Here is a 222,738-nt window from a genome sequence, read left to right as displayed (position 1 = left end):
AGCGGTGGCGGTACCGGCTCTTCGCGACCGCCGGGAAACTCATCACCCGCGCCCGGCAGACCCGGCTGCTGATCCCTGACACCGCGCCGGAAACCGGCACGATCACCACGCTCCTGGCCGCCATCGCCGGACTNGAACCGGACGGCCACCCCCTTCAACCCCAGCACAACCCATCGGAGACGTGGAACCCGACGCCCCAGCCGGCGACAACAGGCCCCGCCAGCACGCCCAAAACAACAAAATCAACCCGGGCGAGAATCACCCCGGGGCCCGGCAGCCAACCCGACCATCATGAAAAATCCGGGCTAGACAGTCCTGCAAGCTTGAGACGTCTGAGCCACTTTTACCCGGTTGAATATCCCTATACAAGGGAATTTCGAGGGCGAGGGCGAATACCGGACGATCGGAGACGGTGCCAATGAGAGCGCCGCTGGCGACCGTGGCACCAAGCGGCACGGCGGTTGCTGTCACTACCGCGCGCGCGGCTCCATCGGGGAGCGAAGCGTGAACTGTGTAGGTGTCACTCCCAATGACCTCGCCCTGAATTCTGATGCTCTCACTGACAGCACGGCTATCTACTACGGCATATACAGGGATTTGTTGATCCCGTGCATCGAGGACAGTCGCATCAGCGGACCGGACGAACGTACCGAGCCCGAACGCAGCAACTGCGATCACGATGCACCCAACAAGGAAGGCCCATGTACGACGGGGATGCGCTAGTCTGCCAAATGATTTCCGGTTCCCGGCCAGGGCTTCATCACCCACCGCTGGAGAGAACTTTCCGTGCAGCAGTGAGCGTCTCATCAACCTTGGTTCGGTACTCCCGGACTTCGCCTTCGTGGTTGTCGATGTACGACAGCTGTTGACGCGCTTCGAAGTCAGCAAGAGGTTGCACGCTGTCGTTCGTTTCCTTGCATCGGACATCCACGGCTGCGACTCTTAGCTGTTCCTCCCCAGCCTGCGGGAATTTGGGCACCATGAATTTTTCGTCCTTGTTCGGCGTGAGTCCCTCCGCCTCGACGCACTGGGACCAAGCCTTGAGCGCGTTCGCGAACTGTTCGCTTGCCAGTACCGCATCGAAGGATTCCTGCATTCCCTTATCCACCGGTGACATTTCGGAGGAGCTGTTGATTCCCATTATAGGAAACATCTGAACTTCGGACCTGCAAGAACGGAATGCTTTCCACCACTCATCGCCTAGGGCGTCCTCCTGGGCCGATAGCGCCTTCGCCTCTGAGGCTTCAGGGAGCTCGTAGCCGTTTGATTCAGCGTCGCGAACGGACCACAGCCCGTATCGTCTGTCTGGCAGGTTTGGTATCGCATCCCAGTCCTGCGCTGCCCTGGGGAACGTCCTGCCGCTCTTGGACAAGCATCGGTCAATCAGAATCGCGTTGGCGTGGGAGGCTTCCTTGACCTCCGACGCTGTCATCGCGTAAGCCTCCAAGGGGAGGACGATCTGGGCTGACTCCCGGTCAAGCCGGGCGCGGGCATCCGCATGGTCCTGCTGAGGGTTGGACCCGCAGCCGGAAAGAAAAATAGCGGCCGCGGCTGCTACCGCTGCGAGCCCGATCGGGAACCGGACCATCTCAGAAGGCGTAGATGTAAAGCGAACTGAAGGATTCATTCCTCCAGTCTGGCCACGTAAAGTAGCCAGCAGCGTTAGGAGACTGAGTCCAAACCGAGCCGCTGTATCCGGAGTTCGTCCACCATCCGATGGAGGTTGCCCTCTCGTTTGAAACAGATGAAAGGTTGTCGTTGTACCCAGCCAAATAGGAAGCGCTCGACGTCCAGTATCCAAAGGTTCCTGAATAGTTCCCGTCGAACCAGCCGCAGGCGCCGTTCGTCGGACACTGGCCTATGGAGGCGTTTGCCGGCGAGCTGATGGCAATGGTGGCCATTAATGCAGCGGCCGCGACACCCCCAGAAAAGGCAAGCCGATTTTTGACCGTAATGATTGGTGATTTAGCAAACATGAGTCCCCCCCTTGGACCTTGATGTGCACTGCAGATCATCAGGATCCACGACCAATATTCATGTTGCATCCCCCGATGGGCTAACCATAATTTCGGATAGCATAGGCGTCAATAGGAATCACCAATGAATTTAGTAAACTTGAGTATTTATAACGCCCACACGGAAGGCACATCAATGCAACCCGATCTCGGCCAGCATGCGGCCAATGAGCACGCCGCTGTTGCAAAAACCATGCTGCAAGCGGCTGAATCAGCATTGGCCGGTGAACCTGACGAGCACAGCTTGAAAATCGCGCTGGCACAGGCGCATGCAACTCTTGCCCTAGCACTCGAAACTCGTGCCGCCGCGTACGACACCCGCACAGCGGCGTACGTCACATACTTGGCGACGCTAATTAAGGACGGCTGCAGCGACAAGCAGCATGTCGCCCTTGTGGAGAAACTCGTGCGAGGCCGGCTGGGCTTCGAACCTTCCTGATGGCAGTCCCGAGCATGAAGTGTCGTTCCAAGCCGTTGTGTGGCTCTTCAGGATTGAGAGTGTAGTTTCGGTCTGAATCCGCCGGATTCGAGGAGTGATCTGGCGATGTAGGTCCACGCCTGCCGGTCCACCCACTCCAATAGCTCCGTCTCCATCGACGCGTAAGTGACGAAACCGTAGACCGCGATCTCCCACTGGTACTCGAACCGAGTCTGCTTCCGTTCCACGTACCGCTTCACACACGACGGATCGGCCACGCCGACCTGCACCGCAACAAAATCGACGACAGCGGTTGGAACATCCACAGGATCATCCAGGAAAGCACCCAGATGACGAACGGTCACAAGCTGGAGTCCGAACCCGAGCCGGTTGTGGTCGCCCCTCCGCTTCGCCACCAGCTCGCGATCCAAATCATCGAGGAAGAAAAACCGATCCAGCACCGACTGTTCCGGAGCTTCATGCGCATACCGCCCGTACGCCGACTCTTCGGCAGCCGTCAAATATTCACCAGCCATGCTCCCTCAACGATCGACGCTAGCAATCGTTGCGGTCGTATTGATCCTTAGCGCTACTTTTCCGCGGAATGGTCCTCGACCCCAAAGCCGGGCGATTGCCCCGCAACTGCCGTTCAGAGCCGCCAAAGGGCCGTTACGGAGCACTCGATAGGGGGTCCGCAGTCAGGGTCTGAGCCGTGAGGGAACGGTGCAGATGGCTGCGCTGTTCGATGATGATGCGGCGCAGCGCCCGCGGGGCGTCCGGGTGTTCGGCCAGCCAGTTGTCCGTCCGGACGATCACTGCGTGCGTATCCGGGTCGGCACCGTGCCCGTCCAGATCCTGCCCGGCCGGGTAGAGGCCACGGACGATCCTGCTGGCAATCTCAATACTGCGGCCGGCCCAAACCTGCTCCAGGCACTCGAAATAGCGGTCAACGAAACCGCCCAGCAGCGACGCCGGGGCGGTAGTGAAACCGGCGATGGTGGCGCTGAGCAGCTGGTTGGAGAGCGAGGTGCTGTTCACGGCCTCCTGCCAGGCCGCTTCCTTGACGGCCAGCTCGGGGCGTGCGGCGAGGGCCGTGGCGTGACCGGACTTGCCCGCGGCGGTATTGTCCCGCGCCAGCTCCTCATCCAGCTGCTCCCGGGTGGCCTGGCCGTTGGCGGCCAGCGCGTGCCACAGGTTCCAGCGCAGTTCGGCGTCGACGGCCAGGCCCTCGACGACGGTGCTGCCGTCCAGAATGCCGCGGACCAGGTCGAGGTAACCGGCGTCGAAGCGGCTCGTGGCGGCCAGGGTGCGTGCCCACGCCAGCTGCCGGTCCGAGCCCGGTTCGGCCCGCCGGAATTCGGCGGCCGCGGCGGCCAGGAATCCGTGCCGGATCTCGTCCCGCCGGGCCCTGTGCACGTAGCGCTCGATCGCCGTGGCGGCGTTTCCGAGCACGTTGAGCAGCACGCCGATGCCGGATTCGGCGGGGCCGAAGCGCTGCGCGGCGTCCACGTAGAGGGATGCCGGCGTGACGGCGTCGCGGGCCGAGTCCCAGAGGGCGGTCCAGCACAGGGCCCGGGCCATCGGATCACTGAGCGCGCCCAGCGAGGCCCGCACGGTGGCTTCGGAGCGCGGGTCCAGCCGGACCTTGGCATAGCTGAGGTCCTCGTCGTTGACCAGCAGCAGGGCCGGCCGCGCTTTCCCGGCCAGGGCCGTCACCTCGGTCCGGGTCCCGCTGACGTCGGTCTCGACGCTGCCGGTGCGGACCAGGGCGCCGGCGTCGTCCATCCCGTACAGGCCGATCCGGAGCCGGTGCGGCCGCGGCTCCTGCCGGCCCGTTGTCGGGTCCTCGGCGTCCTGGATGATGGTGACCGTGCCGAGGACGCCGCCGTGCTCCTCGATCTCGGTGGTGAGGGTGGAGATGCCGGAGGTCTGCAGCCATTGGCGGGCCCAGTCCGCGAGGTCCCGCCCGGAGGCGGCGCTGAGCGCGGCCAGCAGGTCCGCCAAAGTGGTGTTGCCGTAGGCGTGGTCCTTGAAGTACTGGCGCGAGCCGGCCACGAAGGCCTCGAAACCCACGTAGGCGACCAGCTGCTTGAGGACCGAGGCGCCCTTGGCGTAGGTGATGCCGTCGAAGTTTTGCTTGGCTGCCTCGAGGTCTGGGATGTCGGCGACGATCGGGTGGGTGGTTGGAAGCTGGTCCTGCATGTAGGCCCAGGCCTTGCGGTTGTTCGCGAAGTTCACCCAGGCCGTGGCCCAGTCCGTGGTGCGGTCCACGGCCAGGGTTCCCATGTAGTCCGCGAAGGACTCCTTGAGCCAGAGATCGTCCCACCACTGCATCGTGACGAGGTCGCCGAACCACATGTGCGCCATCTCGTGCAGCAGGGTGTTGGCGCGCGCCTGGTACTGCGAATCGGCGGCCCGTGAGGTGAAGACGTAGCTTTCCGTGAAGGTCACCAGCCCGGGGTTCTCCATCGCGCCGAGGTTGTATTCGGGCACGAAGGCCTGGTCGTACTTCCCCCACGGGTACGGGAAGTCGAAGAGCCCGTCGAAGAAGTCCAGGCCGTTCCGGGTGAGGGTGAAGAGGGCGTCGGGGTCCAAGGACGGCGCCATCGAGGCGCGGCAGTAGAGGGCCAGCGGCACCTCCAGACGGGTGCCGTCGTCGAGCGCCCTGCTCCAGGAGTCCTCGGCCTTGAAGTACGGGCCCGCCAGCACGGTCGTGATGTACGTGGACATCGCCTTCGTGGTGGCGAAATCCCAGCGGCTCGTGTCCGGGTCGCTGGTGAGGAGCGTGCGCTGGGTTTCGATGCCGTTCGAGGACACCTGCCAGGCCGAGGGTGCCATGACGTGGAAGGTGAATTCCGCCTTGAGGTCGGGCTGGTCGAAGTTGGCGAAGACCCGGCGGGCGTCGGCGGGCTCGTACTGCGTGTAGAGGTAGCACTGGCCGTCGGCCGGGTCGAAGAAGCGGTGCATGCCTTCCCCGGAGGTGCTGTAGAGCGCGGTGCCGGTGACGGTGACCTGGTTGTCAGCCTGGAGGTCCTCAAGCCGGATCCGGGAGCCGTCCACGACGTCGGCGACGCGGAGTTCCTTGCCGTTGAGGAGGACGCTGTGGACCTCGCTGCTGATGAAGTCCAGGAACGTCGAGGCCCTGGGTTCGCCCGCGGAGAAGCTGATCACACTGCGGCTCGGGTAGCCGGCGGCGTCCGGATCAGCGGCCTGCCGGACGTCCAGGGAGATGTCGTAACTGTGGGTGGTGATGAGGGCTGAGCGGGTTGCGGCTTCATCGCGGCGCAGGTTCTGGTTCGACACCCCGCTATCTAATCATGAGGAACGCGGCGCCCAGCCCCAGCCCGGCGATCAGGAGCCAGGACGCCAGCGCAGCCAGCAGGGCCCGAGCTCCGGTGTTCAGCAGCCCGCCCACCCGCACCGCCGAGCCGAGGCCGAAGAGCGCCATCCCCAGCAGCACGTCCTGGAGGACCGCGGCGGCGTCGAGGATCCCGGGGGAGAGCCAGCCCGTGGTGCGCAGGGCGGCCAGGGCGACGAAGCCGAGGACGAACAACGGGACGATCGGCGGGCGCTTCACGCCGGCTTCGGCGCCGGCGCCGCTGCGGTGGTGCAGCCCGGCGGCGGCGACCATGGGCGCCAGCAGGATCACCCGCGTGAGTTTGACGAGGACGGCGACGGCCAGCGCCGACGCGCCGGCGGTCTGCGCGGTGGCCACCACCTGGCCCACATCGTGCACCGAGGCCCCGGCCCAGGCCCCGAAGACTTCCGGGCTGAGCCCCAGCGGTTGGATCAACAGGGGCAGGACACCGATGGCCAGCGTGCCGCACAGGGTCACGAGGGCCACCGGCAGCACCGTGTCCTGCTGCCGGATCCGGCGCGCAGCAGCCATCGCCCCGATCGCGGAGGCCCCGCAGATGGAAAAGCCGGTGGCAATCAGCAGCGCAACCGGCGGCGGCAGCCGGAACAGCCGACTGATGCCGTAGGTTCCGGCGAACGCGGCCAGGACCACACCCGTGATCAGCAGCAGCGCGGCCCAGCCGAGTCCAAGCACATCGACGAGACTGACTTTCAGGCCCAGGACCACGATCCCGGCGCGCATCAGGTGCCTGCCGGCGAAATCCAGTCCCGGCCGGCCCGTGCCCGCGGTCCAGCCGGACAGCCCCGGGACATTCGCGGCAAGGAGTCCGAACGCCACGGCCAGCGTCATGGCCGGGAGCACCGGAACCATGCTGTGGCCGGCGAGGGCAAGCACGACGGCCGCCGCCGCGGACAGCAGACCCGGCAGCAGACCCGGCAGCAGGCGCGGCAACGGGTCAGCCTTGGGCAGCGGTTCGGGCGTAAGTGGTGGCACGTCTCCACCTTGACGCAACCGCCGGGAAAAGCCGTAACCGCCACGACGGCCGCCGCCGGAATCGCCCCGGCTGGCGGCCCGCGGACCGCGGCCACGCCCGGCCTTTTCGCGCTCCCGGACGCCACGCTCCAGCGGGCGCGCCGAAATGATTTCGTCACAAAAAGGTGATTGTCTAATCACATGTCTGACCTATTCCAGGATTACTCGGTAGCCGCCGAACGCTCCGGCGCCTACGACGAGATGTTTACCCCCGAGCAACTGCCCCGGCAGTCCTACGGGCAGGTTGCCGGAGCCCTGCGTGAACTCTCGCTGGCTGATGTCACCGCCCGCGCCGATTCGATGGCCCGGACCTTTCTGGACCGGGGTGTCACGTTCGACTTCGCGGGGGAGGAGCGGCCCTTCCCGCTCGACATCGTCCCCCGGGTCATCCCGGCCGATGAGTGGACCGTCCTGGAGAAGGGCGTGGCGCAGCGCGTCCGGGCCCTTGAAGCGTTCCTCAATGACGTCTACGACAAGATGACCGTGGTGGCCGACGGCGTCATCCCGCGCCAGCTCGTCACGACGAGCGCCCACTTCCACCGCCAGGTGCACGGTTTCGAGCCCGCCGGAGGCGTCCGCGTCCATATTTCCGGCATCGACGTTGTCCGCGACGCCGCCGGGACGTTCCGTGTCCTCGAGGACAATGTCCGTGTCCCCTCCGGTGTCAGTTACGTCCTGGAGAACCGCCGCGCGATGGCCAAGGGCCTGCCCGAAGCCTTCGGCCAGCAGCTCATCCGGCCGGTCGAAGAGTATCCCCGCCGGCTGCTGTCGGCCCTGCGCAAGACGGCGCCGACCGGCGTCGACGACCCTACCGTGGTGGTCCTGACCCCCGGCGTCTTCAACAGCGCCTACTTCGAGCACACGCTGCTCGCCGGCCTGATGGGCGTGGAACTCGTCGAAGGGCGGGACCTCATCTGCCGCGGCAACCGTGTCTACATGCGCACCACCGCCGGTGAACAGCGCGTGGACGTGATTTACAAACGCATCGACGACGAGTTCCTGGATCCGCTGCAGTTCCGCGCCGATTCCATGCTCGGCTGCCCGGGCCTGGTCAACGCGGCCCGCGCCGGCGGCGTCACCATCGCGAACGCCGTGGGCAACGGCGTCGCAGACGACAAGCTGGTCTACAGCTACGTCCCGGACCTGATCCGCTACTACCTCCATGAAGAACCCGTGATCGCCAACGTGGACACTTTCCGGCTGGAAGAAAAAGAAGCCCGGGAAGAGGTCCTGGACCGTCTGGCCGAACTGGTGGTCAAGCCCGTGGATGGTTCCGGCGGCAAGGGCCTGGTGATCGGACCGGATGCGACCAAGGACGAGCTCGAGGCCCTGCGCAAACGCGTCATCGCGGACCCCCGCGGCTGGATCGCGCAGCCGGTCCTGCAGCTGTCCACGGTTCCCACGCTCAGCGGGGACAAGTTCGGCCCTCGGCACGTGGACCTGCGCCCCTTCGCCGTCAACGACGGCGACGACGTCTGGGTCCTGCCCGGCGGCCTGACCCGGGTGGCGCTCAAGGAAGGCTCCCTGATCGTCAACTCCAGCCAGGGCGGAGGTTCCAAGGACACCTGGGTGCTCGCGGACTCCCCGGAGGTTCCGGTGGAGGCCCTGCCGCGCCCGGCCATCACGGTCCGCGATCGGGTCTCGGTCTGGCCCGTCGAGAGCAACTGGCGTGACAGCCAGAAGGAGCAGCAGCAGTGACCCGCGGCCCCGTGTCGATCATTGTTCCGCCGATCTGTTCTTTTGAGATTTCCGATGCGCTGGAGGTAACCGCGAATGCTTAGCCGTATCGCCGAGTCACTGTTTTGGATCGGCCGCTATGTGGAACGGGCTGACGGCACTGCCCGGATCCTCGACGTCCACCTTGAGCGGCTCAACCACCTGCCGATAGAGGAACAGCGCAGCGTGGCGCAGGAACTCCTCGCCGTCATGGGCGCCCGGGCGCAGAGCGAGGAGTTCGGCCTCCCCGAACTGCTGAACGCACTGGCGTACGACAAGCAGAGCGCCACGTCGATTGCCGGTTCCCTGGGCGCGGCGCGGGAGAACGCCCGGCGCGCCCGGGAAACCGTGTCGTCGGGGCTCTGGGAGAGCCTGAACACCACGTACTACGGGCTCAACCAGCACCGCAAGGACGTCGTCGGAACCTACCGCTTCTGCAACTGGGTGCTGGAACGCACGGCCATGGTCAGCGGCCTCGCGGACACCACGGTGAGCCACGACGAGAGCTGGCAGTTCCTGGTCCTGGGCCGGTCGCTGGAACGCGCTGACATGACCGCGCGGATGCTCTCCACCCGGGACGTCCTTTCCGCAGGCATGTCGTGGGTGAACATGCTCCGCTGCGCGGGCGCCTACGAGTCGTTCCTGCGGACCCGCCGTGCAGCATTCGGCGACCAGCACGCCGCCGAGTTCCTGCTGCTGGACCGGTTGTTCCCGCGGTCCATCGTGTACGCGCTGCGCGACGCCGACGAGTGCCTTGCGATGCTGGACCCCTCGGCCCAGCGCGTGGGTTTTATCAACGACGCCCGCCGGATTGTGGGCCAGGCCCGCACCTTCCTGGAGTTCCACCGCACCGATGACCTCATGTCGGAACTGCCGGAGCACATGGAGCGCGTGCAGAAGGCTGTCTCGCAGGCCTCGGACGCCATTTCCCGTAAGTACTTCAATCAGGCAGACGAACTGGCCTGGGTGGGAGAAGTTTCATGACCCGGCTGAGCATCATCCACAAGACGGCGTACAAATACAACAAACGCGTCACACTCTCCTACAACGAGGCCCGCATGACCCCGCTGACGGATCCCCAGCAGGTGGTGCTGGAGTCCTCCCTGAAGGTCTCGCCGTCCCAGGCCGCCCTGAGCAGCTACCGCGATTACTGGGGCACCCGCGTCACGGCCTTTGACATGCAGATGCCGCACGAGCACCTTGAGGTCCTGTCCACCACCACCGTCGAGGTGCACCGCTCGGAAAGGATCCCGGCGGAGGCTGACATCGTCGGCTGGGATCTCCTCGACACCCCGGAGACGCTCAACAAGTTCAGCGACTGGATCCCGCAGTCGCAGCTCACCGGGCCGGGCTCCGAAGTGCTCGGGGTCGTTCCCGGCGTCGTCCAGGGCTGTAACCCGCACGAGGCCGCCCTGGCGGTTTTTGACTGGATGCGCGGGGAAATGACCTACATGTTGGGCTCCACCGGCGTCACCACGAACGCCGAGGAGGCCTGGAACCAGCGCCAGGGCGTCTGCCAGGACCTGGCGCACCTGGCCATCGGCGCGCTGCGCAGCCGGGGCATCCCCGCCCGGTACGTGTCCGGCTACCTGCACCCGCGGTCGACGGCGGAACTAGGCGAGACGGTCGCCGGCCAGTCGCACGCGTGGCTGGAATGGTGGGACGGCGAATGGCGCAGCTGGGACCCCACCAACCACAAACCGGCCGGCGACTTCCACGTGACCGTGGCGAGGGGCCGTGACTACCGCGATGTGCCCCCGCTCAAGGGAATCCTGTCCGGCGGCGGCGGCTCCGCCCTCAGCGTGAGCGTGGAGATCACCCGCCTGGCGTGATGCCCGGAGCCGGCCCCGCGATGCGCTATCAGCTGCAGCGGTTCTGAGGCCTCAGAACCGCATTGTCTGGTAGCGCATCGGGGCCGCCACAGGGATTATTCGAGTCCGGAGCGGGTGGCGTCATCCAGCGGCGTCCACCAGGTCAACGGCGGGACCACCTTGAAGCGGCGTCCCGTGACGGTATCCGGGGTGATCCTGACGAAGCGCTCCTTCTTGCCGGCCTGCCACGGGAACAGCAGCAGCCCCACGGTGTCCAGGACCTCCTGCTGGTTCTGCACCGGCGCCGCCTGTCCTTTGAGCACCACACTCCAGGCGATGCCGCTGTCGGCATCCACGCCGTCGGCCTCTACCGCCACCGGGGTGTCGGACGTGGCCGCCTGGAGTTTGGTGCCGTCCGCCGTGCGGAACACCAGGGTGCCGTGATCCACCTTGTAATTGATCGGGAAAATATCGGGATGGTCGTCCACCCAGACCGCGAGCCTGCCCACGCTGACGCCGCGTAACAAACGCCAGCATTCGTGGGGATCGAGGTTCTCAACTTCGGGTGCCTGCGGGGTTTTTCCCGGCTTCGGATCAGTACTCATGGCCGCGAGCTTACGCTGGTCACGCGGCCACGGGGTAGGGGAAAAGGTCACAATCCGAAGCAATATCCTCCAACGTCGGGGGCCTTTGCTGCCGCTTCGGGGTATTCTGGCATCACTATCGTCAGTGCGGACGATCGTTGTGTGTTGTATCGAATTGGGGCTATGAGCATGCATTCCATGAGGGAACGACCAGACCAGACCGCCAGTGAGCCACAACCCATGATCGACGGTGTCATGAAGGGGTTCGTTTCCAGGGCCGAGGAACTGCTCCAATCCCAGGAACGGATGGCCGGGCTGCTGGAGGCAGTCGTGGCCGTTGCCGAGGACCTCAGCCTCGATGCTGTGCTCGAACGCGTGGCGCAGTCCGCCTGCCGATTGCTTCATGCCCGCTATGGCGCCCTGGGCGTCATCGGCGACGACGGCGCGCTCAGCCACTTCATCACAGTCGGCATCGACCAGGAGACGGCCCACCGGATCGGGCCCCTTCCGACCGGCCACGGAGTCCTGGGCCTTCTGATTTCCGAACCGCGGCCCCTTCGGCTTCATGACCTGCGAAACCATCCGGTATCCTCCGGCTTCCCGGCGAACCATCCTCCCATGAAGTCCTTTCTTGGCGTCCCCGTGCGGGTACGGGACGTGGTCTTCGGGAACCTCTATCTGACGGAAAAAGAAGACGGCAGCGACTTCACGGCCGAGGACGAGGGCCTGGCCGTGGCTCTGGCGGCAGCTGCGGGGGTCGCCATTGAGAATGCCCGTCTTTACGACGACGCCCGGCGCCGGGCCCGCTGGCTGGAAGCCTGCATGGACGTCTCCGGGCTGATGCTCAGCAGCGACCGGGACTACACCTCCTGCGGGCTGGACCCCATCGCGAGCCGGGCTTTGCAGGAGTCCGGGTCGCAGCTGGCCCTGCTGGTCGCGCCCGACACCGACGGCCGCGGCCATATCGTCGCGGGAGCCGCTGGAAAACGCAGTCTGCAGTTCTCCGGCCGTTCGCTGAGGCTCGATTCACCGTTGCTGGAAAGTGTCCTGGACGGCGGCGAGCCCGTGGTGCTTGAGGACGCCTCCGCCCTTTTCGACGAGATCGACGCCGGGATCACCGGCCCGCTGCTGGCAGTGGCCCTGAGCACCCAGGGAGCGCACCACGGGCTCCTGCTGCTGATCCGGGACCCGAACGCGCTGCGCTACACCCGAACGGACATCGAGATGGGGGCCGTCTTCGGGTCCCACGTTGCCCTCGCCCTGGAGCTCGCCCGGGTTCACAGGCTCCGCGAGGAGCTGCTGGTCTTCACCGACCGGGACCGGATCGCCCGCGACCTGCACGACCTCGTGATCCAGCGGGTGTTCGCGGCCGGCCTCAGCGTCCAGAGCCTGGCCCGTTTCACCAAGGATGAGCTTGCCACCGAGCGGATCCGCAATATCACCGGCGAGCTTGACGAAGCGATCCGAAGCCTGCGGGACACCATCTACTCGCTCAAGAGCAGCAGCGGCGAAATGGAACTGCTCAGCGGACGTATCCGGCGGGTAACGCGCAGCTCGGCGAAGTCCATGCCGTTCACGCCGCGCCTGATCATCACTGGCCCCGTGGATGCCGTCACCCCGGACAAGGCCGACAACGTTGTAGCCGTGGTCTCGGAGGGGCTCAGCAACGCCATCAGGCATTCCGGCGCGGACACCATTTCGGTTTCGGTGGGTGTGGTCAAGAGCCGGGTGACGGTGGTCATCACGGACAACGGAGCCGGCTTCGCGGAACCCGAGAAACGCCGGGGACTTGCCAACCTGGAAGACCGCGCCCGGATGCTGGACGGCGAATGCACCATTACCAGCGCGCCGGACGCCGGCACGAGCCTTGAATGGTCGGTGCCGCTCTAGCCGCAGGCGCGGCCGTCACGACGTCAGCTAGCGCACACCATGCGGGCGGCTGGTTTGGGCATGGCCTCCGGGCGGTGCCGCTGAGGAGGGCCCGGCTATGAACACAGCGGCCTGGGTCCGGCGTTCGAAGCCCAGCTTGGCCAGTAGGGACGAAACGTAGTTCTTGACTGTCTTCTCCGCGAGGAACATTTCCGCAGCTATCTGGCGGTTCGTGAGCCCGCCGCCCACCAGTTCCAGGACCCGGCGCTCCTGGGGCGTGAGGGATGATGTCCGGGGGTCCACCTCTTCGGAATCGACAATGCTGTCAACGATGCCGGCGGCGACCCCTTCCGCGAAGAGCGACTCGCCGGTGGCCGCCCGGCGCAGTGCCCCGATCAGGTCGGTGCCGCCGATTTCCTTGAGAACATAGCCGCTGGCGCCGGCCAGTACGGCGCCGCGCAGGGCCTGCTCGTCATCGAAGCTGGTCAGGATGATGCAGTTCAGCGACGGGTCGACCGAGCGCACGTCCCGGCAGACCTCAATGCCGGTCCCGTCCGGCAGCCGGGCATCGAGGACACTGACGTCCGGATGGAGGGCGGGAATGCGGCGGGTCGCCTCGACGGCGGAACCCGAACTCCCGACCACCAGGAAGCCCTCACCCTCAAGGAGCTCCTGAAGTCCGCGCCTGACGAGTTCGTGGTCATCCAGGATGAAAACACGGATGACGGCGGGAGGCCCGTCGGGTGCAGTGAGACCTGCGTCTGCCCAGGCAATCATAATTCTCCTGTCCGGCGGCTTGCGCTGCCATGAATGGTGCGGTGCTCCCCAGCCTGTTTTTCGCAGATGGCGCCTGCGGGTCGTGCCTGGTGAATCCATTGTCGCTGACCCAGGTGCCGCCGTTGCCGTCGGCGCCTGGTCCCCGTTTTTACATTGTCCACTCCGGGAGCCGGCTCTCCGTCCCCGGCGACTACAATTCTTCTCCGGGCCACGGGCCCCGGCAAGGGTCATTGGTCCTGCCGGACCGGCCGGCGTCGGTCCCCGATGACTTTTCGGCCCTGGCTGCCTCCTTGGCCCGCACGGCACTATAGGCTGGACGCGACAGCCGTACGACGAAGGGATCTGCCATGACCGAAGCCAGGGACATCCGGACCATTGTGGTGGGGGTTGATGGTTCCGAAGCGTCGGTGGAGGCCCTTCGCCAGGCCCAGAGCCTCGCCGTGCCGTTCTCGGCGACGCTGGTGGCGCTGGCCAGTTGGGACGTCCCTCCGGTGTACGACGGTTACGTCGCCATCGGAATCGACGACTTCGACGTCCGTGCCGCGGAAATCCTGCAGGAGACGGTGGAGAAGGCATTCGGGGCGGATACCCCGGCCAACGTCGAGCCACGCCTCGTGCAGGGACACCCCCGGCACAGCCTCATCGAGGCCAGCCGCGACGCCGACCTGGTGGTGGTGGGACGCCGCGGACACGGAGGGTTCGGGGGACTGCTGATCGGGTCCGTGAGCTCCGCGCTGGTGGCGCATGCCCACTGCCCCGTCCTGGTCGTCCATGCCCCCGACGTGAAGGCCGCCAAGTAGGGCCAGCCCGGCCTCCTGATCAAAAGGTGCCCAAATCGAAGGGTGCCCTATTCGAAGGAGTCCCGGCGGGGATCGGAGAGCCGTGTGCTCCACAGGTCCGGCCGGTTGACCGTGAACCGGCGCCCGGTCAGGGCCTTTGGGGACAGCCGCACGTAATAGTCCTTGTCTCCAGGCTGCCACGGCTCAAGCAAGCGGGCGTCGACGCTTTCCTTCTCCTGCTGGCTTTCGATCAGTTCTCCTTCACCGCGGGCAACAACGCTCCACGCCTGCTGTTCGTGGGAGTCGTAGCCATCGATTTCGAAGGCGATGGGTTTGGCCGTCATCGCCGCCCACAGTTTGGTGCCCCCGGAGGTGCGGAACACGATAGAGCGGCGCTCAAGGGCGAAGTTCACCGGAAAAATCTCCGGATGCCCGTCCACGATCAGGGCGATCCGCCCCACGACCTCCGTGTCCAGCAGCATCCAGCACTGGTCGATGGACAGTCCGAAATGGGGCGCAGGCGTCGTCTCTGTGTTCATGTGGACCCATACTACGTACTGTGCCGGAACCGCACTAGTGGTGTGTCTGAGTTTTGCTTGACGGCTTGGAGTGCGACGCGGCCGCGGGCGACTTTTTCGAGGATTGATTCCGCTGTTGCGGTCCAGACCAAGGGCTTGGGCTCATTGTTGTGGGCGGCGAGGTAGCCCTCGATCGCCGCGATCAGGTCCGGGACTGAGTGGAATGCTCCGCGCCGCAGGGCCTTGTCGGTCAACTCCCGGAACCACCGCTCGACCAGGTTCAGCCAGGACGATGAGGTCGGGGTGAAATGCAGGTGGAACCTTGGATGTTTTTCCAGCCAGGCCCTGACGTTGGCGTGTTTGTGTGTTGCGTAGTTGTCGAGGATCAGGTGCACGGCCAGTCCGTCCGGGACTTCCTTCTCGAGTGTTTTCAGGAACGTTAGGAACTCGTTGTGACGGTGCTTGGGAAGGCATGAACCGATGACTTTTCCGCTGGCCACGTCCAGGGCGGCGAACAGGGTCGTGGTGCCGTTGCGCTTGCAGTCATGGGTCATCGTTTCGCCCCGGTCCTTCTTCATCGGCAGCGAAGGCTGGGTATGGTCAAGGGCCTGGATCGAGGACTTCTCATCCATGCACCACACGATCGCCTGCTCCGGCGGGTTCAGATACAGGCCCACCACATCGATGAGTTTCTCCTCGAACCGCGGATCGGTCGAAAGTTTGAACGCTTCGACCCGGTGCGGCTTCAGCCCGCGGGCGGCCCAGATCCGCTGCACCTGCGCCGGGGACACCCCGACCTTCGCCGCCATCGTCCGAACCGACCAGTGCGTATGCCCGTCCGGCTTCGAGTTCCGCGTCAAATCAACGATTTCATCGATCGTTGACTGCGGAATCACCGGCTTGCGGCCCCGGCCTGCACGAACCACCCCCAGTTTCGCCAGGCCCTCTTCCTCGAACCGGGCCCGCCATGACCTCACCGTCCCCGGGCTCGTCCCCGCTACCTTCGCAATCGACTCATTGGCCAGCCCCTCCGCGGCCATCAACAAGACCTGTGCGCGCTGCACCTCACGATGGGACGCCGTCTGGGACTTCGACAACACCTCCAACGCCGCACGCTGACCATCGGAGACCACCAAAGCAGGAGCTGGATTCGACATACTCCCAGCTTAACGAAACTCTCAGAGATTATTTTGGAGACACACCACGAGAGCCATTAGGCCCGTAGCACCCACCGGCGGGCTCTGCTCCGGGCCGGGGCCTACCAGGGGCTCGGCTTGTAGTCCTTCAGGAAGACACCGAACTGGTCCTCGCCCGACTCGCCCATGACGATCGGGTCGTAGACCCGGGCGGCCCCGTCGACGAGGTCCAGAGGAGCGTGGAAACCCTCCTCCATCAGACGGACCTTGGTGTAGTGCGGGCGCTCATCCGTGATCCAGCCGGTGTCCACGGCCGTCATCAGGATGCCGTCCTCGTCCAGCATTTCCTGGGCGCTGGTCCGGGTCATCATGTTCAGCGCCGCTTTGGCCATATTGGTGTGCGGATGGCCGGGACCCTTATAGGCGCGGGAGAACTGGCCTTCCATGGCGCTGACGTTCACGATGTACTTCCGCTGCGCTGTGGAACGCTTCATCGCCCTGCGGAGCCGGCTGACCAGCAGGAACGGAGCGGTGACGTTGCACAGCTGGACTTCGAGCATTTCGAGGGGATCCACCTCGTCCACTACCTGGGTCCAGCTGTTGATGCTGGCCAGGTCGGGAACCAGGCCGCCGGCGTCGATGGCGGTGCCGGAGGCGATGCGCTCCAGCGAGGCCGAACCGGTGGACAGCGCCAGCGAGGTGATCGCGTCCCCGGCCAGCACCGGGTGCTCCAGGACGGTGCTGGCCAGGGCCAGCGGGTGCTTGTCATGGGCATGGCCGAAGGTCACCAGTTCCGGACCGCCGTTAGCCGCCTGGAGGGCTGCGGGGAGGGGCTCGTCCTCGGCGTCGACCAGCGGCTGGTACGCATTTCCCGAGCGGCGCACGGTCTGGGCGGCGTTGTTGATGATGATGTCGAGCGGACCGGCGGCGTCGAGGGAGTCGGTCAGCGCCATCACCTGCGAGGGGTCGCGCAGGTCAATGCCGACGATCCGCAGCCGGTGCAACCACTCGCCGCTGTCTTCCATCGCGGCGAAGCGCCGCACGGCGTCCTTGGGAAAGCGGGTGGTGATGGTGGTGTGGGCGCCGTCGCGGAGCAGCCGCAACGCGATGTACATGCCGATCTTGGCCCGGCCGCCGGTCAGGAGGGCGCGGCGTCCGCTCAGGTCCGTCCGGGCGTCGCGCTTGCTGTGGCTGAAACCGGCGCATTCCGGGCAGAGCTGGTGGTAGAAGGCATCCACCTGGGTGAAGTGCTGCTTGCAGATGTAGCACGGCCTGGACTTGATCAGGTGCCCGGCGATGCTCCCTGTGGTGGAGGAGGCGAGCTTGTTGCCGCGCGTTTCGTCGTCGATCCGGTCCGGGGCCGCCGTCGCCGTCTGGGCGATCACGGCGCGGTCGGCTTCGGCGATCACATCCCGCTTGCTGACCCGGCGGTGGCGCTTGACGGCCTTGAACATCTTGCCGGTGGCGCGGCGCACCGAAACGTAGTCCGGGTGCTCCTCGTCGTAAACGTGGATGCTGTTCAGGACCTTCAGGCAGGCCTGTATTTCTTCGGGAGTCAGATCGGAGGGCAAATCGGAGGAGCTCATTGCCCCAATTTTACAGCCTGCGGGGAGCCCGGCCCGACGCCGGGGCCGGACTCCCGCCGGAGTTCAGGCTCAGGGGGCGTTGACTGACCGCGGAGCCGTGACCCCGACGGCGGCCGCCTGGACTTCCGCCGCCTTGTCCACGGATTCCCGCAGGGCGGGCCAGTGCTCCGTGGCGGCCTTGACCGCGTCCGGCACCCGGATCAGGTTGGCGGCCGACAGTGCGCGCTCCTGCTCGCCGGGCTCCGGGACGAGCTGTCCCTTGGACAGGACGGTGATGCCCGAGTCGGTGACCTTGAAGCCGCGGGCCCGGTCCAGTTCGGCGTCGAGTCCGATTGCGGCGCCCGCCGGGACCTTGACGTTCTTATCGATGATGGCCCGCTTGACGACGGCGCCTTCACCAATGTTGACCTTGTCCATCAGTACGGAGTCGAGGACCCGGCTGGAGGTGCTGACGTAGACGTCGTTGGAAAGCACGGAGCCTTCCACGATGCCGCCGGAGATCACGGTGCCGCTGGCAACGATCGAATCCAGGGCCGTGCCGACCGTGTTTTTCTGGCCGCGGACGAATTTGGCCGGCGGGGAGATGCTCTGCCGCGTGTAGATCGGCCATTCCGAGTTGTAGAGGTTGAACACCGGCACGGGCGAGATGAGGTCCATGTGCGCGTCGTAGAACGAGTCGATGGTGCCGACGTCCCGCCAGTAGGTGCGGTCGCGTTCGGTGGAGCCGGGGATCTGGTTCAGGGTGAAGTCGTAGACACCGGCCTCGCCCTTGTCGACGAAGTAGGGAATAATGTCCCCGCCCATGTCGTGCTTGGTGTCCAGGCGTTCGGCGTCGACATGCAGGGCCTCGACGAGGGCGTCGGCGTCGAAGACGTAGTTGCCCATGGACGCGAGGAACTGGCTGGGGTCGGCGGCCAGCCCCGGAGTGGAGGACGGCTTCTCGACGAAGGCGGCGATCTTCTCCGGGTTGTCCTGGTCCACTTCGATCACACCGAACTGGTCGGCCATGTGCAGCGGCTGGCGGACGGCCGCGACGGTGGCCTTCGCGCCGCTGGCGACGTGCTGGTCAACCATCTGGGCGAAGTCCATCCGGTAGACGTGGTCGGCGCCCACGACGACGACGATGTCCGGGTTGGAGTCGTGGATGAGGTTCAGGGACTGGTAGATGGCGTTGGCGCTGCCAAGGAACCAGCTCTTGCCCACGCGCTGCTGCGCCGGGACCGAGGCGATGTAGTTGCCCAGCTGCGTGGACATCCGCCAGGTTTCGGAAATATGGCGGTCCAGGCTGTGCGACTTGTACTGCGTCAGAACGACGATCTGCAGATAGCGGGAGTTGACCAGGTTGGACAACGCAAAGTCAATGAGCCGGTAACTTCCAGCGAACGGGACGCCGGGTTTGGCCCGGTCCGCCGTTAGCGGCATAAGCCGGTTTCCCTCGCCACCTGCGAGGACAATGGCCAAGACTTTCTTATTCGGCATGGTGATCGCTCCTGAACGCCGTTGTACTTCCCCAAAAAACAGTCCGGCACGCCCGAACGTCTTCACACTAGATCAGTTCCACCGTAACGACTACCTTGGGGTCTGTGCGTATAGACATAGTGACCAAAGAATTCCCGCCCGAAATCTATGGCGGCGCCGGGGTCCACGTGGCCGAACTCAGCAGGGTGCTTGCCAAGCACGTGGATCTGCGGGTGCGCGCCTTCGGCGCGCCCCGTGACCCCGGGTATCACGGGGCGACGGTCACGTCCTACGCCGTGCCCGAGGATCTCGGCGGGGCGAACGCCGCGCTGCAGACCCTCGGGGTGGATTTGCGGATCGTCCCGGACGTCGCCGGCGCGGATGTTGTGCATTCGCACACCTGGTACGCCAACATGGCCGGGCACATCGCCTCGCTGCTGCACGGCGTTCCGCATGTCCTCAGCGCCCATAGCCTGGAGCCGCTGCGCCCGTGGAAGGCCGAGCAGCTCGGCGGCGGCTACGCCCTGTCCTCCTGGGTGGAAAAAACCGCCTACGAGGCCGCGGCCGCCATCATCGCCGTGTCCGAGGGTATGCGCCAGGACATTCTCCGCAGCTATCCCGAGGTGGACCCGGCCAAGGTCAAGGTGGTGCACAACGGCATCGACGTGAGCATGTGGAACCGGGACGAGGGTGAGGACGTCGTCCGGGCCCTCGGGATCGACCCGGCCCTGCCGAGCGTGGTCTTCGTGGGCCGCAACACCCGCCAGAAGGGCGTGCCCTACCTGCTGCGCGCCGCCGCCAAGCTGCCCGCAGGCGTCCAGCTGGTGCTGTGCCTCGGCGCCGCCGACACCCCCGAGCTGGCGGCCGAAACCGCGCTCCTGATCGAACAGCTGCAGACCCAGCGCAGCGGGGTGATCCTGGTGGAGCGGATGCTGCCGCGCAACGAGCTCATCCAGGTCCTTAGCCACGCCACGGCGTTCGCGTGCCCGTCCATCTACGAGCCGCTTGGCATCGTCAACCTTGAGGCGATGGCCTGCGGCGCCGCCGTCGTGGCCAGCGCCACCGGCGGGATCCCCGAGGTTGTCCAGCATGGCGAGACCGGACTGCTGGTGGACATCGAGCAGGTCACGGACGGGACCGGCACTCCGCTGGATCCGGAAAAGTTCGTCACCGAATTCGCCGCCGCGCTGACCGAAGTCGTGTCCGATCCCGCCCGGGCCCGGGCAATGGGACAGGCCGGCCGGCGCCGGGCCGAGGAGCACTTCTCCTGGGAATCCATCACGGAAACCACCCTCGAGGTCTACCGTTCGGTGCTCCCCAAGGGTTCCTGACCCCGGCACCCGAAGAACAGACAACAACGGCAGAACAGGCGACGACGGCGCCGCCCCGGCTCAGGGGCGGCGCCGTCGTCGTATACTCCGTCGTCGAATTACAGCCGGGTCAGGCGCCGGACGCCTTGGTCCCGGAGCCCTTGCGGGCCAGCAGGATTTTTTCATCCACCGGGGCATCGCCGCTGGCGCGCTGGGTGCGGAAGTACTCGCGGGCCTCGTCCTGGCGGAGCTTCTCAGCGCCCGTGGCGATCTGCGCACGGAGGTGTTCGGGGCCGAACCCGAAGGCGTCGACCAGATCCAGTGCGTGCGGACGGATCTTCACAAGCAGGCGGTTAATGTAGCCGCCCACGGTCCGGGCGCGCTGCATGGAGAGCCGGCCGTTCATCAGGTACCAGGACAGGTTTTCCTCGATCAGGGACAACCCGAAGAGGTCGCGCAGCCAGGTCAGGACCTTTTTGGTGCCCGGGTCCGTGACCCTGCCCAGCGCTTCGGTGAAGGCCTCCCATTGCAGCAGCTCGGCGTGCGCCTTGGCCGCCTCGATGAGTTCGTTCTGGTGGCTGTTGAACAGAGCCGCCCCCTGCTGTTGCGGCAGCTTGTTCGCGCCCTTGAGTGCCGAGCCGACTTCGGCGACCATGGTCTGCACCCGGTCGGTCAGCAGTGCACGCTGGCTTGCCTCGTCCTTGATCGCGATGGCGGCCTTCTGCACCGACCCGGAATCCGCCATGAACTGCGCGACACCGCGCAGGCCGGTCCGGTGGATGGCGGCTCCGGTGGCCTGGCCGACCACGTAGCGGGCCAGCACGCCGAAGTCCACCGTGCGGAATTCCCTGGCGTAATCGGCCAGCAGCCGCTTGGCGACCAGCTGCAGCAGGACGGTGTTGTCACCCTCGAAGGTGGCGTACACGTCGAGGTCGGCGCGCAGCGAGGCGAAGCGGTTCTCGATCAGGAAGCCGGCGCCGCCGCAGGCCTCGCGGCATTCCTGCAGGGTATCCAGCGCGTGCCAGGTACTGAGCGGCTTGAGCGCCGCCGCCAGGGTTTCCAGGTCCTGGCGGTCCTCGTCCGTGTCAGCCCGGCCGGAGAAGACGTCGTCGAACTTCTCCAGCAGCTGTTCACTGGCGAAACCGGCGGCGTACGTGGTGGCCAGGCGGGTGAACAGCCGGCGCTGGTGCCGCTGGTAGTCCAGCAGCGCTTCCTCGTCGGTCTGCGAGGAGGCATTGAACTGGCGGCGTTCCGTGGCGTACTGGATTGCAGTCTTCAGGGCCAGCTTCGACGCGATGACGGCGGCGCCGTCGAGCGAGACGCGGCCCTGGACGAGGGTGCCGAGCATGGTGAAGAAGCGGCGGCCCGGGCTGGCGATGGGGGAGCTGTAGCTGCCGTCGGCGTCGACGTTGCCGTAGCGGTTGAGCAGGTTGGTGCGCGGGATCCGGACATGAGTGAAGTGCAGCCGGCCGTTGTCGATGCCGTTCAGCCCGCCCTTGACGCCGTCGTCCTCGCCGCCGATGCCCGGCAGGAATTCCTTCGTGGCGGGGTCGCGGAGGTCCATGTAGAAAGCGTGGACGCCGTGGTTCACGCCCTGCGTCACCAGCTGGGCGAAGACGACGGCGGCGATGCCGTCCACTGCCGCGTTGCCGATATAGTCCTTCCACGCGGCCCGGAACGGCGTATGCACCACGAATTCCTCGGTGGCCGGATCGTAGGTGGCGGTGGTGGCGATGCTGGCGACGTCCGAGCCGTGCCCGGTCTCCGTCATGGCAAAACAGCCGGGAATGTCCAGGTTCATGATGCCGGGCAGCCACTTCTGGTGGTGCTCCTCCGTGCCGAGGTGGTTCACGGCGGAGCCGAACAGACCCCACTGGACCCCCGCCTTGATCTGCAGCGAGGGGTCGGCGATGACGAGTTCCTGGAACCCGGCCACGTTGCCGCCGTGTTCATCGGCCCCCCCGACGGACACGGGGAAGGCGCGGTGCACGGCACCGTTGTCCACCAGGATCTTGAGCTGGCCGAAGGCGCGGCGGCGGTGCTCGGTATGGGTCAGCCCCTCCGTCTTGTGCAGTTCCGGCTGGCCTGCGAGTGCCCGTGCGGTGCGGCGGGTATCGGCCCACTTTCCCAGCAGCAGCTCGCCCAGCGCGGCGACGTCGACGACGGGAGCCGCCGAGGCCGGCGAGCCGGGCGAGGCCGCCGGACGTGTGGATGCCGGCTTCGCGGCAGAGCGGTTCGCAGGGGAGCCCGTGGGGCGGTCGGCTAGTTCGGTCATGTCGATTCCTTCGTTGGTTCTGACAAGGTCGGTGCTGAAACGGGTGGTGAAGTCGGTGCTGCCGTGCGCAGCTCGGGGGCAATGCCGAGGAACAGCCAGTCGGTAATCTGGCGTGCCATGGCCGCCTGGTCGGGCTTGGTTGGCGACGCCGGGCTGGCCAGCCATTGTTCGCCGGCGTTCCGGACGAGGCCGATCGCCGCGTTCGGCCAGTATTCGATCACGGCCTCGCGCCCGGCCGAGCCGCCCAGGTGCTCACGCATGGGCCGGGCGACCATGTCGCTGATGGCAGCGAAGAAGTGACCCAGGGCTCCGGCGGTGGCGATGGTGCCGCCCGTGGCTTCGCCGGGGGTGTAGCGCGTGACAAAGGTATAGACGTTGGGGCTGGTTTCCGCCATCTGGAGGTACGCGGACACCATCGCCAGCAGTCCCTCGCGGGGCGTCTGGGCGCCTTGGGCGGCTTCCTGGATGCGGCGCTGCATCTGGCTCAGCACGACTTCGCCCACTGCCTGCTGGAGCCCCGCCTTGTCCCCGAAGTAGCGGTAGAACACGGACTTGGAGGTGCCGGCCGCGACGGCAATGTCTTCCATGGACGCGTCGCTGCCGAGCCTGTGCACGGCCTTGCGGGCTGATTTGATCAGCTCACGGCGGCGCTCCTCACGGTGTGACTGCCAGCGGGAGTCGCGGCCGTCCACACCGCCGGCAGCGGCGCTGGCGGAGCCTCGTGCGCTGCCGCCGGGAAAGTCAGGCTGGGGGATGTTCACGATACCCAGCGTATCAGGTACGCTGAGTATCGGTAACCGCTTAGATCAAAGGAGACAGCCCATGTCCGTCAACGGACAGTCCGCACCCGGACCAAAGGAATCAACCGCCCCGGCGACGCCCGAGGCCGTCACGGCAGCAGCCTCCCCTTCCGCGGCAAACGCCGCTGCACCGGCAGGACCGGCAGCGCCGCGGCTCCGCAGGGCTGTCATCGTTGGCGGCAACCGCATTCCCTTCGCCCGGACCGGGGGGGCGTACACCAAGTCCTCCAACCAGGACATGCTGACCGCAGCCCTGGACGGGCTCGTCGCCCGCTTCGGGCTGCAGGACGAACTCATCGGCGAGGTTGCCGCCGGGGCGGTGCTCAAGCACTCCCGTGACTTCAACCTGACGCGTGAAGCCGTGCTGGGCTCCGCGCTCTCGGCCGAGACCCCCGCCTACGACCTCCAGCAGGCCTGCGCCACCGGGCTGGAAACGGTCCTCGGCCTCGCCAACAAGATCAAGCTCGGCCAGATCGATTCGGCGATCGCCGGCGGCGTCGACTCCGCCTCGGACGCCCCCATCGCCGTGAGCGAGGGCCTGCGCGAAGTGCTCCTTGACCTGAACCGGGCCAAGACGCTGCCGCAGCGGCTGCAGGCCCTTAGCCGCCTCAGGCCCAAGCACCTGTCCCCGGACGCCCCCAACACGGGCGAACCGCGCACCGGCCTGTCCATGGGGGAACACCAGGCGCTGACCACGGCGCAGTGGAAGATCACCCGGGAGGCGCAGGATGAACTGGCCTTCAACAGCCACCGCAACCTCGCCGCAGCCTACGACGCAGGCTTCTTCGATGACCTGCTCACCCCCTACCGCGGCCTCACCCGGGACTCCAACATGAGGGCCGACACCAGCCTCGAGAAGCTCGCCACCCTCAAGCCCGTCTTTGGCAAGAACCTGGGCGCCGCGGCCACCATGACGGCAGGCAACTCCACCCCGCTCACGGACGGCGCCTCCACCGTGCTGCTGGCGGCCGAGGACTGGGCGGATGCCCATGATCTGCCCAAGCTGGCAACCGTCGTCGACGGCGAGGCGGCGGCGGTCGACTTCGTTCACGGCAAGGACGGCCTCCTGATGGCTCCGGCTTTCGCCGTACCCCGGCTGCTGGCCCGCAACGGTCTCAGCCTCGACGACTTTGACTTCTTCGAGATCCATGAGGCCTTCGCCGGTACCGTGCTGAGCACCCTGGCTGCGTGGGAGGACGATGAATTCGGCCGCACCCGGCTGGGGCTGGACGGAGCCTTCGGCAGCATCGACCGGTCCAAGCTCAACGTCAACGGATCCTCCCTGGCAGCGGGCCACCCGTTTGCGGCCACCGGCGGAAGGATCGTCGCCTCGCTCGCGAAAATGCTGCACACCAAGGGCCGCGTTGACGGCCGCCCGGCCCGCGGTCTCATCTCCATCTGCGCCGCCGGCGGCCAGGGCGTCGTCGCTATTCTCGAAGCATCCTAGGGGGATCCGATGACCGACAAATACACCCACTTCGTGAGCCAGGGCCCGGGCAAAGACCTTGCCCGGAAACTTGGGCTGCCCCAGCCGGTGGTGCTGCGCCGCCACCAGCCGGGACAGCCGCTCGTGAGCGGGCCCGTCCTGGTCCAGGGAGGCGGCAGCGGCGCCGATGCGCTGGCCTCGACGCTCCTGTCCTGGAATCTCGATGTGCGGCGCCACGCGGTGCCCAAGGAAAAGCTCGGCGCCATCATCCTCGTACTGGATGAACTGGGCCGTCCGGAAGACCTGGAAAAGCCGGTGCTCACCGCTGCCACGTCCCTCCGGGACCTGACAGCGAACGCCCGCGTCATCACCGTCTCCCGCGCGGCGGCGGATGCTGCAAATCCAGCCACTGCGGACCCGGCCGCCGCCGCAGCCCGCCAGGGCGTGGACGGGCTCCTCCGCTCGCTGGCCAAGGAGCTCCGTGCCGGCGCCACCGCGAACGGCATCCTGCTCTCCGACGGCGCCGGCACCACCAGCCCCAGCACCCTCGGAGCGCTCCGGTTCTTCCTCTCCGGCCGGTCCGCGTTCATCGACGGGCAGTTCCTCACCGTCAGCTCCGCCGAAGGGCAGCTGCCGGCCGACGCCGAGAAGCCACTCGCGGGGAAAGTCGCCGTCGTGACCGGAGCCGCGCGCGGAATCGGCGCCGCGATTGCGCGCACCCTCCACCGCGACGGCGCCACGATTGTCGTCGTCGACATCCCGGCCGCCGGCGACCACCTCGCCGCCGTGGCCAACGAGGTGCACGGCACGGCCCTGCAGCTGGACATCAGCCGCGAGGACGCCGGGCAGCGGATCATCGACCACGCCGTGGAACGTCACGGGCGTCTGGACATCGTGATCCACAACGCCGGCATCACCCGGGACAAGCTGCTTGCCAACATGGACCAGGGCCGCTGGAACTCGGTGATCGCGGTCAACATCGCCGCGCAGCTGCGGATCAACGGGGCACTGCTGGCCTCCGAGCATTTCCGGAGCTCCCCGCGGATCGTCTCCGTCGCCTCAACAAGCGGCATCGCCGGCAACCGCGGCCAGACCAACTATGCCGCCTCCAAGGGCGGCGTGATGGGCATGGTCCGGGCCACGGCTCCGCTGATCGGCACGCACGGCGGCTCCATTAACGCCGTCGCCCCGGGCTTCATCGAGACGGAGATGACCGCGAAGATCCCCTTCGCCACACGCGAGATCGCCCGCCGGCTGAACTCCCTGCAGCAGGGCGGCCGGCCGGGCGACGTCGCCGAGGCCATCGCGTTCCTGGCCAGCGACGCGGCCGGGGGCATCTCCGGCGAGGTCCTGCGGGTCTGCGGGCAGAATCTGGTGGGAGCATGACCCCACCACTGCCCGTCATCCTGGGGGAGATGCCGTCGCTGTCCAAGCTCTACGTCAACGCGGCAGCCACCGCCGCCCGCCGCCGGGTTCTCGGCACCCATGCGGGCGCCGGGCTCCCGGAGGCACGGCACGAGGTCCGCGGCGTCAGGGCATCGGTGGAAAACCTCACCGCGTACCAGCACCTGATCGGCGAGACCGCGAGCGACGTCCTGCCGGCCGGCTTCATCCATGCGCTGGCGTTCCCGCTGGCCATGAGCGTGATGAACCGGGATGACTTTCCGCTGCCGCTGCTGGGAATGATCCACCTGCAAAACCACGTGGTCCAGTCCGCGCCGCTCCGGTTCACCGAGGCCCTGGACATCCATGCCCGGGCGGAGAACCTGCGCGGGCACCGGTCCGGCACCCAGCTGGACCTCGTCGCGGAAGTGCGTCGGGCGGGCGAGGACGCCGTGAGCTGGCGCGGTGTCTCCACTTACCTGGCGAAAGGCGTGTTCCTGCCCGGAATCGACAAGCCCACGGCCGCGTCGGCTGCGGCGGACTTCCTGGCGCCGGATCCGACCGCGCTGTGGGAGCTGGGCGTCGACGCGGGCCGGGCCTACGCCGCCGTCTCCGGCGACTTCAACCCGATCCACCTGAGCGTCCTCTCGGCCAAGGCCCTGGGTATGCGACGATCGATTGCGCATGGCATGTACCTGGCGTCACGTGCCCTCGCCGATGTGGGGGCCGCCAAGGGCGACGCCTTCAGCTGGGATGTGGCCTTCGAGGCGCCGGTGTTCCTGCCGGCCCGCGTTGCGCTGGGCATCAGCACCGGCCAGGACACTGACGGGGCATGGCGGCGCTCGGACTACGTCGCCTGGAATTCGCGGTCCGGACGCAAACACTTCAGCGGATCGGTGGCAGCGCTCTAGTTCCACCCGGCCGCAGATGCCGACGGCGGTGTCCGCCCGCAGGGGAGGGCACCGCCGTCGTTGTCTGCGCAGTTGCCAGCGTTCCGGGGCCTGAGGACCGATCCCCGGAAAATTCACGCCAAACGGGGTGTTGGTGACGGTGCTGTCACCAGCCGCAACGAGGACGAAGATGTCTGGGGCAAGTCGGACATTTATCTGCCTTCCGGATACAGGAGCAACAGGGCCACAGTGTCATCCTGCTGCCGGAACGGTTCAAGTGCGGTGCCTGCCGAGGCGTGACCGAAGAGTCGGCACGCCGGGACCCTGGAGGTCCTCAAGGTAAGGAACGCGTCCGGCCATCGTCATCACCAGCGCGAGGGTCGACCCAGTAATCAGCGCTCCCGTACCTGTGATGAAGGGCCCGTCATCTGCCCTCAATTGCAGACTGGCAGCGTGCGTGCGGCTGGCCACTGTGAAGTCGCGGCGCGCGTAGAACTCCGCGACGGGTGTCAACGCGTCAATGCTCGGAGTACGGGGAAGCCCCAGCGGGTGGCGGATGTCTTGAGCGTGTACGACTACCTCCCCCAGATAGGCCGGAGTGTCGGAGGACGGTGCGATGCTGCTATTGATGACGGCGCGAAACCGGTCCAGGGTTTCGGCCAAGGTATTACCGCGGTGCTCCTCCAGTCGGCGTTGGTTGTGCACGTCAGGGCGGAAGCGCGCACCCAGCATGCTGCGCAGCCACTGCCACTGGTTCAGACTCGCTGCGGCAGTGAGATGCGCGACGACTTGCTCGACATCCCACCGCCCACATAGAGTCCCGTGATGCCATTGCTCCGGGCTAAGGACTGCCAGGTCCTCCGCCAGCGCGGCGCGCTCAGCATGCGCTAGAGCCCAAAGGTGGCCGTCCAAAGATTTCGCCATGACGTCCGGTTCCCCTGTTCGACTTTCGTGGCTTCGCTCCCACGCTCGCTTCTTATAGACGCATTCAAGCACAGCAAATCATCGGTAGGACGAAAACGCCTCAGAGAAAGTCACGCTAAGCCCCGTACCTGCCGGGAACCCCGTGCGCTACTTCTTGTCCGCGGCGGCCTTCACCAAGCGAAGCATCCGGTGCAGGCTCAACAGGATCGATTCGACAGCGCTGGGGGCGTCGGTTGCCGCTTCCCCGGCCCCTACGCGTGAAGTCAGGGCCTTGACGGCGGCGTCGGCCTCTTCGGCAAGCTCCGAATGGCGGTCCGGGCTCCCCTTTTCGACCGCCTCCAGCACATCGCCGACGGCGGCCATGGCGTCGGCCAGCGGCGCAGCGTATTCATCCGGCACCACAAAGGGAGAGTCCCTGGCCCAGATGACGTCCGAGAGCACCTGCGTCACGTCCTGGACGTGGAAGGTCACCTGTTCCAGGTCCCGCAGGTTGCGGTAGTCCAGCTCAATGTCCCGCGGATGGAGCCGGCGCCGGGGGTTGGCCTGCCGGCTGGCGTCCGCCTTCTCCACGGCCAGGCGGACGGAACGCGCGGACGCTTCGAGGGCGCCGGACCGCTGTGACCAGTCCTCGTGTTCCGGCGGCCAGCTCTCCTTCAGCGCCTTGGCCATGTCCCAGAGCTGCTGGGCGAGCGCGAGGCGCAGTTCGGCGATGCTGAGCTCGGCGGCGCGGAAGTGCAGCGGCGGGAACACCAGCAGGTTCACGAGGATGCCCACGGTGACCCCGGCGGCCATCTGAAGGAGATAGCCGAAGGAGAACTGGTCCGGATTGTGGCCGCCGACCAGCAGGACCAGGAGCGCCGCCGTCGGGATCCAGTCCCGGCCCGCGCCAATATTCGGGAGTCCGGCGAGGACGACCCCGAAAGCCATCACGACACCGACCGTCAGCGGCGTCGGGCTGCCCAGAATGAACAGCACGAAGGCCAGCCCAACCCCGATGGCCAGCCCCGCGAGTGTCTGCACACCCTGCTTCATGGAACCGGCGACGTTTTCGTACATCGCCACCAGGGCGCCCAGCGGGGCGTAATAGGGGTAATCGGCCGCGGAGCCGGGCATAAACGGTGCAATGGCGAAGGCAATGCCCGCCGCCAGCCCTGCCTTCAGGGCCAGCTGCAGCCGGGGCCACAGCAGCGCTGCGCGGATGTTGCCGGCCACCATCCGCCGGAGCCGCCGCAGCAGGGAGGGGCCGCCGGTGTGCGCGGCCTCGTCTGTAGTTGTCACCCGATTCAGCCTAGGGCTGGGATGTTGCTGCGACAACTGGACGAACCCCGCCCCTGGCGCCCTTCGGTCTAGTCCGCCCCGTGCCCCGGAGCGACTTCCTCCCCGGCACGGACCGCCCCTGGCGGCGTTCCCCCGCCGAAGGGGCGTCCGCCGAGGGCGTCACGGCCGTGGGCGGCCAGCCAATTGCCGAGCTCCGGACCCGCCGGAACGATCCCGGTGGGGTTGATGTCCTCGTGGACGATGTAATAGTGCTGCTTGATCTGCACGAAGTCGGTGGTGTCGCCAAACCCCGGGGTCTGGAACAGGTCGCGGGCGTAGGCCCACAGTGCGGGCATCTCGCTGAGTTTCTGCCGGTTGCATTTGAAATGCCCGTGGTAGACGGCATCGAAGCGTGCCAGCGTCGTGAAGAGCCGGACGTCGGCCTCGGTGATCGTGTCTCCCACCAGGTACCGCTGTCCGGTGAGGCGCTCCTCCAGCCAGTCCAGGGCGGTCCAGAGCCGGACGTAGGCGGCATCGTAGGCTTCCTGGGACCCGGCGAAGCCGCAGCGGTACACGCCGTTGTTCACCTCGGTGAAGACCCGCTTGTTGACCGCCTCGATCTCCCCGCGCAGTGCCGCCGGGTACAGGTCCGGGGCACCGGGGCGGTGGTACGCGGTCCATTCGGTCGCGAAGTCGAGGGTGATCTGCGGGAAGTCGTTGGTCACCACCTGGCCGCTGGCAATGTCGACAATGGCGGGCACGGTGATGCCGCGGGGATAGTCCGGAAACCGGCGGAAGTAGGACTCCTGGATCCGCTCCACGCCCAGCACCGGATCCCTGCCGTCCGGGTCCAGGTCAAAGGTCCAGGAGCGTGCATCGTGGGTGGGGCCGGGCTGGCCGAGCGAAATGGCGTCCTCGAGGCCCAGCAGCCGCCGCACGATCACGGTCCGGTTGGCCCACGGGCAGGCGCGGGCCGCGATCAGCCGGTAGCGTCCCGGCTCCACCGGCCAGCCGGGCTCACCGTTCCGGCCGGGGGCGCCGTCGCGGGTGATCCGGTCCTCGATGTAGTTGGTGTCCCGGCTGAACTCCGCACCTCCGGTCACGTAGGCACCCTTGGTGCTGAATCCCGGGTCGTCCGTGTGTGTTGTGCTCATGGTCCCAGCCTATGCCGGGGGGCCGCCGTGTCCCGGCACTGCAAGCAGCGGCAGAGTTGCGAAAACCTGCGACATCGGCTGCCAGGCAACCCACCAGGCGGCACCGACGACGGCGGCGAACAGGACGATCCAGACGGCGGCGGGGATGCGGGTGGCCCGGAAGAGCAGGTACGCGTCCGACGTCGCCAGCCGGTCCCGCCGCGACAGGTGCACATTGGCGAGCTTGCCGAGGTCCCGGACGGCGGCGACGAGGAGCGCCAGGCCCAGGACGATCATGACATGGCCGTTGAATTCGGGCGGGACAAACAGCACCAGCAGGGCGGCGGCCAGGACCGCGGCGGCGGTGATCAGCAGACCGATGCCGTTGCGGATGAACAGGAACGAGGCCAGCAGGATCAGGGTCCCGAGTGACATCGCCGCCGGACCCCAGCCGTTGAAGCCGCTCCAGACCATTGCGGCGCCGACAACGGCCGGCACCGGGTATCCCCAGAACGTGGACCAGACGGCGGCCAGGGGTCTCCGGCTGTATGTGGTGGTGGTGCCCGAATGGTCCAGGCTCAGGTGGATGCCGCCGAGGCGCTGCCCGGTCATGAGGGCCGCGAACGCGTGGCCGAGCTCATGGGTCACGGTGGCCAGCAACCCGAAGTACCGCCAGGTCACCCGCGGCAGGGAAAGGGCGACGGCCAGGAGGATGACCAGGGCCAGTTCAGTGCCGGTGACGTGCGGGACGGGGGACTGGGAGAATCCTGCGACAATCCGGTTCCACCAGGTCTCGGCTGGATTTCTCATGCTGAGGTCCGGTCCGGGCGTCCAGCGGCGCCCGCCGGCCCGGCACTGTGCCGGATGCAGTACGGGGTCCAGGGCCGGGCCTCCAGCCTGCCCTCCGCGATGTGTTCCCCGCCTACGGCGCAGACGCCGTAGGTGCCGGCGTCGATCCGTGCCAGGGCCGCCTCAATCTCCACGAGGCCCAGACGGCTCTGCTCCAGCAGTGCCGAGGCCTGGGAGAGCTCAAACGCGATCGTCGCCCCCTCGGGATCGTGTTCGTCGTCGACATTGGAATCCTGCCGGGCGGCATTCACCGAGGAGATGTCCCGGCGCAGCGCGGGAAGGAGGGCAAGTTTCCGGTGGCGCTCCTCCTGGAGGAGGATCCGGAACCGTTCGAGGTCGACCATAGGCTGCAAGGCTAGCGCGGACGCTGCGGCTGAGTCTAAAGCCGGCGTCGGAATCCGCAGCGGGCCGGCTTCACATGGCTGGGCCGAAAGGCCCGGTGCCCGCATGGGTCTCCGCCGTACAGTGGGGAAGAGAGCGGGGCGGGCCCCTCTCCAGCAGACCCGGGAGGCGTTATGGATCAGCCAGCGGCCAGCACCGTCAACAAGAATGCTGATGAGGACGCCGAGGCCCTCGCGGCGGTGGAGCAGCACCATGCGGGCATGCTCAAGCGCCTCGACGCGCTGACGGCGACACTCGTCCGCGCCGTCCGGACGGGGGACGCCGTGGCGGAGCATGATGCCCATGAGGTGCTGGTGGAGTGGTGCGAGACCGATCTTGTCCCGCATGCGCTCGCCGAGGAGGGCCCGCTGTACAGCGCGCCCCGGGAACTGCCGCAGGGAAAACTGCTCGTGGAGGGCATGCTGGCCGAGCACCAGGTGATCGTCGGCCTGGTCGAGGAACTGCGGGGATCTGCCGGGGTGGATGCCGCAGTGGCCGCCGGCTCCATCCGGAACATCTTCGCCCTGCATCTGGAGAAGGAGAACCGGCTCCTGATGCCGTTTATCGTCGCGTCCCCCGAGCTGTCCCTGGCGCGCGCCGTCGAGGGCCTGCACGAGCTGGTGGGCGAAACCCACGTCCATCGACCCGGGACGGGGCACGGGGGCACCGTCTAGAGTTGGCCCATGACTGATGGTATGCACGACGACAACGGGCCCAGCGCCGCCGTACTGCTGCGGGAACTTGCGGCGGCCCACGGGGTGGGAACGAGCTACTGGGGCTGGGACGGCGTCGAACGCTCCGTCGCCGACAGCACGCTGCGCGGCGTCCTGGCCGCACTGGGCGTCCCCGCCGGGGAACCGGACGAGATGGAACGGTCCCTGGCCGAGGCCCGCCAGGCCCCGTGGCGGCGCCTGCTGCCTCCGGTCGCCGTCGCCCGTGAAGGGCAGGAGCTCCACGTCAACGTCCACGTACCGCACGGAAGCGCCGTCAGCGTCTGGATCGTCGCCGAAAACGGCACGCGGTACGAGACCACGCAGCGGGAGAACTGGGACACGCCGGTCGACGTCGACGGCGTCCTCACCGGCCGGGCGACCTTCGCGGTCCCGGACCATGTGCCCCTCGGCTGGCACACCCTGCTGGCGGACAACGAGGGCACGTCAGCCCAGTGCCCGCTCGTCGTCACACCGCAACGGCTCCAAACGACCGGGGCGCTCGCCGGGCGGCGGAACTGGGGACTGACGGCACAGCTCTATTCCGTACGGTCATCCCGGTCCTGGGGCATCGGTGACTTCGCGGACCTCGCAGACCTCGCCGCCATGACCGGGCAGGAGGGCGCCGGTTTCCTGCTGGTCAACCCGCTGCACGCCGCCGAGCCCCGGCCGCCGGTCGAGGACTCGCCCTACCTGCCCACGACACGGCGCTACTTCAACCCGCTCTACCTTCGGGTGGAGGAGATCCCCGAATACGGCTACCTCGACCCGGCCGGCCGGGCCGACATAGAGCGGCTGGCCGCACGACAACACTCCGCGAACCACTCCACCGGGCTGCTGGACCGGAACTCCAGTTTCGGGGCAAAACTGACCGCGCTCGAGCTGGTCTTCGGAGTGACGCGCGACCCTGCCCGCGCACGCGCGTTTGCGGACTTCTGCACCGAACAGGGCCAGGGACTCGACGACTTCGCCCTCTGGTGCGCCCTGGCCGAGAAGCTGGCCCCGGACGCCCCGCAGTGGGCCGGGGCCGCGTCCGCGCCGGACACCACCTACTGCAAGGAACAGCGGGCCCTGCTTGCCGGGCGGATCGAGTTCCACCGCTGGCTGCAGTGGCTCTGCGACGTCCAGCTTGAAGCCGCCCAGCGCTCGGCCCGGCTGTCGGGCATGGAAATCGGCGTCATCCACGATCTGGCGGTCGGCGTAAAACTGGGCGGTGCGGACGACTGGTCTCTAGCCGGAGTGCTGGCCCGGGGCGTCACGGTCGGCGCCCCGCCGGACATGTTCAACCAGCAGGGGCAGAACTGGACCCAGCCGCCGTGGCACCCCGGCCGGCTCGCCGAATCAGGGTACGCCGCCTACCGGGACATGCTCCGTACGGTGCTGCGCCATGCCGGCGGAATCCGCGTGGACCACATTCTGGGCCTGTTCCGGCTGTGGTGGATCCCGGAAGGTGCCGGGCCGGAGCACGGCACCTACGTCTACTACGACCACGAGGCGCTGATCGGCATCCTCGCCCTGGAGGCGCAGCGGGCCGGAGCGATCGTGATCGGCGAGGACCTGGGGGTGTTTGAGCCGTGGGTGCGGGACTACCTGGCGGAACGCGGCATCTTCGGCACGTCCATCCTCTGGTTCGAGCACGACGCCGACGGCCCGATCCCGCCGGAGCGGTACCGAAGTCAGTGCCTGACCAGCGTCAACACCCACGACCTGCCCCCGACGGCCGGCTACCTGGCCGGCGAACACGTCACCCTCCGAGAATCACTGGGCCTGCTGCAGCGTCCGGTGGACGAGGAACGCGCTGAGGCCGCTGCCGAGCAGCAGGCGGTGCTCGGGCTCCTGCGGGAACGCGGTCTCCTGCCGGAGCCGGGGCACCAGGACGTGCAGGCCACCGTCGAGGCGCTCTACGCTTTCACGACCCTCACGCCGTCGTCCCTGCTGGGCGTTGCACTGGTGGACGCGGTGGGGGAGACCCGGACGCAGAACCAGCCCGGGACCGACACGCAGTACCCCAACTGGCGCATTCCACTGGCCGGTCCGCGGGGACCCGTCCTGCTGGATGCGCTGCAGGCCAATCCCGGATTCCGCTCACTCGTCGGAACCATCCGGTCCGCGCTGCATCCGGACGCCTAACGGCGGTGGGGTCGCAGTGAGGCGCGTTGGCATTTCCGCCCCGGCCATTGTCCTCGCGCTGGGACTGCTTCTGGCCGGGTGCACCGGTCCCGGGCCGGCGCCCTCCCCGCCGCCGTCGACGCCGGTCCCGTCCGGCGCCGCTTCCTCACCCCCAGCCACGGATACCGCGTCTCCGTCCGCTTACGCCCGGCGGACCGTCGACCATGTGGTCATCATCGTCATGGAGAACAAGGCAGCCAGCCGGATTCTGGGAGCCGAGGATGCGCCGTACCTGAACAGCCTGGCGAAGGACTACGCCCTGGCAGCCAACTATCACGCAGTAACGCGGCCCAGCCTGCCGAATTACATCGCCCTGACCAGCGGCACCACTGCCGGTATCACGAGGAATTGCGGACCCGCCGCAGACAGCTGCCAGGCCGATGTGAGGACTATTGCCGACGAAATCACCCTGTCGGGAAGGGACTGGCGGATATACGCCGAAGGGATGCCCGGGCCGTGCCTGGCCGAGGACTCCGGACGATACGCGGTGAAGCACAACCCGTTTATGTACTATCCGTCCGTGACGGATAACAGGGAGTCGTGCGCCAACCATGTGGTGCCCCTGAGCTGGCTGGACGATGACCTGAAGTCTGCCCGAACCCTGCCGGACTACGTCTTCATTACTCCTGACATGTGCAGCAGCACCCATGACTGCCCGGTCCGGACCGGCGACGACTGGTTGTCCCGGCAGGTTCCCAAAATCCTCGCCTCACCGGCGTTCACCTCAAAGAACTCCCTTCTGGTGGTCACCTATGACGAAGGGAGCGGGTCCAGTAACCAGGTTGCCACGGTCTTCGCCGGTCCCGCGGCGCGGAAGGGCTACACCTCGGATACCCGCTTCACGCACTACTCCCTGCTGCGCACGGTTGAAGACGCCTGGGGCCTGGATCCGCTGACGGACAATGACCGGGATGCCGCGGGCATGGCCGAACTGCTGAAATAGCCGAGTCCAGCTGGCTGCGATGCTTCAGGGTGCGTTCTGCGCGGCCGCCGGCGCTGTCGCCCGATGCCCGGGACTAACGCTGCAGCGTTCCGGCGGCAAGGTCCTTGACCCCCTCCGGGGTGGACCGGCCGAGGCGGCGGTCGGTGACGAGGCGGAGCTTCGCGGCGGCGATCTGGACGCCGGGGTCGCGGGAGGCGGCACGGTGCCGAGGGTCTGCGGCTTCCGACGGCGGGGCGATGGCCGGCCGGGCCAGTGCGCGGTCCAGCGGGTCCGCCCAGGCAACCGTGATGATCTCAAGTTCCTCCGGGCTGGCCAGTGCACTGCCGGCGAGGACCGCCAGGACCCCCAGGCCCAGTTCGGCCCGGCGCGGGTCAGCGGAGAGGGAGCCGTCGAGCGCCCACTGGGTGCGGGTCCACCATTCGCTGCGGTTGTCCGCCTCCCGTTGCTGGGCCAGTGCGGCCGTGTCAGCGGCGGCGCGCTGAGTCAGGGTGCGCAGGCTGATGACGGCACCGATGACGGCCGCGAGCAGCACGGCAAGCGGACCCAGGGCGGCAAGAACCTGCCACCACTCGGCGGGGCCGGTCTGTACGAAGACGTTGACGGGATCTGCGGTCGGCGTCATGGCACCAGCATGGCTGCGAGGGTTGGTTTGTTCAGTCGGCCAGATCCTGTGCGAGCTGGCTCGTTAGGTGTACTCATATGGTTCCCCCAGCCTTGTCCGTGAGGTCTGAGTCTAGCTGCGGCCGTCTGTCGAGAGTATGAACAACAGCACGGCCCTCCACGGCCGCTGTCCGTCCCCTGACCGCCTGCCGGCTGTAATCTGGCAGCGAACTACTACTCATGGGGGAACATTGACCGAGAACATCCCGCCGATTCCGCTGGCACCANCCCCCCCCCCCCCCCCCCCCCCCCCCCCCCCCCCCCCCCCCCCCCCCCCCCCCCCCCCCCCCCCCCCCCCCCCCCCCCCCCCCCCCCCCCCCCCCCCCCCCCCCCCCCCGCGCCGTGGGGCCCCGCCGGCCTGCGGAAACCAAAGTCCTCCGGCCACCGGGTCTCCTCCGGCATCGTCGGGATTCTGCTGGGCACCTGGCTGTTCATCCCGTCCATCGCCGGTTTCGAGGAAGGCGGCGCGGGGTTCATGTCGTTCCTCGTTCTGGTTGCGGCACTGGGCAACGTCACTGCCGGCATCGTGCTCCTGGCCAACCAGCGCAGCCGGAACCAGGGCCCGCCAATAACGTCGCTGAGCCTCGCCGGCTTCGCCGTGCTGCTGGGGCTCGTCGGCCTGACAGTGCCGTACTTCGGTGCGGCGCTGTTGGTGACCTCCCTTCTCCTGGCCGCCCCCGTCCTCATCGTCATGGGGATTGGGCTGTCGCGGGAGAAGCGCGGCGCCTGAGCCGCCGAAGCGGCTTATCCTGGCAGGCCCGGCGGGAGTCGGTGTCGTGGTGCCGCACACCGGCGCACTGTCTTCAGGCAGGGCGCCAGGCTGTGGGCGAATAGCTGCCTCACATCGTTCGCCCGCACAGTCGATCCCACCAAAACTTCCCGGATCGGTCCCGTCAGCTGTGCCGGACGCGCGGTTACCGCCGGCCCAACACGCTGCACCACGCGACGGCGGCGCGGGAAAAATCGGTTCAGATGCGGCCGGCGCAGTTCAGAGCTGTACCGTGAGAGACCTCCGAGCCCGGGAACGCCAGCCAGGCAAAAGAAAGACCAGGTCGACACCGGCACCGCCGCCGGCCCAACCTAAGCCAGGCCGACGTGACCTGCCGAGCTGGCCCATGGATACCGCTGCGGGAAACCGTCGGCAGGATGATCCGAGGCCGCCACCGAACACTGGAGAGCCGATGACCGATGACCAGATCCTCTTCCGCAACTGGCGAAGGGAGTCCGGATGCTGGGCGCTAAGAGCGGGCCACGCCCCGGGCCGACGGCCGACAACTACGCCCTCGGATACGCCCAGCGCGTGGGTCATGGGCTCCTGGATGTACGGCGGCATGTTGGCAGCCGCCGGCGCCGTTTACGCACTGGTCTCCGTAGCGACCGGAGAGGACCCCGAAACGGGCGTCGGCGTGGCTCTCGTGGGGCTGGCCCTCGCGGCCCTCGGCTGTCTGGCCTCAGCGCCGAAGCGGTTTAGCCGGAAGCTCCCGAAGCCGTCAACGGACGTAGCCCGTGCGGAGCAGTCGATCCGCATCAACAAAGGGGTGGCCATCGGTTCCAACATCGTCATGACGGTCATCGTTCTTGCGTTCGCGTTCGGAATGCCCCGGGGGCTGGCGCCCGACGTCATCCCAGTCCTCGCCATGATGTGGGTCTGGGCCCCACTGACCGGCGTTCTCATCATGCGGGCCAGGAAGCTGCTGATGGAGCGCGGTCCCAGGTACGAGCGTTGGCTCCAGGGCCGCTGAGCCGGGCAGAGCGGATGTCGCCTCCGCACACATGACGGGTATGGAAATACTTCCCGGCCTGGACCTCACGTCCGCAGCTCAGGTCGCCAGCTCAGGCCGCCGGCGGCGCACCCGCGGCGCTGTTCACCGCCACAGACCGGCACGTCCACCCTCCGCTGCCCAACCCCGGATAGGCTGACACCCATGCCACAGGTCCGTGCCGAACGACTCATTCGCCTCGACCCGGGGACGGCTTTCGCGTTCTCCCGGACCACCGGTGGCTTCCGGCTCAAATGGGATCCTTTCATCTCAGCGCAGGGCTGGCTCAACGGCGCCCGTGCCGCCGGCAAAGGCGTCCGCACCCGGACCGTGTCCCGCGTGGGCCTGGTTATGGTCAGCGAGTACGTCTCCTTTATCCCGCCGAAGAACGTCTTCGAGAAGTTCGGCGGCGGCTGGCGGTTCAGCCCAGAGGACGGCGGGACCCGTGCTGTCTGGAAGTACACCTTCACCTGCCACCCGGCGTGGCTGCAACCGATCGCCGAACGCATTGGAGCCTGGCTGCTGGGCAAGGAGATCGAACGGCGCATATACGCCTTCGCGCGCGCCTGCGAAAACCCGGAGCTCGTCGCCGAATTCCGCAGTCTCCCCGCGCCCTGAAGAGGAATTGCCCGAGGGCCGTACACCTGACCTTAGAAGGCCGGCCCGCCGGCCTGATCCTCCAGACATGAACCAGCACGGAGCAAGGTGGCTCCTGCCCCGGCTGGCAGCCGCTTTTCAGCACCCGCGTGGGCGAAACCGGAGCCCGCCCGGACGGGAACAGAAAAAACCCCCAGAATCCGTGGATTCTGGGGGTTTTCCTTCTGTGCGCGGAGGGGGACTTGAACCCCCACCCCCTTTCGAGGACTAGCACCTCAAGCTAGCGCGTCTGCCATTCCGCCACCCGCGCAGGTGGTATTCGGTGAACCTTTTCGCCTTTCAGCGTTACGGTTTTCTCCGAAGCAGCGAGAAAGACTCTAGCATGAACTTTCCCGAAACAAACAATCGGGGCGTCAGCGGGCATGTGGGTAGGCTGAAGCCAGCAACAGAGCCGACGCCACGAGGAGTGAAACATGACTGATATCAGGCCCGAGGACGAAGTCGTCAGGATCTGCCAGGAACTGATCCGGATCGACACGTCCAACTACGGCGACGGTTCCGGCCCGGGGGAGCGGGCAGCCGCCGAATACACCGCGGGACTGATGACCGAAGTGGGGCTGGACGCCGAGATCTTCGAGGCCGCCCCGGGCCGCGCCAGCGTGGTGACCAGGCTGGCTGGTGAGGACCCCTCCGCCAGCGCCCTCGTGGTCCACGGGCACCTGGACGTTGTCCCCGCACTCCGTGAGCAGTGGTCGGTGGACCCCTTCGGCGCGGAACTCAAGGACGGCATGATCTGGGGCCGCGGCGCCGTGGACATGAAGGACATGGACGCCATGATCCTCTCCGTTCTGCGGAATTTCGCCCGCACCGGACGCAAGCCCAAGCGGGACCTCATCTTCGCGTTCTTCGCCGACGAGGAGGCCGGCGGCACCTTCGGCGCCCGCTACGCGATCGAGAAGCGGCCCGAACTCTTCGACGGCGCCACCGAGGCCATCTCCGAGGTCGGCGGCTTCTCGGCCACCATCGGCGGCCAGCGCACCTACCTGCTCCAGACCGCCGAAAAGGGCCTGTCCTGGCTGCGCCTCGTCGCGCACGGCCGCGCGGGCCACGGCTCCCAGATCAACACGGACAACGCCGTCACGCGGCTGGCCAGCGCAGTTTCCCGGATCGGGGAATACCGCTGGCCGGTGGAGCTGACGCCCACCACGCGGCAGTTCCTCGACGGCGTGACGGAACTCACCGGCGTGGAATTCGATCCCGACGATCCGGACAAGATCCTCAAGGAGCTCGGCACCGTGGCCCGCTTCGTTGGCGCCACCCTGCAGAACACCACCAACCCCACCCTGCTCAAGGGCGGCTACAAGCACAATGTGATCCCCGAATCCGCGGAGGCCCTCATCGATTGCCGGACCCTGCCCGGCCAGGAGGAGCACGTCCTCGAAGTCGTCCGCGAACTGGCCGGCAAGGGCGTGGCCGTAAGCTACGTCCACAACGACGTCTCCCTTGAGGTCCCGTTCGCCGGGAACCTCGTGGACTCCATGATCGACGCGCTGCACGCCGAGGACCCGGGCGCCAAAGTCCTGCCTTACACACTGTCCGGCGGCACGGACAACAAGTCCCTGAGCCGACTGGGCATCACCGGGTACGGCTTCGCGCCGCTCCAGCTCCCGGACGAGCTGGACTTCACCGGGATGTTCCACGGTGTGGACGAACGCGTCCCCACCGACTCCCTGAAATTCGGCGCCCGGGTGCTCGATACCCTGCTCACCAATTACTGAAGCCCGAAAGTTACCGCCCATGAACCCTGAAGACGTCCTGCCCGATGCCCTGCTGGAACGGATCCGCGGGCGCGCCGCCGGCTACGACCGAGACAACGCCTTTTTCCACGAGGACCTGGCGGAGCTGGCGGCGGCCGGCTACCTGAAAATCTTCGTTCCAGCGTCCGACGGCGGACTGGGACTCGGGCTCGCGGCGGCGGCGCAGTTGCAGCGGCGGCTGGCGACGGCGGCGCCAGCCACCGCGCTGGCGATCAACATGCATCTGGTCTGGACCGGCGTCGCGCACCTCCTGGCCGCCCGGGGCGATTCGTCACTCGCTTTCGTCCTCCGGGAGGCCGGGCAGGGTGAGATCTTCGCGTTCGGGAACTCGGAGGCGGGGAACGACTCGGTGCTCTTCGACTCCCGCACCGCGGCTGTCCCGCAAGCCGGCGGGGGATATGCCTTCACCGGCCGCAAGATCTTCACGAGCCTCTCGCCGGCGTGGACCCGGCTGGGGATCTTCGGGAAGGACGCCTCTGCCGCGGACGGTGAGGGGCAGCTGGTCCACGGCTTCCTCACCCGGGACACGCCCGGGTACGAGATCCTGGCCGACTGGGACACCCTGGGCATGCGGGCCAGCCAGTCCAACACCACGGTCCTGGCCGGCGCGGTGGTGCCGGCGGAGCGGATCTTCCGCAAGCTGCCGGTCGGCCCCAACGCGGACCCGCTGCCCTTCGCCATCTTCGCCTGCTTCGAGACGCTGCTGGCCGCGGTCTACACGGGCATCGGCGAGCGGGCCCTCACCCTGGGCATTGAGGCCGTGAAACGGCGGACGTCCTTCAAAAACGCCGGGCGCAGTTACGCCCAGGATCCCGACATCCGCTGGAAGGTGGCAGACGCTGCCATGGCGATGGACGCGCTGTACCCCCAGCTCTCAAGTGTCGCCGCGGACGTCGACGCGCTGGCCGACCACGGCAGCCAGTGGTTCCCGAAACTGGTCGGGCTCAAAGTCAGTGCGACCGAGACGGCCCGCACGGTTGTGGACCTGGCCATCAGGGTGTCCGGGGGATCCAGCTACTTCCGCGGCTCCGAACTGGAACGGCTGTACCGTGACGTGCTGGCGGGAATATTCCAGCCCTCCGACGGCGAATCGGCGCACAACACCGTGGCCAACGCGTGGCTGGGACCGCTCAAGTCGCCCTAGACGGTCCGCTGGACTCCTGGACCCTAGACGGTCCGCTGGACCTGGGTGACCCGGCGGCGGAGCCAGAAGCGTCGGCCTCCACCCAGGTACAGCACGCTGCGCTCCAGTTCCCACTTGCCGTATTCGGAGTGTTCCACCAGGCGGCGGTGAGCTTCCGGCAGGGATTCGTCAGGACTTACCGTCAGTACGAGGTACTCGTACTGCCTCACATAGTCCCGTTCCCGCCGGACTGAGCTGCTAAGAAAATGTTCCTTCATTGCTCTCCATTTTCTTCCTTTTACGGCTAACGTGAAGTCATGAGCATCGATCCGCGTGTCGCGCTTGAAGCCCTGACGGCTGCCCTGGAAGAACACCTCGCCGCTGCGTCAGCACGCCGGGGGCCCGGGGACCCCGCGGTCGAGGCTGCGTTTTTTGTCGTTGCTGATGCCTTTGAAGTCTACGACGACTCCCTCTATGAGGCGTACGGCGAAGTGACGGGGCTTGGGGTCCTTGATGACGACGGCGATGACGAGGACGACGACGTCGACGACGAGGAAGAACTCGAAATCCTCCAGTGACCTGGGCCAGTCCGGACGCCGCTCAGGCGGGGCTGGACACGTCCTCAAGGGCCTGGGCGATCTGCGGCGGCAGCGGTGCCAGCGTGGAATCCAGGATCTCCTTGAGCTGCACCGGCGTGCGGGGCCCCACAATCGCCGTCGCCACACCGTGCTGGGACAGCACCCAGCTCAGCGAGACGTCGAGGGCGGTCCGGCCCAGCCCCTTCGCCGCCATCGCAACGGCCTCCACCACGCTGGACGAGGTCCCTTCAAGGTACGGCTCCACATAGCCGGCCAGCCGCGCATGGGCTGCCCGTGAATCCGCGGGAATGTGCCCGCGGTACTTGCCGCTCAGCACCCCGCGCCCCACCGGGCCCCAGGCCATCAGGCCCAGGCCGGCGTCCTCGATCGCAGGAATGAGTTCAGCTTCGGGGGAGCGGTGCAGCAGGGAGTATTCCGACTGGTTCGCGACCAGCGGGAAACCCGCAACGGCTGCGGCCTTGGCCGTCTGCCAGCCGCTGAAGTTGGAGACTCCCGCATAGCGGGCACGGCCCGAGCGGACGGCGAATTCGAGCGCGGACAGGGTCTCCTCCAGCGGGACGTTGGGGTCCCAGGCCTGCGCGAACCAGAGGTCCACGTGGTCGGTGCCCAGCCGCGCGAGGCTTGCGTCCAGGCCGGAGAGCATCCCTTTCCGGGATGTGTCGACGCCGCGGCGGCCGTCCGACGTCGACAGTCCGGCTTTCGTGGAGATCACCACTTCGGAGCGGGCAACAACGTCGCCCAGCATTCCGCCCAGCATCGCTTCAGCCTGGCCGTCACCGTAGGACGCGGCCGTGTCGATCAGGGTTCCGCCGCCGTCCATAAAGGTGCGAAGCAGGGCCGAAGCATTCTGCTCATCGGTTTCCCGGGCCCAGGACATGGTGCCGAGGGAAAGGGCGGACACACGCAACCCACTGTTGCCGACATAACGCTGCTGCATGTCAGCAAGCTTACGGGGGTCCGGACGCCTTCATGACGTAGGGTCTATCTACGTGAACTGGTTTGAAGCGGCCTTTTTGGGCCTTGTGCAGGGACTGACAGAATTTCTCCCGATTTCCTCGAGCGCCCATCTGCGGATCGTTGGCTCCTTCCTTCCCAACGCCGCTGATCCCGGGGCAGCCTTTACGGCAATCACCCAGCTGGGCACGGAAACCGCCGTCATCGTCTACTTCTGGCGCGACATTGTGCGGATCGTCACGGCATGGGCCGGATCGCTGACAGGTAAAGTCTCGCGGCAGGACCCTGACGCCCGGATGGGCTGGCTGGTGATCCTGGGCAGCCTGCCCATCATCGTCCTCGGCCTGCTGTTCCAGGACCAGATCGAGTCCGTGCTCCGCAGCCTCTGGCTTGTCGCCACCATGCTGATTGTCTTCGGCATGATCCTCGCCGTCGCCGACGCGATCGGACGCCAGGAACGCGATCTCACCCAGCTGACCTATAAACACGGCATCCTCTACGGTCTGGCCCAGGCCATGGCCCTGATCCCCGGGGTCTCCCGCTCCGGCGGCACCATCACCGCCGGCCTGCTGATGGGCTACACCCGCGAAGCGGCGGCCCGCTATTCCTTCCTGCTGGCAATCCCCGCCGTGTTCGGCAGCGGCCTGTACCAGCTCTACAAAGTGGTCTCTGCGGACGGCATCACCGGCCCCTACAGCCTCCCGCAAACGGCGCTGGCCACGGCCGTCGCCTTTGTGGTGGGCTATATCATCATCGGCTGGTTCCTGAAGTATGTCTCGACCCACGGCTACCGGCTCTTCGTCTGGTACCGGATTCTCCTGGGCCTGGCCCTGTACCTGCTGCTCGGTTTCAACGTCATCAGCGCCTAGCACTAGGCTTGGGCTGTGAAGTCTTGGATCTCCCGCCCCGTTCCCCAGCTCCCGGGCAGCATGCCTGCGCTCCGCCTCTTCGACACCGCCAAGGGCAGCGTCGTCACGCTCGGGGCGGCAGGTGAACAGTCGATGTACGTTTGCGGCATCACCCCGTATGACGCCACACACATGGGCCACGCGGCCAGTTACGTCGCGTTCGACCTGCTCAACCGCGCCTGGCGCGACGGCCGCCAGCAGGTCTCCTATGTCCAGAACGTCACCGACGTCGACGATCCCCTCCTGGAGCGCGCGACGGCCACGGGCGTGGACTGGCGCGATCTGGCAGCCAGCCAGATCGAGCTCTTCCAGACAGACATGGAAGCCCTCAACGTGCTGGCCCCGGACCATTATGTGGGTGCTGTGGAAGCCATTCCGCTGATTGTTCCCGCGATCGAACGGCTCGTGCAGCGGGATCTGGCCTACCGGGTGGCCGGTGGCGCAGGCGAGCCGGACGGGGACGTCTATTACGACGTCGAAGCCGCCGGCAAGCACTCCGCCGAGGCCACGGACGCCTGGACCCTCGGCGACGTCTCCGGTCTGTCCGAGGCCGAGATGCTCGGGCTTTTTGCCGAACGGGGCGGTGACCCCGGCCGGGCCGGGAAACGCCAGGCGCTGGACCCGCTGCTCTGGCGGGTCGCCCGCGAGGGCGAACCGAGCTGGCCCGGCGACGGGCTGGGGGAGGGCCGGCCAGGCTGGCACATCGAATGTACCGTCATCGGCCAGAAGTACCTGCCCGCCCCGTTCACCGTGCAGGGCGGCGGCTCGGACCTGATCTTCCCGCACCACGAGATGGGCGCCGGGCATGCCTATTCCCTGTCCGGCGTGCCGCTGGCACAGCACTTCGCGCACGCCGGCATGGTGGGGCTCGACGGGGAGAAAATGAGCAAGTCCAAGGGAAACCTGGTCCTGGTCTCCAAACTCCGCGCCGCCGGCGAAGAGCCGGCAGCGATCCGGCTGGCCATCCTGGCCCACCACTACCGCAGCGACTGGTCCTGGACCGAGGCCGGGTTCGCCCAGGCCAAGGAAAGGCTCCGCACCTGGCGGGCTGCCCTGGACGTCGCGCCCGAAGGCTCGGCCACCGGGCTGGTATCCCGGCTGCGGGCCGAACTCTCAAACGAACTGAACGCCCCGGGAGCTGTCGCGGCCGTCGATGACTGGGCTAAGGCGGCCCTCGCGGACGGCGGCGCCGGATCCGCCCCGGACGCCGCCCTGGTGGGCGACGCCATCAACGCCCTGCTGGGCGTCGAGCTCTAGGGCTTGTCCTTGCCGCGGCGTTTGAGGTAGCGCTCGAATTCCCGGGCGATCGACTCGCCGCTGGCCTCCGGGAGGTCGGCGGTGTCCTTCGCTTCCTCCAGCTGGCGCACATACGCCGCGATCTCGGGGTCCTCGGTGGCCAGCTCGTCAACGCCCCGTTCCCAGGCGTCGGATTCCTCGACGAGCTCCTGGGTGTCGAGCGGAACCTGCAGGAGCTCCTCGATCCGGTGCAGCAGCGCCAGCTGTGCCTTGGGGGAAGGCGCCTGGGCCACGTAATGCGGCACGGCGGCCCAGAGTGAGACCGTCGGCAGCCCGGCCAGCAACGCGACCTCGGCGAGGACACCCACGATCCCCACGGGACCCTCATACTGCGAGGCCTCAAGGTCCATCCGTTCACGCAGCGCAGGGTCATCGGTCGACGCGCTCACCGGGATCGGCCGGCTGTGCGGCACGTCGGCGAGGAGGGCGCCGACAAGGATGACGTAGTCCACATGGAGTGCCTCGGCATGAACCAGCAGTTCGGCGGTGTAGGCCCGCCACTTGTACGACGGCTCGGTGCCCTGGACGAAGATGACGTCCACGTTGGAGTCGGGAACGCTGGCTTTGAAAATACGGGTCGAGGGCCACTTGATCTTCCGCTCACCGGACGAGGTGCGGCGGATCGTGGGCCGGGTGAACTGGAAGTCGTAGTACTCATCGGCGTCGACCGAACCGACCTTCTTGCCGCCCCAGATCTTGTTGAGGTATCGCAAGGCATCGCTCGCAGCCTCCCCGGCGTCGTTCCAGCCTTCAAAGGCGGCGAGCATCACCGTGATGCGCCGGCCCTCGGGGACGGGCTGCAGCAGCCGTTCCGGCTCGGGCGCGCCGCCCGTTTCCGCGGGGTCTACCTCGAAGCTATTCATCCCATCACCCTACGTCCAAGGACCCGGGCCCTGCAGGGAATGAAGCGCAGGAAATCGGCGGCCCGCGGCCGATATTCGCCGTAGGCGTAGTATCAGGCCCCTCACAGGGCCGCCCCGTAGACTGGAAAGCATGCAATCCTCAGCCCCCCAGCCCCTCCTCAAAGCCGCGCTCTGGGACATGGATGGCACCATCGTCGACACCGAGCCGTACTGGATCGAGGCCGAACACGCCCTGGTTGCCGCGCACGGCGGGCAGTGGTCCCACGAGAAGGCCATGCAGCTGGTGGGCCAGTCACTGGTCTTCTCCGCGGGCATCCTGCAGGACGCCGGGGTGGCGCTGGGGCGCCGGGAAATCATCGATATCCTGACGGACCACGTCATCCGCCAGGTCCGCACCTCCGTGCCGTGGCGCCCCGGTGCCCGCGAACTGCTGGAGGAGCTCCACACCGCGGGGATCCGCTGCGCCCTGGTGACGATGTCCGAGGCCCCGCTGGCCCGTGAGATCGTGGCCAGCCTGCCCGGACCCTACTTCGATTTCCTCGTCACCGGCGACACCGTCACGCAGGGCAAGCCACACCCCGAGGCCTACCTCAAGGCTGTCGTACTGCTGCAGGAACAGGACCCGGAACTCGAGCTGCATCACTGCATCGCGCTGGAGGACTCCGAGCCGGGCGTGGCGGCCGCCGTCGCCTCCGGCGTGCTGACCGTCGCCATCCCGCACATCATGCCGCTGCCACACAATCCGCGCCATGCCAGGTGGGACACCCTGGCGGGGCGGACCGTTGCCGACCTCGAAGAGCTTGTCGCCCTGCGCCACGAATTCCCGGACGCAACCTTCGGCACGGCCAGCGGCATCGACGCGGCCCCGGACAGACGGCCGGAACTCGGCGCGGCTAAGGTGCCGGTCCATGACTGACACCGACACCCGCGGCCGGGATCCCCGGAAACAGGACCGCAAGGAGGGGATCCCGCTGGGGCGGATCGGCGGCATCCCGGTGATCCTCGCCTATTCGTGGTTCATCATTGCCGCGTTCACGGTGATCATCTACGGCCCGGTGCTGCAGGCGAACAACCCCTCCCTCGGCATCGGCGCCTACTTCGTGGCGTTCGCCTACGCTGTCCTGCTGCTGATTTCCGTCCTGGTGCATGAGCTCGCGCACGCACTGACCGCGAAAATCTACCGCTGGCCCAGCGAAAAGATCGTCCTCAACCTCTGGGGCGGCCATACGCAGTTTGAGAGCTTCACTGCGTCACCCGGGCGTTCCGTCGTCGTCGCGATGGCGGGTCCGGCGGCCAACTTTGTCCTCGCCGCCGGCGGCTGGCTGCTGCTGACGGCCGGCGACCTCACCGGCGTCGCGGGGATTCTGGCCAACATCTTCGTCTGGGCCAACCTGCTGATCGGCATCTTCAACGTCCTGCCGGGGCTGCCGCTGGACGGCGGCAGGCTCGTTGAATCCGCCGTCTGGAAACTGACCGGCAGCCAGGAAAAGGGCACTGTGGCGGCCGGCTGGGGCGGGCGGATCATCGTAATCGCCCTCGTGGTCTGGTTCGTGGCCCTGCCCCTGCTCAGCGGCGACCGGCCGGACATCTCCCTGATGCTGATCACGTTCCTCGTCGGCGGCTTCCTCTGGATGGGCGCCACCGCCTCCATTGAGCAGGCCAAGCTGCGGAGCAGGCTGCCGCTCGTGGAAGCCGGCGCGCTGGCCGAACCCGCAGTGGGCCTCCCGGAAGGGGCTTCCGTGGCCGACGTGCTGGCGCTGGCCCCGGATCCTGCCACGGGGGAAGGCCCCGCCGTTGTGCTCTACCGCCCGGACGGGCGGCCGGCTGCCGTGGTGGAGGCCGGGGCCCTCGCTTCTGTTCCCGCCGCCGCCGCCGCCACGACGCCCCTCACGGCCGTGTCCTACGCGCTCGGGGAGGGTGCCTACGTGCCGGAGTGGTCCAAAGGACAGGAACTGATCCAGTACCTGGCCCAGCTCGACGGCCTGGAGTACGCCGTCGTCGACCGCGACGGAACCGTAACGGGCCTGCTGCGCCAAGCCGCGGTCCTGGGCGCCCTGACGGGCAGGATTCCGGGGTCCGGCAAACGGATGTTCGGCCAAAGCCGGTAGAGTTACCTGCCGGTCGTGTATTTCCGGCCTGGGCGCACGGCCCCGGGCGCAAGCAGCCGGACCGCCGGCACTTTCTGCGGCCACACAGCTTTACAGGAGCGAGGAACACTTTCATGAGCAGCGACACCGCCGCCAGCACCAGCCCAGACGACGCCGTAACAGCCGACGGCGCCGCCACCAGCGCGGCCGTCAGGACCGGCGCCCCGGCGACCACGCCGGCACGTGCCGGCGGCACTCCCGTCGGCGCTCCCGTCGGCGCTCCCGTCGGCGCAGCCCGCCGCCGCGGACCGTTCCGGGAGGGCGAACGCGTCCAGCTCACCGACGAGCGCGGGCGCATGAACACGATCAGCCTCGAAGCCGGCGGAGCCTTTCACACGCACCGCGGCTTCCTGAACCACGACGAGATCATCGGCAGGCCGGACGGCTCCGTGGTGGTCAACAACGTCGGCCAGCAGTACCAGACGCTCCGCCCGCTGCTCTCGGACTTCGTCCTCTCGATGCCCCGCGGCGCAGCAGTCGTCTACCCCAAGGACGCCGGCCAGATCGTCACGATGGCGGACATCTTCCCCGGCGCACGCGTCGTCGAGGCCGGCGTCGGCTCCGGCGCCCTGTCCATCTCGCTGCTCCGCGCGGTCGGCGACAACGGCTACCTGCACTCCTTCGAGCGGCGGGAAGAATTCGCCGACATCGCCCGCGGCAATGTCGAGACGATCTTCGGCGGCCCGCACCCGGCCTGGCAGATCTCCATCGGTGATTTCCAGGAGGAAGTCGTCCGCACCGAGCAGCCCGGGTCCGTGGACCGCGTGGTCCTGGACATGCTGGCCCCGTGGGAATGCCTCGACGCGGTAGCCACCGTCCTGGCCCCCGGTGGTGTGTGGATCAACTACGTCGCCACCGTGACGCAGCTGTCCCGGACCGCGGAGGCCATCCGCGCCGACGGCCGCTTCACCGAACCCGACGCCTGGGAATCCATGGTCCGCGGCTGGCACCTTGAGGGCCTGGCGGTCCGTCCGGACCACCGGATGGTCGCGCACACCGGCTTCCTGCTGGTCACCCGGCGGCTGGCCGACGGCGTCACGGGCATCTCCATGAAACGACGCCCCTCCAAGACCGACTTCAAGGAAGAGGACGTCAACGCCTGGACGCCCGGTGCGGTGGGGGAGCGCGCCGTGTCGGACAAGAAACTGCGCCGGGCCGCCCGCGACGCCATTGCCGGAACCAATGTCAAGGACGATCCGGATATTACAAAGTAGTCCGTATTTCGGAACTCTTCAGCGGGGCGCGGCTTCTTGGGGCTAATGTCTTAATAGAAGCGTAGGAAGGGGCTGATGCACGATGGAGACTCCGAACACCGATCCGGGCCAGACACCGGCAGAGGATGCGGCCGCATCCGCGGGGCAGGCGCACACCGCCAGCGAGCTGTCCGTGGCCGAGCGGCAGGTCAATATCCTCCGGGACAAACTCCGGCATATTGACCGCCAGCTCGCTGCCGCGACGCAGAACAACTCCAAGCTCGTGGGCATGCTGGAGACCGCGAAAGCGGAGATTCTCCGGCTGAAGGATGCCCTCGACCAGGAGGGCCAGCCGCCGTACAGCTTCGGCACGGTGCTGGCGCTGAACCCGAAACGCCCCCTCTCCGCCGGCAACGGCGGCCAGGCCGCCACCGAGGAATCGGTCGACATTTTCAATGCGGGCCGAAAAATGCGCGTAGGGATCAGCCCTCTGGTCAACATGAACCAGCTGGCAGTCGGCCAGGAAGTCCTCCTCAACGAGGCGCTGATGGTGGTTGCCGGCCTGGGCTACGAACGGGCCGGGGACCTGGTCACGCTGAAGGAAATGCTGGGCACGGACCGTGCCCTGGTGGTCGGCCGGGCGGACGAGGAACGTGTCATCCGGCTCTCGGGCGCCCTGCTGTCGCAGAAACTCCGGGTCGGCGATGCCCTCTCGATCGATTCCCGCACCGGCTACGCGCTCGAAAAGGTCCCTCGCTCCGAGGTGGAGAACCTCGTCCTCGAGGAAGTCCCGGACATCACCTACCAGGACATCGGCGGCCTGGGACCGCAGATCGAACAGATCCGCGACGCCGTGGAGTTGCCGTTCCTGCATCCGGACCTATACCGCGAACACGGACTCAAGGCCCCGAAAGGCATCCTGCTCTACGGCCCGCCGGGCTGCGGCAAGACGCTCATCGCCAAGGCGGTCGCCAACTCCCTCGCCGCCCGGGCCGCCGAACGCACCGGCAAAACGGACATGAAGAGCTATTTCCTGAACATCAAGGGACCGGAGCTGCTGGACAAGTACGTCGGCGAGACCGAACGGCACATCCGGCTGATCTTCGCCCGCGCCCGGGAGAAGGCCTCCGAGGGCAGCCCGGTGGTGGTGTTCTTCGACGAAATGGACTCGCTGTTCCGCACCCGCGGCACCGGCATCTCCTCCGACGTCGAAACGACCATTGTCCCGCAGCTGCTGAGCGAGATCGACGGCGTGGAGCGGCTCGACAACGTGATCGTGATCGGCGCCTCCAACCGTGAGGACATGATCGACCCGGCGATCCTTCGGCCGGGCCGGCTGGACGTCAAGGTCAAGATCCACCGTCCCGACGCGGAGGCCGCGGCGGACATCTTCAACAAATACATCACCGCCGACCTTCCCTTCCACGAGTCCGACCTCGCCGAGCACCAAGGCGACGTGCAGGCCACCGTGGACGCGATGGTCCAGCGCACCGTCGAGGCCATGTACTCCACCGACAAGTCCAACGAATACCTCGAAGTCACCTACGCCAACGGCGACACCGAAATGCTCTACTTCAAGGACTTCAACTCCGGCGCAGTAGTGCAGAACGTCGTTGACCGGGCCAAGAAGTACGCCATCAAGGACCTGCTCACCGTGGGCCAGAAGGGCCTCAGGATCGACCACCTGCTGCGCGCCGTCATCGACGAATTCCGCGAGCACGAGGACATGCCCAACACCACCAACCCGGACGACTGGGCACGGATCTCGGGCAAGAAGGGCGAGCGCATCACGTACATCCGCACCATCGTCCAGGGCAAGGCGGGGCAGGAACCCGGCAAGTCCATCGAGACAATGCCGAGCACAGGCCAGTACCTGTGACGTCAGCCGTGCCCGGCAGGCCCGCCGGCTTGTCAGGCGGGCTGCCGGTCGGCGGTGCCATGCGGGTGATGGGCTCGGAGACCGAATACGGGATCCACGCGCCTTCCGCACCGGGCGCCAACGCCACAATGATGTCCGCCCGCGTGATCCAGGCCTACGCCCAGGTGACACGGCAGCGCGCCGCCGGCGGGGCCGAAACCCGGTGGGACTACACCGACGAGGAACCGCTGCACGACGCCCGCGGCTGGACGCTGGAGCGCAGCCAGGCCGAACCCGACCAGCTCACCGACCAGCCGCCCGTGCTGGACGCCGAGGCTGTCGCCCTGGCCTACGGCCGGCAGGAGCTGGAAGCCGACGGCGAGGACGAGTCCGGCACGCTGCTGATGAACATGGTCCTCGGCAACGGCGCCCGGCTGTACGTGGACCATGCCCACCCCGAGTACTCCAGCCCCGAAGTGACCAACCCGCGCGACGCCGTCGCCTGGGACGCTGCCGGAGACCTCGTGGCCCTCGCCGCGGTGCGGCGCCTGGCTGCGGATCCTGAGCTGCCCCCGATTAATCTGTACAAGAACAACACCGACAACAAGTCGGTCTCCTATGGCTCCCACGAGAACTACCTCATGCCCCGCGCGGTGCCGTTCGGCGACATCGTCCGCGGCCTGACGCCGTTCTTCGTTACCCGCCAGATTTTCTGCGGCGCCGGCCGGGTCGGTATGAAACAGGACGGCTCCCGCCCCGGCTACCAGATCAGCCAGCGGGCGGACTTCTTCGAAACCGAAGTCGGCCTCGAAACCACCATCCGCCGCCCCATCATCAACACCCGCGACGAACCCCACGCCACGGCGGACAAGTACCGTCGGCTCCACGTCATCATCGGGGACGCCAACCTCGGCCAGCCCGCCAACTACCTGAAATTCGGCACCACAGCCCTGGTGCTGAGCCTGATCGAGGCAGGGCTGGCCCCGAAGCTGGAAGTCCACGAGCCGGTTGCCTCGCTGCAGACCGTCAGCCACGACACCTCGCTCACCGCCACCCTGCGGCTGCTCGACGGGCGCCGTATCACCGCACTGGACCTGCAGTGGATCTACTTTGAAGCGGCCGCGAAGCACTCCCAGGACACCGGGGTCGCTGATGCCGTGGACGGGGACGGCCACACCCATGAGGTGCTGGAACGCTGGTCGGCGACACTGACCGAACTGGGCAACGACCGCGCGGCGGCTGCGTCCTCCGTGGAATGGCTGGCGAAACTTTCCCTGCTGGAGGGCTACCGGGACCGCGACGGGCTGGAGTGGGGCCACGCGCGGCTGGGCCTCGTGGACCTGCAGTGGGCGGACATCCGGCCGGAGAAGGGGCTCTACCACCGCCTGCTGGAACGGGACCGCATGCAGCGGATCGTCGACGACGGCGTGATCCAGCGGGCAGTCACAGAGCCGCCGTCGGACACCCGGGCCTTCTTCCGGGGCCGCTGCGTCAGCCGCTTCGGGGCTGACGTTGTCGGCGCCAGCTGGGACTCCGTGATTTTCGATGTGCCCGGCCGCGGCCGGCTGCAGCGGGTCCCCACCCGGGAACCGCTGCGCGGAACCGAGGCCCTCACAGGTGGCCTCTTCGCCCGGCACCGGGATGCAGGAGCCTTCCTGTCCGAGCTGCTGGGCCTGCCTCCCGGTTCCTAGGGACAAAGAGTCCCGCAGGGGCTCCGGGCGTGGCACTATGGCTTACAGGAAGTGCCTTGCGAAGAAGAGACGGACAGAAGGAGAGAACAATGGCAGGCCAGGAGCAGCAGCAGCCGCAGTCGCGGGACACCGAGGTCGACGAAGGCGTCCCGGCCGCCCCGCCGGCTCCCGCGGAGGGCCAGGCGTCAGCCGCCACCCAGGGCGTTGACGATCTGCTCGATGAGATCGACGGGGTTCTGGAGTCCAATGCCGAGGAGTTCGTTCGGGCGTTTGTCCAAAAGGGCGGACAGTAGCGCACCGCCCGGACCACGGCGCCGCAGGGGTTGCGCCGGCACAGGGCTGAGGGCCGCAAGTCGTTGATTCACTACGTTGAGGGAGTGCACCAGTGCAGGAAACCACCGCCAACCAGGTAGCAGCCAACGCCACATCCTCCTTCACTGAACACCTGCAGCGCCAGCGCCCCGACTTACTGCCTTTCGGGCTTCTGCCGTCCGGCCAGCAGCTCCCGGCAGGTAATCCCGCCACGCCGCTGCAGGCACCGCACGGGACGACCATCGTGGCGATGACCTACGCCGGTGGGGTGCTGATGGCGGGGGACCGCCGGGCCACGATGGGCAACGTCATCGCCAGCCGGCACATCGAAAAAGTGTTCCCGGCGGATGCGTATTCCGTGCTCGGCATCGCCGGGACTGCGGGGATCGCGCTCGACATCACCCGTCTCTTCCAGGTTGAACTCGAACACTACGAGAAGATCGAGGGGACACTCCTGAGCCTCGACGGCAAAGCCAACAGGCTCGGGGCGATGGTCCGCAGCAACCTGCCAATGGCGATGCAGGGCCTCGCCGTCGTGCCGCTGTTCGCAGGCTTCGACCGCCCCGCGGGGCTTGGCCGGCTGTTCTCCTACGACGTCACCGGGGGCCGGTACGAGGAGCAGGAACACCACACGGTCGGTTCCGGCTCGATGTTCGCGCGCGGCGCGCTCAAGAAACTCTGGCGGCCCAACCTCCCGGAGCGGGACGCCGTCTCCGTCGCCGTCGAGGCCCTCTACGACGCCGCCGACGACGACTCCGCCACCGGCGGCCCCGACCCCGTCCGGCAGCTTTGGCCGGTCGTTTACACCGTCAACCGGGCAGGTGCCTTCCGGGTTCCGGACCGCGAGCTCGCGGCAATGGCCGGCGCCATCATCGAATCCAGGGCCGTTGCCCAGCGGGAGGCCTGAGATGACCCAGCAGTTCTACGTATCGCCCGAACAACTGATGAAGGACCGCGCGGACTTCGCGCGGAAGGGCATCGCCCGCGGGCGCTCCGTGGTGGTCATCAGCTGCCGCGACGGGATTGCCCTCGTGGCCGAGAACCCGTCGCCGTCACTGCATAAGATCGGCGAGATTTACGACAAGATTGCGTTCGCAGCCGTGGGGAAATACAACGAATTCGAGAGCCTCCGGCAGGCCGGGGTCCGGTACGCGGATGTGCGCGGCTACTCCTACGACCGGGAGGACGTCACGGCCAGGGGCCTCGCCAGCGTCTACGCACAGAGCCTGGGGGCGGTTTTTACCGCGGAACAGAAGCCCTTCGAAGTCGAACTGGCGGTGGCCGAGGTGGGGTCCTCCGCGGAAGAGGACCACCTCTACCGGCTGACCTTCGACGGGTCGATCGCCGACGAGAACGGCTTCATCGTGATGGGCGGCCAGGCGGACAAGGTCTCCGAGGCCGTCGCAGCAGGCTGGCAGGGCGACCTGGACTTCGCCGGTGCGATCAGGCTTGCCCTGGCCGGTCTCGTTGCGGACAAGGAAACCACCACGCTGCCGCCATCGGCCGTGGAGGTGGCGGTGCTGGACCGCGGCTCGGAAAGCAGCCGGGGCACCCGCCGTGCGTTCCGCCGGCTTGAAGACGCAGACATCACGGCTTTGCTGGCTGAGGAGAAGTAACAATGGACAAGCGCATTTTTGGCATCGAGACCGAGTTCGGGATTTCCTATTCGAGCCCGGAGTCCCGCCCGCTGGCCCCCGAAGAGGTCGCCCGCTACTTGTTCCGCAAGGTGGTCAGCTGGGGGAGGTCCTCCAATGTGTTTCTGACCAACGGGTCCCGGCTCTACCTCGATGTCGGGTCCCACCCGGAATACGCCACCGCGGAATGCGACGACCTCGCCCAGCTGATCGCGCACGACCGGGCCGGGGAACTCATCCTTGGCGACCTCGTCGACGAAGCGCAGGAACGGCTCGCGGCGGAGGGCTTCAACGGCACCGTGTACCTGTTCAAGAACAACACCGACTCCGCCGGGAACTCCTACGGCAGCCACGAGAACTACCTCATCCCGCGGCGGGGCGAATTTTCCCGGCTGGCCGAGATCCTGATTCCGTTCCTCGTGACCCGGCAGCTGATCGCCGGCGCCGGGAAGATCCTCAAAACCCCGCACGGGGCCACCTTCGCGTTCTCCCAGCGGGCCGACCATATCTGGGAGGGCGTCTCGTCCGCCACCACCAGGTCCCGACCAATCATCAACACCCGCGATGAGCCGCACGCGGACGCCGAGTTTTACCGCCGGCTGCACGTGATCGTGGGCGACTCCAACATGTCCGAAACCACGGCGCTGCTTAAGGTGGGCACCGTGGACCTTATTCTGCGGATGATCGAGGCCGGGGTCATCATGCGTGACATGCGGATGGAGAACCCGATCCGCAGCATCCGGGAGATCTCCCATGACCTCAGCGGACGGGCGCTGGTCCGGCTCGCCAACGGCCGGCAGCTCACCGCCCTGGAAATCCAGCGCGAATACCTGGGCAAGGTCACGGCGTTCGTCGCGGAGCAGGGAGCCCACAACGTCCACGTCCCCCTGATCCTGGATCTCTGGGAACGCACCCTCGATGCGATCGAGAGCGGCGACACCAGCAGGATCGACACCGAAGTGGACTGGGCGATCAAGAAGAAGCTCATGGACAAGTACCGCGAACGGCACAACCTGGGACTGGACGCGCCCCGGATCGCCCAGCTGGACCTGACCTACCACGACATCTCCCGCACCCGCGGGCTCTACTACCTGCTGCAGTCCCGCGGGGCCGTGCGCCGCGTGGTGGATGACACCGCGGTCAAGGATGCGGTGGATGCCCCGCCGCAGACCACCCGCGCCAAGCTCCGCGGCGACTTTGTCCGGCGGGCGCAGGAACTGGGCCGCGACTACACCGTGGACTGGGTCCACCTGAAACTCAACGACCGCGCCCACCAGACCCTGTTGTGCAAGGACCCGTTCCGCAGTGTGGACGAGCGGGTGGATGCCCTGCTGAACTCTATGGGCTGATACCCAGCTTTCCACGTTATTCTGAGACAGTGCCGTTCGCGGCCAACGCTTGCTTTGCCGCTGGCACCTGCCCGGCGACGCGTCCATCCTGCCCCGACGAAAGTTCTTAAGTGCGCCGACTACTAGCAATTCTTCTTCCCGGACTGCTGCTGCTGACCGCCTGCGGCGGCGGCGAACCAGCCGCCCCGGAACCCACCAGCCAGTCCGCCGGCGAGACCGCCAAGCTGGACTCCCTCAAGCTGACGGAGAACGGCGACAAGACCGCACCCGGTGTCGAATTCGACAAGCCCCTCGAGGTCAAGGAACCCACCGTCAAGGTCATCACGGAAGGCGACGGCGACCGGGTTAAAGCCAACCAGATCGCCTCGATCTCCATCGTTGCCCTGAGCGGCAAGGACGGTTCCACCCTGGAGGACACCTTCCCGCGGGACCCCGAGGAGCTTGAACTGACCGAGGAGCTGAAGACCGAAAGCCCCGTCATCTACAGCGCCTTCGTGGGCGCCAAGATCGGAACCCACCTGGCCCTGGCCGTTCCCGGCCCGGCAGCCGCTGAAGGCGCCGAAGCGCAGCCCACCCAGCTCCTCGTCGTCAAGGTGCTCTCCGCCAAGGATGCGCCCAAGGTCCTGGACAAGCCCGAGGGCGAAACGGTCACCCCGCCGGCCGGCCTGCCGACCGTCAAGGACAATGACAAGGGCATCCCGGAGATCTCCGTCGAGGGCGCAGCCGCCCCGACCGCTCTGGTGTCCCAGGACCTCATCAAGGGCACCGGCCCCGAGGTCAAGGCAGGTGACAGGATTACTGTCAACTATGCAGGTATCAGGTTTGCTGATGGCAAGGTTTTTGATGCGAGCTATGACAAAGGCGAGACCTTCACGACGCGCATCGGCGCCAGCGAGGTCATCGGTGGCTGGGATCAGGGACTGGTCGGGAAGACCGTCGGCTCCCGGGTGCTACTCGTGATCCCGAAGGCCCTGGCCTACCCCGATGCCTCTGCTGATAACGGCAAGCCCGAGGGCGACCTCGTCTTCGTCGTCGATATCCTCGGCATCAAGTAACCAGCACACCCGCACCACCCCCAAGCCACACCAGAAGGAGCACCCATGTCATTTGGACAGCGCAACACTGACCGCCAGAAGCCGGAAATTGACTTCCCGGAGGGCCCCGTTCCCACCGATCTCGTCATCACCGACCTTGTCGAGGGCGACGGCGCCGAAGCCAAGGCCGGCGACACCGTCTCCACCCACTACGTCGGCGTGGCCTGGTCCACCGGCGAAGAGTTCGACGCCTCCTGGGGCCGCGGCGCGCCGCTCGACTTCCGCGTCGGCGTCGGCCAGGTCATCCAGGGCTGGGACCAGGGCCTGCTGGGCATGAAGGTCGGCGGCCGCCGCCGGCTCGAAATCCCGTCCGAGCTGGCCTACGGGCCGCGCGGCGCCGGCGGCGCGATCGGCCCCAACGAGGCACTGATCTTCGTCGTCGACCTCGTCGCCGTCCGCTAGTCCCCACCCGCCCCCTATCCTCGCAAGCTCGGACAAGGAACCCGGCGGGCGTGGGCCCACGGCCACCGTACTGCCAAAGCGCGGTAACAATCGGAGAAGTTCTTCCGGCTGTTGCCGCGCTTTTGCCGGTTTCGCTCGGGACTTTAGTACCCTTGCGGGGTGTCAGCCTCCCGTACCGAACGCCTCCTGAACCTGCTTATCGCGTTGCTCAACACCACCTACGGCCTGCGCCGCAGCGAACTGCGCGACAAGGTCTACCACGACACCACCAGCACCGACGTCGCCTTCGGCCGGATGTTCGAACGCGACAAGAGCGAGCTGCGGCGGTTCGGCTTCGACGTCGAGACCGTCACGGACAAGGGCTGGGGTTCGGATGATCCGGCCACCACCCGCTACCGGATCGGCAAGGACTCCAACCGGCTTCCGGACGTCAGCCTCACCCCGGCAGAGTGCACCGTTCTGATTCTCGCCGCACAGCTCTGGGAGCACGCCGCCCTCGGCTCCGCGGCCGCCAACGCGGTGCGCAAACTGCAGGCCTCCGGCGGCCTGGTCGACGCCGAACTCCCCGCCGGGGTCCAGCCGCGGATCCGTCCCGCCGGGCAGGCGTTCGAGGACCTCATCGCGGCCATGCACGCCCAGCACCCCGTCAGCTTCCGCTACCTCGCCGGGAGCACCGGCCAGGAAGAGGACCGGCTGGTGGAACCCTGGGGACTGGGCAGCCGATTCGGCCAGTGGTATCTCGTGGCCCACGACAAGGCCCGCGGGGACAAACGCTTCTTCCGGCTCTCCCGCCTCACGTCCGCCGTGACCGTCCTGGACAAGGAACGCTTCACCCCGCCGGCGGACTTCAATGTGCGCGCCGAACTCGCCGGGCTGGCGGAGCTGCCTGTCCGGACCGCCGTCGTCGATGTCCAGCCCGAGAGGCTGCGCGGACTGCGCAAACGCGCTCTCCCCGGCCCTGCCGCGGAAACCGGCGCCGGCCTGCCCACCACGGGCCGGGACCGCCTCAGTGTCCCGTTCCGGGACGTCGAGACGCTAGCCGAGGAGCTTGCCTCCTACGGGCCCCGGGCCGTCGCGGTGGCCCCGCCCGAACTCGTCAGCTCCGTGCGGCGCCGCCTGGCCGCAGCGGCCATCTTCGCCGCGACCCCCGTCCCGGCCGCATCTTCCCTTGCTGCCGCTTTCCCGGCAGCATCTTCCCTTCCAGCCGCTTTCCCTCCGGGGAAGCCCCGGCACGGCCGCAAGCGCACCTCGGAGGACCAACTGAGCCGGATGCTCCAGCTGGTGCCGTTCCTGGTCCACAACCAGGGCCTGCACATCAGCGACGTGGCGCAGAAATTCGGGATCACCCGGGAGGAACTGGAAGCGGACCTGCGGATCCTGATCTGCTCCGGCCTGCCCGAGGGGTACCCGGATGACCTGCTGGACATCCAGTGGGACGACGACCACGTGACCATCAGCGAGGACCTCGACCTGAAGCGGCCTGTCCGCTTCACCGTGGAGGAGGCCTGCGCCCTGTTGGCTGGGCTGGAGACGCTCAACGGACTGCCCGAGCTCGCCGAAGGCAGTGCCCTTGAATCCGTCACGCTCAAGCTGATGGCAGCAGCGGGGGAGGAGGGCCTCAAGGCGGCCGCGCTCTCCGGCCCCGAGGTGGGGCCGGAGAACTCCGCAGCGCTGGAAACGGCCCGCGAAGCCATCCGGGACGGCGCCCAGCTGCGGCTGCGGTACTTCTCGCCGCTGCGGGATTCGGTGTCCGAACGCAACATCGATCCGCTGCGGCTCTATTCGTTGGACAACACCTGGTATCTGGAGGCCTACTGTCATTCCGCACAGGGCCTGCGCAACTTCCGGCTGGACCGGATCGAAGCCCTGGAAACCACCGGCATGCCCGTCTCGGAGACGGCGGCGCCGGGGGACAGCTTCCCCGTCAAACTCTTCACCCCCAACGACGACGACACCGTGGTGGTGGTTGAACTGACACGCCGCGGCACCGGACTCGCCGATGAGTACTACGCGGAGCGGACTGCGGAACTGCCCGACGGCGGGCTGTTGGCCGAAATCCGCTTCGGCAGCACCGACTGGCTGCCGATGTTCGTGGCCCAGCACGGCGGGGCGGTCCGGATCGTTCACCCGGAAGAGCTGGCGGGCGCATCCCGCGAGTGGCTTGCCGCTGCCTTGGCCCAATATGAAGACTAGCCAGTGCGGCGGCTAGACTACTCAGCATGCCTTGGTGGTCCTGGATCGTAATCTGGATAGCGCTCGTTGCGCTGTCACTGTTGTTCTTCGTTGTGCTCGGCGCATGGTTGTTCCGGAAGTTCATGGCCACCGTCAAGGAACTCGGCGAGGCGGGGGAGCGGTTCTCCACGTTCCCGTCCGGGCCGGATACCTTGGGTTCAGCCGGTGTTCATCTGGACCTCGTAGGCTCGGACGGCGACGATGCGGGAGAAGTATCCGGCCCGCGCGCCGTGCCCGGTTCCGCCGTTTTTGCCTCTCCTGTGCAGATGGGGCATGATTACCGCGCGTCCAGGTCCACCCGCCAGGAAGCACGCCGCAGGCGGCGCGTCCAGCGCAAGCTGGACCGTGGCCAGCCCCAGCGGCTGCACGACATCGAATTGGGTTAGACGTAGGATGTATTTCAACGAAAGGACCGCTTGTCATGAGGCTTGAAGGCTGGCATCTCATCATCATCATCGTTCTGGCACTGGTGCTTTTCGCTGCGCCGAAGCTGCCCGGCATGGCCCGGAGCCTGGGCCAGTCGATGCGCATTTTCAAGTCGGAGGTCCGGGAAATGAAGAAGGACGGCGCCACGGACGCTGCAGACGGCTCTGAGCCTGTCGAGGGCCGGGTAGTGAACCACCCGAAGCCCGCCGGCACGGAAACCCGCGCCGGAGACGGAACAGACGTTCCGCCGCCGAACCGCGCCTAACACCGCGTGGCAGTAACCATGGGCCACCGGTCGAACCCCGAGGGGAGGATGGCGCTCCTCGACCACCTGAAAGAACTGCGGAACCGGCTGTTCAAGTCCGCGATCGCCGTCGTCCTGGGAACCGTCGTCGGGTTCCTCGTCTACCAGCCCATGCTTGCGGCACTGATCAAACCGATCGCTGACCTCAATGAAAATGAGGGCCGGCAGGCGACGCTGAACTTTGATGGGGTGGCCAGCTCTTTTGACCTGATGATCCAGGTGTCCGTCTTCCTGGGCCTGATCGTGGCGAGCCCGGTCTGGCTGTACCAGTTGTGGGCCTTCATTGTTCCCGGCCTGCACAAGAAGGAACGCAGGATGGCGCTGTCCTTCGTGGCGGCTGCCGTTCCGCTGTTTGTGGGCGGGGTCCTGCTGGCCTGGCTGGTGCTTCCGAACGCGGTCCGGGTGCTGACCGACTTCACCCCCTCCGGCGGCTCCAACTTCATCAGCGCCCAGGTGTATCTGTCCTTTGTGCTGCGGCTCCTGCTGGCATTCGGCATCGCCTTTCTGTTGCCGGTGGTCCTCGTCGGGCTGAACCTCGCGGGAATCATCAAGGGCAAGCAGCTCGTCAAGAGCTGGCGCATCACCGTGTTCCTGGTCTGCCTCTTCGCTGCCATGGCTGCGCCCGGAGCCGACGCGATGAGCATGTTCTACCTTGCCGGGCCGATGCTGCTCCTGTTCTTCGCCGCCATCGGACTGTGCCTGCTCAACGACCGCCGCCGTGACCGGCGCGCCGTCAAACGGGCCGCGGAGACCGAAGCCACCGCGGACCAGGCGACTCCCAGCTCCGAGCTGGAGAATCTCTAGCCCCTGGCGCACTAGGCTGGAACCATGTCCTCAATACCCGGGCCGGAATCGCCGTCTGACCGCTACCGAGCCAGCGCCGAGCGGGCCGCAGAAGCCAAAACCTTTCTGGGCGGCTTCATCCGTTCGCTTGCGTTCGAACTCGACGACTTCCAGCGCGAAGCGTGCCTGTCGCTGCAGGCCGGCCGGGGCGTCCTGGTCGCCGCACCCACGGGAGCCGGCAAGACCATCGTGGGCGAGTTCGCCATCTACCTGGCGCTCCAGCGCGGACTTAAGGCCTTCTACACCACACCGATCAAGGCCCTGTCCAACCAGAAGTACTCCGAGCTGGCGGACAAGTACGGTGCGGACCAGGTGGGGCTGCTGACCGGCGACACCAGCATCAACGGCGACGCCCCGGTGGTGGTGATGACCACCGAGGTGCTCCGCAACATGCTTTACGCCGACTCCAGCACGCTGGCTGACCTCGGCTACGTCGTCATGGACGAGGTCCACTACCTCGCGGACCGCTTCCGCGGCGCCGTCTGGGAAGAGGTCATCATCCACCTGCCCAGCGAAGTCCAGGTCGCCTCGCTCAGCGCCACCGTCTCCAACGCCGAGGAGTTCGGCGCCTGGCTGGACACGGTACGCGGCCAGACCGACGTCATCGTGTCCGAGCACCGGCCGGTGCCGCTGTGGCAGCACGTGATGGTGGGCCGGAAGATCGTGGACCTCTTTGCCGGCGACACCAGCTTCGACGAGATCGCCCCGGCCGGCGAGGCCGCCGCGTCCGCAGTGTCAGCCACCGCGGAAACCGCCGGCCTCAGTGCCCGCCCCGGCTTCGAGGTCAACCCCGAGCTGCTTTCCATGGCCCGCGCCGAGACCCAGATGAACTTCCGCGGGCGCTTCGGCCAGGGCGGCCGCAACGTCCGGCGCCAGCGGAACCAGCGCGACGATGCGCCTCAAGGCGGCCCGCGCAGCCCCGTCCGGAAGGCCAGCCGCCCCCAGGTCATCGCCAGCCTGGACCGCCAGGACCTGCTGCCGGCCATCACCTTCATCTTTTCCCGTGCAGGCTGCGACGCCGCCGTGGCACAGTGCGTCGCTGCCGGGCTGTGGCTGACCACCGAGCAGGAACAGCTCATCATCGCCCGGCGCGTCGACGAGGCAGCACAGGACATCCCCTCCGACGACCTGGACGTGCTGGGCTTCTGGAGCTGGCGCGACGGGCTGCTTCGCGGACTGGCGGCCCACCACGCCGGCATGCTGCCCACCTTCAAGGAAGTCGTCGAAAAGCTCTTCGTCGACGGACTCGTCAAGGCCGTGTTCGCGACCGAAACCCTGGCGCTGGGCGTCAACATGCCGGCACGCTCGGTCGTGCTGGAGAAGCTGGAAAAGTACAACGGTGAAGCGCACGTAAACATCACGGCGGGGGAGTACACCCAGCTGACCGGCCGCGCGGGCCGCCGCGGAATCGACGTCGAGGGCCATGCCGTGGTCCTCTGGCAGCCCGGCACGGACCCGGCGTCCGTCGCCGGCCTCGCCTCGCGGCGCACGTACCCGCTGAACTCCAGCTTCCGGCCGACCTACAACATGTCGATCAACCTGCTGGCGCAGTTCGGCCGGCCCCGGGCCCGGGAGATCCTCGAGTCCTCCTTCGCCCAGTTCCAGGCCGACCGCTCCGTCGTCGGGCTCGCCAGGCAGGTCCGCAGCCGTGAGGAATCCCTGGCCGGCTTCAGCAAGGCGATGAGCTGCCACCTGGGTGACTTCACCGACTACTCCCGGATCCGGCGGGCGCTCTCCGATGCCGAGAAGAACGCCTCCCAGACCAGCTCCCGGGCCAGGAAATCCGTGACCGAGGACTCCCTGAGCCGGCTGCTCCCCGGGGATGTGGTGGATGTGCCCACCGGCCGGGCGCCAGGACTCGCCGTCGTCCTCAGCTCCGACCACCACTCCCGCGAACCGCGGCCGGCCGTGATGACCCTGGACAACCAGCTGAGGCGGATCGGCACCCAGGATGTGGAAGGGCCGCTGGCTCCCATTACCCGGGTCCGGATCCCGAAATCCTTCAACGCCAAGGTGCCCAAGTCCCGGCGCGACCTTGCGTCCTCGGTCCGGAACGCCCTCCGGGAAAACCGGCCCCCTGCGCCGCCGAGCCGGAACGACGACTTTGGCCGCGCCGCCGCCCAGCCGGACCAGGAAAAAAGGATCGCTGAGCTGCGCCGCGAGCTCCGCGCGCACCCGTGCCATGGCTGCAGTGAACGCGAGGACCACGCGCGCTGGTCCGAGCGCTACTGGAAGCTCCGCCAGGAGACCGACGGGCTGGTGCGCCAGATCCAGGGCCGCACCAACACCATCGCCAGGACCTTCGACCGGGTCTGCGGCGTCCTGTCCAGCTACGGCTACCTGGAAACCTCCGCCGCCGGGGCACTCACCATCAGCCCCGACGGGCAGCGGCTGCGCCGGATCTACGGCGAAAAGGACCTGCTGATTTCGCAATCCCTGCGCCTGGGCGCCTTCAACGACCTGGACGCCGCCGAGGTCGCCGCCCTCGCCAGCGTCCTGGTGTACCAGGCCAAACGCGAGGACCGCGGGCTCCGGCCCAAGATGCCGAGCGTGTCCTTGGAATCCGCTGTCGACATTGTGGTGCGTGAATGGTCTGCCCTGGAGGACGTCGAGGAGGCCAGCAAGCTCCCCCTGACCGGTGAACCCGAGCTCGGCCTCGTCTGGCCGATTTTCAAGTGGGCCAAGGGCCGGCACCTGCAGGACGTCCTCAGCGGCACGGACCTGGCGGCCGGCGACTTCGTCCGCTGGGTCAAACAGGTCATCGACCTGCTGGACCAGCTGGCAAAGATCCCGTCGCTGGACCCGAGGGTCTCGCGGCTGTGCGGGGACGCGATCAAACTCATCAAGCGCGGCGTCGTCGCGTATTCCTCCGTGGCCTGACCGCCGCGGCCGGCCCTCCGGCCGGAACCTCCCGTCGTCAAACACGTCCGTCCGGCCCGCGCCGGTCCCCAGCACCAAGGAGTCCCCGCCCCATGACCGATTCACCGGCCACCCCCGCGCCGCACAAGGTAACGCTGTACCGGAACGGTTCCGTCTACACCGCCGCCGATCCCTTTGCGACGGCGATGCTGGTCGACGGCGACACCGTCGCCTGGGTCGGCTCCGAGCAGGCGGCCACCTCGATTGCCGACACCTCGATGGAGGTCATCGACCTGCGCGGCGCCCTCCTCGCACCCGGCTTCGTCGATTCCCACGTCCATCTCACGGAAACAGGAATCGCCCTGGACTCGCTGCAGCTCGGCGGGGTCCGCTCTGCCCGGGAACTGCTCGACGCCGTGGCCGGCTTCTGCGTCTCCGCTTCCAGCGCGGGCGGCACCGTGCTGGGCCACGGCTGGGACGAGACCGCATGGGCGGACTCCGTGCTGCCCACGCGGGAAGAACTGGACCGCGCCGCCGGCGGGCGGAAGGTCTACCTCTCCCGCACCGATGTGCACTCGGCGCTTGTGTCCTCCTCGCTGGCGGCGGCCGCCGGCCTCAACGACACCGGCCTCAACGAAACCGGCGGCTCCGGTGCGGGCAGCCAGGTCAAGCGGGAGGCGCACACGGCTGCCCGGCTGGCGGCGCGCCGGCTGCCCGCCGCTGCGCTCCGCGGCTACCAGCAGCGGGCCCTCGCGGAAGCGGCGGCGAACGGCTATGTGGCGCTGGCGGAAATGGCGGCCCCGCACATTGGCAGCATCGAGGACCTCCAGCTCGCCGCTGCCTGGAACACCGGCCCGGACGCGGTTCCGGAGATCCTGCCGTACTGGGGCGAGCTGGCCAGCTCGACCGAGCATGCCCAGTCCATCCTGGACCGCCTGGGCGTGCCCGTGCTCGGGCTGGCGGGGGACCTGAACATCGACGGATCGATCGGTTCGCGAACCGCGGCCCTGCGGGAGGACTACAGCGACGCCGCGGGGGAGCGGGGCAGCCTGTACCTCTCGGCGGCGGAGGCTGCGGCCCATCTCGCGGCGTGCTCGCGGCTGGGGATCCAGGCAGGCTTCCACGTCATCGGTGACGCCGGCCTCGACGCCGCGCTGGACGCCCTGGACCAGGCGGCGGCCGAGGTCGGGGAGCAGAAGGTCCGCGCCGCGGGCCACCGCCTGGAACATGTCGTTCTCGCGGATGCGGATTCCATCCGCAGGCTCGCCAACTACTCTGTGACGGTCAGCGCCCAGCCCGGCTTCGATGCGGCCTGGGGAGCAGCGGACGGCCTCTACTACCAGCGCCTGGGATCCCGGCGCAGCGGCATGAACCCCTTTGCCTCCTTCTACGCCGCCGGCGTCCCAATCTGCTTCGGCAGCGACAGCCCGGTCACGCCCTTGCGGCCCTGGTCCAGCGTCCGCGCCTGCCTGCAGCACAACAACCCCGCGGAACGGATCTCCGCCCGCGCCGCGTTCCTCGGCCACACACGCGCCGGCTGGCGGGCTGCCCGGTACCGGGACCCGATGGCCGGCCAACTGGTGCCCGGCGCCCCCGCGAGCTTCGCCGTGTGGGAAGTCCAGGAACTGATGGTCCAGGTGGCCGACGGCCGGGTCCAGTCCTGGAGCACGGACCCCCGGGCGCGGACGCCACTGCTGCCGGCACTGGACACCGGTTCCGAGCCGGTGTGCCTGCAGACCGTCAGGGATGGCCGGGAACTGTTCGCCAGCGGCTCGCTCCGGGGCTGACGGCACGCTCGCTGAACGCCCGGCCGAGCCCGAAACTTCACCGGCCACCAGGCGGCTCTGACCTGCGATGATGAACGAAACGGCAGGTCACGGAGTGGTTGACAGATCAGGGCCGCCCCGTAGCATTGAGGGTCAACGGAGGGTTGTGTAAGCCGCAGACTCCGGACGTCCCCCGGTCATTTCCAGGTTGCCGCCAGCACGGCAGCTTCTCCGGTCATGGCCATGGGTACTCCCAAGGGGCGGGTCCACTTCGCAGCAGAAAACGGTTCCGGCGGCGCTTTTCGCGCCCTGCCGCAACTGGCCCGTGGCGGGTGGACTTGCCCGGGGGCCCTGCCCGGGGACCTGCATCGGCCCCGGCGGCCCCGGCGACTCCCTTATAATGGAGAGTTGCGCCTGGTGTCAGCTAAGCACTGACCGCCCGGCCCTCGACCGCTCCCTTCAAGGAAAGGCCTCGCTGTGCGTGTCCTCACAATCATTCCGACCTACAACGAGCTGGAATCGTTGCCCAAGACCCTCGGGCGGCTGCGCACGGCGGTGCCCGGTTCCGATGTCCTGGTTGTCGACGACAACAGCCCTGATGGCACCGGGCAGCTGGCGGACCGTTTGGCCGCTGAGGACGGCCAGGTCCACGTCCTGCACCGTGCCGGCAAGGCCGGACTCGGAGCAGCCTACATCGCGGGTTTCAAGTGGGGCCTGGACGCCGGTTACGACATCCTCGTTGAGATGGACGCCGACGGTTCGCACCAGCCGGAGCAGCTTCCCCAGTTGCTCGAGGCCGTGGAGCACGGTGCCGACCTTGCCATGGGCTCGCGCTGGGTACCCGGCGGCAGCGTCGTCAACTGGCCGCTCTACCGCCAGGCGATCTCCCGTGTCGGCAGCACCTATGCCCGGATCATGCTGGGCGTGAAGATCAAGGACGTCACCGGCGGTTTCCGCGCGTTCCGCCGGAGCACACTGGAGAAACTGGACCTGAGCACCGTCGACTCGGTCGGCTACGGCTTCCAGGTGGACCTGGCCTGGCGCGTCGCCAAGCTAGGCCTGACGATCGTCGAACGCCCCATTACCTTCGTGGAGCGTGAGCTGGGCGACTCAAAGATGAGCGGAAACATCGTGGTCGAAGCCATGATCAATGTCACCAAGTGGGGCCTCATCGCCCGCTGGAACACGCTCGCCGGAAAGCTCACCGGCAAAAAGGCCTAGGCAATGCCCGCATAAGTGAGCCGGCACAAGCAAGGGCCGGTCACGCAGCGTCACTGACGTTGCGTGACCGGCCCTTTGCACAGCAACGCGGGGTCACTTACGGTCCATCCGATGCCTCAGGATGGGCCGTAAGTGACCCCGCGTTGCTTGAAGTGGCTGGTGCGCGTGCTGTCTAGGCCGAGCGCCGTTCGCCGCGGCGTTCCCTCAGGATCGTGAGACGGTCTTCGAGGATCTGCTCGAGTTCGGGCAGCGACCGGCGTTCCAGGAGCATGTCCCAGTGCGTGCGGACTGCCTTCTCGTTGGGGTTCACAGGGCGTTCGCCGTCGACGAGCAAGGCTTCCTTGCCGGTCTTGGACACCCACAACGGGGGGATCTCCGCTTCGGAGGAGAAAGTCACGAATACCTGCTCGCCGTCCGCGCAACGGTACTCGACCCGCTGGCGCGGAGCCGGCTCGACACCGGATTCAGTCTCCATGCTTTGTGCGCCAAGGCGCATCCCCCGCAGGCTGCGATCGCTCATCTTTTCTCCCTCTATTCGGTTCGCAGGGTCATGCCCTGCGTTAGCCGGGGGCTGTGAGGCCGCGCCGGACTACTGTTTGCATTGCGCTGTCTCACTGGACCCAAACCGGATGAATCGTCACTGGATAAAACGCTTTGCGAAGCTTAATTGTTCCGCCGGACTGAACCAGCCGGACAAACATCTAATTATACGGGACCACGGCACCCCGGGTAAAGCCTGCGGCGGTTCGGGGCCACGCAAAGGGGAGGCATCCGCGGCGCGGATGCCTCCCCTTTCGGTGCGGGGCCTAGGCCTCCGGGTGCCCCGGGATAACCGCGGCGGGTCCTGCTGCCGGGCCGGCGGCGGGCGCAGCCGGGCGCTGAGCGGCCGGCTCCGCCGCGGCGTCGGAACCGGGGCCGAACAGCCCGTCGTTGAACTGGCCGTCCTTGCTGCCGCCCAGCGCGTTGCCGATCCCCTTGAGGGCTTCGCCGACTTCGCTCGGGATGATCCACAGCTTGTTCGCGGAGCCTTCGGCGATCTTCGGGAGGGTTTGCAGGTACTGGTAGGCGAGGAGCTTCTGGTCCGGGTTGCCCTTGTGGATCGCGTCGAACACCTTCTGGATGGCCTGGGCCTCGCCGTCGGCGCGGAGGATCGCCGCCTTCGCGTCACCTTCGGCCTTCAGGATCGAGGACTGCCGCTGGCCTTCGGCGGTGAGGATGGCGGACTGCTTGGTGCCTTCCGCGGTCAGGATGGCGGCGCGGCGGTCACGCTCGGCGCGCATCTGCTTCTCCATCGAATCCTGGATGGAGTGGGGCGGGTCGATCGCCTTGAGCTCCACCCGGGAGACACGGATGCCCCAGCGGCCGGTCGCTTCGTCCAGGACGCCGCGGAGCTGACCGTTGATCTGGTCACGCGAGGTCAGGGCCTCCTCGAGGTTCAGGCCGCCGACCACGTTGCGGAGTGTCGTTGTGGTGAGCTGTTCAACGGCCTGGATGTAGTTGGCGATCTCGTAGGTGGCCGCCCGCGCATCGGTGACCTGGAAATAGACCACCGTGTCGATCGAGACCACCAGGTTGTCCTCGGTAATCACCGGCTGCGGCGGGAAGGAAACCACCTGTTCACGCAGGTCAAGCAGAGGCAGCAGCCGGTCCACGAACGGGATCAGGATCGTGAGGCCGGGGTTCAGCGTCCGCTGGTATTTGCCCAGCCGTTCGACAACGCCGGCGCGGGCCTGCGGGACAATCCGCACCGCACGGACGAGGACGATTATTACAAACGCAACGAGAACCAGCAGCACGATTGCGACTGCGATATCCATACATCACCTATTCCCCAGATTTGGTCTTGCTATGGTGTGCGGCGGTTTCCCGCCGTGTGCCCGGCGCCGGTGGCGGCCGCCGGAATTCTTGCGTGGGCTACTGGACGGCGGTTTCCGGCTGCGGGGCAACGACGGCGGTCGCGCCGTCGATCGCGCTGACGACCGCCTGCTGTCCGGGCGCCAGGACCCCGGTTTCGGAGCGGGCGCTCCAGACGTCCCCGCCAATCTTGACCAGGCCGCCGGTTGCTGTCACCGGCTCCATGACCAGGGCGGATTCGCCGATCAGCCGTTCGACGTTGCTGCGGCGGTCGGCCGGACCTTTATGCAGGTGCTTGAGCGCGACGGGCCGGACGAAGCCGATCATCAGGAGGGAAACGACGCAGAAAGCCACGATCTGCAGACCAAGGTCGGCGCCGGCCAGGGCCGCCACCAGTCCGGCGAGGGCGCCGCCTCCGAGCATGATGAAGAACAGGTCGAGGGTGATCATCTCCACCACAGCAAACACCAGGAACACCGTAAGCCACAGCGCCCACCAGTTTTCGGGTAGCCATTCGAACATCTTTCCCCCTTCGCCCCGGGGGCCGCAGGTGCAGACCCTCAGTCACTGTGATTCCATCCTAAAGCCGAACGGCAAGGCCTGCGGGGGGCCGGGGGGAGACAGGTGGCGAAAGTGGCCAAGTCGTTACCTCCGGGCACCCGTTTGGCACTGGTGGAGCCACTAGCGGAGCGGCTCGAACACACTGATCCGGAACCGGGCCGACACGGCAGTCCGAGGCGGGAGACCGGCTGCGAGGGACGCCAGCGCTCCGCGGTCCAGATGGTGTCCGGCGGGGCCCATGAGCGCCAGCCTGGTGACGTCCCCGGGAGACAACAGGAGCGGCACGTCCAGGTTGTCGGCAGAGAACACCGAAAACTGTCCCCCGAGAGACGCCACCAGCCGTTCGTCTTTCGCCGCCTCAATCCCGAGCATGCCTGCCTGGCCCGCCACTTCCTCGAGATGGCCCGGCCGGGGAGTGACCACAACGAGCCGGCCGCCCGGGCGGAGCACCCGGGCAAACTCGGCCGCGTTGCGCGGCGCGAAGACCACGGTGACGACGTCGACGGCGTCGTCGGCGACCGGCAGCGGCTGCCACACGTCGCTGACGACGTTAACGGCCTCCGGGTTGAGCTTTGCGGCCCGGCGGAGCGCGAACTTCGAGATGTCCAAGCCAATCGCCGCGGCGGGCGTCCGGTCCAGCGCCACCCGGTCCAGCAGGTCCCGGAGGTAGTGGCCGGTCCCGGTGCCGGCGTCCAGCACCGTCCCCGGGGTTCCTGCCCGGCCGCCGGAGAGGGCAGGGGCCGCCAGTTCGGCCACGGCGGCGGCGAGGGAGCGGTAGTGGCCGGCGGAGAGAAAGTCGAAACGCGCCGCCACCATGTCCGCCGTGTCCGCTTCGAAAACGGTGCCTTTGCCGACGAGGAAGTTGAAGTACGCCTGTTTCGCCGCGTCAAAGCGGTGGCCGGCCGGACATGCGAGCGTGCGGCCGCTGCTGTCGCTGAATCCAAGGCGATTCCGGCAGACCGGGCACAGCAGGCAGGCGGCGGAGGCGGGGGGCATAGTGTCCATCCTAGGGGTGGCGCCCCCGGCCCGGGCCGGGCTGGCCGCGCCGCCCGGGGCTCCGACCCGCCGACGTGAGCCATTTCACTGCCGGGGAAACTGGGGCTAGGCTCGCACACGTGAAATCTGAAGATCTGCCGCTGCTGAATTCCGTCTCCGCCCCTGCCCTGCACCCGGACGGCACGCGTGCCGTGGTGTCGGTGCTCCGGCCCGACTTCGACGCCGATGCCTACGTCGGCCAGCTGTGGACGGTGCCGCTGGACCCGGACCAGCGCCCGCGCCGCCTGACCCGCGGGTTCCGTGACGTGGCGCCGGACTTCTCCCCGGACGGGCAGGTGCTGGCCTTCCTGCGCGCCGCGCCCGGCGGCAAACCCCAGCTCCATATCGTGGAGGCCGGCGGCGGGGAGCCGCAGCCAGTCACCGACGCGCTGCTGGGAGTGTCGGCGTTCGCGTGGTCACCCGATTCCCGGCACATTGTCTTCAGCGCCCGGACCCCGGAGGACGGCCGCTACGGCAGCACCGACGGGGTTTCCGCCGGAAGCGAGGACGCGCGGCTGATCACCGACTACCAGTACCGGATGAACGGTGTGGGGTATACCGCGGACAAGCCGGTCCAGCTCTTCCTCGTCGAGGTTCCGGATCCCGGCGCGGAACCCGGGGTAGCGCCCCAGGGGAGGGCGCTGAAAGCCCGCGCAGCGGCCGCCGCCGGCCAGGCCGCGACCGACGCCGCAAGCACCACACCGGCCGGACTGCTGCCGGCCGCGCGGCAGCTGACCACCGCTGCCACCGACCACACCGGCGCGAGCTTCAGCACCGACGGGCGCACCATTTACTTCACGGCCGCCCTGCACGAGGGCAGCGACAACGATCTCGCCAGCGGCATCTACCGCATCACTGTGGAGGAGGGCTCCGCAGGAGCGGAAACAGGAGCGGAGCCGGAACCCGTCACCCCGGCCAACACCGGCCGGCAGAGCGTCCATGCAGTCCGCGAGTCACGGGACGGGCTGTGGCTGTTCTTCCTGGCCCAGGATCTTGGCCCAACGGGCCAGGACTTCGTGGCACGCAACACCGCACTCTATGTGGCGCCGGCGGGCGGCGGCGACGCCACGCGGCTGAGCGACATCGAGACGATGGACCTTGGCTGCAACGGCAGGCTCGAACTCGGCGGTCCCGACTCGGTGCTGCCCCTGAACAACGCCCGGGGAACGGTCGAGCTGCTCGAGTTCCAGGCCGCCGGGACCCACCGGACGCTGGTCCGCGGCGAGCGTGTAGTCACCGGTGCCGCCGCCCACGGAGAATCTCTGGTGCTCAGTTTCACCGATGCGTCCACCGCGGGCGACGTCGCGGTGCTCGACACCGGGCAGCTGCGCGTCGCGACCGATTTCTCCGCACCGCTGCGCTCCGGCACCGACATCATCGAACCGGTCGAGCTTACGGTCCCCTCCGGCGACGGCTACCCCGTCCACGGCTGGCTCGTGAAACCGCAGGGCCAGGGTCCCCACCCGGTCCTGCTGACCATCCACGGCGGCCCGTTTGCCCAGTTCACCGGAGCCCTTTTTGATGAAGCCCAGGTCTACGCCGCGGCAGGGTACGCCATCCTGATGTGCAACCCCCGCGGTTCCGCCGGCTACGGCCAGGAGCACGGGCGGGCCATCAAGGAGAAGATGGGCTCCCTGGACATGCAGGACGTCCTGGCCTTCCTCGACGGCGCGCTCGGCAAATTCGAGGCCCTCGACGCCGGGGCGCTCGGCATCATGGGGGGTTCATACGGCGGCTACCTCACCGCCTGGACCATCAGCCACGACCACCGCTTCAAGGCCGCCATCGTGGAACGCGGTTTCCTCGATCCCGTCAGTTTCACCGGTTCCTCCGACATTGGCTGGTTCTTCGGCGGTGAATACACCGGCCGTTCGGCCGGGCAGATGGCGGCGCAAAGCCCGATGGCCCGGGTGGAGCAGGTGCGCACACCGTCCCTGGTCATCCACAGCGAGGAGGACCTGCGGTGCCCGGTGGAGCAGGGCCAGCGGTATTTCACCGCACTGAAACAGCTCGGCGTGGACGCCGCGTTCCTGGTCTTCCCCGGGGAGAACCATGAATTGTCACGTGCCGGGACGCCGCACCACCGCAAGCAGCGCTTCGACCGGATCCTGCAGTGGTGGTCCCGCTACCTTCCGACGGCGGCAAATCCCGCCCCTGCGGACCGGAACTGAGGGACGCGGCCTGAGCGTCACGGGCCCGGGAGGAACCCGAGTTCCTTCCGGGCGAGGCTGATGTCGGGCTGCGCCCAGCGTGCGGAATACTCGGCGTTGCTGCTGATGGAGCGCAACTCGGCCCGGTCCAGGTACAGGATGCCGTGCAGGTGGTCAGTTTCGTGCTGGACGATCCGCGCCTGCCAGCCCGTGAATTCGCGCTGCTGCCTGGTTCCGTCCGGTGCAGTGAAATCCAGCCTCACCGTTTCGGGCCGGTTTACAGCGGCCTGCAGCCCGTTCACTGAGAGGCACCCTTCGTAGAACGCCACAGTGGAGCCGTTCGTCGGCTCGTAGGACGGATTGAGCATGGCGAAGAACGGCAGCGGCTCCCGTCCGCGGGCCGCGGCGACCTCGGGATCGACCTCGAACTGGTCCTCGAGCACGGCGAGCTGCAGGGGAATGCCGAGCTGGGGCGCCGCCAGTCCCACACCGGGCGCCTTGTGCATCACGCTGCGCATCAGGTCGATCAGCTGCCCCAGTTCGACGTCGTTCAACTGCCCGTCGAAGGGCACGGCGAGCTGCCGGAGCACCGGATGTCCCGCCTGGGTAATGGCAGGGAGCACTCCGGCAGTGAGTACCTGCTGGACGGTTTCATGGATGCGGGCGGCGCTGAAGTCAGTGGGCTTGGCGTCAGGGGACATGGCAACAGACTACTGGCGTCCGCAAGACGTTGTAACAAATTCGCAGGTAAGTCCACGCAGCAACGCTCCAGCCTGGATTCCCGGGCGCCACGCTCGGATAGTCTCGATCCATGACTTCACGGACCCCCTTGGAATGCGTCCTAGCGCTGCTGCGCGCCATCGAAAGCGGCGGCGGAGCGGCGAAGATCGCCCCGTTCCTGGCCGAGGACTGCACGCTGAGCGAAGCGCCCCATCTGCTGGCCCCGGCCGGAGCAACCCGGAACCGGGGCGAGGCCCTGGCCGGCGCGGAGGCAGCCCGGGACGTCGTCTCCGGGCAGCGGTTCGCGGTGCGGCGCACGACGTGCGAAGGCGACCGTGTGGTGGTGGAGGCCGAGTGGAGCGCCACCCTGTTGATGGACCTTCCACACTGGGACTGCGGCGAGGTTATCAGGGCCAGGGTCGCATCCGTCTTTGAGGTCCGGGATGGCAGGGTCGTCAGCCAGGACAGCTACGACTGCTACTTCATGCCCCCACCCGCCTGAGCCGGGTTGTCCGCCGAACCGACGCGCGGCGTTCGCGTTGGTGCCGGCTACTGCATGGTGAACCGGCGGGCCACGAACGCGTGGATGGCGGGTTCGGCGGCGGCCGCCGCTACAGCGCGGTTCCGCACTGCCCACGGTCCGGCCGGCAGGGGCCGGCCCAGGGCCATGTTGATTTCGGACTGGCGCGCCGCCCGGGCGGCCGCAGCGGTGCGGCTGGTCTCGAAAATCCGTAGTTCCGCCCCCACGTCCGCGCCGCGCAGCGACGCGACTACCACCGGAGCCAGGGCTGCGGCATCCAGCCAGCCCAGATTCATGCCCTGCCCGCCGATCGGGCTGATCTCGTGGGCGGCGTCGCCGATCAGCACCGTCCGGCCCGCCACCATCCGGCGGACCAGCCGGGTCCGGACGCCAAAACGGCTGAGCATGCTGTTGCTCGCGGGATCGACGTCGATTCCGGTGCGCTGCCGGATCGTTTGAACGAGCCGGCCTGCGTCCCCGCCGTCCCCGGGGTCCGCGAGGCGCACCACCCAGCGCCGCAACGCTCCCGGCAGCGGGAAGGACTCCACGATCCCCGCGGATTCCAGGAACAGGGCCGCGTCCGGACCAAACCCGGTAGTGTCCGCGAAGTCACCCATCAGGTAGCTGTCCCGGTAATCCTTCGCCCGGACGGCCATCCCGAGCAGCGGCCGGACCGTGGACCGGACACCGTCGGCGGCAATGGCAATGGCCGACGTGTAGCGAACCGCCGAGCCGCCCGCGGTGGCGTCCGCGGTGACCTGGCCGCCGTCGTCGCGCAGCCTCGTGACCCGGACGCCGCGATGCACGGCGTCAGGGTCGAGTTGCCGGACGCGTTGCTCCAGGACTGCTTCCGTGCGGGACTGCGGCAGGGAAAGGACGAACGGGAAGCTCTCTGAGACCCCGGCAAAGGACATCCGGGCGAGCGTCCGGCCGCCGCCGACGGCGACGCCGCGCCGGATCGGAACCCCCTCGGCCACCATGGCCGGCGCCACGCCAATGCCCTGCAGCGCGTCCAGCGACGGGGGATGGATGCCGATGGCCCGGGAGTGCGGTTCGGCACCGGTCCGCTGTTCCAGAATGCGCACGCTCACGCCGTGCTGGAGCAGCAGCGCGGCCATGAACAGCCCCACCGGCCCGCCGCCAATCACCAGGACGTCAACCATGGGCCCTGTCCTTGTCCAGGACCAGCAGGTTACGGAAGGGGGCGCGGCGGATGACGGTCCAGCCCGGGGGCGCGATGGCCTGGAGTTCGGCTGCCGTGTAGCTGCGGCGGACCGAGGTGAGTCCGTCCTGCCTGATGTAGGAGCCTGTGAAGGGCCAGGAACCGGCGAAGAAGAGGGCATAGGCGGCCGGGTTGCGCCGCAGGTCGTTGTGGATGACCCGGCCGTGGCAGAGCCCGGCGGACTCGGAAAGGAACAGCGGCAGTTCGTCCTCAGCCAAATGGTGCAGCACGTGGTTGGACACCACCAGGTCGAAGCTGCGGCCTTCGCTGGCGAGCTGGGCTGCCGTGGACTGACGGAACGTGACACCTGCGGCCCGGTGCCGTCCGGCGGCGAAGCGGCTGGCCCGCGGATCCGGATCGATCGCTGTGATCTCCAGCCGGAGCCCGTCCCGGGCAGCCCAGCGGGAGAGCATCACCGGCACATCACCACCGCCGCAGCCGATGTCCAGCAAGGTGGCGGCGCCGCCCTTCCGGAGGCGGGGCCTGAGCTGGCTCAGGTAGATGCCGCGCCAGCCGGAGACGGCCCGGTTCACGAGCGCAAACTGGGCATAGGTGCGGTCCAGCCGGACCGGGTCACAGCCGGGCAGGTCCATCTCCTCAACGGCGTGCGCCGCACGTTCCCGCAGCAGGTCCACTGGTTTCAGGCCGTGGCCGATACCGGCTGGCCGGTTCCGGTCCGGGCGGCCTCCGTCTGCGCCGCCTCCCCGCTCAGCGTTGCCGGGCCTTCACGGCGCGGGCTGCTGAGCTTGGTGAACAGCGCAGTTTCCACCGTCAGCCCTGGTCCGAACGCCATCGAGCAGATCCGTTCCGCGCCGTCGCCGGCGCTGTCCGCGGGCGGCAGGTCAAGGATGTGCCGGAGAACGAAGAGCACGGTCGCGCTGCTCATGTTCCCGTAGTTGCGCAGGGTCTCACGGGCCGGGACCAGCTGCTCGTCGCTCAGCTCCAGCCGGGACTGGACCTTGTCCAGGATGCTGCGGCCGCCGGGGTGGATGGCCCAGTGCCGGATGTCGCGGTAGGGGAGTCCATGCAGGGCACCCTCCCGGGAGAGGAGCGGCTCCAGGGCGCCGATGATGTGGTCATCGATGATGTGCGGGACGTAGTTCCCCAGAACCATCTCGAAACCTTCATCGCCGATATTCCACGCCATGGATTCCTCGCCGACCGGGGTCAGGACGGTCTCGAAGTGGTCCAGCTGCAGGAGCGCCGGTTCGTCCGGGTCCTCCTGGGCGGTCACGATGGCGGCGGCCGCGCCGTCGGCAAACAGGGCCGAGCCCATGATGGTGTCCGGGTCGTTCGAGGTCCGGACGTGCAGCGAGCAGAGCTCGGCGCAGACGACCAGGACGACGGCGTCGGGATCAGCCTCGCAGAAGGATTTGGCGGCCCTTAGCGCGGGGAACGCCGCGTAACAGCCCATGAATCCGAGGTGGTAGCGCTGCACGGCGGGATCCAGGTCGAGGGCGCGGACGATTTTGTAGTCCGGGCCGGGGTTGAAGAACCCGGTACAGGACACCGTGACAAGGTGGGTTATGTCAAGGCTCGTGATTCCGGGACAGGCGCCCAGGGCTTTCTGTGCTGCCTCAATGAAGAGCTTGGTGGCTTCGGTGGCGAAAATGTCATTGCGGACCTTGGTACTGGGGCTGAGCAGCAGTCCCGTGCCGGCGTCGAAAAACCGCGGGTTCTCAGCCTGGTGATCCCTGGTCAGTTCATCGACAGCCGTATGGCGGGTGTCGATGGCGGCGGAATCAAAGCACGTGCTGACCAGACGGGTACCCAGCCTGGTGAGCCCGGGCTGGGCCGCGAAAACGTCCCGGGCTTCCGTTTGGATCAGGACAGTGGGCGGGACAGCAGTTTCCAGGGACCTCAGGTAGACCGTCATGGTTCATTCTCAGCGAGGCCGGCGCAGAAGACAATGGATTTCGCCCGCGGATGCGGGCCCGAGCTGGTTAGATAGAGCCAGACGACGCCGGCGGAGGCCGCGGACGGCCCCGCCCAAGGGATGGAGACACGATGAGCATGGCTACGCCGTCGGAAAAGCAGTCGGACCCGCAGCCGGATGCGCAGCCGGGCACGTTGCATGTTGCCGACAGCCACGATCTGATCCGTGTTCAGGGCGCACGCGAGAACAACCTCAAGGACATCAGCATCGAGATCCCGAAACGCCGGCTGACGGTGTTCACGGGTGTCTCCGGCTCTGGCAAGAGCTCGCTCGTGTTCGCCACCATCGCCGCCGAGTCGCAGCGGATGATCAACGAGACCTACAGCGCCTTTGTACAGGGGTTCATGCCCAGTCTGGCGCGGCCGGACGCGGACCGCCTCGAGGGTCTGACGACGGCGATCATCGTGAACCAGGAGCGGATGGGCGCGAACCCCCGCTCCACGGTGGGCACTGCCACTGACGCCAACGCCATGCTCCGGATCCTCTTCAGCCGGCTGGGATCCCCGCACGTGGGGCCCCCCACGGCGTTCTCCTTCAACGTCCCGACGCGGAAGGCCAGCGGCGTGATGAGCACCGAGAAGGGCGGGCGGATCGAGAAGAATGTGGTGCACGATGCGGTCTACCTGGGCGGGATGTGTCCACGCTGCGAGGGCATGGGCTCGGTCTCCGACTTCGACCTCACCGCACTGTACGACGACAGCAAGTCCCTCGCCGGGGGTGCGCTGACAATCCCCGGCTACAGCATGGACGGCTGGTACGGCCGCATCTTCAGCGGCGCCGGCTTCGACATGGACAAACCGATCGCGAAGTTCACCAGGAAGGAAATGCACGACCTCCTCTACAAGGAGCCGACCAAGATCAGGGTCGAGGGCATCAATCTCACGTACGAGGGCCTGATCCCGAAGATCCAGAAATCGATGCTCGCCAAGGACGTCGACGCGATGCAGCCCCACATCCGGGCCTTCGTGGAGCGCGCCATCACGTTTCAGGCCTGCCCCGGGTGCGACGGCACGCGGCTCAGCCCGGAGGCCAGGTCCTCGAAGATCCAGGGCAGGAACATCGCCGACCTGTGCGGGTTGCAGATCAGCGACCTGGCCGGGTGGGTCCGCGGGCTCCACGAGCCGTCCGTCGCGCCGCTCCTCAAAGGCCTGCAACACCTGCTCGACTCGTTTGCGGAAATCGGACTGGGGTATCTCTCGCTGGACCGTCCGGCGGGCACGCTGTCCGGCGGAGAGGCCCAGCGCACCAAGATGATCCGGCACCTCGGCTCGTCACTCACGGACGTCACCTACGTCTTCGACGAGCCGACGATCGGCCTGCACCCGCATGACATCGAGCGGATGAACCGGCTGCTGCTGCAGCTGCGTGACAAGGGCAATACTGTGCTCGTCGTCGAGCACAAGCCGGAGACGATCGCCATCGCCGACCACGTCGTTGACCTTGGCCCGGGCGCCGGCACCGACGGCGGCCGCGTCTGCTTTGAGGGAAGCGTGGAGGGCCTTCGGGGAAGTGACACCATCACCGGCCACCACCTCGACGACCGGGCCAGGGTGAAGGAATCGGTGCGGACCCCGTTCGGGACGCTCGCGGTGCGTGGGGCGTCGACGCACAACCTCAAGGACGTCGACGCCGACATCCCGCTGGGGGTGCTGTGCGTGCTCACAGGCGTAGCCGGTTCCGGCAAGAGCTCGCTGGTCCAGGGTTCGGTCGCCGGCCGGGACGGCGTGGTGGTGATCGACCAGGGGGCGATCAAGGGGTCCCGGCGCAGCAACCCGGCGACGTATACGGGCCTTCTCGAGCCGATCCGCAAGGCTTTTGCCAAGGCTAACGGCGTGAAGCCGGCGCTGTTCAGCTCCAACTCGGAAGGCGCCTGTCCCACCTGCAACGGCGCTGGCGTCATCTTCACCGAACTGGGCGTTATGGCCACCGTCGAGTCCACCTGCGAGGACTGCGAGGGCCGGAGGTTCCAGGCGTCCGTCCTGGAATACACGTTGGGCGGCCGCAACATCGCCGACGTGCTGGCCATGTCGATGACCGCGGCCGAGGCGTTCTTTGGTGCCGGCGAGGCGAAGACACCGGCGGCGCACAGGATCCTCGAACGGCTCGTGGACGTCGGGCTCGGCTACCTGACCCTCGGACAGCCGCTCACCACGCTGTCCGGCGGCGAGCGGCAGCGCGTCAAGCTGGCCACCCAGATGGCCGAGAAGGGGAACGTTTACGTCCTCGACGAGCCCACCACCGGCCTGCACCTGGCCGATGTCCGGAACCTGCTGGGCCTCCTCGACCGCCTGGTGGACTCCGGCAGGTCGGTCATCGTCATCGAGCACCACCAGGCCGTCATGGCCCACGCCGACTGGATCGTCGACCTCGGCCCGGGCGCCGGCCACGACGGCGGCCGGATCGTCTTCGAGGGCACACCGGCCGCGCTGATCGCCGGCCACAGCACCCTCACCGGCGAGCACCTGGCGGCCTACGTCGCCCGGTGACCGAGATCCGGAGCTCAGCGTGGTGAGGTGCGGCGTCGTCGGCACTTACATTGTTGAACAATCAGAGATTTTGGGGCATGATGGAAATCATGCAAATTGAGGCGGAGATCACATGCCCATCATCGATCTGAACAGCGACGTCGGGGAGTCCTTTGGCAGCTGGACCATGGGTGACGACGCGGCCGTCTTCCGCCACGTGTCCAGTGCAAATGTCGCGTGCGGCTTCCATGCCGGTGATCCAAGCACCATTGCACGGACCTGCCGCGAGGCCGTCGCTGCGGGCGTCACCATCGGAGCGCACGTCGGTTACCGGGATCTGGCCGGCTTTGGCCGCCGCTTTGTCGACTGCTCCGCCACGGAACTGGCCGATGACGTCCTGTACCAGCTCGGCGCCCTTCAGGCCCTGGCCCGCGCCGCCGGTTCCGAGATCAAGTACGTGAAGCCCCATGGCGCCCTCTACAACGCCATCGTCCACCACGAGGTGCACGCGCAGGCGGTCGTCGACGCCGTACATGCGTTCAGTCCCGGGCTGCCGCTGCTGCTCCTGCCCGACTCCATTGCACAGGGCAAAGCCGACGCGCGCGGACTCCGGGTCCTGTCCGAGGCATTTGCCGACCGTGCCTACAATCCGGACGGCACGCTGGTCTCCCGCAGCGAAGCAGGATCCGTGCTGCACGACCCCGTGACCATCACGGCAAATATGGTCCGGCTGGCAAGCGAAGGCACGATTGTGGCCCGCGACGGTTCCGTCCTGAACGTCAAGGCTGACAGCATCTGCGTGCATGGAGACACCCCCGGGGCGGTGGCCATGGCGGCCGCCGTACGTTCCGGCCTCGAAGCCGCAGGCGTCACCGTCCGGAGCTTCGCATGAGCATCACCGGCATCCGCTGGGCGGGTCCGTGTGCCTGGCTCGTGGAACTGACGGACCTCGCCTCGGTCCTCGCTCTCCACCAGCGGCTCATTGCCGAACCTTTCCCCGGTCAGCTCGATGCCGTGGCCGCGGCGGAAACCCTGCTCGTGAAGTTCAGCAGCCGACGGCAGGCAGCCTCGGCCCACGCAGCCGTCGGAGAGCTGGATCTGGGCCGGCTGGAGCGCGCAACCGGTAACAAGGTCACCATCGATGTCGTGTACGACGGCGAGGACCTCGCCGAGGTCGGCAGGCTCACCGGGTTGGGTGCCGACGGGGTGGTGGCGGCACACACCGGCCAGGTATGGACCGCTGCATTCGGCGGATTCGCCCCGGGGTTCACCTACCTCGTGGGGGAGGACACCCGCCTTGAGGTTCCGCGCCGGCTGTCGCCGCGGACTGCGGTCCCCGCCGGCGCGGTGGCGCTGGGCGGAGCTTTCTCCGCGGTGTACCCGCGGCAATCGCCCGGGGGCTGGCAGCTGATCGGGCGGACAGCAGCCGTCCTATGGGACCTCGGCCGCGAGTCGCCCGCGTTGGTCCGCCCCGGCGATAACGTCCGCTACAAGGCGGTGCGCGAGATCATCGATGTGGCCGGCAGCGCGGTCACCGCAGCCGTCGAGGCTTCCATGTCCACTGCGTCCGCGCTGGTGGTCACGGCCCCGGGCCTGCAGGCCCTGGTGCAGGATCTCGGCCGGCCCGGGTTCGGGGATCTCGGCGTTTCCGCGGCCGGCGCGGCCGACCAGCAGTCGGCGCGGCAGGCCAACCGGCTGGTCGGCAACGAACCAGGTGCCGCCGTCGTGGAAAACCTGCTGGGCGGCCTCACCGTGCTGGCCCAGGGCGATCACGTGGTGTCCGTTGCGGGAGCCACTGTTCCCCTCGAGATCCGCGACGCGTCAGGAACAGTCAGGCACCGGCCCGCCATGTGCGCCCCCTTCGCCCTCCTCGACGGCGAATCACTGGCCCTTGGCGCGCCGTCTTCGGGGCTCCGCAGCTACCTTGGCGTCCGCGGCGGTTTTGACGTGCCTTCCGTGCTGGGGAGCCGGTCGAGTGACTCGATGTCCGGGATCGGTCCCGCGCCCCTGGCGGCCGGGAAGATCCTCCCCGTCGCGGCCGTGGCTGCACACCTTCCGGTGGGCTCGCCGGAACCCTCGACGCTGCGGCTCGATTCCGCTCCGGCCGCGCTCCGGGTGACCCTTGGCCCGCGGGACGACTGGTTTTCCGCCGATGCTCTGCGTTCCCTGTCCTGCCAGGACTGGCTCGTCACGGCACAGTCCAACAGGATCGGTGTCCGCCTGGTGCCTGCCGGCACGGACCCCGTCCTCGAGGGGTCAGCCGCCCTTGAACGCAGCCGCACCGGCGAACTTCCCAGCGAGGGTGCAGTGGGGGGATCACTGCAAGTGCCGCCCAGCGGGCACCCCGTGCTGTTCCTGGCCGACCACCCGGTGACAGGCGGTTATCCGGTGATCGCAGTCGTTGTGCCCGAGGATCTGCCCCTGGCCGCGCAGCTCCCGCCGGGCCACAGGGTGCGCTTCCACATCGTCGACAACGCCACTTTGAAGCCGGCGGGGACCACTTCGCACCACTCACCTGCACGCCTTGAACCAGCCGTCAGCGGCACAGCTTCCGAAGGATCCACGCCATGAAAAAAGTACTGATCGCCAACCGCGGCGAAATCGCGGTACGCATCGCCCGCGCCTGCTCCGACGCGGGGTTGCAGTCCGTGGCCGTGTACTCGGACCCGGACGCCGATGCCCTGCACGTGCGGCTGGCGGACGAGGCCCACGCACTGGGCGGACGCTCCGGCGCTGAGACCTACCTGGACATCACCAAACTCATCGGCGTCGCCCGCCGGGCCGGTGCGGACGCAGTCCACCCCGGCTATGGTTTCCTCTCCGAGAACGCAGACTTCGCGCAGGCGGTGCTGGACGCGGGCCTGACCTGGATCGGCCCGGAGCCCCAGTCCATCAGGGAACTCGGCAACAAGGTCACGGCCCGCGAAATCGCCGTCAGGGCCGGCGCGCCGCTGGTTCCGGGCAGTGACGGACCGGTGCGGAACGCCGATGAGGTCCTCGCTTTTGCGCAGGAATACGGACTTCCCGTTGCCATCAAGGCCGCGTTTGGCGGCGGCGGGCGGGGGCTGAAGGTCGTGCGCCGCGTGGAGGACATCGAGGACGCGTTTGAATCGGCTGTCCGGGAATCCCTGGCCGCCTTCGGCCGCGACGAATGCTTTGTCGAACGCTTCCTCGACCAGCCGCGGCATGTTGAAGCGCAGATACTGGCGGACACCCACGGCAACGTGATCGTGCTGGGCACCCGTGACTGCTCCCTTCAGCGCCGCAACCAGAAACTGGTGGAGGAGGCACCGGCGCCGTTCCTGAGCGCGGCCCAGCGGAACCTCATCCACCAATCCGCCAAGGCCATTTGCCGTGAGGCGAACTACCACGGTGCCGGGACGGTGGAGTACCTGGTCGGGACGGACGGCGTCATCTCATTCCTCGAGGTCAATACCAGGCTGCAGGTGGAACATCCGGTGACCGAGGAGACCACGGGAGTCGACCTGGTCCGCGAACAGTTCCGGATTGCGGCCGGCGGCGTCCTCACGCTGACCGCGGATCCCGAACCACGGGGCCACGCCTTCGAATTCCGGCTCAACGCCGAAGACCCGGCGCGGGGTTTCCTGCCGGGCCCGGGCCGGGTGGACGTCTTCGAGGCCCCCACGGGCCCCGGGATCCGGGTCGACTCCGGCGTGCGTTCCGGATCCACCGTTCCGGGCGAATATGACTCCCTCATGGCCAAGCTGATCGTGCACGGTGAGGACCGGGCACAGGCCCTGCGCCGTGCCCGCGCCGCCCTGGATGAGATACGGATCCTGGGCCTGCCCACGGTCCTGCCGTTCCACCGGGCCGTTGTCCGGCACCCGGACTTCACCGCGGAGGACAGGATGGGCGTCCACACAACATGGATCGAGAATGAGTTTGCCGAGCCGCTTGCGGCGTCGCCGGAGATCGCCCGCTCGACACCGGACGCCGCCCGGACCACACTCACGGTTGAGTTGGACGGCAAGGCGGTTCAGTTGGGCCTGCCCACCACGCTTTACGAGGCCCTGATGAGCGGCGGGGGGAGTGGGACCGGCCCCGCAGCCGCAGCCCTGGCCGTTGACCACACTGAACTTTCCTCACCGATGTCGGGTTCCCTCGTGAAATGGCTGGTCGAGGCCGGCGATTCGGTGGAGGCCGGACAGCCCGTGGCAATAGTGGAGGCCATGAAGATGGAGACGACAGTGGCCGCCCACCGGCGCGGCCTGCTGGCGCGTGGCCCGCACGAGCCGGGCGCCGCCGTCGTGCGCGGTGACATCCTTGCCACCATCACCTAGAAAGGACGGGGCCGGCCGCCGCGCACGGTTTCCGCCAGCCACGGCGGACCGTGCGCGGGGAGTGTGCCCTTCTTCTGTAGATTGGGATCCATGCCGATGAATGCCGCTCTTGAAGGGATCTCCGACGAGGTCCGGGCCGCCCACGCCCATACCGGATCGTGGGTGGCCGCTGTGCTGCGTTCACGCATCTCGGCAGGCCAGCTGGCTCCGGGTACGAAACTCTCCGAACAGAAACTCTCGGCGGCGCTGGGCGTTTCACGGAATACGCTGCGCGAGGCGTTCACCGTCCTTGCCGGTGAGTCAGTGGTGCGGCGCATTCCGAATCGCGGCGTGTTCGTGTCCGCGCCCCAGGCCGAGGATGTCCGTGAAATCTACCGGGTCCGCCGGCTGATCGAGCCGGCGGCCGTGCTGTGGGGGGATTACGGGGCGGAGACCCTGGATGGGCTGGATGCCATCATCGACCGGGCCCGCGCTGCCCTGGCGGCGGGCTCCGTGCCGGATATGGCCGATGCCAACCAGGACCTGCACAAGGCGCTGGTGGCGCTTTGCGGGAGTGCGTCGGTGGCTGAGCTGATGGACAAGGTCCTCGCCCAGATGCGGCTGGTCTTCCACGCCATGGCAACCATGGCGGACTTCCACAGCCCCTATGTGGAACGCAACGCTGCCCTCGTGGCCCAGTTGCGGGCCGGCCACCGGGTAGAGGCCGCGGCAGAGTTGCGCCGGTACCTGGACGCGGCCGAGCACGAGCTCTTGGCGCGTATCGGAGCCCGGTAGCCTAGGGGACCTGGTAGGAGGTATCGCGCACGTCCGTAATGAGCATGTGCCCCGGGGCATGGCCAATGGCCAGTGCCGGCCTGGACTCCATCACGGCTGCCTGCGGCGTCACCCCGCAGGCCCAGAAGACCGGCACATGGCCCTCCGGAATGTGTACCGGCTCGCCGAAGTCGGGCCGGCCCAGGTCAGCGATGCCCAGCTCGGCGGGGTTGCCCACATGGACCGGGGCGCCGTGGACGGCAGGATAGCGGGAAGTGATGCGGACGGCGTCGGCCACCTGCGAGGCCGGAATGGGGCGCATGGAGACCACCAGAGGGCCGGCCATTTGTCCGGCCGGTTCGCAGCGGACGGACGTGCGGTACATGGGCACGTTCACACCCTGGTCGATATGGGCCACCCGGATGCCGTTGTCCTGGAGGGCAGATTCGAAGGTGAAGCTGCAGCCCACAATGAACGTCACGAGGTCATCGCGCCAGTGGGCCGTGATGTCGGTTGGTTCGTCGACTTTCCTGCCGTCCCGGTACACCACGTACTTGGGCACATCGGTGCGGATATCCCCTCCGGCCAGCAGCGCACCGGAGGTCGCGCCGGCGTCCAGCACGCCCAGGACAGGGCAGGGCTTGGGGTTGCGCTGGGCGAACAGCAGAACGTCGAAGGCCTGCGCCTTGGGCACGATGATCAGGTTGGCCTGGGCGTAGCCGCTGCTCCAGCCGGAGGTGGGCGTCACGAGACCGGCGCGGAACAGGGCCCGGGCCTCGGCCGGGAGCAGGCCTGCCGGGTGTGGGGGATGGGCGACGGGGGAGTGCGCGTTCACCGGAGGGGAGACCATGGGTTCTAGGCCCACAGTTTGGCCAGGCTGGTCAGCGAGCTGTAGCCGAGGAACAGGGTCAGCAGCCAGGCCACGATGCCAATGACGAGCAGGCCCTTGGGGTAGACGTAGCCGTGGAGGAGGTCCCGGCGGCGCCAGGCCACCCACAACAGCACTCCGAAACCGACAGGGAGGATGAGGCCGTTGAAGGCACCGGCGAAGATGAGGAGCTGCTGCGGGGCCTGGCCGATCAGCAGGTAGGCCACGGCGCAAAAAGCGATGAAGCCGACAGTGATCAGGTTCCGGGTGCGGTCTTTGGTGCTGGACTTCGTCACGAAGGAGACCGAGGTGTAGGCCGCGCCGATCACGGAGGTGATGGAGGCTGCCCACAGGATGACACCGAAGACACGCATGCCGATATCTCCCGCCGCGGCCTGGAACGCGGAGGCGGCAAGGTTGCTGCCAGTCAGGGCCACGCCGCCGGCGACGACACCGAAGATCGCCAGGAACAGCAGGATGCGCATGACGCAGGTGACCAGGATCCCCACGATCGAGCTCTGCGTGATTTGTTTGACGTTTTCAACGCCGGTGACGCCGGTGTCCAGCATGCGGTGGGCACCCGCGTACGTGATGTAACCGCCGATCGTTCCGCCGATGAGGGTTGTGATGACCAGGAAGTCGATCTTCTCGGGCATGACGGTGTTCTTGAGGGCCTCACCCAGCGGCGGGGCGGAAACCACTGCGACATACAGCGTCATCAGGATCATCAGGGCGCCGAGGATCACCACGATCCGGTCCAGGGCCACCCCCGCCTTCTTGCTGAGGAAGATCATAATGGCCATGACGGCGGACACGGCCCCGCCGATTTTGGGATCCACGCCCATCATGGCGTTGGTGCCGAGCCCGGTTCCTGCGATATTGCCTATGTTGAAGACGATGCCACCCAAAAAGACGAGCGCGGCGAGGAACCAGCCGACACCGGGGAGAACCTTGTTGCCAAGCTCCTGGGCCCGAAGGCCGGAGACTCCGATAATCCGCCAGACGTTGGCCTGCACGGCAATGTCAACCAGGATGGAGACCAGGATCGCGAAGGCGAAGGCGGCGCCGAGCTGGACGGTGAAGGCCGCTGTCTGGGTGATGAACCCCGGGCCGATAGCACTGGTGGCCATAAGGAACATGGCGCCCAGCAGGGCGGAACGCCGGGCGGCCGGCTTGAGGGCGGCCTTGACAGTGGAGGTTTCCATTGGGTCCCAACAGTTGGGTGACTGGCGTCACAACGATTGTCTTCCGCAACTGTACAGACTGTTGAACAATCGACGCAACAGTTGTTCAACAATTAACAGCCCGTCGGGCGGAAGTTCCTGCGGGACCCGGTGGCAGGCGCGACGCTTCAAGAATCCCGCAGGCTGGCCGGTTCAGTGGGAAAACTGACGACCATATTGCCCGGACAAGAGGGTTTGCGCTTCCCCTGCAACTCCCCTGGTTAAGCGCCGATAATCAACATTATGTAAAGTAGAAGTAATCCGAGTGCGGGATCTCCTGAGAAGGGCAACCATTGACACCAGCCCATGACAGCACTCCCCCGCCATCAATCTCCTGCAGCTGAAGGATGGCATTGCCGGTGGACGTGCCGGTCGATCAGCTGGTCTTGGCTGTCCTCAACGGGTCCTGATCGTGACAGCGATTTGCACGTCCGGCTCCAGGACGTCGAGCTTTGGGATGCGCCCACATGCGAAAGAGTTCCGTTGTCCCCCCGGCTGAAAACTGTCGACTGGTGGCTCTACTCAGCGGACGGCCGCTGTCGTTGCCGTTTCGTTGCCGACCGCTGTTCCTTTGCGGCGAGGCGCCGGCGGTTTGAGCCGCGGGTGGGTTTGGTCGCACGGCGTCGGGCAGGTTCGGGAGCGAGACCGTCTGCCACAACGTCGGCGAGCTTCGTCAGGGCAATCTCACGATTGCGCAGCTGGGACCGCCGCTCCGAAGCGGTCACGGTGATCACCCCGGCGACGAGACGTCGTCCGAGGCGCGTGACCAGCAGCAACCGCTGGTCATCCGAAAGCACCGCAGAGTCGCCGACATTCCACGAGAGTTCGACGCGGCTATCCGAAGTGTTGACGTGTTGGCCGCCGGGCCCGGATGAACGCGAGAACCGCCAACCGAGTTCCGACGAGGGAATCGTGAGCGCGGGCGACACCTCCAGATCCATACAACCAGCGTTGCACAATATGGGCGTGAACAAAGCCACCATCCCCGCTCAGGGTCAAAGCTCCAGCCATCGTCAGTCCCATCCCTCAAGGATGTCCCCGCCCGCCCGTTCCCGTGAGTTAACACGACCGGTCACCTAGATCCTGTCCTCCTGACGGCATATGCTGTCTCGATTGCACGGTTTTCGCCTACCGCACCAACCAGAAACTGCCCGGTAGGCCTTTACGTTTGGGGGACAACATGTTCGGAAAGTTCAGCCGAAAAAACGACAGGCCGCAGTCCGGCATACCGACGGGTGCCGCGGAGTACCAGGGACGCTCACTGATGACCGTCGGCGGAGCCAACGGGGACGAGTACTTCGTGGGAGATGCAATCAACCGTCCCCTGGCAGAGTCCAAGTACTCCGTTTGGGGTCTGGTGGCGGGGGCAGCCAACCAGCACGGCGGCCAGGTGCCGGACCTCAACGAGCTCTTCCAGCACAGTGCGAGCACCCTGGGCGGAGCAGAATTCGGCCTGCCGCGTTACGCTCCGGGAACCAACGCCAGCGAAACGCCGCGCAGCTATCTGGCCCTGTGGGACTCCTTGCAGACCTCCGTCCGGCAGTCCGCGCCCAGTCCGGAACAATGGCCGGTGGCCTACGGCTTTGCCATTCAGAATCTGTTCGCGATGGCCAAGGGCCACTTTGGCCTTGTGGTCCTGACCCGGGTGGTCATGGACAGCGCCATCGCGACGTCGAAACTGAAGCTTCCGCTGCGGGCGGGCGCATCCGCCGGCGCTTCGGCCACGCCGGGCGGATAAAATCCCCCGCGTCTCCCCTGGGCCTGAGCGCCCCCCAGCACATATGCTAAGCATACTGACGAGTAGATGGTCTCGTCGTACCCGCCACGCCACCAGCAAGCGTGCCTCCCACCGGCACCACGGGCAGCGTCTTCCCCGGCGAGGGACTTCCCCAGAACACGGTCCGCCCCGCGGACGAAACGCTCGGCCGGTCCGACGCGAAGCCCTTCGACCAAACAAACGGCCTCGTTGACACCGCAGGCGAATCCGACGGGACAGCCCTGAGCGACACCTCGAGCGGAGCCTGGGAGACCGAACCGGCCCGGTCCCCCCGGCCGGAGGAAGCCTTGGTCAGCACTGAATCTGTCGGACCCAGTGTCCGGCCCGGCCGTTCCCACGAACCGCCGGGCCGGACTCATGGCGGCCCCTCCTCCAATCTGTGCGCCGCGCGGACCAGCCGCCCGACGACCAGAAGGACTCCAAAGATCGCAGTACTGGTCATTGACCCGCAGACCTGCGGGAGCTTGGTCCGGTTCATCCCCTGGATGCTTGACAGAGGCGACGTCGTGTTTACATACTCCCAAGAGGCCAACGTTTGGCCAGGAACATAAGGGACCAGGGGGCGAGCAATGGCCGGCCACGTCCGATCTTTAGCGGGACTGCTCGCGCTGGCTGCGCTGTGCACCCCTGCCCTGATCGGTTGCGGATCCGGCCCGGCCCCGCCCCCGCCGGGCTCCCCGTCAGCCACCAGCGATCCCCCACCCCCCGCACCCGCCCAGTCTTCCGCGCTGACGGAGCCAAGTGCACTGCCGGCACTCGAAACCGAGGGTTTTCCGGGTTCGGGCGACATTTCAGATGACTCCGCAATTTGGGCCGATCCTGCCGACCCCGCCAACAGCGTGGTGATTGCTGACAACAAGTCGCAGTCCGGCGGGGGTATCGGGGTCTTCGATATGAGTGGCAACTTGATCCACTTCCGGCCCGACGGAATGATCGGCAACGTTGACCTGAGAGCCGGGTTCCCGTCGTCGGGCTCGTCGATGGTCCTGGTCGGCGGCAACAACCGGTCGGACAACACGCTGGCATTGTGGTCCCTGGACACCGCCGCAAGGACCCTGTCACCGGTCGCAGCCCGAAGCATCGAGACCGCGGCACCCAACTACGGTTTCTGCATGTACCGAAGCCGGGCCAGCGGTAAGTTCTACGCCTTTGTGACTCCAAACGGGCCTGGATCGGTCCAGCAATTCGAGCTGTTCAATGACAGGGCAGGAAAGGTCGACGCCAAACTCGTCAGGACGCTGCCGGTCAGCAGCATCACCGAAAGCTGCGTCGCCGATGATGAGCTCGGCCACCTGTACGTCGGGCAGGAGGGTACCGGTGTCTGGAAGTACGGCGCGGAACCTGACGCCGGAACCAGCCGCCGTTCCGTGGACGAAGCGGGTGCCGGCCGGCTGGAGGCGGACATCGAAGGGATGAGCATCGCCTATGGCGCGGACGGCGCTGGCTACCTCTTCGTATCCAGCCAAGGCAACTCCACCATCGCCATCTACGACCGGGCCGGTGACAACCCGTTCCTCAAGACTTTCGAGATCGCCGGCCATGGGACAGTCGACGCCGTGACGGGGACCGACGGCCTGGACGTGACCTCCGAGAACGTCGGACCGAAGTTTGAGCAGGGGCTTCTGGTGGTCCACGACGAATCCAACCGGGGCGGCGCGACGTCAAACCTGAAGTACGTGCCCCTCAGCGAGGTGCTCAAATGAGTCCGCCTTCCGCGGCGGTGCCGCTGCGGTTCCACGAATATTCAGGGTGAGCGGGAAGTTCTACGCCTTCGTCGCTCCTATCGGGTCGGGTTCGATCCAGCAGTTCGAACTGTTCGACAACGGGGCGGGAAAGGTGGACGCCGCCCTCGTGAGGACACTCCCGATCAACAGCATCACCGAAGGCTGCGTGGCTGGCCGGCTCGACGGCGACAGGCAACAGCGGGTCCGGCATCTCCCACGGCTGGATCAGCAACGGCAGTTCCCTGGCCGACACCGTGTCGCCGGTCTCAGCCAGGCCCAGTTTCGTCAGGGCGCAGATGTCCCCCGCCACGCTGTACGGCACCGGCCGCAAGCCGGATCCCAGCGGCGAATACACATGGTGACACGCTCGTCACTGTCGTGGTCGGCGTGGCCCCGGTCCGCCAGGCCGTGCCCGGCCACATGGACGGCCGTGTCCTCGCGCAGTGTGCCGGAAAAGAGCCGGACCAGGCAGACGCGGCCCAGGAACGGGTCGATCATGGTGCGCACCACTTCGCCGAGCAGCGGCCCCGCAGGGTCGCAGTCCGGTGTGGCTGCCGGAGTGCCATCGAGGTGGGACACCGCCGGCCGCTCGCGTTCGGTGGGCGGGGGGAAGGCCCGTGCCAGGACCTCCAGCATTTCCGCCAGCCCGACGCCGGTCTCCGCGGACGTTGCGATCACCGGGTGGAAGAAACCCCTCGCGACCGCCGTCTCCAGGTCTCTGATGAGGATCCCGGACGGGATCTCCTCGCCGCCGAGGTACCGGTCCATCAACGACTCATCCTCGCTTTCGGCGATGATTCCCTCGATAAGCGCGCCCCGCGCCGCCGCAGAGGCGGCGCGTTCGACGTCGTCGGCCGTCCGGGCCGCGGGCAGCGCATCATCCGCCGGCTGTCCCGACACAGTCTGCGTGAGCAGCCCGGCGTATCGAGGAGGTTCACCTTTGACGCCGCCAACCAGCACGGGCACCACAGAGAGGGCGACGGAGCGCTGCTGGTGGACCGCGGCAGGCTCTGAGTCACTCACGGTGGTGCCTTCGGTGATCGAGCCCTTCCGCGAAATCACACCCGTTACGGCCAGCAGTGCTTCGGCCAGCATCGTCTTCCCGGCGCCTGAATGCCCAACCAGCGCCACGTTCCGGATCAGCGCCGGCTGGCGGCCGGATCTCCGGTCCCCCGTGCAGCGTGCGGCTGTCTATATGGATTGGACACCCTGAAAGGAACCGACGGCAAGACACAACGGCCAACTCCCCCGCAGCGCCGGGAGCCTGGTCTGCGGCCTTGACCCTGCCCCGCTACGCTTGGACCATGCCTTCCGCAACGCCTCCGCTCCCCCGGCCTACCGCCACCGCCTCCGCGTCAGGAACGGCTTCACGCCGGACGGCAGTGCTGGCCGCCTGCGCCGATGCCGCACTGATTCTCGTCTTCGCAGCCATCGGCCGGGACGCCCATCAGCGCGGGGACGTCGTTATCGGCGTATTTTCCACGGCCTGGCCCTTCCTCGTCGGAGCGGCGCTCTCCTGGCTGGCCCTGCGGGTGTGGCGCGAACCGCTGGCCCTCTGGCCGGCCGGCGTCAGCGTCTGGCTGGGCACGGTCACTATGGGCATGCTCCTGCGGGCCGTCACCGGGCAGACCGTGGTCCTGCCGTTCGTCGTCGTGGCGCTGCTCAGCCTGGGCCTTCTGCTGCTCGGATACCGCCTCCTGGCCGCCGGCGTCCGGCGGCTCAGCACACGCCGCCGCGGGGCGTGATGGACTAGGCTGGCAGAGACATGGCCGAGGCCCGGCGGCGTACCGTCCGGCGCCTACACCTGGCCGGCAACGGCGCAACAGATCCGGAAAGGCTCACACGTGGTCACCGCATTCGTCCTCATTAAGACAGACGCCTCCCGCATCCCCGAGACCGCGGAAGAAATCTCCGCCATCCAGGGCATCAGCGAGGTCTACTCCGTGACCGGCGAATGGGACCTCATCGCAATCGCCCGGGTCCCGAAGCACGACGATCTCGCCGACGCTATTGCCGACAAACTCTCAAAGGTTGCCGGAGTTGTCCACACCACCACCCAGATCGCTTTCCGGGCCTATTCCCAGCACGACCTCGATGCGGCCTTCAATCTCGGCTTCGAACAGTAGGATTTAGCATGCCGGGGGCCCGGCGGCTGAGCCGCCCCGCCAACTGGCGTCCCCCGGTCTGTTCAGCTGCGCGAGAGTGCGACCCACCGGTCCAGCACGGCTGCCGCCGCACCCGACCCGATGGACTCTTCTGCGCGCTTCAACGCGGCGGCCATCCGCTCACTGAACGGCCCGACAGCATCCGGATCAAATGCCACGAGTCCGGCAGCGGCGTTCAGGAGCGCGGCATCGCGCGCTGAACCGGGTCCGCCGGCAAGTACGGACCGCACGACGGCGGCATTGGCCGCGGCGTCCCCGCCGCGCAACTCCTCAAGGGTCGCCTGGCGGATACCGAGGTCCCGCGGATCGAACATTTCCTCACTCACGGCCCCGTTCCGGATTTCCCATACCCGGGACGGCCCGGTGGTGGTGAGCTCATCGAGTCCGTCGTTTCCGCGGAACACCAGCCCGCGGCTGCCTCGTTTGGCCAGGACTCCGGCCACCAACGGAGCCATACGCGCATTGGCCACACCCACCGCCGAGGCCTGCACGTTCGCCGGGTTGGTCATGGGGCCAAGGAAGTTGAAGGCCGTCGGCACGCCGAGTTCGCGGCGGGCGACGGCGGCATGCCGCATCGAAGGGTGGAACACCTGGGCGAAGCAGAAAGTGATGCCCGCTTCTTCCGCATTGAGAGCCACCCGCAGGATCGGCAGGTCAAGCCGTACCCCCAGGGACTCAAGGACGTCCGCGGACCCGGAGGTCGAGGACGCTGCACGGTTGCCGTGCTTAACCACCTTGGCGCCGGCGCCGGCCGCGATCAGCGCGGCCATGGTGGAGATGTTCACCGTGTTCTGCTGGTCTCCCCCGGTTCCGACGATGTCCAGCTTCTGCCCGGCTATCTCAATGGGGCTTGCGTTCGCGATCATCGCCTCGACCAGGCCGACAAGTTCGTCTATAGTCTCGCCTTTGGACCGCAGCGCCACGAGGAAACCCGCAACCTGCGCCGGCGTGGCCTCGCCCGACATGATCGAGTTCATTGCCCACTCCGTGTTGCCGGTGGTGAGATCTGTCCCGCCAATGAGAGCGTTGATGAGCCGCGGCCAAGTGTTGACTGCCGCCTGTGCAGATGCCTGAGAAGTCACGTTCCGATGCTATCGAGGTGCGCACTGCAAGACCAATGTGAACGCATCCGGGAACTTTTCCGCGCGAATTCGCGTCTTTGTAGAAAAAGTCCTCCCAAAACGCGGTTTGCGTTGGGCAGGAGTGAGTTTTATAGACATAATGTCTATGTGACATCTGCGACCCAAGCCCCCAGTACCCCGGCGCACCCGACGCTGAATCGCCCGAACATGGTTTCTGTTGGAACCGTAGTCTGGCTGTCCAGTGAGTTGATGTTCTTCGCCGGTCTCTTCGCCATGTACTTCACACTCCGTTCGACTTCCGGACAGATGTGGGCCGACGAGACAGCCAAGCTCAACTTCCCCTTTGCGCTCATCAACACGATCGTCCTTGTGGCAAGTTCCTTTACTTGCCAGATGGGCGTCTTCGCCGCCGAGCGGCTTCAGCCGCGTCGAAGCGGCGGACCCCTCAGCTTCACCCGCTGGGGAATGAACGAATGGTTCACCGTGACATTCATCATGGGTGCCTTCTTCGTGGCCGGCCAGGCGGCTGAGTACGCCATGCTCGTTTCCGAGCATGTCTCACTCTCCTCCAACGCCTACGGCTCGGCGTTTTACATCACCACAGGCTTCCACGGCCTGCACGTTATCGGCGGCTTGGTAGCCTTCCTCCTCATTATGGGACGCTCCTTCGCAGCAAAGAAGTTCGGCCACTTCGAAGCAACCTCTGCGATAGTCACCTCTTACTACTGGCACTTCGTCGACGTCGTCTGGATCGGCCTTTTCCTGGTCATCTACGTACTCAAGTAGCAACACCTGACTTTTCTTCTACAAGAGGTAGAATTTCAAGAAGTGGCTCCCGGAGCCAACGCAGGATCGAAAAAAGGAACCACCACGTGAAGGCACTCTCGCAGAAGCGACGTCACCCACTAGCAGCTATTGCGTTGCTGCTCATGGGCCTCTTGGTCACTGGTGGGCTGTACGCCGTAGCCACCACCGTCAACCAGGCCAAAGCCACCACCACCTTCAGCGCAAACGACGCAGAGGAAGGCGGCAAGCTCTTTGCCGCCAACTGCGCCACCTGCCACGGCATGGGCGCCAGCGGGACCAAAGACGGCCCCGCCCTCGCCGGCGTCGGCGCTGCCGCCGTTGACTTCCAGGTCGGCACAGGCCGCATGCCCATGCAGATGAACGGCCCGCAGGCCCCCAAGAAGCCGGTCCAGTTCAACGACGAGCAGACACATCAGCTGTCCGCCTACGTTGCTTCGCTGGGCCCCGGCCCCTCCATCCCCGAGGCAAATGTCCTTGATGGCCAGGGCGACGCCGCCAAGGGCGGCGAGCTGTTCCGCGTGAACTGCGCCATGTGCCACAACGCGGCTGCTGCCGGCGGTGCACTGACCCGGGGCAAATTTGCTCCCGCCCTGGACGGTGTCTCCAGCAAACACATCTACGAAGCCATGGTCACCGGACCGCAGAACATGCCGGTCTTCAGCGACGCCAACCTTTCCCCCGAGGGAAAGCGCGACATCATCACCTTCCTGAAGAAGATCGAAGCCAACGGTTCTCCCGGCGGCGCGGATCTGGGTGCTCTGGGTCCGGTTTCTGAAGGCCTGTTTGTCTGGATTGCAGGCCTGGGCGTCATCATCGCCTTCACCATCTGGCTTACGTCCCGGACGTCCTAAGCCCACCTGTTACACCTGTAAAAGTTTTCTGCTGACCCGTCAGCAGTTTGAATTGAAAGCTAACTCGGCACTAGCCGAGACGAGAGAGGGATGAGGCGAATTATGGGCAACCATAGTGACGGCAGTCCGAACGACTCGGGCTCCGTAGCTAAGGCTGGTCAGAATGAGGTGGAGAAGTTCCAGGATCCTGGACTTCCTCCGCATCGTTTGCGCCTGGCCGACACGGACCCGAAGGCCGCCAAACGAGCAGAACGGCAGGTAGCCCTTCTGTTCGGGACCTCGGTCGTCGGCACCCTGATATTCCTGGTGGCGTACTTTGCCATCGATCTGGGGGACGACACCGCGATCGCGACGATCCGGCTGCAGAACATGCTGCTGGGCCTCGGCACCGCCTTTGCCATGCTTGGCATCGGCACCGGAATCGTGCACTGGGCCAAAGCCCTCATGCCGGACCATGAAGTCTCGGAAGAGCGCCATGCCATCCGTACCGAGGAAGACCGCCTGGCGGCCGTCCGGATCGTCGACGACATCGTCGAGGAAACCGGCATCAAACGCCGCCCGCTGATCCGCAACACTCTCCTGGGCGCCGTGGCGCTGGCTCCCCTGCCGGCCCTCGCCATCTTCGGTGACCTGGGTCCGCGTCCTGACAACTCGCTTAAGCACACCATGTGGGCACCCCAGGATGGCAAGCTCAAGCGGCTTGCCCGCGACCCTGACGGCACCCCCATCAAGGCAGCCGATGTGACCATCGGTTCAGCTTTCCACGTCATTCCGGAAGGCCTGAACGAACTGCACGAACACAAGCTGGAAGAAAAGGCCAAGGCCGTTGTTCTGCTGATGCGCCTGAACCCGGAATCGCTCAACCCTTCCCCCGGCCGTGAGGACTGGGGTTACAACGGGATTGTTGCGTACTCCAAGATCTGCACCCACGTTGGTTGCCCTGTTGCCCTGTACGAGCAGCAGACCCACCACCTGCTGTGCCCGTGCCACCAGTCAACCTTCGACCTCACCCAGGAATGCAAGGTTATCTTTGGCCCGGCCAGCCGGCCTCTCCCCCAGCTGCCAATCGCGGTTGACTCCGAGGGCTACCTGGTCGCGACCAGCGACTTCAACGAACCTGTAGGACCTAGCTATTGGGAGCGTGATGAGCATGAGCGCAGCATCAACGCCTAATGCCCCCGCCTTCGTCGCCAAGACCAAGGGCGGCCGCATCACCAACTTCGTTGACGAGCGCGTCGGCGGATCAGGGATGCTCCGTGAATTCGGCCGTAAGGTCTTCCCGGACCACTGGTCCTTCATGTTCGGTGAAGTGGCGCTGTACTCCTTCGTCATCCTGCTCCTCTCTGGCACGTTCCTGACGTTCTTCTTCGATCCCTCGATGGCGGAGACCCGCTACCAGGGCTCCTACCTGCCCCTTAAGAACGTCGAGATGTCGGTAGCCTACAGCTCGTCCCTGGACATCTCCTTTGATGTCCGCGGCGGTCTGTTCATGCGCCAGGTCCACCACTGGTCCGCGCTGCTCTTTGTCGCCTCGGTCTCCGTGCACATGCTCCGCGTCTTCTTCACCGGCGCCTTCCGCAAGCCGCGCGAAATGAACTGGGTGGTGGGCAGCGTGCTGCTCATCCTCTCCATGGCTGCCGGCTTCACCGGCTACTCCCTCCCCGATGACCTGCTCTCCGGCAACGGCCTGCGCATCATCGACGGCGTGATCAAGTCCATCCCGGTAATCGGAACGTACATCTCGTTCTTCCTCTTCGGCGGAGAATTCCCTGGGACGGTTGTCATCGGCCGCCTGTACATGCTCCACATCCTGCTGGTTCCGGCGCTCATCCTCCTGATGATCGTGATGCACCTCTTTATGGTGGTCGTGCACAAGCACACCCAGTACCCCGGCCCGGGGCGCAACGACGGCAACGTCGTCGGCTACCCGCTTGGCCCGGTTTACGCGGCAAAGGCCGGCGGCTTCTTCTTCATCGTGTTCGGTGTTATTGCCCTCATGGCAGGGTTCTTCACCATCAACCCGATCTGGAACTACGGCCCCTACGACCCCTCCCCCGTCTCGGCCGGTACCCAGCCTGACTGGTACATCGGGTTCGTTGACGGCGCCCTGCGCCTCATGCCGGGCATGATCGGTGACTGGAGCGTCGAACAGGTCTGGTTCGGTTATGTCTTCAGCTTCAACGTGCTTCTCCCGGCCCTGGTGCCGGCGGGAATCCTCTTCACCCTGATGTTCGCCTACCCGTGGATCGAACGTTGGATCACCAAGGACAACCGCGAGCACCACGTCCTGGACCGTCCGCGCAATGCTCCGACGCGTACCGCCATCGGCATGGCCGGCTTCGTCTGGTACTGCGTTATGTGGGCAGCAGCAGGCTCGGACCTCATCGCCACGCACTTCAGCGTGTCGCTGAACGATGTCACCTACTGGCTGCGGACACTGTTCTTCATCGGCCCGATCATCGCCTTCATTGTCACGAAGCGCATTGCCCTGGCCCTGCAGCGCAAGGACCGCGAGATCGCCCTGCACGGCCGCGAAACCGGCCGTATCGTGCGCCTGCCGCATGGCGAGTTCATCGAGGTCCATGCACCGCTGGACGAGTACAAGCGTTACAAGCTCGTCGGCTTTGAGTCGCCGTCTCCGCTTCCGGCGGAGCCGAACGCCAACGGCGTCGTTGACAAGAAAGAAAAGCGCCGCGCGAAGCTGTCGCAGTGGTTCTTCGAGGACCGGGTTGCCCCGGCAACGCCCGCTGAGCTTGAGGCGGCCCATGGCCACCACGAACCCCACGAGGCAATCGAAGCAAGCGAGACCCAAAAGACGCTCAGCCGCTAACCGGCTGCAGTGAACACCAGAAAGGCCCGGTCCTCAGGACCGGGCCTTTCTGCATGCCCACGCAACAACAGACAACGCGGGGTCACTACGCGCCCATGAAACCCCTCGGGATGGGCGCGTAGTGACCCCGCGTTGGTGTTAGGGGCGGTACCCCGAGGCGTAATTGCGGGTCGGGCGGACGCCGGGGCGCTGCAGCGGCACCCACAGCTTGTAGCGGTCGGCCCGGTAATAGGACACCGAGTAGTCCACCATGGCGCGGGCCACGAAGGCGTGGCGCTGGATCTTCAGCAGCGGCGAACCGACCTCGACGTTGAGCAGGCGGGCCGTGGACGGCGAGGCAGCCGTGGCCTCGATCATGTCCTCGCCCCACTCCATCACCAGCCCGTAGCGTTCGGACAGGACGTTGTAGAGCGAGGTGGGCGGTTCGCCGTCGAGCAGTCCTGGCACCCGGTGGGCCGGAATGAAATTCTCGTCAACGCTCATGGGCTCGCTGTCCGCCAGCAGGAGGCGGCGGAACCGCACCAGGGGCGTGCCCTCCTCCAGCTGGAGCTCCCGTGCCAGGAAGGCGCTGGCGCCGATCTGCTCGAAGCTGAGGACCTTGGCCGCCGGGACCATGCCGCGACGCTGCATTTCCTCGCTGTAGGAGGTCAGCTTGACCTGCAGGTCCAGCTTCGGTTTCCGGACAAAGGTGCCCAGGCCCACCACCCGCTCGATGACTTCCTCGCCGACGAGGGCATCGATGGCCTGGCGCACTGTCATCCTGGCCAGGCCAAAGCGCTCGGCGAGGTCCCGTTCGGAGGGCAGCGCCGACCCGGGCGGGCAGGCGCTGACAATGTGGGACCTGAGGATTTCCCTCAGCTGGACGTAGATGGGCGTTCCGTTGTTGCGGTCGATCTCGCCGACCATGCGGGCCGCGTCAGAGGGCGCCACTGCGCAGCCTTCCGGAATGTGTCATACCTCAAGGTTAAGCCACACCCCGCACAGGTCTAGACCAGCGGGTTGTCGTGGTTCGCCCGGTAAGCCGCCCGCGGCTAGGCTTGAATGCGCCGGTTCCCCGCCGGCACCACCACCACAATCTGAGACAAGGGAGTCACGTTGCCGGTACGGAACGCAGTCGTCCGGGCCACCATCGGACTGCATGCAAGGCCTGCGGCGCTGTTCGTCCGCGCTGTCCATGAAACCGGGTTGCCCGTGACCATCAGCAAGGACGGCCGGCCCGGCGTGGATGCCCGCTCGCTGCTGGAAGTCATGACCGAGGATTTCCAGAACGGCTGCGAGGTGCAACTGGCCGTGGCTCCCGACGCAATCCCGGACAGCTGCAGCCCTGCGGACGTCGAGGCGGCCCTGGATGGTCTCCGCGCACTCCTGGAGTCCGCACGGACCCACTGAGCGGCACAGACGCCCTGCACGGGCTCCCCCCGGCATCAACGACGACGGCGGGCCCCACCAACTGGTGGGGCCCGCCGTCGTCGTTCATCAGTATGTGTCCTCGCGGACGTTTGTCACACGGACGTTAGTGCGCGTGGTCTCCGCGGCTGTATTCGTAGACCCAGCCGACCAAACCGACGAGTGCAAGACCGGCTGCGATGTAGACGATCCAGAAGCCTACGGCCAGTCCGAGGAATCCGCCGGCCGAGGCCAGGCCAAGAACCAGAGGCCACCAGCTCCAGGGGCTGAAGTGACCCTGTTCACCGGCACCCTCATGGATCTCCGCATCGCTGCGGTCCTCGGGACGCATCCCGACGCGTTTGGCGGTGAAGGAGAGGTAGGCACCGACCATGCCGGCCAGGCCAGCGATCAGAAGGAGCGCGAGGTAGCCTACCGGCTCAGTCCACTCCGTCAGGAAGCCGTAGACAATCGCTACCGGGACGAAGAAGAAGACGCCGAATCCAAAAAGCCTTGATTCGATTTTCACTGGGCTTGATCCTTCTGGTCGGCGTTACCGAGCGCTGCTGCTGCCGGGGCAGGAGATTCGACGGTGTATGACTGGGAGAGTTCGGGGTGGTGCAGGTCCAGGGCAGGACGCTCCGAACGGATCCGCGGCAGTGAGGTGAAGTTGTGGCGCGGCGGCGGGCAGGAGGTTGCCCACTCGAGGGAGGCGCCGAAGCCCCACGGGTCATCCACCTCGACCCGCTCGTTGCTGCGCCAGGTGATGTAGACGTTCCAGAAGAACGGGATCAGCGAGGCGCCCAGGAGGAAGGAGGCGTAGGTGGAGAACTGGTTCATCCAGGTGAAGTTATCCTGCGGCATGTAGTCCGCGTAACGGCGGGGCATGCCCTCGACGCCAAGCCAGTGCTGGATGAGGAAGGTGCCGTGGAAACCGAGGAACAGCATCCAGAAGTGGATTTTGCCAAGGCGCTCGTTGAGCATCTTGCCGGTCCATTTCGGCCACCAGAAGTAGAACCCGGCGAACATCGCGAACACAACGGTACCGAACACGACGTAGTGGAAGTGCGCCACCACGAAGTAGGAGTCGGAGACGTGGAAGTCAAGCGGCGGGGAAGCCAGGATGATGCCGGTCAGGCCGCCGAAGAGGAACGTCGCCAGGAAGCCGATGCTCCACAGCATGGGGGTTTCGAAGGTGATCGAACCCCGCCACATGGTGCCTATCCAGTTGAAGAACTTCACACCGGTTGGAACGGCGATCAGCATCGTCATGAAGGAGAAGAACGGCAGCAGGACCGAGCCGGTGACGTACATGTGGTGGGCCCACACGGTCACGGACAACGCGGCGATGGAGATGGTCGCGTAGACGAGTCCCTTGTAGCCGAAGATCGGCTTCCGGCTGAAGACCGGGAAGATCTCCGAGACAATGCCGAAGAACGGCAGGGCGATGATGTAGACCTCGGGGTGTCCGAAGAACCAGAACAGGTGCTGCCAGAGGACGGCGCCGCCGTTCTCCGGGTCGAAGATATGGGCTCCGAAGCGTCGGTCCGCGCCGAGGGCAAAGAGGGCTGCGGCCAGCGGCGGGAAGGCCATCAGGACCAGGATTGACGTGACGAGGATGTTCCAGGTGAAGATCGGCATCCGCCACATCGTCATGCCGGGGGCGCGCATGCAGATGATCGTGGTGATGAAGTTCACCGCGCCGAGGATGGTGCCGAAGCCGGTGAGCGCCAGGCCGAAGACCCAGAGGTCACCGCCCACACCGGGGCTGAACGTCGTGTTGGACAGCGGCGCATAAGCGAACCAGCCAAACGATGCCGCACCCTGCGGGGTGATGAAGCCGGACACGGCGATGGTGGAACCGAAGAGGAAGAACCAGAAGGCCAGGGCGTTCAGCCGCGGGAAGGCGACGTCGGGGGCACCGATCTGCAGAGGCATCATAACGTTCGCGAAGCCGGCAAACAGCGGCGTCGCGAACATCAGCAGCATCACGGTGCCGTGCATGGTGAACAGCTGGTTGTACTGCTCTTTGGTCTGCAGGATCTGCATACCGGGCTCGAACAGTTCGGCGCGGATCAGCAGCGCCATGACTCCGCCGAAGCAGAAGAACGCGAAGGACGCGATCAGGTACATGTACCCGATGGTCTTGTGGTCGGTTGTGGTGATCCAGTTGACGACGATGCGTCCCTTGGATTTCGGTACTACGGGAGCCTCAAGGATCCCGCTGGGCTGGGAATAGGTAGTTGCCACGTCGCTCCCCTTACTTGGTTTCGGTCGGGGCCGGGTTGCGGTCGTACTCTTCGCCGAGCAAGCCCGTGTTGCCGTCCTGGCGCAGCTTCTCCAGGTGCGCCTGGAACTCGGCGTCGGAAACGACCTTCACGCGGAACAGCATTTCGGAGTGGTACTCGCCACAGAGTTCGGCGCATTTGCCGTCGTAGGTTCCCTCCTTGGTGGGGGTGAACCTCATGTAGTTGGTCTTTCCGGGGATCATGTCGCGCTTCTGCAGGAAGGCGGGGACCCAGAAGGAGTGGATGACGTCGCGGGCGTTCAGCTCCAAGTCAATCGACTTGTTGACCGGGAGGTACAGGGTGGGCAGCTTTTCCTTGTCCACTTCCTCGCCGGTAAGGCGCGCCTGGACGCCGGCTTCGTGGACATCCTCGCGGATGACCTCGCCCTTTTTGTAGTTGAAGTCCCACGCCCACTGCTTGCCGCGGACGTCGACGACGACGTCGGCCGGCTCGGCGCGGTTGTCGATCGCCTGCTGGTCGCGGTCGGTGAAGTAGAAGAACACCAGGACCATAAACAGCGGGATCGTGAGGTAGAAGACCTCCAGGGGCAGGTTGAAGCTGTTCTGCCGCGGGAAACCGACGGTGCCCTTGCGGCGCCGGTAGGCGACGATGCACCAGATCATGAGGCCCCAGGTAATGACGCCCACGATCAGGGCGGCAATCCATGAGTTGACCCAGAGGTCCATGATGCGGTCAGTGTGGTTGGTGGTGCCACGCTCAGTGGGCAGCCACCCTTTCTGTACCTCTGGTGAACATCCAGTCAAAGCCAACGCGCCGGCGAGTGCCAAGCCAGTGATCGTAGTGATCTGTTTGCGTCGGCTGCCGGTTCGGTTCTGCGAACTCACAGACGGCCCTTCCTACTTGTTGCTGTCGCCCGGGCCGCAAGTGGCGGTCAGGGCACACTAAAAGTTTTACTACTCGGTGTAGAGCTTACCGCTCCCCGCGAGTTTTCGCCCACATGTCCGCGCCGTGCGTCGGGACCTTTTTACCGGGCCCGCTCGTGATGAATCCTGGGACACCGGGACCGGGCTGATTGCCCGGCTTTAGTGGAAGGAATCACCGCAGGCGCAGGAGCCGCCGGCGTTGGGGTTGTCGATGGTGAAGCCCTGCTTGGAGATGGTGTCCTCGAAGTCGATACTGGCGCCGCTGAGGTACGGGACGCTCATCTTGTCGACCACAACTTCAACGCCGTCATAGTCGCGGACCGCGTCGCCGTCGAGGAGCCGCTCGTCGAAGTAGAGCTGGTAGATCAGGCCGGAGCAACCGCCGGGCTGCACGGCCACGCGGAGGCGCAGATCGGTGCGGCCCTCCTGCTCGAGCAGGCTGCGTACCTTGCCGGCCGCGACGTCGGTCAGCTTGACCTCGTGCGTGGCCAGTTCCCCGCCCGCCGTGGCGGTGGAGTCGGGGCTGTTTTCATTGGTTGTAGTGCTCATGGCCTACCTTCTAACGACGGTGGTGGCGGCGCCGCACCCGCGGCACCCGCCCCTACTTGAACGGTACGGGCTATAGCTACATGCTACGTCGATCAGCCCTGTAGCTCTAACTCTTGCCGCAACCGTCCCAGCCGGCTGGATGTTCCCCCGGGAACACTCCCGGCCGGACCGCTCAGGCAAGTCCTTCCGCATTCAAACGGGCCAGCATCAGGGCTTCGGCCACGATGGCGTTCCGGAAATCCGCCAGGTGGAGGGATTCATTCGCGCTGTGAGCCCGGGAATCGGGATCCTCCACGCCGGTGACCAGGATCTGCACGTCCGGGTACAGCTCGGTCAGGTCGGCAATAAAAGGAATCGAGCCGCCGATGCCGGTCTCCACCGCCGGGACGCCCCACGCCTCGCCGAGCGCCCACATCGCGACGCTGGCAGCCTTGGAGGAGGTGTCGGTGAGAAAGGCGTTGCCGCTCTCCCCCGGGGTGAAGACCACGTGGGCGCCGAACGGCGCGTTGGCTTCCACATGGCGGCGGACGGCGTCCATCGCCTCGGCCGGATCCTGTCCGGGCGCGAGCCGCAGGCTGAACTTGGCGCGCGCACGCGGCAGGAGCGTGTTGGAGGCGACGTCCACGGCGGGGGCGTCGAAGCCGATGATGGACAGCGCCGGTTTGGTCCACATCCGCGAGGCGATCGACCCGGTGCCGGCGAGCCGGACGCCGTCGAGCACCGAGGCATCGGCGCGGTACTGCTCTTCGGAGAGGTCAACAGTGGCCTCGTCCCGGCTGGCCAGACCGGCGATCGCCACGTTGCCCTCGTCGTCGTGCAGGGTGGCGATCAGCCGGGAGAGCAGGGTCGGCGCATCCAGCACGGGGCCGCCAAACATGCCGGAGTGGACGGCGTGGTCCAGGACCTTGACTTCGATGGTGCCGTCGACCAGGCCGCGGAGGCTGGTGGTGAGCGCGGGGACGCCGACCTTCCAGTTGGACGAGTCGGCAACAACGATCACATCGGCGCGCAGCAGTTCCCGGTGGGTTTCGAGGAAGGTGCGGAAGGTCGGCGAGCCGGCCTCCTCCTCCCCCTCGAAGAAAAAGGTCACGCCGAGGCCAAGGTCATCGCCCAACACGCGGGTCGCGGCCGAGTAGGCAGCGATGTGCGCGAGGATCCCGGCTTTGTCGTCGGCCGCGCCGCGCCCGTACAGCCGCCCGTCGCGCTCGACGGCGGTGAATGGCTCCGTCTCCCACAGCGCCAGGTCACCGGTGGGCTGCACATCGTGGTGCGCGTACAGCAGGATCGTCGGCTTGCCCGCGGCGGCCGGACGGCGGGCGACGACGGCCGGGCCGCCCGGCGTCCCGTCTTCCTTGTCGCAGCGCAGGATCCGGACCTCGTCGAAACCGCTGGCACGGACCAGTTCGGCGACGGCGTCGGCACTGGCGTTCAGCGGGGCGGGGTCGAAGCTGGGCCAGGCGATGCCCGGGATGGCGACGAGCTCCGTCAGCCGGGCGATCGTCGTGTCGAACGATTCGATGACGGCCTGGCGGAGGGCCTCCGTGTCGACGTTTCCGGCCTGGGCAGTGGCGGTTTGCGGGTTCACCGCGGGTGATGAAGTCATGGCCAGAACACTACCGGTGTGATGGATCACTCCAAACCTTCAATATCGACACGGTGCGTCCTGCGCCGTGTGGTCCGGGTCTCGCGCGTGCCGCACCGGGGTATTCTGTAGGGGTGTTTGGACGTAAAAAAGAAGCGCCATCGGCGCAGGACATAGTTGACCAGCAGGCGGCCGGGGCAACAGCCCGGGACACCGCCCTCGGCAAGGGCGCGCCCACGCCCAAACGCAGCGCGCAGGTGGCGGCCCGCAAGCGGCCGCTCGTGCCGGAGGACCGCAAGGCCTCCAAAGCCGCGGAGCGTGCAGCGGTCCAGGAGCAGCGGGTGAAGATGCGCAAGGCCATGGACACCGGTGACGAAAGGTTCCTCCCGCTGCGGGACAAGGGCCCGCAGAAGCGTTTCGCCCGCGACTATGTGGACGCCCGCTTCAGCCTCGGCGAATATTTGATGTTCGGCGCGCTCATCTTCGTGATCGTCTCACTCCTTGTCCCGGCTTCCAGCGAACAGATGATCTACGTCCTGGGCGGGTTCTGGGTGATGTTCCTGGCGGTCTTCGTCGACGTCTTCATCCTGTCCCGGAAGCTCAAGAAGCGCCTGGAGGAGAAGTTCGGCGACGTGCAACGCGGCACCGTCTGGTACGGCTCCATGCGTTCGCTGCAGTTCCGCCGCCTGCGCCTTCCCAAGCCCCTCGTCAAGCGCGGCGAATACCCCGCCTGATTTCCGCAGTTAACACAAAGCCCCCGGCGCTCTGGCTGCCGGGGGCTTTGTTGTCTCCCGGCATTTCGGGGGACGGTCGTGTCTTCGGGGACCGCCGTGCGGGGCCGGGTGGCTCAGCGCCGGGACGGGTGCTTCGCCAGCAGCCGGTTGATGCGGGCGGCCCAGAACGGTCCTTCATAAAGGAACGCCGTGTAACCCTGCACGAGGGTGGCGCCGGCGTCGAGCCGTTGCTGGACGTCCTGCGCGGTTTCGACGCCGCCCACGGAGACCAGGACCAGCCTGCCGCCGGTGGCCGCTTTCAGCCGGGCCAGCACCTGCAGCGACCGCTGCTTCAGCGGGGCGCCGGACAGCCCGCCGGCGCCGCAGGCGGTCACCTGCTCCGGGCCGGAGGTGAGCCCGGTGCGGGCGATGGTGGTGTTGGTGGCGATGATTCCGTCCAGGTTCAGGTCCATGGCCAGTCGCGCGACGTCGTCGATGTCTTCGTCGCTGAGGTCCGGGGCGATCTTGACCAGCAGCGGAACGTGGCGACCGGAAGCCTGGTCCGCAGCCTCCCCCACGGCGGTCAGCAGCGGGCGCAGTGTTTCGACATCCTGCAGCAGCCTCAGGCCCGGGGTGTTCGGGGAGCTGACGTTGACCACGAGGTAGTCGGCGGCGGGCGCCAGGCTGCGGGCGCTGACGAGGTAGTCGGCCACCGCGTCCTCAAGTTCCACGGCCTTGCTCTTGCCGATGTTGACACCGATCACCGGGCGGACACCGGGGTGGCGGCGCTGCAGGGCGGCGCGGGCTGACTTCAGGCGGGGCGCGACGGCGGCGGCCCCGTCATTGTTGAATCCCATCCGGTTGATCACCGCCCGGTCCTCGACGAGGCGGAAGAGCCGCGGCGCGGGGTTACCCGGCTGGGCCTGCCCGGTGATGGTGCCGACCTCCACGTGGCCGAAACCCAGCTCGGTGAGGGCCTCGATGCCGTGGCCCTCCTTGTCGAATCCGGCTGCCAGGCCGAACGGGGAGGGGAAAGTCAGGCCGAAGGCCTGGGTCTGGAGTGACGCCGCCGGGGCGGTGAACTTCTGCAGCACCCGTCCGGCGCCGCAGGAGTGGACGAGCCGGATGGCCTTGAAGCCGATCTTGTGGGCGCGTTCGGCGTCCATCCATGAGAAGGCCAGCCGGAAGAAAGTCGGATATACGCGCATGACTCTAGTTTTCCGGTTCCGGCGGCCCAGACCAAACCCGCGGGCCACCGGGCGCTAGCATGAAGCAATGGAATGGGTACCCGATATCCTCGGCGACGACTTCGAAGCCTGCACCGTCTGGGCGGCCGGGCCCGACGGCGTCGAACGGACAGCCACGCTGGTGCGGCACGTTCCCCGCGCGCGGGGTGCGGCCGGCGGGGGTGCGGCCGGAAGGAACGCGGCAGGTGGGGCCCGGCCCCGCGCCGTGCTGTTCCTGCACGGCTGGAGTGACTATTTCTTCAACGAGGAACTCGCGGAATTCTGGGCCGGCCAGGGCTTCGCGTTCTTCGCCCTTGACATGCACAACCACGGGCGGAGCCTCCACACCGGCGCGCACGGCGGCTATGTGGCCGACCTGGACGATTACGACGCCGAGATCACCGCGGCGATTGGCCTCATCGTCTCGCTGCACCCCGGGGCTGAGGCCCCGCCGTCCGTGGCGCTGATGGGGCATTCCACCGGCGGGCTGATTGCCGCGTTGTGGGCCAGCCGGCATCCGGGGATCGTCTCGCAACTGATCCTGGACAGCCCGTGGCTGGAAATGCACGGCAGTCCGGCCGTGCGCCGCGCGGCGCGGACCATGGTGGAACCGCTCGCGCGGTTCCGGCCCGAAGCCGTCATCCGGCTCCCCGAACGCGGCTTCTACTGGCGCAGCATCAGCAGCGCCGCGGAGGGCGAATGGACCCTGGATGACAACTACCGCCCGCCCCGGGCGTTCCCCGTCCGGGCCGGCTGGCTGAGCGCGGTCCTCAGCGGGCAGTCGCGGGTGGCGCGGGGCTTGAACATCGACGTCCCGATCCTGGTTCTGATCTCCGGGGCCAGCGCCACCGGGATGTTCTGGAAGGAGTCCATGCGGCGCACCGATGCGGTCCTGGACGTCAACACCATTGCACTGCGTGCCCTGAGCCTGGGCCGCACCGTCACGCTCGAACGGATCGACGGCGCCCTGCATGATGTGTTCCTGTCCGCCCCGCGCACCCGCGCCGACGCCTACGCCCGGCTGGCCCGCTGGCTCCGCGCATACGTGCTGGACGACGGCGGCTCCGCATGACCGTTCCCGCGGTGCGGCCGCTCTGGCGCGAAGACGTGCTGGGCAGCCGCTTTGCAAGCCTGGAACTGCCCCTGGCCCCCGACGGCGAGGGACCCGTCGTCGCAACCCTGGTGCGGCATGCCGGCCCGGACGGAGCTGCGGCCAGGGTGCCGGCAGCGCGCCCGGCCGTCCACGGCACGCCCGCACCGGCGAAGGTGGTCCTCTACCTGCACGGCTGGGCGGACTACTTCCTGCAGGCCGAACTCGCCGATCACCTCGTTGCCCGCGGCTTCCACTTCTACGCCCTGGACCTGCGCAAGTTCGGACGCAGCCTCCGGGACTGGCAGACCCCCGGCTACACCACCGACCTTGCCGTCTACGACGAGGACATCGCAGCGGCGCTGGCAGCGATCGTCTCGGACATCGCCGGCCGTACCGGCAGTTCCGTAGCCCCGACTGTGCACCTGCTCGCGCATTCTCTCGGCGGCCTCGTGGCAGCACTGTGGGCGGACCGGAACCCGGGGAAGCTGGGCACGCTGATCCTCAATGCGCCCTGGCTGGAGCTGCAGGGCAGCAGCCTGCTCCGGAACATCGCCGTGCATCTGGTGGAACCGTTGGCGCGCGCAGACCCGCACCGGCCGCTCCTGCTGCCCGGCATGCCCGGCTACTGGGACAGCGTGAGCAGCACAGCACACGGCGAATGGGTCCTGGATCCCGCGTGGCGTCCGAAGGAATCGTTCCCCGTCCGGCCTGGCTGGATGAAAGCAGTCCTGGCCGGCCACGCGGCCGTGGCGCGGCGGCTCAACATCACGGCGCCGGTGCTGGTGATGCTGTCCGGACGCACCCGGATCCAGGCCGAATGGTCCGAGGATCTTATGGGACTCGACGCCGTCATCGACGTCGAGGAAACGGCGCACAGCGCGCTCCGGCTGGGCCGCCGGGCGGCCGTCTTCCGCTACCCGGGGGCGCTCCACGACATCTTCCTCTCCCGCCGAACGGTACGGCAGGAAGCCTACGACGACCTCGCCCTCTGGCTCAGCCTGTACCCGGGCTGAGTGAGCCCTGACCCGGACCGGCCGGGGCTGGTGGACCCGGTGTCAGGCCGGGCCGTCGGGGGCCGCGTCCACCGCACCGCCGTAACGGCGGTCCCGCTGGGCATAGATCTCGACGGCGTCCCACAGGGTGCGCCGGTCCACGTCGGGCCACAGCGTGTCCATAAAGACGAACTCCGCATACGCCGACTGCCACAGCATGAAGTTGGAGAGCCGCTGCTCGCCGGAGCTGCGCAGGAACAGGTCAACGTCCGGCAGGTCCGGCTCGTCCAGGTACCTCTGGATCGTTTTCTCGGTGATGGCGCCCGGCTTGAGCCGCCCGGCGGCCACTTCCTCCGCAATCGCGGTCACCGCATCCGCGATTTCGGCGCGCCCCCCGTAGTTAACACACATGTTCAACGTGCACGTGCTGTTGCCGCGGGTGAAGTCCTCGGCCTCCTCCAGTTCGCGGATAACCGAGCCCCAGAGCCGGGGGCGCCGGCCGGACCAGCGGATCCGGACGCCCCACTCATCGAGCTGGTTGCGCTGGCGACGTAGCACATCCTTGTTAAATCCCATCAGGAAGCGCACTTCCTCGGGCGAGCGGCGCCAGTTTTCGGTGGAAAAGGCGTAGACACTCACGTGCTGGATGCCGAGCTCGATCGCTCCGGCCACCACGTCGAGCAGGGCCGGTTCGCCCGCCTTGTGGCCTTCGATCCGGGGCAGGCCGCGCTGGTTGGCCCAGCGTCCGTTGCCGTCCATCACGATCGCGACGTGGCGCGGAATGAACTCCGCCGGGATCGCCGGGGGGACGGCTCCGGAGGAGTGCGGGTACGGACTCACCACGGGGGTGCTCCGCTGCCGGACCGGATTCTTCTTTTTACCCAACGCCACAGTTTTTCCCAACGCCACAGTTACGTTCGCTCCACATGTTTGAGGGATTTGAGGACACGTTCCAGATGCCACTGCAGGTAGCTGGCCACCAGGCCCGCGGCCTCGCGGCGGTGCACCGGAACGGACGCGTCCGCCGTCGTCCAGTCCCCGGTGAGCAACGCGCCGAGCAGCAGGACAGTTTCCGCGGCCGGCGCGGGTGATCCCGGCGGCCGGCAGTCGGCGCACACCATGCCGCCGAGCGGAGCCGAGAACGCAGTGTGCGGCCCCCGGGCCCCGCAGCGGGCACAGCCGGTGAAACTCGGCGCCCAGCCGCCGGTGGCGAGGGCGCGCAGCAAATACGAATCGAGGATGAGTTCCGGGCTGTGGTCGCCGCGGCTCAGCGATGCCAGGGCCCCGACGAGGAGGTTGTACTGGGCCGTGCCCGCTTCAGAGTCGACGTCGGTGAGCTTCTCGGCGGTCTCCGTCATGGCCGCAGCGACCGTGTAGCGGCCGTAGTCCGCGGCGATGTTGCTGCCGTAGGCCCCTTTGGCGACGGCCTGCGTGACAATGTCCAGGGTGCGGCCGGAAATCAGTTGGAGATCCGCGACCATGAAGGGTTCCAGCCGGGCGCCGAAGCGGCTGGAAGTGCGCCGGACGCCCTTGGCCACCGCCCGGACCTGGCCGTGGTGTTTGGTGAGGATGGTGATGATGCGGTCCGCTTCACCCAGCTTGTGGGTGCGCAGGATGACGCCGTCATCACGGTAGGCGCGGGAGGCAAAGGAGGAGGGATGGGCCACGGTTAATCTTCGCACTGTCTTTGAAGGAACGTTGCCTGTCGGGAAACGCCGCATTCCAGGCAGACTGCGCCGCCGGAAGACCCGGCGGCGCAGCGGCGGCCGGCTTAGCCGCGGGCGTCCCGGATGGCGCGGTTCACGGCCGAGATGACGGCCTTGAGGGAGGACGTGGACGTGTTGGAGTCGATCCCGACACCCCACAGCACACGCTCCCCTACGGCGCATTCGACGTACGCTGCAGCGAGGGCGCTGCCGCCTTCGGACAGGGCATGCTCGCTGTAGTCCAGCACCCGGACATCGACGCCGTCTTCGCGCAGGATGCTCAGCAGCGCAGCAATCGGGCCGTTGCCGGTGCCGGTGCGGTGAACGGGGGTGCCGTCGACCTTGAGCGCGGCGTGCAGCGTCAGGGAACCGTCCTCGTCCGTCTCGGTGCTGAACGGGCCCAGGGCGTAGCGGCCCCACTGCGCGTCGGCCGAGCCGGAGGGCAGGTATTCATCCTGGAAGACCTGCCAGAGCTGGGCGCCGCTGACTTCGCCGCCCACGGTGTCGGTCTGCTTCTGGATGACACCGGAGAACTCGATCTGGGCGCGCCGCGGCAGGTCCAGGTTGTGCTCGTTCTTCAGCAGGTAGGCGACGCCGCCCTTGCCCGACTGGGAGTTGACGCGGATGACGGCCTCGTAGCTGCGGCCGAGGTCCTTCGGGTCGACCGGCAGGTACGGGACCTGCCAGGGGTAGTCGGCAACTTCCATGCCCGCGGCGGCGGCGTCCTTCTCCAGGGCTTCCAGGCCCTTCTTGATGGCGTCCTGGTGGGATCCGGAGAAGGCGGTGAACACGAGGTCCCCGCCGTACGGGGTGCGCTCGGCCACGGGCAGCTGGTTGCAGTACTCCACGGTGCGGCGGACTTCATCGATGTCGGAGAAGTCGATCATCGGATCGATGCCCTGGACAAACATGTTCAGACCCAGGGTCACCAGGTCCACGTTGCCGGTCCGCTCACCGTTGCCGAACAGGCAGCCTTCGATCCGGTCCGCACCGGCCAGGTAGCCCAGCTCGGCGGCCGCGACGCCGGTGCCGCGGTCATTGTGCGGGTGCAGGGACAGGATAATGCCCTCCCGCGGGTGCAGGTTCCGGCTCATCCACTCGATCGAGTCGGCGTAGACGTTCGGGGTGGCCATTTCCACCGTGGCCGGCAGGTTGATGATGACCTGGCTGTCGGCGGAGGCCTCGAACACGTCGGCGATGGCGTTGCAGACCCGCACGGCGTACTCCAGCTCCGTCCCGGTAAAGGATTCGGGCGAGTACTCGTACGTGATGTGGGTGTCCTGCAGGGTCTCTTCGTACTTCTTGCACAGCCGCGCGCCCTGCAGGGCGATGTCCAGGATGCCGTCCTCGTCCTGGTGGAAGACAACCCGGCGCTGCAAGACCGACGTCGAGTTGTACAGGTGCACAATCGCCTGCTTGGCGCCGACCAGGGACTCGTAGGTCCGCTCAATCAGGTGCTCGCGGGCCTGGGTCAGGACCTGGATGGTGACGTCGTCCGGGATGTGGTTGCCAGCAATCAGCTGGCGGACGAAGTCGAAGTCCGTCTGCGAGGCGGAGGGGAACCCGACTTCGATTTCCTTGTAGCCCATCTGGACCAGCAGCTGGAACATCTTCAGTTTGCGTGCGGGGCTCATCGGGTCGATCAGGGCCTGGTTGCCGTCGCGCAGGTCCACGGCGCACCAGCGCGGGGCCTTGGTGATGACCTTGTCCGGCCAGGTCCGGTCCGGCAGTTCAACCGTGATCAGGTCCTGGAACGGGACGTAGCGGTGGACGGGCATTCCTGAGGGCTTCTGTGCGTTTCGCATTACAATCGGGGCCTTTTCTGTAATTCCTGATGAAAGGGTGGCCGGGCAACACAAACTCCGCAGCGAGGATGGGCCTTGCGCTAGATCGCGTCTGAGGCCTCGCCGCGGCAGCTAAGAAGGAGCAGTTCTGCGCGCACCTTTTCACAGTAACACGGGTGCGTAAGATGAAGGAGCCACACCTCCGTAACGTCCACCATGCAGACCGGCGGCCCGTAACAAGGCGGTGCCGGTCTGCCTCTCTAAGGAGCATCCGTGCCACTTTCGGGGATTGCCCTGTCCAATATCGATTCCAGTGTCCGCCCGCAGGATGACCTGTACCAGCATGTCAACGGCACCTGGCTCAAGAGCACCGGGATCCCCGACGACCGGCCCCTGGAGGGGACGTTCACGGCACTGCGGGACGGCTCGGAGCTGGCGGTGAAGGAAATCATCGAGGACGCGGCCGCCCGCGGCGCGGAGTCCACCGGGATCGAGCAGAAGATCGGGGACCTCTACAACAGCTTCATGGACGAAGCCGCGGTGGAGGCCAAGGGGCTGGACCCGATCAGGCCACGGCTCGCCGAGGTGTTCGCCACGCAGACGGTCGCCGAACTCGTGGCTCTCTCCGGGCGCCTGTTCCGCGCGGACGTGGGCGGGCTCTTCTCCATCTATCCCGCCCCCGACGCCGGCAACCCGGACCGGATCCTGCTGTACACCGGCCAGGGCGGACTGGGCCTGCCGGATGAATCCTATTACCGCGACGCGAAGTTCGCCGCGGTGGTCCGGGCCTACCAGGACCATGTGGCGGCCGTTTTCGCCCTGGCCGGCGTCGCCGACAAGGAGTCAGCGGCCGGCCGGGTCGTGGCGCTGGAGACGGCGCTGGCCTCGCACCACTGGGACAAAGTCACCCTGCGGGACCCGCAAAAGACGTACAACCTGAAATCCGCCGCTGAGGCCACGGCGCTCTTCCCGCATCTCACGACCTGGTTCGACGCTGCCGCCATCACGCCGCAGAAGCGCGCCGAACTCGTCGTGAGCACACCGGATTTCTTCGCCGGGGCGGCGGCCCTGCTGGACTCCGAACCGCTGTCCGTCTGGCAGGAATGGCTTGCCCTGCGCGTCGTCAGCGCGGCCGCACCGTACCTGTCCTCCGCGCTGGTGGACGCCAACTTCGCCTTTTACGGCACAACGCTCAGCGGCACGCCGCGCAATAAGGACCGGTGGAAGCGCGGGGTCGCCGTCGTCGAGGCTGCGCTGGGCGAGGCCGTGGGCCAGATCTACGTGGCCCGGCATTTCCCGGAGACGCACAAGGCACGGATGGAGTCACTGGTTGCGAACCTGATCGAGGCGTACCGCGAATCCATCGCCGGCCTGGCCTGGATGGGCGGGGACACGAAACATGAGGCGTTGAAGAAGCTCGGTTCCTTCCGGGCCAAGATCGGCTACCCGGAGAAGTGGATCGACTACTCCGCGGTGGAGATCGACCCGTCGGACCTGCTCGGCAATGTGGAGCGGGCGCACAACGCCGACGTCGACCGGCACCTTGATGAGGTGGGCAAGCCCGTGGACCGGGAGAAGTGGCTGATGACGCCGCAGACGGTGAATGCGTACTACCACCCGCTGCTCAACGAGATCGTTTTCCCCGCGGCGATCCTGCAGCCGCCGTTCTTCACCGCCGACGCCGACGATGCCGTCAACTATGGCGGCATCGGTGCCGTCATCGGCCACGAAATCGGCCACGGCTTCGATGACCAGGGCTCCCAGTACGATGGCAGCGGACTGCTCCGCAACTGGTGGACGGAGGAGGACCGCACCGCCTTCGAATCGCTGACGGACAAGCTGGTGGCCCAGTTCGATGCGCTCTCCCCCGCCGCGGCGCCCGGGCACACAGTCAACGGCAAACTGACCCTGGGCGAGAACATCGGCGACCTCGGGGGCCTGACGATTGCGTACAAGGCGTACCTGATCAGCCTCGACGGCCAGGAGCCGCCGGTACTGGACGGCCTGACCGGCGTGCAGCGCTTCTTTGCGTCCTGGGCTGCCAGCTGGCGGCAGGTCATCCGGGCCGAGGAAGCGATCCGCAGGATCGCCACGGATCCGCACTCCCCCAACGAGTTCCGCACCAACCAGATCGCCAGGAACCTTGACTCCTTCCACGAAGCCTTCGGCACGGCCGAGCAGGACGGCATGTGGATGCCGGCGGACGAGCGCGTCAGCATCTGGTAGGGACCGCTCAGCACACCAGCAATCCCACAAAGCACCGCCTGCCCGTCCACGGTCAAAAGGCCGGCCGCGGGAACAGTTCAGTTCCCGCGGCCGGCCCCCGCCTGCTGAAGGATCACCGCTACCGGGTGATCAGCGCCGGATTGGCCTGCTGGCAGACGACGTCACCGGCGGTCTGGTTGACAATGTCCGGGGGCAGCTGCACCGGGGCGTCCGCGCCCGGGGTACCGCCCGCCAGATCGGTGCCCAGGTAGACCTGGACGCCGGCGACACCAGCGGCCGGGAGCACCCGCACCGCCGGAATGCCGAGCAGGAGTGCCACATCAGCGGCCGCAGCCCCGTAGCCCGCACCGTAGTAGACGGCAGTCGCTGCGGCCGGCTGGGCGGCCAGCTGGCCGAGCTGGGTGAAACCGCCGGCGGTGAGGGCCTGGATGATCTCCTGGGTCCGCGCCGGAACGCCGGAGCCGTTGGCCACCGTAACGGGCTGCAGCGCCTTGTCGTAGGCGGTGGCGCTCTCGCTGGGTGCCGGCCCGGCACTGGCGCTGGGGTCCGGCGACGCGGACGGGCTCGGCGGCGCCGTCGGGTCCGTGAGGTCAATGTCCTTGCGCATCGCCGCGAAGAGCTGGGAAGCAGCGGGCTCCGCGACTTCCAGGCGGTTCGGGTCACTCACCGCGGGCACCGTCGGGACAGCCACGAAGGCGACCTTTCCGACGTCGATGCTCTTCAGCCGGTTCCCGACCGTCAGCAGCGTCGGAATGGAGGCGAGTCCCTCGTCGATGGTCAGGTTTTTCGTGACGACGTCGGCGATCTCCAGCATCTTGCCCGGGTCGGACAACGAGCCGTCAGCCTTCATCTTCCGCGTCAGGGAGGACAGGAACCCCTGCTGCGCCTTGATCCTGCCGAGGTCGCCGCCGTCGACAAATGCATGCCGGGCCCGCAGGAACGCCAGCGCCTGCTCCCCCTGGACAGTGGAGGTTCCCTGCGGGAGCCGCAGCTGCGAATCCGGGTCATAGACGGCGTCGCTGATGCAGACCTCCACACCGCCCACCGTGTTCGAGAGCTCCTTGACCGCATTGAAGTCGGCCATCATAAAATGGTCGATCTCCAGGCCGGTCAGTTTGTTGACCGTGTCCACGGCGCAGCCGATGCCTGCCTCCGACATGGCCGCGTTGATCATCACGTTCTGCTGCGCCGGGAATTTCTGCTGGGATTCCTGGTCGGTGCATGCGGGCGTGTCCACCAGCAGGTCGCGGGGGAAGCTGACCACGCTGACCCGCTTATTGTCCGCCGAGATGTCCATCAGCATCATGACGTCAGAGTGCCCGTAGCCGGTGGCGTCGTCGGACGTGCCGTACTTCGCGTTCTTGCCGTCACGGGTGTCCGAGCCCAGGATCAGGATCTGCATCCTGTCCCGAGAGTCGTCCAGCGCGTCCTCGGTCTTGTCGCTGCCGGCCCCCAGTGACGCCTTGCTGATATTGCCCTGAAGCCGGATAACCCAGTAGGCGCCGAAGGCGAGGACACCAACCAACAGGATGGAGACAACGGCCGTGCCGATCTTCAGCCAGCCGGGCATGCGGCCGACGGGCCCCAGGTGCCGTGCCGGACCGAGGTCGGGATCATCCGTGTGCCGGGCAGCAGAACCTGACCGAACCGGGGATCCGGTCCCGTCTGCACGGTCATCACTGGGTCGAGTCACGCTTGAGCCTTCTTTCACGAAAGGAGTCAGCCCATATTAGAGTCCGAATCCGGGGATTCCCCGATAGCGGGCTCCATGGGAGTGGCGCGGGCCCCGCCGGCGCGGGGTTGCGCCTAGAAGCCGAGCTTGACGAGTTGCTTTGGGTCCCGCTGCCAGTCCTTGGCGACCTTCACGTGCAGATCGAGGTAGATGCGCGCGCCGAGCAGCGCCTCGATCGCCTTGCGTGCGGTGGTGCCGACCTCCCGGAGCCGGGCGCCGCCCTTGCCGATGATGATGGCTTTCTGCGAAGGGCGTTCCACGAAGAGATTCACGCGGACGTCGAGGAAGGGCTTGTCTTCGGGCCTGCCCTCCCGCGGAACGATCTCGTCGACGACGACGGCCAGGGAGTGCGGAAGCTCGTCGCGCACGCCCTCGAGGGCGGCTTCCCGGATGAGTTCGGCGATCATCACCGCTTCCGGCTCGTCCGTCAGGTGGCCGTCCGGATACAGCGGCGGCGACGGCGGCATGTGGCCGATCAGCACGTCGGCGAGGGTGCCGACCTGGAAGCCGTCAGTGGCGGAGACCGGGACGATGTCCTTCCAGCCGTCCTCGCCGAGGACCTCGCGGCCCAGGGCTGCCACGGCGAGCAGCTGCTCGGTGAGGCCCTGGCGGTCCACCGTATCGGACTTTGTCACGATGGCGATGACCGGTTTGTTGCCGATGGCGGCGAGCTGGGCGGCGATGAACTTGTCGCCCGGGCCGATCTTCTCGTTGGCGGGCAGGCAGAAGCCGATCGCGTCGACCTCGGCGAGGGTGTCGGCGACGAGCTCGTTGAGCCGCTTCCCCAGCAGTGTGCGCGGGCGGTGCAGGCCCGGGGTGTCGACCAGGATCAGCTGGGCGTCGTCCCGGTGCACGATGCCCCGGATGGTGTGCCGCGTGGTCTGCGGCTTGGCCGAGGTGATCGCGACCTTCTGGCCGACCAGGGCGTTGGTGAGGGTCGACTTGCCGGCGTTGGGCCGCCCGACCAGCACCGCGAAACCGGCGCGGTAGCCGCCGTGGGCTGCTTCGCCGTCGGACTTATTCTGCTTGCTCACGTGAGACTCCCTGTTGGATTGGTGCGGCCTCGTCGAGAAGGTCTTCAAGGTCAGTTTCTACTGTTGGTGCGGCCGCCGCAATGATGTGGCTGACGCGGTTCCGCCGGCCCTCGAGCCGGTCGGCACGGAGGGACAGTCCGTGGACCTCGACGGCGCTGCCGACAATCGGCACCCGGCCGAGGGCCTTGGCGAGCAGGCCGCCCACGGTGTCCACTTCGTCGTCGTCGAGCTCGAGGTCGAAAAGCTCACCGAGGTCTTCTATGCTCATCCGTGCGCTGACCCGGTAGCTTCCATCGCCGAGTTCCACGGCTTCCGCGCTCTCGGTGTCGTATTCGTCAACGATCTCACCGACGATTTCCTCGATGAGATCCTCAAGGGTGACGAGCCCGGCAGTGCCGCCGTATTCGTCGATCACAATCGCGACGTGGGTCGATTCCTTCTGCAGTTCGCGCAGCAGTTCACTCACCGGCTTGGAGTCGGGCACGTAGCGCACGTCGCGGGCGAGCTCGTCAACAACCGGCGGCTCCCCACCGGGGCCGAGGTTATGGATGACCGCGGCCACATCCTTGAGGTACACGATGCCCAGGACCTGGTCCGTGTTCTCGCCGATGACAGGGATCCGGGAATAGCCCGAGCGCAGGAACAGCGACATGGCCCGGTGCAGGCTGGACCCGGAGTCGATGCTGAGGATGTCGGTGCGGGGCACCATGACAGAGCGGACGAGGGTGTCACCGAAATCAAAGACCGACTGGATCATCTCGGCCTCGTTGTCCTCGATCACGTCGGACTCGGTGGCCCGGTCCACGAGTTCGCGGAACTCCTCTTCGCTGAAGAAGGCCTCGTTGTCGGCGGGCGCTCCGGGGGCCACAGCGCTGCCCACGGTGACGAGCCAGCCCGGAATGGGACCCAGCACCCGGCAGAGCCAGCGGATCAGCGGTGCGCTGAAGCGGACCAGGCCGGCCGAGTGCACGCGGCCGAGCTGCCGGGGGGACACCCCGACAATCACGAAGCCCAGCAGGGCCATCACGCCGGTGGCGATCAGCCCGGAGAGCCAGACGTTGCCGAGCAGACTGTTCACCAGCACCGTCACGGCGACGGCGGAAGCCATCTCGAACCAGATGCGCCAGAACCGCAAGGCCCGCATGTGTGCCACGGGCTGCGCCATGATGCGTTGAAGCGCGGTACCGCGGCTTTGCAGGATCGCGGCCCCGGCATCATGCCGGGAAAGGTAGTTGAAGGCAGATTCGGCCGCGGTCAGGAACGCGGCAAAACTAAGGAACACCAGCGCCATGCCGGCAACGATCAGTGGCGTCACTGAATCGTCTCGGAGGGTGCGTCTTTGCCGGTGAAGGCAGACAGCAATTCGCGCTGGAGGCCGAACATCTCCTCCTTCTCCTCCGGCTCCGCGTGGTCGAAGCCGAGCAGGTGCAGGATGCCATGGGTCGTGAGCAGCAGCATTTCGTCCTGGGTGGAGTGGCCGGCGTTCATCGCCTGGACCTCCGCGACCTGCGGGCAGATGGCGATATCGCCCAGCATGCCCTGCGGCGTGGGTTTGTCCGGGGTGCCCGGCGTCAGCTCGTCCATGGGCACCGAGAGCACATCGGTGGAGCCCGGCTCGTCCATCAGTTCGATGTGCAGCTTCTCCATGGCGGGCTCGTCCACGAGGAGGATCGAGAGTTCGGCCTGCGGGTGGATGAAGAGTCGTTCGAAAATGAACCGGGACAGCCGGACCAGCCCGGCCTCATCGACGGTGACGCCGGATTCGTTGTTGACCTCGATGCTCACGCGTGTTCTCCCCGCTTGTCGCGGGTCTGCTTGACCCGGTTCCTCTGGATCTCGTCCCAGACGCTGTAGGCGTTGACGATGTCGCCGACCAGGCGGTGCCGGACGACGTCGGAGGCGTCCAGGATGGTGAAGTTGACGTCGTCGATGCCCAGCAGGATGTCCTCCACGATCCGGAGGCCGGACCGGGTCCCAAAGGGCAGGTCAACCTGCGTGACGTCGCCGGTGACCACCATTTTGGAGCCGAAGCCCAGCCTGGTGAGGAACATCTTCATCTGCTCCGGGGTGGTGTTCTGTGCCTCGTCCAGAATGATGAAGGCGTCATTGAGCGTGCGCCCGCGCATGTAGGCCAGCGGGGCGACCTCGATGGTGCCGGCCGCGATCAGCCGCGGGATGGATTCGGGGTCCATCATTTCGTGCAGGGCGTCGTAGAGCGGCCGCAGGTAGGGGTCGATCTTGTCGCTGAGCGTGCCGGGAAGGAATCCCAGCCGCTCCCCCGCCTCGACGGCGGGACGGGTCAGGATGATCCGGGTGACTTCCTTCTGCTGCAGTGCCTGCACGGCCTTGGCCATCGCCAGGTACGTCTTGCCTGTACCGGCCGGGCCGATTCCGAAGATCACCGTGTTGGCGTCAATCGCATCCACGTAGTTCTTCTGGTTCAGCGTCTTTGGCCGGATCGTCTTGCCACGGCTCGAGAGGATGTTGTGGGTGAGCACATCGACCGGGTTCTGCAGGGACTGGCTCCGGAGCATCGACACGAGCTGCTGCAGGACTGCCGGGGTGATGACGGTGCCCCGGGCGACGAGTCCCCGGATTTCGTTGAGCAGGCGCATGATCCGCGGCACGTCGACGGCCGGCCCGCTGATGGCGAGCTCGTTGCCGCGGACATGGAAGTCGACAGCCGGAAACTGGGCCTCAATGAAGCGCAGGGCTTCGTCATGACTGCCAAGGGACTGGACCATCTGATCGGAATTATCGAACAGGACCACCTCCGTCCGCAGTCCTGGTAGGGAATGGGGAAATTCACCTGCGGCGCGCTCTCCGGCGCTGATCCGGGCCTTGCCGTTCGCTGCTTCAGTCATGGTCTTGGCCCGCGGGCCTCTGGTCCCCTCCGGTAAAGGAAATGGTCGGTCCGCTGATCCGGTCCCGCGGCGCTTGATTCGACGGCGCTTGATTCGACAATGGTGCTCGCCTTCTGGTTCCGGGTGTCAGCGGGTCCCTCCATCTTACGCCAGTGAGGGGCTGCGCACCGCGTCCGGCGGACGGTACGCCGGGCCTCCCGCCCGGCGTCATCCGGCACCTTTCCCGCGTTTAGGTATCAACTTCGTATCGGCCTCATATCGTTCCCGTTGCAGTTCCCGCCCGCCGGCCGATTCCACGCTTGCGTGCCGGGCCCGTATGCCATGCTGGAAACCGGCCCCCGCCACGGCTTTTTGAGCCCGGCTGGCGGGCCGATGTGAACTGGATAACGGAGCGGCGGAGGGCAACGGCCATCAGGGAACGCGGGACGGGACAGACAGCGGCAGCCAGGCGTAAATGTCCGGGCGTGCCGCTTCTGGTGTTGCCTGCAGCGCTGGCACTGGCCCTCGCCGGCTGCGTGGCGACCCCGCAGACCGGCGTTACGGATTCCGCTACCCCGTCGCAGGTCCTGCCTCCCCAGGCATCGGCGCCGGCCACCAGCGCGCCGCTGGAAACTTCGCAGGCATCCAACAGGGCGCCGGTGTACTGGATCGGCCGGAGCAACGACAGCGTGTTTCTTTACCGGGAGTTCCGTGACGTTCCGGAACAGGACAACCCGGTCACGCGGGCGCTCCGGGTCATGATGTCCGAGAAGCCGCTGGACCCGGACTTCTTCACTCCGTGGCAGAACCCGAAGGAACTGGCAAGCTCCATCTCGGGCAAAAACATCATCACGGTGGATATGTCCGCGGACGCCTTCAACTCCAATGTGGACCCCGTCATGGCCGAGCGCGCGGTCCAGCAGCTTGTCTACACCGCGACAGCGGCCGCTGCCAGCGCGGGGCTGGTCGATACCGGCCAGCAGATCCAGGTGGTGGTGCTCGTGGACGGGCACACGGACTACATCGCCTTCAACCACGTCCGGCTGGGCTCCCCGACCGCACGCAGCGCCGGGATGGTCGCCCCCGTGTGGATCATTGATCCCCAGGAAGGGGCCTCCGTGGAGGACGGCACCGTCAAGATCTCCGGCCGCAGCACCGCTCCAGGGGGCAGACTCCGCTGGGAGATCCTGCGCGTCGACGGCAGCGTTGAGATTAGGTACCTGAACGGGTCAGTCACGGCCTCGGCCGAGACCGGCCAGTCGGGAGCGTTCAGCCTCTCTGCCAGCCTTGGGCCCGGCACCTATGAGGTCCGGGTGTCGCAGCTCGACGAGGCCAACCCCGCCGAGGATCTGAACGTCGACACCCGCGGGTTCACGGTCAAATAGCCGGCCAGCCGGCCGATCCGGACCCAGCCGCTGACCCTGCCGGGCCTGCCGCTACCAGCGGCCCAGGATGTCGCTGGCGAGGACCGTCGCGGCGGGACCTGCAGTGGACGAGCGAAGCACGTGGTGCCCCAGCAGGGCAGTCACCGCGCCGGCATCGCAGAGCCTGGTCACTTCCCGCGGGCTGATGCCGCCCTCGGGTCCGACGATCAGCAGCACCTCGCTGCTCTCGTCTGCCCGGTCGACAGCGGAGCCGTCGCCCAGGCCGTCGACCGTGGAGCCGGCCTCAAGCCAGGCCTCCAGAACCCGGCGCAGCGGACGCACGGCATCCTCGTGCAGGATGATGGCGAGGTCAGCCGCCGCCACCGCCGCCTGCAACCCGGCGCCGTCGACGGCGGGGCGGACCTCCGGGATCCAGGCGCGGCGTGCCTGCTTGGCCGCCGCCGTGACGACGGACTGCCACTTGGCGTGGGCCTTCGCCGCGCGTTCCGGCTTCCATCGGACAATCGAGCGTTCCGCCTGCCAGGGGACGACGGCGTCGATCCCCAGTTCTGTGGCGGTTTCGGCAGCGAGTTCGTCCCGGTCGCCCTTCGCGAGGGCCTGGACCAGGACGAGCCGGACCCCGGGCCGGGGCTCCTCGGTGAGTCCGGAGCACTCCACGGAGAGTTCGCCGGGCGCGGCAGCAACCACGGTACCGGTCAGGCGCTTTCCGGCCCCGTCGGCGATGTCCACGGCCTCCCCCAGGGCAAGCCGTTTCACCGTGACCGCATGGCGGGCCTCGGGTCCGTCAAGGACAAAGACGGAACCGGGGACCACCGCATCCAGGGTGCCGGGGGCAGTGAAGAAGACCGGGTTGCTCACCGCTACAGGTTACCGAGCCGGTCCCGAAGCTTCGCGAAGACCCCGCCGCTCGCGGCAAGCTTTCCTTCGCTGAACTGTTCCCCGCGCAGCTTGGCGAGCTGGCGGAGCAGATCCTCCTGGGCGGCGTCGAGCTTGGCGGGGGTGTCCACCTGGAGGTGGACCTTGAGGTCGCCGCGGCCGTAGCCGCGCAGGTGGGTGACGCCGAGCCCGCGGAGCGTAATGACCTCCCCGGACTGGGTGCCGGCCTTGACGTCGATCTCCTGCTGGCCGTCGAAGGTGTCGAGGGTCAGCTCGGTGCCCAGCGCGGCGGCCGTCATGGGGATGTTGAGGCTCGCGTGCAGATCGTCGCCGTCGCGCACGTATGTGGCGTCGTTGTTGACCCGGATCTCGACGTAGAGGTCGCCCGCGGGGCCGCCGGCAGGTCCGGCCTCGCCCTGCCCGGAGAGCTGGATGCGGGTGCCGGTTGCGACGCCGGCGGGAACCTTGACCGTCAGGGAGCGGCGGCTGCGGATCCTGCCCTGGCCGGCGCATTCGTTGCAGGGATCCTTGATGACGGTGCCGAATCCCTCGCAGGACCCGCAGGGGGCCGCGGTCATGACCTGTCCGAGGATGGAACGCACGGCGCGCTGGACCTGGCCGCTGCCGCCGCAGATGTCGCAGCGTTCCGGGTGGCTGCCTTCACGGCAGCACGAGCCCTCGCAGGTGGGGCAGGTGACGGCCGTGTCCACTTCGAGTTTCCTGTTGACGCCGAACACCGCGTCGCGGAGGTCGATCCGGACGCTGATCAGGGCGTCCTGGCCGCGGCGGACCCTGGAGGCCGGACCGGACTGGCCGCCGGCGCCGAAGAAGGTCTCGAAAATGTCCTGGAACGCGAAGCCCTGGCCGGCGTAGCTGCCGCCGCCGGAGCCGTTGTCGGTGCCGTTCTCGTTGCCTGTGGTGTCGTAGATCCGGCGTTTCTGCGGATCGGACAGCACCTCATAGGCGTGGGTGACGGCTTTGAAGCGGTCCGGGGCGTCATCACTGGGGTTCACATCCGGGTGAAGGGTCCGCGCCAGCTTGCGGTAGGCCTTCTTGATCTCTTCTCCGGTAGCTTCCCGGGAGACTCCCAGAACGTCGTAATGGCTGCTCAAAATGTGTATCTCTTCCTTATTTGTACTGCCGGTGGGGCACTGCCTGTTGGGGGCAAGAAGTCTGGTGCCGGCCCGTCGGGCCGTCAGGCCAGCCGGGTCTGCGCGGTTCGTCAGGGGCCGAGAATCCGCGAAAGGTAGCGGGCTACGGCCCGGACGGCGGCCATGGTGGTCGGATAGTCCATCCGGGTGGGGCCCAGCACTCCGACTTTCGCCGTTGCGTCCGGGCCGTAGCCGGTCGCCACCACCGAGGCCTCCGCGAGTCCGTCATACGGGTTTTCCCGGCCGATGCTGACCGTCACACCGCGCGGGTCCTCGGCCATGTCGCTCAGCAGGCGGAGCATGACCACCTGCTCCTCGAGGGCTTCCAGCACCGGGCCGATGCTGAGCGGGAAGTCGACGTTGGAGCGGGCCAGGTTGGCGGTCCCGGCCATGACCATACGCTCCTCGCGGCTGCTGGTGGCCAGCGCCTCAAGGCCGCGCGCCAGCGCCTGCGCGGCGCTGCGCCGCGCAGGCGGGCAGCTGGCAATGACCGGCTGCAGCGACTGCGGCAGCAGGTTCAGCGGGGTGCCCGGGAGGCTGCCAAGAAACCGTGTGCGCAGTTCCGACAGGACCTCGTCGGAAAGATCCTGACCCGCGTCGATGACCCGCTGTTCCACTTTCCCGGTGTCCGCGATCAGCACTGCGAGCACCTTGCGGGGCGCCAGCAGGACAAATTCGATGTGCCGCACCTTGGCCCGGCTGAGGTGGGGGTACTGCACGACGGCGACCTGGTTGGTCAGCTGCGCGAGCAGCCGCACGGTCCGGTCCAGGACATCGTCGAGGTCCTCGGAACCCTCCAGCAGTGCCTGGATGGCGCGGCGTTCCGGCGGGGAGAGCGGCTTGACCGCCGAAATCTGGTCCACGAAGAGCCGGTAGCCCTTGTCCGTGGGGATGCGCCCGGCGCTGGTGTGCGGCGCTGTAATGAGGCCCTCGTCTTCCAGGGCCGCCATGTCATTGCGGATCGTGGCACTGGACACCCCGAGGTGGTGCCGCTCCACGAGGGCTTTGGAGCCGACGGGTTCCCGTGAATGGACGTAGTCCACCACGATGGCGCGCAGCACTTCGAGCTTGCGTGGTTCGCTCACGGTCCACCTCCATTCGACTGTCCCGCACCCGGTGCAGCCGTTCGCCGGCCGCCCTGATACTGTCCTGGCACAAAGGCATGGTGATTAGCACTCGCCATGCCTTAGTGCTAACCAGTCTAATATGAGTCGCCGCATTGTTAGCATTGAGTTCGCTCCGGGCGTTCCTCCCGGGGCGGGTGTTTTCGGGCACAGCCCGCCGCAGCAAACCGAGCGCAAGGTAAGTGTGTAAGCCATGTCGTACCAGAATTGGGGCCCCCAGGACCTGTCTGCCCCCGTCAAGGCCCAGCTGCCGGACGTGCCGGTGGAGCGCGGAATGGTGCTCGAAGACGTGCAGTCCGGCTGGGTGGGTGCCGTCACCCGGGTGGAGAAGTCCGGCGGCATGCACGTCGTTGCCCTCGAAGACCGCCGCGGCAAGTCCCGGTCCTTCCGTCTCGGCTTCGGCTTCCTGCTGGAGGGCCAGCCGATCCGGCTGATGCCGCCGGTCCCCCGGGCCCCCGCAGCCGCCGCCGGCACGAGAACAGCCTCCGGTTCCGTCCGGGTGGCCGGGCAGCGCGCCCAGGTGGCCAAAGCGAGCCGGATCTGGGTGGAGGGCAAGCACGACGCCGAACTCGTCGAAAAGGTCTGGGGTGACGATCTCCGGGTGGAGGGCATCGTCGTCGAGCCGCTGCACGGCATTGATGACCTCGTTGGTGCCGTGGCCGCCTTCGGGCCCGGGCCCGGGCGCCGGCTCGGTGTCCTGGTGGACCATCTGGTTCCCGATTCAAAGGAATCCCGGATCGCCCAGGCGGTGATGGCGTCCCCCGGCGCGGCCGGCAATGTCCTGATCGTCGGCCACCCCTACGTCGATGTCTGGCAGGCGATCCGGCCCGCCGTGCTGGGAATCGAGAAGTGGCCGGTGATTCCCCGCGGCGTGGATTGGAAGACGGGTATCCTGATGGCCTTCGGCTGGCCGCACAGCACCAAGGAGGACATCGGCCTGGGCTGGCAAAAGCTCCTCGGCGCGGTCCGCAGCTACGCCGATCTGGAACCCTCCCTGCTGGGACGGGTGGAGGAGGTCATCGACTTCCTCACCGTTCCCTGAGGAGCCTTGCCGCGCACCCCCGCCAGCGGGCCGATCGGTGCTTCCGTGCCCGAGCACGTATTCTTGGTACGGCGGCTACGCTCCCCGCGCAGCCCTGGCACCTCCAGGCAGCAACGCACCACCGCAATCTAAAAGGACAACACCGTGGCAGATGACGCACGCGAACACACTGGCAACCAGGCCGGCCATGGCCAGCCCCCGTACCACGGCGTTCCCGCAAATGCGCTGCCGCTGACGGCAAACGAGGACCGCCAGTGGGCCACACTGGCGCACTTCGGCGGCATCCTGGGCTGCGTTCCCTCGCTGCTGATCTACCTGATCTTCAAGGACCGCGGCCCGTTCACGGCGCAGGAGTCCAAGGAGGCCCTCAACTTCACACTGCCGCCCACCCTTGCCGCCGTAGTGTGCAACCTGCTGGTCTTCATCCCGGTGGTGGGCAACATCTTCGCGGTCCTGGCCACGGTCATCTGGATTGCCGTGACGTGCTTCTCGGTCGCGGCCGGCATCCACGTCAACCGCGGCCAGCCGTACCGCTACCGGTTCAACCTCCGCAGGATCAAGTAGGAACGCAGTCCCGCCCTGGATGGGTCAGTCCGGCAGGATCCTGCGGACCACGGCGTCGGCGAGCAGCCGGCCCTTGAGTGTCAGGACGAGGCTGCCACGGAAGGCCGCCACCGGATCCACGAGACCGTCGGCGATGAGTCCGGCAACGGCGTGCCGCCCGGTGTCACCCAGCCCGCCCAGGCTGGCGATCTCCAGCCCGGAGTTCAGCCGCGCTTCCAGCATGACGCGCTCCACGTTGCGGGTCTCCGAATCGAGGGTTTCCCGGCCGGCTGCCGGCGACAGCCCGGACCCCAGGCGGTTGGCATAGGCGGTGGGGTGCTTGACGTTCCACCAGCGCACGCCGCCGATGTGTGAGTGCGCGCCCGGGCCGATCCCCCACCAGTCGTCCCCCCGCCAGTAGGCGAGGTTGTGGCGGCAGGCCTGCTCCGGCGTGCGGGACCAGTTGCTGACCTCGTACCAGGAGAGCCCGGCGGCCGAAATCAGTTCGTCGGCGAGTTCGTATTTGGCCGCATGGTCGTCGTCGTCGATTCCCGGCACTTCACCGCGGCGGATCTGCGCGGCGAGTTTGGTGCCCTCCTCAACAATCAGCGCGTAGGCGCTGATGTGGTCCGGCCCGTAGGACAGTGCCGTCTCCAGCGAGTAGCGCCAGTCGGCCAGCGACTCCCCCGGCGTTCCGTAGATCAGGTCGAGGCTGACGGCGAGGCCGGCGTCCCGGGCCCACTGGACCGCCTGGGGCACCCGGGCGGGGGTGTGGGTGCGGTCCAGCACCTTCAGGACGTGCGGCACCGCGGACTGCATGCCAAAGGACACCCGCGTGAACCCGGCGCCGGCCAGCAGCTGCAGGGACTCGGGGGTGACGGAGTCCGGGTTCGCCTCGGTGGTGACCTCGGCGCCGGGATCGAGGCCCCAGGCCCCAATGGCGGTGGTGAGGATCCGGGCCAGGTCCGCGGCGGGGAGCAGTGTGGGTGTCCCGCCGCCGAAGAAGACCGTGCTGAGCGGGCGTGCCGGCAGGCCGCTGCCCTGCAGGGCCGCCGCTGCGAAGTCGAGCTCCGCGATGGCGGTGCCGGCGTAGGCGCCCTGGGAGGCCCCGCCGCCGAGCTCCGTGGCGGTGTAGGTGTTGAAGTCGCAATACCCGCAGCGCACGGCACAGAACGGGATGTGCACATACAATCCAAAGGCCCGGCCCGGGGCCCCTTCCAGCGCCTGGGCCGGCAACAGCCCGTCCGGCGGCGCCGGGTCGCCCAGCGGGAGGGCGCTAGGCACGGTGCGGGCCTGCCTGCGCAGGGACAGTCATCACTGGCACCGCTACTTCTTGGCCTTGTCCTTGGACTCGTCCGTGGTGAGGGCGGCGATGAAGGCTTCCTGCGGGACCTCGACGCGGCCCACCATCTTCATGCGCTTCTTGCCTTCCTTCTGCTTTTCCAGCAGTTTGCGCTTCCGGGTGATGTCACCGCCGTAGCACTTGGCGAGCACGTCCTTGCGGATGGCGCGGATGCTTTCCCGCGCGATGATCCGGGAACCGATGGCGGCCTGGATGGGCACCTCGAACTGCTGCCGCGGAATGAGTTCGCGGAGCTTGCCGGTCATCATCACACCGTAGGCGTAGGCCTTGTCACGGTGCGTGATGGCGGAGAAGGCATCCACTTGTTCGCCCTGGAGCATGATGTCGACCTTGACGAGGTCGGCCACCTGGTCGCCGTCGGCCTTCCAGTCCAGCGAGCCGTAGCCGCGGGTCTTGGACTTGAGGATGTCGAAGAAGTCGAAGACGATCTCGGCCAGCGGCAGGCGGTAACGGATTTCCACCCGGTCCTCGGAGAGGTAGTCCATGCCGCCCATGACTCCGCGCCGGCTCTGGCACAGCTCCATGATGGCGCCGACGAACTCGTTGGGCGCCAGGATGGTGGCGGCGACCATCGGTTCGCGGACTTCCGCGATCTTTCCGGTGGGGTATTCGCTGGGGTTCGTTACGTGGACGACCTTCTTGTCCTCCAGCGTGACCTCGTATTCCACGTTGGGGGCGGTGGAAATGAGGTCCAGGTTGTATTCGCGTTCGAGCCGCTCGCGGGTGATTTCCAGGTGCAGCAGGCCCAGGAATCCCACCCGGAAGCCGAAGCCCAGCGCGGCAGACGTCTCCGGTTCGTACACCAGCGCGGCGTCGTTGAGCATCAGCTTCTCCAGCGCATCGCGGAGCACCGGGTAGTCCGTGCCGTCCAGGGGATACAGGCCGGAGAAGACCATCGGCTTGGCATCCGCATAGCCGGGGAGGGACACGGTGGCCGGCTTGGCAAGGTTGGTGACGGTGTCGCCCACCTTGGACAGCCGGACATCCTTCACGCCGGTGATGAGGTAACCCACTTCACCGACGCCGAGGCCCTTGGAGGGGGTGGGCTCCGGGGAGCTGACGCCGATCTCGAGGAGTTCGTGGGTGGCGCGGGTGGACATCATCTGGATGCGTTCGCGGGGGTGCAGCATGCCGTCCACGACGCGGACGTAGGTGACCACGCCGCGGTAGGTGTCGTAGACCGAGTCGAAGATCATGGCGCGGGCCGGGGCGTTGGGGTCACCCGTCGGGGCGGGAAGGTCGCGGACGATCTTGTCGAGCAGGACCTCGACGCCCATGCCGGTCTTGCCGGAGACGCGGAGCACGTCGTCGGGGTCGCCGCCGATCAGGTTGGCCAGTTCCGCCGCGTATTTCTCGGGCTGGGCTGCAGGGAGGTCGATCTTGTTCAGGACCGGGATGATGGTGAGGTTGTTTTCCATCGCCAGGTAGAGGTTGGCGAGGGTCTGGGCCTCGATGCCCTGGGCCGCGTCGACCAGCAGCACGGCGCCTTCGCAGGCCGCGAGCGAGCGGGAGACCTCGTAGGTGAAGTCAACGTGTCCGGGAGTGTCGATCATATTCAGCGCGTAGCTGGTGCCGTCGAGCTCCCAGGGCATACGGACTGCCTGGGACTTGATGGTGATGCCGCGTTCGCGCTCAATGTCCATGCGGTCCAGGTACTGGGCCTTCATGTCACGGGACTGGACAACGCCGGTGTACTGGAGCATCCGGTCGGCCAGCGTGGATTTGCCGTGGTCAATGTGCGCAATGATGCAGAAGTTCCGGATGATGGCCGGATCTGTTGCCGCGGGCACCGGGGCGGTGCGGGCCATGGGAGACACGCAGGGTCCTTACTGTTGGCAATACTGTTGGCTTTTCCACAGATCGGCGCGGGGGCTGGTTTCCCAGCCTGCGACGTGCCGCATCTCTGAACCTATAGTCTCCCACGTCCGGGCCCATGGGAGTGCATCCCCGCCTTCAGGCTGCCGCCTGACTGGGCGGGCTGCCGGTACTGTTTCCCCATGGCCTGGAACTTACGCTCAATCGGTAATGCTGTGCGCAGCACCTTACGCTTCCTGGAGGGGCGCCCGGGCACTCCTCCCGGCAACTCCGGCACTGCCGGACCGGCCGCTCAGGCCAAGCCCGGAACAAGGGCCCGGCCGGGACGGACCGGCGCGAAGACCGGCGCACGCCCGGGGACCGGCCACGGCGCCGCCGTCGGCCTGGCCAACGCATATCCCGGCGATTTCCGCGGAACGGCAAAGGCCAGCTACGCGCCCTCCCCCAACGGCCGCCCCGAACCCGGCGAAGTCGTCTGGACGTGGGTGCCGTATGAAGAGGACCACTCGCGGGGCAAGGACCGGCCGGTGCTGCTGGTGGGCTCGAGCGGCCGCTATCTGCTCGCCCTGATGCTCACCAGCAGGGACCACGACGGCGACGCGGGCCGCGCGGACGACTACGTTGACATCGGCACCGGCCCCTGGGACCGGCAACGGCGTCCCAGCGAAGCGAAACTGGACCGCATCCTGCAGATCAACCCGCAGGATGTCCGGCGCGAGGGCGCCATCCTCGACGCCGGAAGCTTCAGCCTCATCGCCGCCGCCCTGCGGAGCCGCCACGGCTGGCGCTGAACGCCGTTAAATCGCCACCCCGCCGGCCTCTCTGCTACTATTGACAGCTGTGTGTCCGTGCAGGTCGACGGCCACAGATGGTTGGTCGCCACAGGTATCCCCACGCCGCTCAGTCAATGGCCAATCTGAAAGCCCTCTAGACCATTTTCCGCATTGAAAAAGAGAGTTCACACGTGGCTAATATCAAGTCCCAGAAGAAGCGCATCCTCACCAACGAGAAGGCACGCCTGCGTAACAACGCAGTCAAGTCCGAGCTTAAGACGGCCATCCGCGCCGTCAACACCGCCGTTGAGTCCACCGACAAGGATGCTGCGGCTACCGCGCTGCTTTCCGCCAGCCGCAAGCTGGACAAGGCTGTCAGCAAGGGCGTTCTCCACAAGAACAACGCTGCAAACCGCAAGTCGGCCATCTCCAAGAAGGTCAACGCGCTCTAAGGTTTCCAGTTCACTTGAACTGATGATTGCGGCCGGCACCCTCGGGTGCCGGCCGCTTCCAGTTAAACGGCAGGTCCTGGCACGGCACATCATGGCCCCGGCCGCGGCGGCGGGGCGGGAACGCGCACCCGAAGCCAGGAATCAGCGGCGCACCGACGTTGCAATCACCGTCACGGCGTGTTCGACGGCGTAGACAGGGTCCCGGGACAGGCCCTTGACCTGGGCATCGGCCTCGGCGGTCACCTGGATGGACCGGACGAGCCCCTCCGGAGTCCAGCGCCGCACCTCACGCTGCGCCTGCTCGACAAGCCAGGGCTGCATCCCCAGCTGCTTGGCAATCTGCGACGAGGAGCCCTGGGCCCCGGCAACCTTGGCGAGGGTCCGCAGCTTCGAGGCCAGCGCGGCCACCAGCGGCACCGGGTCCGCGCCCGTGTCGAGGGCGTGGCGCAGGGTGGAGAGCGCCAGCGGGGCGTTCCCGGCCATTGCCGCGTCGGCGACCTTGAAAGCGGTGGCTTCCACCCGGCCGCCGTAATACCGGTCCACCATGGCGGAATCCACCCCGGTGGTGGCATCGGCGATCAGTTGGCTGCAGGCGGCGGCGAGTTCAGCCAGATGGGCGCCGACAGCGTTGACCAGGGCATGCACGGCGTCGGGATCGATGCGCCGGGACGCGGCCTTGAACTCGGACGTCACGAAGGCGATCTTGTCGGCGTCCTTCTTCAAGGGCTGGCAGTCCACCACCGGCCACCCGCCTGCCTTGACAGCGTCCAGGAGCTTCTTGCCGCGCACGCCGCCGCTATGGCGGAGGACCAGCACGGCGTCGGGCTCGGGCCGGGCGAGGTACTTCAGCCCGTCGGCCAGGAAAGCATCATTCATGCCCTCCAGGGCCTCCACCTCGATGAGCTTCTGCTCACCGAAGAGGGACGGGCTGACGTTCATGGCGAGGGAGCCTGGCTCGTAGTTGCCGGCATTGAGCCGGGTGACTTCGACATCGGGGGCTGCGGCGCGGACCTGGGCACGGATGCGGTCCATGGCACGGGACCCCAGGTAGTCTTCCGGTCCGCCGACCAGGACGACGGCGGCCGGGGTCACGTCGCGCCAGGTGGCGGTGTTCGAAGCGGCGGGCCGTGCACGTGGGGTCTGGGCAGCAGCCACTGAGGTTTCCTCCCGGAAAATTGTTTGCAGACTCTAAGCCTGCCACGGCCCGGGCGGTGCACCAAGCCGGGCCGGGACCCTCCCGCCGGTCCCCGCGGTCCCCGCGGTCCGCCGCCGCGGGGAGGGATTCGGTTGAGCAACGCCACTGTCCGTTCATGCGCCGCCCGGGCCAGCGCGACGGTGCGGGCGGGGTGGAAGGGCAGCCACCAGGCGGCGAGGGTGCAGGCGGAGAAGAGTGCCATCGAGGCAGCGCCGAACGCTCCTTCCGGCCACGGGAGGACCGCCCCGGGCAGGCCCGCGAAGTAGCGGGCGATGGCTCCGACCCCGGTGGCGAACGCCGCAGCGATGCCCAGCGGCGCGGCGGCGAGGGCCGGGGCCAGCGGCACCAGCGGCACGGCCGCGGTCCCCAGCAGCGTGACCGGTGCGACGAGCACGGCGGCGGCCAGGTTGGCGGGCAGGGCATAGGTGGAGAACTGCGGTTGCAGGAGGATGATCGCCGGTGCGCAGAAAGCTTGAGCGGACAGCGGAACTGCCAATCCTGCGGCGAACCAGCGCGGGACCGCAGCCGGGAACCAGGCCATGATCGGCCTGCCCGTCACCACGATGCCGAGGGTCGCAAGCACGGAGAGCAGGAATCCGAAGCTGGTGGAGAGCCCCGGCTGTGCCAGCACAAGTCCGATCACGGCGAGGCACAGGAAGCTCAAACCCCGCCCGGGCCGGCCGCCGGCCAGGGCAACGAGCCCGATGGCGCCCATCACGGCGGCCCGCAGGACACTGGCATCCGGTCCGACCATCAGGACAAACAGGCCCAGCCCCGCAAGGCAAAGGACCGCTGCGGACGCCCGGTTGAACCGCAGGCTTCGGGCGGCCAGCAGCAGGGCGCCCAGGATGAGGCTGCAGTTGGCGCCGCTGACCGCAGTCAGGTGCGTCATCCCGACGGACTTCATGGCCGCGTCCAGCTCTGCATCGAGGGCGCTGGTGTCACCGGTCACCATGCCCGGCAGGAGTCCCCGGGCGTCACCGTCGAAGTGCCCGGCGGCAGCGGTGAAACGGGCACGGAGTTCGACCGGGCCCCGCTGCCAGGTCGCGGCCGCCCCGAGCGTCAGCGGGGCGGAGCTGGCCGAGAGGACCGCTGCTTCCGGCTGCCCCGGCCCGGGCGGCTTGAGTTTGCCGGTCGTGCGGATCCGCTGGCCCGGGGCTGCATGTTCCCAGTCGGCGCCACCCAGGACCAGCAACCTGGCCTGCGCCTGCACCCGGCGCGAGTCGAAGGTCATCTCGATCAGGGTGACCGGGACCGCCCACCGGTCCGCGAGTCCGGAACGCCCCGGCGTCCTGAGCTGCCGGGGCGGACCCGCTATCTCCACGTCCACTGCGACGGCTGTGTTCGCGGCGGCTGCGGCGGCCACAGCGCCTTCGTGCCGGCGGGAGGAATCGGCGGTGCCGTGCCCGCCCGCCGCAGCGGCGAGCAGCAGGGCCCCGGCCAGCGTCGCATGGAAGCTCCGCCGCTGCGGTGCGCCGTGCCGCCGTGCCCCGGCGGTGGATACTGCCCTGAGCAGCAGCAGTCCCGAGCCCGCCACGAAGACCAGGCAGAGGGCGGCAAGCGCCGCAGGGTGCAGGTGGTGTCCCGCAGCGGCCGTTGCCCACACGAGCACAGCCGCGGGGACCAGGCGCACATCGGTCCTGCGGAGGGTGCTCTCCCGGGCCGGGCCGGCGTGCCCGCGGGCCGCGAACGACAGAAGCCGGCCACGGAGCCGCAGATGGCGGCGGCGCTGCGGGACGGCCTGCGGGTGCCCCGCCGGCGCCTGCGCCGGCCCGGGGGCGTGGGGGCCCGCGGCGGGCCCTGTCGTTTGGGGATCCCTTGGCGTCCCTCCGACCGCGGCATCAACGTACCGCTGCCAGCGATTCATCCGTTCCATGTCCGGCCCGCCCTCACACCCGGACCAGGGGCAGCACGCCCTCGAGCAGCTTGGGCCCGAACCCGTCCACGGCGTCCAGCTCCTCGATCCGCTGGAAGTTGCCGTGCTGCTTGCGCCAGTCCACAATCCGCTGGGCAAGCACCGGGCCCACCCGCGGGAGGGTGGCCAGCTCCTCGGCTCCGGCCGTGTTCAAGTTGATCTTTCCCGCTGTGGGAGCGGAACCGCTGCCCGGGCTTCCCCGGGCGCCCGCGTCACTCCCCGGGGCAGACTCGGCCGGCGCGGTTTCACCCTGTCGTGGCACCAGGACCTTCTGCCCGTCCTCGAGCACGGCCGCGAGATTCAGCTGGTCCGGGTCCGCGCCCGGGGCACCGCCTCCGGCCGCTGCGATGGCCTCGTGCAGGCGGCTGCCCCGCGGCAACTCCACGATGCCGGCACGGACCACCGCGCCGGCAACATGCACGATGATGCTGTCCGGGGCGTCCGCTCCGCCGCCGTCGCCGTCGCCGCTGTCACCGCCGCCGCCGGGGGAAGCGTCCGGGGCGGTTGACGGTCCGGTGGAGGGTCCGGCTTGGAGTTCGGGGTCCTGCAGCCCGCCGGCCGGCGTCGGGTTGATGGAACTGAGCGGAGTGACCTCCGTTGTGGCGTTCGCCGCCTGCCACCAGAACCAGCCAAGACACGCCGCGGCAAGCAGGCACAGGAGCGCGGCGGCATACCATCCGGTGCGCCACCTGATGCGGGGGCTCCGGACCGGGGAATCGTCCGGACCGGGATCCCGATGTCCCGCGGACGGAGAAGCGAAGGGCTGCCCGTCGAGCAGGCCTGTCCCGGCGGTTGGACGGACGGCAGCCGCCAGCCTGCGGTCGGTGCGGCGCGGTTCGGCGCTGGTCGGGTCCCCCGGATTGTGGCGCGGCATGCGCCCATCGTACGAAGCCCCGGGCACGCGGTTCAGGGGCAGCGGGCCTTATGTGGATACCGGGAAACAGCCGGACACAGCTGTGGCGCGCCGGACTAGGACGCCGCGGGGATGTCCTGGACTGCGGGGGTGCTGCGCTCCCCCACGATCACTGCCAGCACACCGAGTCCGGCGTGGGCAGCCAGCACGGCCGGCAGGGCGCTGATCTGGACGGGAACACCGCCGGGTACCTCTTCGGACAGTTGCGACGCGAGCAGTTCCGCCTCGGCCGGGTTCCCGAAATGGTGGACGGCCAGCCGGGCCTGCCCCGCTGGCCGGCCGGCGGCGTCGGCCACAACGATCTCCTTGAGCCGCGCGGTGGCTTTCGCCGCCGACCGTACCTTCTCCAGCGGAACGACTTTGCCGTCCTCCACCGCGAGAATGGGCTTGATCGAGAACACGGTCCCCCAGAGCGACGCCGCTGCTCCGATCCGTCCCCCACGGCGCAGCTGTTCCAGGCTCGGCACGTAGAAGTACACCTTGGTGCGTGCCAGTTCGTGCTCGGCGGACGCGCGCACGTCCGCCGCGTCCGCACCGTCCGCCGCCGCGGCTACGGCGCCCTGGACCCCCATCCCCTGCGCCATGCCCACGGTGCGCGAGTCCAGGACCTCCACCGGGATGTCCACGCGGGCGGCGGCGAGCCGTGCGGAGTCCACCGTTCCGGACAGCTCCCCGGAAATGTGCAGCGACACGACGGACTCAAAGCCGTTGCGCTGGGCCGCCAGATACGCCTGTTCAAACTGCCCCGGTGAAGGGCGCGAGGTCTTGACGGGCCTGCCGCTGGCAAGGGCAAGGGCGATCGTCTCGGCGAGGTCGTCCTCGCCCTCGCCGTAGATTTCCGTACCCACCATCACCGGCATCGGGACGACCGTCAGCCGCCCGTGGGCGGAGACGGCACGGACCCAGTCAACCGGCAGCGCCGCGGCGGAGTCCGTGACGACGGCTGTCCGCACGACGGCGGCGGGGCCGGCCGCCGGGCCTCCGGCGGACTGTTTGGCCTGCCGGAGGCCGCTGAGGCGCTCCTTCAGCCACCCTGCGGGGTCGCGGTGGGACACGAAGTACCTCCTGCTGTCTGCACGTGCTGACGGACTCGCGCTGATGGCCTGCCGCCGGCGGACACCGGCGGCAGGCACCCGGTCAGGCCGGGACGATGTTGACCAGTTTAGGCGCCCGCACGATCACCGTGCGGATCCCTCGGCCGTCAAGGGCGCGCTGGACATTTTCCGAGGCCAGGGCCAGTTCCCGCAGTTCGTCCTCGCCGATCTCCGGCGAGACGTCCAGCCGGTCCCGGACCTTGCCCTGGACCTGGACGACGGCGGTCACGGTGTCCTGCACGAGCAGGGCCGGGTCGTGCGTCGGCCAGCCGGCGTTGGCCACCGAGGCGGGATGTCCCAGCACGTTCCAGAGGTCCTCGGCCGTGTACGGCGCGAAGAGGCTCAGGATGACCGCAACGGTCTCGACCGCTTCACGGACCGCCGGATCGGCGCCGCCGGCTCCGCTGGCTGCGCCTCTGTCGATCGTCTTGCGGGTCGCGTTGACCAGTTCCATGAGCTTGGCGACGACCACGTTGAACTTGTTGTGCTCCAGCAGGGCTTCCGCGTCGGCGATCGTGCGGTGCGTAACGGCGCGCAGGGCCCGGTCGCCGGTGCCGTAGTCGACGCCGGGCGCGCTCGTGACGTCCTGGCCCAGGCGCCAGGCGCGGGCCAGGAACTTCGCCGAGCCCGACGGCGAGACATCGGCCCAGTCGACGTCGTCCTCCGGCGGGGAGGCGAAGATCATTGTGAGCCGGACGGCGTCGACGCCGTACTTGTCCAGCTGTTCACTCAGGTCCACGCCGTTGCCCAGGGATTTGCTCATGGCCTTGCCGCCGTTGAGCACCTGGCCCTGGTTCAGCAGCGCGCTGAACGGCTCGTCGGCGTCGATCATGCCCAGGTCGTGGATGACCTTGGTGAAGAACCGCGCGTAGAGCAGGTGCAGGATGGCGTGCTCCACGCCGCCCACGTACTGCCCGACCGGCATCCAGTCGTTGATTTTCTCCGGGTCGAACGGGCCGTCCGTGTACTGCGGCGAGACGAAGCGCAGGAAGTACCAGGAGGAATCCACGAAGGTGTCCATGGTGTCCGTGTCCCGCTTGGCCGGGCCGTGGCAGCTGGGGCACTGAACGTTGACCCAGCTTTCGACGGCTGCCAGCGGCGACGTGCCCTTCGGGGACAGGTCCTCGCCGCGCAGGTCCGCCGGCAGGGTGACGGGCAGCTGGTCGTCCGGGACCGGGACCTCGCCGCAGGCGGGGCAGTGGATGATCGGGATCGGGGTGCCCCAGAAGCGCTGCCGGCTCAGCAGCCAGTCGCGCAGCCGGAAGTTCACGAATTTCTCGCCCGTGCCCTGCTGCTGCAGGATCCCGATGGCGGCCGGGATGGCTTCTGCCTTCGGCAGGCCGTCCAGGGCCCCGGAGTTGATCAGGGTGCCCTCGCCGGAGGTCGCCGTGCCGCTGACGGCGGGATCCTCCCCGCCGGTGTCCAGCACTGCCCGCACGGGCAGGTCGAAGGTCCGGGCGAAGTCGAGGTCGCGCTGGTCGTGGGCCGGGACGGCCATGATGGCGCCGGTGCCGTAGTCAGCCAGCACGTAGTCGGCCGCCCAGACTGGCAGCTTCTCGCCGTTGAGCGGGTTGATGGCGTAGCGGCCGGTGAAGACGCCGGTCTTCTCCCGCTCGGTCGACTGGCGTTCGATTTCGGAGAGCGCCTTGACCTGTTCGCGGTACGCGTCCAGGGCCGCTGCATGTTCCCCGGTGACCAGTTCGAGGGCGATCGGCGCGTCCGCGGCGACGACGAAGAACGTCGCGCCGTACAGGGTGTCTGGGCGGGTGGTGAAGACCGTGACGTCCTTGGCGGGTTGGGCACCGTCGGCTTCGATGACGAAGGTGACGTGCGCGCCCTCGGAGCGTCCGATCCAGTTCTTCTGCATGGCCAGGACGCGTTCGGGCCAGTGGCCGCGCAGTTCGTCCATGTCATCGAGCAGCCGGTCGGCGTAGTCGGTGATCTTGAAGTACCACTGGTTCAGTGATTTCTTGGTGACCGGGGTGCCGCACCGTTCACAGGCACCGTTGACCACCTGTTCGTTGGCCAGCACGGTCTGGTCCTTCGGGCACCAGTTGACCGGGGAATTCTTGCGGTACGCCAGTCCGCGCTCGTGGAAGCGCTTGAAGAGCCACTGCGTCCAGCGGTAGTACTCCGGGTCGGAGGTGTGGATCCGGCGGGACCAGTCGGCGGAAATGGCGTAGCGCTTGAACGACGCCGCCTGGGTGTCGATGTTGGCGTACGTCCACTCGCTGGGGTGCGCATTGCGCTTGATGGCCGCGTTCTCGGCGGGCAGCCCGAAGGAATCCCAGCCGATCGGGTGCAGCACGTCGTAGCCCTGCTGGCGGAGGTAGCGCGCGACGACGTCGCCCATGGCGAACGCCTCGGCGTGGCCCATATGGAGATCTCCGGAGGGGTACGGGAACATGTCCAGCACGTACCGGCGCTCCTTCGACCCGTCGTCGACGGGCGTGAAGACCTTGAGGTCCTCCCAGACCTGCGGCCACTTGGCTTCCATGGCCGCGAAGCTGTAGGCACCCTCTTCAGGGGTCTCCGCTGCGGCTGCTGGTGTTCCGGTCTCTGTTTCCGGCTGAACGCTCACTGCTGGCCTCTTCTGTTCTGTCAAGCCTTATGTTCGGTCAAGTCTCGTACCGACAAGTCTTCTACCGTCAATCCCGGACGCAGGCCGAATCCGGCCCGGCCCGTTCCCCTGCCGCCCGCCCAAACGGGTCCAGACACACAAAAGCCCCTCGACACGGAGGGGCTGCCGCTCGGCAATCCGAGTTCTCGTCGGGATGCCGGGCGGCTAGCTAAGCAGGAGGATCGCACGCATAGCTCTACTTTAGCGCACCGGCCATCGGCACTACGTAAGTCTCCACTAGCGGCTGAAGCGGCCGGCCCCGATAGGCCGAGCTGTTAAGGGGGCCCGGGAGCGGCTTCGGGCGTCCGCGAAGCGGGCGGGGCCCCCTTAACAGTGAAGGCATCGGCTTGCCGGACCTACTTCACGTCGTCGTCGACCCAGTCCATGGACTTGGTGACAGCCTTCTTCCAGAGACGCATCTGGCGCTCGCGCTCCGCCTGGTCCATCTGCGGCTCCCAGCGCTTGTCCTCGGCCCAGTTGGCCGAACATTCACCGAGGTCCTTCCAGAAGCCGACGGCCAGACCGGCGGCATAGGCAGCGCCCAGGGACGTGGTCTCCACGACCTTGGGCCGGATCACCGGGACGCCGAGGATGTCCGCCTGGAACTGCATCAGCGCATCGTTGGCGACCATGCCGCCGTCGACCTTCAGCTCCGTCAGCGGCACACCCGAGTCCGCGTTGACGGCGTCCAGCACCTCGCGGGTCTGGAATGCCGTGGCCTCCAGCGCCGCCCGGGCGATGTGGCTCTTGTTCACGAAGCGGGTCAGCCCCACAATCGCGCCGCGGGCATCGGACCGCCAGTACGGGGCAAACAGGCCGGAGAACGCGGGCACGATGTACACGCCGCCGTTGTCCTTCACCGAGGCCGCCAGCGTCTCCACTTCCGCGGCGCTGCTGATCATGCCGAGGTTGTCACGCAGCCATTGCACCAGCGAACCGGTGACCGCGATCGAACCTTCCAGCGCGTAGTGCGGAGCGGCGTCGCCGAGCTTGTAGCCGACCGTCGTCAGCAGCCCGTTCTGGGAGTGGACAATGTCCTCACCGGTGTTGAAGATGAGGAAGCAGCCGGTGCCGTAGGTGTTCTTGGCTTCACCGGCGTCGAAGGCGGCCTGGCCGAAGGTCGCGGCCTGCTGGTCGCCCAGGATGCCGGCAACCGGAACCTCACGCAGCAGCTGGGAGGTGTGCACCGTGCCGTAGACCTCGGAGGAGGACTTGATGGCCGGCATCATGGAGGCCGGAACACCGAAGGCGTCCAGGATCTCCTGGTCCCAGGCAAGCGTCTCCAGGTCCATGAACATGGTTCTGGAGGCGTTGGTGACATCCGTGACGTGGACACCGCCGTCGGTCCCCCCGGTCAGGTTCCAGAGCACCCAGCTGTCGGTGTTGCCGAAGACCAGGTCCCCGGCCTCAGCCTTGGCACGGGCACCCTCAACATTGTCCAGGATCCACTTGATCTTGGTGCCGGAGAAGTAGGTGGCCAGCGGCAGGCCGACCTTCTGCTTGAACCGGTCCGGTCCCCCGTCCTTGGCCAGCTCGTCCACGATCGGCTGGGTGCGGGTGTCCTGCCAGACAATCGCGTTGTAGATGGCCTTGCCGGTGGTCTTGTCCCAGACGACTGCGGTTTCACGCTGGTTGGTGATGCCGACGGCGGCGATGTCGTGGCGCGTAAGGTTCGCCTTGGACAACGCGGAGGCGATGACCTCGCGGGTGTTGTTCCAGATCTCGGCGGGGTCGTGCTCCACCCAGCCTGCCTGCGGGAAGATCTGTTCGTGCTCCAGCTGCCCCGAGGAGACGATGTTGCCGCTGTGGTCGAACACGATGGAGCGGGTGCTGGTGGTGCCCTGGTCGATGGCGATTACGTACTGGTTCATGGTGACGTCCTTGTCTATGGCAGGCAGTTGAATGAGTGCGTAGTGGGTGGGTCAGGCGGCTGCGGAGGCGATGATCGGCACGACTGCCGCGACCAGGCCGGCGAGGCCTCCGCCGACCATCGGCCCGACGATCGGAACCCAGGAGTAGCTCCAGTCTGAGGATCCCTTGCCCTTCATGGGCAGCAGCGCATGGGCGATGCGGGGGCCCAGGTCACGGGCCGGGTTGATGGCGTAGCCGGTGGGGCCGCCGAGGGAGACGCCGATACCGACAACGAGCAGTGCCACAGCGAGCGGGCCAAGCCCAGACGGCGTCCCGCCGAAGGTCAGGATGACGAAGACGAGGACAAAGGTGCCGATGATCTCCGTGATCAGGTTCCACGCGGCGGAGCGGATCGCCGGACCGGTGGAGAACACGGCCAGCTGGCTGGCGGGCTCCGGCTCGGCGTCAAAGTGCTGCTTGTAGGCCAGCCACATCACCACGGCGCCAAGGAACGCACCGAGCAGTTGACCGCCAAAGTAGGTGAAGGTGGAGGCGACGTCGACCGCGACACCCGGCGCGTACTCCGTCTTGCCGTTGACAAGCAGGCCAAACGTGACGGCCGGATTAATGTGTGCACCGGACATGACGGCGACATAAACGCCGGCGAAGACGGCGACACCCCATCCCCAGGTGACCATCAGGAACCCGCCGTTGTTGCCCTTGGTGCCTTTGAGTGCAACGTTTGCCACAACGCCGCAACCGAGCAGGGTCAGCATTGCGGTACCGAATACTTCGGACATGAAAACTATTTCAAGAGACATCTTTGACTCCTCAATTCAATTTTCTGTTGTCAGTCCCTCGCGAGTTTGAAGGACTGTTGGGCCGGCAACGCGCTGCCGCCGCCGGCCGGCCACTGCGCCGGCCCCCCAGGGGAACCACGCAGTCCTTGCGCCCGGACGTCCCCCGTCCGGGCGCCGAGGTCTATCAGGAGACCAGGCTGTGGACCTGGACCCCGTGGAACCGCTTGAGCACCTCCTGAGCGTGGGTGATCTCGGACGACCGCGTCGCCGCGTCCCAGCCCAGCGGGCCGGAGAGGATGTCGGCAACCTCGTTCAGCAGCTCGCCGGTCACCAGTCCCCGGAAGGCCAGGGAGGTGCGGCGGATCAGTACGTCGATCAGGTGCCCGACCTGCTCGTTGCGGGCCATGAACTCCAGCTCGCGGACGCTGAGTTCCCGGGTCGAGTGCAGGAGCCGGTCCGGGGCGGCTCCCGGGGCGGCGTCGAGGAAGCCGATGACTTCCTCTGCGCGGGTGCCATAGCGGGTCAGCAGTCCGGCCGTGCGGTCCGCGTCACGTCCGGCGGCCATGTGGCCCTTGATCCAGCGCTGCACACCGTCCTCGCTGTCCGGGAAGCCGGCGCCGCCGCCGATGGCGAGTTTCGCCGTCGAGACTTTCCGTTCCATCCCTAGCTCGGCGAGGACGGCGTTGCTCAGGTGTTCGGCGAGGGCCCGGAAGGTGGTCCACTTGCCGCCGACGAGGCTGAGCACGACGGCGCCGCCGTCCTGTCCTGCTCGAGCGCCCGTTGTGGCACCGGCGCGGCGTTCGATCCGGTAGTCGCGGCTGACGAAGCCGGGCTGGGTGGCGTCATGCCTGGGCAGCGGGCGGACACCGGAGAAGGTGTAGACGATCTGCTCCCGGTCCACGGCGATGTCCGGGAAGACGTGGCCGATCAGGTCCAAGAAGTAGTCGATCTCCGCCTGGGTGCACACGGCGTCCTCAGCCATGTCGGCGTCGACGTCGGTGGTGCCCACCAGGACGCGGTCCCCCATCGGGTAGATCAGCACGATCCGGCCGTCGGTGTGTTCGAAGAAGATCTCGCGGCCGTTGCAGGCCGCCAGCAGGTCCGGGTGGTCCAGCACGATGTGCGATCCCTTGGTGCCGCCCATGAACGCCGACGCCGCGCCCATCGCCTGGTTGGTCTGGTCGACCCAGGCGCCGGTGGTGTTGACGATGACGTCCGCGGTGAAGTCGAAGAGTCCACCGGTGAGCTCGTCGCGGAGTTCCACGGTGCTTCCGGTACGCCCGGTTCCTGCGCCGTCCCGGACGGACACGAGGGAAAGGTAATTACTGGCGCGGGCGTCACTGGCACCCGCAGTACCTGCCTTCTCGCCGTCCTGCAGCACGTCCAGGGTCAGGCGCTCCGGGTTGTGGACGGAAGCGTCAAAGTACGTGGCGGCGTACTTGATGCCCGGGTGCAGGCGCGGCAGCTCTTCGAGTGCCCGCTTGCGTCCGCGGAACTGGTGGCGGGGGACGGTGCCGCCGTCACGGGAGAAGAAATCGTACATGCTCAGGCCGAGCTTGATCAGGAAGGCCCCGCGTTCCGTGGGGGCGCCCTGCTGCTTGTGGGTCAGGAAGCGCAGCGGAGCGGAAAGGATGCCGGAGAACGTGCTGAAGATGGGGATGGTGGTCTGGAGCGGCTTCACGTAGTGCGGGGCGATGCGCAGCAGCCGGTTACGTTCCACCACGGATTCCTGGACGAGCCGGAACTCGCCGTTCTCGAGGTAACGGATGCCGCCATGGATCATGTGCGAGGAGGCGCCGCTGGCCCCCTGGCAGTAGTCACCGCGCTCCACGAGGGCGACGTCCACGCCCTGCAGGGCCAGGTCCCGGAACGTGCCCACTCCGTTGATGCCGCCGCCGATGATCAGCACCTGGGCGTGGGGCCGCGTCCGCAGCTTCTGCACCGATGCTCGCTCGCCGGCCGATGCCTGGTTGCGGGCTGAATCCTTCTGTCCCAAGAACTGCTCCTTTGGGTTTGGTTCTGCGCGGCGCACCGCGTGGCGCGCCGCCGTTCAACACTATTCTTTGGACTAATGGAAAATGGAGTCAAGCTCTATGCACAAACGTGCAGAACGGAAATGGGATGACGCCCTCACGCAGCTCCGATGCTCTTCGCGCGGCCCAGTTATATTACCTGCAGGACCTGACCATGGACGCGATCGCCCGGGAGCTCCGCACATCGCGGTCCACGGTGTCCCGGCTGCTTTCCTCGGCCCGGGAATCGGGGCTGGTGCAGATCCAGATCCGCAGTCCGCTGGACACGGGCCCCGAACTGGCAAGCATGATCCGTGCCGAATACAAGGTCGACGTGCACGTCGTTCCGGTGGTGGACACGCTGAATGAAGCGGAAACACTGGACCGCGTGGCCATGCAGGCCGCGCGCACCATCGGCCCGCTGGTGGACTCCAATGCCATCATCGGGGTCGCGTGGGGCTCCACCCTGAGCGCTGTCAGCCGGCACCTGACCCGGAAGATCACGCACGACAGTGTGATCGTCCAGCTCAACGGGGCGGGCAACATGCAAACCACGGGCATCACCTACGCCTCCGACATCATGCGGCGCTTTGGCAGCGCCTACGGGGCACGGGTGGAGCAGTTCCCGGTCCCGGCGTTCTTCGACCACGCCGCGACGAAAAGGGCCATGTGGAATGAGCGCAGTGTGCAACGGGTCCTTGAGCTGCAGGCCCGCATGAGCATCGCGATTTTCGGCGTCGGCTCGGTCGACGCCGACTACCCCAGCCACGTCTACGCGGGCGGCTACCTCGATGAAGATGACCTGGCGGTCCTGGCCTCATCCGACGTCGTGGGCGACGTGGCCACGGTGTTCTTCCGCGCGGACGGTTCCTCGGACGGCATCACGCTCAACGAACGCTCCACCGGCCCCGACCTGGCGCAGTTGCGCCAGGTGCGCCGGAGGATCTGTGTGGTGTCGGGCGCCTCCAAGATCAACGGCCTGCGCGGCGCCCTTGCCGCGGGTCTGGCCACCGACCTGATCCTCGACGAGGCCAGCGCCAGGCGGCTGGTCAGCTTCGACGGCTTCTCCTGAACCGGCCCGCCGTGGGGAGTGCCGTGGGGAGTACCGGTGGCTGAGTCGGTAAAGTCGGTGCTATGAAACCCTCGCCGCGGCTCAGCCTCAACAACGGAGTACTGATCGACCAGCTGGGGTTCGGACTCTACAAGGTGCCCCCCGCGGACGCCGCCGGACTCGTGACCATGGCGCTGGAGGCCGGCTACCGGCACTTCGACACCGCCGCCATGTACGGCAACGAGACGGGGGTTGGCCGGGGCATTGGCTCGCTGTCCGGTTTCTCAAGCCGCGACGGCGCCCGCGGCGGATCCGGCGAGTCCTCCCCCTCGCTCTCGCGCGAGGACCTGTTTGTCACCACCAAGCTCTGGAACGACGACCAGGGCTACGACGCCACGCTGGGCGCCTTCGACACGTCCATGGCCAACCTCGGACTGGAATACGTGGACTTGTACCTGATCCACTGGCCCTGTCCGCAGCGCGGGCTGTATCCCGAGAGCTACCGCGCCATGGAGACGCTGTACCGGGAGGGCAGGGCCCGGGCCATCGGGGTCTCGAATTTCCAGCCGTCCCACCTGGACCGCCTGCTGCAGACCGCGGAAGTCGTCCCGGCCGTCAACCAGATCGAGCTGCACCCCTGGCTCCAGCAGGAGGAGCTGCGCACCCTGCACCGCGAACTCGGAATCACCACCGAGGCGTGGAGCCCGTTGGGCCGCGGCCAGGTCCTGCAGGACCCGGTGGTGCTGGACCTCGCCGCCGCGCACGGCAGGACCCCGGCACAAATCGTCCTCCGCTGGCATGTCCAGCTCGGCAATGTCACCATCCCCAAGGCAAGCTCCTTCGCCCGGATCAAAGAGAATTTGAACGTCTTCAGCTTCAGCCTCGACGACGCCGCCATGGACGCCCTGTCCGGCCTGGAACGTGGCTTCCGCACCGGCTCCGACCCCGACTCTGTCAATTAGGACCCATCGAATGGAACCCGTGGCCACCGAGCCCTCCCCCTCCCCTCTCCTGTTCAGCGCCGGGCTTGAGGCCCGCACCCACGGCTCCGAGGTGGTCCTCGGCGGGACCAGGGTCGCGTACTGGACTTACGAGCCGGTCCGGGTGACGCCGGAGACCCGGACCATCCTGGTCATCCACGGCTTCCGCGGCGACCACCATGGCCTGCTCCGGGTAGCCGACCAGCTCCCCGAGATGCGCCTGATCATGCCCGACCTCCCCGGTTTCGGCGGCTCTGCCGCCTTCGTCGGTGCCGAACACAGCGTGGAGCGCTACGGCCGGTTCATCTCCGACTTCCTGGAAGCCCTGGGTCTGGGATCCGACACGGTCCTGCTGGGCCACTCCTTTGGCTCCATTGTGGCGAGCCATTATGTGGCGGCGCACCCCGGCACGGTCTCGGAGCTGATCCTGGTCAACCCCATTGCCGCTCCCGCCCTGGAGGGGCCCAAGGGGCTTATGACAAAAATCGCCATCCTGTACTACGAAGCCGCCGCACGCCTTCCCCGCCGGCTGGGGCAGGGACTGCTCCGCAGCCAGCTGATCGTCCGGGTCATGAGCGAAACGATGGCGAAGACCCGGGACAAACAGCTCCGTCGATTTGTGCATGCCCAGCACAGCGCCTATTTTTCCGCGTTCGCGGACCGGGAAAGCCTGCTGGAGGCATTCAAGGCCTCGGTGGGCAGCAACGTGGCAGAAGTCGCCCCCGGCCTCACCCTGCCCGTGCTTTTGGTTGCCGGGGAAAAGGACGAGATCGCCGCGCTGACGGACCAGTACAGGCTGCTGGCCGTGCTGCCGGACGCGTACCTTGAAGTCATCCCCGACGTCGGGCACCTGATCCACTACGAAACCCCGGAACCAGCCGCCGACTTCATCCGCCGCTTCCTGAAGGACCATTCCGCGTGAACATCCTCATCGACGCCCGATTCACCCGACTGGACCACCATGACGGCATCAGCCGCTACGGTTCCAGCCTGATCGAGGCGGCGGCGAAAATCGCCGATGTCTCCATGCTGATCAGCGACGTCCGCCAGCTGGCCATGCTCCCGGATGTGCCGTACACCCTGATCAACAGCCCGCTGTCCCCGGCCGAGCTGTTCGTCGCGGGCAAGGTCAACAAGCTCGGTGCCGACGTGGTGGTATGTCCGATGCAGACCATGGGCAGCTGGGGCCGGAAATACGCCCTGGTGCTGACCCTTCATGACCTCATCTACTACGAACACCCGGCACCTCCCGGCTTCCTGCCGGCCCCGGTCCGGGTCCTCTGGCGGCTTTACCACAAAGCGTTCTGGCCGCAGCGGCTCCTGCTGAACAGGGCCGACGTCGTCGCCACCATCAGCTCCACGACCGCCGCGCTGATCTCGAAGTACCGGCTCACCCGGCGTCCCGTCCGGATCGTCGGCAACGCCCCGCAGCAGGGCCACACACCGCGGGATCCGGGGGCGGGAGCGGACAAAACGCTGCTGTACATGGGTTCCTTCATGCCGTACAAGAACGTGGAAACCATGATCCGGGGCATGGCGGAACTCCCGGACATGAGCCTGCACCTGCTCAGCCGGATCACCCCCGAACGCCGGGCCGAACTCGAAGCCATGGCACCGGCGGGCGCCGACATCGTCTTCCACAACGGCGTGACCGACGCCGAGTACGAGGCCATGCTGGGACGCACGACGGCCCTGGTCAGCCTGTCCCAGGCGGAGGGCTACGGACTGCCCCTCGTTGAAGCCATGTCCCACGGCACTCCCGTGATCGCCAGCAACATCCCGATCTTCCGCGAAGTGGGCGGCGACGCCGTCAGCTACGTGCACCCGGATTCCCCGGCGGAGTTCGCCGCGGCGGTCCGGGCGCTGGAGGAACCTGACCTGTGGAAGGCCCGTTCGCGCCGCTCGGTGGAGCGCGCCGCAGTCTTCAGCTGGGACGAGTCCGCCCGCAGGCTGCTGGACGCCGCCGAAGAGGCCGTGGCGCTGCGATCACGCCGCCCGGGGCTGGGATTGTTGCACTCGCCTGGCGGTAAGCCCGCGGCCTGACATGACGGTTCCGCGCCGGCGGCGGGGCCACGGTGGCGGCGTTGACGTCCCGCCCGAAGTCAGCCGGTCACTGGGCGGGCTGCGCTGTCGGAGACCACCGGAAATTCCCGCCAGGTCCGCATTGGTGAAAAAACAATGGGGACAACCGAGGCGCCGGCGAGCAGGGCCCAGATCCAGAGCACGGGTTGGACACCTATCCACGCGGCCACGGCGCCCCCGGCAAGGCTGGCGGGCGGCATGATGCCAAGGACAAAGAGCCGGCTGCTCGCCAGGACTGTTCCCAGCCTGTGGGCCGGAGCGACGCGCGGGACGATGCCGGCACCTGCTACGGAGATGACCACGACGAGGAAGGCCCACCCGAACGTGGACGCGCCGAACCAGAGGGCCGGGAACCACGGCAGGACCGGGGCAAGGGGCGTCAGCGAGACGACAGGGACGCAGAGGACGCCGGCGAGAATCCTGGTCCTCCCGATGCCCAGCCGCGTCAGGATCGCCGGTGCGGCGAAGGAGGCCACTAAGCCGCCCAGGGCGGCAAAGGTGCCAAGCAGCGCGAAAACAGCGGGGCTGAGCCCCAGGACGCCGAGGGCGTAGACAGCCGTGGCGGCGCTGCCGAACATGGTGGCCGCGTTGAGGATCATGCCGGACAGGAAGAGACCTCTGAGCACCGGGTGGTGGATGGTGAAGGACAACCCGGCCCGTGCCGCCGGCCAGAACCTCTCGTGCATCCGGGGTGGGTTGATGTCTTCACCGGTCTGGATGCCCGTGAGGGTAAGCGCGGACAAGGCGTAGGAAATCCCCGCCGTCACCAGGGCGAACGGTGCAGCGATGACGCTGAGCAGCGCCGCCGTCAGGGACGGGGACCCGACGGCGACCATGCTGGCGGCCGACTGCAGCCGGGCGTGGGCGTCGCTGACCTGCTCCCGGCCCACCACGGAAGGGACGAAGGCTCCATGGGCGGTGGTGAACACGACATCGGCGACGCTGATCAGCGCGACGCAGACCAGCAGGTGCCCGATCGTCATCACACCGGCCATAAAGGCTGCCGGCACGCTCAGGACCACCAGTGCCCGGAACACGTCCGCGGCGATCATCAGGGGTCGCAGGCGAAGCCTGTCCACCCAGACACCGATCGGGACGCCCAGGACCAGAAAGGCACTCAGGCCCAGGGCGTTGATGACTCCCACCTCCAGAGCGCCGGCACCGAGCATCGAGACAGCAATGATCGGAATCACGACGCGGCTTGCTTCGTCGCCCGCGCCCTCGAACGCTCCGGCAATCCATAGCTTCCGGAATGCAACCAGCCGCATCAGTGGTGTGTGGATTGGCGGCCGGCACCCGGCGTCTGCAACTGGATGTAAGGTCACGCCTGACAATCTGTCAGGGTACTCCTGACATGTCAACTACACTGGACATCGTTAGCCAACGTACTCAAGGAGAATGCCGTGGAAGTCGACCTGCCGCTGGAAGGCCCGGTGATGTGCAGCTTCTGTGCAAGATCAGCGGGCAGCTCGTGTCCTCTGGTGGCAGGACCCGGCGTTGCCATCTGCCAGGACTGCGCCACGGCATCCATGCAGCTCTTCAGCAGCACGGACAGCTCAACGGCTGAGGCTCCCTGGGCGAGAATGACTGATGATGAGCTGCTCGCCCACCTGCCGGAAATTTCCGCCGTCGCCACGCAAGTCGAAGAGCGGCTGTGTGCCTGGGTGGGAACCGCACGTCACCGAGGAATCAGCTGGGCCCGCATTGGCGCGGCCCTGGGCATGACCCGCCAGTCAGCGTGGGAACGCTTCCGGGTCCCTGGCGCCGCCTCCCCGGCCGGCACACCCTGAGACTGCCGGCCCCGACACTCCTCCGCCAGTTCGCTCCCGCCAACCGCGCGCCGCGCCGCTCCGTGGCCCACTCGCCGGTGAGCTGCGGGGTCGCCGGTTGGCAACGGCGAACCCGCAGCGTACTGGCGACCCCGGCACTGTCCCGGCCGGGAAAGTCCTAGAGTACGTCCACGCCGTCGAGCCGCAGCTGGACCGGGTCGTCTGTGCGTTTGGCGGCAGCCGCGACCTTGACCGCGCGAAGCGCCCGGGTGACTTGCGCGGCCTTGCCGTAGGGGATGAACAGCAGCGTCCGAACGTCCTCATCGGCGGCACCCGCGGCTTTCCCGTGGGTTCCTGCCGGGCCGGGGGCGCCGGCCATCACGAGGGGGGCCGGGCCGGCAGTCCGCAGCACGATCCCCTCCGGCCCGAGCTGCTGCCCGACAGCCTGGCTGAAGTGCCCCACGGCGGTCCGGCCGCCGGTGATGGAAGCGACCCGGACAGCCGGCGGCAGCTGCAGTTCCTGGCGCAGGGAGAACTCCCGTTGGGCGTAGCCGGCAGGGTCCCAGCGCAGCAGGGCCCCGACGCCGGCTGCGTCGTCCGCGGTGATGACCACAAGACCGCCCTCACCCGCGGGCCGGACCAGGGCCGCGGCGTTGAACCAGCGCCGGACGGCGTCCTCCCCCGCCCGCAGATTCTCTCGCCGCAGCAGAGAATCACCGTCGAGCAGAAGTGCCGCCGCGTAACCGCCGGCCGCGACGGGTTCCGCGCCGACCGTGGCCACAACCAGGGCTTTCGAATCCGGAACCGTGGCCAGCACCCGGTCCCCGGACGAGGTGATCACCGGTTTGCCCGGGAAGGCGCGGCCCAGTTCTTCGGCCGTGCGCAGCGCCCCGGTGGCGCCCCGCCGGAGCCGGACCCCGTTGCACGTGCCGCAGCGCCACGCCGGCGCCGGCGCCGAACACCAGCGGCACTGCGGCACGGCGGAGCTCCCGCTGGCCCCGGCAATGGCCAGCGGCCCGCTGCAGGCCGTGCAGCGGGCCGGTTCACGGCAGTTGTCGCAGGCAAGTGATGGCGCGTAGCCCGCCCTCGCCACCTGGACCAGGACCGGGCCGCGTTCGAGGCCCTCCTTGGCGGCGCGCCAGGCGGCGCCCGGCAGCCGGGCAATCCTGGCCAGCGGATCATGTTCGAGTTCGTAGCTGTCCGCGGTGTTCAGCACCCGCGGAACGGTCCGGCGGACGACAGAGCGGTCCGCTTCCACCGGCCATGCCCACCCCGCCTCGACAAGGCGCTGCGTTTCGGTGCTCCGGGTGTGCCCGGCGAGCAGGCACGCGGCGCCCTCCTGCTCGGCGCGCAACAGCAGGACCTCCCGGGAATGGGCATACGGTGAGCGCTGCTCGATGTGCAGATCGTCGCCGTCATCCCAGCAGACCACCAGGCCAGGATTGTGGACGGGCGCGTAGGCAGCGGAACGGGTACCGACGGCAACCCCGGCGGCGCCGCTGAGGATGCGCAGGAAGCTGCGGTAGCGCGGGGTCTGGCCGTCGTCCGCGGTGAGCCGGGCGACGTCCCCGGCAGGCAGGAGCTGCAGGAGGGCGGCTTCCACCCGGTCCAGGTCCCGGTAGTCGGGCACGACGACGACGGCGCCGCGGCCGGACAGGCGCACGGCTGCCACGGCCTCGGCAATCAGGCGGGGCCAGCCTCCGGGCCCGTAGCCCTGAAGCGCGCTGAGCACGGCCCGCGGCGACTCCCCGGCGTTCAGGTGCTGCAGGAAGGCCGGGCCGTTGCGGTAGGAGGACCAGCTGGAAGCTTCCAGCCCGGCGGGGATGGCCGGTCCGGCCCCATTGTCGGCCCCGTCCGCGAAGAGGGACGGGTCCAGGCGTCCGTCGGGAGCGAGATCCTTCTCGAGTTTCGCCATCCGCGGCGGCACAGCAACACGGAGCACGTCGCTGACGCTGCCGGCGTAACGCGCCGCGACGCGGTAGGCGAGGTCCGCGACGGAGGCCGTCAGTACCGGGACCGGCGAGACCACTTTGTACAGCGGGACGAGAGGGTGCCCGGCATCGGATTCGGCGACCCGTTCGATCAGGTATCCGGGGAGTTCCTGGCCGTTGAACTTCACTTTCACCCGGACACCTGGCTGGGCCGCGGCGTCCAGCCCGGCGGGCACGCTGTAGTCGAACGGCCGGTCCAGATGCGGAAGGGATGACTCAAGCCGCACCCGGGCCACCGGAAGCCGGGCGGCGAGGGGCGGGCCGGGGGATGCCGTGGCGGAGGCGGGAAAGCCCTGGAGCAGCGACAGCTGGAGGGGCTCGTCCCGGGCTGCCGCGCCGTGGATCGGGCTCATCGCGGGGTCCTCCCTTCAGCAACGGGTCAGTGCCGGCCCAGGAGGCGCCGGCTCAACGAAGAGCAGCCAGGCCGCCGGGATCGGCGGCCTGGCTACAGCACATCACAGGGCAGTGACAATAAGTCAAAACTGCATTCCACAACAGCCTTTCACGGCTGCAATCCAGGGCAGGGACCGGACGTCTCAGGCGTTGAAGAACGCCTTCAGCGCATCCACCCGGTCCAGGCGCTCCCAGGTGAAGTCGGGGTCCTCGCGGCCGAAGTGGCCGTGCGCGGCGGTCTTGGCGTAGATCGGGCGCTTGAGGTCGAGGGCATCGATGATGGCCCGGGGGCGCAGGTCGAAGATCTCGGCGATCGCGGCACTGATCCGGGCGGGATCCACGGTCTCGGTGCCGAAGGTCTCCACGTAGGTTCCCACCGGACGTGCCTGGCCGATCGCGTAGGCGATCTGGATTTCGGCGCGCTTCGCGAGACCGGCAGCGACCACGTTCTTGGCCACCCAGCGCATCGCGTAGGCCGCCGAGCGGTCCACCTTGGACGGGTCCTTGCCGGAGAAGGCACCGCCGCCGTGGCGGGCCATGCCGCCGTAGGTGTCAACGATGATCTTCCGGCCGGTGAGCCCGGCGTCGCCGACCGGGCCGCCGATGACGAAGGCACCGGCCGGGTTCAGGATGTTCTTGGCCCGAGAGATGTCCAGGTTGGACAGCGCCATGACCGGGTCGACGACATGGGCGGCGAGGTCGGCGCGGAGCTGGTCCAGGCTGGCGCCTTCGGCGTGCTGGCTGGAGATCACGATGGTCTCGACCGAGACGGGCCGGTCGCCGTCGTAGCCGACGGTGACCTGGGTCTTGCCGTCGGGGCGCAGGTAGGCGAGTTCGCCGTTCTTGCGGACCTCGGTAAGCCGTTCGGAGAGGCGGTGCGCAAGCCAGATCGGAACCGGCATGTAGGAGGGGGTCTCGTCGCTGGCGTAGCCAAACATCAGGCCCTGGTCACCGGCGCCCTGGAGGTCGTAGTCGTCCTCCTGGCGTCCCTCGCGGGCCTCAAGCGAATTGAAGACGCCGCCGGCGATGTCGTTGGACTGCTGGCCGATCGAGACGGACACCCCGCAGCGGGCGCCGTCGAAACCGTTGGCCGAGGAGTCGTAGCCGATGCCCAGAATCGTTTCCCGGACGATCTGCGGGATCTCGACGTAGGCGTCGGTGGTGACCTCACCGGCGACGTGGACCAGCCCGGTGGTGGCCAGCGTCTCCACGGCAACACGGGACTCGGGATCCTTGGTCAGCAGGGCATCGAGGATCGCATCGCTGATCTGGTCGCAGATCTTATCGGGATGCCCTTCGGTCACCGACTCGGACGTGAAAAGCCGGAGCGAGGCGGGCGTGGACCCGTGAAAGTCAGGGATGTGCAGCGGTAAAGTCACTCAACTACCTTACTGGTTGGAAAACGGACGTCCGGCGGCGTGCGTCCCCTAGCTCAGGAGACGTTGCTTACCCCGGTTCTAGGCGGGCGGGAGAACCCGGCTCAGCTCGGCGCTGACGCGGTCAATCACGACAGCCGCAACGTCGGATTTGGAACCCGACGCCGCTTGGGGTTCGGAGCCGGAACGGGAAAGGATGACTACGGAGTTGGTGTCCTCACCGAAGACCTTGTCCTGCCCCACGTGGTTGACCACCAGCAGATCGCAGGCCTTGCGGCGCAACTTGGCCGCGGCGTAGTCCAGCACATCGCCATCCGCGTCGCCGGTCTCGGCCGCGAAACCGACGATCAGCTGGTTGCGGGAGGCCGCATCCCGGACCTCAACAAGTTCGCGAAGGATGTCCGGGTTCCGGACCAGGGAGATGACAGGATCGCCGACGCCGTCGCGCTTCTTGATTTTCGTCCCGGAGACATCCGCCGGACGGAAGTCCGCGACGGCCGCGGCCATGATGATGACGTCGGAGTCGGCGGCAGCGTGCAGGGCGGCCTTGCGGAGCTCCAGCGCGGTTTCGACCCTGACCACGTTCACGCCGGGCGGCGGCGGGACGTCCATGTGGGCGGCCAGCAGCCGGACCCTGGCTCCAGCGTCGCGGGCGGCGGCGGCCAGCGCCACCCCCTGCTTGCCGGAGGAACGGTTGCCAAGGAACCGGACGGGGTCCAGGGGTTCGCGGGTGCCACCGGCGCTGACCGTGACGGTGAGCCCGGCCAGCGGGCCCCGCAGGGAAGGCAGCACGGCATCCGACGCCAGCAGCGGGGCCGTCGCGGGCACCGACGGCGCACCGGCAAGAACCAGGGCCGCGGCGAAGATGGCGTCGGGTTCGGGCAGCCGGCCCGGTCCCGAGTCCGAACCGGTGAGCCTGCCGGAAGCGGGCTCGAGCACGGTGACCCCCCGGCTGCGGAGTGTCTCGACGTTGGCCTGGGTCGCCGGGTGCTGCCACATCTCGGTGTGCATGGCCGGGGCCATCAGCACCGGGCAGCCGCCGGCCATCAGCAGGGTGTTGCTCAGGAGATCGTTGGCCTGGCCGGTGGCAGCGCGTGCCAGCAGATCGGCGGTGGCAGGGGCCACCACGATCAGCTCGGCTTCGTGGCCGAGGCGGACATGGTTGACCGTGTGCACCTCGTCGAAGACGCTGTTGCTCACCGGATGCCCGGACAGGGCTTCCCACGTGGCGACGCCGACAAAGCGGGTCGCGGCCTCCGTGGGGATGACGGTGACGTCATGGCCGGCTTCAGTAAAAAGCCGGAGGAGCGACGCCACCTTGTAGGCGGCTATCCCTCCCCCGACTCCGAGGACTATGCGCACGTGAGCTCCGCCTGTGACTGCGTAATTACTCTGCAGGTTCGATCGGCGTGGAAACGAGCTTGCCTTCGTTGATCTCGCGCAGCGCGATGGAGAGCGACTTCTCGTTCAGCTTGGTGTCGACCAGCGGGCCGACGTACTCGAACAGGCCCTCGTGCAGCTGGGCGTAGTACGCATTGATCTGGCGTGCGCGCTTGGCGCCGAAAATCACCAGTCCGTACTTCGAATCGGCAGCCTTCAGCAGCTCGTCGATCGGCGGGTTGATGATGCCTTCAAGGTTCGTGGACACGAATTCTCCAAATTCTAACGGGCCGATACGTCCCGGCGCCTAGCGTGGGTTCGGGGTCAGCCCCATGAGTGAAACAAGCTCGTCCGCTGCCCGTCGAACGTCATCATTGATGACGGTGTGGTCAAACTCCGGTTCAGCGGCAAGTTCTAGTTTAGCGGTTTCCAGCCTCTGCTGCTGTTCTTCCGCTGTTTCCGTGCCGCGGCCCACCAGGCGGCGGACCATTTCGTCCCAGCTCGGCGGCGCCAGGAAGACAAACTGGGCATCGGGCACAGCCTGCTTGACCTGCCGGGCACCCTGCAGGTCGATCTCCAGGAGCACCGAACGGCCGTCGGCAATCGCGGCGTCCACCGTGCTGCGCAAGGTGCCGTAGCGGTTGCGTCCGTGGACCACGGCCCACTCCAGGAGTTCGCCGTTCTCCAGCAGGGAATCAAACTCCTCGGCTGATTTGAAGAAGTAATGTACGCCGTCGACTTCGCCGGGCCGGGGGGGCCGGGTGGTCGCCGAGACGGAAAGCCAGACGCCGGGATAATTGTCCCGGATGTAGGTGGACACGGTGCCTTTGCCGACTGCCGTCGGGCCGGCGAGGACTGTCAGTCCCGGGTTGTTGCTCACATATTCCTTCGGGCGGGATTGAGTCAGCGCGGCGGACCGGGCTGTTTGTCGTCTATAAAATCTACCAGCGCCCGGCGCTGGTGAATTCCCAGGCCACGGACCCGGCGCGACGCCGCGATGCCGAGCTGTTCCATGATGGCCGCGGCACGCACCTGCCCGATGCCCGGAAGCGCCTCGAGCAGTTCCACGATCCGCATCCGGGCGATCGCGTCGTCAGTCTCTCCGGCGCGGAGCAATTCCGCAATGGACAGCTCCCCGCTCTTGAGCCGGTCCTTGGCGGTGGCCCGGGTGGTCCTGGCGGCGGCAGCCTTGCCCAGGGCATCGGCACGCTCCTGCGGAGTGAGGGGTCGCAAACTCACTGAATGCCTCCCTGCATTATCGGACCGACCGTGCGATCGGCCCGGCCGGCCCGGCCGGACTGCACCGGGCCGGTACCGCGGACTTGTCCTGAACCTACCGTCTTGGCGCGGCAGAAATCAATGGACTTCTCCGCCGGCCCGGCCCTGCGCCGGGAGCACCGACGCCGCGCGCAGCTCCTCGAGGGTCCGCCGGGCGGCGTCGCGCAGGTCCTGGATCCGCGGGCCGGCGCCGAGGATGTCGCGGCTGGATGTTCCGAGCACCTGGCCGTAGGCGCTGCCGAACGTGCGGCGCAAATCCGCGGCTGTGGCGCCCTGGGCGCCGAGGCCCGGGGCCAGGATCGGGCCGCGCACCGCAGCGAGGTCCAGGTCCAGGTCCGTCAGCGCGGAGCCGACAGTCGCGCCGACCACGAGGCCCGTTGAACCCAGCTCCCCGGCGTACCGCCGGTTCTCCGCGGCTGCGGCCCGGACGATCCGGCGGGCCACGGAGTCCGCGCCGCCGACGTGCTGGACGGATGCGCCCTCGGGGTTGGACGTCAGCGCCAGGACGAAGACGCCGCGGCCGGTCTGCGCCGCGAGGTCCAGGGCCGGCCGGAGCGATTCGAAGCCCAGGTACGGGCTCAACGTGACCGAGTCTGCGGCCAGGGCGGAACCGTCCCGCAGCCAGGCGTCGGCGTAGGCGGCCATGGTGGAACCGATGTCGCCACGCTTGGCGTCGGCGATGGTCAGCACAGACGCGTCCGCCGCCGCGGCGAGGGTGCGTTCCAGCACGGCCATGCCCGCGGAGCCGTGCCGCTCGTAGAGCGCCACCTGCGGCTTGACCGCGGCAGCCAGCGAGGCCACCGCCTCCAGGACGGTGAGCGAGAACCGCTCCAGCCCGGCGACGTCGTCGTTCAGCCCCCAGCTGCCAAGCAGCGCCGGGTGCGGGTCGATCCCGACGCACAGCGGACCGCGGTCCGCCATGGCCCGGCCCAGCCGGGAGCCGAAGGACTCCCGGCCGGCCGTGGTGGTGCCCTCAGGCATGCCGTCAGCCGGCATTCTGCGCCACTTTTTCGTGCGCGATCTTTTCCTGTGCAACCCGTTCGTGCGAGGCTGCTTTTTGCGATGCCGCCAGCGCGGCGGCGTGCTCCTGCAGGCTCGTGACCGACCACTCGTAGGTGCGCAGCGCCTCGATGGCCTGGACCGCGGCGTTGAACTCGGCGACCGTGGTGATGCACGGGATACCGATCGACGTCGCGGCGGCCCGCAGCTCATAGCCGTCGCTGCGTGCCTCGCCGCCCGAAGGGGTGTTGAAGACCATGTCGATCTCCCCGGCGATGACGAGGTCGGCAATGGTGCCCTCGCCCTCGGCGCTGGAACCCTCGGCGACTTTCCGGACCGGGGTGGCCTGGATGCCGTTGCGGCGCAGCACATCGGCGGTGCCGCCGGTGGAGACGATCTCGAAGCCGAGGTCAACGAGCCGCTTGACTCCCATGATGACCGAGCGCTTGTCCCGGTTGGCGACGGACACGAAGATCTTGCCTTCGGTGGGCAGCGCGTTGTTGGCGGCGGCCTGGCTCTTGGCGAAGGCGGTGTCGAAGTGCTTGTCGATACCCATGACCTCGCCCGTGGACCGCATTTCCGGCCCGAGGAGCGAATCCACGACCTTGCCCTCCGGGGTGCGGAAGCGGCTGAACGGCAGCACGGCTTCCTTGACCGAGACCGGGGCGTCCAGGGGCAGCGTGGAGCCGTCGCCGGTTTCCGGCAGCATCTTGTGGGCCGTGCGGAGCTGATTGATGGTGACGCCGGTGCCGATCAGGGCAGCCGCCTTGGCCATCTGCACGCCGGTCGCCTTGGAGACGAACGGCACGGTGCGGGAGGCCCGCGGGTTGGCTTCCAGGACGTAGAGCACGTCGGAGGCCAGGGCGAACTGGATGTTGATCAGGCCGCGGACACCCACGCCCTCGGCGATCGCCAGCGTCGCCGTGCGGACCCGCTCCAGGACGTTGTTGCCCAGGGTGATGGGCGGCAGCACGCAGGCCGAGTCGCCGGAGTGGATGCCGGCTTCCTCGATGTGCTCCATGATGCCGCCGAGGTACATTTCGGTGCCGTCGTAGAGGGCGTCGACGTCGATTTCGACGGCGTCCTCGAGGAACCGGTCGATCAGCACCGGGTGCTCGGTGGTGATCTCGGTGGCGTTGGCGATGTAGCGCGAGAGGTTGGGCTCGTCGTAGACGATCTCCATGCCGCGGCCGCCGAGCACATACGAGGGCCGGACCAGGACCGGGTAGCCGATTTCGTCGGCGATCTTCTTGGCGTCCTCAAACGACACGGCGGTGCCGTTCTTCGGCGAGATGAGCCCGGCCTTGTCGAGCACCCGGGAGAAGGCGCCGCGGTGCTCGGCGAGGTCGATCGCTTCCGGGGAGGTGCCGAGGATCGGCACACCGGCGTCGGCGAGCTGCTGGGCGAGCTTGAGCGGGGTCTGGCCGCCAAGCTGGACAAAGACGCCCATCACGCCGCCGGTGCGTTCCTCGGCCGCAATGACCTCGAGCACGTCCTCCAGGGTGAGCGGCTCGAAGTACAGCCGGGTGGAGACGTCGTAGTCGGTGGACACGGTCTCGGGGTTGCAGTTGACCATCACGGTCTCGTAGCCGGCCTTGCGCAGCGCCATCGAGGCGTGCACGCAGGAGTAGTCGAACTCGATGCCCTGGCCGATCCGGTTGGGGCCGGATCCGAGAATGATGATGGACGGCTTGGCGTGCAGGGCCACCTCGTCCTCCTCGTCATAGGAGGAGTAGTGGTACGGGGTGTACGCAGCGAATTCGGCGGCGCAGGTGTCCACGGTCTTGTAGACCGGGCGGATGCCCAGGGCCTGCCGGACGCCGCGGACGACGTCCTCGGAGTTGTGCGTCAGGGCGCCGATCTGCTCGTCGGAGAAGCCGTGGCGTTTGGCGCGGGTCAGCATCTCCGGAGTCAGGGCGGCGGCCTTGCGGATCTCGACGGAGATCTCGTTCAGCAGCTGGAGCTGGTCCAGGTACCAGGGGTCGATCTTCGTGGCTTCGAAGAGCTGCTCCACGGTGGCGCCGCCGAGCAGCGCGCGCTGGACCTGGTGCAGGCGCTCCGTCGTGGGCCGCTTGGACTTCTCGATCAGCTCCGCGACTTCCCATTCCGGGACGTGGCTGAAATCCAGCTGGGAGCCCTTCTGTTCGAGGGAGCGCAGCGCCTTCTGCAGGGCTTCGGTGAAATTCCGGCCCATGGCCATGGCCTCGCCCACCGACTTCATGGTGGTGGTCAGGGTGGGGTCCGCCGCCGGGAACTTCTCGAAGGCGAACCGCGGGACCTTCACGACGACGTAGTCCAGGGTCGGCTCGAAGGACGCCGGGGTCTTCTGGGTGATGTCGTTCGGGATCTCGTCGAGGGTGTAGCCGAGGGAGAGCTTGGTGGCAATCTTGGCGATCGCGAAGCCGGTGGCCTTGGAGGCCAGGGCGGAGGATCGGGAGACGCGCGGGTTCATCTCGATCACGACGACGCGGCCTGTGTCGGGCTCGATGGCGAACTGGATGTTGCAGCCGCCGGTGTCGACGCCGACTTCGCGGATGACGGCGATGGAAATGTCGCGCAGGCGCTGGTACTCGCGGTCCGTCAGGGTCAGGGCCGGGGCAACGGTGATCGAGTCGCCGGTGTGCACGCCCACCGGATCGAAGTTCTCGATGGAGCAGACGACCACGACGTTGTCGTTCTTGTCGCGCATCATCTCGAGCTCGTATTCCTTCCAGCCCAGGATGCTCTCTTCAAGCAGCACCTCGGACGTGGGGCTGTACTGCAGCCCCTGGCCGACGATCCGGCGGAGGTCGTTCTCGTCGTAGGCGAGGCCGGAACCCAGGCCGCCCATGGTGAAGGAGGGCCGGACCACCATCGGGTAGCCGAGGTCCTCGGCGGCGGCGATGGCCTCGTCGATGGTGTGGATGATGTGGCTGCGGGCCGATTCCGCGCCGCAGCGTTCCACGACGCCCTTGAACTTCTGGCGGTCCTCGCCGAGTTCGATCGCGGCGATGTTGGCGCCGATCAGCTCGACGTTGTACTTCTCCAGCACACCGTTCTTGTCCAGTGCGATGGCGGTGTTGAGTGCGGTCTGGCCGCCCAGGGTGGGCAGGAGCGCGTCGGGGCGTTCCTTGGCGATGATCTTCTCGACCACCTCGGGGGTGATCGGCTCGACGTAGGTGGCGTCGGCGAACTCCGGGTCGGTCATGATGGTGGCCGGGTTGGAGTTGACGAGGATGACGCGGAGGCCTTCCTCCTTGAGGACGCGCAGTGCCTGGGTGCCGGAGTAGTCGAATTCGGCGGCCTGGCCGATCACGATCGGACCGGAGCCGATGACCAGGACGCTCTTAAGGTCAGTTCTCTTGGGCATTACTTCGTGTCCTCAGTCTTGGATTCGGTGGCAGTCTTTGTTTCTGTCTTTGTCTTTGAAGAAGCGTCCGCCATCAGTTCGATGAAGCGGTCGAAGAGGTACGCGGCGTCGTGCGGTCCGGCGGCGGCCTCGGGGTGGTACTGGACCGAGAAGGCCGGGATGTCCAGGCACGACAGGCCTTCGACGACGTCGTCGTTGAGGCTCACGTGGCTGACCTCGACGCGGCCGAAGCGCTCCTCGGGGGCCTGCGTGGCGCCCTCGAGCGGGGCGTCGACGGCGAACCCGTGGTTCTGCGAGGTGATCTCGACTTTGCCGGTACGGCGGTCCATCACGGGCTGGTTGATGCCGCGGTGGCCGTAACGCAGTTTGTAGGTGCCGAAGCCCAGGGCGCGGCCCAGGATCTGGTTGCCGAAGCAGATGCCGAAGTACGGGATCTTCTCGTCCAGGACGGAGCGGAGCAGCTTGACCTGGTTGTCGGCGGTGGCGGGGTCGCCCGGGCCGTTGGACATAAAGAAGCCGTCGGGGTTGACCGCCTGGACGTCGGCCAGCGTGGCCGTGGCCGGCAGCACGTGCACCCGGACGCCGCGTTCGGCGAACCGGATCGGCGTCATCCGCTTAATCCCCAGGTCGATGGCGGCAATGCTGAACCGCGGCTCGCCGTCCCAGCCCCAGTCCCTGGGCTCCACGGTGTAGGCCTCGTCCACGCTGACTTCCTCGGCCAGGCGTGAGCCCTCCATCGGGGCACTCGCCAGGACGGTGTCCACGAGCTCCTGGTCCGTGGCGCGGACCGCGTCGCCGGAGAAAATCCCGGCGCGCATGGTCTTGTGTTCGCGCAGGTGGCGGGTGATGGCGCGGGTGTCCACGCCCTGGATCCCCACGATGCCCTGGTCGATCAGCTCATCGTCCAGGGACCCTTCGGAGCGCCAGTTGGAAGGCCGGCGGGCGGCGTCGCGGACGATGTACCCGGCCACCCAGATCCGCCGGGACTCGGCGTCGTCCTTGTTCACGCCGGTGTTGCCGATGTGCGGTGCCGTCTGGACCACCAGCTGGCGGGCGTAGGAGGGGTCCGTGATGGTCTCCTGGTAGCCGGTCATGCCGGTGGCGAACACGGCCTCGCCGAGGGCGGTTCCGGTGGCGCCGTAGCTGGTGCCGCGGAAGATGCGGCCATCCTCCAGGACCAGGGCCGCGGGGGTGGATGCTGCTGCTGTTGCTGTCACTGTGTTGGAGTCCGTCACGTCGTTACTTTCCACTATCGGCATCGGCCTGGGGGGCCGCGGGGATCAAATCTTGCAGGGCGTTGAGGAGGATGGTTTTGTCGTCGGCGTGCCGGGTGCGGAAACCGGAATCCAGTTCACGGCTGCCGAGCATCCAGCTGAGCACCAGCAGCCCGTCCTTTTCGACGAACTTGCCGGCCATACCGCTTTCCTGCCGCACCCCGGTGAGGCTGGCGGCCGGGATGAAGACCGGTCCGGCGCCGGAGCGGTCGAACAACACGCCCTCCGGGTGGACGCTGAGTTCAGCGTTGGTGCGGATGCCCAGATTGTGCACGGCAATGCGGTCCAGCCAGTCGCCGGCGGTGGTGGAGGCCACGTACTGGCCGTCGGCGGCGGCCAGCGCCGCGCCCAGTTCCGCCGGGATCCCCGGCAGCGGGTCGACGTCGGCCTGGCGGCGCAGCCGGTTCCGCCAGCCGACCGCCAGCAGGGCGAAAATGCCGGTTGCGAGGGCCAGCATGATCATAAAAAAGGGCAGCTTATCCATCAGTTGCGGCCTGCCGCTGCGGCTCCGGGCAGCTCCGGTGCCTCGGGGAGCCACCGGTACGGGGTGTTGAGTCTGCCGTCGAGGACGGTGGGGTGGCCCTTGAAGAACGTCGCCACCACCTTGCCGGGAAGTTCCCGGCCGGCAAACGGAGAATTACGGCCCATGGTTGCCATCTTAGAAGGGTCCACGGTCCAGCGCGCAGCCGGGTCCACGAGTGTGACGTTGCCGGGTTCGCCGGCGTCGAGCGGGCGGCCCTGGTCCGCCAGCCGGCCGATCGCGGCGGGCGCGGTGGAGGTGACCCGGGCGAAGTCCGCCCAGCCCATCAGCCCGGTTTCAATCATGGTGTGCTGCACCACGGACAGGGCAGTCTCCAGCCCGGTCATGCCCATGGCAGCCTGGGCCCACTCGCATTCCTTGTGCTCGCTCGGGTGCGGGGCGTGGTCGGTGCCCACGACGTCGATCGTGCCGTCGGCCAGTGCCGCGCGCAGGGCCTGGACATCGGCGTCGGTGCGCAGCGGCGGGTTGACCTTGTAGACCGGGTCGTAGCTGCGGGCGAGTTCGTCCGTGAGCCAGAGGTGGTGCGGGGTGACCTCGGCCGTGACGTTGACGCCGCGGGACTTGGCCCAGCGGATGATCTCCACGGATCCGGCCGTGGAAACATGGCAGACGTGCAGCCGGGAGCCGACGTGCTGGGCGAGCAGCACGTCGCGGGCAATGATGCTTTCCTCGGCGACGGCGGGCCAGCCGGTGAGGCCGAGGACCGCGGAGACCTCGCCCTCGTTCATCTGCGCTCCGGCGGTGAGCCGCGGTTCCTGCGCGTGCTGGGCCACGACCCCGTCGAACGCCTTGACGTATTCCAGCGCCCGGCGCATCAGGACGGGATCGTGGACGCAGATCCCGTCGTCGGAGAAGACCCGGACGCGGGCGCGGGAGTCGGCCATCGCGCCGAGTTCGGCGAGCTGCTCCCCCGCGAGGCCGACGGTGACCGCGCCGACCGGGCGGACGTCCACCCAGCCGGCGGTGCGGCCGAGGGTGAGGACCTGTTCGACGACGCCGGCAGTGTCCGCCACCGGAGTGCTGTTCGCCATCGCGTGCACGGCCGTGTAGCCGCCCAGGGCTGCGGCGCGGGTGCCGGTCTCGACCGTTTCGGCGTCTTCGCGGCCGGGTTCACGCAGGTGGGTGTGAATGTCCACCATGCCGGGCAGGGCCACGAGTCCGGCGGCCTCGATGACGGTCGCGCCGTCGGCGGAGAGGTTCCGGCCGCGTTCGGCGATGATCCCGTCGCGGATCAGGAGGTCTTCAGGGGCTCCGCCGAGGATGGCGGCGCCGCGGATCAGGTAGGCGCCGGTGCCTGCGTCCTGTTGCTGTGATGCCATTAGTGGCTCTCCTTGGTGGCGTGGGCGGAGGTGTTCTCTGCGGGGGTGGAAGAGGTGGAGTTCGCTTGGTGCGCCGGTTCGCGGGTGTCCCCGGAGAGCAGCAGGTAGAGGGCTGCCATGCGGATGGACACGCCGTTGCGGACCTGGGCCAGCACCGTGGAGCGGGGCGAGTCGGCCGCGGCGGAGGAGATCTCCAGGCCGCGGTTCATCGGCCCGGGGTGCATGATGATGGTGTCCTTGAGGCCCAGGGCGTCCAGGGTGCGGAGCCGGTTGTCGTCGAAGCCCCAGCGGCGCGAGTATTCGCGGGTGGTGGGGAAGAAGGAGGCGTTCATCCGTTCGCCCTGCACACGGAGCATCATCATCGCGTCGACGCCCCGGGCGAGGGTCTCGTCGAGGTCGTAGCTGACGCTGCACGGCCACTTGTCGACGCCGATCGGCAGCAGCGTCGGCGGGGCGACGAGGGTGACTTCGGCGCCGAGGGTGCGCAGCAGCCAGACGTTGGAGCGGGCCACCCGGGAGTGCAGCACGTCCCCGGCGATCGCAACCCGCATGCCCGTGAGGTCAGCGCCCGCGGACGGGGTGCCGGCCAGCTTGGACCAGTGCCGGCGCATGGTGAAGGCGTCCAGCAGCGCCTGGGTGGGGTGTTCGTGGGTGCCGTCGCCGGCGTTGATGACGGCGGCGTCGATCCAGTCCGTGGCGGCGAGCCGGTGCGGGGCGCCGGAGGCCCAGTGCCGGATGACGACGGCGTCGGCCCCCATCGCGGAGAGCGTCTGGGCCGTGTCCTTGAGGGATTCACCCTTGGAAACGGAGGAGCCCTTCGCAGCGAAGTTGATGACGTCGGCGGAGAGCCGTTTGGCGGCGGCTTCGAAGGAGATCCGGGTACGGGTGGAGTCCTCGAAGAACAGGTTCACGACGGTGCGGCCGCGCAGGGTGGGAAGTTTTTTGACTTCACGCTCCCCCACGGCCGCCATTTCCTCGGCGGTGTCGAGGATACGGATGGTGTCGGACCGGCTCAGGTCTTCGGTGGAGAGCAGGTGCCTCACGCGGTGGCCTCGATGACCACTTCGTTGACGGGAACGCCGTCCATTCCCCCGCTGCCGGCGGAGTCCGTTTCAGCGAGCCGGACCCGGACCTTCTCGGAGGAGGAGGTGGGGAGGTTCTTGCCGACGTGGTCCGCGCGGATGGGCAGTTCCCGGTGGCCGCGGTCGATCAGCACCGCGAGGCGGACGATGCGCGGGCGGCCCAGGTCAATGATCGCGTCGAGGGCGGCACGGATGGTCCGGCCGGAATACAGGACGTCGTCAATGAGCACCACGACCTTGTTGTCGATGCCGGTGCGGGGAAGCTGGGTGGGGTACGGCGGGCGCATTCCCTGGTGCGAGAGATCGTCCCGGAACATGGTCACGTCCAGTTGGCCCACGATCGCGGCGGGGTCAACGGTGGGATCGGCGGCGGCAATCTTGGCGGCAAGCCGGACGGCGAGGGGGTAGCCCCTGCGCGGGATGCCCAGCAGGACCAGGTCCTGGGAGCCCTTGTTCGACTCAAGGATTTCATGGGCGATTCGAGTGAGTGCACGGTCAATGTCGGCCTGGTTGAGTACCACTCGGGTGAGTACAACCCTGGCCGGAACCGGTGCTTCTGGAACAGAAGTCAACGCTCGTCTCCCCTTTCCCCGCCTCACGGGACGGAATTAAAAAAGGATTGTTTGCGCTCCCAAATTACCACAGCAGCGTCGACGCACCGGCCCCGCCGGCATGCGTTTAGGCTCACACGGACATAGGCTCGGGTGCATGATGACGAACGATCCGCGGCGTGGCCCTGACCACCCCGGCTACTCCCCCGGCGGCCCGCGGCCGCTTCCCCAGCAGGCCAACCCGACGTGGCTGGGGCATGTCCGGCCGGAGTACTACCGGCAGGCACCGGCCAACAACGCCGGCCGGGTCCAGCCGGTCCTCCCGCCCGCCCTGCCGCCGGTCCGGAACGGCCGTCTCTCCCCCGGCGTTGTGGGGCTCCTGATGGCCGGCGGGTTCCTCGCGTTCATTAGCCTGTTCCTGGTCCTGCCGTTCCTGCTGGGCAGCACCGGCATCTCCGGCTTTGTCATCGGCTTTCTCGCCTCGCTGATTCCGCTGGGGACCGTGCTGCTGACAGTGCGCTTCATCGACCGCTGGGAGCCCGAACCCAAGTTGCTGCTGCTGTTCGCCTTTGCCTGGGGTGCCGTGGTGTCGATTGCGGTGACGATGCTGCTCCAGCCCTTTTTCTCGCTCGCCGCGGGGCCGGCCTCGGGCCTGGACTACACGACGTTCGCTGTGACGGTCCAGGCGCCGGTGGTGGAGGAATTCGCCAAGTCCCTGGGACTGCTGTTGCTGCTGCTCTTTGCCCGCAAACACTTCGACGGGCCGGTCGACGGTGTGGTGTTCGCGTTCACGATCGCGGCCGGCTTCGCGTTCACCGAGAACATCCTCTACTTCGGCCGCGCGATCGCCGAATCGGCCGACCCCGGCACGGAACTCGCGGTGGTGTTCTTCCTCCGCGGCGTCATGTCACCGTTCGCCCACGCCATTTTCACGGGCACCACGGGGCTGATCATGGGCTTCGCCGCACGCCGCTGGCACAACGGGCTGTCCGTGGTCGCGTTCGCCGTCGGCCTCGTTCCCGCGATGCTGCTGCACAGCGCCTGGAACAGCATGGGCCAGGACTTCCTGGCCCAGTACCTGCTGGTGCAGGTTCCGATCTTTCTGCTGACAGTCCTCGTCATCGTGCTGCTGCGGGTCGCGGAGCGCCGGCTCACCCGCCAGCGGCTCAGGGAATACGCGGCGGCGGGCTGGTTCACCGGGGCCGAGGTGGACATGCTGGCTACCCCCGGCGGGCGGCGTTCCGCCCTGCGCTGGGCCAACTCCATCGGCCGGGGCCCGCAAATGAAGGCGCTGCTCCAGGCCGCCACGCAACTTGCCTTCACCCGGCAGCGGATCCTCAGCGGCCGGGACGTGCCGGCGCACCAGCTTGATGAGCGGCACCAGCTTTCCGAGATCGCTGCGCTCCGGGCCGCCGTCATCAGCTGAGGGGATCGGCTGAGGGGGAAAGCAAGAACCCCGCCCGGGGTGGCCCGGGCGGGGTTCTTTTGGAGCGCAGGATCAGGCGAGCAGCGAAGGCTTCAGCTGCTGCAGCCGGCCCAGCAGGCCGTTGATGAACGACGGCGACTCATCCGTGGAGAGGGTCTTGGCCAGGGCCACGGCCTCGCTGACGGCAACGCCGTCGGGAACGTCATCGTTGTAGAGCAGCTCCCAGGTGCCGATCCGCAGGATGATGCGGTCCACAGAGGGCATCCGCTCCAGGGTCCAGCCCTGTGAATAGGTTTCCAGGAATTCGTCGATCGCGCTCTGGTGGGAGACAACGCCTTCAACGATTTCGAGGGTGTACGGGTTGACGATCTGGTCCGTCTGTTCCCGGCGGGACTTCAGCACATCAAAAGCCGAAACGGAACGCTGTTCCGCCTCGAAGAGAACATCCAGGGCCCGGTTACGGGCCTTACCGCGTGCACTCACTAGTCGTTGACCCGGCCGAGGTAGCTGCCGTCACGGGTGTCGACCTTGACCTTGGTGTTGTTCTCAACGAACAGCGGCACCTGGATCTCGTAGCCGGTTTCAAGGGTGGCGGGCTTGGTGCCGGCCGAGGAGCGGTCGCCCTGCAGGCCCGGCTCCGTGTAGGTGATCTCGAGCACAACGCTCGGGGGAAGCTCGATGTAGAGCGGGTTGCCCTCGTGGATGGCGATGTTCACCATCTGGTTCTCCAGCATGAAGTTGGTGGCGTCACCGACCGTTGCGCCGGGGACCGTGAGCTGGTCGAAGTCGGAGGTGTCCATGAACACGAAGTCCGCGCCGTCCTGGTACAGGTACTGGTAGTCGCGGCGGTCAACCGTGGCGGTCTCGATCTTGAGTCCGGCGTTGAAGGTCTTGTCGACGACCTTGCCGGACATCACGTTACGCATCTTGGTGCGCACGAACGCGCCACCCTTGCCGGGCTTGACGTGCTGGAACTCGATGATGTTCCAGAGCTGGCCCTCCAGCTTCAGCACGGTTCCGTTCTTGATGTCGTTAGTGGTTGCCACTGTATCCTCTGGTTTCGTTTCTGGCTGCTTCTAGCTGCCAGCCGGTTTATGCCAGGCAAGCAGGCCGAATGGCCTGCCAGCGCGTATTTATCAAAAATCCAAGACTCATTCTACCGGTTTTGTGGGTCGGCCGCCGGACGCTCCCCTGCGGCACCTCCGCGGAGGGCCCGGCTGCACCGCCTCAGGAAGTTTGGTCCAGTACATGCCGGGCGCGCTGGACCGCCACGGTGGATGCGTAGATCAGGGCAGCGTCGGCCGATCCCGCAACGCTCAGGTCCAGCGCCTTGGTGAAGGATTCGACGGCGGAGGCGATGTTGCCGCTGGCGAAGTAGGACCTTCCGAGGTGCTGGCGGATGACCGCCTCATCCGGCGTGCCACGGGTCTCCGCCAGCAGTTGGCGAAACAGGTCCACGGCCCGGTCCAGCCGGTTCGAGACCCGCAGGACGTCCGCTTCGAAGATGCGCAGGCGCAGAGAGGAAGGATCGCTGTACCGGGCCTCGGCGAGCAGTTCGGCGGCGTCGGCGGGGTGACCTTCGACGAGCAGCACGAGGATCCGGTCACCGGGGTCGGTCGAGGCCGCCAACGCTGCGGCGACCGCGTCCTCGTTGACGATTTCCGGCACCAGGGTGTCGGGATTGATCTTGATGCCGGGAAACCCAGCATCCGGCCAGTCGCTGGTACCGCCGCGGAAGAAGGCCATCAGGAGGCGATCTCCTGGTACGCGGCGAACAGCAGGGACGTGTCCGGGACATCGAGGATGCCGGGGCGGGCCACGCCGTCGAGCACCACGAAGCGCAGCAGGTCACCGCGGGACTTTTTGTCCCGCCGCATGCCGTCGAGCAGGGCCTGCCAGCGGTCGCGCCGGTAGGTGATGGGCAGCCCCAGGCTCTCCAGGATGCTGCGGTGCCGGTCGGCGTCGGCGTCGCTGAGGCGCCCGACACTGCGGGCCAGCTCAGCGGCGAACATCATGCCGACGGAGACCGCGGCGCCGTGGCGCCACGAGTAGCGCTCGGCCAGTTCGATCGCGTGGCCCAGGGTGTGGCCGTAGTTGAGGATTTCGCGCTGGCCGGTTTCCTTGAGGTCATCGGAGACGACCCTGGCCTTCACCGTGATGGAGCGTTCGATGAGTTCCCGGACGGCCTCGGAGCGGGGGTCCGAGACGGCGGCCGGATCCTTTTCGATCAGGTCGAGGATGGCCGGGTCTGCGATGAAGCCGCATTTGATGACCTCGGCCATGCCGGAGATCATCTCGTTCTTGGGCAGGGTGTCCAGGGTGTCGAGGTCCGCGAGGACACCGGCAGGCGGGTGGAATGCACCCACGAGGTTCTTGCCTTCGGCGGTGTTGATGCCGGTCTTGCCGCCGACGGCGGCGTCCACCATGCCGAGCAGGCTGGTGGGCATGTGGATGACCTTGACGCCGCGCAGCCAGGTAGCGGCCACGAACCCGGCGAGGTCGGTCACGGCTCCGCCGCCGACGGCGACGACAGCGTCCGAACGGGTGAAGTCATTCTGGCCCAGCACCTGCCAGCAGAAGGAGGCCACCTCGATGTGCTTGCCTTCCTCGGCATCGGGGATCTCGGCGGTCAGCGCCGTGAAGCCGGCCGAGGCGAGTTCTTCCCTGACGGTGTCGCCGGTGAGGCGCAGTGCCCGCGGGTGGATGACCAGGACACGCTTGACCCGCTCCCCCAGCAGCCCGGGGAGGCCGGCCAGCAGGCCGCGGCCCACAACGACGTCGTAGTTCTCCCCGGGCGTCTGCCCGGTGACCTTGATGACGGTTGATTCGGTGCTCACTTTTCAACTTCCTTTGTCGCCGCTGGTGTGGGTACTGCCGCGCTTGCCGCGGCCCCATACCCGCGCAGCGCATCTTCAAGACGGTGTGCGATGTCCGCAACGGATCCGTTCCGCACATCGATGACCAGGTCGGCCAGCCGCTCGTAGACCGGCCGCCGGGTGGCGAACAGCGTCTTCCATCGTTCCCTGGCGTCTCCGGCCAGCAGTGGCCGCCCGGAATTCCTGCTGATCCGTTCCGCCACCGTGTCCGCGTCGCATTGGAGGTAGACCACGGTGCAGCGCTCCAGCAGTTGCTGGGTGCCGGAGTCCAGCACGGCGCCGCCGCCCAGTGAGATGACCGTATTGCTGCCCCGCCCGTCCTCGATGGCCCGTGCGACAGCCCTGGCTTCAAGCTCACGGAAGGCGTGCTCACCGCGGCTGGCGAAGATCTCCGCGATGGATCCGTGGGTGGCCGCCACCATAACGTCGGTGTCCACGAACGGGGCTCCGAGCTGCTGGGCAAGCTGGTGTCCGACGGCCGATTTACCGACCGCCATCGGCCCGATCAATGCGATGGGCCGGGCCGCCGTCCCGGCCGGGGCTGCCGGTGTTTCGGCCGGCACTAGTGCCCGATCGAGTCCAGGGACGCCGGAATGTTGTCCAGATAACCCTTGATGTTGCGTGCGGTTTCCTGCACGGAATCGCCGCCGAACTTTTCCGTGACCGCCTCGGCCAGGACGAGCGCCACCATGGCTTCTGCGACGACGCCGGCCGCGGGGACCGCACAGACGTCGGAGCGCTGGTGGTGGGCCTTGGCGGCCTCTCCGGTGCTGACGTCGACGGTCTTGAGGGCGCGCGGCACGGTGGCGATGGGCTTCATCGCGGCGCGGACGCGGAGCACGTCGCCGATGCTCATGCCGCCTTCGATGCCGCCGGCCCGGTTGGATGTGCGGATGATCCTGCCGTCGGCGTCTTTGACGATCTCGTCGTGGGCGGCCGAGCCGCGGCGGGACGCGGTGAGGAAGCCGTCGCCGACCTCGACGCCCTTGATGGCCTGGATGCCCATCAGGGCAGCCGCCAGCCGTGAATCGAGGCGCCGGTCCCAGTGGACGTAGCTGCCCAGTCCCGGCGGGAGTCCGTAGGCGAGGACCTCGACGACACCGCCGAGGGTTTCGCCTTCCTTGTGCGCGATGTCGACCTCGGCGACCATGGCGTCGGAGGTTTCGCGGTCGAAGCAGCGCAGCGGGTCAGCGTCGAGGGCCAGGACGTTGTCCGGGACCGGCAGCGGCCGGCCTTCCGGGACGGCGGTGCTGGCGATCGACACTGTGTGCGAGACGAGTTCGATGCCGAGCTGTTTGAGGAACGCGGAGGCGACGGTGCCCAGGGCCACACGGGTGGCTGTTTCGCGGGCGCTGGCGCGCTCCAGCACGGGCCGGGCCTCGTCGAAGCCGTATTTCTGCATGCCGGTGAAGTCCGCGTGGCCGGGCCGGGGGCGGGTCAGCGGGGCATTGCGGGCCTGGTCGGCGAGGATCTCCGGGTCCACGGGATCGGCAGACATGATCTGCTCCCACTTGGGCCATTCGGTGTTGCCGACCTGGATGGCGACGGGGCCCCCCTGGGTGATGCCGTGGCGGACGCCGCCGAGGATCGTGACCACGTCCTGCTCAAACTTCATCCGCGCTCCGCGGCCATAGCCGAGCCGGCGGCGGGCCAGCGAATCGGCGATCCGGGCGCTGGTGAGTTCCACACCGGCGGGCACGCCTTCAATAATTCCGACCAGTGCCGGGCCATGGGATTCTCCGGCAGTCAACCAACGCAACATAAAATCCATCCTGCCATGTAAGGCGGTTAGAACACCCGTCGGGGTGCCCCGACTGCGTCACACATCACATCTATGACTTCGGCCGGTACGGCGTCACCAAGGCCGGTGAAATGGCGGACCTGCTCCACGGCCTGGTAGATGAGCATCTCCAGACCGGGGATCACGGTGCCGCCGGCCTCCTGCCAGGCGGAGGCGATCCGGCTGGGCCAGGGGTCGTAGGCGACGTCCAGCAACACGCCGGGCCGGGGCGCTGCGGTTTTTCGGGATGGCCGGGCCGCGCGTTGCGCGAACAGCTCCACAAGGTCCCCCGCGAGCGGGTCCGCGGCGCGGGGCGGCAGCGTGGAGATGACGACGTCGGCCCCGGCGACGGCGGCAGCCGCTCCGGCCAGGGGAAGGACGCGGATGGGAAGGCCGAGGGCTGCGGCGGCGGCCCGTGCCTCCGCGGCGCGGGTGACGTCGCGGACGAAGATGTCAGCGTCCGGCGCGCCCAGTTCCTTCAGCGCCGCGATCGCCGCGGCCGAGGTGCCGCCGCCGCCCAGCACGACGGCGGTGGGCGCAGACGCGGCCCCCGCATGGCGGAGCGCGTTGACGATTCCGGCGACGTCGGTGTTGTAGCCGATCAGGCGCGTGGCGCCGGCGGTGTCTCCCGGGGCGGGGCGCTCGAACGCGACCGTGTTGATGACCCCGAGGTCGCGGGCCACGCCACGCACCTCATCCACCTCGCGGACCATGCCGGACTTCAGCGGCATGGTGACCGACAGCCCGCGCCAGCTCTCCCCCGCCCGCACGTCCTCCCGGACCCGGGCCATGAAGGCCGGCAGCGCGTCCTCGGTTACATCGACGGCCGAATAGTCCAGCGCCACACCGAGGTGGGCATAGGCGGCCCGGTGCAGCGCCGGTGACTTTGAGTGGCTGATCGGGTGCCCGAGCACGGCGGCCCGGAGCGTCATACGCAGCGGCCGGGGTTGGCCTCGCACCACGAGTTGTACTGGTCCACGTAGACGTTGTGCTCCGCCAGCGTCTTGGAAAACAACGTCTCCTTGGTGTCCAGGTTTATCGTCACCCAGTACAGGTAGTCGTTTGTCTTGGGCTTGGCGGCCGCATCAATCGCCGTCTTGCCCGGCGAGCCAATCGGCCCGACCGGAAGGCCCTGGTTGGCGTAGGTGTTGTACAGGTTGGACTTGTCGGCTTTCTGGGCCTCGTCGATGTGGAAGCTCTTGATGCCGAGCCCGTAGGTCACCGTGGCGTCGGACTGGATCAGCCCGTTGGTCTCGAGGTTGTCCGGCTTGAGGCGGTTGTAGATCGCGCCCGCCACATCGCCGTACTCCGCCTGGCCGCCCTCGGCCTGCACGATGCTAGCGACTGTGATGACGTCGTACTGCCTCGCGGGATCGGTGACGCCCTGGGAGGTGAGCTCGTCCAGGGTGGTCGTCACCAGCTTTTGCAGCACGTCCTTGGCCGGGGTGCCGAGCGGGAAGCGGTACTCGCCGGGCGCCAGGAAGCCTTCGAGGTTCGCAGCCTTGGCAGGAGCGCCGAACTGGGTGGGCGAGTCACTGAGCTCCTTGAGTTGCGCAACAGGTACTCCGGTGCCCTGGGAGATGGCCTGGAGCGATTCGCCGATCCTGAGTCCGGCGCTGAGCGCGAAGTACATGACCTTGCCCTGGTCCTTGTTCAGCAGCACGGCCACGGCGTCGGAGTTCTTCATTTCGTTGCGCATGGTGAAGTCTCCGGGCGCCAACGCCCCACCGGAGGCCAGGAATTCCCGCAGGAACGAGTCGGCGTCCGCCACCACGTTCTTGTCCTGGAGCTCGGTCGCCACGGACTTCGGCCCGGCGCCCGGGGGCACGGTGATGCTGACCTCGCCGGTTCCGGGACCCGGGTAGTCTGACGCCGCATCCCCGCCGAGGAGGGGTTTGAGGAACTGCGCGCCGACAACGATTGCAACAACAAAAACCGACAGGGTCAGGAGCAGCGCAAGGAAGCGGCGACGGCGTCGGCGGACCTTCTGGGACGGGCCTTTGGGCGTGGGGATAGCGGCACCTCCGGCCAATACAACATGGCCCTCTTCCTCGTGGTCTTCGGCAGGGCGGCTGTCCGCTTCGTGGTAAACATAGCGGGCGTCGCTGTCAGGATGGACGGCGTGGCCTTCGTGAGCCTGGGCGTCATGTGGGGGGTCGTGGTCCAGAACGTCGTCCAGGCTGTGGAAGACGTCCTCACGGGCACCACCACCGGCGTACCCGTGCACGGGATCGACGTGCACGGGATCGTCATGCACGGTGGGGGCTGCCGCGGGCTGGTCCGGCGCGTCGGCAGGCGGGGCGTCGGCAGGCGGGGCGTCGGCAGGCGGGGCGTCCTCGCCGGTCTCGACAACCCGCGGCGGGATAACGTCCTCACCCTCGGCCCCCTGGACCTGCTGTTGGGCCCTGAGCTCTTTACGGGTCAGCGGCTGGCCGGCGCGGCCGAAAACTTCACCGGAGGCGTCGTCACTGTTGACCGGGCTCACTGTAGCCTTCCATTTCGGGCAGAATGCGTTGCGCAGAATACGTGTCCACTGCCGGCCCGGCCTGAGCGCCGTCCCCGGTTGGCCCCGGCGTGGACTCCGCGTAAACGCGGACTCCGACTTCCGTTCCCCTGGCCTTCTGTATATCAAGTGCATGTTGCAGGATACCTGCCGCTGCAACCTGATCAACTACTTTACGATGATGTCGGCTGCTCATGCCAGCCTCGTGCAGGCTCCGGTGGGCCGACACGGTACTCAGGCGCTCGTCGACCATCCGGACCGGAACATCGGACCCGCACTCCTCCAGTTTACCCGCGAGTAGTTTCGCATAGTCCGTTGCCATCCGGGCCGAGGCATGTTCCTCGCCCTTCATCGTGCGCGGCAGGCCGACAAAAATCTCCACGACGCCGAGGTCCACGGCCAGGGCCGCGAGGATCCGCACGTCGGTGTTCTTCTTCGCGTTCCGTTCCAGGGTGCGCAGGGGGGTGGCCAGGATGCCGTCACGGTCGCAGAGCGCCACGCCGACCCTGACAGTGCCGACGTCTACCCCGAGCTTGACGCCCTGGGGGTAGCCGCCGGGCTCCACAGCTACGTTCATGGGTTGTCCATTATCGCCGGGTGATGGCGTCCACGACGGCAGCGAGTGCCGCGCCGACCTTGGTGGCGTCCGTCCCGCCGCCCTGGGCGACGTCGTCCTTGCCGCCACCGCCGCCGCCGAGGATACCGGCGGCGAGGCGCACCAGGGCACCTGCCTTGACACCGGCTGAACGGCCAGCTTCGTTGGTGGCGATCAGGATCACGGGACGGTCATTGCTGACACCGGCGACTGCGACGGCGGCCGGCTCGGAACCGAGCCGCGTCCGCAGGTCCAGTGCCAGGCCGCGGAGGTCATCCGCGCCGCTGACCTGGCCGGCGTCGTGCGCGATCACCTTGACGCCGGCGGCGTCCTTGGCGGTGCCCACAAGCTGCGCGGCTGCGGCCGTCAGCTGCTCCTTGCGCAGGCGCTCGAGTTCCTTCTCGGCAGTTTTGAGTTTGGTGAGCGTGGTGGCGATCCGGTCCGCGAGGAGACTGGAAGGAACCTTGAGTAAATCGGTAAGTTCGGTGACAAGGGCGCGTTCGGCGGCGAGGTGCCGGAAGGCGTCCATACCGACGAACGCCTCGACGCGGCGGTTTCCCGACCCGACGGACTGTTCCCCGAGCAGCGAGAGGCTGCCGATCAGCGAGGTGTTCCCGACGTGCGTGCCGCCGCAAAGCTCGCGGGACCAGGCGCCGTCGATCTCCACAACGCGGACTTCGTTGCCGTAGTTCTCGCCGAAGAGTGCCATAGCGCCGAGTTCCTTGGCCTCGGCGAGGCCCATGATCCTGGTCTCCACCCGGTAGTTGTTGCGGATGGCGATGTTGGAGACTTCTTCGATTTCTGAGCGGGTGGCCGGGCTCAGGCCCTCACCCCAGGCGAAGTCGAAGCGCAGGTAGCCGGCCTTGTTGAAGGAGCCGCGCTGCAGCGCTTCCGGGCCGAGGATCTGGTGCAGGGCCGCGTGCACGATGTGGGTGCCGGTGTGGGCCTGCTCGGCGGCGTGCCGGCGTTCCCGGTCCACGGCTGCCTGGACGAGTGAGTCTGCGCCGATTTCGCCCTCCCGGACGATTGCCTTGTGCACGCTCAAGCCCTTGATGGGGCGCTGGACGTCCAGGACCTCGACGATGAAGCCGTCGCCGGTGATCAGTCCGGTGTCCGCGGCCTGGCCGCCGGCCTCGGCGTAGAACGGGGTCTCGGCCAGGACGAGCTCGATTTCGTCGCCTGTGGAGGCCTGGGAGACCTTGCGCCCGGCGGCGAGGATGCCGCGGACCTTGGACTCGCCCCTGAGCTCGGTGTAGCCGGTGAAGACGGTTTCCCCGGCGGACAGCAGCTCCTGGAAGGCGCTGAGATCAGCGTGGGAGCCCTTCTTGCCCTTGGCATCGGCCTGGGCGCGCTGGCGCTGTTCGAGCATGAGCTTGCGGAATTCGGGCTCGTCGACCTTCAGTCCGGCCTCTTCCGCCATTTCGAGGGTGAGGTCGATCGGGAAGCCGTAGGTGTCGTGCAGGGCAAAGGCGTCGGCGCCGGAGAGCGCCCGGCCGGCGGCCTGGGACTCCTTGACTGCGTCCTCAAGGCGGGCCGTGCCGGAGGCGATGGTGCGCAGGAACGCCTTCTCCTCGGCGTAGGCGATCCGGCTGATCCGGTCGAAGTCGGTCTCCACGATCGGGTAGACGCCCTTCATGGCGTCGCGGGAGGCGGGCAGCAGTTCCGGCAGGCAGGCCCTTTCGACGCCGAGCAGGCGCATGGAGCGCACGGCGCGGCGGATCAGGCGGCGCAGCACGTAGCCGCGGCCTTCGTTGGAGGGGGTGACGCCGTCGGCGATCAGCATCAGGGAGGAACGGATGTGGTCGGCGACAACGCGCATCCGGACGTCGTCGGTGTGGTGCGGGTCCTCGGCGGACTCGGCCGAGGTGTACTCCCGGCCGGAGAGCACCGCGGCCCGGTCGATGACGGGGCGGAGCTGGTCGGTCTCGTACATGTTCTCGACGTCCTGGAGGATCATCGCGAGACGTTCCATGCCAAGGCCGGTGTCGATGTTCTTCTTGGGCAGTTCGCCGGTGATGTCGAAGTCCACCTTCGAGCGCACGTTGTCGATCTGGTACTGCATGAACACGAGGTTCCAGATTTCCACGTAGCGGTTCTCGTCCGCGATCGGACCGCCCTCGACGCCGTAGGCGGGGCCTCGGTCGTAGTAGATCTCGGAGCAGGGGCCGGCCGGGCCCGGCTGTCCGGTGGACCAGTAGTTGTCCGCCTTGCCCATCCGCTGGATCCGTTCGGACGGCATCCCCGTGTTCTTGAGCCAGAGCTGCTCGGCCTCGTCGTCCTCTTCGTAGACGGTGACCCAGAGACGCTCGGGCGGCAGGCCGTAGCCGCCGTCGTCAACGTTCGTGGTGAGCAGTTCCCACGCGAACTTGATGGCGTCTTCCTTGAAGTAATCGCCGAACGAGAAGTTGCCGCACATCTGGAAGAAGGTGCCGTGGCGTGCGGTCTTGCCGACTTCCTCGATGTCGCCGGTCCGGATGCACTTCTGCACGCTGGTGGCGCGCTTGTAGGGGGCTTCCTCCCGGGCGGTCAGGTAAGGGATGAACGGGACCATACCGGCCACCGTGAACAGCAGGGAAGGGTCGCTGGAGACCAGGGAAGCGGAGGGAACCGCGGTGTGGCCCTTGCTGACAAAAAAGTCGATCCAGCGCTTAGTGATCTCCTGCGACTTCATGAGCTGATTACGTACCCTTCAATATTCACTGCGTCTGTTGTTGCGTCTGCGGTTGCGCGTGTGGTCCACGGGAACGGTGTGGTCCCGGCCATCGGCCGTGCCGGCGGCCCTGAAGCAGGTGCCGCCGTCTTTCAATTCTCTCCCGGCTAGCGCCGGACTGCATCCCGGCCGGCACTGCCGCGGCCGATGGCCTTTTCCAGGCCGGCATCAATGCCCAAAGCCCCTCGGAGTTCCGTCTCGCGCTCGTTCATGCCTTCGCGGACGGAGTCGGCGAAGTCGTACAGGCCGTCGGCGAACCGCCCGGCGGCCCGGTTGAGGCCCTCCGGGCCCAGGTTGGACTGCGCCTCGGTGATCTTGCGGAACGCGATGACGCCGATGGCGACGCCGATTCCCATCCAGATGATTCTGTTCATGTCAGGTTCTCCAGCGGGGATCAGCGGCTGCGGCGGCCGGTGGCGGGCTTTTTACGGGCGGTGAAGGCCGAACGGACGCCGTAGCTGAAGGAGGCGACCTTAATCAGGGGCGAACCCACCGTGGCGGCCACCAGCGAGGACAGCGCCGAGATGTTGGCCGACGCGTCGGAGACGTTGTTCGCGATCCCGTCGACCTTCTTCAGCTGCTCGTTGGTGGTGGAGACGGTCGCCGTGACTTCGTCCATGAGCGGGGTCGCGCCGTCGCTGAGGGAACGGATCGAGGTCCGGACTTCGTCGAACACTCCCCCGAGCTTCAAAATCGGCACGGCGAGCAGCAGGACCAGCAGTGCAAACACTCCGGCCGCGATCAGGCCGGCAATATCGCCACCAGTCATAGTCGTTCATCTCCTTGTTGCGTCGTTTCCCTGCGGGCTCCTCCGGCTGACACAGCCGGCAACCGCAGAACTCCCCCAAGTACCTTACATACAAAGAAGCCCGCGGCGCGTGCCACGGGCTTCTTTGTAAGGTGTCGCGTTGGATCTAGCGTGCGTAGAATTCCACGACGAGCTGCTCTTCGCAGGTCACGGGGACCTCGGAGCGCTTGGGGCGACGGACCAGGCGTGCCTGCAGGGCGTCAAGCTTGACGTCCAGGTAGGCCGGAACCATCGGCAGGACGTCGCGGTGTGCGCCGGCTGCTGCGACCTGGAACGGAGCCATCGATTCGCTGCGGCTGTGAACGTGGACCAGCTGGCCCTCAGCGACGCGGAACGACGGGCGGTCAACGCGGATGCCGTCGACCAGGATGTGGCGGTGGACAACCAGCTGGCGGGCAGAGGCGATGGTGCGGGCGAAGCCGGCACGCAGCACGAGGGCGTCGAGACGCATCTCGAGCAGTTCGATCAGGTTTTCACCGGTCAGGCCCTTGGTGCGGCGTGCTTCTTCGAATGCACGGGTCATCTGGGCTTCGCGGATGCCGTACTGGGCGCGCAGACGCTGCTTTTCGCGCAGACGTACGGCGTAGTCGGAGTCCTGCTTCTTGCGGGCACGGCCATGCTCACCGGGGCCGTACGGGCGGCGCTCCATGTACTTGGCGGCCTTGGGGGTCAGAGCAATGCCGAGGGCACGCGAAAGGCGTGCGGTTCGGCGAGCACGAGTGTTGTTAGCCACTTGTGTCCTTCCAATATCTGCGGTGTGTCAGTGTTACTGGCCTCCATAATGGAGAGCATCGGCCAACCGCTGCCTTTTGCTACTGGGCACAGGGCAAACCCACCTTCACATCAACGCAACAGCGTGTGATGCTGAAATCAGTGGATTGTGCGTCCGCGCCTTGCCAGACAACGAACAACCTTACCATGTCGGGGGCGGCGGGCCGTCAGGTCCTGGCATGCACCCCCCGCCCGCTGCGCCGCCCGAAGGATGCCGCCCCGAGGAATTCGACCGCCACGAACGGGTCGGGTCCCGCAACCCATTCGTCGTGGCCGGGCGGAATCGCGAAGGTATCGTTGGCGCGGATGGTGGAGCGCAACCCTTCCGGGGATTCCACTTCCATCACCCCGGAGATGCAGAACCCGAGATGGTGGTGTTCGCAGAGCTCGGTCTGCTCGAAGGCTCTGATGGACTGGGACCACCGCCAGCCCGGGCCCAGGATCAGCCGCGCCACCGAGTAGTCGTTCACTGTGACGAGATCGAATTCGGCGTTGTCAGGGCACCGTTTCCTGTCCGGAGATCAAAGGACTTAACGGCCAGGGCTGTGACGAAATTGACAGGCATGGGGCACGACCTTGCAACTGGGGCGACGAAGCGTTGCATAGAGACAGACTCTTGATGTGCCGGCCGCCAGCCTGAGGTCCGGGAGGCGAAGAGCCGGCACTATGTGCTGCTGTCCCCGACCAGGCACGCACGTTCAGCAGGTCCTTGCTGACATAACTCCACGTTAGATCTCAAGGACCGTAAGTCAACGGGCAGTTTCCGGACCCGCGGCTCACTTGCCCCGGATGATCCGGCGCAGCCGTTCCAGCCGGGTGGAGATGTCCCGTTCGGCGCCGTTGGCGGTCGGCTCGTAGTAGTTGCGCCCCACGAGGTCGTCCGGCGGGTACTGCTGGGTGGCCACAGAGTGGGGCGCGTCATGGGCGTATTTGTAGCCTTTCCCGTGGCCCAGTTGCTTGGACCCCGGGTAATGGGCATCGCGCAGGTGGGCGGGAATGCCGTTGCCAAGCCCGGCGCGGACGTCGGCGATCGCCTGGTTGATCCCCAGGTAAGCGGCGTTGGATTTAGGTGCGGTGGCGAGGTGGACCACGGCCTCGGCCAGGATGATGCGGCCCTCGGGCATGCCAATCAGCTGGACGGCCTGGGCTGCGGCGACGGCGGTCTGCAGCGCCGTGGGGTCTGCCATTCCGATGTCCTCGGCTGCTGAGATGACGATGCGGCGGGCCACGAACTTCGGGTCCTCCCCGGCCTCCAGCATCCGTGCCAGATAGTGCAGGGCGGCGTCGACGTCGGATCCCCGGATGGATTTGATGAAGGCGCTGGCGACGTCGTAGTGCTGGTCGCCGGCACGGTCGTAGCGCACGGACGCGACATCGAGGGCACGTTCCGTGTGCTTGAGTTCGATCTTCACCGGAGCTTCCCCGGCCGCGGCGGGAGCTGCGCCGGCCACGACTGCGCCTGCTCCGGCTGTGTCGGGGTTGTCGACGTCGCCGAAGGCGACGCCGGCCGCCGCTTCGAGCGCGGTCAGTGCGCGGCGGGCGTCCCCTCCGGAGAGCCGGACCAGGTGCGCCAGGGCCTCGTCGCTGAGCTGGACTTTGCCGCCGAGCCCGCGGGCGTCAGCGGCGGCCCGCAGCAGCAGGGCCTCGACGTCGGCGTCGGTGAGCGGTTTGAGGGTCAGCAGCAGGGACCGGGAAAGCAGCGGGGAGACAACGGAGAAGGAGGGGTTTTCGGTGGTCGCGGCGACCAGGACCACCCAGCGGTTCTCGACGCCGGGCAGCAGCGCGTCCTGCTGGGCCTTGTTGAAGCGGTGGATCTCGTCCAGGAACAGCACGGTGGTGGTCTTGAAGAGGTCGCGGGCGGTGAGGGCTTCGTCCATGACGCGGCGGACATCCTTGACGCCGGCGGTGATGGCGGAGAGCTCGACGAATTTCCGGCCGGGGCCCTTGGCGATCACGTGCGCGAGCGTGGTTTTGCCGGTGCCGGGAGGCCCCCAGAGAATCAGCGAACTGGGACCCGCGGGGCCGGTGGCGTCCGTGCCGGCGGCGAGCTGGCGCAGCGGCGAGCCCTGTCCGAGGAGGTGCTGCTGGCCCACCACGTCATCGAGCGTCCGCGGCCGCATCCGGACCGCGAGCGGGCTGCGCGGCGAGGAGGCGCGGCCCTCCCCCGGTTCCTCGGCGTCGCCGTCATCCTCGATAGCGCCGCCGCTGTCCCGTCCTGCGCCAAAGAGATCATCCACATAGATAGGCTACTTCTAGTTCCCGCCCGCCCCGACACCCTCACAACGGAGACCCGCGCCATGACAACCCCCGAGACCCGTGTGGCGTTCGTCTCCGGCGCCCGGCTGCCGGGCTGGGTGGAGCGCTTCGCCGCGAGCCACGGCCCCCTGGCTGAGGAGGAACTCGACGGCGGGCTGCAGCTGAGCGCCGGGGACGGGGCCGTGGCCCTGCTGCAACCGCCGTGGCCGGTGGACGGTCGTCCCGGGCGCGGTAGCGACGCCGTCGCCCGCCTCGCTTCCCTCGCGTCCCAGCCGCGGAGTATCGGGGCCGTGCTGGTCCGGCGCGGAGGTTATTCCGTGGCGGTGGTCAGCGGCGGGGCGGTGCTCGCGTCCAAGACCGGCACGCGGCATGTCCAGTCACGGACGGCTGCCGGAGGCTGGTCCCAGCAGCGGTTTGCCCGGCGGCGGGCGAACCAGGCCGATGCCCTGGTGGAGGCTGTGGCGGACCATGCCGCCCGGATCTTCGCGGATCACCGGATCGAGTACCTGGCGCCCGGCGGCGACCGGACCCTGGCCGAACAGGTCCTCGCCGAACCGGTGCTGAAACAGTACGCCGCACGGCCGAAGCTCGCGTTTCTGGACGTCCCGGACCCGCGCGCCGCGGTCCTGAAGAAGGCCGCCGCGGACCTGTGCGCGGTCCGGATCCAGGTCACGGACCCGCCGGCGTAGGAACGGCTAGTTCCTGGCGGGCGGTGCGGCGGGCGGTGCGGCGGGCGGGACAGTGAGCGGGGCGGCGCAGCGGAACCCGATGTGGCTCATCCCGGTGTCGATCATCTGCGGGCCGCGGCCTGCGGGCGGCGGCCTGCGGGCCGGTAGCGCAGGCAGTAGCTGTCGGCGCGGGAGTCTCTCCACGGCCTGGTCGATGCCGAAGCTCGCGGCACGCTGGCGCGGTGGGAACTCCTCGAAGGTGGCAAGGAACTGCGACATCAGCGACTGGGCGGCGAAGACGACGTGGGCGTTTTTGAACAGCCAGTCGTAGTACGTGTTTGAGCCCTATTCCATAATTTCTTTCCCCATGCAAACAGATCAGGACGCCTGTCCGGCGACGGCGCAGCCCACGGTAAGAGGCAGGCCAACAGCACTGTTTGCATCCTGGGCACCATCAGCACGCCGATTGCTCGATCAAATGGATCAAATGGATCAAGCGAGTGTACTCCCCGCATGTCAGGACACTCCGAAGAGCCCGCAGCCGTTGGGCGGGGAGGAAACCACCGCCTAAAGGCTGGGCTGACTATTTCTCCGGGGTTGAACGAAGGCGAGACGCCAAAACGACGCCCCCAACGATCTGCAGAAGACTCACGGCTCGCGTTAATCCGGGATGATCAGCCCACATACGCATGCACTTACGCCACGGCTCCGGGCCCGACTCCCACCGGGTCGAGTGCTGCACCGGAAACAACACTCCGAGGACACCGTCACCGATGGCCATCATCGCTACAGACTCCGCAATAAGAACTTTCATGAGATGCCTCCGTGAAATGTGGCCGTCGACGGCTGGTCCGGCAATCTGGCCGACAGGGCGCGCCTGCGCCTATTGCCTCCGATTGTTCTCCGGCAGCGGTCAGGGCTCCCAGTGCTGAAAGGCCGCTGTCCCCTGTCCCCTGTCCCCTGTCCCCTGTCCCCTGTCGGGAAGGGAACCGAACCCACCAAGTAATCCCGAGACAGAACCGCCGTCGTCCGTTATCTATCGCAGCACGTGGACGTCCGTATCCTGCCCGGACCTCTATGACTAAATGTGCTTGAGATACCGCTCCGGCGAGTCCATGAACGAGCGCCAGTTCGTGACCAGATCCAGTTCCGCCCAGGCCCTTGGCCGTAGGCCCCAGGGCCCTACTTCCAGAATCTGCGCACCAGGAAGGGCTGCGAGCACCGGTGAGTGGGTGGACAGAATGACCTGGGAATTTCCGGCCTGCAGAAGGTCTTTCAGGACAGCCAGAAGGGTGAGGCATCCGGTGAAGGACAATGCAGATTCGGGCTCATCGAGCACCCACAGCCCTGACCCCCGGAACCGGTCGACCGCCAGCTCCAAGAACGACTCGCCGTGGGACATGTTGTGGAATGAAATGTCGGGACCGGAAGTGCTCGGGTTCTTTTCGAGGTAGGTGAAGAAACCATGCATGGTTTCCGCCCGAAGAAAGTAGCCCCGTCTGGTGGCGCCGGCGTTCCGGACTAGCTGCAGGTGATCGGCGAGCACGGACTCCGTAGACCGGGTGGTGTGCCGCGCACCGGTTGACCCGCCTTCGGGAGACAACCCGTACGCCAGTGCGATGGCCTCCACGAGGGTTGATTTTCCTGACCCGTTTTCACCGACCAGGATGGTCGCGGCCGTCAGATCGAGTCCCTGATCCAGGACTTGGGCGACGGGCGGCAGTGCTGCTGGCCACTGCCGGCGGTCCAGGACGTTGGCGGGATCCTCTGCAAGCCGTCGGATCGGATAGTTCAGGAGGGGCATGCGCCCATTCTTGCAGGCAACGCGCCAGGCCCGGGGCGCGCCGGATGCTTCTTCGCAGTGATTAGACATCTTGGAGCAGAAAGCCTTCCGGAAAAGGGTTCTCGAGGGGCGCTGGCCAGCCCGGGCCCTCCCAGTCCGCGGCAGGGAAGTCGTGACCGGCGGCGGATTGATGCCAGTCCGGGAAGGGGTCCGGGGGCAGTTCCAGGTTGGGATCCCGGCCGGGGTCCGGAGGCAGATCGAGTTCGGGATCCCAGCCCGGGTCCAAGCCGGGATACCCGGTGGGCGGCTCGTCCGCGGGCAGTCCGTGGCCCGGCTTTTCGTCCGCGGACAGGCCTGGGTCCGGGAGTGTGTCCCTGGCCGGGATGTCGGCTAGCCAGTCGGGTGGTTCCCAGTCCTGCTGTTCGCTGGGATAGTGCCGCCCGGACGGGGAGGTCCACCCGGGCGGTTTGTCTTTGCTGGCCCCGGCCGGTGTCCAGGCCGAGCCGTGTTTGAGCCGGTGGTGTTTCGGGCACGGCTGTCCGAGGTTGGAGATCCCGGTGGTGCCTCCGTCGGCCCAGGCCAGGAGGTGGTCTGCGTCGTTGTCCAACGAGTGGTTGCTGCAGCCCGGGAAGGGACATCGGCCGTCGCGCAGGTGCAGCCACTGGCGCATAGCCTTGGTGAGGCGGTAGCTGGTCCGGCCGATTTCCAGCGGGGCCCCGTCGCGGGGGTCTGTCAGGACCCGGTAGAACGAATCCGCTCCCTCGGCGACCAGTCGGCGGGCCATGGACGGCGGGATCGGCCCGTGCCCGTCCAGGACCGCCGGTTCCTCCCCGGCGCCCAGCAGGGACAGGACCGGGACGGTGATCAGGACCTGCGCCCGCGGCGACGGCACACCCCCGCACACGCCCTCTCCATCAGTGCCGGTCCCACTGGTGAGGAGCCAGGTGGCGGCCACATCCGCGCGGAGCTGGGTGAGGGTCCTGGCCTCGTCCGGGCCCTGAAGGGCGCGGGCGGCGGCGGTGGTCCGCTCCCAGATCCCCGCGGCGGTGCCGGCCGGGAGGTAGGTGTTGAGCCAGGCCATGCCGTCCCGGTCCGGGACGTACTCGATCCGCCGGTCCGCGGCACACTTGGTGTGGCGTGTCTCGATGCTGACCGGGTGGTGGCGTTCGCGCCACACACGTGCCTTGGTGCGGAACCGTCCCGGGACGAGGTCCCCGGCCGGGCACCCGCGGGCCGGGTTGGGCGCGTCGGGGTCCAGGAAGTGCGCCTCCAGTGCCGCCGCCCCGTCAGGGTCCAGGTTCGTGGTTTCGTCCACGATGATCCGGGCGTGGGCCCAGGAGATCGTCCCGGCCTGCAGGGCCGCCAGGGTCAGCGGCAGCGTAGTGGTCAGGGCCTGAGACTCGCAGAGCAGCGCTTCGGCGCTCCGTTCGCTGACCGTCAGGACACACGCAACCTCAGCCACCAGGGCCATCTCCTGGACGGTGCGGTCCTGCGGGGACGCCGTTGGGGACGCCAGGGCCCGGGTCGCCTCCACATAGTCCGCGGTCAGCCGCACCTTCAACGCCGCGGACCGGGCGTCCAGCCGCGCCATCTCCGCGAGACCATCCAGGCAGGCACCCGCCAGCTCCCGCAACGGATCAGCCCAGGCCGGACCAGACTCGGCGACCCGCAACGCATCGGCTCCGGGAAGATCAGAGCGCTCCGGACCGGCGCCGGCGAAAACAGCCAGCGCAGCAACCGACGCGGCCACGGCCTCCCAGGCCTGCCTGCTTTCGGCACTCCATGCTGTCCTGCTATCCACACTTACAGGATCTCAGATGGCTCTGACAAAAAGGCAGAGCCTGCGGCGTTCCAGCGCGAGGCCTTTGAGCACCAGGATGTCTCTGGAACCCTCATGTCCCGGCTGGAAGAACTGGCCGAATTCACCGATGGGCGCGTTGCCGCTACCGGATGAACGGACTTCCTCGACCACTCAGCCATGTACCATCGCAGTCGCGACACGATTGCAGCGCCCGTCCTTCCCCGCACCGAGTGCTCCGGTGTCAGTCAATCTGCCTAAGCTCTCTCCATGCGTTCTCACAACGGCTCTATTCCCCATCCTCCGAAGCGGGTGCTCGTGGCCGGGGTATCGGGAGTGGGCAAAACAACGCTCGCCGGGCGGATTGCTGCCATCACGCAAGGTCCGCAAACAGAGATCGACGCGCTCTTCCATGGACCGGCATGGACGCCACTGCCTGAGTTTCTCGCCGACGTCCGCTCGCTGATCAGGACCGACGCGTGGACCACCGAGTGGCAGTACGACGCCGCGCGTCCCCTGCTCTCCGAGAGCGCAGATTTGCTGGTCTGGCTGGACCTTCCCTTTATTCGCGTCACGCTCCCCCGCCTCCTCGGGCGCACCATCCGCCGACGGCGGAGCAGGGAAGAGTTGTGGAACGGCAACCGCGAAGCGCCGCTATGGACAGTTCTCACCGATCGTGAGCACATCGTGCGCTGGGCCATCAGAACCAGACGGACGTACCAGGCGGCAGTCCCCGGCGCCCTCCTTGAGTACCCGAACCTCATCGTTGTGCGGCTGCGGTCGAAGCAGGAAGTTGAGGAATGGCTGTCCGGGCCGCTGGCCGGCGCGGTCGGCGCGTACGCACCCGACTAACCAAGGAAGCCATTAGCCTGTCCAGATGAATGCTGATAGTCGTCTTGACAGCGTCCGGTCAACGTATGACACGGTGGCGGAAAGCTACGCGACTCTGTTGCCCGACGCCGGCTTCGAGGCACCGGCGGACCACGGCATGATCGAAGCGTTCGTCGAACATTTGACCGAGGGAATTGCCCGTCCGGTGGTCGATGCCGGCTGCGGAACGGGTCGCATGACCCGGTTGCTGGCGTCAATGGGAGTGGCTGCTTCGGGGATTGACTTGTCCGCTGGAATGATTGCCGTGGCCCGCAGAACCTCGCCGGAGCTCAGCTTTGAGGTCGCCGAACTATCAGAACTTCCGTATGCGGACATGCAGCTGGGCGGAGTCTTGGCCTGGTACTCGATTATCCATTCGCCGACCGGGGATCTCCCCCGGATTTTCGCCGAGTTTTTCCGCGTCCTGGCGCCCGGGGGCCACGCATTGCTCAGCTTCCAGGTCGGCGAGGGCTACCGCCATCTCACACACGCCTATGGGCACGACGTCTCGATGGAGGCCCATCTCTTCACACCAGAGGTCATCGCCCGACACCTGACCGGCGCCGGCTTCAACGTGATCGCTCAGATGACACGCCATGCCCGTACGCATGAAAAGACGCCGCAGGCAGTCCTCCTCGCTCGCCGGCCCGCCAGGGAGGAATAGTCCTGCCGCGGCTTCGTTTCCGTCGGGCCCTTTCCGGCCGTTACACCGTCGAGCCTTCCCGCAGGATTTCCTGTACAGCAGCAACAACAGCAAAGGCTCCCCGGTTGCCCGGGGAGCCTTCACTGATGACCACATCAGGCTACTTGGTGCCGTCAGCCTTCTTGGCTTCGGGCTTGAAGTCCACGCCGGCTTCCTTGCGCTGCTGCGCCGTGATCGGGGCAGGAGCCTGGGTCAGCGGGTCGAAGCCACCGCCGGACTTCGGGAAGGCGATGACGTCTCGGATGGACTCCACGCCGGCCAGCAGCGCGACCACACGGTCCCAGCCGAACGCGATGCCGCCGTGGGGAGGCGCGCCGAACTTGAAGCCCTCGAGCAGGAAGCCGAACTTGGTCTGCGCATCCGCCTTGTCCAGGCCCATCAGCTCAAAGACCCGTTCCTGGATGTCGCTCTGATGGATACGGATGGAGCCGCCGCCGATTTCGTTGCCGTTGCAGACGATGTCGTAGGCGTAGGACAGTGCGGATTCGGGATCCTTGTCGAAGCTGTCCATGAACTCGGGCTTGGGCGAGGTGAACGCGTGGTGCACGGCGGTCCACTGCCCGGCGCCGACGGCGACGTCGCCGGACGCGACGGCCGCTGCGGCCGGTTCGAACATCGGGGCGTCGACCACCCAGCAGAAGGCCCAGTCGCTCGGGTTGATGAGTCCGGTGCGGTGGCCGATCTCCACGCGGGCGGCGCCCAGCAGGGCACGGGACGGTGACTTCTCGCCGGCGGCGAAGAAGATGCAGTCGCCCGGCTTGGCGCCAACGGCCTCTGCCAGTCCGGAGCGCTCGGTGTCGGTCAGGTTCTTGGCCACGGGGCCGGCGAGCTCGCCGTCTTCCTTGTACAGGACGTAGGCCAGGCCCTTCGCGCCGCGCTGCTTGGCCCATTCCTGCCAGGCATCGAGTGCCCGGCGGGCCTGGGAGGCTCCGCCCGGCATCACGACGGCACCGACGTAGGGTGCCTTGAAGACACCGAAATTGGTGTCCTTGAAGAACTCGGTCAACTCGGTGAGTTCCAGACCGAAGCGCAGGTCCGGCTTGTCCGAACCGAAGCGGGCCATCGCATCGTGGTAGGTGATGCGCTGGATCGGGGTCGGGATCTCGACGTCGATCAGCTTCCACAGCGCCTTGACGATGCTTTCGCCGAGGCGGATGATGTCGTCCTGCTCGACGAAGCTGGCTTCGATGTCGAGCTGGGTGAACTCGGGCTGGCGGTCTGCGCGGAAGTCCTCATCGCGATAGCAGCGGGCGATCTGGTAGTACTTTTCGAAGCCGCCGACCTGCAGGAGCTGCTTGAACAGCTGCGGAGACTGCGGCAGCGCGTACCAGGAACCCGGCGCCAGGCGTGCGGGGACCACGAAGTCGCGGGCGCCTTCCGGCGTCGAGCGCGTCAGCGTCGGTGTTTCGATCTCGACGTAGCCGTCCTGGTGGAGCAGTTCGCGGGCCACACGGTTGGCCTCCGAGCGCAGGCGCATGTTGCGGGCGGGGCCGGGGCGGCGCAGGTCCAGGTAGCGGTGCTTGAGGCGGGCTTCCTCGCCGACTTCGACGTGCTCGTCGATCTGGAACGGCAGCGGCTCGGAGGTGTTGAGGATGGTGACCTGCTCGGCCATGACCTCGATCTCGCCGGTGGCCAGGGCCGGGTTCTCGTTGCCCTCGGGGCGCCGGGAGACGGTGCCGGTAACCTGCAGCACGTACTCGTTGCGCAGCCCGTGGAAGACTTCCTCTTCACGGACGACCACCTGGGACACGCCGGTTGCGTCGCGCAGGTCAACGAAGGCGACACCACCGTGGTCACGACGCCGGCCGACCCAGCCGGCGAGGGTTACGGTTTGTCCAATGTGCTCGGAGCGAAGGGATCCGAGGTCATGTGTGCGCAGCACAGCACGCCTTTCTGAAGAAGACAGAGGGAAATCAAAATCATGTTCACTAGGATCGCTACTGGAACGATCCCGTTCGAGTTTACCCGCTGGAAAGGCCCCTCCCGCCATGGCAAGCCGCCATCAGAGCACGCCGCCCCCTGACCGGCCCACACCCGGACAGCTCCAGCGCCGCCTGGGTGTTTTGGATTCGACCGCGATCGGGCTCGGCTCCATGCTGGGCGCCGGCGTTTTTGTGGTCTTCGCGCCCGCCGCCGCCCTGGCCGGTCCCCTGCTGGCCGTCGCGGTGGCCCTGGCCGGTGTGATCGCATACTGCAATGCGGTGGCCTCGGCCCAGCTGGCCGCCCGGTACCCCGCCAGCGGCGGCACCTATGTCTACGGGCGGAACCGGCTGGGCGAATGGCCGGGCTTCATCGCCGGCTGGGGCTTCGTGACCGGCAAGACCGCCTCCTGCGCGGCGATGGCCCTGACGTTTGGCCACTATGTGGCGCCGGAATTCGCGACGCCGCTGGCGGTGTCCGTCGTTGTGGTCCTGACCGGCGTGAACCTGCTCGGGATCACCCGGACGGCCCTGCTGACCCGGATCCTGCTGGGCGTGGTGCTCGCCACCCTGGCGTTCGTGGCGGCCGCCACGATTCTGGGGCCGCATCCAGCCGCCGCCGTCGCCGCCGGTGCAGCCGGTGCAGCCGGTGCCGCCGGCGCCGCGGCGGGCGGCTGGGGTGTGCTCCCGGCAGCCGGGCTGATGTTCTTTGCCTTCGCCGGTTATGCGCGGATCGCGACGCTGGGCGAAGAGGTCAAGGACCCCACCCGCACCATTCCGCGGGCCATTCTCGCGGCGCTGGCCGCGGCGTTCGTCATTTACCTCGGGCTGGCGCTGCTGCTGCAGTGGCATCTGCCGGCGGAGCAGCTGGCCGGCTCGACGGCGCCGCTGCTCGATGCCGTCACCAGCTCGCGGCTCAGCGCCGGCGCCCCGCTGGTCCAGGCTGGCGCGGCCGCAGCGTGCCTCGGCGCCCTGCTGGCATTGATCACGGGAGTGGGCCGGACCGCGATGGCGATGGCGCGGGAACGTGACCTGCCGTCCCCGCTCGCCCGGGTGGGCGGCGCGCACACGGTGCCGTTCCTGGCCGAACTGACCGTCGCGGCCGCCGTCATCGTGCTGCTCCTGACCACCAATGTGCTGACCGTGGTGGGCCTCTCCAGCTTCGGCGTGCTGGTCTACTACTCGGTGACCAACGCCGCAGCCTTCACCTTGCCGGCGCGTCCCTGGCATGCGCCGCGCTGGCTCAACGCGCTGGGCTTCCTCGGCTGCCTGGTCCTGGCCGTGACGCTGCCGCCCGCCTCGGTGCTGGGCATGGCGGCAGTGCTGGCCGTCGGCGTGGCCGGGCGCTTCCTTGTGCTGCGGCGGCGGCTGGGGCGCCGGAAAGCTGCCGCTTAGGTTTTGAGGACCCGGACGTGCAGGTCCTCCGGGGCCGGAGCCCAGGTGGCCGGATCGGCGTCGATCTGCCCGCCGGAGCGGATGTCCTTGACCTGGTGCCTGCCGTCGTCGTCGGTGAACCAGACGAAGGGGATGCCGCGACGGTCCGCGAATTTGATCTGCTTGCCGAACTTCTCGGCCTTGGCCGCCACCTCGGTGGCGATCCCGCGGCTGCGCAGCGCCGCGGCAACGTCCTGCGCCGCGCCCCAGCTGTCATCGCTGTTGAGCGCCACCAGCACGGCGGTCGGCACGGACCGGGTTGCCTTGGCGAGGTCCTGGCTGAGGATCCGGGAGACCAGCCGGGTCACGCCGATGGAGAGTCCGACGCCGGGGAACTTGCGGTTCCCCTTGCTGGCGAGGGCGTCGTAGCGCCCGCCGGAGCAGATCGAGCCGAGCTGTTCGTGGCCCACCAGGACGGTTTCCACCACGGTGCCGGTGTAGTAGTCCAGGCCGCGGGCGATGCTGAGGTCAGCGACGACCTTGCCGGGCGCGCGCTGGACGGCAGCGGCGATGACCTGCTCCAGTTCGGTCAGGCCCTCCTCAAGGAGTTCGTTGCTGACCCCGAGAGCGCGGACCTGCTCCACGAACGAGGTGTCCCCGGTGCGGATCGAGGCCAGTTTGAGGGCGGACTGGGCCTGCTCGTCGGTGGCTCCGAGCTCGGACTTCAGCAGGCCGGCCACCTTCGCCGGGCCGATCTTCTCGAGCTTGTCGATGCTGCGCAGCACGCCGGCGGTGTCGGTGAGTCCAATGCCGTTGTAGAAGCCCTCGGCCAGCTTGCGGTTGTTGATCCGGAGCAGGAAAGCCGGGATCGGCAGGGCACTCAGGGCCTCTGCGATGACCAGCGCAATCTCGACGTCGTAACGGAACGGCAGCTCGCCGTCGCCCACAATGTCGATGTCGGCCTGGGTGAACTCGCGGGCACGGCCTTCCTGCGGGCGCTCCCCGCGCCAGACCTTCTGGATCTGGTAGCGGCGGAACGGGAAGGCAAGGTAGCCGGCATTCTCGACGACGTACCGGGCGAACGGCACGGTGAGGTCGAAGTGCAGCGCCAGGGCGTGCGGATCGCCCTTGGGTGACTTGGCGGCGCCTGTTGCAGTACCTGTGGCGGCGTCGCCGTCGTCCTCCTGGAGCCGGCTTAGTCCGTAGACCTCTTTGTCGATCTCGCCCTTGCGCAACAGCTGCCCGACCGTCTCCACCGCGCGGGTTTCAATGGAGGAAAAGCCATGGAGTTCGAAGACCCGGCGCAGCGTGTCCAGCACATGGAGCTCCACCAGCCGCTCCTCGGGAAGCCACTCGGGGAATCCGGACAGGGAGGCGGTGCGTGCCATGGTGGATTTTCTCCTCAGGTAAAACCGGCCGGAGTCTCCTGCGCCGCGTTGCGGCCGTAACGGGCCGCCCGAAACGGGGATCAGATGGGCGGCAGACAGGCCGGTCATGCATAAACTGTGTGCGGCAGTCAGTTTATGCGTTCCGCGCCCGCAACTTCCAATGCGGCCGGATACGCCCCTGGCCGCCGGCAGCTTAACCCCGAACACGCGACAGCGCCCACGCGTTGCCCTGTGTCGGCCCTACACCCAGGAGGACTTTTGGTGGCCAATGCACGGAACGCCCGCGAAGAAAAGCGGCGCATCCAGCAAATGGAGGCGAAGCGCGAGCTGCGCAAGGTCCAGGAAACGCGCCGCAAGCGAGACAACATCCTGGCCATTGGCGCAGGTACGGCCGCGGTCGTCGTTGCACTGGTGCTGCAACTGACGGTCTTCTCCTCCAATCCCACCGAGGACGAATACGCCGCCGCCCAGGCCGGGCTGACCACCCCCTCGGCCGCGCCCTCGGCCTCCCCCAGCAACGCCGGGAACATCCCGAAGCCCGAAACGGCCGCCGGCCAGACCCTCACCGGCGAACTCAGGCTCAACGCCGGCGCGCTCGGCGTGGAACTGGACGGCACCAACGCACCCCAGGCGGCCGCCGTCTTCAAGTCCCTCACGGACCAGAATTTCTACGCCGGGCTCAACTGCCATCGGCTCACCACGGCCGAGACGTTCGGCGTGCTGCAGTGCGGCTCCAAGGCCGGCGACGGCAGCAGCGACCCGAGCTTTACCTGGGGCCCGCTGGAGAACACCCCGCCGGACAACAACTATCCGGCCGGAACCATCGCCGTCGCCAGGAGCGGGAATGCCTACGGCAACGGCACCCAGTTCTTCATTGTGTACAAGGACACCGTTATCCCGGCAGACGCCGCCGGCGGCTACACGGTGGTGGGGAAGGTGACCTCGGGACTGGATGTGGTGGCCAATATCGCGGCAGCCGGACTAAAACCGGGTGATAACGCCACAGACGGCGCCCCTGCGGAACCAGTCACGATAGACTCGTTCTCTCTGAAGTAACCAGCCGTTGCCCTTGCGGCGGCGGCCCCGGTATTTCCCTCCAAGCGAAAGACTTCTAGCGGTGACAGACAGTCAGAAATCCGACGAAACAGTGTCAGCAGCAGCTGCCAGCGAGACCGAAACTGAGGCTGGGTTCGTAGAACACAGCACAGAGCAGAACGTGGCACAGGCGACAGACACTCCCACCAGCACGGAGCCGGAGACGGCACCCGAGTCCGGCGTGGAAGCCACTACGGCAGAGGCCGTGGCCGCACCCGAGGCTGCCGAGGTAGCCGAGGCTCCGGCCGAGGAAGCCGCACCGGAGGCTCCGGCCGAGGAAGCCGCACCGGAGGCTCCGTCCGCCGCAGCGCCGGCCGCGCCGCGTTCGGCTCCGTCACCGGCAGCGTTCGCCGCCCGGCCGAAGTCAAAGCCCTCACCGGCAGCTCCGGCGGCCGCACCGGCCACCCTGTCCTCCGCCGCCTCGCTGGCCGAAGCCGCGCGCTGGGGCCGCGTCGAGGGCGACGGCCACGTGTTCCTGACCGTCGACGGCGAGGAACATCCCGTCGGCCAGTACCCCGGCGTCAGCGATGACGAAGCCCTGGGCTACTTCGCCCGGAAGTACGACGACGTCGTGGCGCAGATCGTCCTGCTGGAGCAGCGTGTGAGCTCCAAGGCCCCCGCCACGGACATGCAGAAGACCGTTACCCACCTGCGCGAGCTGCTCGCCGAACGCAACATGGTGGGCGACCTTCGCTCCGCCGAGGCCCGCCTGGACACCCTTGCCACGCAGATCTCCGAGCTCGAAAAGACCGAGAAGGCCGAACACGACGCTGTCCGCGCCGCAGAACTGGCCGCCCGTGAGGCGATCGTTGCCGAGGCCGAAGAGATCGCGGGCCACGACCCGGCCCAGATCCAGTGGAAGACCTCCAGCGCCCGGATGAACGAACTGTTCGAGAGCTGGAAGACCGCGCAGAAGAGCGGTGTCCGGCTCGGACGCAGCAACGAGGATGCGCTCTGGAAGCGTTTCCGTGCCGCCCGTACCGTCTTTGACCGGCACCGCCGCGCGTACTTCTCCCAGCTGGACAGCACCAACTCGGCAGCCAAGGCCGCCAAGGAGAAGCTGATCACCGAGGCCGAGGCCCTCTCGACGTCGACCGACTGGGGCTTTGCCGCCGGCGAATACCGCCGTCTGATGGACGAGTGGAAGGCGTCCCCGCGCGCCAGCCGCAAGGACGACGACGCCCTCTGGGCCCGGTTCCGCGCCGCGCAGGACGTCTTCTTCACCAACCGCCAGGCCGCCAACGACGAGATCGACCAGGAATACGGCGCCAACCTGGTGGTCAAGGAAGCCCTGCTCGCGGAAGCCAGCGAGCTGCTTCCCATCAAGGACCTCGCCGCCACCAAGAAGGCGCTCCAGTCCATCCGTGACCGCTGGGAAGAAGCCGGCAAGGTTCCCCGCGCCGACATGGGACGCGTCGAAGCCGGGCTGCGGAAGGTCGAAGACGCCGTACGCCACGCCGAGGATGAGAACTGGAAGCGCTCCAACCCGGAGACGAAGGCACGCACCAACAGCGCGCTGACGCAGCTGGAGTCGGCCATCGCCGGACTCAGGGATGACCTGGCGAAGGCCGAGAAGGCCGGCGACGAGCGCAAGATCAAGGCCGCCAAGGAAGCCCTCGAAGCCCGTGAGGCCTGGCTGGAACAGCTCGAGAAGTCTGCAAGCGAGCTCTCCTAGCAGAGCACGAACCACGCCGGCTTCTTCGAAGCAGGTGCGAGCAGATTCAAGCAGGCCCCGCACCGGTTATCCACATGACCGGGTCGGGGCCTGTTTGCTGTGCCGGGGAGCGGACAGGATGGCTGAATGGTCATCCATCACGGCCCGCCCCCGCCCGACCCGCCCCCGCCCCCGCCCGAGCTGTACTCCCCAGGGGCACTGTTCTCCTGGCCAGAGCTTCAGGCGATGGCGGCCGACGGCGTGCTGACTCAGCTGTACCAGCGCGGCTATCTGCCGCCGGGCACACGGCCCACTCCGCAGCTCCGGGCCCGTGCGGCCTCCGTCCTGATGAGTCCGGCCATCCGCCAGCGGGTCGTCGCAGGCAGGATGACGGCGGCCTGGATCTATGGCTGCGCCACTGAACCGGACCGGCTCGCCCTGCTGGTGGACGCCAACAGGCGGATTTCCAGCCTGCGGTCCACCCGGGGCTGCACTTTCCATGAGGTGCGCCTGGGCGCGTACGACGTCGTGAGCCTGGGCGGGCTGATGGTCTCCAGCCCGCTGCGGACCTCAGTGGACATCGCCCTGCACGTCGAACCAGGGCGGGCGGTTCCCGCCCTGCGGGCGCTCCTGGGCAAGCCCGAGCTGGACCTGAAGCTGCGGCTGCTTATGCACGCCGTTGAAGCCACCCCCGGAATGCCGTACAGGAAGGCGGCCCTGGCGAAGCTCGAACAGCTGCTGCCGGGCCCGGCACCCTAGGGCAGACCACAGGCCCGGCGGCCATCCTTAGCTGCGCCGCCGGTTGCCGGTGGTCCGGTAGACGTCGAAGACGCCGTCGATGCGACGGACGGCGCTCAGGACGTGGCTCAAGTACTTGGGGTCGCCCATCTCGAACGCGAACTTGGAGATGGCCACCCGGTCCGTGGACGTGTGCACGCTGGCCGCCAGGATGTTGACGTGGTTCTCCGAGAGGATGCTGGTCACATCCGAGAGCAACGACTTGCGGTCTAGGGCTTCGACCTGGATTTCGACCAGGAAGACGCTTGACTGCGTGGGCGCCCACTCGACCTCGACGATCCGGTCGGGTTGCTCCAGCAGTCCGCTGACGTTGGTGCAGTCCGTCCGGTGCACGGAGACGCCGGAGCCGCGGGTGACGAAGCCCAGAATCGGGTCCGGCGGCACCGGGGTGCAGCAGCGGGCGAGTTTGACCCAGACGTCGTCGACGCCGCGCACCACGACGCCCGAATCGGAGTACCGGGTCTTGGTGACCTGGGTGGGAATGGAAACCTCGGTCAGGTCGTCTTCGGGGGTCTCATTGCCGCCGAGGCTTTCCACCAGGCGTTCCATGACGGACTGGGCGGAGGTGTGCCCGTCGCCCACCCCGGCGTAGAGGCCGGAGATGTCGACGTATTTGAAGTCCTCGGCGATTGCGGCAAGTGCGTCGTGCGTCATCAGGCGCTGCAGCGGAAGGTTCTGCTTGCGCATGGCCTTGGTCAGCAGCTCCTTGCCGCGCTCGATCGACTCTTCGCGGCGTTCCTTGCTGAACCACTGCCTGATCTTGTTGCGGGCACGGGCGCTCTTGACGAAGTGCTGCCAGTCCTGGCTGGGCCCGGCGCCTTCAGCCTTGGAGGTGAAGATTTCCACCCAGTCGCCGTGGTTCAGTTCGCTGTTGAGCGGGACCAGTTTGCCGTTGACGCGGGCGCCGATCGTCCGGTGGCCCACCTCGGTGTGGACGGCGTAGGCGAAGTCCACAGGCGTGGAGCCGGCGGGCAGGGCCATGACCTCGCCCTTGGGGGTGAAGACGAATACTTCCCGGGCGTTGATTTCAAAGCGCAGGGAGTCCAGGAACTCGCCGGGGTCGGAGGTTTCCTGCTGCCAGTCCACCAGCGACCGCAGCCAGCCCATGTCGCCGTCGCGCGGGCTTCCGGGCCCGGCCGCCGCCCGGTTCGGCTGGTCCTTGTACTTCCAGTGCGCGGCGACGCCGTATTCGGCGCGGCGATGCATCTCGTGGGTGCGGATCTGGATTTCCACGGGCTTGCCGCCCGGGCCGATCACTGTGGTGTGCAGCGACTGGTACATGTTGAACTTGGGCATCGCGATGTAATCCTTGAACCGCCCGGGGAGGGGGTTCCAGCGCGAATGCATGGCGCCCAGGGCCGCGTAACAGTCCCGGACAGAGTCGACCAGGACGCGGACGCCCATCAGGTCATTGATGTCGTCGAAGTCCTTGTCCCGGACGATCATCTTCTGGTAGATCGAGTAGTAGTGCTTCGGCCGGCCCGTGATGGTGGCTTTGATCTTGGCCTCGCGCAGGTCCTCGGTGATCTGGTTCCGGATGACGGAGAGGTTCTTTTCCCGCTCGGGGGTCCGGTCCCCCACCATGCGCACGATTTCCTCGTAGACCTTGGGGTAGAGGGCAGCGAAGGACAGGTCCTCAAGTTCCCACTTGATCGTGTTCATGCCGAGCCGGTGGGCCAGCGGGGCGAAGATCTCCAGGGTCTCCCGCGCTTTGCGTGCCGAGGACTCGGCGGAAACGAAGCGCCAGGTTCTGGCGTTGTGCAGCCGGTCCGCCAGCTTGATCATCAGGACACGGATGTCCTTGGCCATGGCCACGACCATCTTGCGCACGGTCTCGGACTGGGCGGCCTCGCCGAAGCTGACTTTGTCCAGCTTGGTGACACCGTCCACCAGCATGGCGACTTCCGGCCCGAAGTCGGCCTTTAAGTCCTCCAGGGTGTATGAGGTGTCCTCGACGGTGTCGTGCAGCAGGGCCGCTGCCAGCGTGGTTCCGCTGAGCCCCAGCTCGGCCAGGATCGTGGCGACCGCGACGGGGTGCGTGATGTAGGGATCGCCGCTCTTGCGCTTCTGGCCCCGGTGGCAGGTCTCCGCCACGACGAACGCACGCTGGATGAGGTCGAAGTCCTCTTTGGGGTTGTTGGCGCGCACGGTGCGCAGCAGCGGTTCGAGAATGGGGGAATACGCGGGGGCGCCGCGACCGGTCAGGCGTGCAAGCCGGGAACGGGTGCGTTCACGCCGGCCGGGAAAGGTGGGGCGTGCGCCCGAGCTGTCCACGGGGACCGGCGCATCGGCGCGTCCGGGAGCCACCACACCGGTCTGCGAACCCTGGCCTGGAGCCTTATCCGTCGGCGCTGATGGCACCGGCGTCGAACGTTCTTCCAATGGAGCACCTCTCCGAACCCGTTAATTCTTCCAGTCTATTCCCGCAGCAGGATACTTCGATAACCGGCGGCGAGACGGCGACGGGCCGGAGAGCGCCACGAATGACGTTCTCCGGCCCGTTGGGGACCACCGGGAAGACCCGGCGGGACCGTTCCGGCAGGGCCGTGACGGCTAAGCCGTGGCCGGCTCTGACGGGGAGTCGGCCTTGGCTGCGGCATGGGCGCGGCGGTGGTGCACACGCTCGGCCTGCTTGACCAGCTCCGGCTCGCCCCGGCGGAGCCAGGCGTAGAGCGGCGCGGCGATGAAGATCGTGGCCGCGGTGCCGACCAGGATCCCGACAAACAGTGCCAGCGAGAGGTCCCGCAGCGTTCCGGCGCCCAGCAGGCCGGCGCCGATGAAGAGGATGGCGCCGACCGGGAGGATGGCCACCATCATGGTGTTGATGGAGCGGACCAGGGTCTGGTTGACGGCAAGGTTGACTTCCTCGCCGAAGGTCCGGCGGGTGGAGGCCTGCAGGTCCGCGGTGTTCTCACGGATCTTGTCGAAGACCACCACTGTGTCGTACAGCGAGTAACTCAGGACGGTCAGGAATCCGATGATGGCCGACGGCGTGACTTCGAAATCGCTGACGGCGTACACGCCGGCGGTGATGAACATCGTCACGAGCATGCCGACGATCGCGGAAAGCGACATCTTCCAGGTCCGGAAGTACAGCGCCATCAGCACGGCTGCGAGCCCGACGAAGATCAACAGGCCCAGCAGGGCCTGCTTGGTGACGTCGGCACCCCAAGTAGGGCCGATGAAGGTGGAGGTCACCTCGTTGTCCGTCACTCCGTAGGCACCCGTGAGGCCCGCCTTGATCTGGAGCGTCTCGTCTTCCGTGAGCTTGTCCGTCTGGATCCGCATCGTGCTGCCGGCAACGTTCGCCACCCGCGGGACGCTGCCAGGGACAATGTCCGTCACAGCCTTCTCGCCGAGGGCAGCGTCGGTGGTTTTCACGTTGGAGACGGTGAACTCGGAGCCGCCCCGGAACTCTATGCCGAGGTTGAAGCCACCCTTGACGACCGGCAGGAGGATGGAAAGCGCCACGAGGACGGCCGCGATCAGGAACCAGATCTTCTTGGATTCCACGAAGTCGTACGAGCGTTTGCCCGTGTAGAGCTCATTTCCGAAATTGGCGAAGCTGGTGGCCATTTAGTTGCCCTCCTTGGACGCGCTCTTGGACGAGCCGGCAAGCTGTTCCTGTCGTTCCGCGAGGCGTCGTTCTGCAATGGTCATCCGGCGTTCGGCCTCAGCCGTGGCGCCGGTGTTCTTGGCGCGGAGCACGGCAACAGCAGCCGGCTTGTCCGCGGGAGTGCGGAGCCGGCCTGCGCCCCGGTACAGGGGAACGGCGCCGAGGCTCTTCGGGTCCAGGCCGGAGAGCGGGTGGCCTTCCCCGAAGAACTTGGTGCGGGCCAGCAACTGCAGAGTCGGGTGGGTGAACATAAAGACCACGATGAGGTCGGCGATGGCCGTCAGGCCGAGCGTGAACGCGAAGCCGCGAACGTTGCCCACTGCCACGAAGAACAGCACCAGTGCGGCCAACAGGTTGACGGCCTTGGACGCCAGAACAGTGCGTTTGGCGCGTTTCCAGCCGTTCTCTACTGCCGAGACGAGGCCGCGGCCCTCCCGGAGCTCATCGCGGATACGTTCGAAGTAGACGATGAACGAGTCCGCAGTTTGGCCGATGGCCACGATGATGCCTGCGACGCCGGCAAGGGATAGCCGGTAGTTCTCGGTCCAGCCCAGGATGTCGATGGCCAGGAACGTCAGCGCGCCGGCCATCACGAGCGAGGCGACGGTGACCAGGCCCAGTGCCCGGTATTGGATCAGCGAGTAGACCACCACCAGCAGCAGGCCGATCAGGCCAGCGAGCATACCCATCCGGAGCTGCTCGCCACCGAGGGTTGCCGAAATCTGCTGTTCGCTCTGGATCTCGAAGCTGATTGGCAGTGCGCCGAAGCGGAGCTGGTCGGAGAGGGCCTTCGCGGACTCCTCAGTGAAGCCGCCGGTGATCTGCGGACGGCCGTCCGTGATGACGGCGAGGGACCGCGGAGCGGAAATGACCTGGTCATCGAGGACGATCGCGAACTGGGACTTCGGATCCGAGCCGCTCTGACCGCCGCCGGCGATGAAGAACTGGTACAGCCGGTCGGTGACTTCCTTGAACTTGGCGGTGCCTTCTTCGTTGAACTGGATGTTCACAGCCCACTCGTTGGTCACGGCGCCCTGGGCACCGGTCTGCAGCTGGAAGGTGGAGCCCGCAATGTCGGCGCCCCTGACCTCAACCGGGCCCAGAATGTACTTGATCGCCGGCGAGGTGGCGGAGGCCGGTTCGCAGGTGACCAGCGGCTGGGTCGGGTCGGAGCGTTCCTGCTTGTCCTGCGACGGGTTATCACAGTCGAGCGTCTCGAACTTCTTGTAAATCGCGGGGGTGACCCAGTTAACGTCGCTGCCGTTGGTGGGCTCAGCGGTGGGTTTGGGCAGCTGGTCCTCCGGGGTCAGTGACTCCGCGGGGACTGCTGCGCCAGGACCGGCCTGGAGGACGGGCCGGAAGTTCATGTCGGCCGAGGCCTGGATCAGCGCGCGGGTTTCCTTGGACGGTGTGCCCGGCAGGCTGACGACGACGTTGCGTCCGGACTGCGTGCTGATCTCAGCTTCCGCGACGCCCGAGCCGTCCACGCGCTGGCGGATGATCGCCACGGCCTGGTTGAGCTGTTCTTCGGTGATGTCCGAAGCGCCCTCAACCTTGGGCGCCAGAATCATCTGGGTGCCGCCTTCAAGGTCCAGGGCGAGCTTGGGGGCCCAGCTCGCCTGGCCGGCCATTGTGCCGCCTGCCAGGACGGCGGTCAGGACGGCGAGGATAACGCCAAGCCAGACCAGCACCCTGAGGGCTGAATTTTTGGGGCCAGTTCGTGCCATTGTCGATCTTTCTATTGTTTACGGAGGAAACCGCCGGGCGGCCCGGTCGGGCCGCCTCGGCGGTGGCCCGCAGCCGTTGCTTCGCGGGATAGCTCAAACAGGCAGACTAGCTGTCTTTCTTGCCTTCGTCGTTGAGGCGGCGCAGGGTTTCTTCCGGCGTCTCGTCACGCGGGGCGTCGTTGACGGGGGCGGCGCTCCCGGCCTTGTCGATGCTCAGCGAGGAGGCATCGTTGGGAACGACCGTGGGCTCCTCTGCGGCGACAACCGGTTCGACGATCTTGGTGACGGCCTGGCGGTGAACGGTGGCGGTGTTACCCGGGGAAAGTTCCAGCAGGACCTTGTTCTCCTCATCGTCGATCTCGACGATCCGGCCGTACAGGCCGAAGCTGGTCATGACCTCGACACCGGGAGCGAACTTCGACTGGAGCTGCACCTGCTGCTGCTGGGTCTTCTTGTTGCGGCGGAACATCATGAACACGAAGACGCCGAGCATGGCAAACAACAGGATGGTCATGATGTCGATGCCGCCGCCGGCCTGCGGCTGGGTCTGGGCAGTAATAAGTCCGAACACAGGGTTGGTTCCGTTCTGTACTTGCGTAGCTGGTTTACAGCAACGTCCGCTTCGCTCCGGGCTGGCTGGGAATCATGCTTAGCCGACGGCGGCCAGGTGCTGGCCGCGCATAGAAACAAAGACCCGAACGTGCCGAGCGTCATTCCAGTCTAAAGGGAAAAGGTTACGGAGCGGTGCTATTGACTATTACGGATCCATTCCGGATCAGCGTCCTGGCCCTGCCCGTCCGGCATGTCAGTGCCGTCGACGTCGGCCGGGAAGAGCTCGAGCGGGTCCTGGGCGAAGATTCCGGGCGGCACCGCGAAGCCGAGGTGCGTCCAGGCCGGGGCGAGCGCGATGCGCCCCCGCGGGGTGCGTCCCAGCAGTCCCTCGCGGACGAGGTAGGGCTCGGCGACGGTCTCCACCGTTTCGGTCTCTTCGCCGACGGCGATGGCCAGGGTGGACAGACCCACGGGCCCGCCGCCGAATTTGGTAATGAGGGCCTCCAGAACGGCGCGGTCGAGCCGGTCCAGTCCGCGTTTGTCGACCTCATACATGTCCAACGCCGCGGAGGCGGCGCGGGCGTCGATCTGCTCAATGCCGTGCACCAGCGCCCAGTCACGGACCCGGCGCAGGAGCCGGTTGGCGATGCGGGGCGTGCCGCGGGAGCGGCCGGCGATTTCGCTGAAGCCGGCGGAGTTGACCTTGAGGTCCAGGAGTCCGGCGGAGCGCCGGAGGACGAGCTCCAGTTCGGCCACGGAGTAAAACTCGAGGTGGCCGGTGAAGCCGAAGCGGTCCCTAAGCGGTCCGGGGAGCAGGCCGGCGCGGGTGGTGGCGCCCACGAGGGTGAAGGGCGGGAGTTCCAGCGGGATGGCGGTGGCGCCGGCACCCTTGCCGACGATGATGTCGACCCGGAAGTCCTCCATCGCCATGTAGAGCATTTCCTCGGCCGGCCGGGACATCCGGTGGATCTCGTCGAGGAAAAGCACTTCACCTTCGGAGAGCGAGGACAGGATGGCTGCCAGGTCGCCGGCGTGCTGGATGGCGGGACCGCTGCTGATCCGCAGCGGGGCGTTCATCTCGGCCGCGATGATCATGGACAGCGTGGTTTTGCCCAACCCGGGAGGGCCCGAGAGCAGGACGTGGTCGGCGCTGCGGCCGCGCATGCGCGAGGCCTCCAGGACAAGGGAGAGCTGCCGGCGGACCCGGTGCTGGCCAACGAAGTCGTGCAGGTTTTTGGGCCTGAGGGCGGCTTCGATGACCCGCTCCTCCGGCTCCTCTCCCCCGGCGACAATCGACGGCTCAGCCACGGGCGCCTACCCTGTTCCCGGCGCGGGCGCCGTCCTGGCCCAGCCAGCGGAGGGTGGCGCGGAGGATTTCGGCCACGTTGCCTTTCTCGGCCAGTTCGGGGGAATCAGCAAGGGATTTGTCGATACTGGACGTGGCGTCCTTCTCGGACCAGCCAAGACTCGTCATGGCTGCAACGACCTGTGGCTTCCAGACCGCTTCGGAGGATGCGGCCGGTGCCGTGGCGCCGGCCGGCGTTCCCTGCGGCACAAGTTTTCCGGCCAGTTCCAGCACGATCCGGCCGGCGACCTTGGGGCCGATGCCGGGCACCTTCGTGAATGCCTTGCCGTCGCCGGAGTGCGCGGCGACGCGGATGGCTTCGGGCTCGTGCACGGCCAGGACCGCCAGCGCCAGCCGGGGTCCGACGCCGCTGACGCTGAGCAGGATATCGAAGACTTCGCGTTCGTCGTCGTTGCCGAAGCCGAACAGGGTGAGGGAATCCTCGCGGACGATCAGGGAGGTGAAGAGCTTCCCCTCCTCGCCGGCGCGAAGCCTGCTGAGGGTCTGCGGTGTGGCGTTTACGCTCATGCCGGCGCCGTTGAGGTCGATCACGGCGGAGGACAGGCCGACGTGCGCTACGGTTCCGCGGAGAAAACTGATCAAAGCCGGGCTCCTGAAAATTCAGCTGAAATAGAGAACCGGGAAGACCCGGCTATCCGAACATATCTACGAATACCCTATCAAGTGCTGCCCCGGCACAGCCGGACATTCAGCGTGAACGGCGCGCTTTCGCCTCCGCGTCCGCCCAGGCCCGCTGGGCCGGGGTCAGTGACAGGCTGCCCGGTCCGGTGGTGACTGCGCCCTTGTGGGAAATCCCGCTCCCGGCCCGCCAGGCGTGCGTGATGGCCAGCGCGAGGGCGTCGGCGGCGTCGGCCGGCCGGGGAGGGGCGTCGAGCCGGAGGATCTTGGTGACCATTTTGGTGACCGCATCCTTGTTGGAGGTCCCGCTGCCGGTGACGGCGGCTTTCACCTCGGACGGGGTGTGCAGGGCCACCGGGATGCCGCGGCGTGCGGCGGCGGCTATCACCACGCCGGATGCCTGCGCGACCCCCATCACGGTGCTGACGTTGAGCTGCGAGAAGACTCGTTCGACGGCGAGGACGTGGGGTTCATACTGGTCGAGCCACTCGTCGATGGATGTGGCGATGACCAGCAGGCGCTGGTCCAGGCTCTCCTCCGGGGAGGTTCCGACGACGCCGAACGCCACCATGGTGGCGCGGCGGTTCTTTTCGACGTCCACGACGCCGATCCCGCAGCGGGTGAGGCCCGGATCGACGCCGAGGACGCGGAGGGTCACTCGGATTCCAGTGCGGCCTGCACTTCGTCGCTGAGGTCGGCGTTGCTGTAGACGTTCTGGACGTCGTCGAGTTCCTCGAGGGCATCCACGAGCTTCAGGAACTTCTTGGCGGCGTCGAGATCCAGCGGGACCTGCATCGAGGGGACAAACTCTGCCTCGTCGGTGTCGTACTCCATCCCGGCTTCCTTGAGCGCATCGCGGATTCCCTGGAGGTCGGTCGGCTCGGAGTGGATCTCGAAGCTGTCGCCGTTGTCCTTGACTTCCTCGGCGCCGGCGTCGAGGACGGCCATCAGGACGTCGTCCTCGGTCAGGCCGTTCTTCGGCAGCGAGACAACGCCCTTGCGGGAAAAGAGGTAGCTGACGGAACCGGGATCGGCGATGGTGCCGCCGTTGCGGGAGATGGCGAGCCGGACCTCGGAGGCTGCACGGTTCTTGTTGTCCGTGAGGCATTCGATCAGCAGGGCGGAGCCCTGCGGTCCGCGGCATTCGTACATGATCTCGGTGTAGTCCACGACTTCGCCGGTGAGGCCGGCGCCGCGCTTGATGGCGCGGTCGATGTTGTCAGCGGGGACCGATGTCTTCTTGGCCTTGGTGACGGCGAGTTCCAGGCCAGGGTTGCCGGCGAGGTCCGGGCCGCCCATGCGTGCGGCAACTTCGATGTTCTTGATCAGCTTGGCGAACGACTTGGCCCGGCGGCTGTCGAGGATGGCCTTCTTGTGCTTGGTCGTCGCCCATTTGGAGTGGCCTGACATGCTTTACGCTTCTCCTCTGATCATTCGAATAAACAATTCGTGCACGCGCTTCTCCCCCGTCACTTCCGGGTGGAAGGAGGTGGCCAGCAGCTTGCCGGAACGCACAGCAACAATTCTAGCCGTCCCGGCCAGCGCCTCGGGGTGGGAGGCCTTGGAAGGTTCCACGCTGGCGAGGACCTCCACCCCGGCGCCGACGCGTTCCACCCAGGGCCCCCGGATGAAGACCGCGTGGACCGGGGCGACGCCGTCGGCGGTGGCGCTGAAGTCGAGGCCCTTGAAATCGAGATCCGTCTCGAAGGATTCGCGCTGCCGGCCGAAGGCGTTCCGGCGCACTGTGATGTCCAGTCCGCCGAACGTCTGCTGCGGGTTCCCGGCGAGGTCCTTTGCGGGGTCGGTGATCTCCTCCGCGAGGAGGATCATCCCGGCGCAGGAGCCGTAGACCGGCAGCCCGTCCCGGATGCGTTGGCGCAGCGGGTCGCGGAGCCCGAAGGCGCGGGACAGTTTGTCGATGGTGGTCGATTCGCCGCCGGGAATGATGAGGCCGTCGAGGCCGTCGAGTTCGGACGGGCGGCGGACGCCGGTGCCCGTGGCGCCGGCCGCTTCCACCGCGTGCAGGTGTTCGCGGAAGTCGCCCTGAAGTGCAAGGACGCCAATCCGCAGACCTGTTCCCACACGGGAATTGGGCGCAGAAGTGGGGTTGGTCATCGGACCAGCATAGTGGCCCGGACACGTCGGCCGCCGCCGCCCGGCGGGCTTCCATGCCCCCGCTGGGATATATTACAAAGCATGTTTTACTTCAGCGTTCCGCTCGGCAAGCTCGTCCGCCGGGTCTCCCGGCTCAGGGGCGGAGGCTCTGCCCTTCCCGGTCTCGTGGTTGAAAAAATCGATCCCGGCTTTATGCGAAGGACACTGTCCACGCTGCCGCACGGCGTCGCCGTCGTCAGCGGCACGAACGGCAAGACGACCACCACCAAGATGGTGGTGGAACTGCTCGAGAGCCAGGGCCTGAAGGTTTTCACGAACCGCACCGGCAGCAACTTCACCCGCGGAGTGGCCGCTGCGCTGCTTGGCGAGGTGGACTGGCGGGGACGGCTGAGCGCGGACGTCGCCGTGCTGGAACTGGACGAGGCCCACGCGGTGCACTTCGTCAACCAGGTGCCGCCGCGTTACTGCCTGTTGCTGAACGTCCTGCGGGACCAGCTGGACCGCTTCGGCGAGATCGACAAGACGGCGCAGCTGCTGCAGCACATCGCTTCCAAGACCACCGGTACCGTGGTGCTGAACCGGGAGGACCCGAGGGTCGCGCGCATCGCGGAAACGCTCCCCGCGGCCACGCACAAAACAGCCACGCACAAAACAGCCACACACAAAACAGCCACGCACACACCGGACACCATCACCGGTCCCGACGTCCGCTACTTCGGCCTCGACGATTCGCTGCTGAGCACCTTCCCGAACGACGACGAGATGCGGGCTGCCCCCGGCAGCCCGGTGCCGCCGGCTCCCGAGAAGCCGCACGCCGACGTCGTGCTGCGCCGGGTGGGTGCGGCGGACGCGGATTTTGAGTACGACGGCGTCACGGCCACCACCGCGATGAAGCTCCGCGGTGTCTACAACATCTTCAACGCCGCGGCCGCGCTGGCCCTGGCCAGGGCCATTGCGGTGAAGGACTCAGTCCGGGGAGAAACGGCCGTCGCGGACAACGAGGGCCTGCTCACGGCGCTGTCCCAGGTGGCGCCGGCGTTCGGCCGCGGTGAGAGCCTCGTCGTCGACGGACTGCCGCTGGACCTGGTCCTGGTGAAGAACCCCAGCGGCTTCCGCCTCGGACTGAAGTCCTTCCCGGCCGCGGGGTACGCCACGATGATCGCGATCAACGACAACTACGCCGACGGCCGGGACATGTCCTGGCTCTGGGACGTCGAATTCGACACCCTCCGTGAGGCCGGCGTGGACCAGCTGACCGGCTCCCGCGCCTACGACATGGCGCTTCGCCTGCAGTACGACGACGTCGCGGTCGGCGCGGTCAATACCGAGATTGCGCCGGCACTGGCGGCCTTCATCAGCGGCGCCAAGGACAAACCGAAGCGGGTCTTCTGCACCTATACAGCGATGCTGGCGATCCGCCGCGAGCTGTCCAAAATCACCACAGTGGAGGTGGTCTCATGACCCCCCAGCCCCCCGCCAGCGAATCCGGCCCGACCAGCGAATCCGGCCCGTCCAGCGGGTCCAGGTTTTCCTTCGGGCACGAGCTTCCGCCCGAGGAATCCCCGGCGCCAAGCAAGGGCACCATCCGGGTCCTGCAGCTGTACCCGCGGGACATGAACATTTACGGCGACTGGGGCAACGCCCTGGTGCTGGCCCAGCGGCTGCGCTGGCACGGGTACACTCCGGAGCTGCTCGAGTACAACGTCGGCGACGCGTTCCCGTCGGACATCGACCTGATCGTCGGCGGCGGCGGGCAGGACAGCGGCCAGCTCGTCATCCAGGATGACCTGCTCTCGCGGGAGACAGTCCTGAAGGAGCTGGCCGAGGACGGCACCCCGATGCTGGTGATCTGCGGGCTCTACCAGCTGTTCGGGAAGTTCTTCAAGACCCGGACGGGGTCCGTGATCCCGGGGATAGGCGTCCTGGACGTGGAGACCCAGGGTACCGACCAGCGCCTGATCGGCAACGTGTCAGTGTCCTCCCCCGAGTTCGGCACCGTTCTGGGGTACGAGAACCACAGCGGCCAGACCACGCTTGGTCCGGGCGTGTCACCGCTGGGCGCCACGGCCAAGGGCACCGGCAACAACAGCAGCGACTGCCAGGAAGGCGCCCGCTACCGGAACATCGTGGCGAGCTATCTGCACGGCTCCCTGCTGCCCAAGAACCCGGCGCTGGCGGACTTCCTCATCCGGACCGCCGTTGAACGCAAATACGGCAGCTTCTCCCCCGGCACCCCGGACGACACCTACGCCGTCCTCGCCCGCGAGCACGCCGCCCGCCGCCCGCGCTGAAGCCCCGAATCTCGGGCGCGCAGCGGCGCAGGCACCCTGCTGCTGATGCCCATCAGCGTCTTCAGAACTCTGGCCCTCGTCACAGCGTGGGGCTGGACGCGGCGGCCAAGACGCTGTGCGAGGTATCCGGGTAGCATGGGTCTCGCTGGCCGCGCCCTAAAGTCTGCCGCTCATCCGTTGCCCGAATGGAGTAAGCCATGGTTACCGATCCAGATCCCGAACTGGTTTTCGCCATCCCGGGCGACCTTTCAGCGCCCACCGGCGGATACGCCTACGACCGCAGCCTCCTGGCCACCCTGCCGGGCTCTGGCATCCGGGTGCAGCACCTTCAGCTGCCAGGCTCGTGGCCCTCTCCCACGGCAACTGACGTTGAACAAACCAGGCGACGGCTCGCATCGCTTCGGGACCGGATCACGGTCATGGTGGACGGACTCGCGTTCGGGGCGTTCCCGGACACGCTGCTCGAGACGTTGGACCATGGGACCGGCCATCCGCTCGTGGCCCTTGTCCACCATCCACTGGCACTGGAAGCCGGGCTCGCGGAGGACGAACGCCGAATGCTCGCGGGAACCGAGCGCCACGCCCTGGCACGCGCTGCGCATGTGATTGCGACCAGCGCACTGACGGCCCGGACTCTGACTCGCGACTACGGCGTCCCGGCCGGGAAGATCACGATCGCCTGTCCAGGGACACCTCCGGCCTGCCGCGCAGGAGGCTCCGACGGCACGCGCGGGGTGGAACTGCTCTGCGTGGGGTCGGTCTCGCCGCGCAAAGCCTATGGCGTCCTTGCCTTGGCACTTTCGCATCTGACTGATCTTGACTGGCACCTTACTATCGCAGGTGAGACTGACCGGGTGCCGGGCGAGCACGCCCGCGTGGCCAACGCCGTCGAGGCCCACGGCCTTGCCGGCAGGGTCACTTTTGCCGGTGTCCTGACGACAGATGAGCTTGAAGCCGCCTTCCACTCCAGCGACCTCTTCGTCATGCCCTCCCTCTATGAGGGCTACGGCATGGCATTGGCGGAGGCCATGTCCCACGGCCTGCCGATCATCTGCACCACCGGCGGGGCCGCTGCCGAGACGGTGCCGGACGGCGCGGCTATCAAGGTCCCGCCCGGCGACGCGCCCGCCCTCGGCAACGCCGTCCGTTTACTGTTGACCTCTCCGCAGCGCCTCGCCGCCCTCGGTGAGCGCTCCTGGGCCGCCGGACGGACTCTGCCGCCCTGGTCGGATACTGCCGGTCGGGTCGCTGACGTCGTACGGGCCATGGCCCGGTCGCTCCCGGAGCACGCGGCATGAGCGGCTTCAGCCCGGAGTGGCTGGACCTGCGCGAAACGGCCGACCACCGGGCGCGGGATTCGGCTCTGGAACAGCAGCTGGCTACCCACTTCGCAGGGCGCGCGCACGTCAGCGTGGTGGATCTGGGCTGCGGTTCCGGGTCCAATCTGCGGGGCACCGCGCAGTTCCTGCCGGACCACCAGTCCTGGCGGCTGGTGGACTACGACCCACAGCTGTTGACATGGGCCCGGGAACGCCTGGTCGATTGGGCTGACGACAGCCGGTCCGAGGGCGAACTCCTTCGGCTGCGCAAGGACCACAAGCGCATCGACGTCAGCTTCGCCGAGGCTGACCTCACACTCGAGCTCACGCAGGTGTTGACGCCGGCTCCGGATCTTGTCACGGCCGCCGCACTGTTCGATCTGGTTTCGGAGCCCTGGCTGGAGCTCTTCACGGCCGCCCTCAGCGCGGCCGGGCTGCCGCTCTACACCGTCCTGATCTACGACGGCCGGCAGGAATGGCAGCCGATCCACCCGCAGGACGGGCGTGTGCTCCGCGCGTTCAACAGCCATCAGCAGGGGGACAAGGGCTTCGGTTCGGCCACCGGTGCGCGGGCCTCGGCTGTGCTGGCCGGGCTGCTCGCGGCGCGCGGTTATGCCGTGCACACCGCCGCCTCACCCTGGCTGCTCGGACCGGAAGACTCCGGTCTCCAGCGTGAACTCGCCACCGGCATCGCCGCCGCCGCATTGGAGACCAGGGACGTTGCACCGGAGGAAGTCGCCGACTGGCTGGCCGCCCGCCGGGAGCCGGGCCGCGCCACGATCGGCCACTCCGACATTTTCGCCACGCCCTAGCTATACCGATCCCGGTATTTCGGTTCGCCGCACCGAGGCGTTCCCGGCCCGCAGCGCCACTCAGCTGATCCGAGCCGCCGCAAAGCAGCTCAGCGCCGCGCGCCTGTGGTCGTCTTGCCCGCGCCGGACAGCCCGCACAGCAGGTGGACAGTCGGCGGTTCCGGGCGTGTCACCGCTGGCCGCCACGGCCAAGGGCACCGGCAACAACAGCAGCGACTGCCAGGAAGGCGCCCGCTACCGGAACATCGTGGCGAGCTATCTGCACGGCTCCCTGCTGCCCAAGAACCCGGCGCCGGCGGACTTTCTCATCCGGACCGCCGTTGAACGCAAATACGGCAGCTTCTCCCCCGGCACCCGGACGACACCTACGCCGTCCTCGCCCGCGAGCACGCCGCCCGCGCTGAAGCGGGATAAATCTGCGAGTTGCAGAGGGAAGTGGCCGTATGCTCAGCTGCAGCCCGAACACAACGAGCCGGCTGACTCTCCCTATCTCACCATGCGGGCGTCGACGATCTTTGGGGCACCGGGTTCTGTCTGCTCCGTACCATCGAAGGTGAACCCGTTGCGAACCGAACGAGTCCGGATGCCGTGCGGCCAGATACTGGCCGATCATGCCGCCAAATGACTCAGCCACAACGACGTCAACGCGTCCGCGGAACTCCTCGGCTATGAGCCGCGCATAGTCCTCCGCCATGTCGGGGAGGCTGTGCTCCGGCGGCATGCCCCGGCGCCGGGTGACGACCCAGACGGCGTATCCGGCGTGGAGAAAGGCATCGAACTGGCGCCGGAACATCCGGCGCAGCATCCCCCGGGGAACCGTGCTCCCCGGGCCGCCCTGGATGAAGAGGAGTGTCTTGGGGCCGTTGCCCCAGCTCAGCTAGTCCATGCCGTTGGGGAAGGTCCCGTTCCGGTGTTCCCGGTCCGCCGTCGGTACTCTGCCCACGAAGGCCTCCTGTCCGGGTGTGACTGGGCTCATTTTGGCCCCCCGCGTCTCCATCGAGGTATTCGCCGGTCGGTGTCAGGGCAAGATCCGCAGGCCCTCCGACGGTTCGGGCACCTCGCAAATCGCGGCCGGGTGCCTGACGTCCGGCGCCTCGATTCGGTGGGAGCCCGCCTCGCACCGTCCGCCGTCGTCGGTCTTCCAAGCGCTACGGTTCCTTGGTGATGAGAAGTTCGTGGGCGCCCGCGTCCGCTGCCCCCATCGACTCGACCGCGGTCTGGGTGCGCTGGCGGGTGGCCGTGTCTGCCGCCGCACCGGCGCAGGAACCCTGCGGGGTGTCGGCGGCAACCGAGCACCAGCGGTAGGGGCCGCGGACCATCACCGACGGCGCCCAGGCCAGATCGGAGGCGGTCCACGCGCCGGCGGCGTCCTGGCTGAACTGGACCCGGACCAGCAGGCCCTCGTTGTTCACCACATAGTTCGGCGAGAGTTCGGTGATCCCGTTGCCGAGGCCGTAGGCGATCCAGGTGCCCTTGTACTGCTCGATCGGCAGGACGGAGTGCGAGTGGTGGCCGTAGATCATGGTGAACTGGCCGCTGTCCGCGAGGGCATGGGCGACGCTCATCTGCTCGGCGTTGGGCTCGCTCGAATACTCCTCGCCGGCGTGCATCGCACCGAGCACAATGTCCGCGCCCAGGTCCCGGGCTTTCTTCGCCTTGGCAATCATCACCTCGGGGTCGAGCATGTCCACCTGCCAGGCCGCTTCCGGGAGCAGCCCGTTCAGCCCGTACGTCGCGCTGATCACGGCGATCTTCGCTGCGGCGGTCTGCAGGATCAGGACGCCCTCGGCGTCGGCTTCGCTCCGGTAGGCGCCCGTGTGCTGCAGTCCGGCAGCGTCGAGGGCATCCAGCGTGCGGACCAGCCCGGCCGTGCCCCGGTCGATGGTGTGGTTGCTCGCGGTGGTGCAGGCCTGGTAGCCGACCTGCCGGGCGGCCGTCAGGATCTGCGGCGGAACGTTGAATGAGGGGTACGCGGAGAAGGGCCCGGCCGGGCCGGCGACGGGCGTCTCCTGGTGGCAGACCGCGAGGTCACTCTTCTCGATGTACTTGCGCTGGCCCTCCAGCAGCGGCCCGAAGTCCAGTCCCTTGGCGCCGGCGGCCAGGGCGTCCGCGCGGGCCTGCTCCCAGAGCTGGGCGTGGACCAGCATGTCCCCGGTGACCACTACCGAGGTGCAGCGGACGGCCGCGCAGGCCGGCCCCTTCCCCGGCGTCGGGGTGGGGGTGCTCGACGGCGACGCTGCCGGAGTCGGTGCCGGGCTCTGTGCCGCTGCCGGACCGGCTGTGCCCCCGGCTGCCGCCTGGGAGCCCGAGGCAGTGGTCTCGGATGGGGCGCCGATGCTGCAGGAAGACACAGAGGCTACCAGGGAGAACGCTGCGGCGGCTGCGAACAGCCGGCCGCGGGGGGTGATGGTACGCATGGCGCCCATCCTACGGCGGCAGCGGTCCCAACACGCGAAGCAGACCGTTGAGAGTCACCCCATTACATGAAAGAGTTATTTCATGACCAATCCCCTGTTGAGCCCCAGCCCCCTGCCGTTCGGTCTGCCGCCGTTCGCGGACATCACCGACGAGCACTACGCCGAAGCCGTGGAGGCCGGCCTGGCCGGGCACCTCGCCGAAATCCAGGCCATCGTGGACACCCCGGAGCCTGCCTCGTTTGAAAACACCGCACTGGCGATGGAGCGGTCCGGGCAGCTCCTGCAGCGTGCGGCGGCCTCCTTCTTCACCCTCGTCTCGGCCGATGCCACGGACCTCATCCGCGATCTCGAGACCGTCCTGTCCCCGCGGTTCTCGGCCCACCAGGACGCCGTCTACCTCAACCGTGGACTTTTCGAGCGGTTCGCCGCGGTCAACACGGACCAGCTCGACGCCGAGTCCGCCCGGCTCGTGGACGAGTACCTCAAGGAGTTCCGCCAGTCCGGCATCCAGCTCGACGGCGCCGGCCAGGAACGGCTCAAGGCCGTCAACGCCGAGCTCTCCCGGCTCGGAACCGAGTTCGGCCAGCGGGTGAAGGAAGGAATGAAGTCCGCCTCGCTGCTGCTCAACGACGCCGCCGAACTTGCCGGGCTGCCTGCTGACGATGTTGCCAGCGCCGCCGAAGCCGCCCGCACCGCCGGGCATGAGGGCAAGTTCCTGCTGACCCTCATCCAGCCCAGCAACCAGCCCGCCCTCGCCGCCCTCGAAAACCGGGAGGTCCGCCGCCGCCTGTACGAGGCCTCCATCGGCCGCGGCAGCGACGGCAGTGCCCTCGACGTCCTGGATCTGGCCAGGGACATGGCCAGGCTCCGCGCCGAGAAGGCGGCGCTGCTGGGTTTCGCCAACTACGCCGAGCTGGTCGTGGACCAGCAGACCGCCCCGGACTTCGCAGCCGTGCAGACCATGATGAACCGGCTGGCGCCGGCCGCCGTCCGGAATGCCGACGCCGAGGCCGAGGCGCTGGCCGGGGTCGCCGGCCACCCCCTTGAGGCCTGGGACTGGGCCTATTACTCCGCGAAGGTCAAGCGCGAACGCTACGCCGTGGACGAGCAGGCCCTGCGCCCCTACTTCGAGCTGGACCGCGTCCTCAACGACGGCGTGTTCTTCGCCGCCAACGCGCTCTACGGCATCACGTTCCACGAACGCGCCGACCTCGCCGGTTACCACCCGGACGTGTGCGTCTGGGAGGTCCGCAACGCTGACGGGACCGAGCTGGGCCTGTTCCTGGGCGACTACTACACACGCGAATCCAAGCGCGGCGGTGCCTGGATGAACTCCCTCGTGGAACAGTCCGGGCTGCTCAACACCCGGCCCGTGGTGATCAACAACCTCAACATCTCCAGGCCGCCGGCCGGCGAACCCACGCTCCTGACCCTGGACGAGCTCCGCACCACGTTCCACGAGTTCGGCCATGCCCTGCACGGCCTGTTCTCCGCTGTCACGTATCCGCGCTTCTCCGGCACCTCCGTGCCGCGGGACTTCGTGGAATACCCCTCGCAGGTGAACGAAATGTGGATCATGTGGCCGGAGGTCCTGGCCAACTACGCCCGCCACTACGCCACCGGAGTGGCGCTGCCGCAGGACGCTGTGGACAAGCTCGACGCCGCGCAGCTCTGGGGCGAGGGCTTCGGCACCACCGAATACCTGGGCGCGGCCCTGCTGGACCTCGCCTGGCATGTGCTGGACGGATCCGAGGTCCCCGAGGACGTCCTGGAGTTCGAGGCCAAGGCGCTGGCCGCGGCCGGCGTCGCACACCACCTGATCCCGCCGCGCTACCGCACGGGCTACTTCCAGCACATCTTCGCCGGCGCCGGCTATGCCGCGGGCTACTACTCCTACATCTGGAGCGAGGTGCTGGACGCCGAAACGGTGGAATGGTTCAAGGACAACGGTGGCCTCACCCGGGCCAACGGGGACTTCTTCCGCGCCGAACTGCTTTCCCGGGGCAACAGCCGCGACCCGCTGGATTCCTTCCGCGCCTTCCGCGGCCGCGACGCCGGCCTCGAACCGCTCCTCAAGCGCCGCGGCCTCGACTAACCCGCACCCGCACAAAGGAACGACGGCGGCCGGCCACCTGGGAAGGTGACCGGCCGCCGTCGTACTTTAGAGCCTGGCGAGAACCGCGCTTAACTCTCGTGGCTTGGCGCCGGGTTCGTGGAGAAGCAGGCGAACGCTACCAGCCGCGCTCGGCGAGGCGGTGCGGCTGCGGGATCTCTTCCACGTTGATGCCGACCATGGCCTCGCCCAGGCCGCGGGAGGCCTTGGCGATCTCGTCCGGGTCGTCGAAGAAGGTGGTGGCCTTCACGACGGCGGCGGCACGCTGGGCCGGGTTGCCGGACTTGAAGATGCCGGAGCCGACGAACACACCGTCGGCGCCGAGCTGCATCATCATCGCGGCGTCCGCCGGGGTGGCGATGCCACCGGCGGTGAACAGGACCACGGGGAGCTTGCCGGTGGCGGCCACTTCCTTGACCAGTTCGTACGGGGCCTGCAGTTCCTTGGCGGCAACATAGAGCTCGTCCTCCGCCATGCCGGCGAGCTTCTTGATCTCGGAGCGGATCTGGCGCATGTGGGTGGTGGCGTTGGAAACGTCGCCGGTGCCTGCCTCACCCTTGGAGCGGATCATCGCCGCGCCCTCGTTGATGCGGCGCAGGGCCTCACCGAGGTTCGTGGCGCCGCAGACGAAGGGAATCGTGAAGTTCCACTTGTCGATGTGGTTGGCGTAGTCGGCCGGGGTCAGGACCTCGGACTCGTCGATGTAATCCACGCCGAGGGTCTGAATGACCTGGGCCTCGACGAAGTGGCCGATCCGGACCTTCGCCATGACCGGAATGGACACGGCCGCGATGATCGCTTCGATCATGTCGGGATCGGACATGCGGGACACGCCGCCCTGGGCGCGGATGTCGGCGGGAACACGTTCCAGCGCCATGACTGCCACGGCTCCGGCGTCCTCGGCGATGCGGGCCTGCTCGACGTTAACGACGTCCATGATGACGCCGCCCTTGAGCATCTCCGCCATGCCGCGTTTGACGCGGTTGCTGCCCGTAACGCTCTTCGCGGACGCGCCGGCTTCGTTGCTTACATCAGGTGTAGACACAAAAACCCCTATGGGTAGATAGATGACCTCGCCGGAACGCGGACGGCACACAAATGCCGCTTCGCACACCCCGGATTACCGGATTTATTGGCCGGTAATGCTAATACTAGTCCCCCCGCCGCGCCCGGCTGAATTCCGGTTACCCCCCGCGGCCGCACCGGAGCTGGGCGCTCAGGCGGCCTGTCCGGTCGCGGTGCCCTCGGCCTCTTCAAGCGACTGCCGGCGCACGGTGATGATCCGCTGAATGATCGTTACGAGGCTTGCGGCGGCGAGGAGGCACAACGTTCCGAACAGAACCATGGTGGGCAGGCCCAGGCCCGTGAAGCCGGTGACCACCAGGACGGACACCAGCCGCTCGGCGCGCTCGGCAATGCCCACATTGGCCTCGAAGCCCAGCGCCTCGGCCTTCGCCCGGGCGTAGGAGACCACCATGCCCAGGACCAGGCAGAGGACGGCGGCAATAGCGATGGGGGTGTCTGCGCCTCCGGTGAAGAACCAGACCGCGACGCCGGCGAACAGTGCACCGTCTGCGATCCGGTCCAGGGTGGAATCCAGGAAGTTGCCCCAGCGCCCTCCGCCCTTTTGCATCCGCGCCATGATGCCGTCGATGACGTCCGAGAAGATGAACGCGGTGATAAAGAGCGTGCCCCACCAGAGCTGGCCCAGCGGGTAGAACACCAGGGCGCCGATCACCACGCCGAGCGTTCCGACGATGGTTACGGCGTCCGGGGAGACACCGATCCTCAGCAGCCAGCGGGCAAGGGGGGTGAACAGCGCGGTGAAGAAACCGCGCGCGTGCCTATTCAGCATCCGTCGCCCCGGCAGTCGCCTGCCCCGCGTCGTTGGCCTGGGGCCAGGCATCCGCCACCTGCTGGCGGACCTCGCCCAGGGTCTGGGTGATGGCCTTGGTCTGGGCGATGATCGGGAAGAAGTTCCCGTCCCCGCCCCAGCGCGGCACCACGTGCTGGTGCAGGTGCCCGGCGATCCCGGCGCCGCCGGTCACGCCCTGGTTCATCCCAAGGTTGAATCCGGTGGGGTTGGCGACCTTGCGCAGCACGCGCATGGCCGTCTGGGTCAGCTCGGCGAATTCGGCTGTTTCCTCCACGGTCAGGTCCGTGTAATCAGGAATGTGCCGGTAGGGGCAGACCAGCAGGTGGCCCGGGTTGTACGGGAAGAGGTTCAGCACGACGTAGCTGGTCCGCCCCCGGCAGACAATCAGGGAATCGTGATCCCCGCGTTCCGGCGCCACGCAGAACGGGCAGTCATCCACGTTCTTGAACTGGTGCTGCCCGCCCTTGATGTACGCCATCCGGTGCGGAGTCCACAGGCGCTGGAAAGCGTCCGGCACCCCGGCCAGGCCAAAGTCGTCGGTCACGCCGTCGTCCCCCGGATACTCCGGAGCGGCCCCTGTGGTTTCCTGCATGCCTGGTTCGTCCCTGTCCGCTAGCTGGTCCGGTTGCGGACGGCGTCGACGATCCGCTGCACGGCCTCGGCCACCGGCACGCCGTTGTCCTGGCTGCCGTCACGGAAGCGGAAGGACACAGCGCCGGCTTCGGCGTCGTCTCCGCCGGCAATCAGCACGAACGGGATCTTGTCCTTGCTGGCGGTGCGGATTTTCTTCGGGAAACGGTCCGAGGAAATGTCCACCTCGGCGCGGATGCCCGCGGCCTTGAGCTGGTCAACGACGTCGAACATGTAGTCGTTGAAGGCCTCGGCCACCGGGATGCCGACCACCTGGACGGGAGCCAGCCAGGCCGGGAAGGCACCGGCGTAGTGCTCTGTGAGCACGCCCATGAACCGTTCCACGGAACCGAACAGGGCACGGTGGATCATCACCGGGCGCTGGCGGGTGCCGTCTGCGGCCTGGAACTCAAGCTCGAAGCGCTCGGGAAGGTTGAAGTCCAGCTGGATCGTGGACATCTGCCAGGTGCGGCCGAGGGCGTCTTTGGTCTGGACGGAGATCTTGGGGCCGTAAAACGCGGCGCCGCCCGGATCGGGGACGAGCTCCAGGCCGGAGGCTTCGGCCACCTCGGCGAGGGTACGGGTCGCTTCGTCCCAGGTGGCGTCATCGCCCACGAACTTGTCTTCGTTCTTGGTGGAGAGTTCCAGGTAGAAGTCGTCCAGGCCGTAGTCCTTGAGCAGTCCCAGCACGAAGTTCAGCGTGGTGGTGAGCTCGTCCTTCATCTGCTCCCGGGTGCAGTAGATGTGGGCGTCGTCCTGGGTCATGCCGCGCACCCGGGTGAGGCCGTGCACGACGCCGGACTTTTCGTAGCGGTAGACGGATCCGAACTCGAACAGCCGCAGCGGCAGTTCGCGGTAGGACCGTCCACGGGAGCGGAAGATCAGGTTGTGCATGGGGCAGTTCATCGGCTTCAGGTAGTAGTCCTGGCCGGGCTTGCGCACGGTGCCGTCCTCATTCAGTTCCGCGTCGATGTGCATCGGGGGGAACATGCCGTCCCGGTACCAGTCCAGGTGGCCTGAAACCTCGTAGAGGTGGCCCTTGGTGATGTGCGGGGTGTAGACGAAATCGTAGCCGGCGTCCACATGGCGCTGGCGGGAGTAGTCCTCCATCGCCTTGCGGATAATGCCGCCCTTCGGGTGGAACACCGGCAGCCCGGAGCCCAGCTCGTCGGGGAAGGAGAACAGGTCCAGCTCGGCGCCAAGCTTGCGGTGGTCGCGGCGCTCGGCCTCGGCGATGCGCTCCTGGTAGGCCTTGAGTGCGTCCTTGGTGGGCCAGGCGGTGCCGTAGATGCGCTGCAGCTGCTGGTTGTCCTGGTTGCCGAGCCAGTAGGCCGCGGAGGACCGGGTCAGTGCGAAGGCGTTGGAGATCAGCTTGGTGTTGGGCAGGTGCGGGCCGCGGCAGAGGTCGCACCAGATGCTGTCCCCGCTCTTGCGGTCCACGTTGTCGTAGATGGTGATGTCGCCGGCGCCGACCTCGACGTTGACACCCTCACCCGCTTCGGCGGCGTGGTTCTTCTTGCCCAGCAGTTCGAGCTTGTACGGCTCGTCCTTCATCGCCTCGCGGGCCTCATCCTCGGTGACCACGCGGCGGACAAACTTCTGGTTCTGGTTGATGATCTTCTGCATCATCTTTTCCAGGGTCTTCAGGTCTTCCGGCGTGAACGGCTCCTCGACGTCGAAGTCGAAGTAGAAACCGTCGGTGATGTACGGGCCGATGCCCAGCTTGGCGTCGGGACGCAGCTGCTGCACGGCCTGGGCCATGACGTGGGCAGCGGAGTGGCGCAGGACGTTGAGGCCGTCCGGGGAGTCGATGGTGACGCCCTCAATCGTGGCATCCTCGGGCAGCGGCTGGTCAAGGTCCAACAAAGCGCCGTTGACGCGGGCCACAACGACATCGCGGCGCTCAAAAAAGAGTTCCGCGCCGGTGGTCCCGGTAGTCACCTTGGTCTCTTCGCCATCGACGAGAAGGGTGATCTGCTGGGCATCTGACACGGGTGTCTCCTATTCAACGTTTAGGCTTCTTAGCTTGTGGCATACGGAGACCACAGCCAGCCTCGTCCATGCTATCGGTTTCTGAAGAGGCCAACCAACGCCCCACTCAGCCTCCCATCCCCGTAATGGCGAGGTTCCGGCTGATCCCGTCCAGCGGACCGGGCGGCTCAGGTTCGCGGTGCTCCGGGATCCCGGAAGCCTGGACCGGGAACGGCAGGGTCTCGGTGCGGCTCAGGTCCCAGGCCATGCTGGCGCTGATGCTGATCCCCCTCGGCCCGGTCCGCCGGGTGGTTCCCCGGATCAGCAGCAGCCGGGTGCCGAACAGCAGCGGGCCGGCCAGCTCCTGGGCCTCGTGGAAGAAGACCGAGTCCACGCAGCCCGTGCCGTCGTCGATGCTGATGAACACCACGCGTCGCCCTCCCCGCATGGGAGGTGTCTGGGTGGCGACGCGGACCCCGGCGACCAGCACCTCGGTGCCGTTGCGCAGCCCCAGCAGCCGGTCTGCGGTGGTGACGCCCAGCCGGTCCAGCAGCGGCCGGTGGCTGGCCATCAGGTGGTCGCTGACATCCACCGCCATCAGGTCCAGCTCGGCCCGGACAGTATCCACCAGGGTGGGCGCGGGCAGGCCGGCCTTGAGGTTTTTCAGCTCGATGTCTCCCAGCGGCAACGACAGCTGCCCCTCGATCACGTCGATTCCTTTCCGCTGCGGCCGGCTCTGCAGGGTCTGCAGATGCTGCACCAGGTCCGCGCGGTTGGCCGTCCCGCCGGAGGCCCGGTGCAGGGTGTCGAAGGCTCCCAGCTGCGCCAGCCGCTGGATGCTGGGCCTGCTCAGCCGGGACCTGGCCCGCAGGTCCGCGAGCGAGTCATAGGGCTGTCCCGCCACGATTCTTTTAAGCTCGGTTCCGGAGAGACCGTAGATGCCGTTCAGGCTCAGCCGGATGCCCAGCTTGCCGCGGTCCGGGCCGGTGGCCACGCGTTCCACCCGGTACTCGGCCAGGCTGCGGTTGATGTCCAGGGGCAGGATGGGGATCCCCAGCCGCCGCGCCTCGGCCACCAGGAGCCGTTTGGGATACATGCCCGGGTCGTGTTCCCACAGCCCGGCGAGGAAGGCCTCCGGGTGGTGGGTCTTGAGCCAGGCCGACTGGTAGGTGGGCACGGCAAAAGCGGCACCGTGGGCTTTGCAGAACCCGAAGCTGCCGAAGGCCTTGAGCGTCCCCCAGACCTTGTCCACCACTTCGGGGCTGTACCCCCGCGACCGGGCCTCCTTCCGGAGGAACTCCTCCACCTTGCCTTCCAGGACCTCGTTGCCGAGAGCGCGGCGGAATTCGTCGGCCCGCGCCAGCCCGCAGCCGGTCAGAACATCAAAGGTCTTCAGGATCTGCTCATGGAACACCGTGACGCCGTGCGTCTCCTTGAGGACGGGTTTGAGGTCCGGGTGCGGGTAGACCTCGGGTGCGAAGCCGTGGCGGTGCTCCAGGAAGGGCCGGACCATGTCCGATTTCATCGGACCCGGCCGGAACAGGGAGATGTCGATGATGAGGTCATTGAACTCCCGGGGGGCAAGTTTTCCGATGAGCTCCCGCTGCCCGGGCGATTCGATCTGGAAGCAGCCCAGAGTATGGGTGCTGCGGATCAGCTCATAGGTGGGTTCGTCGTCGAGCGGCACGGAGTTGAGGTCGATCGTGCCGTCCGCGGCAATGTAGTCCGGGCCGGTCCCGTCCGGCCCCGCCGGGTGGGCGCCGGCTGCCACCACCTCGGCTTTGGAGGGATGCAGGCGGATCACCTCGCGGACGGCGAAGGCCATGGCGCTTTGCATCCGGACGCCGAGGACATCGAGCTTGAGCATACCCATCGGGTCCATGTCGTGCTTGTCGAACTGGCTCATCGGCAGGCCCAGCCCGCTGGGCTGCACGGGCGTCCGGTCCAGCAAGGTGGCGTCCCCCAGGATCACCCCGCAGGGGTGCATGGAGATATGGCGCGGCAGCCGGTCCAGCCGTTCGGTGAGGTCCACCAGCAGGTCCAGTTGCTGGTTCCCATTGAAATCGCGCTGCCCCACCCTGCCGGCGAATTCCTTCAGCTCAGGCTTTTCCACCAGGGCATCGCGGAAGTTCCGGGCCGAGAAACGCCACAGCTGCTTGGCGATGTCCCCGATCTCACCCTCCTCCATGCCCAGGGCCAGGCCGGCGTCGCGCACGGCACCGCGAGCGCGGTAGCCGTTTTGCATGCTCATCAGCGTGACGCGCTCGGAGCCGAAGCGCGCAAAAATCTTCCGGTACACGTTGTGCCGTTCGGCGCTTTCGACGTCGATGTCGATGTCCGGCAGGGTGGCGCGGTCCCGGGAGAGGAAGCGTTCGAAGATGAGGTCATGCTGCAGCGGGTTCACCTGGCTGACGTCGATCAGGTAGTTGACCAGGCTGGATGCCCCCGAACCGCGGGCCGCCGCCCGGACTCCCATGTCCAGGATCATCCGGGACACCTCGGCCACGGTCAGGAAGTAGGCGGCGAAGCCCAGGCTGTCGATGATCCGCAGCTCGTGCTCCAGCCGCGAGCGCAGTTCCTCGGCGGGTTTGCCGGCGATCCCAGGGAACCGCCTGCTGATGCCTGCCTCGCAGCGCAAGGTGAGCTCAACGAGGGCGTCCCCGGCGATTCCGATGACCGAGGCTTCCGGCACCACGGGCTGTTTCCATCCCATGTCCGTCACCGGATCGATCCGGCAACGGTCCGCGAGCGCCCCGGTCTGCGCCATCAGGTGTTTGAGGTCCGCGGCGCCGTACCCGGCGGCGTGCATAATCTCCTTGCCCAGCTGGAGCATCTGCGCCGCGGATTTGAGCCAGCCCTGCCCGTTGGGCTGGAGCAGCGGGGCGGCGGAGAGTTCGGGCAGGGATTTCAGGGTGCGGGCGGAATCCAGCACGTCTGCGGTGGCCGCTCCGTCCTCGGCGACATACCGCACGGCGTTGCTCAGCACGGCCGGAACCCCGTGTTCGGCGGCGAGCTTGATCATCCGCACCGCGTGGGCGGTGCTGAGCGGTTCCCCGGGCGGGCTGAGCTGGCTGACCACCTCGGCGGCGATGGTCCCGGGCGGCATGGCATCGAGCCAGCCTTTGAACAGGGTGCGGGGGCGCAGGTAGCGCCTGCCGCCCATGGCACGTCCGACGTCGGAGTCCGGGCCGATCAGCACGGTCAGCACCGGCTTGAGGGTTTCCGGGTGCAGGGTGCGGGACGCAAGCTCGGCGCGGGTCACGGCGACGGGCACCGCTCCCCCGGCCTTGCCCGTGGTGCGGGCATGGGCATCGGAGATCAGCCGGCACAGCGCGCGGTAGCCGGCGCCGTTGTTGTGCCCGTGGGCCAGCACGACGACGCGTCCCCCCACTTGGGTGCGGAGGTCGCCGTCGTCGTCAAAGACCGCAAGGTCCACGCCGACGACCGGGTCCAGTCCCGCGGCCATGCAGGCCCGCAGGTGCTTGACCGTCCCGTACAGGCCGTCGCGGTCCGTGCAGGCGAGCGCCGTCGCCCCGTCCGCGGCCGCCGCGGTGGCCAGCTCCTCCGGCCAGGAGACGCCGTAGTGGGCGCTGAAGGCGGTGGAGACATGAAGATGGGTGAAGCTCATGCCGATTCGGGCTTCCGGATTGGAAGCAGGGCGTCGTGGATGCGCAGCAGGCGCCAGCGTCCGCTGCCCACATGCCGGGTCAGGTCAAGGGTGAGGCTTTCCTGGCCGGGGGAATCTGCCCGGCGCACCTGGACCCGCCAGATCTCATGGTCCACCAGGCCGGGGCCGCTGCCCAGGGGTGCGCGCTGTTCTTCCGCCCACCATTGGCGCCGCTCGTACCAGCGGACCGGTTCCGCGCACACGGTGTAGTGGTGGCCTGCCCAGTCGAGGTCCAGGGGCTCACCGGAGGATGTGCAGACGACGTCCACCGACTCGCTGAACATGCCCATCGCGCCTCCCGGACCACACCATCTGTGAAACCATCTGGCCAGAACAGCCAGTGTCTATTCGAACATATATTCGAACACTGTCAGTCTACGGCGGTGCCGGGGCAAAACCTAGACAGGGGTGGACGGACGCAGGCACAGGTAGCAGGATTGAGCCATGAGCTCCCATAACGCACTTCTGAAGCACGTCAGCATCGCCGCCGAGGACACGTCCCTGGTGGCGAAGTTCGATATAGACGGAAACATCCCCGGCCAGGGCGCCTACGTGGTGGGGCTTGTGGCAGCAACCCCGGATCATTCCCACCAGCGACGAATGGGGATCGAGTTCATGAACGGGGAGGCCGTGTCCTTCTACTGCTTCAGCCACGACGGCACGGAGGAGAACTTTGACCTCAAGGGTGTGGAGCATTCGGGCAACACCATTACCGGGCACTTTCCGCTCAGCACGATCATGGGCCTGGCCAAGGGCCATCTCATGACGGCCTTCAGCGACTGTGACAGCCGCGAGTACCAGGCGAATGTCCCGGTGGAGGAAGCCCACTAGGGCATGTCTCCTAATTCCTTGAGCCAGATGGTGATGGCGCGGAGGACGACTCCGCCGCGGTAGGTCAGGGCGAGCTTGTCGTAGCGGGTGGCGAGGCCGCGCCATTGCTTGAAAACGTTGAAGGACCGTTCGACGACGTTTCGTCGCTTGTAGGCTTCCTTGTCCAGCCCCACTGGTCTGCCGCCCTTGCTGCCGCGGCGTTTGCGGTTCGCTTCCTGATCGGAGCGTTCCGGGATCACCGCCTGGATGCCGCGCCGGCGCAGAAGCTCCCGGTTGGCCTTCGAGGAGTACGCCTTATCCGCCAGGGCCCGGTCCGGGCGGGAACGGGCCCTGCCCGGACCCAGCCGGGGAACGCTGAGGGAGTCCAGCAGGTGCGGGAACATCGGGGAGTCCCCGCCCTGCCCGG

At 67.4% G+C, this 222,738-nt stretch carries 196 protein-coding genes, 1 tRNA gene and 4 pseudogenes; 86 read left to right on the top strand and 115 right to left on the bottom strand.

The features are described 5' to 3' along the window. Positions 1 to 760: 760 nt before the first annotated feature. Both ACZYX4_RS09430 and ACZYX4_RS09425 read right to left on the bottom strand, forming a co-directional pair. The gene (locus ACZYX4_RS09430; protein ID WP_463875309.1) at positions 761 to 1,627 is read right to left on the bottom strand and encodes a hypothetical protein; all 867 of its coding nucleotides are present in this window, start codon (positions 1,625 to 1,627) and stop codon (positions 761 to 763) included. Beyond that, entirely contained in the window at positions 1,590 to 1,976 is a 387-nt protein-coding gene (locus ACZYX4_RS09425; protein ID WP_463875308.1) for a peptidase inhibitor family I36 protein, read from the bottom strand. Before ACZYX4_RS09425 ends, ACZYX4_RS09430 begins: the two co-directional genes overlap by 38 nt. Positions 1,977 to 2,100: 124 nt before the next feature. On the opposite strand from ACZYX4_RS09425, the gene ACZYX4_RS09420 reads away from it, so the two are divergent. Continuing rightward, entirely contained in the window at positions 2,101 to 2,454 is a 354-nt protein-coding gene (locus ACZYX4_RS09420; protein ID WP_463875307.1) for a hypothetical protein, read from the top strand. Between the two features lie 47 nt (positions 2,455 to 2,501). Here the strand turns inward: ACZYX4_RS09420 and ACZYX4_RS09415 are convergent, their stop codons facing one another. From ACZYX4_RS09415 to ACZYX4_RS09405, 3 genes are all read right to left on the bottom strand, one after another. After that, positions 2,502 to 2,969, bottom strand: coding sequence for a DUF4158 domain-containing protein (locus tag ACZYX4_RS09415; protein WP_463875306.1), 468 nt, complete (start codon positions 2,967 to 2,969; stop codon positions 2,502 to 2,504). Between the two features lie 133 nt (positions 2,970 to 3,102). Further along, positions 3,103 to 5,736: an aminopeptidase N gene (pepN, locus tag ACZYX4_RS09410; RefSeq protein WP_463875305.1), complete on the bottom strand. Its 2,634-nt coding sequence runs from the start codon at positions 5,734 to 5,736 to the stop codon at positions 3,103 to 3,105. A 4-nt stretch (positions 5,737 to 5,740) separates the two neighbouring features. Beyond that, positions 5,741 to 6,760: a YeiH family protein gene (locus tag ACZYX4_RS09405; RefSeq protein WP_463875321.1), complete on the bottom strand. Its 1,020-nt coding sequence runs from the start codon at positions 6,758 to 6,760 to the stop codon at positions 5,741 to 5,743. A 204-nt stretch (positions 6,761 to 6,964) separates the two neighbouring features. On the opposite strand from ACZYX4_RS09405, the gene ACZYX4_RS09400 reads away from it, so the two are divergent. The 3 genes from ACZYX4_RS09400 to ACZYX4_RS09390 all read left to right on the top strand — a co-directional run bounded on the left by ACZYX4_RS09400 (position 6,965) and on the right by ACZYX4_RS09390 (position 10,371). Beyond that, on the top strand, positions 6,965 to 8,521 hold the full coding sequence (locus tag ACZYX4_RS09400) for a circularly permuted type 2 ATP-grasp protein (protein ID WP_463875304.1): 1,557 nt from the start codon (positions 6,965 to 6,967) through the stop codon (positions 8,519 to 8,521). Positions 8,522 to 8,596: 75 nt separating this feature from the next. Next, positions 8,597 to 9,523, top strand: a complete 927-nt coding sequence (locus ACZYX4_RS09395; protein ID WP_463875303.1) for an alpha-E domain-containing protein — start codon at positions 8,597 to 8,599, stop codon at positions 9,521 to 9,523. Then, complete coding sequence (locus ACZYX4_RS09390) at positions 9,520 to 10,371, top strand: transglutaminase family protein (RefSeq protein WP_463875302.1); 852 nt, start codon at positions 9,520 to 9,522, stop codon at positions 10,369 to 10,371. Before ACZYX4_RS09395 ends, ACZYX4_RS09390 begins: the two co-directional genes overlap by 4 nt. A 95-nt stretch (positions 10,372 to 10,466) precedes the next feature. On the opposite strand, the gene ACZYX4_RS09385 is transcribed toward ACZYX4_RS09390, so the two are convergent. Then, positions 10,467 to 10,955 (bottom strand): pyridoxamine 5'-phosphate oxidase family protein, encoded by a 489-nt coding sequence (locus ACZYX4_RS09385; RefSeq protein ID WP_463875301.1) that lies wholly within the window; start codon positions 10,953 to 10,955, stop codon positions 10,467 to 10,469. 177 nt (positions 10,956 to 11,132) lie between these two features. Here ACZYX4_RS09385 and ACZYX4_RS09380 point away from each other — a divergent pair, with 177 nt between their 5' ends. Continuing rightward, positions 11,133 to 12,824 carry a sensor histidine kinase gene (locus ACZYX4_RS09380; protein ID WP_463875300.1) on the top strand — a complete coding sequence of 564 codons (1,692 nt, stop codon included), beginning with the start codon at positions 11,133 to 11,135 and terminating at the stop codon, positions 12,822 to 12,824. A 27-nt stretch (positions 12,825 to 12,851) separates the two neighbouring features. Here the strand turns inward: ACZYX4_RS09380 and ACZYX4_RS09375 are convergent, their stop codons facing one another. Beyond that, a complete protein-coding gene (locus tag ACZYX4_RS09375) occupies positions 12,852 to 13,580 on the bottom strand; it encodes a response regulator (protein WP_463875299.1) in 729 nt (242 codons plus the stop codon). A gap of 347 nt (positions 13,581 to 13,927) precedes the next feature. Between ACZYX4_RS09375 and ACZYX4_RS09370 the strand changes: the two genes are divergently transcribed. Further along, on the top strand, positions 13,928 to 14,380 hold the full coding sequence (locus ACZYX4_RS09370) for a universal stress protein (RefSeq protein ID WP_463875298.1): 453 nt from the start codon (positions 13,928 to 13,930) through the stop codon (positions 14,378 to 14,380). 47 nt (positions 14,381 to 14,427) lie between these two features. On the opposite strand, the gene ACZYX4_RS09365 is transcribed toward ACZYX4_RS09370, so the two are convergent. From ACZYX4_RS09365 to glgC, 4 genes are all read right to left on the bottom strand, one after another. Beyond that, positions 14,428 to 14,898, bottom strand: a complete 471-nt coding sequence (locus ACZYX4_RS09365) for a pyridoxamine 5'-phosphate oxidase family protein (RefSeq protein ID WP_463875297.1) — start codon at positions 14,896 to 14,898, stop codon at positions 14,428 to 14,430. Between the two features lie 11 nt (positions 14,899 to 14,909). After that, positions 14,910 to 16,034, bottom strand: a complete 1,125-nt coding sequence (locus ACZYX4_RS09360) for an IS630 family transposase (RefSeq protein ID WP_463875296.1) — start codon at positions 16,032 to 16,034, stop codon at positions 14,910 to 14,912. Positions 16,035 to 16,135: 101 nt separating this feature from the next. Further along, positions 16,136 to 17,599 (bottom strand): SDR family NAD(P)-dependent oxidoreductase, encoded by a 1,464-nt coding sequence (locus tag ACZYX4_RS09355; protein WP_463875295.1) that lies wholly within the window; start codon positions 17,597 to 17,599, stop codon positions 16,136 to 16,138. A 69-nt stretch (positions 17,600 to 17,668) separates the two neighbouring features. After that, entirely contained in the window at positions 17,669 to 19,084 is a 1,416-nt protein-coding gene (gene glgC / locus ACZYX4_RS09350) for a glucose-1-phosphate adenylyltransferase (protein ID WP_463875320.1), read from the bottom strand. Positions 19,085 to 19,182: 98 nt separating this feature from the next. On the opposite strand from glgC, the gene glgA reads away from it, so the two are divergent. Next, positions 19,183 to 20,388 carry a glycogen synthase gene (gene glgA / locus ACZYX4_RS09345; RefSeq protein ID WP_463875294.1) on the top strand — a complete coding sequence of 402 codons (1,206 nt, stop codon included), beginning with the start codon at positions 19,183 to 19,185 and terminating at the stop codon, positions 20,386 to 20,388. A 109-nt stretch (positions 20,389 to 20,497) separates the two neighbouring features. Here glgA and ACZYX4_RS09340 read toward each other — a convergent pair whose 3' ends face one another. Further along, the gene (locus tag ACZYX4_RS09340; RefSeq protein WP_463875293.1) at positions 20,498 to 22,642 is read right to left on the bottom strand and encodes an acyl-CoA dehydrogenase family protein; all 2,145 of its coding nucleotides are present in this window, start codon (positions 22,640 to 22,642) and stop codon (positions 20,498 to 20,500) included. Next, complete coding sequence (locus ACZYX4_RS09335; RefSeq protein ID WP_463875319.1) at positions 22,639 to 23,397, bottom strand: TetR/AcrR family transcriptional regulator; 759 nt, start codon at positions 23,395 to 23,397, stop codon at positions 22,639 to 22,641. Before ACZYX4_RS09335 ends, ACZYX4_RS09340 begins: the two co-directional genes overlap by 4 nt. A 67-nt stretch (positions 23,398 to 23,464) precedes the next feature. Here ACZYX4_RS09335 and ACZYX4_RS09330 point away from each other — a divergent pair, with 67 nt between their 5' ends. From ACZYX4_RS09330 to ACZYX4_RS09320, 3 genes are read left to right on the top strand one after another with little or no spacing between them, the layout of a single operon-like run. Then, complete coding sequence (locus tag ACZYX4_RS09330) at positions 23,465 to 24,889, top strand: acetyl-CoA C-acetyltransferase (RefSeq protein WP_463875292.1); 1,425 nt, start codon at positions 23,465 to 23,467, stop codon at positions 24,887 to 24,889. A 9-nt stretch (positions 24,890 to 24,898) separates the two neighbouring features. Further along, positions 24,899 to 26,254, top strand: coding sequence for a 3-oxoacyl-ACP reductase (locus ACZYX4_RS09325; protein WP_463875291.1), 1,356 nt, complete (start codon positions 24,899 to 24,901; stop codon positions 26,252 to 26,254). Further along, a complete protein-coding gene (locus tag ACZYX4_RS09320; protein WP_463875290.1) occupies positions 26,251 to 27,162 on the top strand; it encodes a MaoC family dehydratase in 912 nt (303 codons plus the stop codon). The genes ACZYX4_RS09325 and ACZYX4_RS09320 overlap by 4 nt, the downstream gene beginning before the upstream one ends. Positions 27,163 to 27,414: 252 nt before the next feature. Here the strand turns inward: ACZYX4_RS09320 and ACZYX4_RS09315 are convergent, their stop codons facing one another. From ACZYX4_RS09315 to ACZYX4_RS09295, 5 genes are all read right to left on the bottom strand, one after another. Then, positions 27,415 to 28,065 carry a maleylpyruvate isomerase family mycothiol-dependent enzyme gene (locus tag ACZYX4_RS09315; RefSeq protein WP_463875289.1) on the bottom strand — a complete coding sequence of 217 codons (651 nt, stop codon included), beginning with the start codon at positions 28,063 to 28,065 and terminating at the stop codon, positions 27,415 to 27,417. Positions 28,066 to 28,212: 147 nt separating this feature from the next. Further along, the gene (locus ACZYX4_RS09310) at positions 28,213 to 29,280 is read right to left on the bottom strand and encodes an FUSC family protein (RefSeq protein ID WP_463875318.1); all 1,068 of its coding nucleotides are present in this window, start codon (positions 29,278 to 29,280) and stop codon (positions 28,213 to 28,215) included. A 131-nt stretch (positions 29,281 to 29,411) separates the two neighbouring features. Next, on the bottom strand, positions 29,412 to 30,476 hold the full coding sequence (locus ACZYX4_RS09305) for a glutathione S-transferase family protein (protein WP_463875288.1): 1,065 nt from the start codon (positions 30,474 to 30,476) through the stop codon (positions 29,412 to 29,414). Between the two features lie 9 nt (positions 30,477 to 30,485). Further along, positions 30,486 to 31,265 (bottom strand): M50 family metallopeptidase, encoded by a 780-nt coding sequence (locus ACZYX4_RS09300; protein WP_463875287.1) that lies wholly within the window; start codon positions 31,263 to 31,265, stop codon positions 30,486 to 30,488. Next, positions 31,262 to 31,648 carry a TraR/DksA family transcriptional regulator gene (locus ACZYX4_RS09295; RefSeq protein ID WP_463875286.1) on the bottom strand — a complete coding sequence of 129 codons (387 nt, stop codon included), beginning with the start codon at positions 31,646 to 31,648 and terminating at the stop codon, positions 31,262 to 31,264. Before ACZYX4_RS09295 ends, ACZYX4_RS09300 begins: the two co-directional genes overlap by 4 nt. A gap of 171 nt (positions 31,649 to 31,819) precedes the next feature. Here ACZYX4_RS09295 and ACZYX4_RS09290 point away from each other — a divergent pair, with 171 nt between their 5' ends. From ACZYX4_RS09290 to ACZYX4_RS09280, 3 genes are read left to right on the top strand one after another with little or no spacing between them, the layout of a single operon-like run. After that, the gene (locus ACZYX4_RS09290; RefSeq protein ID WP_463875285.1) at positions 31,820 to 32,359 is read left to right on the top strand and encodes a hemerythrin domain-containing protein; all 540 of its coding nucleotides are present in this window, start codon (positions 31,820 to 31,822) and stop codon (positions 32,357 to 32,359) included. Positions 32,360 to 32,368: 9 nt separating this feature from the next. Beyond that, positions 32,369 to 34,525, top strand: a complete 2,157-nt coding sequence (gene malQ, locus ACZYX4_RS09285) for a 4-alpha-glucanotransferase (RefSeq protein ID WP_463875284.1) — start codon at positions 32,369 to 32,371, stop codon at positions 34,523 to 34,525. Positions 34,526 to 34,541: 16 nt separating this feature from the next. Continuing rightward, positions 34,542 to 35,507, top strand: a complete 966-nt coding sequence (locus ACZYX4_RS09280) for an alkaline phosphatase family protein (protein ID WP_463875283.1) — start codon at positions 34,542 to 34,544, stop codon at positions 35,505 to 35,507. A gap of 73 nt (positions 35,508 to 35,580) precedes the next feature. Here ACZYX4_RS09280 and ACZYX4_RS09275 read toward each other — a convergent pair whose 3' ends face one another. Then, complete coding sequence (locus ACZYX4_RS09275) at positions 35,581 to 36,129, bottom strand: hypothetical protein (RefSeq protein WP_463875282.1); 549 nt, start codon at positions 36,127 to 36,129, stop codon at positions 35,581 to 35,583. Between the two features lie 513 nt (positions 36,130 to 36,642). Here ACZYX4_RS09275 and ACZYX4_RS09270 point away from each other — a divergent pair. The 3 genes from ACZYX4_RS09270 (at position 36,643) to ACZYX4_RS09260 (ending at position 38,545) form a co-directional block, all read left to right on the top strand. Further along, positions 36,643 to 36,897 carry a hypothetical protein gene (locus ACZYX4_RS09270; protein ID WP_463875281.1) on the top strand — a complete coding sequence of 85 codons (255 nt, stop codon included), beginning with the start codon at positions 36,643 to 36,645 and terminating at the stop codon, positions 36,895 to 36,897. Positions 36,898 to 37,498: 601 nt separating this feature from the next. Then, on the top strand, positions 37,499 to 37,909 hold the full coding sequence (locus ACZYX4_RS09265; RefSeq protein ID WP_463875280.1) for a hypothetical protein: 411 nt from the start codon (positions 37,499 to 37,501) through the stop codon (positions 37,907 to 37,909). Positions 37,910 to 38,092: 183 nt separating this feature from the next. Continuing rightward, positions 38,093 to 38,545, top strand: coding sequence for an SRPBCC family protein (locus tag ACZYX4_RS09260; RefSeq protein WP_463875279.1), 453 nt, complete (start codon positions 38,093 to 38,095; stop codon positions 38,543 to 38,545). A 206-nt stretch (positions 38,546 to 38,751) separates the two neighbouring features. On the opposite strand, the gene ACZYX4_RS09255 is transcribed toward ACZYX4_RS09260, so the two are convergent. Further along, positions 38,752 to 38,834: transfer RNA gene (locus ACZYX4_RS09255), tRNA-Leu, on the bottom strand. Between the two features lie 163 nt (positions 38,835 to 38,997). Here ACZYX4_RS09255 and ACZYX4_RS09250 point away from each other — a divergent pair. Together ACZYX4_RS09250 and ACZYX4_RS09245 are read left to right on the top strand one after the other, a co-directional pair. After that, a complete protein-coding gene (locus ACZYX4_RS09250; protein WP_463875278.1) occupies positions 38,998 to 40,302 on the top strand; it encodes a M20/M25/M40 family metallo-hydrolase in 1,305 nt (434 codons plus the stop codon). Positions 40,303 to 40,321: 19 nt separating this feature from the next. Continuing rightward, a complete protein-coding gene (locus ACZYX4_RS09245) occupies positions 40,322 to 41,485 on the top strand; it encodes an acyl-CoA dehydrogenase family protein (RefSeq protein WP_463875277.1) in 1,164 nt (387 codons plus the stop codon). 23 nt (positions 41,486 to 41,508) lie between these two features. On the opposite strand, the gene ACZYX4_RS09240 is transcribed toward ACZYX4_RS09245, so the two are convergent. Continuing rightward, positions 41,509 to 41,742 carry a DUF5703 family protein gene (locus tag ACZYX4_RS09240; protein WP_463875276.1) on the bottom strand — a complete coding sequence of 78 codons (234 nt, stop codon included), beginning with the start codon at positions 41,740 to 41,742 and terminating at the stop codon, positions 41,509 to 41,511. A 39-nt stretch (positions 41,743 to 41,781) separates the two neighbouring features. Here ACZYX4_RS09240 and ACZYX4_RS09235 point away from each other — a divergent pair, with 39 nt between their 5' ends. Then, positions 41,782 to 42,042, top strand: a complete 261-nt coding sequence (locus ACZYX4_RS09235; protein ID WP_463875275.1) for a hypothetical protein — start codon at positions 41,782 to 41,784, stop codon at positions 42,040 to 42,042. A gap of 22 nt (positions 42,043 to 42,064) precedes the next feature. Here the strand turns inward: ACZYX4_RS09235 and ACZYX4_RS09230 are convergent, their stop codons facing one another. Then, positions 42,065 to 43,000, bottom strand: coding sequence for an aldo/keto reductase (locus tag ACZYX4_RS09230; protein ID WP_463875274.1), 936 nt, complete (start codon positions 42,998 to 43,000; stop codon positions 42,065 to 42,067). Positions 43,001 to 43,052: 52 nt separating this feature from the next. Between ACZYX4_RS09230 and ACZYX4_RS09225 the strand changes: the two genes are divergently transcribed. Together ACZYX4_RS09225 and mshC are read left to right on the top strand one after the other, a co-directional pair. Further along, positions 43,053 to 43,886, top strand: a complete 834-nt coding sequence (locus ACZYX4_RS09225; RefSeq protein WP_463875273.1) for an undecaprenyl-diphosphate phosphatase — start codon at positions 43,053 to 43,055, stop codon at positions 43,884 to 43,886. A gap of 15 nt (positions 43,887 to 43,901) precedes the next feature. Continuing rightward, positions 43,902 to 45,182, top strand: a complete 1,281-nt coding sequence (gene mshC / locus ACZYX4_RS09220; protein ID WP_463875272.1) for a cysteine--1-D-myo-inosityl 2-amino-2-deoxy-alpha-D-glucopyranoside ligase — start codon at positions 43,902 to 43,904, stop codon at positions 45,180 to 45,182. Here the strand turns inward: mshC and ACZYX4_RS09215 are convergent. Then, on the bottom strand, positions 45,179 to 46,084 hold the full coding sequence (locus ACZYX4_RS09215; RefSeq protein WP_463875271.1) for a PAC2 family protein: 906 nt from the start codon (positions 46,082 to 46,084) through the stop codon (positions 45,179 to 45,181). The genes mshC and ACZYX4_RS09215 overlap by 4 nt on opposite strands. Positions 46,085 to 46,214: 130 nt before the next feature. Between ACZYX4_RS09215 and ACZYX4_RS09210 the strand changes: the two genes are divergently transcribed. The 18 genes from ACZYX4_RS09210 (at position 46,215) to ACZYX4_RS09125 (ending at position 67,415) form a co-directional block, all read left to right on the top strand. Then, positions 46,215 to 47,000, top strand: coding sequence for an HAD family hydrolase (locus tag ACZYX4_RS09210; RefSeq protein ID WP_463875270.1), 786 nt, complete (start codon positions 46,215 to 46,217; stop codon positions 46,998 to 47,000). After that, positions 46,993 to 48,192 carry a site-2 protease family protein gene (locus ACZYX4_RS09205; protein ID WP_463875269.1) on the top strand — a complete coding sequence of 400 codons (1,200 nt, stop codon included), beginning with the start codon at positions 46,993 to 46,995 and terminating at the stop codon, positions 48,190 to 48,192. The genes ACZYX4_RS09210 and ACZYX4_RS09205 overlap by 8 nt, the downstream gene beginning before the upstream one ends. Positions 48,193 to 48,305: 113 nt before the next feature. Then, complete coding sequence (locus ACZYX4_RS09200; RefSeq protein ID WP_463875268.1) at positions 48,306 to 49,445, top strand: tRNA (adenine-N1)-methyltransferase; 1,140 nt, start codon at positions 48,306 to 48,308, stop codon at positions 49,443 to 49,445. Between the two features lie 82 nt (positions 49,446 to 49,527). After that, positions 49,528 to 51,303 (top strand): proteasome ATPase, encoded by a 1,776-nt coding sequence (gene arc / locus ACZYX4_RS09195; RefSeq protein ID WP_463875267.1) that lies wholly within the window; start codon positions 49,528 to 49,530, stop codon positions 51,301 to 51,303. 59 nt (positions 51,304 to 51,362) lie between these two features. Further along, positions 51,363 to 52,973, top strand: coding sequence for a depupylase/deamidase Dop (gene dop, locus ACZYX4_RS09190; RefSeq protein WP_463875317.1), 1,611 nt, complete (start codon positions 51,363 to 51,365; stop codon positions 52,971 to 52,973). Positions 52,974 to 53,062: 89 nt separating this feature from the next. After that, positions 53,063 to 53,266, top strand: a complete 204-nt coding sequence (locus ACZYX4_RS09185) for a ubiquitin-like protein Pup (RefSeq protein ID WP_463875266.1) — start codon at positions 53,063 to 53,065, stop codon at positions 53,264 to 53,266. Between the two features lie 92 nt (positions 53,267 to 53,358). Beyond that, a complete protein-coding gene (gene prcB / locus ACZYX4_RS09180; protein ID WP_463875265.1) occupies positions 53,359 to 54,192 on the top strand; it encodes a proteasome subunit beta in 834 nt (277 codons plus the stop codon). A 1-nt stretch (position 54,193) separates the two neighbouring features. Next, on the top strand, positions 54,194 to 54,901 hold the full coding sequence (gene prcA, locus ACZYX4_RS09175) for a proteasome subunit alpha (RefSeq protein ID WP_463875264.1): 708 nt from the start codon (positions 54,194 to 54,196) through the stop codon (positions 54,899 to 54,901). Positions 54,902 to 54,903: 2 nt separating this feature from the next. After that, positions 54,904 to 56,268, top strand: a complete 1,365-nt coding sequence (gene pafA, locus ACZYX4_RS09170; RefSeq protein WP_463875263.1) for a Pup--protein ligase — start codon at positions 54,904 to 54,906, stop codon at positions 56,266 to 56,268. 110 nt (positions 56,269 to 56,378) lie between these two features. Further along, entirely contained in the window at positions 56,379 to 57,323 is a 945-nt protein-coding gene (locus ACZYX4_RS09165; protein ID WP_463875262.1) for an FKBP-type peptidyl-prolyl cis-trans isomerase, read from the top strand. Between the two features lie 45 nt (positions 57,324 to 57,368). Then, positions 57,369 to 57,764: an FKBP-type peptidyl-prolyl cis-trans isomerase gene (locus ACZYX4_RS09160; RefSeq protein ID WP_463875261.1), complete on the top strand. Its 396-nt coding sequence runs from the start codon at positions 57,369 to 57,371 to the stop codon at positions 57,762 to 57,764. A 159-nt stretch (positions 57,765 to 57,923) separates the two neighbouring features. Beyond that, positions 57,924 to 59,957 carry a helix-turn-helix transcriptional regulator gene (locus ACZYX4_RS09155; protein WP_463875260.1) on the top strand — a complete coding sequence of 678 codons (2,034 nt, stop codon included), beginning with the start codon at positions 57,924 to 57,926 and terminating at the stop codon, positions 59,955 to 59,957. A 26-nt stretch (positions 59,958 to 59,983) separates the two neighbouring features. Further along, positions 59,984 to 60,382 carry a hypothetical protein gene (locus tag ACZYX4_RS09150; RefSeq protein ID WP_463875259.1) on the top strand — a complete coding sequence of 133 codons (399 nt, stop codon included), beginning with the start codon at positions 59,984 to 59,986 and terminating at the stop codon, positions 60,380 to 60,382. Positions 60,383 to 60,417: 35 nt separating this feature from the next. Next, the gene (tatA, locus tag ACZYX4_RS09145) at positions 60,418 to 60,687 is read left to right on the top strand and encodes a Sec-independent protein translocase subunit TatA (RefSeq protein WP_463875258.1); all 270 of its coding nucleotides are present in this window, start codon (positions 60,418 to 60,420) and stop codon (positions 60,685 to 60,687) included. Between the two features lie 48 nt (positions 60,688 to 60,735). Continuing rightward, on the top strand, positions 60,736 to 61,530 hold the full coding sequence (tatC, locus tag ACZYX4_RS09140) for a twin-arginine translocase subunit TatC (RefSeq protein WP_463875257.1): 795 nt from the start codon (positions 60,736 to 60,738) through the stop codon (positions 61,528 to 61,530). Positions 61,531 to 61,554: 24 nt separating this feature from the next. After that, a complete protein-coding gene (locus tag ACZYX4_RS09135) occupies positions 61,555 to 64,449 on the top strand; it encodes a DEAD/DEAH box helicase (protein ID WP_463875256.1) in 2,895 nt (964 codons plus the stop codon). Positions 64,450 to 64,541: 92 nt separating this feature from the next. Then, positions 64,542 to 66,215, top strand: a complete 1,674-nt coding sequence (locus tag ACZYX4_RS09130) for an amidohydrolase (RefSeq protein ID WP_463875255.1) — start codon at positions 64,542 to 64,544, stop codon at positions 66,213 to 66,215. Positions 66,216 to 66,671: 456 nt separating this feature from the next. Then, positions 66,672 to 67,415 (top strand): polyprenol monophosphomannose synthase, encoded by a 744-nt coding sequence (locus ACZYX4_RS09125; protein WP_463875254.1) that lies wholly within the window; start codon positions 66,672 to 66,674, stop codon positions 67,413 to 67,415. A 172-nt stretch (positions 67,416 to 67,587) separates the two neighbouring features. Here the strand turns inward: ACZYX4_RS09125 and ACZYX4_RS09120 are convergent, their stop codons facing one another. From ACZYX4_RS09120 to ACZYX4_RS09105, 4 genes are all read right to left on the bottom strand, one after another. After that, complete coding sequence (locus tag ACZYX4_RS09120) at positions 67,588 to 67,935, bottom strand: RNA polymerase-binding protein RbpA (RefSeq protein ID WP_463875253.1); 348 nt, start codon at positions 67,933 to 67,935, stop codon at positions 67,588 to 67,590. A 286-nt stretch (positions 67,936 to 68,221) separates the two neighbouring features. Beyond that, entirely contained in the window at positions 68,222 to 69,232 is a 1,011-nt protein-coding gene (locus ACZYX4_RS09115) for an SPFH domain-containing protein (RefSeq protein ID WP_463875252.1), read from the bottom strand. Between the two features lie 97 nt (positions 69,233 to 69,329). Beyond that, the gene (locus ACZYX4_RS09110) at positions 69,330 to 69,791 is read right to left on the bottom strand and encodes an NfeD family protein (protein ID WP_463875251.1); all 462 of its coding nucleotides are present in this window, start codon (positions 69,789 to 69,791) and stop codon (positions 69,330 to 69,332) included. 159 nt (positions 69,792 to 69,950) lie between these two features. Next, positions 69,951 to 70,826 (bottom strand): methyltransferase domain-containing protein, encoded by an 876-nt coding sequence (locus tag ACZYX4_RS09105; protein ID WP_463875249.1) that lies wholly within the window; start codon positions 70,824 to 70,826, stop codon positions 69,951 to 69,953. Between the two features lie 119 nt (positions 70,827 to 70,945). Between ACZYX4_RS09105 and ACZYX4_RS09100 the strand changes: the two genes are divergently transcribed. Then, entirely contained in the window at positions 70,946 to 73,036 is a 2,091-nt protein-coding gene (locus ACZYX4_RS09100; protein ID WP_463875247.1) for a S9 family peptidase, read from the top strand. A gap of 17 nt (positions 73,037 to 73,053) precedes the next feature. On the opposite strand, the gene ACZYX4_RS09095 is transcribed toward ACZYX4_RS09100, so the two are convergent. Then, the gene (locus ACZYX4_RS09095; RefSeq protein ID WP_463875245.1) at positions 73,054 to 73,716 is read right to left on the bottom strand and encodes a peptide deformylase; all 663 of its coding nucleotides are present in this window, start codon (positions 73,714 to 73,716) and stop codon (positions 73,054 to 73,056) included. Between the two features lie 110 nt (positions 73,717 to 73,826). Here ACZYX4_RS09095 and ACZYX4_RS09090 point away from each other — a divergent pair, with 110 nt between their 5' ends. Then, complete coding sequence (locus ACZYX4_RS09090; RefSeq protein ID WP_463875243.1) at positions 73,827 to 74,237, top strand: nuclear transport factor 2 family protein; 411 nt, start codon at positions 73,827 to 73,829, stop codon at positions 74,235 to 74,237. Between the two features lie 47 nt (positions 74,238 to 74,284). On the opposite strand, the gene ACZYX4_RS09085 is transcribed toward ACZYX4_RS09090, so the two are convergent. Genes ACZYX4_RS09085 through ACZYX4_RS09075 form a run of 3 tightly spaced genes read right to left on the bottom strand, consistent with a single transcriptional unit; the run spans position 74,285 to position 77,353 of the window. After that, a complete protein-coding gene (locus tag ACZYX4_RS09085; protein WP_463875241.1) occupies positions 74,285 to 75,418 on the bottom strand; it encodes an FAD-dependent oxidoreductase in 1,134 nt (377 codons plus the stop codon). After that, complete coding sequence (locus ACZYX4_RS09080; RefSeq protein ID WP_463875316.1) at positions 75,411 to 76,070, bottom strand: class I SAM-dependent methyltransferase; 660 nt, start codon at positions 76,068 to 76,070, stop codon at positions 75,411 to 75,413. Before ACZYX4_RS09080 ends, ACZYX4_RS09085 begins: the two co-directional genes overlap by 8 nt. A gap of 47 nt (positions 76,071 to 76,117) precedes the next feature. Beyond that, on the bottom strand, positions 76,118 to 77,353 hold the full coding sequence (locus ACZYX4_RS09075; protein WP_463875239.1) for a type III polyketide synthase: 1,236 nt from the start codon (positions 77,351 to 77,353) through the stop codon (positions 76,118 to 76,120). Between the two features lie 137 nt (positions 77,354 to 77,490). Here ACZYX4_RS09075 and ACZYX4_RS09070 point away from each other — a divergent pair, with 137 nt between their 5' ends. The 5 genes from ACZYX4_RS09070 (at position 77,491) to ACZYX4_RS09050 (ending at position 84,953) form a co-directional block, all read left to right on the top strand. After that, positions 77,491 to 79,899: an ATP-binding cassette domain-containing protein gene (locus ACZYX4_RS09070; protein WP_463875315.1), complete on the top strand. Its 2,409-nt coding sequence runs from the start codon at positions 77,491 to 77,493 to the stop codon at positions 79,897 to 79,899. Between the two features lie 112 nt (positions 79,900 to 80,011). Then, positions 80,012 to 80,770 carry a LamB/YcsF family protein gene (locus ACZYX4_RS09065; protein ID WP_463875237.1) on the top strand — a complete coding sequence of 253 codons (759 nt, stop codon included), beginning with the start codon at positions 80,012 to 80,014 and terminating at the stop codon, positions 80,768 to 80,770. Then, a complete protein-coding gene (locus ACZYX4_RS09060; protein ID WP_463875235.1) occupies positions 80,767 to 82,449 on the top strand; it encodes a 5-oxoprolinase subunit B/C family protein in 1,683 nt (560 codons plus the stop codon). Before ACZYX4_RS09065 ends, ACZYX4_RS09060 begins: the two co-directional genes overlap by 4 nt. Continuing rightward, positions 82,446 to 84,179: an acetyl/propionyl/methylcrotonyl-CoA carboxylase subunit alpha gene (locus ACZYX4_RS09055; protein WP_463875233.1), complete on the top strand. Its 1,734-nt coding sequence runs from the start codon at positions 82,446 to 82,448 to the stop codon at positions 84,177 to 84,179. The genes ACZYX4_RS09060 and ACZYX4_RS09055 overlap by 4 nt, the downstream gene beginning before the upstream one ends. A 90-nt stretch (positions 84,180 to 84,269) precedes the next feature. Next, positions 84,270 to 84,953, top strand: a complete 684-nt coding sequence (locus ACZYX4_RS09050; protein ID WP_463875231.1) for a GntR family transcriptional regulator — start codon at positions 84,270 to 84,272, stop codon at positions 84,951 to 84,953. A gap of 1 nt (position 84,954) precedes the next feature. Here the strand turns inward: ACZYX4_RS09050 and ACZYX4_RS09045 are convergent, their stop codons facing one another. The 3 genes from ACZYX4_RS09045 to arfB form a co-directional block, all read right to left on the bottom strand. Continuing rightward, positions 84,955 to 85,782, bottom strand: a complete 828-nt coding sequence (locus ACZYX4_RS09045) for a putative hydro-lyase (protein WP_463875229.1) — start codon at positions 85,780 to 85,782, stop codon at positions 84,955 to 84,957. A 5-nt stretch (positions 85,783 to 85,787) separates the two neighbouring features. Continuing rightward, positions 85,788 to 87,005 carry an NRAMP family divalent metal transporter gene (locus ACZYX4_RS09040; RefSeq protein ID WP_463875227.1) on the bottom strand — a complete coding sequence of 406 codons (1,218 nt, stop codon included), beginning with the start codon at positions 87,003 to 87,005 and terminating at the stop codon, positions 85,788 to 85,790. Positions 87,006 to 87,541: 536 nt separating this feature from the next. Continuing rightward, positions 87,542 to 87,964 carry an alternative ribosome rescue aminoacyl-tRNA hydrolase ArfB gene (gene arfB / locus ACZYX4_RS09035; protein WP_463875226.1) on the bottom strand — a complete coding sequence of 141 codons (423 nt, stop codon included), beginning with the start codon at positions 87,962 to 87,964 and terminating at the stop codon, positions 87,542 to 87,544. A gap of 239 nt (positions 87,965 to 88,203) precedes the next feature. On the opposite strand from arfB, the gene ACZYX4_RS09030 reads away from it, so the two are divergent. The 3 genes and pseudogenes from ACZYX4_RS09030 to ACZYX4_RS09020 form a co-directional block, all read left to right on the top strand. Next, positions 88,204 to 88,761: a hypothetical protein gene (locus ACZYX4_RS09030; RefSeq protein WP_463875224.1), complete on the top strand. Its 558-nt coding sequence runs from the start codon at positions 88,204 to 88,206 to the stop codon at positions 88,759 to 88,761. A 608-nt stretch (positions 88,762 to 89,369) separates the two neighbouring features. Continuing rightward, positions 89,370 to 90,503: a phytase gene (locus ACZYX4_RS09025; protein WP_463875223.1), complete on the top strand. Its 1,134-nt coding sequence runs from the start codon at positions 89,370 to 89,372 to the stop codon at positions 90,501 to 90,503. Between the two features lie 46 nt (positions 90,504 to 90,549). Next, positions 90,550 to 90,639, top strand: a pseudogene (locus tag ACZYX4_RS09020) (hypothetical protein); the annotation flags it as partial. Between the two features lie 48 nt (positions 90,640 to 90,687). On the opposite strand, the pseudogene ACZYX4_RS09015 reads toward ACZYX4_RS09020, so the two are convergent. Continuing rightward, positions 90,688 to 91,685 (bottom strand): annotated as a pseudogene (locus tag ACZYX4_RS09015) (GTP-binding protein); the annotation flags it as partial. Between the two features lie 143 nt (positions 91,686 to 91,828). On the opposite strand from ACZYX4_RS09015, the gene ACZYX4_RS09010 reads away from it, so the two are divergent. Both ACZYX4_RS09010 and ACZYX4_RS09005 read left to right on the top strand, forming a co-directional pair. Beyond that, positions 91,829 to 92,269, top strand: coding sequence for a DUF3054 domain-containing protein (locus ACZYX4_RS09010; RefSeq protein WP_463875221.1), 441 nt, complete (start codon positions 91,829 to 91,831; stop codon positions 92,267 to 92,269). Between the two features lie 99 nt (positions 92,270 to 92,368). Next, entirely contained in the window at positions 92,369 to 92,650 is a 282-nt protein-coding gene (locus tag ACZYX4_RS09005) for an Lrp/AsnC family transcriptional regulator (protein ID WP_463875220.1), read from the top strand. Between the two features lie 62 nt (positions 92,651 to 92,712). Here ACZYX4_RS09005 and trpD read toward each other — a convergent pair whose 3' ends face one another. Beyond that, a complete protein-coding gene (gene trpD, locus ACZYX4_RS09000; protein WP_463875219.1) occupies positions 92,713 to 93,771 on the bottom strand; it encodes an anthranilate phosphoribosyltransferase in 1,059 nt (352 codons plus the stop codon). Positions 93,772 to 93,882: 111 nt separating this feature from the next. On the opposite strand from trpD, the gene ctaE reads away from it, so the two are divergent. The 4 genes from ctaE to qcrB all read left to right on the top strand — a co-directional run bounded on the left by ctaE (position 93,883) and on the right by qcrB (position 98,259). Further along, positions 93,883 to 94,557 carry an aa3-type cytochrome oxidase subunit III gene (gene ctaE / locus ACZYX4_RS08995; RefSeq protein WP_463875217.1) on the top strand — a complete coding sequence of 225 codons (675 nt, stop codon included), beginning with the start codon at positions 93,883 to 93,885 and terminating at the stop codon, positions 94,555 to 94,557. An 86-nt stretch (positions 94,558 to 94,643) separates the two neighbouring features. Next, positions 94,644 to 95,429, top strand: coding sequence for a cytochrome bc1 complex diheme cytochrome c subunit (qcrC, locus tag ACZYX4_RS08990; protein WP_463875215.1), 786 nt, complete (start codon positions 94,644 to 94,646; stop codon positions 95,427 to 95,429). A gap of 102 nt (positions 95,430 to 95,531) precedes the next feature. Further along, complete coding sequence (gene qcrA / locus ACZYX4_RS08985; RefSeq protein WP_463875213.1) at positions 95,532 to 96,602, top strand: cytochrome bc1 complex Rieske iron-sulfur subunit; 1,071 nt, start codon at positions 95,532 to 95,534, stop codon at positions 96,600 to 96,602. Further along, the gene (qcrB, locus tag ACZYX4_RS08980; RefSeq protein ID WP_463875212.1) at positions 96,580 to 98,259 is read left to right on the top strand and encodes a cytochrome bc1 complex cytochrome b subunit; all 1,680 of its coding nucleotides are present in this window, start codon (positions 96,580 to 96,582) and stop codon (positions 98,257 to 98,259) included. Before qcrA ends, qcrB begins: the two co-directional genes overlap by 23 nt. Positions 98,260 to 98,397: 138 nt before the next feature. On the opposite strand, the gene ACZYX4_RS08975 is transcribed toward qcrB, so the two are convergent. After that, a complete protein-coding gene (locus ACZYX4_RS08975; RefSeq protein ID WP_463875314.1) occupies positions 98,398 to 99,165 on the bottom strand; it encodes a GntR family transcriptional regulator in 768 nt (255 codons plus the stop codon). Between the two features lie 189 nt (positions 99,166 to 99,354). Here ACZYX4_RS08975 and ACZYX4_RS08970 point away from each other — a divergent pair, with 189 nt between their 5' ends. Continuing rightward, complete coding sequence (locus ACZYX4_RS08970; RefSeq protein WP_463875210.1) at positions 99,355 to 99,648, top strand: HPr family phosphocarrier protein; 294 nt, start codon at positions 99,355 to 99,357, stop codon at positions 99,646 to 99,648. Between the two features lie 124 nt (positions 99,649 to 99,772). On the opposite strand, the gene ACZYX4_RS08965 is transcribed toward ACZYX4_RS08970, so the two are convergent. The 5 genes from ACZYX4_RS08965 to ACZYX4_RS08945 all read right to left on the bottom strand — a co-directional run bounded on the left by ACZYX4_RS08965 (position 99,773) and on the right by ACZYX4_RS08945 (position 104,969). After that, complete coding sequence (locus tag ACZYX4_RS08965) at positions 99,773 to 100,174, bottom strand: cytochrome c oxidase subunit 4 (RefSeq protein ID WP_463875208.1); 402 nt, start codon at positions 100,172 to 100,174, stop codon at positions 99,773 to 99,775. Then, positions 100,171 to 101,895 carry an aa3-type cytochrome oxidase subunit I gene (gene ctaD, locus ACZYX4_RS08960; protein ID WP_463875206.1) on the bottom strand — a complete coding sequence of 575 codons (1,725 nt, stop codon included), beginning with the start codon at positions 101,893 to 101,895 and terminating at the stop codon, positions 100,171 to 100,173. Before ctaD ends, ACZYX4_RS08965 begins: the two co-directional genes overlap by 4 nt. A gap of 10 nt (positions 101,896 to 101,905) precedes the next feature. Further along, positions 101,906 to 102,778, bottom strand: coding sequence for an aa3-type cytochrome oxidase subunit II (ctaC, locus tag ACZYX4_RS08955; protein WP_463875205.1), 873 nt, complete (start codon positions 102,776 to 102,778; stop codon positions 101,906 to 101,908). Positions 102,779 to 102,976: 198 nt separating this feature from the next. After that, a complete protein-coding gene (locus ACZYX4_RS08950) occupies positions 102,977 to 103,366 on the bottom strand; it encodes a HesB/IscA family protein (protein WP_463875203.1) in 390 nt (129 codons plus the stop codon). 172 nt (positions 103,367 to 103,538) lie between these two features. Then, positions 103,539 to 104,969 carry a M20/M25/M40 family metallo-hydrolase gene (locus ACZYX4_RS08945; RefSeq protein ID WP_463875202.1) on the bottom strand — a complete coding sequence of 477 codons (1,431 nt, stop codon included), beginning with the start codon at positions 104,967 to 104,969 and terminating at the stop codon, positions 103,539 to 103,541. 113 nt (positions 104,970 to 105,082) lie between these two features. Here ACZYX4_RS08945 and ACZYX4_RS08940 point away from each other — a divergent pair, with 113 nt between their 5' ends. Beyond that, complete coding sequence (locus ACZYX4_RS08940; protein WP_463875200.1) at positions 105,083 to 105,682, top strand: DUF3043 domain-containing protein; 600 nt, start codon at positions 105,083 to 105,085, stop codon at positions 105,680 to 105,682. A 113-nt stretch (positions 105,683 to 105,795) separates the two neighbouring features. Here the strand turns inward: ACZYX4_RS08940 and ACZYX4_RS08935 are convergent, their stop codons facing one another. Further along, positions 105,796 to 106,869, bottom strand: coding sequence for a quinone-dependent dihydroorotate dehydrogenase (locus tag ACZYX4_RS08935; RefSeq protein WP_463875198.1), 1,074 nt, complete (start codon positions 106,867 to 106,869; stop codon positions 105,796 to 105,798). 67 nt (positions 106,870 to 106,936) lie between these two features. On the opposite strand from ACZYX4_RS08935, the gene ACZYX4_RS08930 reads away from it, so the two are divergent. Together ACZYX4_RS08930 and ACZYX4_RS08925 are read left to right on the top strand one after the other, a co-directional pair. After that, positions 106,937 to 107,959 (top strand): alpha/beta fold hydrolase, encoded by a 1,023-nt coding sequence (locus ACZYX4_RS08930; RefSeq protein WP_463875196.1) that lies wholly within the window; start codon positions 106,937 to 106,939, stop codon positions 107,957 to 107,959. Further along, complete coding sequence (locus ACZYX4_RS08925) at positions 107,956 to 108,993, top strand: alpha/beta hydrolase (RefSeq protein ID WP_463875194.1); 1,038 nt, start codon at positions 107,956 to 107,958, stop codon at positions 108,991 to 108,993. Before ACZYX4_RS08930 ends, ACZYX4_RS08925 begins: the two co-directional genes overlap by 4 nt. 42 nt (positions 108,994 to 109,035) lie before the next feature. On the opposite strand, the gene ACZYX4_RS08920 is transcribed toward ACZYX4_RS08925, so the two are convergent. The 3 genes from ACZYX4_RS08920 to leuA form a co-directional block, all read right to left on the bottom strand. Further along, positions 109,036 to 109,863, bottom strand: a complete 828-nt coding sequence (locus tag ACZYX4_RS08920; protein WP_463875193.1) for an isoprenyl transferase — start codon at positions 109,861 to 109,863, stop codon at positions 109,036 to 109,038. 20 nt (positions 109,864 to 109,883) lie between these two features. Beyond that, entirely contained in the window at positions 109,884 to 110,639 is a 756-nt protein-coding gene (gene recO, locus ACZYX4_RS08915; RefSeq protein ID WP_463875191.1) for a DNA repair protein RecO, read from the bottom strand. 104 nt (positions 110,640 to 110,743) lie between these two features. Next, positions 110,744 to 112,483, bottom strand: a complete 1,740-nt coding sequence (gene leuA, locus ACZYX4_RS08910; RefSeq protein ID WP_463875189.1) for a 2-isopropylmalate synthase — start codon at positions 112,481 to 112,483, stop codon at positions 110,744 to 110,746. A 252-nt stretch (positions 112,484 to 112,735) separates the two neighbouring features. Here leuA and ACZYX4_RS08905 point away from each other — a divergent pair, with 252 nt between their 5' ends. After that, positions 112,736 to 114,688: a M13 family metallopeptidase gene (locus ACZYX4_RS08905; RefSeq protein WP_463875187.1), complete on the top strand. Its 1,953-nt coding sequence runs from the start codon at positions 112,736 to 112,738 to the stop codon at positions 114,686 to 114,688. Positions 114,689 to 114,806: 118 nt separating this feature from the next. Here the strand turns inward: ACZYX4_RS08905 and ACZYX4_RS08900 are convergent, their stop codons facing one another. The 5 genes from ACZYX4_RS08900 to ACZYX4_RS08880 all read right to left on the bottom strand — a co-directional run bounded on the left by ACZYX4_RS08900 (position 114,807) and on the right by ACZYX4_RS08880 (position 120,318). Further along, complete coding sequence (locus ACZYX4_RS08900) at positions 114,807 to 116,258, bottom strand: LCP family protein (RefSeq protein WP_463875313.1); 1,452 nt, start codon at positions 116,256 to 116,258, stop codon at positions 114,807 to 114,809. Between the two features lie 236 nt (positions 116,259 to 116,494). Further along, the gene (gene era, locus ACZYX4_RS08895) at positions 116,495 to 117,454 is read right to left on the bottom strand and encodes a GTPase Era (RefSeq protein WP_463875185.1); all 960 of its coding nucleotides are present in this window, start codon (positions 117,452 to 117,454) and stop codon (positions 116,495 to 116,497) included. Next, complete coding sequence (locus ACZYX4_RS08890; protein ID WP_463875183.1) at positions 117,438 to 118,769, bottom strand: hemolysin family protein; 1,332 nt, start codon at positions 118,767 to 118,769, stop codon at positions 117,438 to 117,440. The genes era and ACZYX4_RS08890 overlap by 17 nt, the downstream gene beginning before the upstream one ends. Then, complete coding sequence (ybeY, locus tag ACZYX4_RS08885) at positions 118,766 to 119,239, bottom strand: rRNA maturation RNase YbeY (protein ID WP_463875181.1); 474 nt, start codon at positions 119,237 to 119,239, stop codon at positions 118,766 to 118,768. Before ybeY ends, ACZYX4_RS08890 begins: the two co-directional genes overlap by 4 nt. After that, a complete protein-coding gene (locus ACZYX4_RS08880) occupies positions 119,236 to 120,318 on the bottom strand; it encodes a PhoH family protein (RefSeq protein ID WP_463875179.1) in 1,083 nt (360 codons plus the stop codon). The genes ybeY and ACZYX4_RS08880 overlap by 4 nt, the downstream gene beginning before the upstream one ends. A gap of 464 nt (positions 120,319 to 120,782) precedes the next feature. On the opposite strand from ACZYX4_RS08880, the gene ACZYX4_RS08875 reads away from it, so the two are divergent. Continuing rightward, entirely contained in the window at positions 120,783 to 121,682 is a 900-nt protein-coding gene (locus ACZYX4_RS08875) for a GerMN domain-containing protein (protein ID WP_463875177.1), read from the top strand. A gap of 51 nt (positions 121,683 to 121,733) precedes the next feature. Here the strand turns inward: ACZYX4_RS08875 and ACZYX4_RS08870 are convergent, their stop codons facing one another. The 3 genes from ACZYX4_RS08870 to hrcA form a co-directional block, all read right to left on the bottom strand. Next, the gene (locus ACZYX4_RS08870) at positions 121,734 to 122,540 is read right to left on the bottom strand and encodes a 16S rRNA (uracil(1498)-N(3))-methyltransferase (RefSeq protein ID WP_463875175.1); all 807 of its coding nucleotides are present in this window, start codon (positions 122,538 to 122,540) and stop codon (positions 121,734 to 121,736) included. A gap of 2 nt (positions 122,541 to 122,542) precedes the next feature. Further along, a complete protein-coding gene (gene dnaJ / locus ACZYX4_RS08865) occupies positions 122,543 to 123,670 on the bottom strand; it encodes a molecular chaperone DnaJ (RefSeq protein ID WP_463875174.1) in 1,128 nt (375 codons plus the stop codon). Between the two features lie 110 nt (positions 123,671 to 123,780). Further along, the gene (gene hrcA, locus ACZYX4_RS08860; RefSeq protein WP_463875173.1) at positions 123,781 to 124,794 is read right to left on the bottom strand and encodes a heat-inducible transcriptional repressor HrcA; all 1,014 of its coding nucleotides are present in this window, start codon (positions 124,792 to 124,794) and stop codon (positions 123,781 to 123,783) included. Positions 124,795 to 125,026: 232 nt separating this feature from the next. Here hrcA and ACZYX4_RS08855 point away from each other — a divergent pair, with 232 nt between their 5' ends. Next, positions 125,027 to 125,875 (top strand): DUF3097 family protein, encoded by an 849-nt coding sequence (locus ACZYX4_RS08855; protein WP_463875172.1) that lies wholly within the window; start codon positions 125,027 to 125,029, stop codon positions 125,873 to 125,875. Between the two features lie 144 nt (positions 125,876 to 126,019). Further along, positions 126,020 to 126,439: a DUF4870 domain-containing protein gene (locus tag ACZYX4_RS08850; protein ID WP_463875171.1), complete on the top strand. Its 420-nt coding sequence runs from the start codon at positions 126,020 to 126,022 to the stop codon at positions 126,437 to 126,439. Between the two features lie 24 nt (positions 126,440 to 126,463). On the opposite strand, the gene hemW is transcribed toward ACZYX4_RS08850, so the two are convergent. Further along, entirely contained in the window at positions 126,464 to 127,702 is a 1,239-nt protein-coding gene (gene hemW, locus ACZYX4_RS08845; RefSeq protein WP_463875170.1) for a radical SAM family heme chaperone HemW, read from the bottom strand. 42 nt (positions 127,703 to 127,744) lie between these two features. Then, positions 127,745 to 129,598: a translation elongation factor 4 gene (gene lepA / locus ACZYX4_RS08840; RefSeq protein ID WP_463875168.1), complete on the bottom strand. Its 1,854-nt coding sequence runs from the start codon at positions 129,596 to 129,598 to the stop codon at positions 127,745 to 127,747. Positions 129,599 to 129,778: 180 nt separating this feature from the next. Between lepA and ACZYX4_RS08835 the strand changes: the two genes are divergently transcribed. Further along, positions 129,779 to 130,387, top strand: coding sequence for a type II toxin-antitoxin system PemK/MazF family toxin (locus ACZYX4_RS08835; RefSeq protein ID WP_463875167.1), 609 nt, complete (start codon positions 129,779 to 129,781; stop codon positions 130,385 to 130,387). 173 nt (positions 130,388 to 130,560) lie between these two features. Further along, a complete protein-coding gene (rpsT, locus tag ACZYX4_RS08830) occupies positions 130,561 to 130,821 on the top strand; it encodes a 30S ribosomal protein S20 (protein WP_226775157.1) in 261 nt (86 codons plus the stop codon). A gap of 141 nt (positions 130,822 to 130,962) precedes the next feature. Here rpsT and holA read toward each other — a convergent pair whose 3' ends face one another. The 8 genes from holA to ACZYX4_RS08790 form a co-directional block, all read right to left on the bottom strand. Beyond that, a complete protein-coding gene (gene holA / locus ACZYX4_RS08825) occupies positions 130,963 to 131,976 on the bottom strand; it encodes a DNA polymerase III subunit delta (RefSeq protein WP_463875166.1) in 1,014 nt (337 codons plus the stop codon). Further along, complete coding sequence (locus ACZYX4_RS08820; RefSeq protein WP_463875164.1) at positions 131,910 to 133,892, bottom strand: ComEC/Rec2 family competence protein; 1,983 nt, start codon at positions 133,890 to 133,892, stop codon at positions 131,910 to 131,912. Before ACZYX4_RS08820 ends, holA begins: the two co-directional genes overlap by 67 nt. Before the next feature lie 13 nt (positions 133,893 to 133,905). Then, complete coding sequence (locus ACZYX4_RS08815) at positions 133,906 to 134,805, bottom strand: ComEA family DNA-binding protein (protein ID WP_463875163.1); 900 nt, start codon at positions 134,803 to 134,805, stop codon at positions 133,906 to 133,908. Between the two features lie 95 nt (positions 134,806 to 134,900). Then, positions 134,901 to 135,899, bottom strand: coding sequence for a DegV family protein (locus ACZYX4_RS08810; protein WP_463875162.1), 999 nt, complete (start codon positions 135,897 to 135,899; stop codon positions 134,901 to 134,903). 82 nt (positions 135,900 to 135,981) lie between these two features. Continuing rightward, on the bottom strand, positions 135,982 to 138,519 hold the full coding sequence (gene leuS, locus ACZYX4_RS08805) for a leucine--tRNA ligase (protein ID WP_463875160.1): 2,538 nt from the start codon (positions 138,517 to 138,519) through the stop codon (positions 135,982 to 135,984). Positions 138,520 to 138,914: 395 nt separating this feature from the next. After that, the gene (glpK, locus tag ACZYX4_RS08800; RefSeq protein ID WP_463875159.1) at positions 138,915 to 140,429 is read right to left on the bottom strand and encodes a glycerol kinase GlpK; all 1,515 of its coding nucleotides are present in this window, start codon (positions 140,427 to 140,429) and stop codon (positions 138,915 to 138,917) included. Between the two features lie 51 nt (positions 140,430 to 140,480). Then, the gene (locus tag ACZYX4_RS08795; RefSeq protein WP_463875158.1) at positions 140,481 to 141,230 is read right to left on the bottom strand and encodes an MIP/aquaporin family protein; all 750 of its coding nucleotides are present in this window, start codon (positions 141,228 to 141,230) and stop codon (positions 140,481 to 140,483) included. A 163-nt stretch (positions 141,231 to 141,393) separates the two neighbouring features. Further along, a complete protein-coding gene (locus ACZYX4_RS08790) occupies positions 141,394 to 143,205 on the bottom strand; it encodes a glycerol-3-phosphate dehydrogenase/oxidase (RefSeq protein WP_463875156.1) in 1,812 nt (603 codons plus the stop codon). A 125-nt stretch (positions 143,206 to 143,330) separates the two neighbouring features. Between ACZYX4_RS08790 and ACZYX4_RS08785 the strand changes: the two genes are divergently transcribed. The 4 genes from ACZYX4_RS08785 to ACZYX4_RS08770 all read left to right on the top strand — a co-directional run bounded on the left by ACZYX4_RS08785 (position 143,331) and on the right by ACZYX4_RS08770 (position 147,295). Beyond that, positions 143,331 to 144,293 (top strand): sugar-binding transcriptional regulator, encoded by a 963-nt coding sequence (locus tag ACZYX4_RS08785; protein WP_463875155.1) that lies wholly within the window; start codon positions 143,331 to 143,333, stop codon positions 144,291 to 144,293. Positions 144,294 to 144,355: 62 nt separating this feature from the next. Further along, positions 144,356 to 145,234 carry an aldo/keto reductase gene (locus tag ACZYX4_RS08780; protein ID WP_463875154.1) on the top strand — a complete coding sequence of 293 codons (879 nt, stop codon included), beginning with the start codon at positions 144,356 to 144,358 and terminating at the stop codon, positions 145,232 to 145,234. A gap of 10 nt (positions 145,235 to 145,244) precedes the next feature. Then, positions 145,245 to 146,174, top strand: coding sequence for an alpha/beta fold hydrolase (locus ACZYX4_RS08775; RefSeq protein ID WP_463875153.1), 930 nt, complete (start codon positions 145,245 to 145,247; stop codon positions 146,172 to 146,174). After that, entirely contained in the window at positions 146,171 to 147,295 is a 1,125-nt protein-coding gene (locus tag ACZYX4_RS08770) for a glycosyltransferase family 4 protein (protein ID WP_463875151.1), read from the top strand. The genes ACZYX4_RS08775 and ACZYX4_RS08770 overlap by 4 nt, the downstream gene beginning before the upstream one ends. 59 nt (positions 147,296 to 147,354) lie before the next feature. Here ACZYX4_RS08770 and ACZYX4_RS08765 read toward each other — a convergent pair whose 3' ends face one another. Continuing rightward, a complete protein-coding gene (locus tag ACZYX4_RS08765; RefSeq protein ID WP_463875150.1) occupies positions 147,355 to 148,602 on the bottom strand; it encodes an MFS transporter in 1,248 nt (415 codons plus the stop codon). A gap of 168 nt (positions 148,603 to 148,770) precedes the next feature. On the opposite strand from ACZYX4_RS08765, the pseudogene ACZYX4_RS08760 reads away from it, so the two are divergent. After that, positions 148,771 to 148,860: pseudogene (locus tag ACZYX4_RS08760) on the top strand (ClpX C4-type zinc finger protein); the annotation flags it as partial. Positions 148,861 to 148,917: 57 nt separating this feature from the next. Continuing rightward, positions 148,918 to 149,124, top strand: coding sequence for a hypothetical protein (locus ACZYX4_RS08755; protein ID WP_463875322.1), 207 nt, complete (start codon positions 148,918 to 148,920; stop codon positions 149,122 to 149,124). A 157-nt stretch (positions 149,125 to 149,281) separates the two neighbouring features. Here ACZYX4_RS08755 and ACZYX4_RS08750 read toward each other — a convergent pair whose 3' ends face one another. The 13 genes from ACZYX4_RS08750 to pyrR all read right to left on the bottom strand — a co-directional run bounded on the left by ACZYX4_RS08750 (position 149,282) and on the right by pyrR (position 164,657). Then, complete coding sequence (locus ACZYX4_RS08750) at positions 149,282 to 151,447, bottom strand: primosomal protein N' (protein WP_463875149.1); 2,166 nt, start codon at positions 151,445 to 151,447, stop codon at positions 149,282 to 149,284. 183 nt (positions 151,448 to 151,630) lie between these two features. Beyond that, on the bottom strand, positions 151,631 to 152,866 hold the full coding sequence (metK, locus tag ACZYX4_RS08745; protein ID WP_463875148.1) for a methionine adenosyltransferase: 1,236 nt from the start codon (positions 152,864 to 152,866) through the stop codon (positions 151,631 to 151,633). Positions 152,867 to 152,944: 78 nt separating this feature from the next. Then, positions 152,945 to 154,225, bottom strand: coding sequence for a bifunctional phosphopantothenoylcysteine decarboxylase/phosphopantothenate--cysteine ligase CoaBC (gene coaBC / locus ACZYX4_RS08740; protein WP_463875147.1), 1,281 nt, complete (start codon positions 154,223 to 154,225; stop codon positions 152,945 to 152,947). A gap of 25 nt (positions 154,226 to 154,250) precedes the next feature. Beyond that, the gene (rpoZ, locus tag ACZYX4_RS08735) at positions 154,251 to 154,511 is read right to left on the bottom strand and encodes a DNA-directed RNA polymerase subunit omega (protein WP_011692102.1); all 261 of its coding nucleotides are present in this window, start codon (positions 154,509 to 154,511) and stop codon (positions 154,251 to 154,253) included. Between the two features lie 39 nt (positions 154,512 to 154,550). Next, the gene (gene gmk, locus ACZYX4_RS08730) at positions 154,551 to 155,123 is read right to left on the bottom strand and encodes a guanylate kinase (RefSeq protein ID WP_463875146.1); all 573 of its coding nucleotides are present in this window, start codon (positions 155,121 to 155,123) and stop codon (positions 154,551 to 154,553) included. 23 nt (positions 155,124 to 155,146) lie between these two features. Beyond that, a complete protein-coding gene (gene mihF / locus ACZYX4_RS08725) occupies positions 155,147 to 155,482 on the bottom strand; it encodes an integration host factor, actinobacterial type (RefSeq protein WP_463875145.1) in 336 nt (111 codons plus the stop codon). Between the two features lie 117 nt (positions 155,483 to 155,599). Next, a complete protein-coding gene (gene pyrF / locus ACZYX4_RS08720) occupies positions 155,600 to 156,502 on the bottom strand; it encodes an orotidine-5'-phosphate decarboxylase (protein WP_463875144.1) in 903 nt (300 codons plus the stop codon). 4 nt (positions 156,503 to 156,506) lie between these two features. Continuing rightward, positions 156,507 to 159,869, bottom strand: coding sequence for a carbamoyl-phosphate synthase large subunit (gene carB, locus ACZYX4_RS08715; protein ID WP_463875143.1), 3,363 nt, complete (start codon positions 159,867 to 159,869; stop codon positions 156,507 to 156,509). Next, positions 159,869 to 161,128 (bottom strand): glutamine-hydrolyzing carbamoyl-phosphate synthase small subunit, encoded by a 1,260-nt coding sequence (gene carA, locus ACZYX4_RS08710; RefSeq protein WP_463875142.1) that lies wholly within the window; start codon positions 161,126 to 161,128, stop codon positions 159,869 to 159,871. The genes carB and carA overlap by 1 nt, the downstream gene beginning before the upstream one ends. Then, the gene (locus ACZYX4_RS08705) at positions 161,109 to 161,627 is read right to left on the bottom strand and encodes a PH-like domain-containing protein (protein WP_463875141.1); all 519 of its coding nucleotides are present in this window, start codon (positions 161,625 to 161,627) and stop codon (positions 161,109 to 161,111) included. The genes carA and ACZYX4_RS08705 overlap by 20 nt, the downstream gene beginning before the upstream one ends. Then, positions 161,627 to 163,003, bottom strand: coding sequence for a dihydroorotase (locus ACZYX4_RS08700; protein ID WP_463875139.1), 1,377 nt, complete (start codon positions 163,001 to 163,003; stop codon positions 161,627 to 161,629). Before ACZYX4_RS08700 ends, ACZYX4_RS08705 begins: the two co-directional genes overlap by 1 nt. Beyond that, positions 163,003 to 164,046, bottom strand: a complete 1,044-nt coding sequence (locus ACZYX4_RS08695) for an aspartate carbamoyltransferase catalytic subunit (protein WP_463875138.1) — start codon at positions 164,044 to 164,046, stop codon at positions 163,003 to 163,005. The genes ACZYX4_RS08700 and ACZYX4_RS08695 overlap by 1 nt, the downstream gene beginning before the upstream one ends. Next, positions 164,043 to 164,657: a bifunctional pyr operon transcriptional regulator/uracil phosphoribosyltransferase PyrR gene (pyrR, locus tag ACZYX4_RS08690; protein WP_463875137.1), complete on the bottom strand. Its 615-nt coding sequence runs from the start codon at positions 164,655 to 164,657 to the stop codon at positions 164,043 to 164,045. Before pyrR ends, ACZYX4_RS08695 begins: the two co-directional genes overlap by 4 nt. A 139-nt stretch (positions 164,658 to 164,796) precedes the next feature. Between pyrR and ACZYX4_RS08685 the strand changes: the two genes are divergently transcribed. After that, on the top strand, positions 164,797 to 166,062 hold the full coding sequence (locus ACZYX4_RS08685; protein WP_463875312.1) for a PrsW family intramembrane metalloprotease: 1,266 nt from the start codon (positions 164,797 to 164,799) through the stop codon (positions 166,060 to 166,062). Positions 166,063 to 166,134: 72 nt separating this feature from the next. Here the strand turns inward: ACZYX4_RS08685 and nusB are convergent, their stop codons facing one another. From nusB to ACZYX4_RS08610, 15 genes are all read right to left on the bottom strand, one after another. Continuing rightward, positions 166,135 to 166,545 carry a transcription antitermination factor NusB gene (nusB, locus tag ACZYX4_RS08680; RefSeq protein ID WP_069951903.1) on the bottom strand — a complete coding sequence of 137 codons (411 nt, stop codon included), beginning with the start codon at positions 166,543 to 166,545 and terminating at the stop codon, positions 166,135 to 166,137. Continuing rightward, complete coding sequence (efp, locus tag ACZYX4_RS08675; protein WP_024368580.1) at positions 166,545 to 167,108, bottom strand: elongation factor P; 564 nt, start codon at positions 167,106 to 167,108, stop codon at positions 166,545 to 166,547. Before efp ends, nusB begins: the two co-directional genes overlap by 1 nt. Positions 167,109 to 167,289: 181 nt before the next feature. Beyond that, positions 167,290 to 167,808, bottom strand: coding sequence for a tetratricopeptide repeat protein (locus tag ACZYX4_RS08670; protein ID WP_463875136.1), 519 nt, complete (start codon positions 167,806 to 167,808; stop codon positions 167,290 to 167,292). Further along, entirely contained in the window at positions 167,808 to 168,899 is a 1,092-nt protein-coding gene (gene aroB, locus ACZYX4_RS08665; protein ID WP_463875135.1) for a 3-dehydroquinate synthase, read from the bottom strand. The genes ACZYX4_RS08670 and aroB overlap by 1 nt, the downstream gene beginning before the upstream one ends. Further along, complete coding sequence (locus ACZYX4_RS08660) at positions 168,896 to 169,501, bottom strand: shikimate kinase (RefSeq protein WP_463875134.1); 606 nt, start codon at positions 169,499 to 169,501, stop codon at positions 168,896 to 168,898. The genes aroB and ACZYX4_RS08660 overlap by 4 nt, the downstream gene beginning before the upstream one ends. Then, the gene (gene aroC, locus ACZYX4_RS08655; protein ID WP_463875132.1) at positions 169,501 to 170,700 is read right to left on the bottom strand and encodes a chorismate synthase; all 1,200 of its coding nucleotides are present in this window, start codon (positions 170,698 to 170,700) and stop codon (positions 169,501 to 169,503) included. The genes ACZYX4_RS08660 and aroC overlap by 1 nt, the downstream gene beginning before the upstream one ends. Before the next feature lie 26 nt (positions 170,701 to 170,726). Next, positions 170,727 to 171,650, bottom strand: a complete 924-nt coding sequence (locus ACZYX4_RS08650) for a shikimate dehydrogenase (RefSeq protein WP_463875131.1) — start codon at positions 171,648 to 171,650, stop codon at positions 170,727 to 170,729. Beyond that, positions 171,647 to 173,203, bottom strand: a complete 1,557-nt coding sequence (locus ACZYX4_RS08645; protein ID WP_463875130.1) for an endolytic transglycosylase MltG — start codon at positions 173,201 to 173,203, stop codon at positions 171,647 to 171,649. The genes ACZYX4_RS08650 and ACZYX4_RS08645 overlap by 4 nt, the downstream gene beginning before the upstream one ends. Then, positions 173,184 to 173,798 carry a Holliday junction resolvase RuvX gene (gene ruvX, locus ACZYX4_RS08640; RefSeq protein ID WP_463875128.1) on the bottom strand — a complete coding sequence of 205 codons (615 nt, stop codon included), beginning with the start codon at positions 173,796 to 173,798 and terminating at the stop codon, positions 173,184 to 173,186. Before ruvX ends, ACZYX4_RS08645 begins: the two co-directional genes overlap by 20 nt. 10 nt (positions 173,799 to 173,808) lie before the next feature. Further along, positions 173,809 to 176,487, bottom strand: a complete 2,679-nt coding sequence (gene alaS, locus ACZYX4_RS08635; protein WP_463875127.1) for an alanine--tRNA ligase — start codon at positions 176,485 to 176,487, stop codon at positions 173,809 to 173,811. A 146-nt stretch (positions 176,488 to 176,633) separates the two neighbouring features. Beyond that, the gene (locus ACZYX4_RS08630; RefSeq protein ID WP_463875126.1) at positions 176,634 to 176,900 is read right to left on the bottom strand and encodes a DUF6167 family protein; all 267 of its coding nucleotides are present in this window, start codon (positions 176,898 to 176,900) and stop codon (positions 176,634 to 176,636) included. A 20-nt stretch (positions 176,901 to 176,920) separates the two neighbouring features. Then, positions 176,921 to 177,295 (bottom strand): DUF948 domain-containing protein, encoded by a 375-nt coding sequence (locus ACZYX4_RS08625; protein WP_463875125.1) that lies wholly within the window; start codon positions 177,293 to 177,295, stop codon positions 176,921 to 176,923. 145 nt (positions 177,296 to 177,440) lie between these two features. After that, on the bottom strand, positions 177,441 to 178,067 hold the full coding sequence (gene rpsD / locus ACZYX4_RS08620) for a 30S ribosomal protein S4 (RefSeq protein ID WP_463875123.1): 627 nt from the start codon (positions 178,065 to 178,067) through the stop codon (positions 177,441 to 177,443). Between the two features lie 205 nt (positions 178,068 to 178,272). Beyond that, entirely contained in the window at positions 178,273 to 178,575 is a 303-nt protein-coding gene (locus tag ACZYX4_RS08615) for a cupin domain-containing protein (RefSeq protein ID WP_463875122.1), read from the bottom strand. Positions 178,576 to 178,881: 306 nt separating this feature from the next. Then, on the bottom strand, positions 178,882 to 180,342 hold the full coding sequence (locus ACZYX4_RS08610) for a replication-associated recombination protein A (protein ID WP_463875121.1): 1,461 nt from the start codon (positions 180,340 to 180,342) through the stop codon (positions 178,882 to 178,884). A 60-nt stretch (positions 180,343 to 180,402) separates the two neighbouring features. Between ACZYX4_RS08610 and ACZYX4_RS08605 the strand changes: the two genes are divergently transcribed. Continuing rightward, entirely contained in the window at positions 180,403 to 181,050 is a 648-nt protein-coding gene (locus ACZYX4_RS08605) for an acVLRF1 family peptidyl-tRNA hydrolase (protein ID WP_463875120.1), read from the top strand. A gap of 1,060 nt (positions 181,051 to 182,110) precedes the next feature. Here ACZYX4_RS08605 and ACZYX4_RS08600 read toward each other — a convergent pair. The 3 genes from ACZYX4_RS08600 to ACZYX4_RS08590 all read right to left on the bottom strand — a co-directional run bounded on the left by ACZYX4_RS08600 (position 182,111) and on the right by ACZYX4_RS08590 (position 184,784). After that, positions 182,111 to 182,833 (bottom strand): AAA family ATPase, encoded by a 723-nt coding sequence (locus tag ACZYX4_RS08600; protein WP_463875119.1) that lies wholly within the window; start codon positions 182,831 to 182,833, stop codon positions 182,111 to 182,113. 61 nt (positions 182,834 to 182,894) lie between these two features. Next, on the bottom strand, positions 182,895 to 184,613 hold the full coding sequence (locus ACZYX4_RS08595; protein ID WP_463875118.1) for an HNH endonuclease signature motif containing protein: 1,719 nt from the start codon (positions 184,611 to 184,613) through the stop codon (positions 182,895 to 182,897). Positions 184,614 to 184,625: 12 nt separating this feature from the next. Beyond that, positions 184,626 to 184,784 (bottom strand): hypothetical protein, encoded by a 159-nt coding sequence (locus ACZYX4_RS08590; protein ID WP_463875117.1) that lies wholly within the window; start codon positions 184,782 to 184,784, stop codon positions 184,626 to 184,628. A 96-nt stretch (positions 184,785 to 184,880) separates the two neighbouring features. Here ACZYX4_RS08590 and ACZYX4_RS08585 point away from each other — a divergent pair, with 96 nt between their 5' ends. Next, complete coding sequence (locus ACZYX4_RS08585; protein WP_463875116.1) at positions 184,881 to 185,462, top strand: P-loop NTPase family protein; 582 nt, start codon at positions 184,881 to 184,883, stop codon at positions 185,460 to 185,462. A 73-nt stretch (positions 185,463 to 185,535) separates the two neighbouring features. Next, positions 185,536 to 186,144 (top strand): class I SAM-dependent DNA methyltransferase, encoded by a 609-nt coding sequence (locus tag ACZYX4_RS08580; protein WP_463875114.1) that lies wholly within the window; start codon positions 185,536 to 185,538, stop codon positions 186,142 to 186,144. A 139-nt stretch (positions 186,145 to 186,283) separates the two neighbouring features. On the opposite strand, the gene aspS is transcribed toward ACZYX4_RS08580, so the two are convergent. Beyond that, entirely contained in the window at positions 186,284 to 188,065 is a 1,782-nt protein-coding gene (aspS, locus tag ACZYX4_RS08575) for an aspartate--tRNA ligase (RefSeq protein ID WP_463875113.1), read from the bottom strand. 106 nt (positions 188,066 to 188,171) lie between these two features. On the opposite strand from aspS, the gene ACZYX4_RS08570 reads away from it, so the two are divergent. Then, on the top strand, positions 188,172 to 189,497 hold the full coding sequence (locus ACZYX4_RS08570) for an APC family permease (protein ID WP_463875112.1): 1,326 nt from the start codon (positions 188,172 to 188,174) through the stop codon (positions 189,495 to 189,497). Here the strand turns inward: ACZYX4_RS08570 and hisS are convergent. Further along, positions 189,494 to 190,864, bottom strand: coding sequence for a histidine--tRNA ligase (gene hisS / locus ACZYX4_RS08565; RefSeq protein ID WP_463875111.1), 1,371 nt, complete (start codon positions 190,862 to 190,864; stop codon positions 189,494 to 189,496). The two genes, ACZYX4_RS08570 and hisS, sit on opposite strands and share 4 nt — an antisense overlap. A 309-nt stretch (positions 190,865 to 191,173) precedes the next feature. Here hisS and ACZYX4_RS08560 point away from each other — a divergent pair, with 309 nt between their 5' ends. The 3 genes from ACZYX4_RS08560 (at position 191,174) to ACZYX4_RS08550 (ending at position 194,372) form a co-directional block, all read left to right on the top strand. Then, positions 191,174 to 191,920: a peptidylprolyl isomerase gene (locus ACZYX4_RS08560; protein ID WP_463875311.1), complete on the top strand. Its 747-nt coding sequence runs from the start codon at positions 191,174 to 191,176 to the stop codon at positions 191,918 to 191,920. 61 nt (positions 191,921 to 191,981) lie between these two features. Further along, positions 191,982 to 193,634: a DUF349 domain-containing protein gene (locus ACZYX4_RS08555; RefSeq protein ID WP_463875110.1), complete on the top strand. Its 1,653-nt coding sequence runs from the start codon at positions 191,982 to 191,984 to the stop codon at positions 193,632 to 193,634. A 126-nt stretch (positions 193,635 to 193,760) separates the two neighbouring features. Further along, on the top strand, positions 193,761 to 194,372 hold the full coding sequence (locus tag ACZYX4_RS08550) for a hypothetical protein (RefSeq protein WP_463875109.1): 612 nt from the start codon (positions 193,761 to 193,763) through the stop codon (positions 194,370 to 194,372). Positions 194,373 to 194,399: 27 nt separating this feature from the next. On the opposite strand, the gene ACZYX4_RS08545 is transcribed toward ACZYX4_RS08550, so the two are convergent. The 9 genes from ACZYX4_RS08545 to pdxT form a co-directional block, all read right to left on the bottom strand. Then, on the bottom strand, positions 194,400 to 196,793 hold the full coding sequence (locus ACZYX4_RS08545) for a RelA/SpoT family protein (protein ID WP_463875108.1): 2,394 nt from the start codon (positions 196,791 to 196,793) through the stop codon (positions 194,400 to 194,402). Between the two features lie 171 nt (positions 196,794 to 196,964). After that, complete coding sequence (gene secF, locus ACZYX4_RS08540) at positions 196,965 to 197,987, bottom strand: protein translocase subunit SecF (protein WP_463875107.1); 1,023 nt, start codon at positions 197,985 to 197,987, stop codon at positions 196,965 to 196,967. After that, positions 197,988 to 199,754 (bottom strand): protein translocase subunit SecD, encoded by a 1,767-nt coding sequence (secD, locus tag ACZYX4_RS08535; RefSeq protein WP_463875105.1) that lies wholly within the window; start codon positions 199,752 to 199,754, stop codon positions 197,988 to 197,990. Positions 199,755 to 199,860: 106 nt separating this feature from the next. Then, positions 199,861 to 200,268, bottom strand: coding sequence for a preprotein translocase subunit YajC (gene yajC, locus ACZYX4_RS08530; RefSeq protein ID WP_463875310.1), 408 nt, complete (start codon positions 200,266 to 200,268; stop codon positions 199,861 to 199,863). A 233-nt stretch (positions 200,269 to 200,501) separates the two neighbouring features. Beyond that, positions 200,502 to 201,614 (bottom strand): Holliday junction branch migration DNA helicase RuvB, encoded by a 1,113-nt coding sequence (gene ruvB, locus ACZYX4_RS08525; protein ID WP_463875103.1) that lies wholly within the window; start codon positions 201,612 to 201,614, stop codon positions 200,502 to 200,504. Beyond that, positions 201,607 to 202,254, bottom strand: coding sequence for a Holliday junction branch migration protein RuvA (gene ruvA / locus ACZYX4_RS08520; RefSeq protein ID WP_463875101.1), 648 nt, complete (start codon positions 202,252 to 202,254; stop codon positions 201,607 to 201,609). Before ruvA ends, ruvB begins: the two co-directional genes overlap by 8 nt. Before the next feature lie 106 nt (positions 202,255 to 202,360). Beyond that, positions 202,361 to 202,948: a crossover junction endodeoxyribonuclease RuvC gene (gene ruvC, locus ACZYX4_RS08515; RefSeq protein WP_463875100.1), complete on the bottom strand. Its 588-nt coding sequence runs from the start codon at positions 202,946 to 202,948 to the stop codon at positions 202,361 to 202,363. Further along, positions 202,945 to 203,700, bottom strand: a complete 756-nt coding sequence (locus ACZYX4_RS08510) for a YebC/PmpR family DNA-binding transcriptional regulator (protein WP_463875099.1) — start codon at positions 203,698 to 203,700, stop codon at positions 202,945 to 202,947. The genes ruvC and ACZYX4_RS08510 overlap by 4 nt, the downstream gene beginning before the upstream one ends. A gap of 3 nt (positions 203,701 to 203,703) precedes the next feature. Beyond that, the gene (gene pdxT / locus ACZYX4_RS08505) at positions 203,704 to 204,405 is read right to left on the bottom strand and encodes a pyridoxal 5'-phosphate synthase glutaminase subunit PdxT (RefSeq protein ID WP_463875097.1); all 702 of its coding nucleotides are present in this window, start codon (positions 204,403 to 204,405) and stop codon (positions 203,704 to 203,706) included. Between the two features lie 81 nt (positions 204,406 to 204,486). Between pdxT and ACZYX4_RS08500 the strand changes: the two genes are divergently transcribed. From ACZYX4_RS08500 to ACZYX4_RS08480, 5 genes and pseudogenes are all read left to right on the top strand, one after another. After that, positions 204,487 to 205,866 carry a DUF1727 domain-containing protein gene (locus tag ACZYX4_RS08500; RefSeq protein WP_463875096.1) on the top strand — a complete coding sequence of 460 codons (1,380 nt, stop codon included), beginning with the start codon at positions 204,487 to 204,489 and terminating at the stop codon, positions 205,864 to 205,866. Next, positions 205,863 to 206,696 (top strand): type 1 glutamine amidotransferase, encoded by an 834-nt coding sequence (locus tag ACZYX4_RS08495; RefSeq protein WP_463875094.1) that lies wholly within the window; start codon positions 205,863 to 205,865, stop codon positions 206,694 to 206,696. Before ACZYX4_RS08500 ends, ACZYX4_RS08495 begins: the two co-directional genes overlap by 4 nt. Positions 206,697 to 206,893: 197 nt before the next feature. After that, the gene (locus ACZYX4_RS08490; RefSeq protein ID WP_463875093.1) at positions 206,894 to 207,994 is read left to right on the top strand and encodes a glycosyltransferase family 4 protein; all 1,101 of its coding nucleotides are present in this window, start codon (positions 206,894 to 206,896) and stop codon (positions 207,992 to 207,994) included. Continuing rightward, positions 207,991 to 208,827: a class I SAM-dependent methyltransferase gene (locus ACZYX4_RS08485; RefSeq protein ID WP_463875091.1), complete on the top strand. Its 837-nt coding sequence runs from the start codon at positions 207,991 to 207,993 to the stop codon at positions 208,825 to 208,827. Before ACZYX4_RS08490 ends, ACZYX4_RS08485 begins: the two co-directional genes overlap by 4 nt. 163 nt (positions 208,828 to 208,990) lie before the next feature. Beyond that, positions 208,991 to 209,241: pseudogene (locus ACZYX4_RS08480) on the top strand (glutamine amidotransferase); the annotation flags it as partial. Between the two features lie 734 nt (positions 209,242 to 209,975). On the opposite strand, the gene ACZYX4_RS08475 reads toward ACZYX4_RS08480, so the two are convergent. Further along, on the bottom strand, positions 209,976 to 211,244 hold the full coding sequence (locus tag ACZYX4_RS08475) for a CapA family protein (RefSeq protein ID WP_463875090.1): 1,269 nt from the start codon (positions 211,242 to 211,244) through the stop codon (positions 209,976 to 209,978). 82 nt (positions 211,245 to 211,326) lie between these two features. Between ACZYX4_RS08475 and ACZYX4_RS08470 the strand changes: the two genes are divergently transcribed. Next, positions 211,327 to 213,339 carry a M3 family metallopeptidase gene (locus tag ACZYX4_RS08470; protein ID WP_463875088.1) on the top strand — a complete coding sequence of 671 codons (2,013 nt, stop codon included), beginning with the start codon at positions 211,327 to 211,329 and terminating at the stop codon, positions 213,337 to 213,339. A 136-nt stretch (positions 213,340 to 213,475) separates the two neighbouring features. Here the strand turns inward: ACZYX4_RS08470 and pdxS are convergent, their stop codons facing one another. From pdxS to ACZYX4_RS08440, 6 genes are all read right to left on the bottom strand, one after another. Beyond that, positions 213,476 to 214,402, bottom strand: coding sequence for a pyridoxal 5'-phosphate synthase lyase subunit PdxS (gene pdxS, locus ACZYX4_RS08465; RefSeq protein WP_463875086.1), 927 nt, complete (start codon positions 214,400 to 214,402; stop codon positions 213,476 to 213,478). A gap of 171 nt (positions 214,403 to 214,573) precedes the next feature. Beyond that, the gene (pgsA, locus tag ACZYX4_RS08460) at positions 214,574 to 215,212 is read right to left on the bottom strand and encodes a phosphatidylinositol phosphate synthase (protein ID WP_463875085.1); all 639 of its coding nucleotides are present in this window, start codon (positions 215,210 to 215,212) and stop codon (positions 214,574 to 214,576) included. Beyond that, positions 215,202 to 215,825 (bottom strand): HIT family protein, encoded by a 624-nt coding sequence (locus ACZYX4_RS08455; protein WP_463875084.1) that lies wholly within the window; start codon positions 215,823 to 215,825, stop codon positions 215,202 to 215,204. Before ACZYX4_RS08455 ends, pgsA begins: the two co-directional genes overlap by 11 nt. 20 nt (positions 215,826 to 215,845) lie before the next feature. Continuing rightward, positions 215,846 to 217,855 (bottom strand): threonine--tRNA ligase, encoded by a 2,010-nt coding sequence (gene thrS, locus ACZYX4_RS08450; RefSeq protein ID WP_463875083.1) that lies wholly within the window; start codon positions 217,853 to 217,855, stop codon positions 215,846 to 215,848. A gap of 106 nt (positions 217,856 to 217,961) precedes the next feature. After that, complete coding sequence (locus ACZYX4_RS08445) at positions 217,962 to 221,462, bottom strand: DNA polymerase III subunit alpha (protein WP_463875082.1); 3,501 nt, start codon at positions 221,460 to 221,462, stop codon at positions 217,962 to 217,964. After that, positions 221,459 to 221,791, bottom strand: coding sequence for a DUF6504 family protein (locus ACZYX4_RS08440; protein ID WP_463875081.1), 333 nt, complete (start codon positions 221,789 to 221,791; stop codon positions 221,459 to 221,461). Before ACZYX4_RS08440 ends, ACZYX4_RS08445 begins: the two co-directional genes overlap by 4 nt. 154 nt (positions 221,792 to 221,945) lie before the next feature. Here ACZYX4_RS08440 and ACZYX4_RS08435 point away from each other — a divergent pair, with 154 nt between their 5' ends. Beyond that, on the top strand, positions 221,946 to 222,332 hold the full coding sequence (locus ACZYX4_RS08435; RefSeq protein ID WP_463875080.1) for a hypothetical protein: 387 nt from the start codon (positions 221,946 to 221,948) through the stop codon (positions 222,330 to 222,332). Here the strand turns inward: ACZYX4_RS08435 and ACZYX4_RS08430 are convergent. Continuing rightward, on the bottom strand, positions 222,329 to 222,738 hold a 410-nt coding region (locus ACZYX4_RS08430; RefSeq protein WP_463875079.1), incomplete at its 5' end, for a transposase. The two genes, ACZYX4_RS08435 and ACZYX4_RS08430, sit on opposite strands and share 4 nt — an antisense overlap.

Source organism: Pseudarthrobacter leeuwenhoeki (assembly GCF_055412885.1).
Note: the sequence above shows the minus strand (reverse complement) of the source record. Positions and strands in the feature narration are given on the sequence as shown.

What these genes read in the sequence shown, in the direction of transcription:
- ACZYX4_RS09325 (WP_463875291.1), top strand. Translation starts at nt 24,899, where the DNA reads ATGACCGACAAATACACCCACTTCGTGAGCCAGGGCCCGGGCAAAGAC.
- ACZYX4_RS09340 (WP_463875293.1), bottom strand. Translation starts at nt 22,642, where the DNA reads ATGACCGAACTAGCCGACCGCCCCACGGGCTCCCCTGCGAACCGCTCT.
- ACZYX4_RS08670 (WP_463875136.1), bottom strand. Translation starts at nt 167,808, where the DNA reads ATGGCCTTCTTCCGCGGCGGTACCAGCGACTGGCCGGATGCTGGGTTT.
- ACZYX4_RS09310 (WP_463875318.1), bottom strand. Translation starts at nt 29,280, where the DNA reads ATGGTGGCCGGCAACATCCGCGCAGCGCTGCTGTGGCCCCGGCTGCAG.
- ACZYX4_RS09050 (WP_463875231.1), top strand. Translation starts at nt 84,270, where the DNA reads ATGCCGATGAATGCCGCTCTTGAAGGGATCTCCGACGAGGTCCGGGCC.
- ACZYX4_RS09295 (WP_463875286.1), bottom strand. Translation starts at nt 31,648, where the DNA reads ATGGTCGACCTCGAACGGTTCCGGATCCTCCTCCAGGAGGAGCGCCAC.
- ACZYX4_RS09055 (WP_463875233.1), top strand. Translation starts at nt 82,446, where the DNA reads ATGAAAAAAGTACTGATCGCCAACCGCGGCGAAATCGCGGTACGCATC.
- ACZYX4_RS09240 (WP_463875276.1), bottom strand. Translation starts at nt 41,742, where the DNA reads ATGAAGGAACATTTTCTTAGCAGCTCAGTCCGGCGGGAACGGGACTAT.
- pdxT (WP_463875097.1), bottom strand. Translation starts at nt 204,405, where the DNA reads ATGACCAACCCCACTTCTGCGCCCAATTCCCGTGTGGGAACAGGTCTG.
- ACZYX4_RS09370 (WP_463875298.1), top strand. Translation starts at nt 13,928, where the DNA reads ATGACCGAAGCCAGGGACATCCGGACCATTGTGGTGGGGGTTGATGGT.
- ACZYX4_RS09215 (WP_463875271.1), bottom strand. Translation starts at nt 46,084, where the DNA reads ATGAATAGCTTCGAGGTAGACCCCGCGGAAACGGGCGGCGCGCCCGAG.
- glpK (WP_463875159.1), bottom strand. Translation starts at nt 140,429, where the DNA reads ATGAACCAGTACGTAATCGCCATCGACCAGGGCACCACCAGCACCCGC.
- ACZYX4_RS09065 (WP_463875237.1), top strand. Translation starts at nt 80,012, where the DNA reads ATGCCCATCATCGATCTGAACAGCGACGTCGGGGAGTCCTTTGGCAGC.
- ACZYX4_RS08550 (WP_463875109.1), top strand. Translation starts at nt 193,761, where the DNA reads ATGGTCATCCATCACGGCCCGCCCCCGCCCGACCCGCCCCCGCCCCCG.
- ACZYX4_RS09085 (WP_463875241.1), bottom strand. Translation starts at nt 75,418, where the DNA reads ATGGTTGACGTCCTGGTGATTGGCGGCGGGCCGGTGGGGCTGTTCATG.
- ACZYX4_RS08945 (WP_463875202.1), bottom strand. Translation starts at nt 104,969, where the DNA reads ATGACTTCATCACCCGCGGTGAACCCGCAAACCGCCACTGCCCAGGCC.
- prcA (WP_463875264.1), top strand. Translation starts at nt 54,194, where the DNA reads ATGACCCAGCAGTTCTACGTATCGCCCGAACAACTGATGAAGGACCGC.
- qcrA (WP_463875213.1), top strand. Translation starts at nt 95,532, where the DNA reads ATGGGCAACCATAGTGACGGCAGTCCGAACGACTCGGGCTCCGTAGCT.
- ACZYX4_RS08705 (WP_463875141.1), bottom strand. Translation starts at nt 161,627, where the DNA reads ATGGATAAGCTGCCCTTTTTTATGATCATGCTGGCCCTCGCAACCGGC.
- ACZYX4_RS08495 (WP_463875094.1), top strand. Translation starts at nt 205,863, where the DNA reads ATGACCCCCCAGCCCCCCGCCAGCGAATCCGGCCCGACCAGCGAATCC.
- ACZYX4_RS08570 (WP_463875112.1), top strand. Translation starts at nt 188,172, where the DNA reads ATGGCAAGCCGCCATCAGAGCACGCCGCCCCCTGACCGGCCCACACCC.
- ACZYX4_RS08630 (WP_463875126.1), bottom strand. Translation starts at nt 176,900, where the DNA reads ATGAACAGAATCATCTGGATGGGAATCGGCGTCGCCATCGGCGTCATC.
- ACZYX4_RS09115 (WP_463875252.1), bottom strand. Translation starts at nt 69,232, where the DNA reads ATGGATATCGCAGTCGCAATCGTGCTGCTGGTTCTCGTTGCGTTTGTA.
- ACZYX4_RS08815 (WP_463875163.1), bottom strand. Translation starts at nt 134,805, where the DNA reads ATGCCGCGCCACAATCCGGGGGACCCGACCAGCGCCGAACCGCGCCGC.
- ACZYX4_RS08880 (WP_463875179.1), bottom strand. Translation starts at nt 120,318, where the DNA reads ATGACTGAAGCAGCGAACGGCAAGGCCCGGATCAGCGCCGGAGAGCGC.
- ACZYX4_RS09210 (WP_463875270.1), top strand. Translation starts at nt 46,215, where the DNA reads ATGCAATCCTCAGCCCCCCAGCCCCTCCTCAAAGCCGCGCTCTGGGAC.
- malQ (WP_463875284.1), top strand. Translation starts at nt 32,369, where the DNA reads ATGACTGATGGTATGCACGACGACAACGGGCCCAGCGCCGCCGTACTG.
- ruvX (WP_463875128.1), bottom strand. Translation starts at nt 173,798, where the DNA reads ATGAACGTAGCTGTGGAGCCCGGCGGCTACCCCCAGGGCGTCAAGCTC.
- ACZYX4_RS08445 (WP_463875082.1), bottom strand. Translation starts at nt 221,462, where the DNA reads ATGAGCTTCACCCATCTTCATGTCTCCACCGCCTTCAGCGCCCACTAC.
- ACZYX4_RS09390 (WP_463875302.1), top strand. Translation starts at nt 9,520, where the DNA reads ATGACCCGGCTGAGCATCATCCACAAGACGGCGTACAAATACAACAAA.
- ACZYX4_RS09385 (WP_463875301.1), bottom strand. Translation starts at nt 10,955, where the DNA reads ATGAGTACTGATCCGAAGCCGGGAAAAACCCCGCAGGCACCCGAAGTT.
- ACZYX4_RS09305 (WP_463875288.1), bottom strand. Translation starts at nt 30,476, where the DNA reads ATGAGCACAACACACACGGACGACCCGGGATTCAGCACCAAGGGTGCC.
- ACZYX4_RS09265 (WP_463875280.1), top strand. Translation starts at nt 37,499, where the DNA reads ATGTTGGCAGCCGCCGGCGCCGTTTACGCACTGGTCTCCGTAGCGACC.
- ACZYX4_RS09185 (WP_463875266.1), top strand. Translation starts at nt 53,063, where the DNA reads ATGGCAGGCCAGGAGCAGCAGCAGCCGCAGTCGCGGGACACCGAGGTC.
- ACZYX4_RS08755 (WP_463875322.1), top strand. Translation starts at nt 148,918, where the DNA reads ATGACTGATGATGAGCTGCTCGCCCACCTGCCGGAAATTTCCGCCGTC.
- ACZYX4_RS09080 (WP_463875316.1), bottom strand. Translation starts at nt 76,070, where the DNA reads ATGGACCTGCCCGGCTGTGACCCGGTCCGGCTGGACCGCACCTATGCC.
- ACZYX4_RS09105 (WP_463875249.1), bottom strand. Translation starts at nt 70,826, where the DNA reads ATGCCCCCCGCCTCCGCCGCCTGCCTGCTGTGCCCGGTCTGCCGGAAT.
- ACZYX4_RS09160 (WP_463875261.1), top strand. Translation starts at nt 57,369, where the DNA reads ATGTCATTTGGACAGCGCAACACTGACCGCCAGAAGCCGGAAATTGAC.
- ACZYX4_RS08605 (WP_463875120.1), top strand. Translation starts at nt 180,403, where the DNA reads ATGACAACCCCCGAGACCCGTGTGGCGTTCGTCTCCGGCGCCCGGCTG.
- ACZYX4_RS09290 (WP_463875285.1), top strand. Translation starts at nt 31,820, where the DNA reads ATGGATCAGCCAGCGGCCAGCACCGTCAACAAGAATGCTGATGAGGAC.
- ACZYX4_RS08455 (WP_463875084.1), bottom strand. Translation starts at nt 215,825, where the DNA reads ATGCAGGAAACCACAGGGGCCGCTCCGGAGTATCCGGGGGACGACGGC.
- ACZYX4_RS08775 (WP_463875153.1), top strand. Translation starts at nt 145,245, where the DNA reads ATGGAACCCGTGGCCACCGAGCCCTCCCCCTCCCCTCTCCTGTTCAGC.
- ACZYX4_RS09095 (WP_463875245.1), bottom strand. Translation starts at nt 73,716, where the DNA reads ATGTCCCCTGACGCCAAGCCCACTGACTTCAGCGCCGCCCGCATCCAT.
- leuA (WP_463875189.1), bottom strand. Translation starts at nt 112,483, where the DNA reads ATGCGAAACGCACAGAAGCCCTCAGGAATGCCCGTCCACCGCTACGTC.
- arfB (WP_463875226.1), bottom strand. Translation starts at nt 87,964, where the DNA reads ATGGATCTGGAGGTGTCGCCCGCGCTCACGATTCCCTCGTCGGAACTC.
- ACZYX4_RS08750 (WP_463875149.1), bottom strand. Translation starts at nt 151,447, where the DNA reads ATGAGCCCGATCCACGGCGCGGCAGCCCGGGACGAGCCCCTCCAGCTG.
- carA (WP_463875142.1), bottom strand. Translation starts at nt 161,128, where the DNA reads ATGCCGATAGTGGAAAGTAACGACGTGACGGACTCCAACACAGTGACA.
- ACZYX4_RS09425 (WP_463875308.1), bottom strand. Translation starts at nt 1,976, where the DNA reads ATGTTTGCTAAATCACCAATCATTACGGTCAAAAATCGGCTTGCCTTT.
- ACZYX4_RS08785 (WP_463875155.1), top strand. Translation starts at nt 143,331, where the DNA reads ATGACGCCCTCACGCAGCTCCGATGCTCTTCGCGCGGCCCAGTTATAT.
- ACZYX4_RS08795 (WP_463875158.1), bottom strand. Translation starts at nt 141,230, where the DNA reads ATGTCTCTTGAAATAGTTTTCATGTCCGAAGTATTCGGTACCGCAATG.
- ACZYX4_RS08975 (WP_463875314.1), bottom strand. Translation starts at nt 99,165, where the DNA reads ATGGTCGGCGAGATCGACCGCAACAACGGAACGCCCATCTACGTCCAG.
- pyrF (WP_463875144.1), bottom strand. Translation starts at nt 156,502, where the DNA reads ATGCCTGAGGGCACCACCACGGCCGGCCGGGAGTCCTTCGGCTCCCGG.
- ACZYX4_RS09250 (WP_463875278.1), top strand. Translation starts at nt 38,998, where the DNA reads ATGACTGATATCAGGCCCGAGGACGAAGTCGTCAGGATCTGCCAGGAA.
- ACZYX4_RS09205 (WP_463875269.1), top strand. Translation starts at nt 46,993, where the DNA reads ATGACTGACACCGACACCCGCGGCCGGGATCCCCGGAAACAGGACCGC.
- hisS (WP_463875111.1), bottom strand. Translation starts at nt 190,864, where the DNA reads ATGGCACGCACCGCCTCCCTGTCCGGATTCCCCGAGTGGCTTCCCGAG.
- ACZYX4_RS08585 (WP_463875116.1), top strand. Translation starts at nt 184,881, where the DNA reads ATGCGTTCTCACAACGGCTCTATTCCCCATCCTCCGAAGCGGGTGCTC.
- ACZYX4_RS09045 (WP_463875229.1), bottom strand. Translation starts at nt 85,782, where the DNA reads ATGGTCTCCCCTCCGGTGAACGCGCACTCCCCCGTCGCCCATCCCCCA.
- alaS (WP_463875127.1), bottom strand. Translation starts at nt 176,487, where the DNA reads ATGAAGTCGCAGGAGATCACTAAGCGCTGGATCGACTTTTTTGTCAGC.
- ACZYX4_RS09130 (WP_463875255.1), top strand. Translation starts at nt 64,542, where the DNA reads ATGACCGATTCACCGGCCACCCCCGCGCCGCACAAGGTAACGCTGTAC.
- pgsA (WP_463875085.1), bottom strand. Translation starts at nt 215,212, where the DNA reads ATGCTGAATAGGCACGCGCGCGGTTTCTTCACCGCGCTGTTCACCCCC.
- ACZYX4_RS08925 (WP_463875194.1), top strand. Translation starts at nt 107,956, where the DNA reads ATGACCGTTCCCGCGGTGCGGCCGCTCTGGCGCGAAGACGTGCTGGGC.
- secF (WP_463875107.1), bottom strand. Translation starts at nt 197,987, where the DNA reads ATGGCCACCAGCTTCGCCAATTTCGGAAATGAGCTCTACACGGGCAAA.
- ACZYX4_RS08440 (WP_463875081.1), bottom strand. Translation starts at nt 221,791, where the DNA reads ATGGGCATGTTCAGCGAGTCGGTGGACGTCGTCTGCACATCCTCCGGT.
- ACZYX4_RS09320 (WP_463875290.1), top strand. Translation starts at nt 26,251, where the DNA reads ATGACCCCACCACTGCCCGTCATCCTGGGGGAGATGCCGTCGCTGTCC.
- yajC (WP_463875310.1), bottom strand. Translation starts at nt 200,268, where the DNA reads ATGACCATCCTGTTGTTTGCCATGCTCGGCGTCTTCGTGTTCATGATG.
- ACZYX4_RS08470 (WP_463875088.1), top strand. Translation starts at nt 211,327, where the DNA reads ATGACCAATCCCCTGTTGAGCCCCAGCCCCCTGCCGTTCGGTCTGCCG.
- ACZYX4_RS09230 (WP_463875274.1), bottom strand. Translation starts at nt 43,000, where the DNA reads ATGCAGCAGCGTTATGTCGGCAACAGTGGGTTGCGTGTGTCCGCCCTT.
- ACZYX4_RS08835 (WP_463875167.1), top strand. Translation starts at nt 129,779, where the DNA reads ATGGCCTGGAACTTACGCTCAATCGGTAATGCTGTGCGCAGCACCTTA.
- ACZYX4_RS09260 (WP_463875279.1), top strand. Translation starts at nt 38,093, where the DNA reads ATGCCACAGGTCCGTGCCGAACGACTCATTCGCCTCGACCCGGGGACG.
- ACZYX4_RS09430 (WP_463875309.1), bottom strand. Translation starts at nt 1,627, where the DNA reads ATGAATCCTTCAGTTCGCTTTACATCTACGCCTTCTGAGATGGTCCGG.
- arc (WP_463875267.1), top strand. Translation starts at nt 49,528, where the DNA reads ATGGAGACTCCGAACACCGATCCGGGCCAGACACCGGCAGAGGATGCG.
- ACZYX4_RS09075 (WP_463875239.1), bottom strand. Translation starts at nt 77,353, where the DNA reads ATGACGGTCTACCTGAGGTCCCTGGAAACTGCTGTCCCGCCCACTGTC.
- ACZYX4_RS08700 (WP_463875139.1), bottom strand. Translation starts at nt 163,003, where the DNA reads ATGGCATCACAGCAACAGGACGCAGGCACCGGCGCCTACCTGATCCGC.
- ACZYX4_RS08560 (WP_463875311.1), top strand. Translation starts at nt 191,174, where the DNA reads ATGGAGGCGAAGCGCGAGCTGCGCAAGGTCCAGGAAACGCGCCGCAAG.
- carB (WP_463875143.1), bottom strand. Translation starts at nt 159,869, where the DNA reads ATGCCCAAGAGAACTGACCTTAAGAGCGTCCTGGTCATCGGCTCCGGT.
- ACZYX4_RS08765 (WP_463875150.1), bottom strand. Translation starts at nt 148,602, where the DNA reads ATGCGGCTGGTTGCATTCCGGAAGCTATGGATTGCCGGAGCGTTCGAG.
- ACZYX4_RS09355 (WP_463875295.1), bottom strand. Translation starts at nt 17,599, where the DNA reads ATGAGCTCCTCCGATTTGCCCTCCGATCTGACTCCCGAAGAAATACAG.
- tatA (WP_463875258.1), top strand. Translation starts at nt 60,418, where the DNA reads ATGAGGCTTGAAGGCTGGCATCTCATCATCATCATCGTTCTGGCACTG.
- ACZYX4_RS08490 (WP_463875093.1), top strand. Translation starts at nt 206,894, where the DNA reads ATGGTTACCGATCCAGATCCCGAACTGGTTTTCGCCATCCCGGGCGAC.
- ACZYX4_RS08510 (WP_463875099.1), bottom strand. Translation starts at nt 203,700, where the DNA reads ATGTCAGGCCACTCCAAATGGGCGACGACCAAGCACAAGAAGGCCATC.
- ACZYX4_RS08930 (WP_463875196.1), top strand. Translation starts at nt 106,937, where the DNA reads ATGGAATGGGTACCCGATATCCTCGGCGACGACTTCGAAGCCTGCACC.
- ACZYX4_RS09090 (WP_463875243.1), top strand. Translation starts at nt 73,827, where the DNA reads ATGACTTCACGGACCCCCTTGGAATGCGTCCTAGCGCTGCTGCGCGCC.
- ACZYX4_RS09275 (WP_463875282.1), bottom strand. Translation starts at nt 36,129, where the DNA reads ATGACGCCGACCGCAGATCCCGTCAACGTCTTCGTACAGACCGGCCCC.
- ACZYX4_RS09365 (WP_463875297.1), bottom strand. Translation starts at nt 14,898, where the DNA reads ATGAACACAGAGACGACGCCTGCGCCCCATTTCGGACTGTCCATCGAC.
- aroC (WP_463875132.1), bottom strand. Translation starts at nt 170,700, where the DNA reads ATGTTGCGTTGGTTGACTGCCGGAGAATCCCATGGCCCGGCACTGGTC.
- ACZYX4_RS08625 (WP_463875125.1), bottom strand. Translation starts at nt 177,295, where the DNA reads ATGACTGGTGGCGATATTGCCGGCCTGATCGCGGCCGGAGTGTTTGCA.
- ACZYX4_RS09010 (WP_463875221.1), top strand. Translation starts at nt 91,829, where the DNA reads ATGCCTTCCGCAACGCCTCCGCTCCCCCGGCCTACCGCCACCGCCTCC.
- ACZYX4_RS09245 (WP_463875277.1), top strand. Translation starts at nt 40,322, where the DNA reads ATGAACCCTGAAGACGTCCTGCCCGATGCCCTGCTGGAACGGATCCGC.
- ACZYX4_RS09030 (WP_463875224.1), top strand. Translation starts at nt 88,204, where the DNA reads ATGTTCGGAAAGTTCAGCCGAAAAAACGACAGGCCGCAGTCCGGCATA.
- secD (WP_463875105.1), bottom strand. Translation starts at nt 199,754, where the DNA reads ATGGCACGAACTGGCCCCAAAAATTCAGCCCTCAGGGTGCTGGTCTGG.
- ACZYX4_RS09395 (WP_463875303.1), top strand. Translation starts at nt 8,597, where the DNA reads ATGCTTAGCCGTATCGCCGAGTCACTGTTTTGGATCGGCCGCTATGTG.
- ACZYX4_RS09120 (WP_463875253.1), bottom strand. Translation starts at nt 67,935, where the DNA reads ATGAGCGATCGCAGCCTGCGGGGGATGCGCCTTGGCGCACAAAGCATG.
- ACZYX4_RS09375 (WP_463875299.1), bottom strand. Translation starts at nt 13,580, where the DNA reads ATGATTGCCTGGGCAGACGCAGGTCTCACTGCACCCGACGGGCCTCCC.
- ACZYX4_RS09135 (WP_463875256.1), top strand. Translation starts at nt 61,555, where the DNA reads ATGTCCTCAATACCCGGGCCGGAATCGCCGTCTGACCGCTACCGAGCC.
- ACZYX4_RS09040 (WP_463875227.1), bottom strand. Translation starts at nt 87,005, where the DNA reads ATGGAAACCTCCACTGTCAAGGCCGCCCTCAAGCCGGCCGCCCGGCGT.
- ACZYX4_RS09060 (WP_463875235.1), top strand. Translation starts at nt 80,767, where the DNA reads ATGAGCATCACCGGCATCCGCTGGGCGGGTCCGTGTGCCTGGCTCGTG.
- qcrB (WP_463875212.1), top strand. Translation starts at nt 96,580, where the DNA reads ATGAGCGCAGCATCAACGCCTAATGCCCCCGCCTTCGTCGCCAAGACC.
- ACZYX4_RS09415 (WP_463875306.1), bottom strand. Translation starts at nt 2,969, where the DNA reads ATGGCTGGTGAATATTTGACGGCTGCCGAAGAGTCGGCGTACGGGCGG.
- ACZYX4_RS08475 (WP_463875090.1), bottom strand. Translation starts at nt 211,244, where the DNA reads ATGCGTACCATCACCCCCCGCGGCCGGCTGTTCGCAGCCGCCGCAGCG.
- pafA (WP_463875263.1), top strand. Translation starts at nt 54,904, where the DNA reads ATGGACAAGCGCATTTTTGGCATCGAGACCGAGTTCGGGATTTCCTAT.
- ACZYX4_RS08900 (WP_463875313.1), bottom strand. Translation starts at nt 116,258, where the DNA reads ATGCCCGGCTGGCTGAAGATCGGCACGGCCGTTGTCTCCATCCTGTTG.
- ACZYX4_RS09420 (WP_463875307.1), top strand. Translation starts at nt 2,101, where the DNA reads ATGAATTTAGTAAACTTGAGTATTTATAACGCCCACACGGAAGGCACA.
- ACZYX4_RS08780 (WP_463875154.1), top strand. Translation starts at nt 144,356, where the DNA reads ATGAAACCCTCGCCGCGGCTCAGCCTCAACAACGGAGTACTGATCGAC.
- ACZYX4_RS08650 (WP_463875131.1), bottom strand. Translation starts at nt 171,650, where the DNA reads ATGACGCTCCGGGCCGCCGTGCTCGGGCACCCGATCAGCCACTCAAAG.
- ACZYX4_RS09315 (WP_463875289.1), bottom strand. Translation starts at nt 28,065, where the DNA reads ATGGCGAAATCTTTGGACGGCCACCTTTGGGCTCTAGCGCATGCTGAG.
- ACZYX4_RS08500 (WP_463875096.1), top strand. Translation starts at nt 204,487, where the DNA reads ATGTTTTACTTCAGCGTTCCGCTCGGCAAGCTCGTCCGCCGGGTCTCC.
- ACZYX4_RS08855 (WP_463875172.1), top strand. Translation starts at nt 125,027, where the DNA reads ATGTCGTACCAGAATTGGGGCCCCCAGGACCTGTCTGCCCCCGTCAAG.
- ACZYX4_RS09235 (WP_463875275.1), top strand. Translation starts at nt 41,782, where the DNA reads ATGAGCATCGATCCGCGTGTCGCGCTTGAAGCCCTGACGGCTGCCCTG.
- tatC (WP_463875257.1), top strand. Translation starts at nt 60,736, where the DNA reads ATGGCGCTCCTCGACCACCTGAAAGAACTGCGGAACCGGCTGTTCAAG.
- ACZYX4_RS09270 (WP_463875281.1), top strand. Translation starts at nt 36,643, where the DNA reads ATGTCGTTCCTCGTTCTGGTTGCGGCACTGGGCAACGTCACTGCCGGC.
- ACZYX4_RS09330 (WP_463875292.1), top strand. Translation starts at nt 23,465, where the DNA reads ATGTCCGTCAACGGACAGTCCGCACCCGGACCAAAGGAATCAACCGCC.
- ACZYX4_RS08600 (WP_463875119.1), bottom strand. Translation starts at nt 182,833, where the DNA reads ATGCCCCTCCTGAACTATCCGATCCGACGGCTTGCAGAGGATCCCGCC.
- ACZYX4_RS08435 (WP_463875080.1), top strand. Translation starts at nt 221,946, where the DNA reads ATGAGCTCCCATAACGCACTTCTGAAGCACGTCAGCATCGCCGCCGAG.
- ACZYX4_RS08935 (WP_463875198.1), bottom strand. Translation starts at nt 106,869, where the DNA reads ATGCGCGTATATCCGACTTTCTTCCGGCTGGCCTTCTCATGGATGGAC.
- ACZYX4_RS08485 (WP_463875091.1), top strand. Translation starts at nt 207,991, where the DNA reads ATGAGCGGCTTCAGCCCGGAGTGGCTGGACCTGCGCGAAACGGCCGAC.
- ACZYX4_RS09070 (WP_463875315.1), top strand. Translation starts at nt 77,491, where the DNA reads ATGGCTACGCCGTCGGAAAAGCAGTCGGACCCGCAGCCGGATGCGCAG.
- ACZYX4_RS08950 (WP_463875203.1), bottom strand. Translation starts at nt 103,366, where the DNA reads ATGAGCACTACAACCAATGAAAACAGCCCCGACTCCACCGCCACGGCG.
- ACZYX4_RS08685 (WP_463875312.1), top strand. Translation starts at nt 164,797, where the DNA reads ATGACGAACGATCCGCGGCGTGGCCCTGACCACCCCGGCTACTCCCCC.
- ACZYX4_RS09380 (WP_463875300.1), top strand. Translation starts at nt 11,133, where the DNA reads ATGAGGGAACGACCAGACCAGACCGCCAGTGAGCCACAACCCATGATC.
- ACZYX4_RS09025 (WP_463875223.1), top strand. Translation starts at nt 89,370, where the DNA reads ATGGCCGGCCACGTCCGATCTTTAGCGGGACTGCTCGCGCTGGCTGCG.
- ACZYX4_RS09300 (WP_463875287.1), bottom strand. Translation starts at nt 31,265, where the DNA reads ATGAGAAATCCAGCCGAGACCTGGTGGAACCGGATTGTCGCAGGATTC.
- dop (WP_463875317.1), top strand. Translation starts at nt 51,363, where the DNA reads ATGCGGGTGATGGGCTCGGAGACCGAATACGGGATCCACGCGCCTTCC.
- ACZYX4_RS08820 (WP_463875164.1), bottom strand. Translation starts at nt 133,892, where the DNA reads ATGGAACGGATGAATCGCTGGCAGCGGTACGTTGATGCCGCGGTCGGA.
- ACZYX4_RS09110 (WP_463875251.1), bottom strand. Translation starts at nt 69,791, where the DNA reads ATGTTCGAATGGCTACCCGAAAACTGGTGGGCGCTGTGGCTTACGGTG.
- ACZYX4_RS09400 (WP_463875304.1), top strand. Translation starts at nt 6,965, where the DNA reads ATGTCTGACCTATTCCAGGATTACTCGGTAGCCGCCGAACGCTCCGGC.
- ACZYX4_RS09360 (WP_463875296.1), bottom strand. Translation starts at nt 16,034, where the DNA reads ATGTCGAATCCAGCTCCTGCTTTGGTGGTCTCCGATGGTCAGCGTGCG.
- ACZYX4_RS09150 (WP_463875259.1), top strand. Translation starts at nt 59,984, where the DNA reads ATGCCTTGGTGGTCCTGGATCGTAATCTGGATAGCGCTCGTTGCGCTG.
- ACZYX4_RS09200 (WP_463875268.1), top strand. Translation starts at nt 48,306, where the DNA reads ATGAGCAGCGACACCGCCGCCAGCACCAGCCCAGACGACGCCGTAACA.